The 205,093-nt window shown below is 70.9% G+C and carries 201 protein-coding genes, 2 tRNA genes and 1 riboswitch; of the genes, 133 read left to right on the top strand and 70 right to left on the bottom strand.

Going from position 1 to position 205,093, the window contains the following annotated elements:
* Positions 1-256 precede the first annotated feature (256 nt).
* Positions 257-943 carry a hypothetical protein gene (locus NIE79_RS10960; protein ID WP_238678449.1) on the bottom strand — a complete coding sequence of 229 codons (687 nt, stop codon included), beginning with the start codon at positions 941-943 and terminating at the stop codon, positions 257-259.
* 69 nt (positions 944-1,012) lie between these two features.
* Here NIE79_RS10960 and NIE79_RS10965 point away from each other — a divergent pair, with 69 nt between their 5' ends.
* The 3 genes from NIE79_RS10965 to NIE79_RS10975 are packed head-to-tail and all read left to right on the top strand — an operon-like array spanning position 1,013 to position 5,393.
* Positions 1,013-3,631 carry a valine--tRNA ligase gene (locus NIE79_RS10965; RefSeq protein ID WP_238678450.1) on the top strand — a complete coding sequence of 873 codons (2,619 nt, stop codon included), beginning with the start codon at positions 1,013-1,015 and terminating at the stop codon, positions 3,629-3,631.
* Positions 3,628-4,962, top strand: a complete 1,335-nt coding sequence (locus tag NIE79_RS10970; protein ID WP_238678451.1) for a bifunctional folylpolyglutamate synthase/dihydrofolate synthase — start codon at positions 3,628-3,630, stop codon at positions 4,960-4,962. Before NIE79_RS10965 ends, NIE79_RS10970 begins: the two co-directional genes overlap by 4 nt.
* On the top strand, positions 4,959-5,393 hold the full coding sequence (locus tag NIE79_RS10975) for a DUF4233 domain-containing protein (RefSeq protein WP_238678452.1): 435 nt from the start codon (positions 4,959-4,961) through the stop codon (positions 5,391-5,393). Before NIE79_RS10970 ends, NIE79_RS10975 begins: the two co-directional genes overlap by 4 nt.
* A 38-nt stretch (positions 5,394-5,431) precedes the next feature.
* Here NIE79_RS10975 and NIE79_RS10980 read toward each other — a convergent pair whose 3' ends face one another.
* Positions 5,432-6,928 carry a VOC family protein gene (locus tag NIE79_RS10980; protein WP_238678453.1) on the bottom strand — a complete coding sequence of 499 codons (1,497 nt, stop codon included), beginning with the start codon at positions 6,926-6,928 and terminating at the stop codon, positions 5,432-5,434.
* A 142-nt stretch (positions 6,929-7,070) separates the two neighbouring features.
* On the opposite strand from NIE79_RS10980, the gene ndk reads away from it, so the two are divergent.
* Positions 7,071-7,496, top strand: a complete 426-nt coding sequence (gene ndk, locus NIE79_RS10985; protein ID WP_088949743.1) for a nucleoside-diphosphate kinase — start codon at positions 7,071-7,073, stop codon at positions 7,494-7,496.
* Positions 7,497-7,535: 39 nt separating this feature from the next.
* Here ndk and sigJ read toward each other — a convergent pair whose 3' ends face one another.
* The 3 genes from sigJ to NIE79_RS11000 all read right to left on the bottom strand — a co-directional run bounded on the left by sigJ (position 7,536) and on the right by NIE79_RS11000 (position 10,169).
* On the bottom strand, positions 7,536-8,414 hold the full coding sequence (gene sigJ / locus NIE79_RS10990) for an RNA polymerase sigma factor SigJ (RefSeq protein WP_238678454.1): 879 nt from the start codon (positions 8,412-8,414) through the stop codon (positions 7,536-7,538).
* Positions 8,411-8,842, bottom strand: coding sequence for a carboxymuconolactone decarboxylase family protein (locus tag NIE79_RS10995; RefSeq protein ID WP_274523936.1), 432 nt, complete (start codon positions 8,840-8,842; stop codon positions 8,411-8,413). Before NIE79_RS10995 ends, sigJ begins: the two co-directional genes overlap by 4 nt.
* Before the next feature lie 145 nt (positions 8,843-8,987).
* Positions 8,988-10,169: an acyltransferase family protein gene (locus NIE79_RS11000; RefSeq protein ID WP_238678456.1), complete on the bottom strand. Its 1,182-nt coding sequence runs from the start codon at positions 10,167-10,169 to the stop codon at positions 8,988-8,990.
* Positions 10,170-10,515: 346 nt separating this feature from the next.
* On the opposite strand from NIE79_RS11000, the gene ileS reads away from it, so the two are divergent.
* Both ileS and NIE79_RS11010 read left to right on the top strand, forming a co-directional pair.
* On the top strand, positions 10,516-13,686 hold the full coding sequence (ileS, locus tag NIE79_RS11005; protein ID WP_238678457.1) for an isoleucine--tRNA ligase: 3,171 nt from the start codon (positions 10,516-10,518) through the stop codon (positions 13,684-13,686).
* Between the two features lie 105 nt (positions 13,687-13,791).
* A complete protein-coding gene (locus tag NIE79_RS11010) occupies positions 13,792-14,481 on the top strand; it encodes a lysophospholipid acyltransferase family protein (RefSeq protein WP_238678458.1) in 690 nt (229 codons plus the stop codon).
* Between the two features lie 47 nt (positions 14,482-14,528).
* Here NIE79_RS11010 and NIE79_RS33670 read toward each other — a convergent pair whose 3' ends face one another.
* Entirely contained in the window at positions 14,529-15,809 is a 1,281-nt protein-coding gene (locus tag NIE79_RS33670; RefSeq protein ID WP_274523924.1) for a hypothetical protein, read from the bottom strand.
* Between the two features lie 107 nt (positions 15,810-15,916).
* Between NIE79_RS33670 and NIE79_RS11020 the strand changes: the two genes are divergently transcribed.
* From NIE79_RS11020 to NIE79_RS11070, 11 genes are all read left to right on the top strand, one after another.
* On the top strand, positions 15,917-17,917 hold the full coding sequence (locus NIE79_RS11020) for a TIGR03960 family B12-binding radical SAM protein (protein WP_238678459.1): 2,001 nt from the start codon (positions 15,917-15,919) through the stop codon (positions 17,915-17,917).
* Positions 17,918-18,178: 261 nt separating this feature from the next.
* Positions 18,179-18,619 (top strand): hypothetical protein, encoded by a 441-nt coding sequence (locus tag NIE79_RS11025; RefSeq protein WP_238678460.1) that lies wholly within the window; start codon positions 18,179-18,181, stop codon positions 18,617-18,619.
* A 10-nt stretch (positions 18,620-18,629) separates the two neighbouring features.
* The gene (locus NIE79_RS33675; RefSeq protein WP_274523925.1) at positions 18,630-20,123 is read left to right on the top strand and encodes a hypothetical protein; all 1,494 of its coding nucleotides are present in this window, start codon (positions 18,630-18,632) and stop codon (positions 20,121-20,123) included.
* Between the two features lie 10 nt (positions 20,124-20,133).
* Positions 20,134-21,534, top strand: a complete 1,401-nt coding sequence (mycP, locus tag NIE79_RS11035; protein ID WP_238678461.1) for a type VII secretion-associated serine protease mycosin — start codon at positions 20,134-20,136, stop codon at positions 21,532-21,534.
* A 158-nt stretch (positions 21,535-21,692) separates the two neighbouring features.
* Complete coding sequence (locus NIE79_RS11040; RefSeq protein ID WP_274523926.1) at positions 21,693-22,505, top strand: TIGR03936 family radical SAM-associated protein; 813 nt, start codon at positions 21,693-21,695, stop codon at positions 22,503-22,505.
* A gap of 131 nt (positions 22,506-22,636) precedes the next feature.
* Positions 22,637-25,780, top strand: coding sequence for an Rne/Rng family ribonuclease (locus NIE79_RS11045; protein WP_238678462.1), 3,144 nt, complete (start codon positions 22,637-22,639; stop codon positions 25,778-25,780).
* Between the two features lie 116 nt (positions 25,781-25,896).
* A complete protein-coding gene (locus NIE79_RS11050; protein WP_238678463.1) occupies positions 25,897-26,379 on the top strand; it encodes a hypothetical protein in 483 nt (160 codons plus the stop codon).
* Between the two features lie 166 nt (positions 26,380-26,545).
* The gene (rplU, locus tag NIE79_RS11055; protein ID WP_007464063.1) at positions 26,546-26,860 is read left to right on the top strand and encodes a 50S ribosomal protein L21; all 315 of its coding nucleotides are present in this window, start codon (positions 26,546-26,548) and stop codon (positions 26,858-26,860) included.
* Positions 26,861-26,871: 11 nt separating this feature from the next.
* A complete protein-coding gene (gene rpmA / locus NIE79_RS11060) occupies positions 26,872-27,126 on the top strand; it encodes a 50S ribosomal protein L27 (RefSeq protein WP_030491740.1) in 255 nt (84 codons plus the stop codon).
* Positions 27,127-27,221: 95 nt separating this feature from the next.
* Positions 27,222-28,688, top strand: a complete 1,467-nt coding sequence (gene obgE, locus NIE79_RS11065) for a GTPase ObgE (RefSeq protein ID WP_238678464.1) — start codon at positions 27,222-27,224, stop codon at positions 28,686-28,688.
* Between the two features lie 70 nt (positions 28,689-28,758).
* A complete protein-coding gene (locus NIE79_RS11070; RefSeq protein ID WP_238678465.1) occupies positions 28,759-29,208 on the top strand; it encodes a GNAT family N-acetyltransferase in 450 nt (149 codons plus the stop codon).
* Positions 29,209-29,224: 16 nt separating this feature from the next.
* On the opposite strand, the gene NIE79_RS11075 is transcribed toward NIE79_RS11070, so the two are convergent.
* Both NIE79_RS11075 and NIE79_RS11080 read right to left on the bottom strand, forming a co-directional pair.
* A complete protein-coding gene (locus NIE79_RS11075) occupies positions 29,225-29,884 on the bottom strand; it encodes a DUF6766 family protein (RefSeq protein ID WP_238678466.1) in 660 nt (219 codons plus the stop codon).
* 65 nt (positions 29,885-29,949) lie between these two features.
* Positions 29,950-30,441: a DUF4383 domain-containing protein gene (locus NIE79_RS11080; RefSeq protein ID WP_238678467.1), complete on the bottom strand. Its 492-nt coding sequence runs from the start codon at positions 30,439-30,441 to the stop codon at positions 29,950-29,952.
* A 229-nt stretch (positions 30,442-30,670) separates the two neighbouring features.
* Between NIE79_RS11080 and NIE79_RS11085 the strand changes: the two genes are divergently transcribed.
* From NIE79_RS11085 to NIE79_RS11095, 3 genes are read left to right on the top strand one after another with little or no spacing between them, the layout of a single operon-like run.
* Positions 30,671-31,516, top strand: a complete 846-nt coding sequence (locus tag NIE79_RS11085; protein WP_238678468.1) for a hypothetical protein — start codon at positions 30,671-30,673, stop codon at positions 31,514-31,516.
* A gap of 31 nt (positions 31,517-31,547) precedes the next feature.
* Positions 31,548-32,015 carry a phage holin family protein gene (locus tag NIE79_RS11090; protein WP_238678469.1) on the top strand — a complete coding sequence of 156 codons (468 nt, stop codon included), beginning with the start codon at positions 31,548-31,550 and terminating at the stop codon, positions 32,013-32,015.
* Complete coding sequence (locus NIE79_RS11095; protein ID WP_238678470.1) at positions 32,012-32,629, top strand: DUF3618 domain-containing protein; 618 nt, start codon at positions 32,012-32,014, stop codon at positions 32,627-32,629. Before NIE79_RS11090 ends, NIE79_RS11095 begins: the two co-directional genes overlap by 4 nt.
* A 106-nt stretch (positions 32,630-32,735) precedes the next feature.
* Here NIE79_RS11095 and NIE79_RS11100 read toward each other — a convergent pair whose 3' ends face one another.
* Positions 32,736-33,815: a glycosyltransferase family 2 protein gene (locus NIE79_RS11100; protein WP_238678471.1), complete on the bottom strand. Its 1,080-nt coding sequence runs from the start codon at positions 33,813-33,815 to the stop codon at positions 32,736-32,738.
* Between the two features lie 158 nt (positions 33,816-33,973).
* Between NIE79_RS11100 and NIE79_RS11105 the strand changes: the two genes are divergently transcribed.
* Together NIE79_RS11105 and NIE79_RS11110 are read left to right on the top strand one after the other, a co-directional pair.
* A complete protein-coding gene (locus NIE79_RS11105) occupies positions 33,974-34,612 on the top strand; it encodes an SRPBCC family protein (RefSeq protein WP_238678472.1) in 639 nt (212 codons plus the stop codon).
* Positions 34,609-35,778, top strand: a complete 1,170-nt coding sequence (locus NIE79_RS11110; RefSeq protein WP_238678473.1) for a zinc-dependent alcohol dehydrogenase — start codon at positions 34,609-34,611, stop codon at positions 35,776-35,778. Before NIE79_RS11105 ends, NIE79_RS11110 begins: the two co-directional genes overlap by 4 nt.
* Positions 35,779-35,826: 48 nt before the next feature.
* Here the strand turns inward: NIE79_RS11110 and NIE79_RS11115 are convergent, their stop codons facing one another.
* Positions 35,827-37,074 carry a cytochrome P450 gene (locus tag NIE79_RS11115; RefSeq protein WP_238678474.1) on the bottom strand — a complete coding sequence of 416 codons (1,248 nt, stop codon included), beginning with the start codon at positions 37,072-37,074 and terminating at the stop codon, positions 35,827-35,829.
* 145 nt (positions 37,075-37,219) lie between these two features.
* Here NIE79_RS11115 and NIE79_RS11120 point away from each other — a divergent pair, with 145 nt between their 5' ends.
* Positions 37,220-37,621, top strand: coding sequence for a hypothetical protein (locus NIE79_RS11120; RefSeq protein ID WP_238678475.1), 402 nt, complete (start codon positions 37,220-37,222; stop codon positions 37,619-37,621).
* Positions 37,622-37,741: 120 nt separating this feature from the next.
* Here the strand turns inward: NIE79_RS11120 and NIE79_RS11125 are convergent, their stop codons facing one another.
* Positions 37,742-37,960: a DUF397 domain-containing protein gene (locus tag NIE79_RS11125; RefSeq protein ID WP_124817462.1), complete on the bottom strand. Its 219-nt coding sequence runs from the start codon at positions 37,958-37,960 to the stop codon at positions 37,742-37,744.
* 69 nt (positions 37,961-38,029) lie between these two features.
* Between NIE79_RS11125 and pepN the strand changes: the two genes are divergently transcribed.
* Entirely contained in the window at positions 38,030-40,546 is a 2,517-nt protein-coding gene (gene pepN, locus NIE79_RS11130; protein WP_238678476.1) for an aminopeptidase N, read from the top strand.
* A 103-nt stretch (positions 40,547-40,649) separates the two neighbouring features.
* Here pepN and NIE79_RS11135 read toward each other — a convergent pair whose 3' ends face one another.
* The gene (locus NIE79_RS11135; RefSeq protein ID WP_238678477.1) at positions 40,650-41,855 is read right to left on the bottom strand and encodes an FAD-dependent monooxygenase; all 1,206 of its coding nucleotides are present in this window, start codon (positions 41,853-41,855) and stop codon (positions 40,650-40,652) included.
* Positions 41,856-42,044: 189 nt separating this feature from the next.
* Entirely contained in the window at positions 42,045-42,749 is a 705-nt protein-coding gene (locus NIE79_RS11140; RefSeq protein WP_238678478.1) for a PadR family transcriptional regulator, read from the bottom strand.
* A gap of 262 nt (positions 42,750-43,011) precedes the next feature.
* On the opposite strand from NIE79_RS11140, the gene nadD reads away from it, so the two are divergent.
* From nadD to NIE79_RS11165, 5 genes are all read left to right on the top strand, one after another.
* On the top strand, positions 43,012-43,608 hold the full coding sequence (gene nadD / locus NIE79_RS11145; RefSeq protein ID WP_124817466.1) for a nicotinate-nucleotide adenylyltransferase: 597 nt from the start codon (positions 43,012-43,014) through the stop codon (positions 43,606-43,608).
* Positions 43,609-43,718: 110 nt separating this feature from the next.
* On the top strand, positions 43,719-44,126 hold the full coding sequence (gene rsfS, locus NIE79_RS11150; RefSeq protein ID WP_210785344.1) for a ribosome silencing factor: 408 nt from the start codon (positions 43,719-43,721) through the stop codon (positions 44,124-44,126).
* Complete coding sequence (locus NIE79_RS11155; RefSeq protein ID WP_238678479.1) at positions 44,123-44,782, top strand: histidine phosphatase family protein; 660 nt, start codon at positions 44,123-44,125, stop codon at positions 44,780-44,782. Before rsfS ends, NIE79_RS11155 begins: the two co-directional genes overlap by 4 nt.
* 48 nt (positions 44,783-44,830) lie before the next feature.
* Positions 44,831-45,685, top strand: coding sequence for a DegV family protein (locus tag NIE79_RS11160; protein ID WP_238678480.1), 855 nt, complete (start codon positions 44,831-44,833; stop codon positions 45,683-45,685).
* Positions 45,686-45,689: 4 nt separating this feature from the next.
* The gene (locus NIE79_RS11165; protein WP_238678481.1) at positions 45,690-46,463 is read left to right on the top strand and encodes an SDR family NAD(P)-dependent oxidoreductase; all 774 of its coding nucleotides are present in this window, start codon (positions 45,690-45,692) and stop codon (positions 46,461-46,463) included.
* Positions 46,464-46,483: 20 nt separating this feature from the next.
* Here the strand turns inward: NIE79_RS11165 and NIE79_RS11170 are convergent, their stop codons facing one another.
* Positions 46,484-46,705, bottom strand: a complete 222-nt coding sequence (locus tag NIE79_RS11170; RefSeq protein WP_238678482.1) for a GntR family transcriptional regulator — start codon at positions 46,703-46,705, stop codon at positions 46,484-46,486.
* Between the two features lie 677 nt (positions 46,706-47,382).
* On the opposite strand from NIE79_RS11170, the gene NIE79_RS11175 reads away from it, so the two are divergent.
* Positions 47,383-47,757 (top strand): VOC family protein, encoded by a 375-nt coding sequence (locus NIE79_RS11175; protein ID WP_238678483.1) that lies wholly within the window; start codon positions 47,383-47,385, stop codon positions 47,755-47,757.
* Positions 47,758-47,845: 88 nt separating this feature from the next.
* Here NIE79_RS11175 and hemC read toward each other — a convergent pair whose 3' ends face one another.
* The gene (gene hemC, locus NIE79_RS11180) at positions 47,846-48,781 is read right to left on the bottom strand and encodes a hydroxymethylbilane synthase (RefSeq protein ID WP_238678484.1); all 936 of its coding nucleotides are present in this window, start codon (positions 48,779-48,781) and stop codon (positions 47,846-47,848) included.
* Between the two features lie 186 nt (positions 48,782-48,967).
* On the opposite strand from hemC, the gene NIE79_RS11185 reads away from it, so the two are divergent.
* The 4 genes from NIE79_RS11185 (at position 48,968) to NIE79_RS11200 (ending at position 53,839) form a co-directional block, all read left to right on the top strand.
* On the top strand, positions 48,968-49,783 hold the full coding sequence (locus NIE79_RS11185) for a ComEA family DNA-binding protein (RefSeq protein ID WP_238678485.1): 816 nt from the start codon (positions 48,968-48,970) through the stop codon (positions 49,781-49,783).
* Between the two features lie 56 nt (positions 49,784-49,839).
* Positions 49,840-52,227, top strand: a complete 2,388-nt coding sequence (locus NIE79_RS11190; protein ID WP_238678613.1) for a ComEC/Rec2 family competence protein — start codon at positions 49,840-49,842, stop codon at positions 52,225-52,227.
* 212 nt (positions 52,228-52,439) lie between these two features.
* Complete coding sequence (gene holA, locus NIE79_RS11195; RefSeq protein WP_238678614.1) at positions 52,440-53,420, top strand: DNA polymerase III subunit delta; 981 nt, start codon at positions 52,440-52,442, stop codon at positions 53,418-53,420.
* On the top strand, positions 53,417-53,839 hold the full coding sequence (locus NIE79_RS11200; protein WP_238678486.1) for a hypothetical protein: 423 nt from the start codon (positions 53,417-53,419) through the stop codon (positions 53,837-53,839). Before holA ends, NIE79_RS11200 begins: the two co-directional genes overlap by 4 nt.
* 124 nt (positions 53,840-53,963) lie before the next feature.
* On the opposite strand, the gene rpsT is transcribed toward NIE79_RS11200, so the two are convergent.
* Together rpsT and NIE79_RS11210 are read right to left on the bottom strand one after the other, a co-directional pair.
* A complete protein-coding gene (gene rpsT / locus NIE79_RS11205) occupies positions 53,964-54,230 on the bottom strand; it encodes a 30S ribosomal protein S20 (protein ID WP_196929927.1) in 267 nt (88 codons plus the stop codon).
* A 183-nt stretch (positions 54,231-54,413) separates the two neighbouring features.
* A complete protein-coding gene (locus NIE79_RS11210) occupies positions 54,414-55,400 on the bottom strand; it encodes a phosphotransferase family protein (protein ID WP_238678487.1) in 987 nt (328 codons plus the stop codon).
* 61 nt (positions 55,401-55,461) lie between these two features.
* Here NIE79_RS11210 and NIE79_RS11215 point away from each other — a divergent pair, with 61 nt between their 5' ends.
* The 9 genes from NIE79_RS11215 (at position 55,462) to NIE79_RS11255 (ending at position 64,660) form a co-directional block, all read left to right on the top strand.
* A complete protein-coding gene (locus tag NIE79_RS11215; RefSeq protein WP_238678488.1) occupies positions 55,462-55,998 on the top strand; it encodes a DUF4240 domain-containing protein in 537 nt (178 codons plus the stop codon).
* A gap of 116 nt (positions 55,999-56,114) precedes the next feature.
* Entirely contained in the window at positions 56,115-57,992 is a 1,878-nt protein-coding gene (gene lepA / locus NIE79_RS11220; RefSeq protein WP_238678489.1) for a translation elongation factor 4, read from the top strand.
* Between the two features lie 309 nt (positions 57,993-58,301).
* Positions 58,302-58,586 (top strand): GlsB/YeaQ/YmgE family stress response membrane protein, encoded by a 285-nt coding sequence (locus NIE79_RS11225; protein ID WP_091409827.1) that lies wholly within the window; start codon positions 58,302-58,304, stop codon positions 58,584-58,586.
* 387 nt (positions 58,587-58,973) lie between these two features.
* Complete coding sequence (locus NIE79_RS11230) at positions 58,974-59,258, top strand: GlsB/YeaQ/YmgE family stress response membrane protein (protein ID WP_091410004.1); 285 nt, start codon at positions 58,974-58,976, stop codon at positions 59,256-59,258.
* Positions 59,259-59,509: 251 nt separating this feature from the next.
* Positions 59,510-60,796 (top strand): sugar ABC transporter substrate-binding protein, encoded by a 1,287-nt coding sequence (locus tag NIE79_RS11235; RefSeq protein ID WP_238678490.1) that lies wholly within the window; start codon positions 59,510-59,512, stop codon positions 60,794-60,796.
* Complete coding sequence (locus tag NIE79_RS11240; RefSeq protein WP_238678491.1) at positions 60,793-61,779, top strand: carbohydrate ABC transporter permease; 987 nt, start codon at positions 60,793-60,795, stop codon at positions 61,777-61,779. Before NIE79_RS11235 ends, NIE79_RS11240 begins: the two co-directional genes overlap by 4 nt.
* Positions 61,776-62,606, top strand: coding sequence for a carbohydrate ABC transporter permease (locus NIE79_RS11245; protein WP_238678492.1), 831 nt, complete (start codon positions 61,776-61,778; stop codon positions 62,604-62,606). Before NIE79_RS11240 ends, NIE79_RS11245 begins: the two co-directional genes overlap by 4 nt.
* An 84-nt stretch (positions 62,607-62,690) precedes the next feature.
* A complete protein-coding gene (locus tag NIE79_RS11250) occupies positions 62,691-63,332 on the top strand; it encodes an MOSC domain-containing protein (protein WP_238678493.1) in 642 nt (213 codons plus the stop codon).
* A gap of 134 nt (positions 63,333-63,466) precedes the next feature.
* On the top strand, positions 63,467-64,660 hold the full coding sequence (locus tag NIE79_RS11255; RefSeq protein WP_238678494.1) for a low temperature requirement protein A: 1,194 nt from the start codon (positions 63,467-63,469) through the stop codon (positions 64,658-64,660).
* 27 nt (positions 64,661-64,687) lie between these two features.
* On the opposite strand, the gene NIE79_RS11260 is transcribed toward NIE79_RS11255, so the two are convergent.
* The 3 genes from NIE79_RS11260 to NIE79_RS11270 form a co-directional block, all read right to left on the bottom strand.
* Positions 64,688-65,875: a low temperature requirement protein A gene (locus tag NIE79_RS11260; protein ID WP_238678495.1), complete on the bottom strand. Its 1,188-nt coding sequence runs from the start codon at positions 65,873-65,875 to the stop codon at positions 64,688-64,690.
* Between the two features lie 190 nt (positions 65,876-66,065).
* Positions 66,066-66,968 carry a phytanoyl-CoA dioxygenase family protein gene (locus NIE79_RS11265; RefSeq protein ID WP_238678496.1) on the bottom strand — a complete coding sequence of 301 codons (903 nt, stop codon included), beginning with the start codon at positions 66,966-66,968 and terminating at the stop codon, positions 66,066-66,068.
* A gap of 221 nt (positions 66,969-67,189) precedes the next feature.
* The gene (locus NIE79_RS11270; protein ID WP_238678497.1) at positions 67,190-68,050 is read right to left on the bottom strand and encodes a hypothetical protein; all 861 of its coding nucleotides are present in this window, start codon (positions 68,048-68,050) and stop codon (positions 67,190-67,192) included.
* A 322-nt stretch (positions 68,051-68,372) separates the two neighbouring features.
* On the opposite strand from NIE79_RS11270, the gene NIE79_RS11275 reads away from it, so the two are divergent.
* Positions 68,373-69,137: an SDR family NAD(P)-dependent oxidoreductase gene (locus NIE79_RS11275; protein WP_238678498.1), complete on the top strand. Its 765-nt coding sequence runs from the start codon at positions 68,373-68,375 to the stop codon at positions 69,135-69,137.
* Positions 69,138-69,179: 42 nt separating this feature from the next.
* Here the strand turns inward: NIE79_RS11275 and NIE79_RS11280 are convergent, their stop codons facing one another.
* On the bottom strand, positions 69,180-69,968 hold the full coding sequence (locus tag NIE79_RS11280; RefSeq protein ID WP_238678499.1) for an enoyl-CoA hydratase-related protein: 789 nt from the start codon (positions 69,966-69,968) through the stop codon (positions 69,180-69,182).
* Positions 69,969-69,987: 19 nt separating this feature from the next.
* On the opposite strand from NIE79_RS11280, the gene hemW reads away from it, so the two are divergent.
* Positions 69,988-71,211, top strand: coding sequence for a radical SAM family heme chaperone HemW (gene hemW, locus NIE79_RS11285; RefSeq protein WP_238678615.1), 1,224 nt, complete (start codon positions 69,988-69,990; stop codon positions 71,209-71,211).
* A gap of 67 nt (positions 71,212-71,278) precedes the next feature.
* On the opposite strand, the gene NIE79_RS11290 is transcribed toward hemW, so the two are convergent.
* Complete coding sequence (locus NIE79_RS11290) at positions 71,279-71,905, bottom strand: DUF4870 domain-containing protein (RefSeq protein WP_238678500.1); 627 nt, start codon at positions 71,903-71,905, stop codon at positions 71,279-71,281.
* Positions 71,906-72,131: 226 nt separating this feature from the next.
* Between NIE79_RS11290 and hrcA the strand changes: the two genes are divergently transcribed.
* The 3 genes from hrcA (at position 72,132) to NIE79_RS11305 (ending at position 75,111) form a co-directional block, all read left to right on the top strand.
* Positions 72,132-73,154, top strand: a complete 1,023-nt coding sequence (gene hrcA, locus NIE79_RS11295) for a heat-inducible transcriptional repressor HrcA (protein ID WP_091409786.1) — start codon at positions 72,132-72,134, stop codon at positions 73,152-73,154.
* Positions 73,155-73,229: 75 nt separating this feature from the next.
* Entirely contained in the window at positions 73,230-74,375 is a 1,146-nt protein-coding gene (dnaJ, locus tag NIE79_RS11300) for a molecular chaperone DnaJ (protein WP_181518639.1), read from the top strand.
* A 1-nt stretch (position 74,376) separates the two neighbouring features.
* On the top strand, positions 74,377-75,111 hold the full coding sequence (locus NIE79_RS11305; RefSeq protein ID WP_238678501.1) for a 16S rRNA (uracil(1498)-N(3))-methyltransferase: 735 nt from the start codon (positions 74,377-74,379) through the stop codon (positions 75,109-75,111).
* A gap of 20 nt (positions 75,112-75,131) precedes the next feature.
* Here the strand turns inward: NIE79_RS11305 and ppk2 are convergent, their stop codons facing one another.
* A complete protein-coding gene (gene ppk2 / locus NIE79_RS11310) occupies positions 75,132-76,043 on the bottom strand; it encodes a polyphosphate kinase 2 (protein ID WP_238678502.1) in 912 nt (303 codons plus the stop codon).
* Positions 76,044-76,210: 167 nt separating this feature from the next.
* On the opposite strand from ppk2, the gene NIE79_RS11315 reads away from it, so the two are divergent.
* A complete protein-coding gene (locus NIE79_RS11315; protein WP_238678503.1) occupies positions 76,211-76,891 on the top strand; it encodes a hypothetical protein in 681 nt (226 codons plus the stop codon).
* Positions 76,892-76,923: 32 nt separating this feature from the next.
* Here NIE79_RS11315 and NIE79_RS11320 read toward each other — a convergent pair whose 3' ends face one another.
* Positions 76,924-77,685: an SDR family NAD(P)-dependent oxidoreductase gene (locus tag NIE79_RS11320; RefSeq protein ID WP_238678504.1), complete on the bottom strand. Its 762-nt coding sequence runs from the start codon at positions 77,683-77,685 to the stop codon at positions 76,924-76,926.
* A 98-nt stretch (positions 77,686-77,783) separates the two neighbouring features.
* Here NIE79_RS11320 and NIE79_RS11325 point away from each other — a divergent pair, with 98 nt between their 5' ends.
* From NIE79_RS11325 to NIE79_RS11360, 8 genes are all read left to right on the top strand, one after another.
* Positions 77,784-78,143, top strand: a complete 360-nt coding sequence (locus tag NIE79_RS11325) for a histidine triad nucleotide-binding protein (RefSeq protein ID WP_238678505.1) — start codon at positions 77,784-77,786, stop codon at positions 78,141-78,143.
* Positions 78,144-78,237: 94 nt separating this feature from the next.
* A complete protein-coding gene (locus NIE79_RS11330; protein WP_238678506.1) occupies positions 78,238-79,605 on the top strand; it encodes a serine hydrolase domain-containing protein in 1,368 nt (455 codons plus the stop codon).
* Between the two features lie 131 nt (positions 79,606-79,736).
* On the top strand, positions 79,737-80,795 hold the full coding sequence (locus NIE79_RS11335; protein ID WP_238678507.1) for a PhoH family protein: 1,059 nt from the start codon (positions 79,737-79,739) through the stop codon (positions 80,793-80,795).
* A 15-nt stretch (positions 80,796-80,810) separates the two neighbouring features.
* Positions 80,811-81,284 carry an rRNA maturation RNase YbeY gene (gene ybeY, locus NIE79_RS11340; protein WP_030491788.1) on the top strand — a complete coding sequence of 158 codons (474 nt, stop codon included), beginning with the start codon at positions 80,811-80,813 and terminating at the stop codon, positions 81,282-81,284.
* Complete coding sequence (locus tag NIE79_RS11345) at positions 81,260-82,684, top strand: hemolysin family protein (RefSeq protein WP_238678616.1); 1,425 nt, start codon at positions 81,260-81,262, stop codon at positions 82,682-82,684. The genes ybeY and NIE79_RS11345 overlap by 25 nt, the downstream gene beginning before the upstream one ends.
* The gene (locus tag NIE79_RS11350; RefSeq protein ID WP_112619633.1) at positions 82,677-83,063 is read left to right on the top strand and encodes a cytidine deaminase-like protein; all 387 of its coding nucleotides are present in this window, start codon (positions 82,677-82,679) and stop codon (positions 83,061-83,063) included. Before NIE79_RS11345 ends, NIE79_RS11350 begins: the two co-directional genes overlap by 8 nt.
* 5 nt (positions 83,064-83,068) lie before the next feature.
* Entirely contained in the window at positions 83,069-83,965 is an 897-nt protein-coding gene (gene era, locus NIE79_RS11355; RefSeq protein ID WP_112677269.1) for a GTPase Era, read from the top strand.
* Between the two features lie 153 nt (positions 83,966-84,118).
* Positions 84,119-85,249, top strand: a complete 1,131-nt coding sequence (locus NIE79_RS11360; RefSeq protein WP_238678508.1) for an acyltransferase family protein — start codon at positions 84,119-84,121, stop codon at positions 85,247-85,249.
* Here the strand turns inward: NIE79_RS11360 and NIE79_RS11365 are convergent.
* A complete protein-coding gene (locus NIE79_RS11365) occupies positions 85,236-86,045 on the bottom strand; it encodes a DUF4097 family beta strand repeat-containing protein (RefSeq protein ID WP_238678509.1) in 810 nt (269 codons plus the stop codon). The genes NIE79_RS11360 and NIE79_RS11365 overlap by 14 nt on opposite strands.
* 102 nt (positions 86,046-86,147) lie before the next feature.
* On the opposite strand from NIE79_RS11365, the gene recO reads away from it, so the two are divergent.
* From recO to NIE79_RS11390, 5 genes are all read left to right on the top strand, one after another.
* Positions 86,148-87,014: a DNA repair protein RecO gene (gene recO / locus NIE79_RS11370; RefSeq protein ID WP_238678510.1), complete on the top strand. Its 867-nt coding sequence runs from the start codon at positions 86,148-86,150 to the stop codon at positions 87,012-87,014.
* 4 nt (positions 87,015-87,018) lie between these two features.
* Entirely contained in the window at positions 87,019-87,831 is an 813-nt protein-coding gene (locus tag NIE79_RS11375; protein WP_238678511.1) for an isoprenyl transferase, read from the top strand.
* A gap of 71 nt (positions 87,832-87,902) precedes the next feature.
* Complete coding sequence (locus NIE79_RS11380; RefSeq protein WP_238660698.1) at positions 87,903-88,088, top strand: hypothetical protein; 186 nt, start codon at positions 87,903-87,905, stop codon at positions 88,086-88,088.
* A gap of 277 nt (positions 88,089-88,365) precedes the next feature.
* On the top strand, positions 88,366-88,593 hold the full coding sequence (locus NIE79_RS11385) for a thioredoxin reductase (protein ID WP_238678512.1): 228 nt from the start codon (positions 88,366-88,368) through the stop codon (positions 88,591-88,593).
* A complete protein-coding gene (locus NIE79_RS11390) occupies positions 88,590-89,351 on the top strand; it encodes a pirin family protein (RefSeq protein WP_238678513.1) in 762 nt (253 codons plus the stop codon). Before NIE79_RS11385 ends, NIE79_RS11390 begins: the two co-directional genes overlap by 4 nt.
* A gap of 126 nt (positions 89,352-89,477) precedes the next feature.
* Here NIE79_RS11390 and gnd read toward each other — a convergent pair whose 3' ends face one another.
* Positions 89,478-90,920 (bottom strand): NADP-dependent phosphogluconate dehydrogenase, encoded by a 1,443-nt coding sequence (gene gnd / locus NIE79_RS11395; RefSeq protein WP_238678514.1) that lies wholly within the window; start codon positions 90,918-90,920, stop codon positions 89,478-89,480.
* 189 nt (positions 90,921-91,109) lie between these two features.
* A complete protein-coding gene (locus NIE79_RS11400) occupies positions 91,110-91,406 on the bottom strand; it encodes a thiamine-binding protein (RefSeq protein ID WP_196929949.1) in 297 nt (98 codons plus the stop codon).
* A 290-nt stretch (positions 91,407-91,696) separates the two neighbouring features.
* Here NIE79_RS11400 and NIE79_RS11405 point away from each other — a divergent pair, with 290 nt between their 5' ends.
* Positions 91,697-92,092, top strand: coding sequence for a hypothetical protein (locus NIE79_RS11405; RefSeq protein WP_238678515.1), 396 nt, complete (start codon positions 91,697-91,699; stop codon positions 92,090-92,092).
* Positions 92,093-92,493: 401 nt separating this feature from the next.
* Here the strand turns inward: NIE79_RS11405 and NIE79_RS11410 are convergent, their stop codons facing one another.
* From NIE79_RS11410 to NIE79_RS11420, 3 genes are all read right to left on the bottom strand, one after another.
* On the bottom strand, positions 92,494-93,294 hold the full coding sequence (locus NIE79_RS11410) for an energy-coupling factor transporter transmembrane component T family protein (protein WP_238678516.1): 801 nt from the start codon (positions 93,292-93,294) through the stop codon (positions 92,494-92,496).
* Entirely contained in the window at positions 93,291-94,721 is a 1,431-nt protein-coding gene (locus tag NIE79_RS11415) for an ABC transporter ATP-binding protein (protein ID WP_238678517.1), read from the bottom strand. Before NIE79_RS11415 ends, NIE79_RS11410 begins: the two co-directional genes overlap by 4 nt.
* Before the next feature lie 120 nt (positions 94,722-94,841).
* Positions 94,842-95,435, bottom strand: coding sequence for an ECF transporter S component (locus NIE79_RS11420; RefSeq protein WP_238678518.1), 594 nt, complete (start codon positions 95,433-95,435; stop codon positions 94,842-94,844).
* A gap of 74 nt (positions 95,436-95,509) precedes the next feature.
* A riboswitch (TPP riboswitch) is annotated at positions 95,510-95,614 on the bottom strand.
* A 107-nt stretch (positions 95,615-95,721) separates the two neighbouring features.
* On the opposite strand from NIE79_RS11420, the gene NIE79_RS11425 reads away from it, so the two are divergent.
* The 5 genes from NIE79_RS11425 to NIE79_RS11445 all read left to right on the top strand — a co-directional run bounded on the left by NIE79_RS11425 (position 95,722) and on the right by NIE79_RS11445 (position 100,877).
* The gene (locus NIE79_RS11425; RefSeq protein ID WP_238678519.1) at positions 95,722-96,552 is read left to right on the top strand and encodes an alpha/beta fold hydrolase; all 831 of its coding nucleotides are present in this window, start codon (positions 95,722-95,724) and stop codon (positions 96,550-96,552) included.
* 29 nt (positions 96,553-96,581) lie between these two features.
* Positions 96,582-97,388 (top strand): AAC(3) family N-acetyltransferase, encoded by an 807-nt coding sequence (locus NIE79_RS11430; RefSeq protein ID WP_238678520.1) that lies wholly within the window; start codon positions 96,582-96,584, stop codon positions 97,386-97,388.
* Positions 97,385-98,134, top strand: coding sequence for a sugar isomerase domain-containing protein (locus NIE79_RS11435; protein ID WP_238678521.1), 750 nt, complete (start codon positions 97,385-97,387; stop codon positions 98,132-98,134). The genes NIE79_RS11430 and NIE79_RS11435 overlap by 4 nt, the downstream gene beginning before the upstream one ends.
* A 137-nt stretch (positions 98,135-98,271) precedes the next feature.
* Positions 98,272-98,775: a DUF6328 family protein gene (locus tag NIE79_RS11440; RefSeq protein WP_238678522.1), complete on the top strand. Its 504-nt coding sequence runs from the start codon at positions 98,272-98,274 to the stop codon at positions 98,773-98,775.
* Positions 98,776-98,879: 104 nt separating this feature from the next.
* Positions 98,880-100,877: an acyl-CoA dehydrogenase family protein gene (locus NIE79_RS11445; protein ID WP_238678523.1), complete on the top strand. Its 1,998-nt coding sequence runs from the start codon at positions 98,880-98,882 to the stop codon at positions 100,875-100,877.
* Positions 100,878-100,886: 9 nt separating this feature from the next.
* On the opposite strand, the gene NIE79_RS11450 is transcribed toward NIE79_RS11445, so the two are convergent.
* The 9 genes from NIE79_RS11450 to NIE79_RS11490 form a co-directional block, all read right to left on the bottom strand.
* Positions 100,887-101,054 carry a hypothetical protein gene (locus NIE79_RS11450; protein ID WP_167337361.1) on the bottom strand — a complete coding sequence of 56 codons (168 nt, stop codon included), beginning with the start codon at positions 101,052-101,054 and terminating at the stop codon, positions 100,887-100,889.
* Positions 101,055-101,187: 133 nt separating this feature from the next.
* The gene (locus NIE79_RS11455; RefSeq protein ID WP_238678524.1) at positions 101,188-101,796 is read right to left on the bottom strand and encodes a hypothetical protein; all 609 of its coding nucleotides are present in this window, start codon (positions 101,794-101,796) and stop codon (positions 101,188-101,190) included.
* Between the two features lie 115 nt (positions 101,797-101,911).
* Complete coding sequence (locus NIE79_RS11460) at positions 101,912-102,715, bottom strand: class I SAM-dependent methyltransferase (RefSeq protein ID WP_238678525.1); 804 nt, start codon at positions 102,713-102,715, stop codon at positions 101,912-101,914.
* Between the two features lie 64 nt (positions 102,716-102,779).
* Complete coding sequence (locus NIE79_RS11465; RefSeq protein WP_145792480.1) at positions 102,780-103,178, bottom strand: Fur family transcriptional regulator; 399 nt, start codon at positions 103,176-103,178, stop codon at positions 102,780-102,782.
* Positions 103,175-103,474, bottom strand: coding sequence for an ArsR/SmtB family transcription factor (locus NIE79_RS11470; RefSeq protein WP_030338189.1), 300 nt, complete (start codon positions 103,472-103,474; stop codon positions 103,175-103,177). Before NIE79_RS11470 ends, NIE79_RS11465 begins: the two co-directional genes overlap by 4 nt.
* A 43-nt stretch (positions 103,475-103,517) precedes the next feature.
* The gene (locus tag NIE79_RS11475) at positions 103,518-104,384 is read right to left on the bottom strand and encodes a metal ABC transporter permease (RefSeq protein ID WP_238678526.1); all 867 of its coding nucleotides are present in this window, start codon (positions 104,382-104,384) and stop codon (positions 103,518-103,520) included.
* A 3-nt stretch (positions 104,385-104,387) separates the two neighbouring features.
* Positions 104,388-105,149, bottom strand: a complete 762-nt coding sequence (locus NIE79_RS11480; RefSeq protein ID WP_238678527.1) for a metal ABC transporter ATP-binding protein — start codon at positions 105,147-105,149, stop codon at positions 104,388-104,390.
* Positions 105,146-106,093 carry a metal ABC transporter substrate-binding protein gene (locus tag NIE79_RS11485; RefSeq protein ID WP_238678528.1) on the bottom strand — a complete coding sequence of 316 codons (948 nt, stop codon included), beginning with the start codon at positions 106,091-106,093 and terminating at the stop codon, positions 105,146-105,148. Before NIE79_RS11485 ends, NIE79_RS11480 begins: the two co-directional genes overlap by 4 nt.
* Positions 106,094-106,147: 54 nt before the next feature.
* On the bottom strand, positions 106,148-106,405 hold the full coding sequence (locus NIE79_RS11490) for a hypothetical protein (protein WP_238678529.1): 258 nt from the start codon (positions 106,403-106,405) through the stop codon (positions 106,148-106,150).
* Positions 106,406-106,434: 29 nt separating this feature from the next.
* Here NIE79_RS11490 and NIE79_RS11495 point away from each other — a divergent pair, with 29 nt between their 5' ends.
* The 4 genes from NIE79_RS11495 (at position 106,435) to dusB (ending at position 110,012) form a co-directional block, all read left to right on the top strand.
* On the top strand, positions 106,435-106,776 hold the full coding sequence (locus tag NIE79_RS11495; RefSeq protein ID WP_238678530.1) for an antibiotic biosynthesis monooxygenase family protein: 342 nt from the start codon (positions 106,435-106,437) through the stop codon (positions 106,774-106,776).
* 24 nt (positions 106,777-106,800) lie between these two features.
* Complete coding sequence (locus tag NIE79_RS11500) at positions 106,801-107,280, top strand: hypothetical protein (protein ID WP_238678531.1); 480 nt, start codon at positions 106,801-106,803, stop codon at positions 107,278-107,280.
* 115 nt (positions 107,281-107,395) lie between these two features.
* Positions 107,396-108,775, top strand: coding sequence for a glycine--tRNA ligase (locus NIE79_RS11505; protein WP_238678532.1), 1,380 nt, complete (start codon positions 107,396-107,398; stop codon positions 108,773-108,775).
* Positions 108,776-108,839: 64 nt separating this feature from the next.
* Positions 108,840-110,012 (top strand): tRNA dihydrouridine synthase DusB, encoded by a 1,173-nt coding sequence (gene dusB, locus NIE79_RS11510; protein WP_308193167.1) that lies wholly within the window; start codon positions 108,840-108,842, stop codon positions 110,010-110,012.
* Between the two features lie 365 nt (positions 110,013-110,377).
* Here dusB and NIE79_RS11515 read toward each other — a convergent pair whose 3' ends face one another.
* Together NIE79_RS11515 and NIE79_RS11520 are read right to left on the bottom strand one after the other, a co-directional pair.
* Complete coding sequence (locus NIE79_RS11515; protein ID WP_238678533.1) at positions 110,378-111,040, bottom strand: C39 family peptidase; 663 nt, start codon at positions 111,038-111,040, stop codon at positions 110,378-110,380.
* A gap of 593 nt (positions 111,041-111,633) precedes the next feature.
* Positions 111,634-113,301 (bottom strand): beta-N-acetylhexosaminidase, encoded by a 1,668-nt coding sequence (locus tag NIE79_RS11520; protein WP_238678534.1) that lies wholly within the window; start codon positions 113,299-113,301, stop codon positions 111,634-111,636.
* A 317-nt stretch (positions 113,302-113,618) separates the two neighbouring features.
* Between NIE79_RS11520 and ppdK the strand changes: the two genes are divergently transcribed.
* Complete coding sequence (gene ppdK, locus NIE79_RS11525; RefSeq protein WP_238678535.1) at positions 113,619-116,327, top strand: pyruvate, phosphate dikinase; 2,709 nt, start codon at positions 113,619-113,621, stop codon at positions 116,325-116,327.
* Between the two features lie 41 nt (positions 116,328-116,368).
* Here the strand turns inward: ppdK and NIE79_RS11530 are convergent, their stop codons facing one another.
* Entirely contained in the window at positions 116,369-116,869 is a 501-nt protein-coding gene (locus NIE79_RS11530) for a roadblock/LC7 domain-containing protein (protein ID WP_238678536.1), read from the bottom strand.
* Between the two features lie 253 nt (positions 116,870-117,122).
* Here NIE79_RS11530 and NIE79_RS11535 point away from each other — a divergent pair, with 253 nt between their 5' ends.
* From NIE79_RS11535 to NIE79_RS11545, 3 genes are read left to right on the top strand one after another with little or no spacing between them, the layout of a single operon-like run.
* On the top strand, positions 117,123-117,476 hold the full coding sequence (locus NIE79_RS11535) for a VOC family protein (RefSeq protein ID WP_238678537.1): 354 nt from the start codon (positions 117,123-117,125) through the stop codon (positions 117,474-117,476).
* A complete protein-coding gene (locus tag NIE79_RS11540) occupies positions 117,460-118,731 on the top strand; it encodes a deoxyguanosinetriphosphate triphosphohydrolase (RefSeq protein ID WP_372471454.1) in 1,272 nt (423 codons plus the stop codon). Before NIE79_RS11535 ends, NIE79_RS11540 begins: the two co-directional genes overlap by 17 nt.
* Positions 118,732-118,745: 14 nt before the next feature.
* Positions 118,746-119,594: a siderophore-interacting protein gene (locus NIE79_RS11545; protein ID WP_238678538.1), complete on the top strand. Its 849-nt coding sequence runs from the start codon at positions 118,746-118,748 to the stop codon at positions 119,592-119,594.
* Positions 119,595-119,601: 7 nt separating this feature from the next.
* Here NIE79_RS11545 and NIE79_RS11550 read toward each other — a convergent pair whose 3' ends face one another.
* Positions 119,602-120,807, bottom strand: coding sequence for a low temperature requirement protein A (locus tag NIE79_RS11550; RefSeq protein WP_238678539.1), 1,206 nt, complete (start codon positions 120,805-120,807; stop codon positions 119,602-119,604).
* Between the two features lie 135 nt (positions 120,808-120,942).
* On the opposite strand from NIE79_RS11550, the gene dnaG reads away from it, so the two are divergent.
* Positions 120,943-122,823: a DNA primase gene (gene dnaG / locus NIE79_RS11555; protein WP_372471455.1), complete on the top strand. Its 1,881-nt coding sequence runs from the start codon at positions 120,943-120,945 to the stop codon at positions 122,821-122,823.
* Entirely contained in the window at positions 122,824-123,360 is a 537-nt protein-coding gene (locus NIE79_RS11560) for a hypothetical protein (RefSeq protein ID WP_238678540.1), read from the top strand.
* A gap of 9 nt (positions 123,361-123,369) precedes the next feature.
* Here NIE79_RS11560 and NIE79_RS11565 read toward each other — a convergent pair whose 3' ends face one another.
* Complete coding sequence (locus NIE79_RS11565) at positions 123,370-124,389, bottom strand: TAXI family TRAP transporter solute-binding subunit (protein WP_238678541.1); 1,020 nt, start codon at positions 124,387-124,389, stop codon at positions 123,370-123,372.
* A complete protein-coding gene (locus tag NIE79_RS11570; protein WP_238678542.1) occupies positions 124,386-126,452 on the bottom strand; it encodes a TRAP transporter permease in 2,067 nt (688 codons plus the stop codon). Before NIE79_RS11570 ends, NIE79_RS11565 begins: the two co-directional genes overlap by 4 nt.
* 339 nt (positions 126,453-126,791) lie before the next feature.
* Between NIE79_RS11570 and NIE79_RS11575 the strand changes: the two genes are divergently transcribed.
* Together NIE79_RS11575 and NIE79_RS11580 are read left to right on the top strand one after the other, a co-directional pair.
* Positions 126,792-127,724: an ABC transporter ATP-binding protein gene (locus NIE79_RS11575; protein ID WP_238678543.1), complete on the top strand. Its 933-nt coding sequence runs from the start codon at positions 126,792-126,794 to the stop codon at positions 127,722-127,724.
* Positions 127,725-128,016: 292 nt separating this feature from the next.
* Positions 128,017-128,556: a hypothetical protein gene (locus NIE79_RS11580; RefSeq protein WP_238678544.1), complete on the top strand. Its 540-nt coding sequence runs from the start codon at positions 128,017-128,019 to the stop codon at positions 128,554-128,556.
* Positions 128,557-128,677: 121 nt separating this feature from the next.
* Here NIE79_RS11580 and NIE79_RS11585 read toward each other — a convergent pair whose 3' ends face one another.
* Positions 128,678-128,893 carry a flavin reductase gene (locus NIE79_RS11585; protein ID WP_238678545.1) on the bottom strand — a complete coding sequence of 72 codons (216 nt, stop codon included), beginning with the start codon at positions 128,891-128,893 and terminating at the stop codon, positions 128,678-128,680.
* Between the two features lie 276 nt (positions 128,894-129,169).
* Here NIE79_RS11585 and NIE79_RS11590 point away from each other — a divergent pair, with 276 nt between their 5' ends.
* The 6 genes from NIE79_RS11590 to NIE79_RS11615 all read left to right on the top strand — a co-directional run bounded on the left by NIE79_RS11590 (position 129,170) and on the right by NIE79_RS11615 (position 133,277).
* Complete coding sequence (locus NIE79_RS11590) at positions 129,170-129,973, top strand: helix-turn-helix domain-containing protein (protein WP_238678546.1); 804 nt, start codon at positions 129,170-129,172, stop codon at positions 129,971-129,973.
* Entirely contained in the window at positions 129,964-130,155 is a 192-nt protein-coding gene (locus tag NIE79_RS11595; protein ID WP_238678547.1) for a DUF397 domain-containing protein, read from the top strand. The genes NIE79_RS11590 and NIE79_RS11595 overlap by 10 nt, the downstream gene beginning before the upstream one ends.
* 24 nt (positions 130,156-130,179) lie before the next feature.
* The gene (locus NIE79_RS11600) at positions 130,180-130,485 is read left to right on the top strand and encodes a hypothetical protein (RefSeq protein WP_238678548.1); all 306 of its coding nucleotides are present in this window, start codon (positions 130,180-130,182) and stop codon (positions 130,483-130,485) included.
* 72 nt (positions 130,486-130,557) lie between these two features.
* Positions 130,558-131,346: an ABC transporter permease gene (locus tag NIE79_RS11605; protein WP_238678549.1), complete on the top strand. Its 789-nt coding sequence runs from the start codon at positions 130,558-130,560 to the stop codon at positions 131,344-131,346.
* Positions 131,347-131,380: 34 nt separating this feature from the next.
* Positions 131,381-132,190, top strand: a complete 810-nt coding sequence (locus NIE79_RS11610) for an ABC transporter permease (RefSeq protein ID WP_238678550.1) — start codon at positions 131,381-131,383, stop codon at positions 132,188-132,190.
* 64 nt (positions 132,191-132,254) lie between these two features.
* Entirely contained in the window at positions 132,255-133,277 is a 1,023-nt protein-coding gene (locus tag NIE79_RS11615; protein WP_238678551.1) for a YihY/virulence factor BrkB family protein, read from the top strand.
* Between the two features lie 61 nt (positions 133,278-133,338).
* Here the strand turns inward: NIE79_RS11615 and NIE79_RS11620 are convergent, their stop codons facing one another.
* Complete coding sequence (locus NIE79_RS11620; RefSeq protein ID WP_238678552.1) at positions 133,339-133,812, bottom strand: hypothetical protein; 474 nt, start codon at positions 133,810-133,812, stop codon at positions 133,339-133,341.
* Positions 133,813-134,355: 543 nt separating this feature from the next.
* Between NIE79_RS11620 and NIE79_RS11625 the strand changes: the two genes are divergently transcribed.
* The 17 genes from NIE79_RS11625 (at position 134,356) to NIE79_RS11705 (ending at position 156,623) form a co-directional block, all read left to right on the top strand.
* Positions 134,356-135,534 (top strand): ROK family protein, encoded by a 1,179-nt coding sequence (locus NIE79_RS11625; RefSeq protein ID WP_124819665.1) that lies wholly within the window; start codon positions 134,356-134,358, stop codon positions 135,532-135,534.
* Between the two features lie 133 nt (positions 135,535-135,667).
* On the top strand, positions 135,668-137,176 hold the full coding sequence (locus NIE79_RS11630; RefSeq protein ID WP_238678619.1) for a sugar ABC transporter ATP-binding protein: 1,509 nt from the start codon (positions 135,668-135,670) through the stop codon (positions 137,174-137,176).
* Complete coding sequence (locus NIE79_RS11635; RefSeq protein WP_203121918.1) at positions 137,173-138,300, top strand: ABC transporter permease; 1,128 nt, start codon at positions 137,173-137,175, stop codon at positions 138,298-138,300. The genes NIE79_RS11630 and NIE79_RS11635 overlap by 4 nt, the downstream gene beginning before the upstream one ends.
* A 97-nt stretch (positions 138,301-138,397) precedes the next feature.
* On the top strand, positions 138,398-139,450 hold the full coding sequence (locus NIE79_RS11640) for a substrate-binding domain-containing protein (protein WP_238678553.1): 1,053 nt from the start codon (positions 138,398-138,400) through the stop codon (positions 139,448-139,450).
* A gap of 54 nt (positions 139,451-139,504) precedes the next feature.
* Positions 139,505-140,680 carry a Gfo/Idh/MocA family protein gene (locus NIE79_RS11645; RefSeq protein ID WP_372471465.1) on the top strand — a complete coding sequence of 392 codons (1,176 nt, stop codon included), beginning with the start codon at positions 139,505-139,507 and terminating at the stop codon, positions 140,678-140,680.
* A 573-nt stretch (positions 140,681-141,253) separates the two neighbouring features.
* Entirely contained in the window at positions 141,254-142,420 is a 1,167-nt protein-coding gene (locus NIE79_RS11650; RefSeq protein ID WP_238678555.1) for an inositol-3-phosphate synthase, read from the top strand.
* Positions 142,404-143,258, top strand: a complete 855-nt coding sequence (locus tag NIE79_RS11655; RefSeq protein ID WP_238678556.1) for an SCO3242 family prenyltransferase — start codon at positions 142,404-142,406, stop codon at positions 143,256-143,258. The genes NIE79_RS11650 and NIE79_RS11655 overlap by 17 nt, the downstream gene beginning before the upstream one ends.
* Positions 143,255-144,181 (top strand): sugar phosphate isomerase/epimerase family protein, encoded by a 927-nt coding sequence (locus tag NIE79_RS11660; protein WP_238678557.1) that lies wholly within the window; start codon positions 143,255-143,257, stop codon positions 144,179-144,181. Before NIE79_RS11655 ends, NIE79_RS11660 begins: the two co-directional genes overlap by 4 nt.
* Before the next feature lie 20 nt (positions 144,182-144,201).
* Complete coding sequence (locus tag NIE79_RS11665; RefSeq protein WP_238678558.1) at positions 144,202-144,810, top strand: EboA domain-containing protein; 609 nt, start codon at positions 144,202-144,204, stop codon at positions 144,808-144,810.
* Positions 144,811-145,668 carry a TatD family hydrolase gene (locus NIE79_RS11670; RefSeq protein WP_210783901.1) on the top strand — a complete coding sequence of 286 codons (858 nt, stop codon included), beginning with the start codon at positions 144,811-144,813 and terminating at the stop codon, positions 145,666-145,668.
* Positions 145,668-146,867 carry a metabolite traffic protein EboE gene (eboE, locus tag NIE79_RS11675; protein WP_238678559.1) on the top strand — a complete coding sequence of 400 codons (1,200 nt, stop codon included), beginning with the start codon at positions 145,668-145,670 and terminating at the stop codon, positions 146,865-146,867. Before NIE79_RS11670 ends, eboE begins: the two co-directional genes overlap by 1 nt.
* Positions 146,864-148,279 carry an alkaline phosphatase family protein gene (locus NIE79_RS11680; protein WP_238678560.1) on the top strand — a complete coding sequence of 472 codons (1,416 nt, stop codon included), beginning with the start codon at positions 146,864-146,866 and terminating at the stop codon, positions 148,277-148,279. Before eboE ends, NIE79_RS11680 begins: the two co-directional genes overlap by 4 nt.
* Positions 148,276-149,343, top strand: coding sequence for a polyprenyl synthetase family protein (locus NIE79_RS11685; protein ID WP_238678561.1), 1,068 nt, complete (start codon positions 148,276-148,278; stop codon positions 149,341-149,343). Before NIE79_RS11680 ends, NIE79_RS11685 begins: the two co-directional genes overlap by 4 nt.
* 219 nt (positions 149,344-149,562) lie before the next feature.
* Positions 149,563-152,418, top strand: a complete 2,856-nt coding sequence (locus NIE79_RS11690; protein ID WP_238678562.1) for a PQQ-dependent sugar dehydrogenase — start codon at positions 149,563-149,565, stop codon at positions 152,416-152,418.
* A gap of 75 nt (positions 152,419-152,493) precedes the next feature.
* A complete protein-coding gene (locus tag NIE79_RS11695) occupies positions 152,494-154,602 on the top strand; it encodes a ThuA domain-containing protein (RefSeq protein ID WP_238678563.1) in 2,109 nt (702 codons plus the stop codon).
* 297 nt (positions 154,603-154,899) lie between these two features.
* Positions 154,900-155,403 (top strand): sensor histidine kinase, encoded by a 504-nt coding sequence (locus tag NIE79_RS11700; protein ID WP_238678564.1) that lies wholly within the window; start codon positions 154,900-154,902, stop codon positions 155,401-155,403.
* A gap of 212 nt (positions 155,404-155,615) precedes the next feature.
* Positions 155,616-156,623 (top strand): sugar phosphate isomerase/epimerase family protein, encoded by a 1,008-nt coding sequence (locus NIE79_RS11705; RefSeq protein WP_030488695.1) that lies wholly within the window; start codon positions 155,616-155,618, stop codon positions 156,621-156,623.
* A gap of 64 nt (positions 156,624-156,687) precedes the next feature.
* Here NIE79_RS11705 and NIE79_RS11710 read toward each other — a convergent pair whose 3' ends face one another.
* Positions 156,688-157,092: a hypothetical protein gene (locus tag NIE79_RS11710; RefSeq protein WP_238678565.1), complete on the bottom strand. Its 405-nt coding sequence runs from the start codon at positions 157,090-157,092 to the stop codon at positions 156,688-156,690.
* 261 nt (positions 157,093-157,353) lie between these two features.
* Between NIE79_RS11710 and NIE79_RS11715 the strand changes: the two genes are divergently transcribed.
* The 6 genes from NIE79_RS11715 (at position 157,354) to NIE79_RS11740 (ending at position 163,947) form a co-directional block, all read left to right on the top strand.
* A tRNA-Asn gene (locus NIE79_RS11715) sits at positions 157,354-157,426 on the top strand.
* Positions 157,427-157,583: 157 nt separating this feature from the next.
* The gene (locus tag NIE79_RS11720) at positions 157,584-159,701 is read left to right on the top strand and encodes an MMPL family transporter (RefSeq protein WP_238678566.1); all 2,118 of its coding nucleotides are present in this window, start codon (positions 157,584-157,586) and stop codon (positions 159,699-159,701) included.
* A complete protein-coding gene (locus tag NIE79_RS11725) occupies positions 159,691-160,929 on the top strand; it encodes an FAD-dependent oxidoreductase (protein WP_238678567.1) in 1,239 nt (412 codons plus the stop codon). The genes NIE79_RS11720 and NIE79_RS11725 overlap by 11 nt, the downstream gene beginning before the upstream one ends.
* Positions 160,930-161,050: 121 nt before the next feature.
* Positions 161,051-161,127: transfer RNA gene (locus NIE79_RS11730), tRNA-Ile, on the top strand.
* Between the two features lie 226 nt (positions 161,128-161,353).
* Positions 161,354-162,421, top strand: coding sequence for a protein kinase domain-containing protein (locus NIE79_RS11735; RefSeq protein ID WP_238678568.1), 1,068 nt, complete (start codon positions 161,354-161,356; stop codon positions 162,419-162,421).
* A 92-nt stretch (positions 162,422-162,513) separates the two neighbouring features.
* Positions 162,514-163,947: a tetratricopeptide repeat protein gene (locus NIE79_RS11740; RefSeq protein WP_238678569.1), complete on the top strand. Its 1,434-nt coding sequence runs from the start codon at positions 162,514-162,516 to the stop codon at positions 163,945-163,947.
* A 99-nt stretch (positions 163,948-164,046) separates the two neighbouring features.
* On the opposite strand, the gene NIE79_RS11745 is transcribed toward NIE79_RS11740, so the two are convergent.
* Both NIE79_RS11745 and NIE79_RS11750 read right to left on the bottom strand, forming a co-directional pair.
* Positions 164,047-165,234 (bottom strand): helix-turn-helix domain-containing protein, encoded by a 1,188-nt coding sequence (locus NIE79_RS11745; RefSeq protein WP_238678570.1) that lies wholly within the window; start codon positions 165,232-165,234, stop codon positions 164,047-164,049.
* Positions 165,231-165,377: a hypothetical protein gene (locus NIE79_RS11750; protein ID WP_238678571.1), complete on the bottom strand. Its 147-nt coding sequence runs from the start codon at positions 165,375-165,377 to the stop codon at positions 165,231-165,233. Before NIE79_RS11750 ends, NIE79_RS11745 begins: the two co-directional genes overlap by 4 nt.
* Before the next feature lie 197 nt (positions 165,378-165,574).
* Here NIE79_RS11750 and NIE79_RS11755 point away from each other — a divergent pair, with 197 nt between their 5' ends.
* Genes NIE79_RS11755 through NIE79_RS11765 form a run of 3 tightly spaced genes read left to right on the top strand, consistent with a single transcriptional unit; the run spans position 165,575 to position 167,389 of the window.
* Positions 165,575-166,423 carry a helix-turn-helix domain-containing protein gene (locus NIE79_RS11755; RefSeq protein ID WP_238678572.1) on the top strand — a complete coding sequence of 283 codons (849 nt, stop codon included), beginning with the start codon at positions 165,575-165,577 and terminating at the stop codon, positions 166,421-166,423.
* On the top strand, positions 166,413-166,601 hold the full coding sequence (locus tag NIE79_RS11760) for a DUF397 domain-containing protein (RefSeq protein ID WP_238678573.1): 189 nt from the start codon (positions 166,413-166,415) through the stop codon (positions 166,599-166,601). Before NIE79_RS11755 ends, NIE79_RS11760 begins: the two co-directional genes overlap by 11 nt.
* Positions 166,602-166,618: 17 nt before the next feature.
* Positions 166,619-167,389, top strand: coding sequence for a cytidylate kinase family protein (locus NIE79_RS11765; RefSeq protein ID WP_238678574.1), 771 nt, complete (start codon positions 166,619-166,621; stop codon positions 167,387-167,389).
* Here the strand turns inward: NIE79_RS11765 and NIE79_RS11770 are convergent.
* The 10 genes from NIE79_RS11770 to NIE79_RS11815 all read right to left on the bottom strand — a co-directional run bounded on the left by NIE79_RS11770 (position 167,319) and on the right by NIE79_RS11815 (position 175,744).
* Complete coding sequence (locus NIE79_RS11770; protein WP_238678575.1) at positions 167,319-167,744, bottom strand: hypothetical protein; 426 nt, start codon at positions 167,742-167,744, stop codon at positions 167,319-167,321. The genes NIE79_RS11765 and NIE79_RS11770 overlap by 71 nt on opposite strands.
* 32 nt (positions 167,745-167,776) lie before the next feature.
* The gene (locus NIE79_RS11775; protein ID WP_238678576.1) at positions 167,777-168,343 is read right to left on the bottom strand and encodes a DNA topoisomerase IV subunit B family protein; all 567 of its coding nucleotides are present in this window, start codon (positions 168,341-168,343) and stop codon (positions 167,777-167,779) included.
* 160 nt (positions 168,344-168,503) lie between these two features.
* Positions 168,504-168,878, bottom strand: a complete 375-nt coding sequence (locus tag NIE79_RS11780; protein WP_238678577.1) for a type II toxin-antitoxin system VapC family toxin — start codon at positions 168,876-168,878, stop codon at positions 168,504-168,506.
* Positions 168,875-169,129, bottom strand: coding sequence for a type II toxin-antitoxin system Phd/YefM family antitoxin (locus NIE79_RS11785; RefSeq protein WP_238678578.1), 255 nt, complete (start codon positions 169,127-169,129; stop codon positions 168,875-168,877). Before NIE79_RS11785 ends, NIE79_RS11780 begins: the two co-directional genes overlap by 4 nt.
* 67 nt (positions 169,130-169,196) lie before the next feature.
* The gene (locus NIE79_RS11790; protein WP_238678579.1) at positions 169,197-169,901 is read right to left on the bottom strand and encodes a TMEM175 family protein; all 705 of its coding nucleotides are present in this window, start codon (positions 169,899-169,901) and stop codon (positions 169,197-169,199) included.
* Between the two features lie 146 nt (positions 169,902-170,047).
* A complete protein-coding gene (locus tag NIE79_RS11795; RefSeq protein WP_238678580.1) occupies positions 170,048-170,239 on the bottom strand; it encodes a hypothetical protein in 192 nt (63 codons plus the stop codon).
* Positions 170,240-170,579: 340 nt separating this feature from the next.
* Entirely contained in the window at positions 170,580-171,032 is a 453-nt protein-coding gene (locus tag NIE79_RS11800; protein ID WP_238678581.1) for a hypothetical protein, read from the bottom strand.
* Between the two features lie 16 nt (positions 171,033-171,048).
* A complete protein-coding gene (locus tag NIE79_RS11805; RefSeq protein WP_238678582.1) occupies positions 171,049-171,669 on the bottom strand; it encodes a dihydrofolate reductase family protein in 621 nt (206 codons plus the stop codon).
* A gap of 9 nt (positions 171,670-171,678) precedes the next feature.
* Entirely contained in the window at positions 171,679-172,596 is a 918-nt protein-coding gene (locus tag NIE79_RS11810) for a hypothetical protein (RefSeq protein WP_238678583.1), read from the bottom strand.
* Between the two features lie 25 nt (positions 172,597-172,621).
* A complete protein-coding gene (locus NIE79_RS11815; protein ID WP_238678584.1) occupies positions 172,622-175,744 on the bottom strand; it encodes an AfsR/SARP family transcriptional regulator in 3,123 nt (1,040 codons plus the stop codon).
* Positions 175,745-175,957: 213 nt separating this feature from the next.
* Here NIE79_RS11815 and NIE79_RS11820 point away from each other — a divergent pair, with 213 nt between their 5' ends.
* The 8 genes from NIE79_RS11820 to NIE79_RS11855 all read left to right on the top strand — a co-directional run bounded on the left by NIE79_RS11820 (position 175,958) and on the right by NIE79_RS11855 (position 185,480).
* Positions 175,958-176,752 (top strand): hypothetical protein, encoded by a 795-nt coding sequence (locus NIE79_RS11820; protein ID WP_238678585.1) that lies wholly within the window; start codon positions 175,958-175,960, stop codon positions 176,750-176,752.
* 126 nt (positions 176,753-176,878) lie between these two features.
* On the top strand, positions 176,879-179,644 hold the full coding sequence (locus NIE79_RS11825) for an AfsR/SARP family transcriptional regulator (protein ID WP_238678620.1): 2,766 nt from the start codon (positions 176,879-176,881) through the stop codon (positions 179,642-179,644).
* 94 nt (positions 179,645-179,738) lie between these two features.
* Positions 179,739-180,458, top strand: coding sequence for a hypothetical protein (locus NIE79_RS11830; protein WP_238678586.1), 720 nt, complete (start codon positions 179,739-179,741; stop codon positions 180,456-180,458).
* Between the two features lie 43 nt (positions 180,459-180,501).
* Positions 180,502-181,386 carry a hypothetical protein gene (locus NIE79_RS11835; protein ID WP_238678587.1) on the top strand — a complete coding sequence of 295 codons (885 nt, stop codon included), beginning with the start codon at positions 180,502-180,504 and terminating at the stop codon, positions 181,384-181,386.
* A gap of 384 nt (positions 181,387-181,770) precedes the next feature.
* Positions 181,771-182,079: a hypothetical protein gene (locus NIE79_RS11840; RefSeq protein ID WP_238678588.1), complete on the top strand. Its 309-nt coding sequence runs from the start codon at positions 181,771-181,773 to the stop codon at positions 182,077-182,079.
* 111 nt (positions 182,080-182,190) lie between these two features.
* Entirely contained in the window at positions 182,191-182,724 is a 534-nt protein-coding gene (locus tag NIE79_RS11845; protein ID WP_238678589.1) for a SigE family RNA polymerase sigma factor, read from the top strand.
* Entirely contained in the window at positions 182,721-184,151 is a 1,431-nt protein-coding gene (locus NIE79_RS11850; RefSeq protein WP_238678590.1) for a hypothetical protein, read from the top strand. The genes NIE79_RS11845 and NIE79_RS11850 overlap by 4 nt, the downstream gene beginning before the upstream one ends.
* Positions 184,152-184,262: 111 nt before the next feature.
* Entirely contained in the window at positions 184,263-185,480 is a 1,218-nt protein-coding gene (locus tag NIE79_RS11855) for an Imm21 family immunity protein (protein WP_238678591.1), read from the top strand.
* 288 nt (positions 185,481-185,768) lie between these two features.
* On the opposite strand, the gene NIE79_RS11860 is transcribed toward NIE79_RS11855, so the two are convergent.
* Positions 185,769-186,956, bottom strand: coding sequence for an NAD(P)/FAD-dependent oxidoreductase (locus tag NIE79_RS11860; RefSeq protein ID WP_238678592.1), 1,188 nt, complete (start codon positions 186,954-186,956; stop codon positions 185,769-185,771).
* Between the two features lie 251 nt (positions 186,957-187,207).
* On the opposite strand from NIE79_RS11860, the gene NIE79_RS11865 reads away from it, so the two are divergent.
* The 3 genes from NIE79_RS11865 to NIE79_RS11875 all read left to right on the top strand — a co-directional run bounded on the left by NIE79_RS11865 (position 187,208) and on the right by NIE79_RS11875 (position 189,674).
* Positions 187,208-187,795 (top strand): hypothetical protein, encoded by a 588-nt coding sequence (locus NIE79_RS11865; protein WP_238678593.1) that lies wholly within the window; start codon positions 187,208-187,210, stop codon positions 187,793-187,795.
* 86 nt (positions 187,796-187,881) lie between these two features.
* Positions 187,882-189,003, top strand: a complete 1,122-nt coding sequence (locus NIE79_RS11870; protein WP_238678594.1) for a sensor histidine kinase — start codon at positions 187,882-187,884, stop codon at positions 189,001-189,003.
* Positions 189,004-189,056: 53 nt separating this feature from the next.
* Complete coding sequence (locus NIE79_RS11875) at positions 189,057-189,674, top strand: response regulator (protein ID WP_238678621.1); 618 nt, start codon at positions 189,057-189,059, stop codon at positions 189,672-189,674.
* 16 nt (positions 189,675-189,690) lie between these two features.
* Here the strand turns inward: NIE79_RS11875 and NIE79_RS11880 are convergent, their stop codons facing one another.
* Together NIE79_RS11880 and NIE79_RS11885 are read right to left on the bottom strand one after the other, a co-directional pair.
* Entirely contained in the window at positions 189,691-190,635 is a 945-nt protein-coding gene (locus tag NIE79_RS11880; RefSeq protein WP_238678595.1) for an RNA polymerase sigma-70 factor, read from the bottom strand.
* Positions 190,636-190,668: 33 nt separating this feature from the next.
* Positions 190,669-191,427 (bottom strand): hypothetical protein, encoded by a 759-nt coding sequence (locus NIE79_RS11885; protein WP_238678596.1) that lies wholly within the window; start codon positions 191,425-191,427, stop codon positions 190,669-190,671.
* Between the two features lie 105 nt (positions 191,428-191,532).
* On the opposite strand from NIE79_RS11885, the gene NIE79_RS11890 reads away from it, so the two are divergent.
* Positions 191,533-192,126, top strand: a complete 594-nt coding sequence (locus tag NIE79_RS11890; RefSeq protein ID WP_238678597.1) for an HD domain-containing protein — start codon at positions 191,533-191,535, stop codon at positions 192,124-192,126.
* 6 nt (positions 192,127-192,132) lie between these two features.
* Here the strand turns inward: NIE79_RS11890 and NIE79_RS11895 are convergent, their stop codons facing one another.
* From NIE79_RS11895 to NIE79_RS11910, 4 genes are all read right to left on the bottom strand, one after another.
* A complete protein-coding gene (locus NIE79_RS11895; RefSeq protein WP_238678598.1) occupies positions 192,133-193,353 on the bottom strand; it encodes an MFS transporter in 1,221 nt (406 codons plus the stop codon).
* A 75-nt stretch (positions 193,354-193,428) separates the two neighbouring features.
* A complete protein-coding gene (locus NIE79_RS11900) occupies positions 193,429-193,908 on the bottom strand; it encodes a hypothetical protein (protein ID WP_238678599.1) in 480 nt (159 codons plus the stop codon).
* Between the two features lie 9 nt (positions 193,909-193,917).
* Positions 193,918-194,391: a GNAT family N-acetyltransferase gene (locus NIE79_RS11905; protein WP_238678600.1), complete on the bottom strand. Its 474-nt coding sequence runs from the start codon at positions 194,389-194,391 to the stop codon at positions 193,918-193,920.
* Positions 194,392-194,401: 10 nt separating this feature from the next.
* Positions 194,402-194,995, bottom strand: coding sequence for a TetR/AcrR family transcriptional regulator (locus NIE79_RS11910; RefSeq protein ID WP_238678622.1), 594 nt, complete (start codon positions 194,993-194,995; stop codon positions 194,402-194,404).
* A gap of 142 nt (positions 194,996-195,137) precedes the next feature.
* Here NIE79_RS11910 and NIE79_RS11915 point away from each other — a divergent pair, with 142 nt between their 5' ends.
* The 5 genes from NIE79_RS11915 (at position 195,138) to NIE79_RS11935 (ending at position 199,346) form a co-directional block, all read left to right on the top strand.
* Positions 195,138-196,157, top strand: coding sequence for an aldo/keto reductase (locus NIE79_RS11915; RefSeq protein WP_238678601.1), 1,020 nt, complete (start codon positions 195,138-195,140; stop codon positions 196,155-196,157).
* A gap of 48 nt (positions 196,158-196,205) precedes the next feature.
* Positions 196,206-196,760, top strand: a complete 555-nt coding sequence (locus tag NIE79_RS11920) for a Uma2 family endonuclease (protein WP_238678602.1) — start codon at positions 196,206-196,208, stop codon at positions 196,758-196,760.
* A gap of 41 nt (positions 196,761-196,801) precedes the next feature.
* Entirely contained in the window at positions 196,802-197,596 is a 795-nt protein-coding gene (locus tag NIE79_RS11925) for a class I SAM-dependent methyltransferase (RefSeq protein ID WP_238678603.1), read from the top strand.
* A 443-nt stretch (positions 197,597-198,039) separates the two neighbouring features.
* A complete protein-coding gene (locus NIE79_RS11930) occupies positions 198,040-198,309 on the top strand; it encodes a hypothetical protein (protein ID WP_124859437.1) in 270 nt (89 codons plus the stop codon).
* Positions 198,309-199,346, top strand: a complete 1,038-nt coding sequence (locus NIE79_RS11935) for a hypothetical protein (RefSeq protein WP_238678604.1) — start codon at positions 198,309-198,311, stop codon at positions 199,344-199,346. Before NIE79_RS11930 ends, NIE79_RS11935 begins: the two co-directional genes overlap by 1 nt.
* A gap of 47 nt (positions 199,347-199,393) precedes the next feature.
* Here NIE79_RS11935 and NIE79_RS11940 read toward each other — a convergent pair whose 3' ends face one another.
* Together NIE79_RS11940 and NIE79_RS11945 are read right to left on the bottom strand one after the other, a co-directional pair.
* On the bottom strand, positions 199,394-199,924 hold the full coding sequence (locus NIE79_RS11940) for an SRPBCC family protein (RefSeq protein ID WP_238678605.1): 531 nt from the start codon (positions 199,922-199,924) through the stop codon (positions 199,394-199,396).
* Positions 199,925-200,236, bottom strand: coding sequence for an ArsR/SmtB family transcription factor (locus NIE79_RS11945; protein WP_238678606.1), 312 nt, complete (start codon positions 200,234-200,236; stop codon positions 199,925-199,927).
* Between the two features lie 98 nt (positions 200,237-200,334).
* On the opposite strand from NIE79_RS11945, the gene NIE79_RS11950 reads away from it, so the two are divergent.
* Positions 200,335-201,264, top strand: coding sequence for an LLM class F420-dependent oxidoreductase (locus NIE79_RS11950; protein ID WP_238678607.1), 930 nt, complete (start codon positions 200,335-200,337; stop codon positions 201,262-201,264).
* Between the two features lie 19 nt (positions 201,265-201,283).
* Here NIE79_RS11950 and NIE79_RS11955 read toward each other — a convergent pair whose 3' ends face one another.
* On the bottom strand, positions 201,284-201,706 hold the full coding sequence (locus NIE79_RS11955) for a hypothetical protein (protein WP_238678608.1): 423 nt from the start codon (positions 201,704-201,706) through the stop codon (positions 201,284-201,286).
* Between the two features lie 20 nt (positions 201,707-201,726).
* Between NIE79_RS11955 and NIE79_RS11960 the strand changes: the two genes are divergently transcribed.
* The 3 genes from NIE79_RS11960 (at position 201,727) to bdeA (ending at position 204,899) form a co-directional block, all read left to right on the top strand.
* On the top strand, positions 201,727-202,578 hold the full coding sequence (locus NIE79_RS11960; protein WP_238678609.1) for a hypothetical protein: 852 nt from the start codon (positions 201,727-201,729) through the stop codon (positions 202,576-202,578).
* Entirely contained in the window at positions 202,575-203,846 is a 1,272-nt protein-coding gene (locus NIE79_RS11965) for an FAD-binding protein (RefSeq protein ID WP_238678610.1), read from the top strand. Before NIE79_RS11960 ends, NIE79_RS11965 begins: the two co-directional genes overlap by 4 nt.
* 144 nt (positions 203,847-203,990) lie before the next feature.
* Complete coding sequence (gene bdeA, locus NIE79_RS11970; protein WP_238678611.1) at positions 203,991-204,899, top strand: bis(hydroxyethyl) terephthalate hydrolase; 909 nt, start codon at positions 203,991-203,993, stop codon at positions 204,897-204,899.
* Positions 204,900-205,093: the final 194 nt, after the last annotated feature.

The raw sequence follows: 205,093 nt of genomic DNA on the forward strand, positions 1-205,093 counted from the left end.
ACGCAGCGCTTACGATGTCGTGAGGGTGTGGGAGAGTAGGACGCCGCCGGACAATCTTCCAGATTAGGCCACCCCCATCGGGGGTGGCCTAATCTGCGTTTCCCTTAAGCCGGCAAGGTCATGCTCGATCCTGGATGTAGTGGCCTCATCAAGGGGTTGATACCCCTACAACCAGGATGTTGCGCGATCTTGCGGGCTGCGGGCTGCGGGCTGCGGTCTGGGCGGGTCGGCGGACTGGGCGCCTGGTCTTGCGGGGTCAGTCTCGGGTCTGCATGCCGCCGCGGAGGTTGCGCAGCAGACCGCCGGCGTCGGTGACCGACCGGCCGGGGAACATCGCCATCACCACGCTGCCGTGATCGGCCCAGCCGCACACAGCGAAGTCGCCGCCCTCACCGCTGGTGCTGCCACACTTCAACACCCCGCCGAGATCGCCCGCGGGCAGCTCCCGCAGGCCGTTCACCGCACCGGTCTCGTCCGACATCAGGCGGAAGAGGCTGTCCAGGTCCCGTTCCGGCTGCCACAACAGGGTGGTGCCCCCGAAGATGAGCACCGAGCGCTTGTCGTCGGCCGGGTCGCGGTAGACAGTGCCGAAACTGCTGTCGAGTTCGATGTTCGCCGCCAGGCCGCTGCGCAGATAGTCGGCAGTGCTCTTCGCCCGCTCGCTGTCGTCGCGGGTCAGACCCGCCACCCGATCGGGTGAGGCCAGTTGGGTGTCCTTCTGCTGCGCCACCCGCCACCCACCGACACCGAGCACCCCGGCGCCGGCGAGACCGACCACCAGCGCGACCGCCCAACCGATCTTGCGGCGACGTGACCAGCCGCTGGACCGCTCGTCGGGGTCGCCTCCGGAGTCCCTGGTGCTCAGCTGGATCGGCTCTTCGGTCAGCTCGACCGGCTCGCGGCCGCCGTCGCGCGACCGCTCGGTGAGATGTGCGTCGGACATAGCCGACACCGTACGCGAACGGTAGGTGGCGCACGTCAGGTCTGTGAAAGCCCTCCGTAGACTTGTCCGGTGACCGAGAGACTGGATGCCCGACGCCCCGACGCCCCGACCCTTGCCGGCCAGTACCAGCCCGGTGAGGTAGAGCAGCGACGGTACGAGCAGTGGGTAGCCGGCGGGCACTTCCGGGCCTCCGCCGACAGCGACAAGCCCCCCTTCACCATCGTCATCCCGCCGCCGAACGTCACCGGCTCGCTGCACATGGGCCACGCGTTCGAGCACACGCTGATGGACGCGTTGACGCGGCGTAAGCGGATGCAGGGCTTCGAGGCACTGTGGCTGCCGGGCATGGACCATGCCGGCATCGCCACCCAGAACCTGGTCGAGCGTCAGCTCGCCGCCGAGGGGCTTTCCCGGCACGATCTTGGCCGGGAGAAGTTCGTCGAGCGGGTCTGGCAGTGGAAGGCCGAGTCCGGTGGCGCCATCCTCGGCCAGATGCGCCGCCTCGGCGACTCCGTCGACTGGGACCGCGAGCGCTTCACCATGGACGCGGGGCTGACCCGCGCCGTCCAGACGATCTTCAAGAAGCTCTTCGACGACGGCTTGATCTACCGGGCCAACCGGATCATCAACTGGTGTCCGCGCTGTCTCACGGCGCTCTCCGACATCGAGGTCGAGCACACCGACGACGACGGCGAGCTGATCTCGATCCGCTACAGCGACGAGGTCGTGGTGGCCACCACCCGGGCCGAGACGATGCTCGGCGACACCGCGGTGGCGGTGCACCCCGACGACGAGCGCTACCAGCACCTGATCGGCACCGAGGTCGAGCTGCCGCTGACCGGCCGCCGGATCCCGATCGTCGCCGACGCGCACGTCGACCCGTCCTTCGGCACCGGCATGGTCAAGGTGACGCCGGCCCACGACCCGAACGACTTCGAGATCGGCCAGCGGCACGACCTGCCCGCGCTGACCGTGATGGACGAGCGCGGCGTGATCACCGTGCCCGGCCCGTTCGAGGGATTGGACCGGTTCGAGGCGCGGCCGGCGATCGTGGCGGCGCTGCGGGAGCAGGGCCGGATCGTCGCCGAGAAGCGCCCGTACGTGCACGCGGTCGGGCACTGCTCGCGCTGCAAGACCACCGTCGAGCCACGGCTGTCGTTGCAGTGGTTCGTCAACACCGCCCCGCTGGCCCAGGCCGCGGGCGACGCGGTGCGCGACGGCCGGGTCCGCATCGAGCCGGCCGAACTGGCCAAGCGCTACTTCGCCTGGGTCGACAACATGCACGACTGGTGCATCTCCCGCCAGCTGTGGTGGGGGCACCGCATCCCGGTCTGGTACGGCCCGGCGGGCGAGATCGTCTGCGTCGGCCCCGACGAGGCGCCGCCGACCGGCGAGGGTTGGCACCAGGACGAGGATGTCCTGGACACCTGGTTCTCCAGCGGGCTGTGGCCGTTCTCCACGCTGGGCTGGCCGGAGCAGACCCCGGACCTGGCGAAGTTCTACCCGACCAGCGTGCTGGTCACCGGGTACGACATCCTGTTCTTCTGGGTCGCTCGGATGATGATGTTCGGCCTCTACGCGATGGACGGCCGGCCGCCCTTCGACGTGGTCGCGCTGCACGGCATGGTGCGTGACCAGTTCGGCAAGAAGATGTCGAAGTCGTTCGGCAACGTGGTCGACCCGCTGGACTGGATCGACAGATACGGCGCGGACGCCACCCGGTTCACGCTGGCGCGGGGCGCGAACCCCGGCCAGGACGTCCCGGTCAGCGAGGAGTGGTGCCAGGGCTCCCGCAACTTCTGCAACAAGCTCTGGAACGCCACCCGGTTCGCTCTGATGAACGGCGCGCACACCACTGGCGACCTGCCCCCCACTGAGCAGCTCTCCACCGTCGACCGGTGGATCCTGTCCCGGTTGGCGCACGTCACCGCCGAGGTCGACGAGCAGTTCGAGGCGTACGAGTTCGCCAAGGTGTGCGACCTGCTCTACCACTTCGCCTGGGACGACGTCTGTGACTGGTACGTCGAGCTGAGCAAGCCGGTGCTCGCCGAGGGCGGTGAGCGGGCGGAGGCCAGCCGCCGGGTGCTCGGGCATGTGCTCGACCAGCTGCTGCGGCTGCTGCACCCGGTCATCCCGTTCGTCACCGAGGAGCTGTGGCTCGCGCTGACCGGCGGCGAGACGGTGCAGGCCGCCGCCTGGCCGGTGGCCGACCGGTCGCTGGTCGACGACGCCGCCGAGGCCGAGTTGGTCGGCGTGCAGCGGGTGGTCACCGAGATCCGCCGGTTCCGTTCCGACCAGGGGCTGCGTCCCACGCAGCGGGTGGCTGCCCGCCTGGACGGGCTGTCCGGCGCGGGTATCGCCGCCCACGAGCCGCTGATCCGTTCGCTGGTCCGGTTGGATCCGGCAGGTGACGACTTCCAGGCCAGCGCCACGCTGGCCATGCCCGGCGCGGTCGGTGTCGCGTTGGACACCCGGGGGTCGATCGACGTGGCCGCCGAGCGGGCCCGGCTGACGAAGGACCGCGCGGCAGCCGAGAAGGAGGTCGCGCAGGCCCGGGCGAAGCTCGACAACCCGGCCTTCATCGGCAAGGCCCCCGAGCCGGTGGTCGCGAAGATCCGCGACCGGCTCGCCACCGCCGAGGCCGACCTGGTCCGGATCAACGCTGCTCTGGAGACACTGCCCTCGTGACCGACCGTAACGAATTCGCCGCCGTCGAGGCCGAGCTGAACGCCCGTGGTTTCACCCGCATGGTCTTCGAGCTGGACCGGATCGAGTCGCTGCTCGACCTGCTCGGCAGTCCGCAGCGGGCGTACCCGGCGATCCACCTGACCGGCACCAACGGCAAGACCTCCACCGCGCGGATGATCGACTCGCTGTTGCGGGCGCACGGGCTGCACACCGGGCGCTACACCAGCCCGCATCTGGAGACCGTCCGGGAGCGGATCAGCCTGGACGGGGAGCCGGTCAGCGAGGAACGGTTCGCGTCGGTGTACCGGGAGATCAAGCCACTGGCCGAGCTGGTCGACGCACGATCCGACGAGCCGCTGACGTACTTCGACATGACCACCGCGCTGGCGTTCGCCACGTTCGCCGACGCGCCGGTCGACATCGCTGTGGTCGAGGTCGGCCTCGGTGGCGCCGAGGACGCCACGAACGTCCTCCAGGCGGGAGTCTGCGTGATCACCCCGATCGGGCTGGACCACACCGAGTGGCTCGGTGACACGCTCCAGGACATCGCGCTGGCCAAGGCCGGCATCATCCACCCGGGGGCCACAGTCATCTCGGCGGCCCAGGAGGAGGAGGCCGCTGCTCCCCTCCTCGAACGCTGCGCCGAGGTCGGGGCCACGCTCGCTCGGGAGGGCGGCGAGTTCGGCGTGCTGGGTCGGGCGGTCGCGGTCGGCGGTCAGGTGCTCACCCTTCAGGGGCTGGGTGGCGTCTACGACGACGTGTTCATTCCGCTGCACGGTGCCCACCAGGCGCAGAACGCGGCGGTGGCGCTCGCCGCCGTCGAGGCGTTCCTGGGTGCGGGGGCTCGACGTCAGCTGGACATCGAGGCGGTCCGGGAGGGCTTCGCCTCGACCAGCTCCCCGGGTCGGCTGGAGCGGGTCCGTAACGCCCCGACCATCCTGCTGGACGGCGCGCACAACCCGCACGGCATGAAGGCCACGGTCACCGCGCTCCAGGAGGAGTTCGCGTTCAGCAAGCTGGTGGCCGTGATCGGCGTACTGGCCGACAAGGACGCGGAAGCGCTGCTGGAGCTGCTCGAGCCGGTGGTCGACCAGGTGGTGGTCACCCGTAGCAGCTCGCCTCGGGCGATGCCGACGGAGGAACTCGCCGCGCTGGCTGCCGAGATCTTCGGCGAGGAGCGGGTGGCTTCGGCCGAGGAGATGCCGGATGCGATCGAGCTGGCGGTGGCGATGGCCGAGGAGGACGTCCCCGGTGAGTTGAGCGGGGTCGGGGTGTTGGTCACCGGTTCGGTGGTGACGGTCGCCGACGCGCGCCGGCTGCTGAAGCGATGACCACCCCAGAGCGGGACCAGCACCCCACCGAGGACCCGACCGGCGCGCCGGTCGAGCAGCCGGCGGGGGAGGAGCCCACGGCCGGGCAACCGCGACGCTCCGGGTTACGCAACCCGGAGCGGGCGGTGCGCGGTCTCGGCGCTGGCACGCTCAGCCTGGAGGCGCTGGTGCTGCTGTTGGCGATCCAGCCGATCAGGGTGGTCGGCGGTGACCTCGGCGGCGCCGCGATCGGCGCGGTCGTGGCACTGGCGGTGGCCGCCGTGTTGCTTGCCGGCATGATGCGCCGCCAGTGGGCGTGGAACGCCGGCACCGTGCTCCAGGGCCTGCTGTTGCTGGGCGGACTGCTGCACTGGTCGCTGCTCGGGCTGGGCATCATCTTCGCCCTGGTCTGGGCGTACGCCTTGCACGTTCGCCGCGTCATTCTCGGCTGACGCCGGACCCGGCCGGCGCCGTCCGAAGGCGGGCCGGGTCAGGCGTCGGCGCGTTCGCGCCACTGGGTGAGCGCGACGCCGTGGCCGTCCGGGTCGCGGAAGGCCGCCGCCCACACCTCCAGCTTGGTGCCGCGGTTGACGACCCGGGGCGCGTACGTGAAGCGGACGCCCGACTCGCGCAACCGCTCGTACGCCGCCTCGATGTCGTTCACCTCGAGGTTGACGTGCACGAGTCGGCGGCTGATGGGCGCGGCCCCGGTCACCTCGCGCAGGACGATGCGGGTCGTCCCGGAGGCGAGGACGGCGTTGTGAGCACCCTGGTCGACCTCGCTGAAGCCGAGCACGTCGCGGTAGAAGCCGAGCGACCGGGGCAGGTCGGTGACCAGCAGGGTGAGGCCCACCCCGCTGATCGGCCCGGTCGGGTCCGCGGCCGAGGCGGCGTCGAACCCGAAGATCGCCTGGTCCAGTTCCTCGTCGGTCACTGTCGCGCGCGCGGCCCCGGTCGGTGAGGGATCGTCCAGTGGAAGATCGAGTGGGTCCAACGGGTCGACGACACCTGGGCCGGACCGCTGCGCGGGCGGAGGCTCGAAGCGTTGCGCGGTGGGCTGGTCGGCGGGGTCCTCGGCGGGTGGGGCGGTCGTGCCGCCCGCCTCCGACGCGTCGAACCGGTCGGCCGCGGGCTCGTCGAAGCGCTCCTCGGCGGGCGGGCGCGGCGCGGGAGTAGTCGCCCGTCGGGGCAGCCCACCGGCCTGCGGTTCGACGACGACGCCCTCCAACACCACCGGGCCACCCGGGCTCTGGTGCATCACCACGGGCTCGCGCTCCTCGGGCATGACGCCCGGGTCGTCGCGCCGGCTGTCGTCGCGCCGGAGGTCGTCGCGCCGGCTGTCGTCACGACGAGGGTCGTCACGCCGAGGGTCGGTGCGCAGCGGGTCACCGAGCGGGTCCCGGAACGGGTCACCGACCGGATCGCGGAAGTCGTCGCGGAAGTCGTCATCGGGCGCCCGGTCGGCCCACGGCGGCGCGTCCTGCTGGATCAGCAGGTCGTCCATCGCCTCCGCGTCGGCGAACTCCGGCGGGAGATCGGCGACGGCGGCGGCGGTCTCGGCGTGGGTGGGCACCTCGTCCCAGAGGACCTTGACGTGCCGCTGGTCGTCCAACGCGACCCGGATCGGCAGGGTCTGACCCAGCGACGGCCACTTGGAGACCGGCACCCTCGGCTCGATGATCTTCTTGGACCGTGGTGGCAGGCCAGGGGCGTCGATCACCAGTTGCAGTTCGCAGCGGCCGAACGCGTACTGGGTTGGTGGTTCGGAGGCGCTGTGCACATGGCCGACGCCGACGACCCAGGTGCGACCGCCGCCGCGTACTGTCGCCAGCGCGATCGCCAGCACCAGCAGGGCGACCCCGAGAGCCACGATGGCCCAACTGGTCATGCCCAGCCCGAACAGGACGACGAACGTGGCCACGGTGCCCAGCACCGTGCCGATCAGCTTGCGTACCGGCGCGATGGGTCGGTTCCCGCCATTCGCCACAGTGGACCTCCCGGGGGTCAGGGCCAGGCTAGGCCGAATCGGCCACCGGGGGAAAGACCGGCCGCCGCGCCGGCGCCGGGACCGGGTCGCTAGGCTGACCGTACCGATCCCAAGCGTTCAGCGCGTACAGGAGGAACCCAGCGTGTCCAGCAACAGCCCGGATGAGCGCAGCCTCGTTCTGATCAAGCCCGACGCGGTCCGCCGCGGCCTGGTCGGCGAGGTCCTCTCCCGCTTTGAGCGCAAGGGGCTGCGGATCGACGCGATGGCGCACCGGACGATGGATGCCGCGCTCGCCGACGAGCACTACGCCGAGCACGTCGACAAGGCGTTCTACCCGCCGTTGAAGGACTTCATGACCGGCGGCCCGCTGGTCGCCCTGGTGCTCTCCGGCGACCAGGTCATCGACGTGGTCCGCGGGCTGGTCGGCGCCACCGACGGGCGCAAGGCCGCCGCCGGCACCATCCGGGGTGACCTGTCGCTGTCCAACCGGGAGAACCTGGTGCACGCCTCCGACTCGACGGACAGCGCCAAGCGCGAGATCGCGCTCTGGTTCCCCGAGCTGGGCTGACGCCCACCGGCCCGGGCCGACCGACGACGACGCCCGGGTTCAGCCGACCGCCGGCACCTTCGCCGGGTTGCCGACCACGTAGATCCCGGTGATCCGTCCGTCGGCGGCGGCGATGGTCAGTGTGTAGCGACTGCCGTCCGCACGGGTGATCATCATCGCCGGTTCCCCGTTGAGCTCGACCGGATCCATCGTCACCCGGTGACGCGGGCCGTAGACCCCGGCGTAGAACCGGGCGATCCGGTCCGCACCGGTGACCGGGTTGAGGGCGGCCCGCACCCGACCGCCGCCGTCGTTCCAGGCGGTGGCGTCGGCGGCCACCAGGTCGGTGAGCCTGGCCAGGTCGCCGTCGCGGGCGGCGGCGAGGAACGCGTCCAGCAGCCGCTCCCGCTCCGGGCGGCTGGCGGTGAACCGGCGCTGCTCCTGCCGTACCCGCGCGGTCGCCCGGTGGTACAGCTGCCGGCAGTCGGCGACGGACCGGTCCAGGATCTCGGCGATCTCCGCGTACGGCAGGTCGAAGGCCGTGTGCAGGACGTACACCGCGCGCTCCGGCGGGGTGAGCCGCTCCAGGACGTGCAGCAACGCTGTGGAGAGCGAGTCGCGCAGCTCCACCCGGTCCAACGGCCCGAACGGCGAGGGCGCGGTCGGCACCGGCTCGGGCAGCCACGTCCCGACGTACGTCTCGCGGGCCGCCTGCCGGGCGCGCAGCCGGTCCACTGCCAACCGGGTGACCACCCGGGACAGGTACCGGCGCGGCTCCTCGACCCGGGCCCGGTCCACACCCAGCCAGCGCAGGTACGCCTCCTGGAGCACGTCCTCCGCGTCGTGCCGGCTGCCGAGCAGGCGGTACGCGAGCCCGAGCAGCATCGGCCGGTGCGCCTCGAGCGCACCGGCCGCCTCCGCTGCCGCCTCGGTGGTCACGCCTGGGCTGGAGGCTCCAGCCGCATCGTCACCCCGATCCGATTCCACACGTTGATTGTGGCAATCGCGATGACGAGGTCGGCCAGTTCCTTCTCCGACCAGACCTTCGCGGCGTCATCCCACACCTCGTCCGGCACCCCGTGCTCGCCGAGCCGGGTGACAGCGTCGGTGAGGGCCAGCGCGGCCCGCTCCCGCTCGTCGAAGAAGGGCGCCTCCCGCCAGGTGGCGACGGCGAACAGCCGCCGGCTCGACTCGCCCTCGGCGAGCGCGTCCCGGCTGTGCATGTCCACGCAGTACGCGCACCCGTTGATCATCGACGCCCGCAGCTTCACCAGCTCCAGCACTGTGTGGTCGACGTTCGTCTGGACGTACTTCTCCAACCCCATGACGGCCTTGTACGCCTGCGGTGCGACCTCGGCCGGGTTCATCCGTTGCACGACTACCTCCTGATCGGTCCGACGCCGGTACGACGGTCGGGCCGGGCCGGATCGTGACAACCGGGGGCTGTGACCCCGCTCATGCCGCCACGTTCGGGCCGCAGGCGGCCGTCGTGCAGGCGCCGCCACCTCATGATCAGCGGCGGTCGCCGCCGGGGGTGAGGACCGGCATGGCGGGCACCGTCCGCTCGGACGGGTCGTCGGCCGCGGCGGACATCGGCGCGGCGGGTGCTGGTGCGGCATCCGGTGTGGCGGTCGGGGTGCCGGCGGCCGCCTTTCCCCGTCCGGAGAACCGGCGTCCCACCCCGATCATCGGCTGCTCCACCCAGCGGTAGAGCAGGTCGGCCGCGAGCAGGCCGACAACGGTGGTGGCCACGAACAACCGGGTGCTGTGCCCGGCGTACGACGGGACCAGCGCGATCACCGTCGCCATGGCGAGGTACTGCACCAGGTAGAGCGAGTAGGAGCGTTCGCCCACCCACACCAGCGGTCGCCAGGAGAGCAGTTTCGTCGGCAGGCCAGGGGCCAGCATGGCGGGGAGCAGTAACGCCACGGCCACCGCGTACACGCCGATCATCGACTCCGCGTGGCCGTCCGCGGCGGGCGGCCAGTACGGCAGCGCCAGGTGCACGGCGATGAACCCGACGGCTACGGCGAGGGACGCCACGGGACTGGTCAACGGCCGGAACAGCGCGTACCCCCGGGGGTGGTGCAGGATGACCGCCAGCAGGCAGCCCACCAGGATCGACACGTAGTGGATCGGCCAGTAGGGCCAGTCCTTCTCGAACGGGATGAGCGCGACCAGAGCGGCGATGGCCAGCACCGTCACCGCCATCCGACGCAGAAACGCGGCGCGGACGAACGCGAACGCGAGCAGCGGCCACACCAGGTAGAACTTCCACTCGATCGCGATCGTCCAGGAGTGCGGGAACGCCTGGTTCGGCGCGAACTCGTTGACCATGAGCAGGTAGTACGGCATCGATTCGCGGAGCCTCGTGCTGGCGCCGTTGAGGTGCGCGAGGGCGTACATCGCGGCCAGCACCACGAGGTAGACCGGCAGGATCCGGAAGATGCGCCGGACGTAGAAGGAGCGCAACGACACCCGCCCCCGCGACTCCTCCTCGCGCAGCATCAACGTGGTGATCAGGAAGCCGGAGAGCACGAAGAACAGTTGAACGCCGACCCAGCCGGAGAGCCAGGTCCATCGCGGCCCCCCGAAGTGGAAGGCGACGACGATCACCGCGGCGATCGCACGGAGCCCGTCGAGGGCAGGGAACCGGCGCATCGCGCGGTAATCGGCGTAACTTATCGTGGCCACGCGCTGAATTCTGGGGAGCGGCACACAACGCGTCAAGGCGGCGCTCCCGCCCCTGGTCGGGTTCGCCGTCACTCGAAGGCGCGGCGGTGGGCGCGTCGAGTATCGTTGGACACCGTAAGGCGATGACCCGGCCATCACCGGTGAGCCTCCGGAAGAACAGCCGGGCAACCGGCCCAGTAGAACCGGACGGGTGCGGCCCGTCACAGCCGGTAATGAGCGGGCGGTCGATCCTGACCGCCAAGCGGGGTGGTACCGCGGGCCACCCGGGAGCGCCGTTCCAGGCGCACCCGGAGGTTCGTCCTCGCAGACCCACGTTGAGTGAGCTGCATGAGGAGAGCGACCCCCGATGGCCTATCCGTTGCACGACCCGACCGCCGCCGGTGTCCCGGCGAGCCCGGACCTGCCCGCGGTCGAGCGCCGGGTGCTGGAGCACTGGACGGCCGACAAGACCTTCGAGGCCAGCATCGAGGCCCGCCCGGCCGGCGACGACGGTAAGAACGAGTACGTCTTCTACGACGGCCCGCCGTTCGCCAACGGCCTGCCGCACTACGGTCACCTCTTCACCGGCTACGTCAAGGACGTGGTGCCGCGCTACCAGACAATGCGCGGCCGGCACGTCGAGCGGCGCTTCGGCTGGGACTGCCACGGCCTGCCCGCCGAGGTGGTGGCCGAGAAGCAGCTCGGGATCACCAGCAAGGCGGAGATCATCGACCTGGGCGTGGACCGGTTCAACGAGGCCTGCCGCACCTCGGTGCTGGAGTTCACCCAGGACTGGGAGCGGTACATCAACCGGCAGGCCCGCTGGGTCGACTTCGCCAACGACTACAAGACCCTCGACCTGGACTACATGGAAAGCGTCATGTGGGCCTTCAAGACCCTGCACGACAAGGGTCTGATCTACGAGGGCTTCCGGGTGCTGGCGTACTGCTGGCGGTGTGAGACGCCGCTGTCGAACACCGAGACCCGGATGGACGACGTCTACCGGGACCGGCACGACCCCACGCTGTCGGTGTGGTTCGAGCTGACCGCCGACGAGTCCGCGCCGGAGCTGGTGCGCGGGCCGGTCAAGCTGGGCGTCTGGACCACCACGCCGTGGACCCTGCCGTCGAACCTGGCGCTCGCCGTCGGGCCCGACATCGAGTACGCGGTGCTCGAACGCGACGGCGACCGCTACCTGGTGGGGGCGGCGCGGCTGGCCGCGTACGCCAAGGAGCTGGAGTCCTACGAGCAGGTCGGCACCGTGTACGGCCGGGACCTGGCCGGGCGCCGCTACACGCCGCTGTTCGACTTCCTCGTCGAGCAGGCCGGGGAGAACGCCTACCAGGTGCTCGGCGCGGAGTTCGTCACCACCGAGGACGGCACCGGGATCGTGCACCTGGCCCCGGCCTTCGGTGAGGACGACCAGAACGTCTGCAACGCCGCCGGCATCCCCACCATCGTCACTGTCGACGACCACACCCGGTTCACCGCGCTGGTCCCGCCGTACCAGGGTGAGCAGGTCTTCGACGTCAACAAGCCGGTGATCCGGGAGCTGAAGGACCGGGGGGTGGTGCTCAAGCAGGACACCTACACCCACTCGTACCCGCACTGCTGGCGCTGCGACACCCCGCTGGTCTACAAGGCGGTGTCGTCGTGGTTCGTCGCGGTGACCCAGTTCCGGGACCGGATGGTCGAGCTGAACCAGGAGATCAACTGGACGCCCGGCCACATCAAGGACGGCTCGTTCGGCAAGTGGCTGGCCAACGCCCGGGACTGGTCGATCAGCCGGAACCGGTTCTGGGGCTCGCCGATCCCGGCGTGGAAGTCGGACGACCCGAACTACCCCCGCCTGGACGTCTACGGCTCGCTGGCCGACATCGAGCGGGACTTCGGCGTACGTCTGACCGACCTGCACCGGCCGGCGGTGGACGACCTGGTCCGCCCCAACCCGGACGACCCGACCGGGCAGTCGATGATGCGCCGGGTGCCGGAGGTGCTGGACTGCTGGTTCGAGTCCGGGTCGATGCCGTTCGCGCAGGTGCACTACCCGTTCGAGAACGCGGACTGGTTCGAGCACCACTACCCGGGTGACTTCATCGTCGAGTACATCGGGCAGACCCGCGGCTGGTTCTACACGATGCACGTGCTGGCCACCGCGCTGTTCGACCGGCCGGCGTTCCGCAACTGCCTGAGCCACGGCATCCTGCTCGGCTCGGACGGGCGCAAGATGTCCAAGAGCCTGCGCAACTACCCCGACGTCTACCACGTCTTCGACGCGTACGGCTCGGACGCGATGCGCTGGATGCTGATGTCCTCGCCGGTGCTGCGCGGCGGCGACATGGCGGTCACCGAGGCGGGCATCCGCGACGCCGTCCGGCAGGTGCTGCTGCCGCTGTGGAACGTGTGGTACTTCTTCACGCTCTACGCCAACGCCGACGGGTACCAGGCGCGGCGGCGCACCGACTCCACCCACCTGCTCGACCGGTACGTGCTGGCCAAGACCAACGAGCTGGTGTCCACCGTCGGCGCGCAGATGGACGCGTACGACATCTCCGGTGCCTGCGCCACCGTCCGGTCCTACCTGGACGCGCTGACCAACTGGTACGTGCGCCGGTCCCGGGACCGGTTCTGGTCTGGTGACGCCAACGCCTTCGACACCCTGTCGACGGTGCTGGAGACCCTCTGCCGGGTGGTGGCGCCGCTCGCGCCGCTGACCGCTGAGGAGATCTGGCGTGGCCTGACCGGGGAGCGTTCGGTGCACCTGGCCGACTGGCCGGAGGCGAGCGAGTTCCCGGCCGACCACGACCTCGTCGCCGCGATGGACAACGTCCGGGCGGTCGCCTCGGCGGCACTGTCGCTGCGCAAGGCCAAGGGGCTGCGGGTGCGGCTGCCGCTGTCCAAGCTGACAGTGGCCTCGCCGGTCGCGGAGCAGCTGCGGCCGTTCGCCGACCTGGTCGCCGACGAGGTCAACGTGAAGACTGTCGAGTTCAGCGCGGAGCTGTCCGCGTACTGCGAGCAGGTGTTGACTGTGGTGCCCCGGGCGCTCGGCCCGCGGGTCGGCAAGCAGGTGCAGCAAGTGATCAAGGCGGTCAAGGCGGGCGAGTGGGAGCTGGTCGACGGCGCCCCGGTGGCCGCCGGCGTCACCCTCGCCGAGGGCGAGTACGAGCTGCGCCTGGTCGCCGCAGACGCCGAGCACTCCGCGCCGCTGCCCGGCGGCGAGGGCGTGGTGGTGCTGGACACCGATGTCACACCGGAGTTGGCCGCCGAAGGGCTGGCCCGCGACGTGGTGCGGGTGGTGCAGCAGGCCCGCCGGGACGCCGATCTGGACGTCTCGGACCGGATCGTGGTGTCGGTGTCAGCATCCGACGAGGTACGCGCGGCGGTGGCCGCGTACGTCGACTTCGTCTCCGCAGAGGTGCTGGCCGACTCGGTGGACTTCGTCGAGGGCCCGGGCGGCTCCGCCGTCGAGGGCCTGGAGGGCTTCGCTGGCGAGGTCGGCGATGGTGAGCGGGTAACTGTGGTCGTGCGCCGGGTATAACGGACCATCGCCAGGGTGCGGGCGCCTCACCACCTCCGTCCGGGAGGTGTGGAGGCGTCCGCTACCGTGACACCGCCTGTTCGCACCTGATCTGCCGGAGGACCAGTGCCCCTGCTCTACACCATCGGCAAGCTCACCGTGGCGCCCACGCTGCGGTTGGCGTTCCGCCCGACCGTGGAGGGGCTGGAACACGTGCCGGAGATCGGTGGCGCGGTCTTCGCCGGTAACCACCTCTCGGTGGCCGACGAGCTGTTCCTCGGCACGGTAGTGCCCCGGCACCTGGCGTTCTGGGCCAAGTCGGAATATTTCAAGGGCACCGGCGTGAAGGGTGCGATCTCCAAGTTCGTCCTCACCGGCCTGGGCGCGATCCCGGTCGAGCGGGCCGGTGGTCGGGCGGCGCTGTCCGCGTTCGACGCGGCGATCCCGGCGCTCAAGGGCGGTGACCTGGTGGTTGTCTACCCGGAGGGCACCCGCTCGCCGGACGGCAAGCTCTACCGGGGGCGTACCGGCGCGGCCCGGCTGGCGATCTCGGCCGGCGTGCCGATCATCCCGGTCGGCATGATCGGCACCGACAAGGCTCAGCCGATCGGTGCCCGGGTGCCCCGGCCGGGCACTGCCAAGATCACGGTTCGGTTCGGCAAACCGCTGGACTTCAGCGGCCGACCGGACGACCGCACGTCGCTGCGGCAGATGACCGACGAGCTGATGAGTGAGATCCAGAAGCTCACCGGCCAGGAGTACGTGCCCCGCTACGCCCCGCCGCGCGCCCACCCGGACCCGACCCGCGACGCCTGACCACGGCCGCGGGCCCTGGGCCCTGGGCTTCCGCCTTTCGCCGCCGCTCAGCCCCGCTCGGGTTGGACGATCTGGGCGCGCAGGGTGGCCAGCAGGTCGGCGCTGTCGGCGACGGAGAGTCGGGTGAACACGCCGGTGGCGATGCTGCCGTGGTCGACCGATGTGCAGACCACCACGGCACTGCCGTCGGCGCTACCCACCGCGCACCGTTCGTGCCTGCCCCGCACACCGGTGTCCACGCTCTCCGGGGCATCCAGCGCGTACCGCTCGGTGAGCCGGCTGATCTCGGCCTCCGCGTCCGACTCCGGGCTCACCCGAAAGCCGGTACCGCCGAAGACCGTCACCCGCTTGCCGCTCGTCGTGGCGTAGACGCCGGCGAACGTGTCCTCGGCCAGCCAGTGCTCCTTGCGGACCTCGTTCTCCAACTGTTTGGCGGTCTCCGTGCTGCTGCCGTCCTGCCGCAGGCTGAGGTCGTCCACCTGGGCGGGCAGTGCCGCGCGCGCCGGGTACTGGGCCGAGATCGGGAACCCGTAGTAGGCGGGGCAGCCACAGCAGCACGCCAGGGTGAGCAGCAGCAGCCACGGCCAGCGGCGTCGTCGACGGACCGGTACCGGCACGTACCCCTTGGGGGCCTGCCAGCCCGGCGGAGTCGGCGGTGGCGCGGTGGATCGCCGGCCCCGGCGCTGCTTCGGCACCTTCGGCGGCGCGGGAGGCGCGGGTGGCGACATCGGTCGGGCCGGCACCATGGGCCCGATGGCCTGCGGTGCGCGCGGGGCAGCCGGCGGCGGCACCGGGCGCGGCCCGGCGAGCGGCGGCACCGGGTGCGAAACGGCCGGGGGAGCGGGCGGACCGGACCACTGCCGGGTCTCCGGCGGCGTCGGATACGACGTCGTCGGTGGCAGCGGGGGCAGTTCGGCGGAGGGCAGGTCCCAGCCGCCGGTGTCCACGCCGGCCCACGGGTCGACCGGCGTCTGGTGCTCCGGCGGCCCGAAGGCGACCGGCGGGGGAGGGGTCGGCTCGGCCGACTCGCCCCAGCTGGACCGGCGTGGCAGCGGCGGCGGCACCGGGGCCGAACCGCTCCACCTGGGCGCCGGGACCTCCGCGGTGGCGGCAGGTTCCGGCTGGTCCGGGGGTTCCGGCTGGTCCGGGGACTCTGGCTGGTCCGGGGACTCCGGCTGGTCCGAGGGGTCTGGCTGGTCCGAGGGGTCCGGCTGGTCCGGGGGTACGGGTGGGGAGGTCGGCTCGTCGGCGACCGCCGTGTCCCGCTCCGGCTCCGCGCCCGGGGTGCTCCCGTCGGCCGGCCGTGCTCCCGGCTGGGGCTCCGGCATCGCGGCAATCTCCTCTCGCGCCGATCCGAGGTTAGTACCGCGCCGCCACCACCGCCGATCGGGCGTGCGCGCGATCGCCGCCGGAGGAACGCGTACCCTTGGGCATCATGAGTGCCCCGTCCACGACACCGCGCGCGGCCGCGACCAACTCCGTGTGGTCCCAGCTCGAGCCGCTGCTACCCCAGATCTCCAAGCCCATCCAGTACGTCGGGGGCGAGTTGGGTTCGGTGACGAAGGACTGGGACTCCGCCACCGTCCGCTGGGCGTTGATGTATCCCGACGCCTACGAGGTGGGCCTGCCCAACCAGGGCGTGCAGATCCTCTACGAGGTGCTCAACGAGCTGCCCGACACCCTCGCCGAGCGGACGTACGCGGTCTGGCCGGACCTGGAGACGCTGATGCGCACGCACGGCGTGCCGCAGTTCACCGTCGACGCGCACCGGGCGGTGCGCGGGTTCGACGTGTTCGGCATCTCCTTCTCCACCGAGCTGGGTTACACCAACATGCTCACCGCAATCGACCTGGCCGGCATCCCGATGCTGGCAGCCGACCGCACCGACGCCGACCCGGTGATCGTGGCCGGCGGGCACGCCGCGTTCAACCCGGAGCCGATCGCCGACTTCATCGACGCCGCGGTGCTCGGTGACGGCGAGGAGGCGGTCCTGGAGATCACGGCGATCGTCCGGGAGTGGAAGGCCGAGGGCTCGCCGGGCGGCCGCGACGAGCTGCTGCTGCGGCTGGCCCGCACCGAGAGCGTCTACGTGCCGCGCTTCTACGACGTCGACTACTTGCCGGACGGCCGGATCCAGCGGGTCGTGCCGAACCGGGCGGACGTGCCGTTCCGGGTGCACAAGCGCACGACGATGGACCTGGACGCCTGGCCGTACCCGAAGAAGCCCCTCGTTCCGCTGGCCGAGACGGTGCACGAGCGGTACGCGGTGGAGATCTTCCGGGGCTGCACCCGGGGCTGCCGGTTCTGCCAGGCCGGGATGATCACCCGGCCGGTGCGGGAGCGGTCGATCACCACTGTCGCGCAGATGGTCCGCGAGGGCCTGGAGTTCTCCGGCTTCTCCGAGGTCGGCCTGCTGTCGCTCTCCTCGGCGGACCACTCCGAGATCGGCGACATGTGCTCGGGCCTCGCCCAGCAGTACGAGGGCACGAACGTGTCGCTGTCGCTGCCCTCGACCCGGGTGGACGCCTTCAACATCGACCTCGCGCAGGAGCTGTCCCGCAACGGGCGGCGTACCGGCCTGACCTTCGCCCCGGAGGGCGGGTCGGAGCGGATCCGCAAGGTCATCAACAAGATGGTGTCGAAGGAAGACCTGATCCGTACGGTCGTCACCGCGTACACCAACGGCTGGCGGCAGGTGAAGCTCTACTTCATGTGCGGCCTGCCCACCGAGACCGACGAGGACGTCCTCGAGATCGCCGAGATGGCGCACGAGGTGATCAGGGCCGGCCGGGCCGCGACCGGCTCCAAGGACATCCGCTGCACCGTCTCCATCGGCGGGTTCGTGCCGAAGCCGCACACCCCGTTCCAGTGGGCCGCGATGGACCGTCCGGAGGTCATCGACCACCGGCTCAAGATTCTCAAGCAGGCCATCAACGCGGACCGCTCGTTGGGCCGTGCCATCGGCTACCGCTACCACGACGGCGAGCCGTCGCTCATCGAGGGGCTGCTCTCCAGGGGTGATCGCCGGGTCGGCTCGGTGATCCGCAAGGTCTGGGAGAACGGCGGCCGGTTCGACGGGTGGAGCGAGCACTTCTCGTACGAGCGCTGGGTGGACGCGGCGGCCGAGACGCTGCCGACGTTCGGGGTGGACCTCGACTGGTACACCACCCGTCAGCGCGACGAGCTGGAGGTCCTGCCCTGGGACCACCTCGACTCGGGCCTGGACAAGGACTGGCTCTGGCAGGACTGGCAGGACTCGTTCAGCGAGTTCGAGCAGGACGACTGCCGGTGGACGCCCTGCTTCGACTGCGGCGTCTGCCCATCCATGGACACCGAGATCCAGATCGGCCCCACCGGCAAGAAGCTGTTGCCGCTCACCCCGCTGGGTGGCAACGGCATGAAGGTCCCGTCGGGGCACTCGCACTCGCACCCCTGACCGGGCTGCCTTCGGGCAGCGCCGGCCGGCGGTGACCTCAGCACCCTCCACATCCGACATGTCGCCCAACGGGTCCGCGTCTCGCGGGCCCGTTGGCGCTGTTCGGGCTCGGCCCGCCCGGTGGCCGCACCGGACCATCCCGGAGATCGGCCGCCATCTGTACCACGTGCTGGTAGCTGGGGCTGCCCCGACTAGGTCAGACTCGATACGCTGCGTCTGACATGGACCGACCCGGCGGGTCGGGGACGGGGGAGGAAACGCATGGGGAACATCCCGCCGCCGAGCATCGGCGACCTGCAGGTCAGCGTCGAAGACCTGGACGCGGCCGCCACGTACGTCGAGCGGCTCCGGCAGTACATCGACGACACGCTCAAGTACGAGATGGAACGCATCAAGACGCGGATGAAGGGCGACAGCAACAACGCCCAGACCGTTCCGAACGGCACCCCGTTCGGCGCGTACGAGGACGCCGTCATGCAGTGGCGGGCCCTGGAGACGTCAACGGAGAACGTGGAAGCGCACCTCACGGCGCTCTCCCAGAAGCTCACCGCGCTCAAGGAGGGCACCGAGGAGATCGCCAAGGCGTTCCGCGACACCGAGGCGCGTAACGGCGCCAACGGCAAGGAGATCGAGCGACTGCTGGGCGAGGCGGCGCAGCCGCCCACTGCCAGCGGTGCACCCACCTACCCGTACACGGCCTGAGGGGGACGTCATGGCTGGAGGAACCTGGGAGCGGTGCGTCCGTGAGGTGACGCTCTCCGCCGACCCGGAAACGGTCGGATCGGTCGGAGCGGGATGGAGCAATCTCTCCAGCGGTCTGCAACAGCTGCGGGACGCGCTCGTCGGTCGCTCGTTCGTCGGCCCGATCGCGACGGGCCAGGAACGCCCACACGTCGGCGGTCTGCCCGGGATGCTCGCCGGTTGGAAGGGCAGTGGTGGTGACGCGTACCGCGAGCACCTGGGCAAGATCGGCAAGCAGATCGAGGATCTGATCACCGACACGACAAACGTCAGCGGCGCGTTGATGCGGATCGAGGGTGACATCCGTAAGTCGGTCACCACGATCCCGATCCCACTGATGGACGACTTCGGGTTCAACGAGTGGAGCCTGCCCAACGGCACCGAGCTCGACGATGCCCGCGACGGCGAGAGCTCGTCGGGGTTCCTCGCCGCGCTGCGCCAGGACTACCAGAACAACCCCGCCTCGTACGCCGACGGCGCCTTCCGCGACAAGGCCGACGACCTGGAAGCGACGATGAAGGTCGACGGCCAGGCCGGTGACCAGAAGCGGGGCGGCTGGTGGGACACCGGAGCCCACCTGGACAACTGGTACCGGGACAACCAGGATGCCGCGAACAGCGCGATGGCCCCGCTGCCCCTGGCCGTCGACACCGAGCGTCCGAAGCTCGCCGTGAACAGGCCGGACGGATCCGGCGAGTCGAACGACGTCGAGCGGGACACGCGGGTCCCGCCGACGGGGCGGCCCGACATCGGTGGTGGCGACTTCGGCGGGAAGCCCGACATCGGTGGCGGCCCCACGATCGGCAGCAGGCCACCGAGCATCGGCGACACGGGCGGTCCGACGTCCACCGTCGACCCGTTCTCCCCGACCAAGCCCGGTGGGATCGGCGATGGCTCGCCCACCGGCGGCACCGGTCAGTTCACACCCCCGTCGACCGGCTCCAGCTACCCGGGCTACCAGGACGGCGACACCGGCTACAGCAGCGGTCTGGCCGGTGCCAGCCCGAGTGGCGTCGGCGGTCTCGGTGGTGGCATCGGCGGCGGCGGGGTCGGCAGCGCCGGCCTCGGTGGCGCCGGCGGTGGTTTCGGAGGTGGGGCCGGCGTCGGCTCGGCCGGCGGGATCGGCTCTGGCGGTGGCCTGGGGGGCGGCGCCGGCGGCGGCATCGGCGTGGGTGGCATCCCCGGCATGGTGGGTGGTGGCAACGGAAAGCTGCCGCCGATGACGAGCGCCGCGAACGCGCTGCGCGCCGCGGCCGGCGCTGGCGCTGGCGGCGCCGGGATGGCGGGCGGCGCGCGTGGTGCCGGCGGCGCCGGAATGATGGGTGGCGGCATGATGGGCGGCGCGGGCGGCGCGGGTGGCGCCGGGCACGGCGGTAGCACCGGCTCCGAGCACTCGTCGTGGTTGACTGAGGATGACGATCCGTGGGGCCCCGGTGACGGGGCGTCCCCGGGTGTCCTTCGATGAGGATGGACGGATGAGGGTGAACGTCGGAAGCCTCCGGCCGGTGACCGCCTGCCTGCTGGCGGGGTTCCTGGTCGTGGGGGCCGCTCAGCCGGCGGCCGCCGCGCCCCGACGGGCCGAACAGTGGTATGTGGACGAGCTCCGGATCGAGCAGGCGCACAAGGTCTCGACCGGGCGGGGCGTGGTCGTGGCCGTGATCGACACTGGCGTCGAGGCGAGCCATCCGGACCTGCGCGGTCAGGTGCTCGCCGGTGGTCGCAGTTACGGCGCCTCCGGAGACGGCCGGTCCGACGACGACGGGCACGGCACGCACATGGCCGGCATCATCGCGGCGAAACCCAGCAGCGACGGGGTGGTCGGCGTCGCCCCCGGTGTGAAGATCCTGCCCATCAAGATGCGCAAGGACGGCGGGTCCTACAGCGACACGGGGATCGCCCGTGCCATTCGGATGGCCGTCGACGGCGGTGCCAAGGTGATCAACATGTCCATTGGTGGCCCGGGCCTCGCCAACCCGGTGGAGCAGGACGCCATCAAGTACGCGTTGGACCGTGACGTCGTCGTGGTCGCCGCTGCCGGCAACACCGCCCGGGGCAGCGTCGCCGTGGACAGTCCTGCCAACACCCCGGGTGTGATCGCGGTGACCGGAACGACCCGGGGTGGCGCGTTCTGGTCCGGCTCCGTCCAGGGGCCGGAGGCGGTGGTCGCCGCTCCGGGCGACGGCATCTACAACGTCCTCAACGAGCAGGGCTACGGCTGGGGCGACGGAACCTCCGACTCCACAGCGATCGTCTCCGGTCTCGCCGCGCTGATCCGGTCGAAATATCCGGACCTCAGCGCTCCCAACGTGATCAACCGGATCATCCGGACCGCCCGGGACGCGGGTCCATCCGGACGAGACCCGCAGTACGGCTTCGGGGTGATCGACCCGATGAGGGCGCTGACCGCGAGCGTGCCGTCGGTCGCCGCCAACCCGTTGCTCGACCCGGCGGCGGCGACCGACCCGGGCCCGGCCCGCACCGGGGACGCGGACGAGGAGTTCGACGTCACCCAGCACGGCGATCGCGGTGGTCCGACCGACCAGCAGGTCATGGTCATCGGCATTGGCATCGCCGTGGCGCTGGTGTTGCTGCTGGGGCTGGCGGTGTTCCTCATCTGGAACCGCCGTCGGTACCGGCGGGAGGCGGCACGGGCCGCCGACATCCCGGATGAGGTGCTCGACCGGGAGGCCCCCGGCGGGTATCCGCCGTCGGACGCGGACTACGCCCCGCCGCCCGGCTACCCGCCACCTCCCGGTCACGGCCCGCCCTCCGGCTACGGCCCGCCCTCCGGCTACGGCCAGCCGTCCGGTTACGGTCCCCCTCCCGGTTACGGCCCGCCGGGCGGGCCGCCGCCCGCCCCGCCGAGGGAGCGGTAACCGGTCCTCGATCATGGTGGCCGGCTGGTGACCTCCGCGTCACCGGCCGGCCATCGGCTTTCGCGGCGGGTGGTCACGAGCCCGTCGACCGGTTTGTGCCCGTCTGCCAGGGCGATCCGGCCGCCCCGGCTGCGTACCGTCACGAGCCCTGCGCCAGGATGGGCGGACACGCAGGTACACCCGAGGAGCCCACGATCGCCAGAAAGCCTCAACCCGAGGGCGGCCAGGCACCGGTCGTCCAGCGCGTCCGCATCCGGTACGCCAAGCGCGGGCCGCTGCGATTCACCTCGCACCGGGACTTCGCCCGGGCGTTCGAGCGCGCGCTACGCCGGGCCGCCGTGCCGGTCGCCTTCTCCCAGGGTTTCCACCCGCACCCGAAGATCTCCTACGCCAGCGCCGCGCCGACCGGGGTGGCGAGCGAGGCGGAGTACCTGGAAATCGCCCTTCAGGCGACAGTCGACCCGGACGCGTTGCGCGCCGCGTTGGACGCCGCGCTCTCGCCGGGGCTGGACGTCCTGGACGCCGTGATCGCCGAAGGGGGCAACCTGCCGGACCGGATCGAGGCGTCGCACTGGCACATCGAGTTGCCTGAGGTCGACACGGCGGTGCTGCGCGCCGCGGTGGACGCCTTCGTCGCGGCCGAGGAGGTGCTGGTCGAGCGGATGACCAAGCAGGGTCGACGCACTTTCGACGCCCGAGCCGCCGTGATGTCGATCGATGTCCAGTTGCCGACGCCGACGCCTTCCGGGGCGCCGGCCGTACCGTGTGCGATACTCGAACTGGTCGTGCGGCAGGTCACCCCGTCCGTACGGCCCGATGACGTCCTTTCCGGCCTCCGCGTGGTGGCCGACCTGGAGCCGCCGGTTTCGCCGAGGGTGACACGGCTGGCTCAGGGCACGTTGACCGCGCAGGGTGCGATCGTGGATCCGTTGGATGCGGACCGCGACGGGGCAGCCATCGTTGGGCACTGACCGACGGTCGGTGTTCTGGCAGGCAGACTTCGGCGGTCGCGCACCACGCGCGCCCGGCGGAAACACTTTTGCGGCGACCCTGCGTGGCAGCGCTCACCCGCGCCCGGGCTAGCCAGAACTGGAGAACGTCCATGCTCGAGAACGAGCCCGAGGGCGGCGAACGGACCGGTTCACAGCCGGCCGGTGAGCCCGCCGACCAGAGCACCACGCCCGACGGCGCCGCCGTCGAGACCTCCACCACTGCCGTCGGTTCTGCCTCGGTGGAACCGGACGGCGCGGAGAGCGCTCCTGCTGCGGCCGAGCCGGCCGCGCCGGTGCGGCGCACCCGGGCGACCCGTCGTCGGGCCGCCCCGCTCAACCAGCCGGAGCAGACCGACGCCCCGATCGAGGCGCCCACCGGTGGCGCCGGCAACGTCGAGTCGCCGCAGGCGGAGGTCTTCGCCCCGATCTCCGGCGACCTGGACGTCGCCCCGAAGACTCCCCGGCGCCGCCGCAAGGCCACCCCCGTCGAGACGACCGCCGAGGAGCCGCTGGTCGCCGCCACCGCGGAGGCGGCCTCGGCCGAGGTGGTCCCACCGGTCAAGGTGACCCGTACCCGGCGCAAGAAGGCCACACCGGCTGCCGTCGAGGAGCCGCCCGCCACCGAGCAGCCGACCGCCGCCGACGAGGCGCCCGCGGTCGAGGAACCGGTCGCCGAGGAGCCGGACGTCGTCGAGGAGCCGGCGGAGTCCGACCTGCGCGAGGCCGAGGCCGAGCTGAACGACTCCCCGGCCCTCCCGAGCACGTCCGCCGCCGAGCTGGCCTGGAGCAGCGGTGCGCAGGAGCGCTCCGGCGAGGTGCCACCGGGTGTGGCCGTCTCCGGTGTGACGGATGAGCCGAACGAGCCGGCCGAGGTCGAGCCGGAGCAGCCGCGTACCCGTCGTCGCCGCGCCGCGCTCTCCGCGCCCACAGTGCTGTTCATGGCACCCCAGCCGGACGCCGTGCCGGTGACCCGACCGGTGGAGCCCGCCGCGGCGACCGAGGAGCCTGCCGTCGAGGAAGCCGCCGAGCCGTCCCGCCGCCGTCGGCGTGGTCGCCGCGAGGTCGAGCCGGTGGAGCCGGTGGAGCCGATCGAGGCGATCGAGGCCGAGGAGGAGCCGACCGAGGAGGCCGACGAGGCCGCCGAGGCGGATGAGGACGACGAGGACAGCGCCGCCGCGCGCCGCCGCCGCCGGCGTGGTCGCCGCGGCCGGGGCCGGGGCAAGGGCGGGGCCGACGACGCCGAGGACGAGGAGTCCGAAGAGGCGGCGCAGGCCGACGAGGAAGAGACCGCCGAGGCCGAAGCCGAGAGCGACGAGGACGAGGAGTCCGAGGGCGGGGACGGCCTGACCCGCCGTCGCCGTCGCCGTCGCCGTCGTGGCGCGGGTGACACCGAGGGCGCGGCGGACGACGGCGTGCCGACCGTGGTGAAGATCCGGGAGCCGCGCCGGACCGTCGACGAGGTGCAGGGTGTCTCCGGCTCGACCCGGCTGGAGGCCAAGCGCCAGCGCCGCCGGGACGGTCGGGAGCAGCGCCGTACCCGCCCGCCGATCCTCAGCGAGTCGGAGTTCCTGGCGCGCCGGGAGGCCGTCGACCGGGTGATGGCGGTCCGCCAGCGCGGTGACCGCACCCAGATCGCCGTCCTGGAGGACGGCGTGCTGGTCGAGCACTACGTCACCCGCAACTCCTCCGGGACGATGGCCGGCAACGTGTACCTGGGCAAGGTGCAGAACGTGCTGCCGAGCATGGAGGCCGCGTTCGTCGACGTCGGTCGGGGCCGCAACGCCGTGCTGTACGCCGGTGAGGTCAACTGGGACACCTCCGGGCTGGAGGGGCGGGCCCGCTCGATCGAGCAGGCGCTGCGCTCCGGCGACTCGGTGCTGGTCCAGGTCACCAAGGACCCGATCGGGCACAAGGGCGCCCGACTGACCAGCCACATCGCGCTCTCGGGTCGACACCTGGTCTACGTACCCAACGGCAACGCCTCCGGGATCAGCCGCAAGCTGCCGGACAACGAGCGCAAGCGGCTGCGGGACGTGCTCAAGAAGCTGGTCCCGGACGGCGCGGGCGTGATCGTCCGGACGGCTGCCGAGGGTGCGACCGAGGACGAGCTGGCCCGCGACGTCAAGCGGCTCCAGGCGCAGTGGGAGGACATCCAGGCCAAGGCGGCCGAGGGCGGCGCCCCGGCGTTGCTCTACGGGGAGCCGGACCTGGTCATCCGGGTGGTCCGGGACCTGTTCAACGAGGACTTCCGCGAGCTGGTGATCGAGGGCGAGCAGTCGTACGACATCGTCGAGTCGTACCTGTCGCACGTCTCCCCGGACCTGGTCGACCGGGTGCGTCGGCACGTGGGCACGAGCGACGTCTTCGCCGAGTACCGGATCGATGAGCAGATCATCAAGGGCCTGGACCGCAAGGTCTTCCTGCCCTCCGGCGGCTCGCTGGTGATCGACCGCACCGAGGCGATGACTGTCGTCGACGTCAACACCGGCAAGTACACCGGCTCCGGGGGCAACCTGGAGGAGACCGTCACCCGCAACAACCTGGAGGCGGCGGAGGAGATCGTCCGTCAGCTCCGGCTGCGGGACATCGGCGGCATCGTGGTGATCGACTTCATCGACATGGTGCTGGAGTCGAACCGTGAGCTGGTGCTGCGCCGGCTCACCGAGTGCCTGGGCCGGGACCGCACCAAGCACCAGGTCACCGAGATCACGTCGCTCGGCCTGGTGCAGATGACCCGTAAGCGGATCGGCGCGGGCCTGCTGGAGGCCTTCAGCGAGACCTGTGAGTGCTGCAAGGGCCGGGGCGTCATCATCCACACCGAGCCGGTGCCGGAGAAGCCACGGCCCGCAGGTGCGGGGGAGAAGGTCAAGGCGGTCGCCTCGGCGGTCGCTCCCGCTCCCGCTCTGGCGGCCGAGCAGGCTGCCACCACCTCGTCCCGCCGTCGGGCGCGCAAGAACGCCCCGGCCGCGGCCGAGCGGACCGCCGTCGAGGTCGTCGACACCGATACCGACCCCAGGGCCGAGCCGGACGCCGACTACCAGGACACCATGGGTTACGACCTGTCCCGCTACGAGTCGGACACCGCCGCCGCGCCGGCGATCTCCGACGCTCAGCAGGGTGAGTCGGCCCGGCTGGCAGCGGCCGACGACCCCGATGCGCTCGCCGACGGGGAGGGCGACGAGGAGACCACCGAGGGTGGTGGCGGCCGTCGCCGGTCGCGTCGCGGTGGCGCCCGTCGGCGGACCCGCCCCTGAGCGCCTGACCGGCCACGTGTTTGACGAGGTCCCTCTCCCGGCAAAGTGACGGGGGAGGGACCTCGTCGTTGCGGCCGCCCGGTCCTCGATCGGCCGTCCCAGGTCAGGAGAAGAAGATGCGCCGTCTGCTCGCGGTCACCGCGCTGCTCACCATGCTCTCCGGCGCGGCCGGCTGCTCCACCGCTGGGACCGCCGAGGGTGCCGGCTCGGCGGCCGCTGGCACCCCTCCCGGCCCGACCGGTGTGCCGGCCAGCGCTGGCGTGGCGGGTGGCAACGCCACCCAGGTCTGCGTCGCCGCGCAGGCGGCCAGCACCACTGCCGTCCGGACGTACGTGGCGGAGCTGGGTCAGATGCTCGCGGCGGTGGGTGCGGGGGACAGCCGCGCTGCCGAGGCCGCCCGGGGGCGGGCCGAGGCGGCGCTGGCCGACTGGCGGACCGCGCTGCGGGAGCAGTCGGAGCGGACCGACGATCCGCAGCTCAAGACTCTGCTCACGGACCTCGGAACCGAGGTTTCCGCGCTCGGTGCCGACGTCGAGTCGATCGACGAGACCGAACTCGACCGGCTCCAGCAGCGCCTCGACCAGCTCTGCGCGCGCTGAGCAGGGCGGGCCGGTTTGGGGTCCGGGCCAGCAATGGCGTACTCTTGCCTGCGGCCCACCTTTGGTGTGCCGAGTTCCCGTGTGCCCGCGCCGCCGTGCTCTGCTACCCGGCGAGCCGCCGCGGGGACGACCGCCAGCAGCCTCAACGACAGGGAGTCCGCCTCCGATGTACGCGATCGTCAAGACCGGCGGCAAGCAGTACAAGGTCGCCGAGGGCGACGTGATCGAGGTCGAGAAGCTCACCGGTGCCCCCGGTGACGCGGTGAAGCTCACCGCGGTGCTCCTCGTCGACGGTGACGACCTGGTGACCGACGCGGCGAAGCTTGCCGAGGTCGCGGTGTCCGGCGAAATCGCCGCGCACACCAAGGGCCCGAAGATCCGGATCCACAAGTTCAAGAACAAGACCGGCTACCACAAGCGCCAGGGTCACCGCCAGCCGTTGACCCAGGTCAAGGTGACCGGCATCTCCAGCGGGAAGTAGGTCGTCCTCCAATGGCTCACAAAAAGGGTGCGTCCAGCTCGCGTAACGGTCGCGATTCCGCGGCCCAGCGACTCGGCGTGAAGCGCTTCGGTGGTCAGGTTGTCAGCGCCGGTGAGATCATCATCCGGCAGCGTGGCACCAAGTTCCACCCCGGTGACCTGGTCGGCCGTGGCGGCGACGACACGCTGTTCGCGCTGTCCGCCGGTTCGGTCCTGTTCGGCACCAAGCGCGGTCGCAAGACCGTCAGCATCGTTCCGCAGCAGTAGTTCTCGGGCTAAGCGGGCCGCGGACCTCCGGGTCCCGGCCCGCTTAGCTTTTTTCGCGAAGTGCGAGGTCGAGCCTCGCTGGAAGGATTGACGCCGTGGCAACGTTCGTTGACCGGGTCGTTCTGCATCTGCAGGCCGGCGATGGCGGGCACGGTTGTGCCTCGATCCACCGCGAGAAGTTCAAGCCCTTCGGTGGGCCGGACGGCGGCAACGGCGGGCACGGGGGCAGCGTGTCCCTGGTGGTCGACCCGCAGGTGACCACGCTGCTCGACTTCCACTTCCACCCGCACGTCAAGGCCGACAGCGGCAAGGGCGGCGCCGGCTCGAACCGGGACGGGGCCAACGGCCACAACCTGGTGTTGAAGGTGCCCAACGGCACAGTGGTGCAGACCTCCGATGGCACAGTGCTGGCCGACATGGTCGGTGCCGGCACCACCTTCGAGGTCGCCCGCGGTGGGCGCGGCGGGCGGGGCAACGCCTCGCTGGCCAACGCCAAGCGCAAGGCGCCCGGCTTCGCCGAGCTGGGGGAGCCCGGCGACCAACTGGACATCGTGCTGGAGCTGAAGAGCGTCGCCGATGTGGGCCTGGTGGGCTTCCCGTCCGCCGGCAAGTCGTCGCTGATCTCGGTGATCTCCGCCGCGAAGCCGAAGATCGCCGACTACCCGTTCACCACCCTGGTACCCAACCTCGGCGTGGTCCGGATGGACAACCACACCTTCACCGTCGCGGACGTGCCCGGCCTGATCCCCGGCGCGGCCAGCGGTAAGGGCCTGGGCCTGGAGTTCCTGCGGCACATCGAGCGCTGCGCCGTGCTGGTGCACGTCATCGACTCGGCGACCCTGGAGCCCGGCCGTGACCCGGTGGCCGACATCGACGCCATCGAGGCCGAGCTGAGCCAGTACGGCGGCCTGACCGACCGCCCACGGCTGGTCGCCATCAACAAGGTCGACGTGCCGGACGGCCGCGACCTCGCCGAAATCGTGCGCCCCGACCTGGAGGAGCGCGGTTACCAGGTGTACGAGGTCTCCGCGGCCACCCGGGAGGGGCTCAAGGAGCTGACCTACGCGATGGCCGAGCTGGTCGACGCAGAGCGTAAGGCCGCCCCGTCCGCCGAGCCGACCCGGATCGTCATCCGCCCGATCGCCGTGGACGACGACGGTTTCACCATCACGGCCGAGGCGGACGGCTCGTTCACAGTGCGCGGTGTCCGGCCGGAGCGCTGGGTCAAGCAGACCAACTTCGACAACGACGAGGCGGTCGGCTACCTGGCTGACCGGCTGGCCCGGCTCGGGGTGGAGGACAAGCTGGCCAAGGCCGGCGCGCAGCCCGGTGACCTGGTCCGGATCGGCGTGCGCGAGTTCGACTGGCAGCCGACCCTCTTCGCCGGTGTTGATTTCGTACCCGGCAACCGGGGCACCGACGTCCGCCTGGAGGAGAAGTCGAACAGGGCCTCCGCCGCGGATCGGCTCGCCGCCCGGAAGGCTCGCCGGGTGCGGTCGGCGGACGAGGTGGGCGCGGACGCGTCCGACGACACCATCGACGACGAGGACGACGCCGAGTAGTTCGTTGCGCTCCGTGGTGGGGTTGATTTCCGGAAACCTCCCCGAAATCCACGCGTCCTAGCGTGTGGTGATGCTGATCGAGTCCCGTCCTGCCATCGATCCGGAGATCGCCGCCATGGTCACCGCGCAGCAGCGTGAGCTGCGCGACGCCGATGGTGGGTTGGACGGGCAGGTCTTCGTCCCCCACGACGACGTCAGCTACCTGGCGGTGGTGGTGAACGGTCGGGCTGTCGCCTGCGGCGGGCTCCAGGCGCTCGATGCCGAGACCGGCGAGGTCAAGCGGATGTACGTCCGGCCCGCGTACCGGGGGCGGGGGATCGGTCGCCAGTTGCTCGCCGCGCTGGAGGAGTGCGCGTTCCGGCAGGGGCACTCGGTGGTCTGCCTGGAGACGGGCACCTACCTGCCGGCCGCCATCGCCCTGTACACAGCGTCTGGCTACGAGCGGATCCCGGTCTACGGCGAGTACGTGGGCAACCCGTACAGCGTCTGTTTCGCCAAGCGGTTGCCGGTCGCTGCCTGACGGCGGCGTCGCCGGTTCAGGCGCCGGTGCTGGCGTGCTCGACGGTCACCGGCTTCGACTCCGGCGAGGCGTGCTGGCGCAGGACGATGCTCAGCAGGATCAGCGCGCCGACCGCGAGAAACTCGCTCTGCCAGTTCTGCATGGACTGGAACCAGAAGTCGCTGGTGCCGAGGAAATCCCACACCCCGATCGGCGGCGCCCCGCTCTGGAGCGCCTGCTCCTGGTTGTAGGCGGCGGTGCCACCGAGCAGGTGACCGACGAACGAACCGGCGAAGATCAGCAGCAGGGCGAGGGAGAGGCTGTTCCGGTAGATCACCAGCGGTAGGCCGCCGACGCGTACCGGCCAGGGTGACTGCGGGGTCGCCCGGCGCTCGTCGTCCTCCGGTCGGTCGGTCTGGTCCACCGGCTTCGACTCGGCCGAGCCCCGCTGCACCAGATACGCGGTGAGCAGCACGTACCCGCCCATCTGGAGGAACTCCGACTCCCAGTTCTCGAAGACCGACTCGGCGAAGTGCCCACTGGTCAGGTACGCCGGCCAGCTCAGCGGCGCGGCGCCGAACTCGGTCAGCTCCTCGTTGTGGGTCTGCCAACCGAAGACGCTCTGCAACACCAGGAAGACCAGGAACGCCCCCAGCATGGCGACAGCCAGGGCGTTGTTACGCAGCCAACGAGGCATGGTCGCACCTCCTTCGCCGGTCGATTACCCCGGTGGGCGTGACCGCGAAACCACAAAAGTCCAGGTCAATGCCGGTCGGCGGGGTTGTCCAGGCGTCCGCCGGTGCCGGCCTGGTTGGACAGCAGCAGCCCCAGCGCGAGCATCCCGAAGCCGAGCGCGAGGTGCAGCCAGTTGTCGGCGTCGTTGACCGGCAGGATGTTCGCCCCGCCCTCCGGGTTGACCGCCTCGATCGCCAGGCCGTACAGCCAGAGAGCGAGGTAGACCGCGCCACCGGCGGCGAGGAACACGCGGGCGCCGGCGACGCTGCGGGCCAGCACCAGGCCCACCAGCCCGAAGAGCAGATGCACCACGTTGTGCAGGATCGACACCTGGAACAGCCCGAGCAGGTGGGCGTCCGAGTGGTGCCCGGCGAACCGCAGCTCGCCGTAGTCGGTGGTGATGCCGGGGATGAAGCCGAGGACGCCGATCAACAGGAAGACCCCGGCCACGACCAGCGCGGCCAGCTGGACCCGGGGGCGGGGGCCGGTCGCTCGGCCGCCTCGTGCGTCTCGTGCCATCGCTGCCCCCTCCGTGGATCTACCGGCCTCGCGAACCTCACTGTCCGCAGCGGCGACGTGACGCAGCCCGACGATCCTCCATTTTGAAGACCAACCGGTGGGCCGCGCAGATAAATGCACGAAGAGGTATGGAAGCCAGAACGCAGGGTAGGTGAATGGTCAGCGGCGGCAGCAACGCGCCGCATCCCCCCAGCACAACCGCTACGACTTTCTGAGCGGAAGGGACATCATGACTTACGATCTTTCACCTACGTCTTCCACGTACGGGCAGCAGTCGACGAACGGCGGTGGCGTCCGCGACCAGGCACGCCAGGTCGGGTCGGAGGCCGCGCAGGCTGGTGGCGCGGTCGCCCAGACCGCCAAGGAGCAGGGCACCGAGGTCGGCCGTGAGGCGGCCCGGCAGGCCCGCAACCTGTACGGCGAGGCCCGCAGCCAGCTCGCCAGCCAGACCGGTGAGCAGCAGCGCCGAGCCGCCGGTGGGCTGCGTTCGCTGGCCGACGAGATGCGCTCGATGGCCGAGCAGGGTGGCCAGGCCGGCCCGGTGACCGAGCTGGCCCGCCAGGCCGCCGACCGGGTGCAGGGTGCCGCCGGTTGGCTTGAGCAGCGCGAGCCCGGCGACCTGATCACCGAGGTACGCGACTACGCGCGGCGTAACCCGGGGACCTTCCTGGTCGGCGCGGCGGTTCTCGGTGTGCTGGCCGGCCGGCTGACCCGTGGCATCTCGGCCGCTGGCGACGACTCCGGCAACGGTTCCTCGACCTTCCGGGGCGCCGGGGCGTACGACCCGGAGGAGACCGCCGTCATCCCGACGCAGCCGCCGGCGCCCCGCGCGGTGCCGGACGCCGTTCCGCCGGGCGGCTACCTCGACCCGACCCCCGGTACGCACACCCCGCCGACGTCCGGTGGCTACACCGACCAGACGCCCGGTACCTACGCCGACCCGGCGCCCGGCGGCTCCACGGAGCCCGGCCGGGGCGACTACCCGGAGCACTCCGGCACCGGCCAGCCGCTGCCGCCGGTGACCCAGACCGACCCGCTGCCGGGCGTGCCGTCCAGCGGCAACCCTCGCCCGTGAGCCGCCGAGTCATCCGAAGGGAGGCGACGGCATGAGCATGCCGACGCAGGGGTCCGGACTGGACTCCGGTTACCACCCTGACGCGGGTGCCCCGCACACCGCGTCGGAGGTGAAGGGCAGTTCGCTGGGTGACCTGATGCGTCAGGTCACCACCGACCTGTCGACGCTGATGCGTCAGGAGGTCGAGCTGGCCAAGGCCGAGATCCGCCAGGAGGGCAAGAAGGCCGGCAAGGCCGCTGGCCTCTTCGGTGGTGCCGGCTTCGGCGGCTACATGGTGGCCCTCTTCGTGTCCATCGCCATCTGGCAGTTCCTGGACAACGTCATGGACTCCGGCCTGGCCGCGCTGATCGTGGCCGTGATCTGGGCCGTGGTCGCCGCGGTCCTCTACTCGATGGCCAAGAAGAACGCCCAGCACGTACGCGGGCTCAAGCAGACCAACGACAGCGTGCAGCGGATCCCCGACGCGCTCAAGCCGCACCCGGAGGGAGTCACCCGATGAGCACCGATCCCGATCAGATCCGCCGGGAGATCGAAGCCACACGTAACAGCCTCAGCTCCGATGTGGATGCGCTGGCGTACAAGGTCAGTCCCAGCCGCATCGTCGACGACCGCAAGCAGCGGGCCCGTTCCGCTCTGCAGAATGTGAGGGACAAGGTCATGGGAACCGCGTCTGACCTCGGCCACGGCACCGGCCAGGCCGCCCACTCGGTGGGTGACCGCGCCTCGTCGGCGGCCTCCAGCGTCAGCGACGCCGCGCACTCGGCGGCGGCCACTGTCAGCGACGCCGCGCACAGCGCGCCGCAGGTGATCCGGCAGAAGTCCCAGGGCAACCCTCTCGCCGCCGGCCTGATCGCGTTCGGGGTCGGCTGGCTGGCCTCGTCCCTGATCCCGGCGTCCCGCCGCGAGCAGCAGGCGGCGACCCAGGTGAAGGCCAAGGTCAGCGAGCACAGCGGGGCGGTGAAGGAGAAGCTGGGCGAGGTGGCGAGCGACCTGCGTGAGCCGGCCCAGCACGCCGCCGAGTCGGTGAAGTCCACCGCTCAGGACGCCGTGCACGCGGTCAAGGACGACACGAAGTCCGCCGCCCACCAGGTCAAGGACCACGCCACCTCCTGACCCCACCCCAGAGCAGCACGACAGCTCGCGGTCACCCTCGGGTGCCCGCGAGCTGTCGCGTCGGGGGCAGCGCCGATCTTGCGGTTGTGGCTGGAGTTCTGTGGGTCTACCGGCGTTTTTGTCCCAACCGGAAGTGCAAGATCGCGGGGAGCTGCGGGTTGTGCGGGGCTGGGTTGGCGGCTCGGCTGATCCGGGTGTCGCCGTAGCGGACGCCACCCAGCAGGACGCGTTGGCTGACCGCAAGCCAGCCGCACACACCGCGTTCCAGCAGCCAGAGTGGGGCCGCCAGCGCCGTAGCCGGCGGGAACACCCGGGTGCCGCCGGCGCGGCGGCGACCCGTCTCGGCCAGGGCGACGACCCCGGCCACCGCGCCGAGCAGCAGCCTGGGCCGACGCGACGCGACCGCCGCCGCCAGCGCCGGCAGCACCGCGAGCGCGGTCAGCAGGCGAGCCGGCTGGGCCAGATCGTCGTACGCCTGACGGACCCGTTGACCGCGGAAATGCGCGGCGTCCGGAGGTAGTCGGCGGACGTACAGCCAGGCCGGGGCGGCCTCGGTGCCGCCGTTCCCGCGCACCGTGCGGATCAGCTCCAGGTTCTCGAAGAGCACGTCCGGGTCGTACCCGCCCATGGCGAGGAAGGTGCTGCGCCGCACGGCGAGGGTGCCCGGGTAGTCCGTCCCGAGCGCCCGGTTGAGCAGCGTGCGACCGGTGTCCCACCAGGCGTGCCAGGGCAGCGGGTCGAAGTAGTTCTGCGGTCGCACCAGGTCGGCCCGGCCCAGCAGCCGGTGTACCGCGCTCAGCGCGGCCTCGTCGTACCGGACGTCGTCGTCGGCGATCACCACGTGCTCGTGGCCGGCCGCGCGTACCCCGGTGTGAACGCCGAGCACCTTGCCGTTGAGCCCACGCTCACTCGGGTCCGGTGGGAGGTGCCGGACCAGCCCTCGCCACGCCTCGGCGTGCCGGGCGAAGAGGTGCGCAGGTGAGCCGTCGACCACGAGTACCTCCACCCGGTCACCCAGCCAGCGCAGGTAGTCGGTCAGCTCGGCCAGGCCGGTGTCGGTGTGCCAGCGCAGCGGCAGCACGTACGTCATCGGTAGGCGGACCGGCGACGGGCCGGCGCCCTCGTGCTCGACCTCCCATCGGCGGGTGGTGGGCCGGGCGTCTCCAGTAGGGCTGAACGAGGACATGGCAACTCCGTGGCGGCCAGGGTCGCGGTCGGTGTCGAGCAGCATCTGCCCGCATTTGCGTCGATCAAACAGCTGGTCGTTTCGCCTGCCGGGCTCCGGGTAGCGCTGCCCCTAAGAGCTGTCCATGCCCGGTTGTCCGGGTGGAGGAGAGAGACGTCATGACCAACAACGGAACCAGGTGGGCGCTGCTCGGCGTCACAGCGGCGACGGCGGTCGGCGTGGGGCGGGTGGCGGCCCGCCGTCGGCATCGGCATCAGCCGGAGCGGCAGGACGGTTGGTACGTGGTGCGTCGCGGGGTGACGGTGGACCGGTCCCGGGACGAGGTGATCGGCTTCTGGACCGACCGCGAACGGCTGGACCGCGCGCTGGCCGGGTGGGCCACGTTGCAGCAGCTCGACGAGCGGCGTTGGCGGTGCGTGGCCCGCGACCGGGCCGGCGGGGAGACGCAGTGGCGGGCCGAGATCACCGTCGAGGGGACGGGCACGCTGCGGTGGCGGGTCGAGGACGGGCCGATGCCGCAGCTGGGGCGGATCGAGCTGGCCGAGGCACCCCAGGGCCGGGGCACGGAGATCCGGGCCGAGCTGCGCTACCGCTCCGGTCCGGTGCGTCGGTTGGCTGGCCTGGTCGGCGGCGACGAGCCGGACCTGGCGCTACGGGACGCGCTGCGCCGGGTGAAGACGCTGATCGAGTGTGGCCAGGTGGTGGACACCCGGGACGACCCGTCCGGCCGGAGCCCCGCCCAGGAGAAGGCGACCGACAAGGTGCGGGAGAAGCTGATGACGGGAGGACGGGCGTGAGGGCGCTCTGCTGGGAAGGCGTGGGCAAGCTGGCCGTCCGGGACGTGCCGGAGCCCCAGATCCGTGCCGAGGGGGACATCATCGTCCGGGTCCGGGCCAGCAGCGTCTGCGGCTCCGACCTGCACCTGATCAACGGGTACCTGCCGGCGATGCGGGAGGGGGACATCCTCGGCCACGAGTTCATGGGCGAGGTGGTGGAGACCGGGCCCGGCGTACGGCGGCACCGGGTCGGTGACCGGGTGGTGGTGGGGTCGGTGGTCGCCTGCGGTGGCTGTTGGTACTGCCGGACCGAGCAGTACTCGCTCTGCGACAACTCCAACCCGCAACCGGTGTTCACCGAGAAGCTGTGGGGGCACTCTCCGGCCGGCATCCTGGGCTACTCGCACGCCGCCGGCGGCTACGCCGGATCACACGCCGAGTACATCCGGGTGCCGTTCGGCGACATCGGCGCCTTCGCCGTACCCGACGGGGTGCCGGACGACTCGGTGGTGTTCGCCTCCGACGCGATGCCCACCGGGTGGATGGCGGCGGACTTCTGCGGGCTCACCGGCGGCGAGGTGGTGGCCGTCTGGGGTGCCGGTGGCGTCGGTCAGATGGCGGCCCGTTCGGCGCAACTCCTGGGCGCCGAGCGGGTCATCATGATCGACCGATTCCCGGACCGGCTCAAGACCGCCGCCGAACGGATCGGGGTCGAGACGATCAACTACGCGGAGACCGACGTGCTGGAGGCGCTGCGCGAGCTGACCGCCGGGCGCGGGCCGGACGCCTGCATCGAGGCCGTCGGGATGGAGTCGCACGACGTCGGACCGACCTACGCGTACGACAGGGTGAAGCAGGCGGCGCGGTTGCAGACCGACCGCCCGACCTCGGTCCGCCAGGCGATCATGGCCTGCCGTAAGGGCGGCACTGTGAGCATCGTCGGTGTGTACGCCGGTCTGGTCGACAAGTTCCCGCTCGGCGCGGCCATGAACAAGGCCCTGGTGCTGCGGATGGGGCAGATGCACGCGCAGCGCTACATCCCGATGCTGCTCGACCGGCTCGCCGCCGGGGAGATCGACCCCGGTTATCTGGCCACCCACCCGCTCTCCCTGGAGCAGGGCGCCCAGGGGTACGAGCTGTTCGAGAAGAAGGAGGACGGCTGTCTGCGCAGCGTTCTGCATCCCTGACGGCTGGGCGTACCCGCCTCGCCGGTCGTTGCGATCGGTGAGGCGGGGTCAGCCGACGCGGCGGACGTTGGTGAGGGTCAGCCCGAGGGGCGGCAGCGCTGGCATCCGGTGCAGATCCAGGGCCAGGTTCTGGACCGGCACCTCGTAGCGCATGGTGGTGGCAAGGTTGGTGACCGCCCGCTTCATCAGGTCGATGGTGATCCACTCGCCGGCGCAGCGGTGCCCGGCCCAGTGGTCGCCGCCACCCTGCGGGATCAGTTCGAACGGGTCCACCCGGCGGCCGGCGAACCGCTCCGGGCGAAACAGTTCCGGCTGCGGCCAGAGCGTCGGGTGGTGGTTGGTGCCGTAGAGGTCGAGCAGCACCCGTCGACCGCGCGGAAAGTGGTAGCCCTGCCAGTCGAAGGACCGCCGGACCCGGGCCGCCGCGATCGGGAAGAACGGGTAGTAGCGGCGTACCTCCTGGACGAACTGCTCGGTGGCCTCGTCGTCGTCACGGACCCGTTCCCGCCAGGCCGGATGGTCGTGCAGGGCGAGCGCGGCGAAGGTCAGGTACTGGTCGACGGCGACGACCGGGCGCAGCACGTTGAGCAGCTCCACCGCCGCGATCCGCCGGGGCAGGAGGTTGCCGCGCCCGTCCCGGTGTTCGGCGATGACGGCCAGGGCGCTGCCGGCTGGCGCCGGGGCGAAACCGACCCGGGTCCGTTCGATGAGGTCGGCGAGCCAGCGTTCGGTGCGGTACCGGGCGACCCGTCCGCGCCAGTGCCGGGGTCCCAGCACGGCCGGGGCCTCGATCATGGCGTGCAGCTCGACGGTGCGGCGCTCGACCTGCGACGCGGGCAGCGGCACCCCGGCCCAGGCGCAGACCACCCGGGTCAGCATTCGGCCCAGCTCGTCGTAGAGCGACACCGGGCCGGCGCCCTCCCAGGCGGCGACCCGGGTTCGCCACTCGTCGTCGAAGAGGTGACCGAGCCGCTGGATCGCCGCCGGCGTCATGATCGACATGAAGATGGCCTTGCGGTCGGAGTGCTCCGGCCCGTCCAGCCCCTGCACCCCGCCCCGACCGGTCAGGGTCCGCTGCACGCGCAGCGGCATCGCTGTGGCGCGTTGGAAGCGGTCGGTGTCGTAGAACAGCTCCGCCGCCGGCCGGCCGCGCAGGCAGATGGTCGGGGCGAGCAGGATCCGGGTCGTGAAGACGTCGCTGCCGTACCGCTCGCAGCGTTCGCCGATGAACCGGTAACCGGCGCGGAGCAGCGCGAGGGTGCTGTCCGGGCTGCGGTCGGCCGGCATGGTCGCCATCGGGTCTCCTCACGCGCAGGTGCGGCTGGTCGCCGTTTGTCAGCGCGCTTACCCCCGTCGACGCCGCTGAACCCCGCCCGGCTGGCCCCTCCCAGGGGCGGCGGAACCTGGTTTGCTGCTGGTGGGACGAGCACGGGGAGGGCGGATGCGCGACAACACATCGCCGCACTGGCGGCAGCGGCGAGCGGCCGGGGCACTCGGCGGAGGCCGCGACGGGCGGTCACTGATCGGGCCGCCGAGGCGGCCCACCCGCCCGCACCGGTTCTTCACAGTGCACCTGGGCTTCACCGCGCCCGGCCCGGCCGAGGCCCGCGAGCTGGCAGTGGCGTACGCGGAGGCGCTGAGCCTGCTCCGCTCGGAGGTGGCAATCGGTGCGGCGGCCCTGTCACCGGCGGACGCCTGGCAGCGGGCCGAGCGGCTGTTCTGCGGCGCGATCGGGCCGGACGGCGAGCGCTGCGTCGACGTGGCCGACCATCCGGGCTTCCACCACGCCCCGGGCCCGGGTGGCCTCGGCTGGGGCGACGGCGACGCTCCCGGCGATGGTTGACAACCAGTTCCGGGTGGCCGATCCGGTGGTGCGCCGGCCAGCCCGCCGGCATGGCCGTGCCGGTGTCCCGACCACGGGCACCGGCACGGCGATCCACCGCCGACGGTTCGGCGGGCACTGTCAGTCCAGGTCGAACTCGCCGTCCTGCGCGCCGGCCACGAAGGCGTCCCACTCGGCCTGGGTGAAGACCAGCACCGGCCCGTTCGGCTCGGCCGAGTTGCGCATCCCGATCAGGTCGTCGACGAAGGCAACCTCAACGGCGCTGTCGGAGGTGTCCCCCTCGGCCCGCTGCCAGACCGCCCGAGAGAGGTCGAAGTCGCCCTTGGGGTGTTGCGCCATGGTTCTTTCCTCCAGTGCCGAGGGTCGTGTGGTGACCGGGTGCCGATCCCCATCGGGCAGGATAAGCGGATGCCGAGCCTGACCCGTGTAGAGGCGACCGCGCGTGGCGCGGCGATTACTGTCGAGTCCTATCAGGTGGACCTCGACCTGACCGGTGACGGCGACCTGTTCCGCTCCCGCGTCGAGATCCGGTTCCGGGCCACCGCCGGCGCCGCGACCTTCGTCGAGGTCAAGCCCGCCAAACTGCGTGGTGTACGCCTCAACGACCGCGACCTGGATCCCGGCCTGCTCGCCGACAACCGGCTGCCGCTCGACGACCTGACCGAGGAGAACACGCTCGTCGTCGAGGCCGAGATGGCGTACTCCAAGACGGGGGAGGGGATGCACCGCTTCGTCGACCCGGCCGACGGCGAGACCTACCTCTACGCCGAGTCCTTCCTCGACAACGCGCCGCGCATCTTCGCCGCCTTCGACCAGCCCGACCTCAAGGCCCCGTTCACCCTCTCGGTCACCGCGCCGCCGCAGTGGATCGTCGCGGGCAACGCCGAGGTGGCCGCCAACCCGGCCCCCGGGCGCTGGGAGTTCGCCCCGAGCGCGCCCCTGGCCACGTACTTCTTCTCGCTGATCGCGGGGCCGTACCACGTCCGGCGGGCCGAGCACGACGGCATACCGCTGGGCATCTACTGCCGCCGGTCACTCGCCGAGCACCTGGACGCCGACGCCGAGGAGATCTTCACCATCACCCGGCAGTGCCTGGACCGGTTCCACCAGCTCTTCACCGAACGCTATCCGTTCGGCAAGTACGACCAGGCGTTCGTGCCCGAGTTCAACGCCGGCGCGATGGAGAACCCGGGCCTGGTCACCTTCCGCGACGACTACGTGTTCCGCTCGGCCGTCACCGACACCCAGCGCGAGCAGCGGGCCGGCACCATCGCCCACGAGATGGCCCACATGTGGTTCGGCGACCTGGTCACCATGCGCTGGTGGGACGACCTGTGGTTGAACGAGTCCTTCGCCGAGTACCTCGGCACCCGGGTCACCGCCGAGGCGACCCGCTTCGACCAGGCCTGGACCACCTTCGCCATGCGTCGCAAGGCCTGGGGCTACGCCGCCGACCAGCGGCCCTCCACCCACCCGATCGCCCCGCAGGAGGTCGTCGACGCCGAGGCGGGCCTGCTCAACTTCGACGGCATCTCGTACGCCAAGGGCGCCAGCGTGCTGCGGCAGCTGGTCGCGTGGCTCGGCGACGAGGCGTTCCTCGCCGGCCTGAACGCGCACTTCGCCGCACACCGCTTCGGCAACGCCACCCTCGCCGACCTGCTGACCAGCCTCTCCACCAGCAGCGGGCGGGACCTGTCCGACTGGGCCGAGCTGTGGTTGCGCCGACCGCAGGTCAACACGCTGCGTGCCGAGGTCGCCGTGGACGCCGACGGCCACTACACCGAGGTGGCGGTGGTGCAGACCGCGCCCGAGTCGTACCCGGTGCTACGCCCACACCGGATCGGCGTGGGCCGCTATTCGATGGACGGCACCGGGCGGCGCGACGAGGTGGACATCGACCCGAACGCCGACGGGGGCCGCACCGTGCTCGCTGCGCTGACCGGCGAGCCGGCGGCCCGGTTGTTGCTGCTCAACGACGGTGACCTCACCTTCGCGAAGGTACGCCTCGACCCGGCGTCGGCGGACGCCGTCCCGCAGGTGCTGCCCGGTCTGACCGACCCGCTGGCCCGGGCGATGCTCTGGCGCGAGGCACTGGACGCGGCGACCGACGGCGAGCGGCCGGTCACCGGCCTGGTCGATCTGATGGCTGCCGCGCTGCCCGCCGAGACGGAGGTGATCATCGCGGAGGACGTGCTGACGCTCAGCAGGTCCCTGGTCGACCGCTACCTCGACCCGCTGACCCGTGCCACGGCGCTGGCCAGGGTCGCCGGGACGTGCCAACGGCTGCTCGACGGCGCGCCGGCCGGGGAGTCGTTGCAGCTCGCCGCCGCACGGGGTTGGATCGCCGCGACCACCGACGCTGACCTGCTCGTCGGTTGGCTCGCCGGCCGGGACGTGCCGGCCGGGCTGAAGGTCGACGCGGAGCTGCGCTGGGCGGTGCTGCGTCGCCTTGTGGTGCTGGGCGCCGCCGGCGAGGCGGAGATCGCCATCGAGGCCGCCGCCGACAACAGCTCGACGGGCGCGGAACGGGCCGCCCACTGCCGGGCGGCGCTGCCCGACCCGGCGGCGAAGCAGGCGACCTGGGAGATCATCGTGCGGGACACCGAGCTGTCCGGTCGGCTGCTGGAGGCGATCACCGAGGGGTTCTGGCAACCCGAACAGGCCGACCTGACCGCCGCGTACGTCGATCGGTACTTCGCGGAGATGCCGGCCGCCGCGCACCGGCGTACCCCCTGGACGGCCGACCGGGTGGCCGCCCTGGCGTTCCCCCGCTACGCCGTGGCGCAGCCCACCAGGGAGGCGGCCGCGGCGCTGCTGGCCCGCGACGACCTGACCCCTGGCCTGCGCCGGGTGGTGACCGACGCCGACGACGACCTGCGTCGCGCGCTGGTCGCCCGGACGGCGGTGGCCGCCGCCTCGGCCTGACCGCTGAGCAGCGTGGCCTGACGCCGTGGGTGGCCCTGCGCGTGCTGGCCCGACGCGAGCTGGGCGCTGCGGGGTGGCTGGTCGGCCACCCCGCAGCCGCAGCTCAGCGCAGGGCGGGCTCCGCCGTGACCGGCGCGTCCCAGTCGATGACGTAGCGCTGTTCGTCGGCGACGGTCTTCTCCGGGTCCAGCACTGTGCGCACCATCAGCGGCATCAGCAACGGCATCAGCGTCCGCGCCACCGCACCGGGGGCCTTCGCGTGGTTGATCCGGGCCGCCCGGGCCGCGACCTTCTCCACCCGGGTACGACGCAACCGCACGTACGCGGCGAACGCCGCCTGGACGTCCGGCAGGTCGCGCAGGCAACGGGCGAGTTGCACAGCGCTCTCGATGGCCAGTGACGCGCCCTGCCCGGAACTGTTCGAGGGCGCGTGCGCCGCGTCGCCGACCAGCACCATCCGGCCCCGATGCCAGTGCGGCACGGGCGGCATGATCTGCAACGACCCGACAACCTGGAGGTCGTCGGCGTCGCTGGTGGCGACCAGCTCCCGGCCAGGGTCGTCGTCGCCGTAGGTGGCGCGCAGGGTGTCCAGCCACTGCTCCGCCGGCACCGCCCGGGCCTCGACGAGGCTCATCGGCCGCTGCTGCGGCAGGTTGGCCCCCCACCGGGTGCCGCCGCCGGGCTCCGGCCAGTACAGGTAGTAGCCGCGTCGGCCGAACGCGAACGTCATGGTGCCCGGCTCCGCGTCCACCTCGTGCCGGGCGACCGCCTCGAAGCCGAGCAGGCCGGTGAACCGGGGGCCGGGCGCGGTCGGGTCGATGAGCCCCCGGACCGTGGAGCGGATTCCGTCCGCGCCGACGAGGATGTCGGCGGTCGCTGTGCTGCCGTCCTCGAAGCGTGCGGTCACTCCGTCGCCGGTCTGCTCGGCGTCGACCAGCCGCTTGCCGTACGCGAACGGCACGCCCTCAGCGGATGCCTGGTCGTGCAGCACCTGGTAAAGCTCGGCGCGGTGCACCACGTGCAGCGGCGGCACCCCGGTCAGCGTGGGCATGTCGATGCGGCGGCGGCCGACGGTCAGAGCGCTGCGTTCGATCGGTGTGGCGATCGCCGTCACCGCCTCGTGCGCGCCGACCGTACGTAGGGCCGCCACGCCGTTGGGCGCGAGGGCGAGGGTGCCGCCGATGCCGCTGGCCGTGGTCGGGTACGCCTCGTAGACGGTTGCGGTGATGCCGGCGCGGCGCAGCGCGAGCGCCGTCACCGGCCCGGCGATGCCGCCGCCGATGACGATCGCGGTTCGTACAGTGGTCATGGTCTCTCCCTGGGTGTGGTCGTTGGTGCGCTGGCGCACGGACCTGGTGTGGTCGGTGCGCGGTAGCGCGGACCTGGGAGGGAGCCCGGTTATCCTCGTGGTTGCCGCTTCGGGCCGGGTGCCTTCCCAGGCGTCGGTTCGGGGTCAGGGCCCCGGTGAGGTGTTGGCGCACCTCGCCGGGGCCGCTTCTCAGCCGGTGCTGTCCGTGCTGGCCTCCGCGGTGTTGGTCGGTGGGGTGTCGGGGCTGGCCTTCGGGGTGTGCGTCTTCTCGGCCAACTCGGTCAGCTCGGCCGGCATCTCGCCGGTCTCGTGGAAGGCCCGCCAGGCGCCCAACCCGGGATAGCTGCCCGAGGTCAGCTCCGCGAGCAGTGCCCGCAGCCAGGCCACCTCCGCGTCCCGCATGGCGAGGTCGTACTCCGACTCCACCAGGAACAGCCGTGGAATCTCCCGCAGGTGCGCGTCGAGCGTCTCGCGGTCCTGACGGATCGCGGCCTCCAGCAGGTCGAGCCGTTGCCGCAGCAGGCGGGTGGCCTCGTCGGGGTGCAGCGCGGCGAGCACTGACAACCCGGCCCGGAAGCGGGGGTGCTCCGCCATGGGGGTGGAGACCAGCTCGCGGGCCCAGTCGACCAGCTCCGCCCGCCCGGCGTCGGTGATCCGGTAGACGGTGCGTTCCGGGCGTCGGCCCTCGCGCAGGCTCTCCACCGCCTCGATCAGGTGGTGTTTGTCCAGGTTGCCGATCACGGTGTAGAAGGACCCCCACTTGAACTCCATGTCCTGGTCCTTGCCCCAGGCGCGCAGTGCGGTGGCGATCTCGTACGGGTGCATCGGCCGCTGGGCCAGGGCGGACAACACGGCCAGCGCCAGCAGGTTGCCGACCTTGCGCCGCTTCGGCACTGTGACCACACCCTTCGCTCGTCAACGGTTACTCGTCAACGAATATACGCCGATGGCACAACTGCTGCGACCCTGCCTATGGCAGGGCGCCCTCGATCGACTCGGCGTTCATGAAGTCGCGCTGTCCCGGTCTGCCGGAAGGGCCGAGTTTCAGGAAGCCGAGTTGATCACCGCGGGGGCGGTTGGGCGCGCTGGAGTGAGGTGACGTACGGCGGTGCCGGGCCGGGACGGTCCGCCACGACGCTCGGCCTACGATCACTGGGTGGAGGAAGATATCCGGCGGATCGGGATCATGGGTGGCACCTTCGATCCCATCCACCACGGGCACCTCGTCGCGGCCAGCGAGGTGGCGGACCGGTTCGGCCTAGACGAGGTGGTCTTCGTGCCCACCGGGCAGCCGTGGCAGAAGGCCGACGAGCCGGTCAGCCCGGCCGAGGACCGGTACCTGATGACAGTGATCGCCACCGCCTCCAACCCTCGCTTCCAGGTCAGCCGGGTCGACATCGACCGCAGTGGGCCCACCTACACGGTCGACACACTGCGTGACCTTCAGGCCGAGTACGGCCCGAAGGTGCAGTTGTTCTTCATCACCGGCGCGGACGCCCTGCAACGCATCCTGTCCTGGAAGGACCTGGACGAGATCTTCGAGCTGGCCCACTTCGTCGGCGTGACCCGGCCCGGTTTCCCGCTGACCGACAAGCACCTTCCGGCGGATACCGTCAGTCTGATCCAGGTGCCCGCCATGTCCATCTCGTCGACCGACTGTCGCGCTCGGGTCGCCCGAGGTGAGCCGGTTTGGTACCTGGTCCCCGACGGTGTGGTGCAGTACATCGCCAAGCGGAGCCTCTATCAGCGCTGAGCGCACCCGTTATGCCCAGGTTCGTGGCGCTAACCGACCAGAACTGGACGATCGGGGTGCCGGCGCGTATGAGACGCTTGGAGGATCCCACGCTTGATCGAAGGAGAACGGTGACGATTTCCGAACGCGCTCACGAGCTGGCTATCGCGGCCGCCCAGGCCGCCGCCGACAAGAAGGCGCAGGACATCACGATCATTGACGTCGGCGACCAGCTCGCCATCACCGACGCGTTCGTGCTCGCGGCTGCCCCCAACGAGCGTCAGGTGCTGGCCATCGTCGACGCGATCGAGGAGAGCCTGCTGGAGCTGCCGGACAAGGCGAAGCCGGTGCGGCGCGAGGGCGAGCGTGGTGGCCGTTGGGTGCTGCTCGACTACGTCGACATCGTGGTGCACGTCCAGCACACCGAGGAGCGCGAGTTCTACGGGCTCGACCGCCTCTGGAAGGACTGCCCCACCATCCCGTTCGTCGACCGCGACCTGGTCGAGGCCGATGCCAGCGGGTCCGCCGCAGCCGAATGACCCGACTGATCGTCTGGCGGCACGGCAACACCGACTGGAATGCCGCCAACCGCGTCCAGGGGCAGACCGACGTACCCCTCAACGAGATTGGTCGCGACCAGGCTCGCGCCGCCGCGCCGCTGCTCGCGGCGCTGCGGCCCGACGCGATCGTGGCCAGCGACCTGAGCCGCGCCGCGGAGACCGCCGCCGCGCTCGCCGCGCTGACGGGTCTTCCGGTGCGCACCGACGCGAGGCTGCGCGAGAGGCACTTCGGTCAGTGGCAGGGTCTGCACCTCACCGAGGTCGCCGAGCGTTTTCCCGAGGAGTACGCGCGCTGGCGGGCCGGCGACCCCGACCCGGGCGCGGATCTGGAGCCCCTGCACGACCTCGGCGAGCGGGTCGGTGCCGCGCTGCGGGAAGCAGCGGACGCCGCCCCGGGCGGCACCGTGGTGATCGCCACCCACGGTGGCGGTTCCCGACAGGGCATCGGTCACCTGCTCGGCTGGGACACTGCCGTGCTCCGCACCATCGGCTCCCTGGCCAACTGCCACTGGAGCGAGCTGCGGCACGACGACCGCGCGCCGGTGGTCGGCCGTCCGCAGGACGTCAGTGGCTGGCAGTTGCGGGCGCACAACGTCGGCCTGGTCACCGCTCCGGTGGCCGCCGACGCGATCTGACCGCTCGCGCTTCGGCGTTGGGGGTCTCGATCGGCTAGCGTGCCGGGCATGCCCGTCGCGGTTGTCATCGACTCCACCGCCTACCTTCCGCCCGAGCTGGTGCAGGCGCACCGGCTGACCGTTGTGCCGTTGACCGTCGTGCTCAACGGCGCGGAAGGGCTGGAGGGGGTGGAGACCCAGCCGGCCGACGCGACAGCGGCGCTGAGCGCCCGCCGGGTCACGGCGACCACCTCCCGCCCGGCACCCGAGCAGTTCGCCCGCACGTACCGCCGACTGCTCGACGCCGGCGCCGACGGCGTCGTCTCGGTGCACATCTCCGCCGCGCTGTCCGGCACCGTGGAGGCCGCCCGGCTGGCCGCCGCCGACCTGGACGGCCGGGTCGAGGTCGTGGACAGCCGATCGGCGGGCATGGGCCTGGGCTTTCCGGCCGTCGCCGCCGCCACCGCCGCCGAGGCCGGCGCCGACCTTGCCGCTGTACGCGACGCGGCGCTCGGCGCCATCGCCCGCACCACCGTCTGGTTCTACGTCGACACGCTGGAGTTCCTTCGCCGGGGCGGCCGGATCAACGCGGCCGAGGCGTTGGTCGGCACCGCGCTGTCCGTCAAGCCGATCATGCACATGCCGGATGGGGCGATAGTGCTGCGGGAGAAGGTCCGCACCGCCAGCCGGGGAGTTGCCCGTCTGGTGGACCTGGCTGTCGAGGCGGCCGACGGCGACGACGTGGATCTCGGGGTGCACCACCTGGCCGCACCCCAACGGGCCGAGGCGTTGCGCGCCGCGCTGACCGAGCGGTTCGGTGACCGGCTGCACGACACGTACGTCTCCGAGGCGGGTGCCGTCGTCGCCGCGCACGCCGGGCCGGGCCTGGCCTGCGTGGTCGTCCACCGCCGAGCGGAGGGTTGAGCCGGTGCACACGTCGTGCGTGGTGACCGGCGGCGGTCGCGGTGTCGGCCGGGCTGTGGTGGAACGGCTGGTGGCGACCGGCGCCACCATCGTCGTTTTGGAACGCGACGCCGACGCGGTCGACTGGTTGGCCGACCATCCGGCCGCCGATCGGCTCGTCGCGGTGGTCGGTGACGCCGCCGACGAGCAGGTCGCGGAGCGCGCCGCCGAGCTGGCGGACCACGCCGCACCGCTGGCCGGCTGGGTGAACAACGCGGCGGTGTTCCGCGACGCCGCACTGCACTCCGCGTCGGCCGACACGGTGCTGGACCTGATCGGGCTGAACCTGCGCCCAGCCGTGGTCGGCGCCGCGGTCGCCGTCCGCCGCTTCCTGGCCCGCGCTGCCGGCGGCGCGATCGTCAACGTCTCGTCGCACCAGGCCCGTCGACCGGTGTCCGGTGCCCTGCCGTACGCGACGGCGAAGGCCGCAGTGGAAGGGCTGACCCGGGCGCTGGCCGTCGAGTACGGGCGGCACGGCATCCGCGCCAACGCTGTCGCGCTCGGCTCGATCGCCACCGAGCGGCACGCCGAATTCCTCGCCACGCAGGAGCCCACCCAGGCGCAGTGGATCGACGCCGAGCTGACCCGGCTGCACCCGGTGGGTCGCATCGGGCGGGCCGAGGAGGTGGCCGAGGCGGTCGCGTACCTGCTGTCGCCCGCGGCGAGCTTCGTCAACGGGGTGACACTGCCGGTGGACGGCGGCCGGGCCGTACTCGGCCTCGACCCAGAGGCCCGCTGACCGCCTGGATCGCTCGCCTTCTAGCTGTCGGCGACGAAGACGCCCTGGCCCTGCTGACCGTAGATCAGGTTCTGTTCGTGCAGCTCCTTGACGGCTCGATAGGCCGTGGAGCGTGCCACGTTGTACAGCTCACCGATCTCGGACACCGATGGCAGTTGTTGGCCAGGCGAGTATTCGCCCGACCGGATCTTCTGCTCGATGTCATCCGCCACGCGGCGGTAGTGCGGTGGTCTCGTCGGCATGAGCGGCTCTCCCGGACTTCAGCGGAGATCATGTTTCCAGCCCGGGCGTGATCGGGACAAGGCGGCAACGCGGCAAAGTGGAGATAGTGAGAACCTGACTACAGTGAGACAGTGGATACAGTGAGACAGTGGCCGGGTGCTCCTGGACTTCAGCACTCCTGAGGTATCCGGTCTGCCCGCCCTGAGGGAGCGCATCGCAACGACTCGGCCCCAGGGCGGGCTCCTTCGGACCGCGCGGAGGCGCCGAACATGCCAATCGATGAACCGGTGTCCACGGCGACCGAACTGTTCATGGCCAAGCGGGTGCTGGATGCTCACTGGACCCGGGCGCTCGACCGGCCGTGGCGGGCGGGTGCCTGGAGTGCCGAGGACACAGCGACTGCCGACAACTCGACTGGGCGTTGGCGCTCATCGCAGAAGTGGCCTCGGTCATGCTCCAGAAACGGTGAGCGGTCGGCTCCGAGCCGCTGTGTTAGCCTCCGTGCGCGCCCCAGATGGGCCTACCCCCGGAGGTTCTGGCTACTTCAGCCACCACGCCGAGATCGATGCGACATACGCGTCTCTCGTGCGGGATCCGGGGCGTCGGTGCCCTCGGGGCTTCGTCATCCGCGTGGCTGGGTGAACGCTGTTGGGCCTCCGGTCGGGTCTTCGGATCGACCGGGAAGAAGACGGTACGGATGACAGTCACGTTCAACCACACCATCATCGCCAGCAAGGACAAGAGCGCCTCTGCCGCGTTCTACCGGGAGCTGTTCGAGCTGCCGGAGGCGCCGTCGTGGGGGCCGTTCGCCAACGTCCAGCTGGACGAGGGTGTGCTGCTCCAGTTCGCCGAGCCGCCGGTGGACATCCAGATGCAGCACTACGCGTTCCTCGTCGACGACGAGATGTTCGTGCGGTGCCTGGCGTTCGTCGAGGGACGTGGCATCACGTACTGGGCCGACCCGCAGCTGAAGCGGAAGGGGGAGACCAACGCCGAGCACGGTGGCCGGGGCTTCTACTTCTTCGACCCGGCCGGCCACGCGATCGAGATCATCACCCGGCCGTACCTGTAGCAGGCCCTCGGCCGGTGGGGCGCTGTTGTCCCACCGGCCGTCAGTCTCGCTGCTGAGCCTCGTGGGTGTTGCCGACAACAGCGGACGGTCAGGCGGGCGCGGACAGGTCGAGGAGGTCGCGGGCACCCTGCCGGAGCAGGGCGGCGGCGACGGAGGTCCCGAGGGTGATCGGATCCGCCGCCCATTCGTGTACGTCGAGCACTGTCTTGCCGTCGAGGCTGATCACCCTTGCCCGTAGGCCGAGGCGTCCGTCGGATTCGGTGCGGGCGAGCGCAGCGATGGGGGAGTGACAGTTCCCCTGCAGGATGTGCAGCATGGTCCGTTCCGCCACGGTCTCCCGCCAGGCCCGTGGGTCGCCGAGGCTGATTGCCAGGTCGCGGGTGCTGGTGTCGTCTTCCCGGCATTGCAGGACCAGGGTGCCGGAGCCGACGGCCGGGACCATCGTGTCGACGTCGATCGGGTGGGTGATGCGGGCGGCCTGCCCGATCCGCTCCAACCCGGAGCAGGCGAGCAGCAGCGCGTCGTACCTGTCCCCGGCGTCGAGTTTGGCGAGCCTGCTGTTCGCGTTGCCCCGGATGGCCACCGGCACCAGGCTCGGCCAGTGCAGCGCCAGCTGCGCCACCCGCCGGACGGCGGAGGTGCCGATGCGGGTGCCAGGGGGCAGTTGGTCGACCTGCAGCCCGCCCGGGTGCACGAGGCAGTCCCGGACGTCGTCACGGGCCAGGTAGGCGGCCATCACAGTGCCGGCTGGCGCCGGCCGGTCTCCGGGTACGTCCTTGACGCAGTGCACCACCAGGTCCACATCCCCGGCGATCAGGGCGGCGTCCACCTCCTTGGTGAACGCCCCCTTGCCGCCCAGGGCGGCCAGGTCACCGTGCCAGCGGTCCCCGCTTGTCGACATCGACAGCACGTCCACAGTGACCTCGGGGTGCCGCTCGGCGAGCATCGCGCGGACCCGCTCGACCTGGGCGAGAGCCATCGGAGAGTTGCGGGTGCCGATGCGCAGCAGGCGGGAGTCGGACATACCGCCGAGGGTAGTCCGCTCGATGCGGGCGTCCGCGACCAGACCGGCCGCCCAGGCCACGCGCCGTAGTTCGACCCCGCATAGCAGATCGGAGCGTGATCAGGCCGTTGTCCACAGTGGCGGTGGTTGTCCACAGGACAGCTCCCGTCACCTCCACCGTCCCGGCCGCCGCCATAGCGTCGCGCTGTGTCGCACGACGAGGAGACAGAGGTACGCCAGCGCCTGCGCCGGCTGACGGAGGCGGCTGTCGCGCCGCCGCCCCGGCCGGAGGCGCCGTTCACGGGCGTACCCCCGTCGTCCCTGGTCGGCGCGCAGCCCGCGACCGAGCTGGTCGCGAAGTTGGCTTCGGACGGCCTCGCGGTCCCGTCCGAGTCACGGTTGCCCGGGCCCGGGGCGTTCGACCCTGGGCGGCGCGGTGTGCGGGCGTTGGCGGTGGTCGCCGTGGTGGTGGTAGTGGGTGCGGCAGGTTGGGCCTGGCAGGCCCGGCCGCAGTCGGAGCCGGTCGCCCCGCTGGCCAGCGACGCCGCGTCGGCCCCGCCGGCGGGTGACCCCAGCATGTCCAGCTCCGGCGAGGTGGTGGTGGCGGTCGCGGGCAAGGTCCGAAAACCCGGTTTGGTACGCCTGCCCGCCGGGTCCCGGCTCGCCGACGCGGTGCAGGCGGCCGGCGGCGCGCTGCCCGGGGTCGACGTGGCGCTGCTCAACCCCGCCCGCAAGGTGACCGATGGTGAGCTGATAGTGGTCGGGGTGACGCCACCGCCGGTGCCGGGCGGTGCGGCCGGGCCCGCAGCGGGCGGTGCGGCACCCGCCGCCGGGCCGCTGAACCTCAACACCGCGACGCTGGCACAGCTCGACGCGCTGCCGGGGGTGGGGCCGGTGCTCGCCCAACGGATCCTCACCCATCGAGACCAGCACGGCGGGTTCAAGTCCGTTGGCGACCTACGCCAGGTCGACGGGATCGGCGATGCCCGTTACGAACAGCTCAAGGATCTGGTGACGGTGTGAGCGGGTCCGCCATCGCCGCTGGCCCTTCGCCGGCCGGTAGGGCTCGGCCCGAGCCGCTGGCCAACACGCCACTGGTTGGCCGGGCCCGGTCGGAGCCACCGGATCTGCGACTGGCTGGGCTCGCCGTGGCGGCCTGGCTGACGGCGCTCGCCGGCCTGCACCTCGGCAGCCGCACCACGCTGCTGGTGGCCGGCGCAGCGACCGGTCTGACGGCAATCGGTGCCGTGCACCTGCTCGGCCGCCTCGGCAGTCCCCGAGCCGTGGTGCGGCGCTACGGGTGGGTGGCCGTGGCGGTCGGCCTCGGTGTGGTCTGCGGTGGTGCGGCCACCGCCGCCCGGCTCGCCGTTCGCGACGCGCCGGCGATCCGTACCCTCGCCGAGCAACGCGCTCCGATCACCGCCGACCTGGTCGTCCGGGACGACCCGCGTCCGATCCGGAGCGCCGGGCGGCCGGGAATGCTGCTGGTGTCGTCCGAGTTGGTCCGGCTCACCGGCCCGGACGGTCGGCGGATCCACGCGTCGGTGCGGCTGCTCGTCCTGGCGACCGATCCGGCGTGGCGGGGCCTGTTGCCCGGGCAGCGCCTCACCGTCGACGGCCGGCTCGGTGTTCCGCGGGGCGGCGACCTCACCGCTGCGGTTCTCAGCACCAACGGTCCACCGCAGCGGCACGGCGCGCCGTCCTGGGCGCAGCGCGCCGCCGGGACGCTGCGTACCGGCCTGCAACGGGCCTGCGCGCCGCTGCCCGACGACCCCGGCGGGCTGCTGCCCGGTCTGGTGGTGGGCGACACCAGCCGACTTCCACAGGCCGTCGAGGCGGACTTCCAGGCCACCGGGATGACACACCTCAACGCGGTCTCCGGCTCCAACGTCGCGATCGTGGTGGGCGCGGTGCTGTTGCTGGCCCGGTGGTCGCGCGCCGGCCCGTGGCTCGCCGCCGCGCTGTGTGCTGTGGCGCTGGTGGGGTTCGTCATTCTGGTTCGCCCGTCACCGAGCGTCGTACGGGCAGCCACGATGGGAGCGATCGGGCTGGCCGCGCTCGCCGCCGGTCGACCTCGGGCGGCGCTGCCCGCGCTGGCCGCCGCCGTGACAGTGCTGGTGCTCGTCGACCCCGAGTTGGCCGGGGACCCCGGCTTCGCCCTCTCCGTGCTGGCCACCGGTGGCCTGTTGCTGCTCGCGCCGCGCTGGCGGGACGGGTTGCGTCGGCGAGGTGTCCCGCCCGGGCTGGCCGAGGCGTTGGCAGTGCCGGCGGCCGCCCAACTTGCCTGCGGTCCGGTCGTCGCCGGGATCTCCGGCACTGTGAGCCTGGTGGCGGTACCGGCGAACCTGCTGGCGGTGCCGGCCATCGCGCCAGCGACAGTGCTGGGCGTGCTGGCGGCCTTGGTGTCGCCGATCTGGCCGGCCGGTGCCGAGTTCGTCGCGTGGCTGGCGAGTTGGCCGGCCTGGTGGCTGGTGGTCATCGCCCGCCAGGGCGCTCGACTGCCAGGTGGCACTCTGCCGTGGCCGGGCGGCGTGCCCGGTGCCCTGCTGCTGACCGGGCTGACCGTCGCGTTGCTGATCGCGGTTCGCCGGCCACCCGTACGCCGGCTGGTGGCGGTGGTGGGGGTTGCCGCAGTGCTGGGTGCCCTGCCGGTTCGGTTGGTGGCCGCCGGCTGGCCGCCCGCCGGGTGGGTGGTGGTGGCCTGCGCGGTGGGGCAGGGCGACGCGCTGGTGCTCCCGGTCGACCCCGGCCGGGCCGTGGTGGTGGACGCCGGGCCGGAACCGGGTGCGGTGGACGGTTGCCTACGTCGGCTCGGCATACGGGAGGTGCCCCTGCTGGTGATCAGCCATTTCCACGCTGACCACGTGGGCGGGGTGGCCGGGGTGTTCCGGGGGCGGAGGGTGGGTGCCGTGCTGACGCCGTCGTCCACCGACCCGGAGAGCGGCCGGGACCTGGTTCGGGCGGCGGCCAACGGCGGGCGGGCCGCGCTGCTGACCACGGCGGCCGGCGCCCGTCATCCCGTGGGCGGGGTCGACCTGCTGGTGCTCGGCCCGCCGTACCCGCTGGCCGGGACCAGGTCCGACCCGAACAACAACTCGCTGGTGCTGCGCGCCACGGTGGCCGGGGTACGGATCCTGCTGGCCGGCGACGCGGAGACCGAGGAGCAGCACGCGATGGTGGCGCGGGCGGCACCCGGCCAGTTGCTGGCGGACGTGTTGAAGGTCGCGCACCACGGGTCGGCGTACCAGGATCAGGGCTTCCTCGACGCGGTGCGGCCGACGGTGGCGCTCGTGCCGGTGGGCACGGGCAACACCTACGGGCACCCGAGTCCGGGGCTGCTCGCCCAACTGGGCAGGGGCGGCGTGCGGGTGCTGCGTACGGACACGGACGGCGACGTGGCGGCGGTCCGAACGGGTGACGGTCTGGCGGTGGCCCGTCGAGGTGTGCCCGCTGGCCGCCAGCCCTGACCCATTGGCCGACGAGTTTCCTGGATCCCGTGTGGATCAAGTCGGACGGCTTCCTCTGACCCCGCCTGGAACCATGAACAGGTCTCCGGTTATTCGGGCGACTTGCGGATTAAACGAAGAATTGAGTTGGATGTCTGGATTTGCGCTGTGTGCGGGCTGCGCCGATCAAGCAGCGAATGAGCAGGCACGATCCCGCCGCAGGCCGTGCGAATATGGGCGGCGTGACCCCCGCCAGCCTCGCCCCCATTCTGCTCGTCCTCGGTGACGAGGAACTGCTCGCCACGCGCGCGGTCACCGAGGCTGTCGCGAAGGTTCGCAGTGTGGACCCCGAGGTGGACGTCCGCGAGTACCAGGCCAGCGCGCTCACCGTCGGCGAGATCGCCGAGATGCTCAGCCCCTCGCTGTTCGGCGGGCGGCGGCTGCTGATCCTGCGTTCCGGCCAGGACGCCCGCAAGGACCTGGTCGCCGCGCTGCTGGCGTACGCGAAGAATCCCGACCCCGAGGTCCAGCTGCTGGTGCTGCACCTGGGCGGTGCCAAGGGCAAGGCGTTCGCCGACGGTCTGCGGACGGCGGGCGCGACGGTGGTCCCGGCGGCGAAGCTCAAGGGGCACCGCGACCGGGTGGCCTTCGTCCGCGACGAGATTCGCCGGGCCGGCGGAAAGTGCACCGACGATGCCGCCGAGGCGCTCATCGCCGCGGTCGGCAACGACATGCGTGAGCTGGCCGCCGCCTGCTCCCAACTGGTCGCCGACACCGATGGGCGGATCAGCGCCGAGACGGTCTCCCGTTACTACCGGGGCCGGGTCGAGGTGACCGGCTTCACGGTGGCGGACGCCACAATGGTCGGCGACGTGCCGGCGGCGCTCGAGGCACTGCGCTGGGCCCTGCACGTCGGGGTCGACCCGGTGCCCATCGCCGACGCCCTGGCCGACGGGGTGCGCACTGTGGCCCGGGTGGCATCGGCCGGACGAGGTAACGCGTACCAGCTCGCCAGCAGCCTCGGAATGCCCGCCTGGAAGATCGAACGGGCGCAGCGGCAGGGGCGGGGCTGGACGCCGGAGGGCCTGGTCCGGGCCATGCAGGTCGCCGCCGAGTGCAACGCGGCCGTCAAGGGTGGCTCCGATGACCGGGCGTACGCCCTGGAGCGCGCCGTCTTCTCGGTCGCCGCGGCCCGGCAGGGCAGCGCCAGGTGACGGGGGCGAACCGCCCAGCGTGGGCCACCATTCCCGTGGACGAGGAGCGTTACCGGCCGCTCTACGCCCGGCTCCTCGGCCTGCGGTTCGTCAACCCCGGCGGTGTGCTGTGCTTCCTCTTCTTCGAGGGTGCCATCGCCCTGGCGGTGCTTCTCGCCCTCGCCGAGCTGGTCAGCTGGTGGGCGGTGCTGGTGCTGCCGGTCGTGGTGGCCGCCATGGTGAAGCTCAACGACATGGTGGCCGCGGTCGTGGTCCGCTCCGCCGCGCTCGTGCCCGAGCAGGAGCGGGACCGGTTTCGCCGACAGATGGAACCGGTGGTCGGCCGAGCCCGGGTGGAGTGGGTCTCGCACAGCGTTCCCGGCGTGGTGATCACCGCCGACCCGGTGCCGCCGCCCCGGCGGGCCAACCCGTCAGACTGAGCGCCGACCCCGTCGGGGCCTGCGCACAGAACGGCCGGGCCGGATGGACACGGCCGGCCTGTGGACACACGGAAGCCCCGGGCCGAGGCCCGGGGCTTTCCGAATCAGTCTGACGGTGAAGTCGTCAGACGGAGAGTGACACCACGCGCTTCGCGATCGCGGACTTGCGGTTCGCGGCCTGGTTGGAGTGGATCACGCCCTTGCTGACGGCCTTGTCCAGCTTGCGCGAGGCGTCCAGCATGAGCGCGGTCGCCTTCTCGACGTCACCGGCCTCGGCAGCCTCGTGGAACTTCCGGACGGCGGTCTTCAGCGACGACTTGACCGACTTGTTGCGCAGCCGGGCCTTCTCGTTCTGCCGGTTGCGCTTGATCTGGGACTTGATGTTCGCCACGCGACAGCCTCGTCTTGATAGCTCGGGTTGGTCAGCTTATTGCGCGTGATGACGAACATGCGTCATCGCTGCGCGAAGAGCCAGGTTACCAGGTCGCCGGGGACGAGCCAAAACGGCTCGGCCTTCGCGCGGACGGACCCGGCCCGTCGGGGACCAGGTTACGCCCTCGGCCAGGGCGGCGGCTCACCGCCAACCCTGGCGGCAGGCCAGCCAGTCGAGCGACTGCTCGCCGCTCCACCGCTGGTGGGCGGGCAGGTGCGGTGAGGCCGTCGGCGGTGGCGCCGCAGCGCCGGTGAGGTAGTAGCCGGCCAGCGCCGCGAGTGTCGCGTCCAACGCGTCCGGGGGCGCGCCGGCGGTGGTCGGGTGCGCGGCGAAGAGCCGGTCCGCGTCCAGCCCGCTGGCGTACGCGGTGAGCAGCAGGCCGGCCAGGTCGAACCAGGCCGGCCCGGAGCAGACCCAGGTCCAGTCGCAGAACCAGGCTCGGCCGTCCGAGTCGATCAACACGTTGTCGACCCGCAGGTCGCCGTGGATCAGGCCGGTCGCCCCGGCGGCGTACCGGGGGAGGAGGGATTCCAACTCCACAAGCTCGGGCAGTCGGCCCAGCAGCGGCGCGGGCAGCTGTGGGGTCGGCTCGCGACCGGCGGCGACCTCCTCCCACCAGAGGATGTCCGACCGGGCCAGGTCGGCCAGGTGCGGCAGGCCGAGCGCTGTCAGCTCGGCCGGCGGGTCGGCCAGGGCGGCGGCGACCTCCGCGTACCCGACGAGGGTCGCGTCCAACTCGGTGGGCGTCCAGGGCAGGCGCGGGGTGTGCCCGTCGACGGCGTCGGTGCACAGCACGAACCAGCCGGCTTCGGACATGGTCCACCGGGGGCGGGGCGCCGGCAGGTCCGCCGGCAGCCGGTCGAGGATCGCGGCCTCTCGGGCGTACCAGTCGACCAGATGCGGTTGCTCGGCGGCGGGTGCGGCCTTGACGAAGGCCCGACCGCCGTCGGCGGTGTCGAGCACGGCGGCGAACCCGCGGGTGAAGCCCGCGCCCGCGAGCCGGGCGGTGACCACCGGCGCGCCGAGCCGTTCGGCGACCGCGGCCCGCAGCGCCGCCGGCAAGGCCGGCCACGACGGGCGCAGGGCGCTCGCGTGGTACGGCACCGGCGGCAGCAGGGAAGGGGACATGCCACCATGCTGCCCCGGGCTACGTGCGCGACGCACGGCGACACTGCCAGACTGCCAAGCCATGAGGACCGAGGACTTCTGGAAGCTGATCGACGAGGCGCGGGCCGGCGGCGGGGGTGAGCCCGGCCCGGTCGCCGCGCGGGCCGTGGCGCTGCTCGCCGAGCGCGACCCGGAGGACATCATCGGGTACGCGCGGCACCAGACGCGGGTGCTGGCCGCCTCGCACAAGGCGGATCTGTGGGGTGCGGCGTACCTGATCAACGGTGGTGCCTCGGCTGACGGCTTCGAACACTTCCGGGGCTGGCTGATGGCACAGGGTCGGGCCGTCTTCGCCCGCGCGGTCGCCGAACCGGACTCGCTGGCCGAACTGCCCCAGGTGCGGGCGGCCTCGCTCAGCGGCGAGGAGTTCTCCGCCGAGCGGATGCTCTCGGTGCCCTGGGACGCGTACCGCAAGGCCACAGCTACCGAACTGCCGGCGGACCGCGACCCGGTGCGGACACCGGACCTCAACGACTTCTGGGACTTCGACGACGAGGACGAGGCACGTCGGCGGCTGCCCCGGCTGGCCGCGCTCTTCGTCGAGCCGCCGATGGAGTGAGGGGTCCTCGGACCGTTCCATCGCCCGCGCAGTGGGCGCACCCCGGCGGCGTGGGAACATAGAGGGGGTCGGCGGCGCGCCGGCCTGTTCACGTCAGCCGACCAGAACGGACCGCTGTGCCACCGAAGCTCGATCCCGGCGCGAACGCCCCTGGTGCCACCGACCCCGGTCGCATCCGGAACTTCGGCATCATCGCCCACATCGACCACGGGAAGTCGACCCTGGCCGACCGGATGCTGCAGCTCACCGGCGTGGTCGACCCGCGGCAGATGCGCGCGCAGTACCTGGACCGGATGGACATCGAGCGCGAGCGCGGCATCACCATCAAGAGCCAGGCCGTCCGCATGCCGTGGACCATCCGCGAGGGTGAGCGGGCCGGTGAGCAAGCGGTGCTCAACATGATCGACACCCCGGGGCACGTGGACTTCACCTACGAGGTGTCCCGGTCGCTGGCCGCCTGCGAGGGTGCCGTGCTGCTTGTCGACGCTGCGCAGGGCATCGAGGCGCAGACCCTGGCCAACCTCTACCTGGCTCTCGAGAACGACCTGCGCATCATCCCGGTGCTCAACAAGATCGACCTGCCGGCCGCGCAGCCGGAGAAGTACGCCGAGGAGCTGGCCCACCTGATCGGCGGTGACCCCGCCGACTGCATCCGGGTCTCCGGCAAGACCGGCGAGGGCGTTCCGTACCTGCTCGACGAGATCGTCCGGCAGTTCATCCCACCGGTCGGTGACGCCGTGGCGCCCGCCCGGGCGATGATCTTCGATTCGGTGTACGACGTCTACCGGGGCGTCGTCACGTACGTCCGGGTCATCGACGGGCGGATCAGCGCCCGCGACCGGATCAAGATGATGTCCACCGGTGCGGTGCACGAGCTGCTGGAGATCGGTGTCATCTCACCCGAGATGGTCAAGGCCGAGGCGCTCGGCGTCGGCGAGGTGGGCTACCTGATCACCGGTGTGAAGGACGTCCGCCAGTCCCGGGTCGGTGACACGGTCACCATCAACAGCCGGCCGGCGGCCGAGGCGTTGGGTGGCTACAAGGACCCGAAGCCGATGGTCTACTCCGGCCTCTACCCGATCGACGGGTCCGACTACCCGAACCTGCGTGAGGCTCTGGACAAGCTCAAGCTCAACGACGCCGCCCTGGACTACGAGCCGGAGACCTCCGGCGCGCTCGGCTTCGGCTTCCGCTGCGGCTTCCTCGGCCTGCTCCACCTGGAGATCATCCGGGAGCGGCTGGAGCGCGAGTACAACCTCGACCTGATCTCCACCGCGCCCAACGTCGTCTACCGGGCGATCACCGACGACGGCGAGGAGATCGTCGTCACCAACCCGAGCGAGTACCCCACCGGCAAGATCGCCGAGGTGTACGAGCCGGTGGTCCGGGCCACAGTGCTGACGCCCAACGACTACGTGGGCGCGGTCATGGAGCTGTGTCAGGGCCGGCGCGGCAACCTGCTGGGTATGGACTACCTCTCCGCCGACCGGGTGGAGCTGCGCTACACGCTGCCGCTCGCAGAGATCATCTACGACTTCTTCGACCAGCTGAAGAGCCGTACCAAGGGCTACGCCTCGCTCGACTACGAGCCCACCACCGAGCAGGCGTCCGACCTGGTGAAGGTGGACATCCTGCTGCACGGCGAGCCGGTGGACGCGTTCAGCGCCATCGTGCACAAGGACAAGGCGTACAACTACGGCGTCACCATCGCCGCCAAGCTGCGCACCCTGATCCCGCGTCAGCAGTTCGAGGTGCCGATCCAGGCGGCCATCGGCAGCCGGATCATCGCCCGGGAGACCATCCGGGCGATCCGCAAGGACGTGCTGGCCAAGTGCTACGGCGGCGACATCAGCCGTAAGCGCAAGCTGCTGGAGAAGCAAAAGGAAGGCAAGAAGCGGATGAAGATGGTCGGCCGGGTCGAGGTGCCGCAGGAGGCCTTCATCGCCGCCCTCTCCTCCGACTCCGGTGACGGCAAGGCCGCCGGCAAGAAGTAGTTCGCGCCGCCGTACGCGCCCGGGTGCCATCCGCACCCGGGCGCGTCGCGTTTCCGGGTGTGCCTGGCGAGTGTGAGCACCCTGGCGTGGAAATTTTTTCGGTCGCTCTCGTGGGGTCGGCGGGTCGACGAGATGGCCTCCTACCTGTGTGGACGCACTCGCACGCGAACCGACGCACCGCCAGAACATTGACAACTGACGTTGTCCCTTGAGGTGAGTCGGTTTGGGCTTTCGGTGGGTCGGGCACTTAGCCGTCACGACAGGAAGCACACAACTCGTGTGTCAGACATTCTTTGAAGGAGGGCGACCGTGGAGTTCACCGTGTGGGGCATCATCACTGCGATCGTTGTTGGTCTCATCGTCGGCGCGCTCGGCCGCCTGGTCGTTCCGGGCCGGCAGAACATGCCGATCTGGCTGCACATGCTGATCGGTATCGGCGCGGCCCTTCTGGGCACCGTCCTGGCGCGGGCCATCGGCATCGCGACCGAGACGAGCGGTATCGACTGGGGCGAGCTGCTGGTGCAGGTCGTGGTGGCCGCGATCGCTGTCGCGCTGGTGGCCGGTGTGGGTGGCCGCCGCCGCGTGACCCGATAACACCACAGCACCAACTCGCACCACAGCGACACCTCCGATGGGCGCCCGGCCGACAGGCCGGGCGCCCATCGGCGTTCCGCCCGCCGCGAGGGTCGTCGCCGGTCCTGCTCGACGTCTCCGGCGGGCTGGATGATCGTGATCGACTCGGTCTTGGTGATGTCGGGGTGTCCCGGTGGGTGTGATGCCGCGACTTCAAGGAACTCGTGTTGATCAAGGTGGCTGCCGGCGCCCGCCGGGGTGGGCCTGCTGTGGAACGTGTCCTTGTTGGCCAAGTCGTGATCGTTTGGTGAGTGAAGTCGGTTTGGATTTTAGGTGGGTCGGGCAATTAACGGTCACGACAGGAAGCACACGCACCGTGTGTCAGACATTCTTTGAAGGAGGGTGGCCGTGGAGCTCACCGTGTGGGGCATCATCACTGCGATCGTTGTTGGTCTCATCGTCGGCGCGCTCGGCCGCCTGGTCGTTCCGGGCCGGCAGAACATGCCGATCTGGCTGCACCTGCTGATCGGTGTCGGCGCCGCGCTGCTGGGCACCGTCCTGGCGCGGGCCATCGGCATCGCGACCGAGACGAGCGGTATCGACTGGGCCGAGCTGCTGGTGCAGGTCGTGGTGGCCGCGATCGCTGTCGCGCTGGTGGCCGGTGTGGGTCGCCGCCGCAGCGTCACCCGATAACGACCCGGCATCATCTGGCGACACAGCACCACTGCTAGGACAGCACGACTGGAAAGAGCGCCCGGCCGAGAGCCGGGCGCTCTTTCGTGCTGATAGGCCCACTTTTGGCCGGATGTTGGAGTGCCGGCCGTCGGGCCGCTGCGGTACGGTCGCCACGCTTCGGCCAGTCCCGCCCACTGTCGTAAAGGAATTCTCCGTACTAGGGTGCGGCGGAGAAGGTTAGTTCCAAGCGGCGCGAGGGGAGAAGTGGCGTGAACAGGTGGAAGCGGCTGGCCCCGGTCACCGCCATGGTGGCCTCGGCCGCGATGGTGCTGACCGGCTGTGGAGGCTCCGGCGACGATGCGGCCGACGACAGCAAGCTCACGGTCTGGATGATGGGCGAGGGCGGCGACGCGCAGAACTCCTTCCTCGACGGGGTCGAGGCCGAGTTCCGCCAGAAGCACCCCGACACCGACGTGGTCGTGCAGTACATCCCCTGGCTGGAGGCGCCCAAGAAGTTCCAGGCGGCGCTCGCCGGCGGTGAGGGACCGGACATCACCGAGCTGGGCAACACCGAGACTCAGGGTTGGGCCGCCCAGGAGGCGCTCGCCGACGTGAGTGGACGGATGGGCGGCTGGGCCGACGGCAAGGATCTGCTGCCCGACCTGGTGCGCAACGCCCAGCTCGACGGCAAGCAGTACGGCGTGCCCTGGTACGCCGGTGTGCGCGCCATCTACTACCGCACCGACTGGTTCGCCGAGGCCGGTGTGCAGCCCCCGAAGACCTGGGACGAGCTGGTCACTGTGGCCAAGGCGGTGCAGGCGAAGAAGAAGGGCACCTACGGCATCGCGCTGCCCGGCAACTCCGAGCTGCCCTTCTACTCCTTCCTCTGGGGCGCGGGCGGCGAGATCGCCAGCAACCAGGGCGGCACCTGGAAGTCCGGCTACAACACGCCCGAGGCGCAGCGGGCCGTCAAGTTCTGGACCGACCTGGTGACCGTGCACAAGGTCGCCCCGCCGGCGGCCGCGGGTTGGAACGAGATCGACGCGCGTACCCAGTTCGCCACCGGCAAGGCCGCGATGGCCTTCGCCGGTAGCTGGCAGCAGGGTGCCATCAAGAAGGACAACCCCGAGATCGAGAAGGTCTGGGGTACGTTCCCGATCCCCGGCCCGGATGGCAAGGCGGCGCCCGGTTTCGCCGGCGGCTCGGACGTGGCGATCTGGAAGGACAGCGAGCGGCAGGACCTGGCCTGGGACTACCTGACAGTGCTGCTGAACAAGAAGAACGCGCAGAGCTTCGCGAGCAGCCTCGGCTTCTTCCCGGTCTACCAGGACCTGGTCTCCGGTGGCGCGTACGCGAACGACAAGGTGATGGCCTCGTTCGCCACCACCATGCAGAACACCAAGCTCACGCCGCTCACCCCGAAGTGGGTGGAGGTCAGCCGGACGAAGACGGTGACCCAGGCGATGAACAGTTCGGTCATGAAGGGTCAGAAGACGGTCGAGAAGGCTACCGCCGACGCGGCCGGTGAGATGGAAAGCATCCTCAACAGCAAGTGAGCACACAGACAAAAAGCTCGGAGACGGCCGCCGCGCGGGAGACCCCCGTGCGGCGGCGTCGCCGGGTGGACCGCCTGCCCTACCTGCTGCTCCTGCCCGCCCTGCTGATCATCGGGGTGCTGCTGCTCTGGCCGCTCGGCCAGGTCGTGGTGATGTCCTTCTACCGGCTGAACAGCGTCCGGCAGTTGCGCGGCGATCGGGAGTGGCCGTGGGTGGGGCTCGGCAACTACGCCGACATCCTCTCCGACCCGTTCTTCCTGACAGTGCTGCGCAACACGGTCCTGTTCGCCGCGGCGAACGTGCTGCTCACCATGGTGCTCGGCACCCTGGTGGGGCTGCTGCTCAACCGGCTCGGTCGCAAGATGGCCACGTTCGTGGCCAGCTGCGTGATGCTCGCCTGGGCCACACCGGCGCTGACCGGCACCATCGTCTGGAAATGGATCTTCGACGACACGAGCGGCCTGGTCACGTGGCTGTTCAACGCGTTGCCGGACGGGCTCTCGAACGGCCTGTTCGGGCGCAGCGACTGGACCGGTTACGGCTGGTTCAACTCGCCGCTGCTCTTCTTCGCCATCCTGACCCTGGTGGTGGTCTGGCACTCGTTCCCGTTCATCGCGGTGAGTGTGCTGGCCGGTCTCAAGAGCGTGCCGAGTGAGCTGCACGAGGCGGCCCGGGTGGATGGCGCCAGCCCGTGGCGGGTCTTCTGGAAGATCACCTTCCCGTTGCTGCGCCCGGTCTTCGGGATCCTGATCGTGCTCTCCACGATCTGGGACTTCAAGGTCTTCACCCAGCAGTTCGTGCTGGCCGGCGGCACCCAGGACCGGCCGACGTTCATGCTCGCCATCTACTCGTACGCCGAAGCCTTCTCACCGCCGCCGAAGTACGGGCTCGGCGCGGCCATCGCGGTGATCCTCACGCTGATCCTGCTCGTGGTCACCGGCTTCTACGTACGGATGGTGCTCAGGCAGGAGGACGAGTCGTGAAGAAAATCGCCCTCAACGGCGCCGGTCTGCTGGTCGCGCTCTTCGCGGCGTTCCCGGTCTATTGGATGATCTCCACCTCGCTGAAGCCGAGCAACGAGATCTTCTCGGCCACCCCGCAGCCGGTGCCGACCCATCCGACGTTGGCGCACTACCGGGAGATCCTGACCGGCAACCTGATCCCCGGCGTCAGCTTCCTCGACTTCTTCCTCAACAGCGCGCTGGTGGCCGTCTCCACTGTGGTGCTCAGCGGTCTGGTGGCGTTGCTCGCCGCGACCGCCGTGGCCCGGTTCCGCTTCAAGCTGCGGACCAGCTTCCTGATCATGCTGCTGGTGGTGCAGATGATCCCGCTGGAGGCGTTGGTCATCCCGCTGTTCCTGATGATCCAGCGACTCGGTCTCTACAACACCCTGCCCAGCCTGATCCTCACGTACCTCGGTTTCTCGCTGCCGTTCGCGGTCTGGATGCTGCGCGGCTTCGTCGCCGCGGTGCCCAAGGAACTGGAGGAGGCGGCGGCGATCGACGGGGCAAGCCGGGCCCAGATCTTCCGCCGGGTGCTCTTTCCGCTGGTCGCGCCCGGCCTGGTGGCAACCAGCATCTTCTCCTTCATCACGGCGTGGAACGAGCTGATCTTCGCGTTGACGTTCATCAACGACCAGGGCAGCTACACGCTGCCGGTGGCGATGACCTTCTTCTTCGGCCGGGACGACACCAACTGGGGGCCGGTGATGGCCGCGTCCACCCTGTTCACCCTGCCGGTCATCATCTTCTTCCTGCTGGTGCAGCGGCGGATGGTCTCGGGCCTGGTGGCCGGCGCCGTCAAGGGCTGAGCCCACGCCGCGAGGCTGACTCCGGTGCTGGACCCCCGGCCGGCAGGGCTGGCCGGCGGTGGACCGCCAACTAGGCTGGCGGTCATGACGGGCAGGGTGGCAGCGGTGAACCTCGGCATCGTGACCGAGGCTGGGTGGGCCGGCGACGCGAGCGGTCGCAGCGGCATCGACAAGCGGCCGGTCGACGGCCCGGTGTCGGTGCTGACCGCCGGCCTGGCGGGCGACTTCATCGGCGAGCGGGCGCATCACGGTGGCCTTGACCAGGCGGTCTACGCCTACGCGGAGGAGGACGCCGCCTGGTGGGTGGCCGAGTTGGGCCGCGCCATACCGCCCGGCGGCTTCGGCGAGAACCTGAGCACCTACGCGGTCGACGTGACGGGTGCGGTGATCGGCGAGCAGTGGCAGGTCGGCTCGGCCCTGCTCCAGGTCACCAAGCCGCGCACCCCCTGCACCACCTTCGCCGGGTTCTGGGGCGTACCGGATCTGATCAAGCGGTTCACCGTCCGGGCATCGCCCGGGGCCTACCTGCGGGTGCTGCGCGAGGGGGAGGTCGGCGCGGGCGACCCGGTCGAGGTGGTGGACCGGCCGGCGCACGGTGTCACCATCGGCGAGGTGTTCCGGGCGACCAGCCTGGAGCCGGAGTTGCTGCCTCGGCTGCTCGACGCCGAGGACCTGCCGGCGCCGATCCGGGAGAAGGCCCGACGACGCCTGGCCGCCCACGGCTGACCGGCAGCGAAGGCGTCCGGGAAGCGACGGGTACGCCACGGATTCGCCCGGAAGAACTCCGATGACGGGCCCAGCGGCCGACTTGCCCGTATCGTCCCCACGGGGGGCGTGCGGCGGGGACCGGGTGGAGCGCGATGTCGATGGCGACGGACGGCGGTGCCGCAGCGGCGTCACCCCGCGATCCGGGCCTGGAGCGTCCGGCGTTCCTGGAACTCTTCTTCGACCTCGTCTACGTCTTCGCGCTGGTCACCCTGGCGACGGCGCTGGCCGACGACCTGACCTGGACGGGCGTCGCCGAGACGCTGGTGCTGCTGCTCGGGTTCACGATGATCTGGGCGCTGACCGTGTGGACGGCGGACAGCGTCGACCTGACCCGCCCGGCCGGGCAGGGGCAGTTCATCTGGGTGGCGGCGACCAGCCTGCTGTTGGCCGCGCTCGCCGCCGATGCGTACGGCGACCGCCGGCTGCTCTTCGCCACCACGTACGTGGTCATCCACCTCAGTACCGCTGCCTACTACATCCTGGCCATCTCGCTCAGGAGGCCGCCGCGTCGCAGCATCCGGATCCTCATCTGGGAGGCCGTCGCCGGCATCGGCTGGATCGGTGGGGCGCTGGTCGGCGGTTCGGGGCAGTTGGCGATCTGGGTGCTCGCTGTCGTCATCGAGTACGGCGCAGCCGTGTGGGGCTGGCCGGTGCCCGGGATCGGCCGCTCACGACCGCGCGACTGGCGGCTGGTCGGCGCGCGGGTGGCCGAGCGTTACCGGCAGTTCGTCATCGTCGCGCTCGGCGTCTCGATCTTCGTGACCGGTACGACCTTCAGCATGAGCGAGTACACGCTGGAGCGAGCCTGGGCTCTCCTCGTGGTGTTCACCACCATCGTGTTGATGTGGCGGATCTACATCTACCGCGCCGGTGAGCTGCTGACCGACGCGATCGCCCGGTCGTCCAACCCGGCGCTGCTCACCCAGTCCGCAGCGGTCACCCATCTGATCATGGTGGCCGGAATCGTCGGCGCGGCGGTCACCAGCCGGCTCGTGGTGACTCGCCCGTTGGGCGAGACTCCGCCCCCGTGGGCCGCTGTGATCCTCGGCGGACCCGCGTTGTACCTCATCGGTCGGGGCGTCCTCGACTTCACAGTGTTCGGGCGGATCTCGCGGTCCCGGTCGGCCGGGCTGGTGCTGTTGGCGGCCGTGGCGCCGGCAACGCCAGTGCTGCCTCCGGTGCTCGTTGCTCTGCTCGCCATGACGGTGCTGCTCCTGATCGCCGTGGCGAACCTGGTGAGCACCCGGCGGCACGCGCGTACGCCAGCCCCGCCGACGCTGCGGTGACTCCGCACGGAGGCCGCGGACGGCCCGTCAGGGCGATGGCGCGGCGGCCTCGACCAGGTGCCTGCGCGCGGCCAGCCCTTCGCCGACAACTGTGATCAGCAGGACCAGGTTCGCCAGCATCAGGGCGGCCAGGGGCGGGAGCAGAAGGGTGGCGGGTGCCACCAGGGCGCACAACACCACGATGGCCAGCACCCGGGACCAGAGGGTCCGGCCGGTCACCACGGCATCGAACAGGACGCTGCCGAGCAGGAACAGGACCGGTCCGCCGAGGGTGGCGACCATCAGCTCGACCGGGGCGCGGCCGAACGGCCTGTCGATGACCAGCGAGGTGCCGGTCGAGACCAGCACCACCCCGGCCACCATGACCAGATGGCTGTACGAGGTGGAGGTGCCGGAGCGGACCCGTTCCACAGTCGCGACGCTCGGTGGCGCCAGGATCCGCTGGACCCGTTGGAAGTAGAGCTGGAACAGCAGGAACGCGCTGACGAACGCGACAGCGCCGGTGGCCACCGCGCCGGCGGTGAATCCGCTGCCGGCCAGCCCGATGCCGGTGCTCAGGATCAACTCGCCGAGCGCGACGATGAAGATCGCCCGGTGCCGCTCGGAGAGGTGCACCCCGGTGAAGATCTGGCTGGCAAGCTCGGTACGCCCCAGCCTCGGCGTCGGCCAGCCGATCCGGGCCGAGCCGAGGTCGACCGCCACCGCGAGCGACCAGAGCACCAGTCGGGCCGTCCCGTCCACGAACACCCCGGCCACCCAGGGCGTCACCGTGACGCCGAACCAGAAGAACACCCGGATGCTCCTGGCCTGGATCGGCCGGTTCACCCGGGTGCCGGGGATCAGGACGGCGACGCGGACCAGGTGGATGGCGAAGTAGGCAGCGACGAAGAGCCACCCGTACCGACCGAAGGCGTACGGAGTCGCGATCGCCATCAGCAGCGTGCCGAGCATGACCAGCAGGGTGGTCGCCTGGATGATCGGCAGGCGGGGGTTGAACAGGTCGGTGAGCCACGCGGTCAGCACCCAGACCCACCAGGCGGCCAGCAGCAGGACGGCGGTCTGCGCCGCACCCCGGACGGTGAGGTTCTCGGCCAGGCTGGCAGCGAGCCGGGAGAACATGAAGATGTAGACGAGATCGAAGAAGAGTTCCAGGAAGGTCGGGTATTCCGGTTCGCCGCGGCGGCGGAGGATCCGGGGGAGCGGAGCGGATGTCACTGCGCTGCCTCCTGTGCCACCCCACGTCCGGGGCGGGGCGCCGCGCCCCGACCTGCGCACCCGCCACGCTACCGACAGTGCGGTGTCCGGTGGCCGGAACGGGCTCGGCCCGAACGGTCGGGTCCGCAGACGGGGAACGGCCCCCCGCCAACGCTGAGCGTCGGCAGGGGGCCGTCCTACGAGCAGTGGATCAGCGGAGCCAGGGGATGTTGCGGTCGAGCAGACCGCGCTCCTTGAGCTCCTTGCGCAGCGGGATCTCGTCATCGACGTACCCGTCCCAGTTGATGCCCCAGTAGTTGGCGGTGTGGGTGCCCTCACCGATCAGCTGGCGCTGCACCGGGGTGCGGTTGCGGTACCACTCGCCGTTCACGTCGGGGTGCAGCTCGTCCAGCGGACGGATCCACCGGTAGGTGTAGCCGACGAAGAGCATCTTGCGGGTGATGGTCGACAGGTTCGTCGACCGCGAGTGCCACTGCCGGCGGTCGAAGATGAAGGCGTCGCCCGGGTTGGCGGTGATCTCCACCGTGCCCTCCGGGTCGGGGTTCTGCACGCTGAGGTCCGCCGGCCGGGGCAGCGAGTTCTTCAGGTGGCTGCCGGGGATGACCTTGGTGGCGCCGCGGCCGGTCTCGGAGAGGTCCGACAGCACGTACGCGACCTTCAGCGAGAACATCGGCCGAGGCAGGTTCGGGTCCATCGTCTCCGGGTCGGAGTTCTGCCGGTACCCGTCCTGGTGCCAACCCCAGTACGGCTTCTCCGGCTCGGCGGCCGGCGGGGTGACGTCCAGGTGGTTGTGGTGGGTGTAGATGTTCCAGCCGGCCAGCCCCCACATGTACGGGAAGGCGATCGGGTGGGTCAGCAGCTCACCGAAGAGTTCGTCGCGCTCCAGGAAGCCCAGCAGGTGCAGGGTCCCGTCCTTCTTGGTGGTGCCCTTGGCCTGCTCCTCCGCGTAGACGCGGTCGACCGCCGCCTCCAGCGCCGCCCGGTGGTCCTCCGTCAGGACGTTGCGCAGCAGGAGGAAGCCCTGCTCGTGGAACTCCTTGCGGTCAGTGTCGCTGATCGGTTCGTAACCGGTCCGGTCGCCGTAATCGAACACCGCGTCGTACCCCTCCCCATGAGGTGAAACCTTTTCTGGCACAGGCCGCCGATCGTAACGCGGCTGTCCAGGCATCGGGGAGGGTGTGGCGCGGGATTGGGCCACTGTGGGACCCCACGCAGCGGGGAAAACGCACAGGGTGAGATCTAGGCGATCAATAGTGCGATTTGGCGATTATTGCCGGATTGTGCGGTGACTGCCGGTTAAGAGATCCGGGTCGGTCAACCCTCGTTGAACACCTCGGCGACCACCTGGCCGTCGGGGCTCTGCGGACCGTCCACCCGGCCCCACGAGCCGTCGCGGGCGGTCCACTCCAGGTCGCCGAAGCGGACCCGCTTCACCCCGTGGTCCTGGGCGTGCGAGACCAGCCAGTGCGCGTACCGCCAGCCGTCGCGCTGGTCGCCCGGAGTCACCGCCAACCCGGTCGGGTCGGTCGGGTCGGTGCCCTTCAACCCCCAGTCCAGCACCAGGTTGCGGGTCAGTTGCGCGGCCGCCGCCGCGCCGTGCATCGCCGGGGTGCGCCCCACCGAGCAGGCGACAGCGCCGCTCGCGTCGCCGAGCAGGGCCCGGCTGAGCACCTCGGAGTCGTCGGACCACTTCTGGTACGCCTCGGGGAACGCCGAGCGCTGCACCCGCTGGGCGGCGTCGGTGACCCGCATCTTCTCCCAGCCGCGCACCTTCTTGAGGGCGGCGTAGAACCGGTTGGCCGCGTAGCGCGGGTCGCGGATCTGCGCCGGAGTGCCCCAGCCCTGGCTCGGCCGCTGCTGGAACAGGCCGACCGAGTCGCGGTCGCCGTCGGCGAGGTTGCGCAGCCCGGACTCCTGGTACGCGGTGGCGAGCGCGACCACGACGGCCCGCTCGGGCATTCCGCGCTTCGCGCCGATCGCGGCGATGGTCGCGGCGTTCGCCATCTGGTCGGCGTCCAGCGCGACCCGTCCGTCGGCCTGCACTGTGCACTTCCGTGCCACCAGCGGCAGCCTGAGGTTGTCGCCTACCTGCCGTACGACGAGCCAGATCGCGATCACGGCGACGAGGATGAGCACCACTCCACCCGCCACGGTTGCCCGAGTTCGCACCCACACCCCCAGATCGACAGTTCGCCAAGCGTACGTCCCCGCAGGCCCTCCGCGGGTCGTCCGAGTGGTTCGGGCCCCGCCTGGCCGAGTCCGACCGGTTTGGAGTCGGCTCCGGTGCCGCGTACCGGTTGGCGACGTTCCCGCTCCGGTCGCGATCTCACCTGCCGCGTCGTCCGTCATCCGCCCTGGTGCAGGGGTGTCGCACGCGTCACCGGGTAAGCCACATCGGGAAGCGATTGACCGGTCAAGGACTTAGCTCGATTGACATGTCAATCCGACCCACCGCCGCGCAGCCGGACGCGTTGGTCACCGAACAAGGAGGAGTTCCATGGGAACGCTCGATGGCAAGGTCGTGCTGATCACCGGCACCGGCGGCGGGCTGGGCCGCGTCGCCGCGCTGACCTTCGCCCGCGAGGGGGCCAAGGTCGTCGGGGCCGACCTCCAGGTCGCCGGTAACGACGAGACCGTCGAACTCGTCCGTCGCGCCGGCGGCGAGATGACCGGCATCGCGCCGGTCGACCTCACCGACCCCGAGCAGGTACGCAAGCTCGTCGACGACGCCGCGGCCACCTACGGCGGGCTCGACGTGGTCTACAACAACGCAGCCGCGCTCCGCTTCGGCCCGATGCCCGACTTCTCCGTGGAGGACTGGCGCTACACCATCACCGGAGAACTCGACATTCCGTACTTCGTGTCGAAGTTCGCCTGGCCGCACCTGGTCCGGCGGGGTGGCGGTGTCATCATCAGCGCCGCCTCCATGGCCGGATTGATCGGCGGCCACGTCCCGCCGATGGTCGGTCACACCGCAGCGAACGCCGGCATCATCGGCATGACGCGACAACTCGCCCTCGAAGGCGCGCCGCACGGCATCCGCGCGGTGGCGGTCAGCCCCGGGCCCACCCTCACCCCGGCCAGCGAACGCGACCTCGGTGACAACCAGGAGGCGCGGGACGCCATCACCGCCAAGACGCTCCTCAAGCGCTTCGCGCGCCCCGAGGAGGTCGTCGAGCTGGTGGTCTTCCTCGCGTCCGACCGGGCGTCGTACATCACCGGGGCGAACTACCCCGTCGACGGCGGCGCGACCGCCTGGTGACCCGACCGTGGGGCGCCGCCGCTCCCGGTGGCGCCCCGGTCGTCAGTCGTCGAGGGCGGGCACCCAGCGCGCCGGTCGTTTTTCGCGGAACGCCATGACCCCCTCGCGTCCCTCGTCGGACAGGAAGTAGCCGGTCGAGACGGCGGAGAGTCGGGCGAGGTCGGCGCGCAGCTCCGCGGTACCCGGTCGGCGCAGCAACTCCTTCGCTCCGGCCAGCGCCCCGGGCGCGCCGCGCACCAGCGAGTCGCAGTAGCCCCGTACCGCGTCGCCCAGCCCGTCCGCCGGGACCGAGGCAGTCACCAGGCCGATCTCGGCGGCCCGGCGACCGTCGAAGGTCTCGCCGGTCAGGTACAGCTCGGCTGCGGCACGGGGGTGTAGCCGGGGCAGCACGGTCGCCGAGATCACCGCCGGGATCACCCCGATGCGTACCTCGGTGAACGCGAAGGTCGCCTCGTCGGCGCAGACCGCCAGGTCGGCGGCCGCGATCAGGCCGAGCCCACCGGCCCGCGCCGGCCCGCCCACCCGGGCCAGCACCGGCTTCGGGCACTCCCAGAGCGCCGCGAGCACGTCACCCAGCATCCCGGCCGGCACCGTGCCGCTGGCGTACGCCGCGGCGGTCTCCTTCAGGTCCGCACCGGAGCAGAAGACCGGGCCGGTGTGGTCGAGCACGATCACTCGGACCGCCTCGTCGGCGACCGCGTCCGCCAGCCCGGCCAGCAGTTGGGTCATCAGGCCGGTGGAGAGCGCGTTGCGGTTGTGCGGGCTGTCCAGGGTGAGGGTGGTCACCCCGCGGGCCGTGGCGACCCGCACGAGGACGTCGGGAGAGGTCATGCCGGGCACACTAGTGGCCATGCCCGGCGTCCTTCCAGATGGTGAGACCGTCCCCGTCGACGGATCGTTGCCCGCCACCGCCACCACTGCGGTCGGCGCGCGCGGCTTCGGCGTGTACGTGCACGTCCCGTTCTGCGCCAGCCGCTGCGGATACTGCGACTTCAACACCTACACCGCCTCCGAACTGGGCGGCGGCGCCAGCCGCGAGGGATACGCCGACACCGTCCTGGCCGAGCTGAAGCTCGCCGCCCGGGTGCTCGGCGACACCCCGCCGCCCCGGGTCGACACCGTCTTCGTCGGCGGCGGCACGCCCACCCTGCTCCCCGCCGACGACCTGGCCCGCATCCTCGACGGCATCGACAGCACCTGGGGGCTGGCCGCCGACGCCGAGGTGACCACCGAGGCCAACCCCGAGTCGGTCACCCCGGAATCGTTGAAGCTGCTGCGGGCCGCCGGCTACACCCGGATCTCGCTGGGCATGCAGTCCGCCTCCCCGGGTGTGCTGGCGATCCTGGACCGCAAACACAGCGCCGGCCGGGCCACCGCCGCCGCCCTGGAGGCGCGCGACGCCGGGTTCGAGCACGTCAACCTGGACCTGATCTACGGCACCCCGGGGGAGCGGGCCGAGGACTTCGCCGCCTCGCTGGAGCAGGTCGTCGCCGCCGGGGTGGACCACGTCAGCGCGTACGCCCTGATCGTCGAGGACGGCACCCGGCTCGCCGCCCGGATGCGGCGCGGCGAGCTGGCGTACCCCAGTGACGACGTGGCCGCGGACCGCTACCTGGCCGCGGAGGCCGCGCTCGACGCGGCCGGGCTCTCCTGGTACGAGGTCTCCAACTGGGCCCGCACCGAGGAGGCCCGCTGCCGGCACAACCTGCTCTACTGGACCGGCGCGGACTGGTGGGGGCTGGGGCCGGGGGCGCACAGCCACGTCGGCGGGGTGCGGTGGTGGAACGTGAAGCACCCCTCGGCGTACGCCCAGCGGCTGGCCGCAGGCGCGTCTCCCGGCCTGGCCCGGGAGGTGCTCACTGTCGACGAGGCGCACATGGAGGACGTGATGCTCCGCCTGCGGCTGGCCAGCGGCCTCCCGTTGGCGGTGCTCGACGCCACCGGCCGGGCCGGCGCCGAGCGGGCGCTGGCCGGCGGCCTACTGGCCGCCGACGAGTACGCCGCCGGCCGGGCGGTGCTCACCCTGCGTGGACGGCTGCTCGCCGACGCTGTCGTCCGCGACCTGCTGCCCTGAGTGGCCCGCCGCCCCCCGGACCGGGGCGGCGGTGCGCCGGACCGGCCGGGGGAGCGGCCGGCCCGGTTCACTTGATGAAGTTGGCAGTCATCGGGTAGCGGTACGGGGTGCCCTCGTTGGCCTTGATACCGGCGATGATCCCGAACAGGATCTGGATCACCACGACGGCGATGCTGGGCAGGAAGAGCAGGCACCAGCTCACGAAGAGCAGCACGAACGCGATGATCGACCAGAGGATCTGGAAGTTCAGGGCGGCGAGGGCGTGCGCCCGGACGGTCGGCGACTGCTGGCCGCGGGCCAGGTAGGCGATCAGCGGGGCGACGAAGCCCAGCGGACCGAAACTGACCAGCGCGCCGAGGGCGCCGCCGAAGTGCGCGACCAGCGCCCAGGTCTTGTCCTCGTTGTTGGCGTAGCCGCCGCCGGGGCCGCCGTAGGCCCCACCGGCCGGGTAGCCACCGGGCGGGGGATAGCCCCCGGGCGGGGGGTAGCCGCCTGCCGGAGGGTAGCCGGCTGACGGCGGTTGGTCACCGGTGGGCGGCGGATAGCCACCGGGCGGGGGATAGCCGGCCGGGCCGGGCGCCCCGGACAGTGGTGCGGTGGGCGGCTCGGCCGACGGGAACGGGCCGGGGGAGGTGGGCTCCGGCGGGTAGTTGCCGGGGTCGCCCGACCCGGGAGGGCGAGGAGGTTCAGTCATGGATGTCACGGTAGGGGCCAGTGGCAACGCCGCACCAGAGCGACACCGTCCGCCAGTGCGGGCCGATCGGTCCAACGCCGGTGGCGTGGGCCGCACCGACGGGTGGCCGTTGATCATCGCGTCGGCGGGTCCGCCGACGTAGACTGGCACTCGCTACAGTCGAGTGCCAGTACGGCCCGGCCGGCCCAGGGTGCCGGCGGCCGACGTGCGACAGGAGGTGCGGAGGATGGGTCTCGACGACCGGAAACTCGCCGTGCTCCGCGCCATCGTCGAAGACTACGTCTCCACCCAGGAGCCGGTCGGCAGCAAGGCGCTGGTCGAGCGGCACCAGCTCGGGGTCTCCCCGGCCACGGTCCGCAACGACATGGCCGTGCTGGAGGAGGAGGGCTACATCCGGCAGCCGCACACCAGTGCCGGCCGGGTGCCCACCGACCGCGGCTACCGCCTCTTCGTCGACAGGTTGTCCCGGGTCAAGCCGCTCAGCCCGGCCGAGCGCCGGGCCATCGAGCGCTTCCTGGTCGGCGCGGTCGACCTCGACGACGTGGTGCACCGCACGGTGCGACTACTCGCCCAGCTGACCAGGCAGGTCGCCGTCGTGCAGTACCCGAGCCTGGCCCGTTCCTCGGTGCGTCACCTGGAGCTGGTGCCGATCTCCACCACCCGGCTGATGCTCGTCATGATCGCCGACACCGGGCGGGTCGAGCAGCGACTCGTGGAGCTGCCCGGGCCGGTGCCTGCCGACGACGTCACCGACCTGCGCCGCCTGATCAACGAGAAGCTCGCCAACGCCCGGCTGTCCGAGACGCCACCGCTGGTGCAGGCGCTGGTCGAGGAAGCGCCGACCGGGCTGCGTCCGACAATGACTACGCTCGCCACAGTCCTGCTGGAGACGCTCGTCGAGCGGCACGAGGAGCGGATCGCGCTCGCCGGCACCGCGAACCTCACCCGGGGCGGCCTGCTCGACTTCCAGGGCTCCCTGCGGCCGATCCTCGAAGCTCTGGAGGAGGAGGTCGTGCTGCTCAAACTCATCGGTGAGACCGAGCCGAGCACGACCCGGGTGCTGATCGGCGACGAGAACGAGTTCGACAACCTGCGCGCCGCCTCGGTGGTCAGCACCGGGTACGGCCCGGGCACCACCATCGTGGGCGGCCTGGGGGTGCTGGGGCCCACCCGGATGGACTACCCCGGCAACATCGCCACGGTCCGCGCCGTGGCACGCTACGTGGGCGAGTTGCTGGCCCAGAACTGATTGGTCAGGGCCGATGCGGCCGGCTGCGGCCGCCGACCGGCGCAACGCGAGACGAACATGAGGACACGGAACGCAGTGGCCAGGGACTACTACGGCATTCTCGGTGTGAGCCGGGAAGCCTCCGATGACGAGATCAAGCGCGCCTACCGCAAGCTGGCGCGCCAGTTCCACCCGGACGTCAATCCGGACCCGGAGGCTCAGGAGAAGTTCAAGGACATCAACGCCGCGTACGAGGTCCTCTCGGACGACCGGAAGCGGCAGATCGTCGACCTCGGTGGCGACCCGCTCGCCCCGGGTGGCGGCGGCGCCGGCGGCCCGGGTGGCCCCGGAGGCGCCGGCCCGTTCGTCGGTTTCCAGGACATCATGGACGCGTTCTTCGGCGGTGCCGGAGGTGGCGCCCGTGGCCCACGCCCGCGTACCCGCCCGGGCGCCGACGCGATCCTGCGCCTCGAACTCGACCTGCACGAGACGGCGTTCGGCGTCGAGGCCCCGATCACCGTCGACACCGCCGTGCTCTGCACCACCTGTTCCGGCGCCGGCACGGCCGCCGGCACGCACCTGGCGACCTGCGAGGCGTGCGGCGGTCGGGGCGAGGTGCAGTCTGTGCAGCGCACCTTCCTCGGCCAGGTGGTCTCCGCCCGGCCGTGCACCGTGTGCCAGGGCTACGGCACCACCATCCCGCACCCCTGCCCCACCTGCGCCGGCGACGGCCGGGTGCGCACCCGCCGCTCGCTGACCGTCAAGATCCCGGCCGGCGTCGAGGACGGCATGCGGATCCGGCTGGCCCAGCAGGGCGAGGTGGGCCCCGGCGGCGGCACCGCCGGTGACCTCTACGTCGAGATCCACGAGCGCCCGCACGACGTGTACTCCCGCAAGGGCGACGACCTGCACTGCCGGGTCACAGTGCCGATGACGGCGGCGGCGCTGGGCACCCGGCTGACCATCAAGACTCTGGACAGCGAGGAGACCGTCGACGTCAAGGCCGGCACCCAGCCGGCCAGCACGCTGCGACTGCGCGCCCGGGGCGTGCCCCACCTGCGCGGCACCGGCCGAGGCGACCTCTACGTGCACCTGGACGTGCGGACGCCCACCAAGCTCGACCCGGACCAGGAAAAGATGCTGCGCGACTTCGCCAAGACCCGTGGTGAGGAGGTCGCCGAGTTATCCAAGCAGGGCGGCTTCTTCTCCCGGATGCGCGACGCGTTCAACGGGCACGCCTGAGGTGTCCGCACCGCTCTTCCTGGTCGAGGCGCTGCCCACCGGCGACGCGCTGACACTGGACGGCCCGGAGGGGCACCACGCCGCCACAGTGCAGCGGTTGCGCGTCGGCGAGGAGCTGCTGCTCGCCGACGGCCGGGGTGGCACGGCCGCCGCCGTGGTAACGGCCGTCGGCCGGGGCAGCCTGGAGGTCACCATCACCTCCCGGGGGTACGCGGACGCACCGGTACCCCGGTTGGTGACAGTGCAGGGCATCGCCAAGGGCGACCGGGGCGAACTGGCCGTGCAGGCGATGACCGAGGTCGGGGTGGACGAGATCGTGCCCTGGGCGGCCTCGCGCTCGGTCACCCAGTGGCGCGGCGACCGGGGCGTACGCGCCCGGGAGAAGTGGGTGGCCACCGCCCGGGAGGCGGCCAAGCAGGCCCGCCGGCCGTGGCTGCCGGTGGTGGCCGGTGCGCCGGACGAGTCCACCGCCACAGTGGCCCGTCGGATCGCCGGTGCCGCCGCCGCGTTCGTGCTGCACGAGGAGGCCGAAGACCGGCTCACCACCGCCGAGTTGCCCTCCACCGGTGAGATCGTCCTGGTGGTCGGCCCGGAGGGTGGCATCGCGCCGGCCGAGCTGACCGCCTTCGCCGAGGCCGGCGGGCGACCCGTACGCCTCGGGCCGGCAGTGCTGCGCACCTCCACCGCCGGGGTGGCGGCCCTCAGCGTGCTCGCCGCCCGCCTCGGCCGCTGGTGACCCGTCGGCGGCTGGCTCGGTCAGGGCCGGGGAAACACCGGCACCACCTCTTCCTCCGGCCCTAGGTCCAGCCCGGCCGGCCCGATGATCTGCGGGTCCGGTGCGCCGACCACCTCGGGGTCCTTGCCGGTGTAGTCGAAGCGGTGCAGCACGTGCCGCATCGCCTCCAGCCGGGCCCGCTTCTTGTCGTTGCTCTTCACCACCGTCCACGGCGCGTCGGCCGTGTCGGTCCAGAAGAACATCGCCTCCTTGGCCTCGGTGTACTCGTCCCACCGGTCGAGCGAGGCGATGTCCATCGGGGACAGCTTCCACTGCCGGACCGGGTCGACCTGGCGGATCGCGAACCGGGTGCGCTGCTCGTTCTGGGAGACGGAGAACCAGAACTTGACCAGCCGGATGCCCGAGCGCACCAACATCCGTTCCAGCTCCGGGGCCTGCCGCAGAAACTCCAGGTACTCCTTGCGGCTACAGAAGCCCATCACCCGCTCCACGCCGGCCCGGTTGTACCAGGAACGGTCGAACAGCACGATCTCGCCGGCCGCCGGCAGGTGTGCCAGCCACCGCTGGAAGTACCACTGGGCGGCCTCCCGCTCGTCCGGCTTGGCGAGCGCCACCACCGACGCGCCACGCGGGTTGAGGTGCTCCATGAAGCGTTTGATGGTGCCGCCCTTGCCCGCCGCGTCCCGGCCCTCGAAGAGGATCACCAGACGCTCGCCGGACTCCTTGATCCAGTCCTGGAGTTTCAGTAGCTCGATCTGGAGCAGCCGCTTGTCGCGGTCGTACTCCTCGCGGTCCAGTCGCTCGTCGTACGGGTAGTCCTCGCGCCAGGTCTCGACGGGGGTGCCGTCGGGGCGGAGCAGGACGGGGTCGTCGTCGTGGCCATCGGCCACCCGGTAGTCGGCGGTGAGGTCCAGCAGCGCGGAGTCGGCCATTCGGTGGGACTTACCCGCCCGCGAACCGTCAACCACCTCCCCGTCCGGGTGATCCGCCGGCGGTCGGCACGCGAGCGAGCCGCGACCTGGCGATCGCCACGGCCAGGGACGGTCCAATGGCCGACAATCGATCAACCCTTGTGGATGGTCACGCGTACCCTGGCGCGGTGCTCGCTGCCGAGGCTCCGAAGATCACCGACTGGATGCAGGCGTGGGGAAGTGTCGTCGGCCTGCTGCTGTCGGGTCTTGCCGCAATGGCTACCTGGCTTCTGTTTCGCCATGAGATCCAGGTTCGGCGAGAGGAACAACGCGACAACGAGGCAGCTCAGGCGCGGTTGATAGTTCCCGTGTTGGACGACCTGCCGCAGGGTGTTGACGAGGTGCCAAGCTTCACCATCGCCAATTACAGCGGCGTGCCGTTCTACGACCTGCGGGTCATGCTCCTGAGGAATGAGCGGTTGATCGGCAACTATCCGTCCCCCCTGCACGTCCTGATGGGAGAGGTCGCGGGGAGCTTTTCCTATCTGGAGGTGCCAGGGGTCGACGTCGCACGGAGGGCCAAGACCGGTGATCTGGCCATCGGGGTCTATTTCACCGACGCCTCTGGTTTGCGCTGGAGCAAACTCAACCGTGAGCCACCGACCCGGGTGCGACGCGATGATCGTTGGGCGGTGATCGAGCCCAACACCATTCGTGACCGGCAACGTGCAGCGGCGAGAGCGAGACTCGAAAAGGAGATGGCGCTGCGGGCAATGACCTATCGAAGCAGATCAAGGGTCCGTATCGCAGCCACGATCGCAGTGGTTGTCGCCGTGGCGCTCTTCGTGGCCTTCCTCATCTACAGGTAGGCGCACGCTGTCACCCGCTTCGCGGTGTCGGGTCAACTGCGCAGGTAGGAAGCGCCGTTGAGGTCGACGATCGTGCCGGAGGCCCACTCGGCCTGCGGCGAGGCCAGCCAGTGCACGGCGGCGGCGATCTCCTCCGGTCGGCCCACCCGGTCGAACGGGCTCTGCGCGCGGATGGCCGCGCCCTCCTCACCGCGCAGGTACTCGGTGACCATGTCGGTCGCCACGAAGCCCGGCGCGACGGTGGCCACAGCGATGCCGTACGGCGCGAGCGCCACGGCGAGGGACTGGCCCAGCGCGTTCAGCCCCGCCTTGCTGGCGCCGTACGCCGGCTGGTGCGGTTCGCCGCGGAACGCGCCACGGGACGAGACGTTGACGATCCGCCCGCCGCGTTCGCGCATGTGCTGTGCGGCGCACCAGGTGACGTTGCCGGCGCCGGTCAGGTTGGTCTCCAGCACCTGCCGCCAGCGCTTCTGCCACTCCTCGTACGAGGCGCCGAAGATCGGGTGCGGGTCGTCGCGGTCGCCGTACGTCCCGGCGTTGTTGACCAGCACATCCAGCCCGCCGAGCTGTTCGGCGGCCCGGTCCACCATGACCCGGATCGCGTCCGGGTCGGTCAGGTCGGCGCGGACCACCACGTGCCCGGTGCCCGGCAGTTGCGCGCGCAGCTCCTCGGCCGCGTCGGCGGAGTCGCGGTGGTGAATGGCCACCCGGTCGCCGCCGGCTGCGAACGCCCTCGCCACGGCGCGGCCGATCCCGCGCGAGGCCCCGGTCACGAGTACCGCCCGATCCGTCATGCCGGCCATCCTGCCTCAGCCGTACCGTCCCTGCGAACGGGCCGGCGGCGCGTGCTGCGCCGGAGCGACCCCGGCCCGTCAGTCCTTACACTGCCCCGATGGGATCCGACTGCCTGTTCTGCCGCATCGTCGCCGGGGAGATCCCGGCAACAGTGGTCCGGGAGACCGAGACCACTCTCGCCTTCCGCGACATCGACCCGAAGGCGCCGGTGCACGTCCTGGTCATTCCGAAGGAGCACTACGCCGACGTCGCCACGCTCGCCCAGGGTGACCCGGCGCTGGCCGCCGACGTGCTGGCGACGTCCGCCGCCGTGGCCGAGGACGAGGGGCTGCTCGGCGACGGTTTCCGGCTGATGTTCAACACCGGCGCGTACGGCGGGCAGGAGGTGTTCCACGTGCACGCGCACCTGCTCGGTGGTGCGCCACTCGGCCCGATGCTCGCCCGGAACCTGGCGTGAGCGAGCGAACCAGAAGGCTCAGTCGGGTGCCTCACGTCGGCGCGCAGCGAAGCGGAGCGGGGGCGTGAACCCGGGTGCGGGGCCTGGCTCTGGGGTGGATGAGCACCTGGACCGGTTGGTCCGGCGGGTGCAGGCCGAGGCCCGGGTGCCGGCGGTGTCGGCGGCGCTGCACCGGGCCGACCGGCCGCTCTGGAGCCGCACCGTCGGCGAGACCGGCACCGACAGCCCACTGGGGCCGGGCACCCAGTTCCGGATCGGCTCGGTCACCAAGACGTTCACAGCGGTGCTGGTCCTCCAGTGCCGCGACGACGGGCTGCTGGACCTGGACGACCCGGTGGGCCGGCACCTGGACCTCCCGGCGCACGGCGAGCTGACCGTACGCCGGTTGCTGTCGCACACCGGTGGCCTGCAACGCGAGCCGTTCGGTGATGTGTGGGACAGCCTGCGCGCACCGGACGACGACCAACTGGTCGCCGAGCTGGACCGGGCCGAACGGGTGCTGCCGACCGGCCGGCGGTTCCACTACTCCAACCTGGGCCTGGCCGTACTCGGCCAACTCGTCGCCCGACTCCGGGGCGGGAGTTGGGCCCAGGCGCTCACCGAGCGGATCCTGACGCCGCTGGGACTGACCGACACCACTGTGACCCCACTGCCATCGGCGGCCACCGGGTTCCTGGTCGACGCGTACTCCGACGAGGCGCACCCGGAACCGCCGACCGACTTCGGCGCGGTCGGCCCGGCCGCCCAACTCTGGAGCACAGCTACCGACATGGCCCGGTGGGCGGCGTTCCTGGCCGACCCGACGGCGCTGGACCCGGCCGGCGCGGTCCTCGCCCCGGCCACCCTGGACGAGATGCGTTGGCCGCTGACCACCACCGACGAGACGCTCTGGAGCGCGGGCTTCGGGCTCGGGCTGATCCTGATTCCGCAGGGGGAGCGGGTGATGCACGTGGGGCACGACGGGGCGATGCCCGGCTTCCTCGCCGGGGTGTACGGCCGCCGCGGTGGTGACGGCACGGCCGGCGCGATGGGCGCTGCGGTGCTCGGCTCGTCCGGTACGGCGACCGAACTGTTCGATCTGCCGCACCGGCTGCTCGCCGCGGCGGTCGAGCACGACCCGGCCGAGATCGAGCCCTGGCGACCCGGCGCGCCAGCGCCGGCGGCCCTGCGGGGTGCGCTCGGCCGCTGGTGGGGCGAGGGCTCCGAGTACGTCTTCTCCTGGCACGACGGCACCCTGCGGGCGCGCGGGGTCGGTGACCCGGCCGGACGTCCGCCGGCGATCTTCACCCCGCTGCCGGACCAGCCGGACGTGTTCCGGGTGGTCTCCGGTCGGGAGGTCGGTGAGCTGCTGCGGCTGACCCGGGACGAGGCCGGCGCCGTGGTCCGGATGCACTGGGCGACGTACCGGTTCACCCGCCATCAGGAGACCTTCGACCGGTACGACTTCCGGGCCGGGAGTTGATCGCGGCCAGCGGAAATGGGCGCGATGCGGCCCGCGTTGAACCGATACGATGGGTGTAACGTCCGCACGCCAGGCCACCAGGCCGGCGCCGAGATCGAGAGCAGGTGGCGCAGGGCCCTTCGGCCCAACCTATGACCGGCACCCCACCTCCCGGCCCGCCCCGGATGCAGACCAGGATCACAGTGCCCGACCCGAAGATCATGGTCAATCTGCTCGGCGCAGGCGACGAGATCCTCAGACTCGTCGAACGCTCGGTCACCAGTGACGTGCACGTCCGCGGCAACGAGATCACCATCACCGGTGACCCTGCGGACAACGCCCTCGCCGAGCGGGTCTTCAGCGAGCTCCTCGAACTCATCGAGAAAGGCGAGACCCTGACCAGTGACGCCGTCCGGCGTACCGTCGGCATGCTCGAGCAGGGCAGCGCCGAGCGGCCCGCCGAGGTCCTGACACTCAACATCCTCTCCCGGCGCGGGCGCACCATCCGCCCCAAGACGCTCGGGCAGAAGAAGTACGTCGACGCGATCGACACCCACACCATCGTCTTCGGCATCGGCCCGGCCGGCACCGGAAAGACCTACCTGGCGATGGCGAAGGCCGTCCAGGCGTTGCAGGCCAAGCAGGTCAACCGGATCATCCTCACCCGGCCGGCGGTCGAGGCGGGCGAGCGACTGGGCTTCCTGCCCGGCACGCTCAACGAGAAGATCGACCCGTACCTGCGCCCGCTCTACGACGCGCTGCACGACATGCTCGACCCGGAGACCATCCCGAAGTTGATGGCCGCCGGGACGATCGAGGTCGCCCCCCTCGCCTACATGCGGGGTCGGACGCTCAACGACGCGTTCATCATCCTGGACGAGGCGCAGAACACGACGCCCGAGCAGATGAAGATGTTCCTCACCCGACTCGGCTTCAACTCCAAGATCGTCGTGACCGGTGACATCACCCAGGTGGACCTTCCCGGCGGGACGAGCAGCGGCCTGCGGGTGGTTCGGGAGATCCTGGAAAACGTCGATGACGTGCACTTCTCCCAGTTGTCCAGCTCCGACGTGGTCCGCCACCAGCTGGTCGGGGAGATCGTCGACGCGTACGCCCGCTGGGACGCCGAGCGGGAGAACCAGCAGGCGCAGGGCGTTCACGCCGTGCCTGGGCGACCCGCCCAGGGCGGCCGGGCCGCCCGCCGCCGCTAAAGCAGAGGAAAGCAGTTGTCCATCGAGATCGCCAACGAGTCCGGTGTCGACGTCGACACCGACGCCGTGCTCGCCGTCGCCCGGCACGCCCTCGACGAGATGGGGGTCAACCCCCTCGCCGAGCTGTCAGTGCTGCTTGTCGACATCGACTACATGACCGAGCTGAACCACCGCTGGATGGGTGGCGACGGCCCGACCGACGTGCTCGCCTTCCCCATGGACGAGGGCAGCGTCGACCACGGCCCGGGTGAGTCCGCACCGGCCGGCGGCGAGCCCGCCCTGCTCGGCGACATCGTGCTCTGCCCGGAGGTGGCGGCCAAGCAGGCGGCGACCGCCGGGCACGCGCCCGCCGACGAGCTGCACCTGCTCACCGTGCACGGGGTGCTGCACCTGCTCGGCTACGACCACGCCGAGCCGGAGGAAGAACGGGAGATGTTCGCACTCCAGGCTCGACTGCTGGCGAGCTGGCGGTCGACCCGCACCCAGTGATGTCCACTCCTCCGTTACTCGCGGCCGGCGCCACCGCCGGCCTTCCCGACTTCCAGCTGATCGTCTTCGCGGCCGGTCTGGTGGTGCTGGCCGGCCTTATCGCGATGACCGAGGCGGCCCTCGCCGCGGTCTCACCGGCCCGAGCCGCCGAGCTGGCCCGCGACGGCGTGCGCGGTGCCCATACCCTCCAGGTCGTCGCCGGCGACGTCGTCCGGCACCTCAACCTGCTCCTGCTGTTGCGGCTGCTCGCCGAGCTGACCGCCACCACACTGGTGGCGCTCGTGGCGGTGGACAGCTTCGGCGCCGGCTGGCGGGCCGCGCTGGTGACCGCCGGCGCGATGACGGTGGTCAGCTTCGTGGTGGTGGGCGTCGCCCCGCGCACCATCGGCCGGCAGCACGCCTACGCCGTGGGTCGTGCGGTGGCGCCGCTGGTCCGCTGGCTGGGCCGGGCGCTCAACCCGCTCGCGTCGCTGCTGATCCTGATCGGCAACGCGGTCACCCCGGGGCGCGGCTTCCGGGAAGGTCCGTTCGCCACCCAGGTGGAGCTGCGGGAGCTGGTCGACCTGGCCGAGCAGCGTGGCGTCGTCGAGCACGGCGAACGCCAGATGATCCACTCCGTCTTCGCGCTCGGCGACACCATCGCCCGTGAGGTGATGGTGCCGCGTACCGAGATGGTGTGGATCGAGGAGGGCAAGACGCTCGCTCAGGCGCTGGCGCTCTTCCTGCGCTCCGGCTTCTCCCGCATCCCGGTGATCGGCGAGAGCGTCGACGACGTGCTGGGGGTGCTCTACCTCAAGGACCTGATCCGGCGCTCCCGTGGCGGGGACCCGAGCGCCGAGCAGTTGCCGGTGGCCGAGCTGATGCGCCCGGCGACCTTCGTACCGGAGTCGAAGCCGGTCGACGACCTGCTGTCCGAGATGCAGGCGGCCCGCAACCACCTGGTCATCGTGGTCGACGAGTACGGCGGCACCGGCGGTCTGGTCACCATCGAGGACATCCTCGAGGAGATCGTCGGTGAGATCACCGACGAGTACGATGTCGAGCGCCCGCCCGTCGAACGTCTGGCGGACTCCTCGGTGCGGGTGACCGCCCGCCTGCCGGTGGAGAATCTCGGCGAGATGTTCGACACCGACCTGCCCACCGACGAGGTGGAGACGGTCGGCGGTCTGCTCGCCCAGTCGCTCGGGCGGGTGCCGATCCCGGGTGCCGAGGCCGAGGTCGCCGGTCTCCGCCTGGTCGCCGAGGGCACCACCGGCCGGCGCAACCGGATCGACACCGTCCTGGTCAGTCGGGTGGAGCCGGGCGATGAGCAGGACACCGCGGGGCGCGGCGAGCACGCCGGCCCCGGGGACGACACCGACAACTATCGAGACGACGAGAGGCAACCCGCCGATGCCTGACACACCCGCCGCGCCTGCCGCCCGGCCCACCCCCACCGCGTCGGGCGCGCTGAGCGCCGAGGACGGCAAGCTCGTCGTCCTGGCCCGGGGAGCCCGCGCGCGGGTCGGCGCCGTGGAGGGCGCCGCGGTCCGCGACCAGGACGGCCGGACGTACGCGGCGGCCAGTGTCGCGCTGCCGTCGCTGACGCTCACCGCGTTGCAGTTGGCTGTCGCCTCAGCCGTGGCGGCCGGGGCGAGTCGGCTGGAGGCCGCGGTGGTGGTGACCGAGGCGTCGACGCTGGACGGCGCCGGGCACGCGGCGGTACGAGACCTCGCGGCGGACGCGCCGGTCCACGTGGCCGCTCCGGACGGCACGGTCCTCGGCACGGTGACCCAGTGAGCCCGGTGCAGGATCCGGAGGCGCGTCCGTACCGGGCCGGGTTCGGCTGCTTCGTCGGTCGTCCCAACGCCGGCAAGTCGACGCTGACCAACGCCATCGTCGGCACCAAGATCGCCATCACCTCGAACAAGCCGCAGACCACCCGGCACGTCATCCGGGCGGTGCTGCACCGACCGGAGTCGCAGCTGGTCCTCGTCGACACGCCGGGCCTGCACCGCCCCCGTACGCTGCTCGGCGAGCGTCTCAACGACCTGGTCCGATCCACCTGGACCGAGGTCGACGTGATCGGCCTGTGCATCCCCGCGGACGAGCCGGTCGGGCGCGGTGACCGGTTCATCACCGGCGAGCTGGCCGAGTTGAAGGCGACAGTCCTGGCGGTGGTCACCAAGACCGACCTGGTGGACAAGCGTCGCCTGGCGGAGCAGCTGCTGGCGGTCAGCAAGATGGGGGAGTTCGCCGAGATCGTGCCGGTGAGCGCGGTGTCCGGGCACCAGGTGGACACCCTCGTCGAGGTGATGACCAAGTACCTGCCGCCGTCGCCGCAGCTCTACCCGGACGACATGCTCACCGACGATCCCGAGCAGGTGCTGGTCGCCGAGCTGATCCGGGAGGCCGCCCTGGAGGGGGTCCGCGACGAGCTGCCGCACTCCATCGCCGTGGTGGTGGAGGAGATGATCCCCGAGGGTCAGGTCATGAAGATCTACGCCGACCTGTACGTGGAGCGGCCCAGCCAGAAGGCCATCGTGCTCGGGCACAAGGCGAGTCGGCTCAAGGAGGTCGGCACCAACGCCCGCAAGCAGATCGAGGAGCTGCTCGGCGGTCGGGTCTACCTCGACCTGCACGTGCGGGTCGCGAAGGATTGGCAGCGCGACCCGAGGCAGCTGCGCAAGCTGGGCTTCTGACCCACCTCGTCGGCGGTGCCCGACCGGCGGCACGATCGCCTTCGGTCGGGCGGCTGGGGATGTTCACGTTCGGTTGAGATAGCCGTCGTTTGGTGCGGGCGCCACGCAGGGTAGGAAAGTTCTGCCCCGCGTCCCCGACCGAGATGCAGGCTGATGCGCAACAGGTACCTCGACGTTCTCCGTGCCCTGGCCATCGTTCGAGTGGTGGTCTACCACGTCACCGGATGGGCGACCCTCACCCTCGTCTTCCCCGCCATGTCGGTGATGTTCGCGCTGGCAGGCTCGCTGATGGCAGCGTCGCTGACCCGCGCCGGACCGGCGGCGGTCGGGCGTCGGTTGCGCCGGCTGCTGCCGTCGCTGTGGGTGCTCGCGGTGGTCTTCGTGCCGGCCATGCTGTTCACCGGGCTGTCGGTGAGCCCACGGGTGCTGCTGTGGTTGTTCCCGATCGCCGACCCGCCGTCCAACAACTGGGGCGCGCTGGCGTTGAGCATCATCTGGTACCTGCGCGACTATCTCTGGTTCGTGCTCGCCTCGCCGGTCGCGTTCTGGCTGTTCCGGCGTGCCCCGCTGCTGACCCTGCTCGCCCCGTACCTCCTGCTGGTGTCGATCGAGGTGGGGATCTACCCGGCGCCGCCGGTGCTGCGCGAGTTCGGCCTCTACTTCGGCGCGTGGCTGCTCGGCTTCGCCCACCATGCCGGGATGCTGCGCCGACTCTCCGGCCGGCTGCTGTACCCGTTGGCGCTGGCCCTCGCCGTGGGCGGCGGCGCCTGGATCGTCGGGCATCCCGGGCCACGCGGGTACGACCTGAACGACAACCCCCTGGGCAACGCCCTCTGGTCCGCCGCGTTCATCCTGATCGTGCTGGGCCGGGCGCCCGCCGGGGTGGCCTGGCTGAGCCGGAGCCGACTGGCCGACCGGGCGGTGACGGTGCTCAACCGGCGGGCGCTCACCGTCTACCTCTGGCACATGCCGTTCGTGGTGGCGCTCACTCCACTGGTCGACGTGGTGGGCTGGTCCCACCAGGACCCGGTGGGCCTGGCCATCCGGGTGCTGCTGGTCTTCGCCCTGGTCGGGCTGGTCACCCTGGCCGTCGGCTGGGTCGAGGACGTCGCCGCCCGTCGCCGCCCAGAGCTGATCCCCGGTGGCCCGGCGGAGTCCGCCGACGCGGCGGTCCGACCGGGTGCCGAAGCGGCTGACGGTGCCGGGGCGACCGCCGGACGAGCTGTGGTGCCGGCGCAGCGGACGACCGGGGAGGCGGCCAGCGTCGAGATCAACGCTCGCTGATCGTGAGGTTGCCGCTGTCGGCCGAACCGTCGAGCACCAGGGACGCCGCCGGGTTGTCGGCGACGGTGACGGTCTTGTCGCCGGAGTCGGCGTTGGACCGGACCCGGTAGCTGCCCTGCGGCACCAGCAGCGTGACATCACCGCTGGAGGCGTGGACCCGGGCCGAGGCGGGCTTGTCCAGCTCCACGTTGACATTGCCGGAGCTGGCCTCGGCGTCGACAGTACCGCCCAGCCGGCGTGCGCTGATGTCTCCGGACGAGGCGCGCAGCCGTACCGCCGCGGCGGCCTCGCTCACCTCGATGTTGCCGGAGCGGGCCTCCACCCCGACCGCGCCGGACGCACCGGAGATCCGCACGTCGCCCGAGCTGACCTGTAGCTCCACGGTGCCGATCCGGCTCAGCTCGACGTTGCCGGAGCTGGTCTCGCCCTGCACCGCCACGCCCTCCGGCACCGTCACCTCGTAGGAGATGCTGCACCGCGAGCCGCAGTCGGTGTTCAGCACCAGCTCGCTGCCCTTGATCTCGTACCGGGCGTTGTCCGGTTCGCCGCCCTGGTAGCGCACCACCCGCTTGATGCGCACCTCGGACGCCGGGCCGGTGCCGCGGATCACCACGTCGCCCGAGCCCCCGGAGAGCCGGACCGTGGTGATCCGGACCGCCTCGGTGTTGTCGTAGTCGAGCCGACGGAACGACAGGTTGTCGCACCCCGCGAGCACGATGAGGGTGGTGGCGAGCCCTAGCGCGACCGGAGCGGCGACGCGACGACGGCGGGGGGCGGTGGTCAGCTGTAGTGCCATGACCAGCACGCTACGACCGAGCACGAGTTGGCCGCATCGGGGTTCATCCGCGCTTGCACCCCGAACCAACCCTGATTTCACACCCCGAGGGAGAATGGCCCGATGGCCGGGTATCGCCGACAGCTCTACCGCGACGACGCGGTGGTGCTGCGTGTGCAGAAGCTCGGCGAGTCCGACCGGATCATCACCCTGCTCACCCGCCGGCACGGCCGGCTGCGCGCGGTGGCACGAGGGATCCGCCGCACCACCAGCAAGTTCGGCGCCCGGCTGGAGCCGTTCGGCCACGTCGACCTCCAACTCGCCGGTGACCCGAAGGGCAACCACGGCAGCTCCCTGCACACAGTGAGCCAGGTCGAGGGCATCGAGCTGTACGGCAAACGGTTCCTGGGTGACTATCCGCGCTACACGGCGGCCAGCGCGATCGCCGAAACCGCCGAGCGGCTGACCCCGGTGGAACGGGAGCCGTCGCTGCGACTGTTCCAGCTCACCATCGGCGCGCTGAAGGCGCTGTCCCGGGGCGAGCACGCCACCACCCTGGTGCTCGACGCGTACCTGCTGCGCGGGATGTCCCTGGCCGGCTGGGCGCCGGCGCTTGTCGCCTGCGCGGTCTGCGGCACGCCCGGGCGGCACCGGGCGTTCTCCGTGCCGGCCGGTGGCGCGGTCTGCCTGGATTGTCGGCCACCCGGGGCGGCCCATCCCGCGCCGGCCACCATCGATCTGATGTCAGCGCTCACCACCGGCGACTGGGTGATCGCCGACGCCACCGACGCCGCCGTACGTCGGGAGTGCAGTGGGCTGGTCGCGGCTCACCTGCAGTGGCACCTGGAGCGCGCGCTACGCTCGCTGCCGCTGGTCGACCGGGGTTCCTCGGCGGCCGGCACGGCCCCGCCGCCGAAGGGCACCGGGGCCGTGGTGCTCCGGCCACGCGGCGACGTCGAGGCCGGGGCGGACGGCGCGAACAGGGAGTGACCGAGTGATCCGATCGAAGAAGGCCAGCCGGCGCGAGCCGACGCCGCCGGTGCCACACCCGTCCGGGGCCCGTCCCCCGGCGCTGCCCACCGAGGCGGTGCCGAAGCACGTGGCGGTGGTGATGGACGGCAACGGCCGCTGGGCCAAGGACCGCGGGCTACCGCGCACCAAGGGGCACGAGGCGGGGGAGCACAGCCTCTTCGACACCATCGAGGGCGCCATCGAGATGGGCATCCCTTACCTGTCGGCGTACGCGTTCTCCACCGAGAACTGGCGACGCTCGCCGGACGAGGTCCGGTTCCTGATGGGGTTCAACCGGGACGTGATCCGTCGCCGCCGCGACCAGTTGGTCGACCTGGGCGTACGGGTGGTGTGGTCGGGCCGGCCCGGTCGGCTGTGGAAGAGCGTCATCTCCGAGTTGCAGACCGCCGAGGAGATGTCCCGCGACAACTCGACGCTGACCCTGCAGTTTTGCGTGAACTACGGCGGGCAGGCCGAGATCGGTGATGCCGCCGCCGCGATCGCGCGGGACGTGGCGGCCGGCCGGCTGGACCCGGCGAAGGTCACCGAGAAGACCGTGGCGAAGTACCTCTACCACCCGGAGATCCCGGAGGTGGACCTGTTCCTGCGTCCCTCCGGGGAGGAGCGGATCTCCAACTTCCTGCTCTGGCAGACCGCGTACGCCGAGTTGGTCTTCCTGGACACGCTCTGGCCCGACTTCGACCGCCGCCACCTCTGGTACGCGTGCGAGTTGTACGCCCAGCGGGACCGACGCTTCGGCGGCGCGCTGCCCAACCCGGTCGCCCCGGTTATCTGAGCCGACGCGCTTACCCGCACGTCACTCTGGGTATCAGAGACGTCAGAAGCCACTGACGGAGGTGAACCCACATGATCCAGAAGCGCATTGCCCAGTGGGCGGTGATGGCGATCGCGGTGCCGCTGGCCGCGGCCGGCGCCCGCCGGCTCAGCCACACCCTGGAGGCCCGGCGTGGTCCCTCCGGGGCGACCCGGTTGCTCACGAAGGGTGCGGACCTGATGCGTCCGCAGAAGGCCAAGCGCCGCCGCTTCTTCTGACCGACCAACCGACCCCAGCTGTCCCGGCGCCCCCCGCACCCCTCGTGCGGGGGGCGCCGCCCCGTCCCCACCCCGTCCCGCCCGTGGATCATGGAGTTGTGGTGGCCGGGTTGGGCGCTGTTATGACTCATGTTCACCACCACAACTCCATGATCGACCCGACCCGGGGTGGGCGCGCGGCCGGTGCGGAGGTGGGGTGGTGCGCTCGTTTCGGGGTCCTGCGCAGGGGCGGCGGGTAGGGTCCGGAGGTGGTGGGACGACGGCGGTTGGGGGGCACATGCGCGATCTTCGATTCAAAATGATCATGGCGTTGAACGCCGCCGACCTGGGCGACCCGATCTGCGAGCAGGTGGCCGAGATCTGTGCCGAGATCGCCGAGCAGCACTGCGCCGAGTTCGGCCACACACCGCAGCTGCGCACCGGTGAGATCGCTGAACTGGCCACCGGCGAGCCGGCCCTGACCTGGGCCCCGTCGACCCCCGACGCCGGGCCGCGTGCCTGGTGACCGCCCCCGCGCCCGCTGTCGACATCCGTCGTGCCGATGATCGCTTCGCCACCCGGATCTCCTGGCTGGACTCCAAGCACTCCTTCTCGTTCTCCCGGCACTACGACCCGGCCAACACCCACCATGGCCTGCTGCTGGTCAACAACGACGACGTGGTCCGACCGGGAGCCGGGTTCGAGACCCACCCGCACCAGGACATGGAGATCGTGACCTGGGTGCTGCGCGGTTCCCTGGTGCACCAGGACTCCACCGGGCACTCCGGGGTGATCTACCCGGGCCTGGCCCAACGGATGAGCGCCGGCACCGGCATCCTGCACTCGGAGAAGAACGACGCCTGGCGGCTCAACAACCAGGAGCCGCACGCCGACCCGGTGCACTTCGTGCAGATGTGGGTGCTCCCCGATGAGCAGGGCGTCGACCCCGGCTACGAGCAGTTGGAGATCGAGGACGAGTTGCTCCGCGGGGGCCTGGTGCCGATCGCCTCCGGGATGGACCGCTACGACGGTGCGTCCGCGATCCGGATCCGCAACCGGTACGCGACCCTGCACGCCGCCCGTCTCGCCCCCGGCGACGAGGTCACCATCCCCGACGCGCCCTACGTGCACCTCTACGTGCCCGACGGCACTGTGACCCTTGAGGGCAGCGGCCCTCTCGGCAGCGGCGACGCCGCCCGGCTCACCATGACCGGTGGCCGGCGGGTCACCGCCGACGAACCGGCCGAGATCCTCGTCTGGGAGATGCACGCCACGGTCGCTTGACCGTTCCCCGCGCCGCCCTCGCCACGTTCTCACCCCGAACATGGATGTAGTGGCCTCCCCACCCGGGGGAGACCACTACATCAAGGATCGAGCACGATCACGGCGGCGCTCCCGGCGCCGCCCCGGCTACGCCGGAGACTCGGTGCGGTCGGCGGCCCAGGTGGTGTGGAACGAGCCCTCGCGGTCCACCCGCTGGTAGGTGTGCGCGCCGAAGTTGTCCCGCAGACCCTGGATCAGCGCGGCCGGCAGCCGCTCCGCGCGCAACGCGTCGAAGTATGCCAGCGACGACGAGAACGCGGGCGTCGGCACACCGGCCCGCGTCGCGTCGGCCACCACCCGCCGCCAGCTCGGCACGCCGGCGCTGACCGCCTCGGCGAAGTACGGCGCCACCAGCAGCGTCGGCAGATCGGGCTGCTCGTCGTACGCCTCGCGGATCCGGTTCAGGAAGCGCGCCCGGATGATGCAGCCGCCCCGCCAGATCGTGGCGGTGCCGCCCAGGTCGATGTCCCAGTTGTATTCCTTGCTGCCCGCGCGGATGTGGTCGAAGCCCTGCGCGTACGCCACGATCTTGGAAGCGAGCAGCGCCCGGCGGACGTCCTCGACGAAGGTCTCCCGGTCGGTGACCTGCCACTTCTCACCCGCGTCGGGGAACGCCCGGCGGGCCGCCTCGCGCTGGTCGACGTGCCCGGAGAGCGAACGGGCGAAGGTCGCCTCGGCGATTCCGGTGATCGGGATGCCCAGGTCCAGGGCACTCTGCACGGTCCACCGACCGGTGCCCTTCTGCTCGGCCCGGTCCTGCACGATGTCCACGAACGACCGGCCGGTCGCCGCGTCGGTGTGCGCGAGCACGTCGGCGGTGATCTCGATGAGGAACGACTCCAGCTCGCCGTTGTTCCACTCCCGGAAGATCTCCGCGATCTCGGCCGGCGTCGCGTCCAGGCCGGCCCGCAGCAGGTCGTACGCCTCGGCGATGAGCTGCATGTCGGCGTACTCGATGCCGTTGTGCACCATCTTGACGAAGTGCCCGGCGCCGTCCGGCCCGACGTGCGTGCAGCACGGCACGCCGTCCACCTGGGCGGCGATCTTCTCGAACATCGGCCCGAGCTTCGCATACGACTCGGCGGAACCGCCCGGCATGATGCTCGGCCCGCGCAGCGCGCCCTCCTCGCCGCCGGAGACGCCGGTGCCGCTGAAGTGCAGCCCCTGCGCCCGCAGCGCCTCCTCGCGGCGGCGCGTGTCGGCGAAGTGGGCGTTGCCACAGTCGACAATGATGTCGCCCTCGTCGAGCAGCGGCACCAACTCGTCGATCACCGCGTCGGTGGGCGCGCCGGCCTTCACCATGACGATGACAGCGCGAGGGCGTTCCAGTGACGCCACGAAATCGGCCATCGTCTCGCCCGGCACGAACGTGCCCTCGTCGCCGTGCTCGGCGACCAGGCTGCGGGTGCGCTCCGGCGAGCGGTTGTGCACTGCCACCGTGAAGCCGTTGCGGGCCAGGTTGCGGGCCACGTTGCGACCCATCACCGCCAGCCCGGTCACACCGATTTGTGCCCTCGCCTGATCAGCCATTCGTGCCGCCACCTCTCGTCACACCACTATCAGCGCTTGGAAACTTACCGTGATGTGAGCCGATACGGACCAGTGATCGACGTCCCGTTACTGCACGTGATGTGGGCATTGCCGCTGGCGGCTCGGGCTTTCGACACTGGTCGGTGAGCCCCGCACAGGGAAACGTGTCGTCATCCCGCGCCGCGCACGTCAGCCTTCGGCGAGACGGGCTTCGATTCGGGCGATCTTCCCGGTCAGCGCGTCGGTGACCCCGGGCCGGACGTCGGCCTTGAGCACCACACTCACCCGGGGCGCCTGCGCGGCGACCACGTCGACCGCCCGCTTCACCACCGCCATCACCTCGTCCCACTCACCCTCGACGGTGGTGAACATGGCATCGGTCCGGTTGGGCAGGCCGGACGCACGGACCACCCGCACCGCCTCGGCGACCAGGTCGCCCACGGAGTCGTCACCGCCGAGCGGGGTGATCGAGAACGCGATCAGCATGTGCCGATCGTGCCAGTAAAAACGGATGCGCGTCGGTCGGGCGGTGGCTACGGTACGAACATGCGCAACTGACGCCCCACTTCCGAGCCGGCCCGCCGTCCCGCGTCGCGGTCCGTGCGCTCCCGGGCGTCCCGCATCCCCTCCCCGCCGTTCGGCGGCGATGGCCCTGCCTGGCCCCGGTGAGCAGTCCCTTCCCCACTCGACCGTCGCGCAACGGCGGTCACCAGCCGATCCGACCGACCGCCGCAGCGCGGGACCGGCCGTGCCGGTCGGCATTGAAGGAGGCCCGGATGCCTGCCAGGCGTAACCCGAAGAAGTCCCGTACCCCCGGAGCGACGCCCCTCGGCGTCGACCCGGCAGCCGGCCACGGCCCGCTCCCCACCACGCTCCCGGCCCTCGACCTCGCTGTCGAATCGGCCCTGCCGGCGGTGCTCGTCGAACCGGCGACGCTGGCCGAGCCGACGCTGTCGGTGGCACTGGTGGAGCCGGCGCTGCCGGGCGAGGTGCCGGCAGCTGTCGATGTGCCGGCGGTTGTCGACGCGCCTTCGGTGGGCGATCTGCCGAAGCCGACCGGGCGACCGAAGGCACCCACGGCCGGGCCACCGCAGGGCGGCGGCAACCGCTCCGGCCTCGGCCGCAGCCAGCAGGCCGGCCAGACCCGCCGCTACGCCTTCCGCCGCAGCTAGATCGAACCACCCCACCCCACCCAGCCCTGCCCGCCCACCCCCGCCCCCGCCCCCGCCCCCGCCCCCGCCCCCGTCGATCTTGCACTTCCTGTCCTCGCATAACCGGCTTCCCGGGACGAATCGGCGACAGGAACCGCAAGATCGGCGGGAGCGGGCGGGAGCGGTGCGTGGGCGGGCGGGAGCGGGCGGGCGGGAGCGGGCGGGGGCGGGCGGGAGCGGGCGGGAGTGGTGCGTGGGTGGTGGGTGGTGGCAGCAATATCAGGGATGTAGTGGCCTCCATGGCCAGCTAGGCCACTACATCCCTGATGTTGTGCGGATCTGGGCGGCGGGCGGCGGGCGGCGGGCGGATCTTGGCGGCGGGCGGCGGGCGGTGGGCGGCGCGGGGCGCGGCGGGGCTGGGGTCAGCTGATCAGGGGGCGGAAGGCGCCTAGGAGGATGCTCGTGGTGAGGGTGGCTGCGGCGAGGGCGGCGGACCCGGCGATGAGGAGGACGTCGGCGCGGGTGAAGTGCTGCCGGCGGGCGACGGTACGGGGTGTGCCGGCGTCGAAGCCACGCGCGTCCATCGCCACCGCCAGTCGGGTGCCTCGACGGATCGCCCCCACCAGCAGCGCGAACGCGGTGGAGGCGAAGAGCCGCAGCTTCGCCACCGGGTTGCGTCCCGCGTCGACGCCCCGGGCGCGCCGGGCCATGCTGATCATCTGCCACTCCTGACCGAGCAGCGGCACCAGCCGGAACGCGGCCAGCGCCCCGATGGCGAACCGGGCCGGTGCCTTCGCGTTCTGGATCAACGCGTCGGCCAGGTCGGTGGGGTCGGTGGTCGCGAAGACGATCACACCGGGCAGGGCCACCGCGAACACCCGCAGCACCAGGCCGAGCGCGGTGAGCAGGACGCCGGTACTCACCAGCACCGGTCCCGCGTCCAGCAGGACCCGGCCGGACCGGTCGGCCGCGAACAGCACAAGGGTGACCAGGATGCCGGCGGCACTGAGCAGCAGTGGCCAGGCCCGTCGGGCCAGCACCCGGTAGCGGATGCCGAACAGCGGCAGGACGGCCAGTTCGAGGGCGATGGCGATCGCCGGGGCCACCGGATCCAGTGTCGCCAGCAGTGTGAACGAGAAGACCAGCGCGGCGGCGACCTTCGCCACCGGGTTGCGGCGGGCCAACGGCGCGTCCGGCGCGGCGACCGGCTCGATGCTGATCATCGCTGGTCGTCCGGGGCGCGGTGCAGGGTGACGGTGCGATCGGCGAGCGCGGCCACGAAATCCGCGTCGTGGGTGACAGTGACCACGCCGTGCCCGGCGTCGCGCAGGTCGGCGAAGAGGTCGACCAGCTCCCGCCAGGTTCGCCGGTCCTGGCCGAAGGTGGGTTCGTCGCAGATCAACAGGCGTGGCGCGGTGGCCAGGGCCGTCGCCACGCTCAGCCGCCGCGCCTCACCACCCGAGAGGGTGTACGGGTTGGCGGCGGCGAGCCGGTCCAGCCGCAGCCGGTCCAGCAGCGCGGCCACTGTCTCCTTGACGGCCGCCTCGGGTTGACCGGTGCGGCGCGGGCCGAGCGCCAGCTCGTCGAAGACGGTGCTGGTGACGAACTGGTGCTCCGGATCCTGAAAGACCGACCCGATCCGTCGGGCCAGGGCGGGCGCCCTCCACCGGTGCGGGGGAGTGCTGTGGTCCGCGCCGGCCAACTCGGTGGACGCGGTGACCCGCCCGCTGCCCGGCCGGAGCAGGCCGCCGAGCAGCAACGCCAGGGTGGACTTGCCGGCGCCGTTCGGTCCGCGTACGGCGAGTGCCTCACCGGCGCGTACCCCCAGGTCGGTGGAGCCCAGCCGGGGCGGCAGGCCGAGCCGGTCGGCGGTGAGCAACAGATCCCCGGGGCCGGCGGTGGCCGCCCGGGGCGCGATGGGGTGACCGGGCACCCAGACCCCCTCGGCGGCCAGGGCGGCGCCGTGGGCGGCGAAGACCGCCTCGGGTGTGCCGTCCGCGCGGACGCCGCCACCCGGTTCCAGGACGACCACCCGGTCGACCAGCGGCAGTGCCTCGGCGACCCGGTGTTCGACCAGGATCAGCGTGGTGTCGGCGTCCAGCGCGCCGGCCACCGCGTGCCGGACCAGTTCGGCCCCGGCCGGGTCGAGGTTGGCTGTCGGCTCGTCGAGCAGCAGCAGGGCGGGGCGCAGGGCCAGCGCGCCGGCCAGGGCGAGGCGTTGCTGCTCACCGCCGGAGAGCGCCGCTGTGTGACGGTCCCGGGAGTACGGGAAGCCGACCCGGTGCAGCGCCTCGTCCACCCGGGGCCAGATCTCGTCGGCCGGCACTCCCCGGTTCTCCAGCCCGAAGGCGACGTCGTCGCCGCAGCGCGCCATCACCAGTTGGGTTTCCGGGTCCTGGAAGACGATGCCGACCCGTTCCCGCCCCTTGCGTGGGTCGAGTCCGTCGATCTCGACGGTGCCCTCCTGCTCGCCGGAGTCCTCGGGAAGCAGCCCGGCCAACGCGCCGAGCAGTGTGCTCTTACCAGCCCCGGAGGGCCCAAGAAGCAAGACCCGCTCCCCAGCCTCCACCCGCAGGTCAACCCCGCGCACCGCCCAGGCGCGCCGCCCAGCGTGCCGCCACCCGAACCCCCGCAGCAGTACCCCGCCCACCAAACCCACCCCCTCCGGGCCGCGCCCCCGCCTACCCCCTGCACGGTCGATCATGAGGTTGACGGTGGTGATGAAGATCAGTCCGCCCGTCAACCTCATGATCGACGCGAGTGGGTGGGGTCAGATCAGGGCTCGGTCCCGGCCTGCTGGGAAGCGGTCCAGGACGCCGGTGTTGGCCAGGGCCTTCGTTAGCATCCAGCCGCCCAGGCCGGCGATCACTGTGGCGCTGACGATGGTGAGCAGCGCGTACGGGATGCGGTAGTCGGTGAGCGCGTAGTCGACGTTCCAGACGAAGAAGTCGAACAGCGCCGCGCTGAGGCCCGTCAGCGCGCCCGCGAACACAGCTGTCGGCAGCCGGAACGACCGGTACCGGAAGGCGGCGAAGGCCAACTCGGCGCCGATGCCCTGCACGATGCCCTGCGGAATCACCGTGCCGGCCCACTGACTGCCCAGCAGCGCCGACAGGACCGCGGCCACTGTCTCGCAGTAGAGCGCGGCGCCGGGCTTGCGGATGACCAGCCCACCGATCACCGCCGGCATCAGCCAGACGCCGTAGAGCAGCGTCTGCGCCGGCGGGAAGAAGGCGAACGCGCCCTCGGTGGCGCTCCAGACCAGGCCCCAGGCCCAGAAGATGACGCCGAAGGCCACAGCGATCACCGAGGCGACCACGATGTCGATGGTGCGCCAACGGTGTGTGTCAGTGGTGGATTCCATGTGTTGCTCCCAGTTCGTGAGTGCGAACCAGGAGAAGACGCACGCCGCGTCCGGTGGCACCGGACTGCGGCGCGGCTGGAGGTCGACCGAACTCCCTGCGCTGGCATTACCCAGATCAGGTTCGAGGGTCTGCGGGCGTGCCCGCACTCTCAGCGCTGTGCGCTCCCCTGTCGGATATGAAGTTGTCTCGCTGACGCTAACACCGACCACTGTCGCGGGCCCAGCAGGGCATCCGCCTGACCTGCGGGAGCGACCGGCACACCACCGTCTGGGTACGCTTCTGATCATGCGGGTTGATGCGCGAGGCTTCACGTTCGAGGTGACCGTCGGCGGTCCGACGGACGGCGTACCCGTCCTGCTGCTGCACGGTTTCCCTCAGCACAGCGGCGAGTGGGACGACGTGGTGCCGGCGCTGCACGCGGGTGGGCTGCGCACGTACGCGCTGGACCAGCGCGGGTACTCGCCCGGCGCCCGGCCCACCGCGGTCACCGACTACCGGATCCCCGAACTCGTCACCGACGTGGTGGCGGTGCTCGACGCGCTCGCGCTGGACGCCGTGCACCTGGTCGGCCACGACTGGGGCGCGATAGTGGCCTGGGGGGTCGCCGCCCGGCACCCCGAGCGGGTCCACACGCTGACAGCGGTGTCCGTACCGCATCCGGCCGCCATGGCGCACGCCCTGAGCACCGACGCCCAGCAGAAGGCCCGGTCGTCGTACATCGCGCTGTTCCGCAAGCCCGACAAGGCGGAGAAGGTGCTGCTGGCGTGGCACGCCACAGCGCTGCGCAAGCTGCTCTCCGGGGTGGGCGACACGTCCCGGGTGAACCGGTACGCCGACCCGATGCGTGAGCCGGGGGCGCTCACCGCAGCGCTGAACTGGTACCGGGCGATGTCCCGCGCCGACCTGGCCGGCGTCGGCCCGGTCGCCGTGCCCACCACGTACGTCTGGAGTGACCGGGACATCGCCATCGGCCGGACCGCCGCCGAGGCGTGCGCGCCGAACGTCACAGCTGATTACCGGTTCGTGCAGCTGCCCGGGGTGAGCCACTGGATCCCCGACGCGGCGCCGTCCGCGCTCGCCGAGGCGATCCTGGCCCGAGCCGGCGGAACGGCCTGAGCCGTGCGGGTCAGCGAAGGAACGTCAAAGTGACCACCGACGCCGGCGGGCCGGGCAGCCGTCGCTCGATCGCCGCGCAGCTGCGCGTCCTGGGCGTACGCCCCGGCGCGACGCTGCTGGTGCACGCCTCGCTGCGGCCGCTGGGCTTCGTCAGCGGCGGCCCGCATGCTGTGGTGCTCGCCCTGCGCGACGCGCTCGGCCCGGACGGCACGATCGTCGTGCCCACCCACACGCCCGACAACAGCGACCCCGCGCAGTGGCGCAACCCTCCGGTGCCGGCGGACTGGTGGCCGCTGATCCGCTCGGAGATGCCGGGCTTCGACCCGGCGGTCACCCCGAGCCGGTTCATGGGTGCGTTCGCCGAGACGGTCCGCGGCTGGCCCGGTGCGCTGCGCAGCTCCCATCCGCACGTGTCGTTCGCCGCGCTCGGCCCGGCCGCCGAGCAGGTGGTGGCCGGGCACACAGTGGCGGACATGCTCGGCGAGGGCTCCCCGCTGGCCCGCCTCTACGACCTGGACGCCGACGTGTTGCTGCTCGGCGTGGACCACTCGGTGAGCACTTCGCTGCACCTTGCCGAGTACCGCTGCCCCGGCTCGCCCCGGGAGCGGATCGGTGCTGCCGTGCGTACCGCCGACGGTGGTCGGGAATGGGTGTGGTGGCAGGACGTACGACTCGACGCGGACGACTTCGCCGCGTTGGGCGAGGACCTGGAGGCCACCGGAGCGGTACGCACCGCACCGGTCGGCACCGGGACCGGCAGGTTGATGCGCCAGCGGGCGGCTGTCGACTTCGCGGTTCGCTGGCTGGCAGGTAATCGAACGACGGAGGACGTATGACGGTGAGTGCCGAGGACTACCTGGCCGTGGTGACCGAGACGATCGGCCAGGTGGCCGCCAGTCAGCGGGAGGCGGTGGGGCGGGCCGCCGACCTGATCGCCGAGGCCGTCCGAGCCGACGGCGTGGTGCACGCGTTCGGCACCGGGCACTCGGAGGCCCTCGCCATGGAGATCGCCGGACGGGCGGGCGGTCTGGTGCCGACAAACCGGATCGCGCTACGTGACCTGGTGCTGCTCGGCGGCGAACCGGCCGACCGGCTGGGCCCGCTGCTGGAACGGGACCCGTCCGTCGCGCACCGCCTCTACGAGCTGGCCCCGGTGCGTCCCACCGACGTCTTCGTGCTCGCCTCGAACTCCGGGGTGAACGGCGCGATGGTGGAGTTCGCCACGCTGGTGAAGGAGCGCGGGCACGGGTTGGTGGCGATCACCTCGGCGCAACACTCCGGCCGGATGACCTCCCGGCACCCGTCCGGGCGCAAGCTGAGCGACCTCGCCGACGTGGTGCTCGACAACGGCGCGCCGTACGGCGACGCGACGCTGCCCCTGCCCGGTGGCGGTGCGGTCGGCGCGGTCTCCTCGATCACCGCGGCGCTGCTGGCGCAGCAGGTGACAGTGGAGGTGGTGGCGCGGTTGCTGGCGGCGGGGGAGCGGCCCCCGGTCTACCTGTCGGCGAACATCCCGGACGGCGACGCGCACAACAACGAGCTGGAGGCGCGGTACGCGGGCCGGATCCGACGCGGGTCCTGACGCTGCCGGCGGCCAACTTGCGTCGCCGAGATGAACGGCAGATGTCGTGAACCTGTTTCGCGCTCGGCCGGGTGGGGCATTGGCGTTGCTGCCGGCGGCTGGGACCGCCGGCAGTAGCGTCTCACCGGAGGTAGCGCGTGTCCAAGGAGACCGAGAAGCAGCGCTGGCAGCGCAACTTCGCCGACCTGCTCCAGGAGTTGCGGGTCGCCCAGACCGGCGTGCAGATCCTCTTCGCCTTCCTGCTCACCCTGCCGTTCAGTAACGGGTTCACCGAGACCACCGAGTTCCAGCGCGACGTCTACATCGTGGCGTTGCTCGCGGCGGCCGCCGCCACCGCACTGATCATCTCGCCGGTGGCGTTCCACCGGGCGTTGTTCCGACAGGGGCGCAAACCGGAGCTGGTCCGCTTCGCGCACCGGATGGCCACCGGCGGCCTCGCCTTCATGCTGATCGCGATGGTCAGCGCGGTGCTGCTGATCACCGACTTCGTTCTGGACCGGCCGATCGCCTTCGTGCTCAGCGCCCTGGCCGGAATCTGGTTCCTCACGTTCTGGGTGGCCCTGCCGTTCGCCCGCCGCAACTGGGGTGAGGACGACATCGACGACGATGACGACGACCCGGACACGATCAACGACCGCTGACCGCGTGGATCTTCACGCAGCGCTACCCCTGGGTAACAACCGGGGGTAGCGTGGCAGTAGTCGCGCACGTCGACGCAGCCGCACCGAGCTTCGAGGGGGCAGCCGTGACCACGACGCAGGATGGCCGACCGGCACCGGACGGCCCCGACTCCGAAACCAACGCCGGTGCCGCCGCGCCGCTGCGCGCGGAAGCCGGGCAGGTCTCCGAGAAGGAGGCCCGGCAGGTCGCCGAGGCCGCCCGCGAGTCCACCTGGGACCGGCCCAGCTTCGGCAAGGAGCTGTTCCTCGGTCGGTTCCGGCTCGACCTGATCGACCCGTGGCCCCGATCCGATCCGGACGACGTGGCTCGCGCGGAGGAGTTCCTTGGTCGGTTCCGCGCCTTCCTGGCCTCCGAGGTGGATGGTGCGGCCATCGAGCGGGACGCGTCGATACCTGACTCGGTGTTCCACGGCCTGGCCGACCTCGGCGCGTTCGGCATGAAGATCGACCGGAAGTACGGCGGGCTCGGGCTGAGCAACCTGCACTACTGCCGGGCGCTCATGCTGGCCGGCTCGGTCAGCCCGGCCATCGGCGCGCTGCTCTCGGCGCACCAGTCGATCGGGGTGCCGCAGCCACTGAAGATGTTCGGCACCGCCGAGCAGAAGCAGCGCTTCCTGCCCCGGCTCGCCGCCGGTGAGGTGTCCGCGTTCCTGCTCACCGAGCCCGACGTCGGCTCCGACCCGGCCCGGCTGGCCACCATCGCCGAGCCGACCGAGGACGGCACTGGTTACCGGCTCAACGGGGTGAAGCTCTGGGCCACCAACGGCATCGTGGCCACCCTGCTGGTGGTGATGGCCCGGGTGCCGGCCACTGAGGGCCGTCGGGGCGGCATCACCGCGTTCGTGGTGGACGGCGACAGCCCCGGCATCACCGTCGAGCGGCGCAACGAGTTCATCGGCCTGCGCGGCCTGGAGAACAGCCTGACCCGGTTCCACGACGTGATCGTCCCCGCCGAGAACGTCATCGGCGGCGAGGGCAAGGGGCTGAAGATCGCCCTGACCACTCTGAACACCGGTCGACTCTCGCTGCCGGCCATGTGCGTGGGCGCCGGCAAGTGGGCGTTGAACGTGGCCCGGGGGTGGGCCGCCGACCGGGTCCAGTGGGGACGGCCGGTGGGCGAGCACGAGGCGGTCGCGCAGAAGCTCTCCTTCATCGCCGCCACCACGTACGGCATGGAGACCATGCTCGACCTCTGCTGCCTGCTCGCCGACGACGACCGCAACGACATCCGGATCGAAGCCGCGCTGGTCAAGCTGTACGCCAGCGAGATGGCCTGGAAGATCGCCGACGAGCTGATCCAGATCCGGGGTGGGCGCGGCTACGAGACGGCCGACTCGCTGGCCGCCCGAGGCGAACGCCCGGCCGCCGTCGAGCAGATGCTGCGCGACCTGCGGATCAACCGGATCTTCGAGGGCTCCACCGAGATCATGCACCTGCTGATCGCGCGGGAGGCGGTCGACGCCCACCTGTCGGTGGCCGGCGACATCATCGACCCGGACGCGGGGCTGGGCCGCAAGGCCCGAGCCGGCGCACGAGCGGGCGCCTTCTACGCGAAGTGGCTGCCCACCCTCGCCGTGGGTCGAGGGCAGAGCCCCTCGGCCTACGCCGAGTTCGGCCCGCTCGCCGCGCACCTGCGCCAGGTGGAGCGTTCGTCACGCAAGCTGGCCCGGTCGACGTTCTACGCGATGTCTCGCTGGCAGGGAAAGATGGAGCGCAAGCAGGCGTTCCTCGGCCGGGTGGTCGACATCGGCGCCGAGTTGTTCGCGATGTCAGCGGTCTGCGTCCGGGCCTCCGCCGAACGGGACAGCCGCCCGGAGAACGTCGAGCTGGCCGACCTGTTCTGCCGGCAGGCGCGGGTGCGGGTGGACGCCCTGTTCGCCGCACTCTGGGACAACACCGACTCGGTCGACACCGCCGCCGCGAAGCGCATCCTCGCCGGCCGCTACGCGGGCCTGGAGGAGGGCGTGCTCACCCCGTCCGACGAGCTGCCCTGGGTGGCCGGCTGGTCGCCCGGCCCGTCCGCCGCCGAGGACGTCCGCCGCCGCATCCCCCCAAAGCCCTGACCAGCCCGGTCAGCGGGAGACCGCCCAGGCCAGCACCCCCGCCAGGATCAGACCGTTGAGCCCGGCCAGGGCCAGGTACGCCGCGGGTGGGATCTTCTTGCCCCGGCGGACGAAGGAGACCAGGACAGCGGCGTAGCCGAGCAGCAGGACGGCGATGACGACGAGGAAGTAGAACACCCGACGACCTTAACGGCCCCGGCCGGCCTGACCTCTGCCTGCTCCGCGATCTTGCACTTGCTGTCCCGACACAAGGGGCATTCCACCCATGTCGGCAACAAAAACTGCAAGATCGGCGTAACGGGGAGCGACCTCAGCGGCCCCGGCCGCGTAGGCCGAGTTGGCGCAGCTCCAGGGCCGCCAGGGCGTCGACTGTCGTGTCGTCGCCTCGGCGCCACGCCTCGGCGACATCCGGACCGATCCGGCTCAGTTTGCCCAGTGGCTGGGTGGCCAGCGCGCGCAGGGCGAGCAGGTCCCGGCCGGCCGGCCCGGCGGCCAGCTTCGTCGCCGATCCGGCCCGGCGCATCCAGCGGACCCGCAGCGGCAGCCAGCCGAACAGCACGATGCCGAGCGGGAAGATCAGGACCGCGATGGCGAGGGCGAGGGCGAGCTGGTCGACCAGGTGCTGCTGGTCGCGGCCGGCGTCGGCGAGCCCCCGGGCCGCGTCGGCGGCCCGCTGGAAGGGTGCGGTCAGCTCGTCGCCGACCAGCGGGACCCGGCGAACCTTGCCGCCCGCGTCGGCGAGGTTGTCGGCGAGCCCGCTGCCGGCGCCCTCCAACTTCTGCCCCGGCACGGCGAGCTTCTGCACCAGGTCGTGTAGCCACAGCGCGCCGCGGATCGCCACGTACACCCAGGCGACGACGAGCAGGTCGGTGAGCAACTGACGGGCGGCGGTCGGGAACCGATCGGCATAGATTTTCACGTCGGCCAGCGTGCCACGAACGGACGCGGCGGGGCACCCGTCGCCGTTCAACCAGGACTCGGCCGAATGCACGTGCACTCTGGTGAATCCGACGACCGCTACCGATAGAAGCGATTCACCGGACACGTTCGGCGAGCCTCAGTTCAGTCAGGTAGCGCTTGACGACTTGGCCCCCGTAGTTGACGTCGATCAGCCGCGCGATGGAGTTCAGCAATGCGCTCTGCTGCGCGTCCGGCAAGGCGCGGTGGCCGGAGTAGGTCAACAGCAGATCCAGGTAGTCCGCTGTCGAGTACGGCAACTCCCACTCGTATCGGTAGAAGCTCGCAGGCCCGAACCGCTCCGACGAGGTCAGCTCCCGATCGTCCTCCGGAATGTCTGGAGCACCTTCAAGACGCAGGCCCGGTGGGGTCGACGGATCGAAGCGCTCGTAAAGCTTCTGAATCTCAACGAAGAACGCCTCGGTCCAGGTGCCACCGGCGATGTGGTGGGTTCCCACGGTGGCCAGCAGACCACCGAGACGCAAGGCGTCAGCAGACTTCGACACCCGCACGGCCGGATCGATCCAGTGGAACGCCGTCGCGGAGAGGACCACGTCGAACGGTTCCGCAGGCAAGGGCCACTCCTCGAACGCTGCCGTCACCACCTCCACCGAGTCGGAGCCGGCAAGGTTTCGCCGAGCCACAGCAGCCATGTCTGCGCCCAACTCGACGGCCACGATCCGGTAGCCCCGTTCCGCCAGCGGCACGGTCGCCTGCCCGGTGCCACAGCCGATCTCCAACACCCTTGCATCGGGCGCTACGCCGGCCGCAGCGAGATCATCGAACATCTGTGCCGGGTACCGGGGCCGCGCACGGTCATACCGTTCAGCGTCCTCGTTGAAAGTTCCTCGCAGCCTCACGTAGTCATTGCTCTCGCTCACCCAGCGAGAGTACGAGGGCCGCTCCTACGGCAGGCACTCACTTCTCAATGCCTGGCTCGCCGGGTCAGCGGACGCAGGTCGGGCAGGTGCCGAAGATCTCCAGGGTGTGGCTGACGTCGGCGTAGCCGTGCTGGGCGGCGACCCGATCGGCCCAGCTCTCCACGGCCGGGCCGGCCACCTCGACCGTACGCCCGCACACCCGGCAGACCAGGTGGTGGTGGTGCCCCTCGCTGCACCGGCGGTAGAGGTGCTCGCCGCCCGGCGGACGCATCACGTCGATCTCACCGGCGTCGGCGAGCCCCTGGAGGGTGCGGTAGACGGTGGTCAGGCCGACCCGCTCGCCGCGCTGCCGCAGCATCGCGTGCAGGTCCTGAGCGCTGTGGAAGCCCTCCATCTCGCCCAGCAGCGCGCTCACCGCCGACCGCTGCCGGGTGTTGCGCACCGCGGCGCTGCTCTCGCTCATGATCCCTCCCCGGCGTGGCTGACCGCGTCCGCCACGATGTGCGCGACGTGCTCGTCGACCAGGCTGTAGGCGATCTCCCGGCCTCGGCGGGAGCCGCGCACCACGCCCGCTCCGCGCAGCACCCGCAGGTGCTGGGAGACCAGTGGTTGCGCCGCGCCGAGCTTCTCCACCAACTCGTGCACGCACCGCTCGCCGCCGGCCAGCTCACTGACGATGGCCAGCCGGATGGGAGCGGACAGGGCGCGGAGCAACTCGCTGGCTCCGTCGAACCCGTCGTAGCCCGTGGCGCTGGTCATCCTGCAACGGTAACCAATACCACCGACGTCGCGCTGACCAGGCTCAGCTCAGCACGACCTCGTGCGGTTCCGGTGTGGGCGCGGCGGTCGGCGTCGTCCGGCGACGTACGACCCGCCAGACGGCGCCAGCCACGGCCACCACCAGGAACGAGGCGATCGCCACCAGCACCACCGAGGCGCCCGGCGCGGTGTCCGCCGTGGCCGCCACCCAGACACCCGAGCCGGCGGCGAAGAGCCCGAGCGCCATCGCGGCGGCCATCGTGCTGCGGAAGCCCCGGGTGACCTGCTGGGCGGTGGCGACCGGCACCACCATCAACGCGCTGATCAGGAGCACTCCGACGGCCCGCATCGCGATGGTCACGGTGACCGCTGTGGCGACAGCGATCAGCAGGTTCAGCGTGCGGACCGGCAGGCCGGAGACCCGGGCGTACTCCTCGTCGTGACTGACCGCGAAGAGCGCCGGCCGCAACGCGATCATCGTGACCAGGATCGCCGCGCCGAGCACCCCGATGGTGGTCAGGTCGGCGGGCGAGATGGTGGTCAGCGACCCGAACAGGTAGGCGTTGAGGTTCGCGCTGGTCGCGTCGGAGAGGCCGACCAGGAGTACGCCGCCCGCGATGCCGCCGTAGAAGAGCAGGGCCAGGGCCAGGTCACCGGAGGTACGCCCACGAGCCCGGACGATCTCGATGGCGATCGCGCCGATGGTGGCGGCGATCACCGCGACCAGCACTGGTGAGCGGTTGAGCAGCAGCCCCGCCCCGACGCCGGTCAGCGCCACGTGCCCCACACCATCGCCGATCAGCGCCAGCCGGCGCTGCACCAGGTAGATGCCGAGCGCCGGCGCGGCCAGGCCGATCACCAGCGCGCCGATCAGGGCGCGCTGCATGTAGGGGTACTGGAAGAGTTCCATTTCTCAGTTGCTCCACAGCCCGGCGGGCTCGTCGTAGCAGTGCGGATGCACGTGGTCGTGGTCGGGCTCCGCGTGATGGCCGGCCGGGTCCGGCACCGCGCCGTCGTGGGCGATGCGACCCTCGTGGACGACGACAGCCCGGCTGATCACCGGTCGCAGCGGGCCCAGCTCGTGGGCGACGAGCAGCACAGTTCCGCCCTCGGCGACGAAGTCGCGCAGCGCGCCGGCGAACGCCTCCTGGCTGGCCGCGTCCACCCCGGCGGTGGGCTCGTCGAGAACCAGCAGCTCCGGCTGGCCGGCAAGGGCGCGGGCGATCAGGGTGCGCTGCTGCTGGCCGCCGGAGAGCGTGGACACCGGGTCACCGGCCCGGTCGGCGAGCCCGACCGCGCGCAGCGCGGCGTCGACGGCGGACCGGTCGGCTCGACCCGGCGGACGCAGCACCCCCCGACGGGCCAGCCGGCCGGAGGCCACCACCTCCCGGACGGTGGCCGGTACGCCGCCGCCGGCGCCCAGGCGCTGCGGGACGTACCCGATGCGCGCCCACTGCCGGAACCGGCGCAACGGCCGGTCGAAGAGGGTGACCGAGCCGGCGCTGATCGGCACCAGCCCGAGCACGGCGCGGATCAGTGTCGACTTGCCCGAGCCGTTGGCGCCGAGGATCGCGACCACCTCGCCGGCGGTCACGGTGAGCGAGATGTCCCGGAGCACGGGGCGGCCGTCGTAGCCGACCACCCCGTGCTCGACGGTGATGACAGGTGAGGTCACGAGCAGCTCAAGGCCGTCTGCAGGGTCCGCAGGTTGGTGCGCATCACCGAAAGGTAGTCCCCGTTGCTGCCGGCGGCGAGCCCTTCGATCGGGTCGAGCACGGCCGTCTTCGCGCCGACCTGACCGGCGATGGTCTCGGCCACCTTCGGGCTGACCAGGGTCTCGAAGAAGATCGTGGTGGCCTGGTGCTCCTTGGCCTCCTCGATCACGTGCGCGAGGCGCTGCGGCGAGGGCTCGACGTCCGGGCTCAGCCCGGTGATGCCGACCTGGTCGAGCTGGTAGCGGTCGGCGAGGTAGCCGAACGCGGCGTGGCTGGTGACGATCTCCCGCCGCTGGCAGGTCGCCAGACCCTGCTTGAACTCGCCGTCCAGGGTCGTCAGGTCGGCGCGCAGGGCTGCCGCCCGGGAGGTGTAGTCGGCGGCGTGGTCCGGGTCGGCCTTGCCGAGCCGCTGGGCGAGCTGGTCGCCGATGCCGGCCAGTCGGGTCGGGTCGAGCCAGACGTGCGGGTCCTTGCCCCCGTTGCCCTCCTCGGCGTGCCCCTCCTCGCCCTCGTGGTTGTGCCCGCCGGCGGACGCGTCCAACAGTGGCTGCACGCTGGTCACGTCGAACGCCCGGTCGCCGCCGTTCTGGGCCACGGCGTCGTCCACCGCCGGCTGGAACCCCTTGAGGTAGACGATCAGCTCCGCGTCGCTGACCTCACCGACCTGGCTCGGGTTGAGTTCCAGGTCGTGCGGCTCGGCGCCCGGCTTGGCCAGGTTGGTCACCCGGACCGCGTCGCCGCCGATCCGCTCGGCCAGGAACTGGAGGGGGTAGAACGCTGCCACCACGTCGACTCGCTGGGGATCGGCGCCGGCGGCACCACCGGTGGAGCAGCCGGCCCCGGCGCCCAGGGCGAGGAGAGCGGTCGCGGCGGCGAGGACACGGTACGTGGCGCGGTTGGTCATGTCGTCAACTGTCCGTGGCAACGATAATGATTGTCAAAAACGCATGATTGCATGTCAGAGGAGCTTCGCGAGGCCCACCGTCACCAGCAGGGTGAGCATCACCAGTCGGATCAGCCGGGTCTGCGGTGCCTGAACCGCCCAGGTCGTCACCAACAGGGTGGTCAGGACCCCGGCGAGCGCGAGCGTGAGCAGCCCGCCGATCACCCCGGGCGTGAAGAACGCCACCAGCACCACCACCAGGGTGAGCAGGAACACCGACGTCGGGTTCGCCCCGGCCAACCGGGCGAGCAGAAGGCGCTGCGTACGCTGCATCCCACAGACTCTACGAGGAGGAACCCCCGGTGCTGGTGACCAACCGGTTCGTGGTCGACGTCGATACCGCCGACGGCTTCACCGAACGGGCGCACGCCGCCCTCACCGCGCTGGCCGCCCGGCCCGGCTACCTGCGCGGCCAACTGGTCCGGGCGCTGGACGACCCCCGGTACTGGTCACTGGTCACCGAATGGGAGTCGGTCGGCACGTACCGGAGGGCGCTCGGCGCCTTCGAGGTCAAGGTCAGCGCCGTGCCGCTGCTCGCCGAGTCCGTCGACGAGCCCTCCGCCTACGAGGCACTGGCCACCGCCGCCCCCGGCGGGGCAGTGGTCGTCGCCGACAGTGATCGGGCTGCGGGTCCTTACCGCTGAGCCGGCGGACACTACGCTGCTCCTATGACCGCACCCGCCCCGCCACCCGGTCCCGGGGTGGCTCCGCCGTTCGCCGCGCCGCCCACCGAGGGCCGCCGGACTCGGCTCTGGATCGGCCTCGGCGTCGGCGCGCTCGCCGTGGTGCTCTGCTGCGGCGGGGGTGGCACCGCCGTCGTCGGCCTGGCCGTCAGCGGAGTCCAGGCCATCCGGGAACAGGCCCGCACCGTGACCGGCGACTACTACCAGGCGTTGGTCGAGCGGAACTACGGGCGGGCGTACGACCAGCTCTGCGACGACGCGCAGCGGCGTGAGTCCCGGCCGGAGTTCGAGCGGCGCGCTGCCGCCGAACCGCAGGTGACCGGGTTCCGGGTGGGTGAGGTGGACACCACCTACCTGACCGTGCCGGTCGACGTGACCCTCGACGGCGGCGACCGGGAGCGGCAACAGGTCAGCCTCGGCCAGGACGGGCAGACCGGCGGCGTGGAGGTCTGCGAGGTCAGCTGACCCGTCCCCGGTATTCTGCTGGGCTCGGGGGGACGGTGGTCGTACCGTTGTCCCCGAACCGACCGTTCCATCCACATCTCGCCCCCGCCGACCGCCAGCCGGCGTAGGAGGAAACATGCCAGCCGACCGTATCGACGCCGTCGTCAGCCTCGCCAAGCGCCGAGGCTTCGTCTTCCCCTCCAGTGAGATCTACGGGGGCACCCGATCGGCGTGGGACTACGGCCCGCTCGGCGTGGAGCTCAAGGAGAACGTCCGCCGGCAGTGGTGGAAGACAATGGTCCAGCAGCGCGACGACGTCGTCGGCCTGGACTCCGCGGTGATCCTGTCCCGCAAGGTGTGGGAGGCGTCCGGCCACATCGCCGAGTTCGTCGACCCGCTCACCGAGTGCCAGTTCTGTCACAAGCGGTTCCGGGCCGACCACCTGGAAGAGGCGTACGCCGAGAAGCACGGCAAGCCGCTCACCTCACTGGCCGAGCTGAACTGCCCCAACTGCGGCAACAAGGGCACCTTCACCGAGCCGAAGATGTTCAACGGCCTGATGAAGACCTACCTGGGCCCGGTGGAGAGCGACGAGGGGCTGCACTACCTGCGCCCGGAGACCGCGCAGGGCATCTTCGTCAACTACAAGAACGTCGAGACGGTCGCCCGCAAGAAGCCCCCGTTCGGCATCGCGCAGACCGGCAAGTCGTTCCGCAACGAGATCACCCCGGGCAACTTCATCTTCCGGACCCGCGAGTTCGAGCAGATGGAGATGGAGTTCTTCGTCGAGCCGGGCACCGACGAGCAGTGGCACGAGTACTGGCTCCAGGAGCGCTGGAACTGGTACCTCGACCTCGGCCTCTCGGCGGACAATCTGCGCCTGTTCGAGCACCCCAAGGAGAAGCTGTCGCACTACTCGAAGCGGACGGTGGACATCGAGTACCGCTTCCAGTTCGGCGGCACCGAGTTCGCCGAGCTGGAGGGTGTCGCCAACCGCACCGACTTCGACCTCTCCACGCACAGCAAGCACTCCGGCGTCGACCTGTCGTACTTCGACCAGGGCAAGAGTGAGCGCTGGATGCCGTACGTCATCGAGCCGGCCGCGGGTCTGACCCGCGCGGTGCTCGCCTTCCTGCTGGAGGCGTACGACGAGGACGAGGCGCCCAACACCAAGGGCGGCGTGGACAAGCGCACTGTGATGCGGTTCGACCCGAGGCTCGCCCCGGTCAAGGTGGCGGTGCTGCCGCTGTCCCGCAACGAGGCGCTGTCGCCCAAGGCCAAGGACCTCGCAGCGCTGCTGCGCAAGCGCTGGGTGGTGGAGTTCGACGACTCGCAGGCGATCGGGCGTCGCTACCGCAGGCAGGACGAGATCGGCACCCCGTTCTGTGTGACCGTCGACTTCGACACCCTGGACGACAACGCGGTGACGGTGCGCAACCGGGACACCATGGCCCAGGAGCGCGTCTCGCTGGACCAGGTCGAGCACTACCTGATCGAGCGTCTCCCCGGCTGCTGAGACTCTGCGCACGGGGCCTCGGCCGACGCGACGAGCGCCGGTCGAGGCCCCGTACACTTGTCCGGTGACTGCCTCGACCGTGCCCGCGCTGCGCCCGCTGACTCTTGGCCAGCACCGGGTGTGGCCGCCGGTCGTGCTCGCGCCGATGGCCGGGATCACCAACATCGGGTTCCGTCGGCTCTGCCGGGAGCAGGGCGGCGGCATCTACGTCTGCGAGATGATCACCACCCGGGCGCTGGTCGAGCGCAACCCGAAGACGCTGCGCATGATCGCGTTCGGCGACGACGAGAACCCCCGCAGCCTCCAGCTCTACGGCACCGATCCGGAGATCACCGCCGCCGCCGTGCGGATCGTCGTCGAGCGCAACCTGGCCGATCACATCGACCTCAACTTCGGCTGCCCGGTCCCCAAGGTCACCCGGCGTGGCGGCGGCGCGGCGCTACCGTGGCGGCGCCGGCTCTTCGCGCGGCTCGTGCGGGCCGCGGTGGCCGCCGCGGCACCGTCCGGGGTGCCGGTCACTGTCAAGATGCGCAAGGGCATCGACGACGACCACCTGACGTACGTCGAAGCCGGGCTCGCCGCCCAGGAAGCCGGCGTGGCCGCGGTGGCCCTGCACGGGCGGACGGCGTCGCAGCGCTACTCGGGCACCGCCGACTGGGACGCGATCGCCACCCTGAAGCAGGCCCTCGACGTGCCGGTGCTCGGCAACGGCGACATCTGGGAGGCCGACGACGCGCTGCGCATGGTGGCCCACACCGGCGTCGACGGCGTGGTCATCGGGCGCGGCTGCCTGGGTCGACCGTGGCTCTTCGCCGACCTGGAGGCCGCCTTCAACGGTCGACCGGAGCGGCGGCTGCCGATCCTCGGCGAGGTGGCGGTGACCATGCGCCGCCACGCCGAGTTGCTGGTCGACCAGTTCACGGCCGGCGCCCGCAGCCCGGCCCGAGGTGAACGGGATGGCTGCACCGACTTCCGCAAGCACGTCGCCTGGTACCTCAAGGGTTTCCCGGTCGGCGGCGAACTGCGCCGCTCGCTGGCGATGATCGAGAGCCTGGCCCAGCTCGACGACCTGCTCGGCAAGCTCGACCCGGCGGAGCCGTTCCCGGTGACCGCCCTGGGCCAGCCGCGCGGACGTACCAACTCGCCCGGCAAGGTCTCCCTGCCGGAAGGCTGGCTGGCCAGCCGGGACGACGACACGGTGCCCGAGGGTGCTGAGATGGACGACTCCGGGGGCTGAGCCTCTGGCCGGTCTGGCGGAGTCGCCCCGCGACCGCCCCGTGGCATGCGGGTTCGCAGCAGGGTCCGCGCCGCGCGCCGGTCACCCCCGAGCCCGCAGGTCGCGGCGCTCGGCCTCTCCTCGACACTTCGCTCGCAGAGGCTGCGCACTCGACACTCCGTCCTGCGGCTGGGCAGGTGAGTTCGGCGCCCTGTCGAGCTGATGTCGTGAACGAATCACCAGCTCGCCTCGGTCGGCCATGCCCCTGATCCGTCTACGACATCAGCTCCAAAGGACCCGTGAGGCAGTCCGTGGGGTGGGACCGGTCATGCCGAAGGGCCGGGCCCCGTGGTGGGGTCCGGCCCTTCTGTGTTGTGGTGTGTGTGTCAGCTGGTGGCGTAGCCGCGGGTGGCGATCCAGTCGGCGAGGTGTTCGACGCTGATCTGGTAGGCGGCTTGGTTGGGGTCGGCGGAGTCGGCGATGGTGACGGTGTTGCCGTTGTCGTGGTAGCCGACGACGCTGATGTAGTGCCCGCCTTCGTAGGAGTGGGTGGTGCCGTCGGTGTCGGTGCTGGTGCCGGCGATGTTCGCGACGACGGCCCGGCCGTCGTCGACGGTCTTGACGATGTCGGCGCGCAGCGTGTCGGTCTGCTTGGCGTCGGCGTCGGGGGTGCTGATCTCTACGGACCGGTAGGCGTTGGTCTTGCCGGTTTCCTTGTTCAGTACGGGGGTGATGTCGTTGATGGAGTTGGTGCCGGCTTCGGTGGTGCCCATTTCCTTGGCCATGTCGTCGACGTTGATGTTCTTGCCCTGCACGGACAGGGCGTTGCGGGTGGCGGCGGGGCCGCAGTAGTAGAAGTTCGGCTGGGCTTCGTAGCGCACACCCAGTTCGCGCTCACCGTGGCCCTTGCGGTCGGTCTGGGTCTGGGTGGTGGGCTTGGCGGTGCTGGGTGCGGCGAACGCGGTGGTGACGGGGCCGGCGATGGCGCCGCCGGTGAAGGCGAGGCCGGCGGCGGTCAGGGCGGTCTTACGGATCAGATCGGTACGCATGATGGCGTGCTCCTCTGCATCGGGGGTGCCTGCCCGCACAACCTCAGGGGGTTGTGGTTGTGCGGGGGGAAGTTCGAGGGTTCTGCCCGGTGACCCGCGCTGGGGGGTCGGCGTCGGGACAGGGTGCAACCGTTCGCGGTGGCAGACCATTCCGCCTACCCGCGGGGGGCCGGCCTGTGGTGGTGCTCGGCCGTGCGGGGGATGTAACCGGAGCGGCCTGGCGGATGTTCCCGGGCGGCTGCTTCCGGCGGCAGGGCCCGGCGGCTGTCCGGCGGGCCCGGCGGACCATGACCCGGGCTGTTGCGGTGGTCTGCCAGGTATAACGACCCGGCCCGGCCGCCGATTCCGCCGTCGGGGTGGCCCCGACCACCCGACACCCGACAACAAACCCGACAAACCACCCGCCCGTCCGGCCCAGTGACCCGGACACGGTGGACGAGGCCGCGTGATCCACTCGGGTTCCTGAAAGTCGCGGTGTCCGAGCGCCGGGGATACCCCGACTTCATGAAAGCCGAGTGGATCACGCCGCTTTGCGCGGTTCGAGCGTCCCGTCCCGGACCGGCTCGGACCGGCGGGCCGGGCCGAGCCGGGGATCAGGGCGTGGCGGTGTCGGTTTGGGGCAGGTTGCGCTGCGCCGGGATGGTCGGTGCGGTCGGCCAGGGGATCTCGGGCGCGCGGTGGAAGGTGATTCCGGCAGTCGTCCAGCGCGGGCCCTGGCCGGCCAGGCGGTCCCGGAAGCCAGCCCAGTCGTGGCTTGCCCGGGGTGACCAGCCCAACTCGGCGATGGCCGGGAGACGGGGCAGGAGCAGGAGTTCGATGTCGGCCAGCGAGGTGACCGATTCGGTCCAGAGCGGGGCCTCCACACCGAGAACCGCCTCGGTGGGTACGCCGGCGACGTGCGTACCCGGATCCCAGTCGTAGGCCTTTCGCACGTCGATGAGGCCGGCCCAGTCATGCCCGATCGGGGTGTCCGGGGCGTACTTCATGTCCAGGTAGGCGTGGTTGCCGGGGGAGACGATCAGCCGGGCGCCACGGCGTACGGCGTCGGCGGTGGTGGGGTCTTCGCCGTTCGTGCCCCACCACTGGAGGACCCGCCCGTCGAGGTGGGCGGCGGGTGCGAGCTGGTGCCAGCCGACGACGGTCTTGCCGAGGTCGGCCACGATGCGCTGGACCCGCTCGACGAAACCGGTGTAGACCTCGCCCTTGACCTTGAACGCCTCGTCGCCGCCGATGTGCAGCCAGGGGCCGGGGGTGAGCGCTGCCACCTCGCCCAACACGTCGGCGATGAAGTCGTACGTCCGCTCGTCGGCCGGGTCGACGTAGCTGAAGCCGACCTCGGTGCCGGTGTACGGCGGAGGTGCGATCTTGTCCGGTGCCAGCTCCGGGTACGCGACCAGCGCCGAGTTGGTGTGCCCCGGGAGGTCGATCTCCGGGACGACGGTGATGTGACGGGCGGCCGCGTAGGAGACGATCCGCTGGTAGTCGGCAGTCGTGTAGTGCCCGCCGGGGCCGCCGTCGACCTCGGTCGTCCCGCCGACTGTGGTCAGCTTCGGCCAGGAGTCGACGGTGATCCGCCAGCCCTGGTCGTCGGTGAGGTGCAGGTGCAGGTGGTTGAGCTTGTAGCGAGCCAGATGGTCGACCACCCGCAGCACGTCCTCGACGGCGAAGAAGTGCCGCGCGACGTCGAGCATCGCGCCCCGGTAGGGGAACCGGGGTGCGTCGGTGATGGTGCCGCCGGGCAGCGCCCAGCGTTCGGTGACCTGGCTGGGGCTCTCGATCGTCGCCGGCAGCAGTTGGCGCAGTGTCTGCACGCCGTAGAAGAGGCCGGGGGCGGTGGCGGCGGTGACGCGTACCCCGTCGGTGGCGATGTCGAGCCGGTAGCCCTCCGCGCCGAGGTCGGCGCTGTCGTCGAGCACCAGCGCGATGCCACCGGCGGGCTCCGGCGTGGTGGCGTCGGTGACCGGCAGCGGGTAGCCGGTGGCCGGACGCAGGAGCTGGGCGAGCTGCTCGGCGACCGCCAGCGCGGCGGGGTCGGCGCTGGCCACGACGACCGCTTCGGCCGGCAGCGTCCAGTCGGCGGTCGGGTCCGGGTGGACCTGCTGCGGGGCGGGCACGACGTCGGTCAGCCGGTGCGGGGCCGCCGGGGCGAGCAACCTGCCAGCGGTCTGCTCGGCCGAGCGGGCCAGCGTGGCCGCGTCCGGTTCCCCCGCCGAGAGCGGCGCGGGGACGGCGGTGGGGCCGGGGGAGGGGATGGTCGACACGGCGGCGACTCCGGGGGGTGTATTCGCGTCGGTTATGGCAAAAGTGAGGTTCACCGGCTGGCGTGGCGTCAAGCGTACGACGCTCGGCCGGGATGCGTGATGGTGCGCATGGAAGCGTTCCCAAAAACCGGTACGAACACGGATAGTCGTGATGGCTGTGCCAATTGTCACCGAACGGTCCCAGGTCACTCGATGTTCGCTTAACCTTCGCGCACCGATCGACGTTGACCCCGGGATTACCGGCGGTCCGTCCCGGGGAAGAAGAAAACTGAACCTTCGTTAAGTGTCAATCCGGCGCGTGTGTTGTGGAGGCTCTGGTGGCAGCGCAAGAGACCGTCGATCACAAGTACGTCTACGACTTCTCCGAAGGCAACAAGGAACTCAAGGACCTGCTCGGTGGCAAGGGGGCAAACCTCGCCGAGATGACGAACCTGGGCCTGCCCGTCCCGCCCGGCTTCACCATCACCACCGAGGCGTGCCAGGCGTACCTCGCGACGGGACGGGAGCCGGACGGGCTCGCCGGCCAGATCGAGGCGCACCTGGAAGCGCTGGAGCGCGAGATGGGCAAGCGCCTCGGTGACTCGCAGGATCCCCTGCTGGTGTCCGTTCGCTCGGGTGCCAAGTTCTCCATGCCCGGGATGATGGAGACCGTCCTCAACGTCGGTCTCAACGACGAGAGCGTGGTGGGGCTCTCCGCCCAGGCGGGACAGAACGACAGGTTCGCCTGGGACTCCTACCGGCGACTCATCCAGATGTTCGGCAAGACCGTCTGCGAGGTGCCGGGCGAGGAGTTCGAGCACGCGCTCGACGAGGCCAAGCACGCCAAGGCCACCCACAACGACCTGGATCTGGACGCCGACGACCTGCGTGGGCTGGTCGACGCGTACAAGAAGATCTTCTTGAAGCACACCGGTCGGGAGTTCCCGCAGCAGCCACGCGAACAGCTCGACCTGGCCATCCGGGCGGTCTTCGAGTCGTGGAACGCCGAGCGCGCGGTGCTCTACCGCCGCCAGGAGCGCATCCCGGCCGACCTCGGCACCGCTGTCAACGTGGTGACAATGGTCTTCGGCAACCTCGGGCCCGACTCCGGCACCGGCGTCGCGTTCACCCGCGACCCGGCCAGCGGCGCGCAGGGCATCTACGGCGATTACCTGGCCAACGCCCAGGGTGAGGACGTGGTCGCCGGCATCCGCAACACGGTGCCGTTGCAGGAGTTGGAGCAGCTCGACAAGTCCTCCTACGACGAACTGCTCGGCATCATGGCCCGGCTGGAGGAGCACTACAAGGACCTCTGCGACATCGAGTTCACCATCGAACGCGGCAAGCTCTGGATGTTGCAGACCCGGGTCGGCAAGCGCACCGCCGCCGCCGCGTTCGTCATCGCCGGGCAACTCGTCGACGAGGGTCTGATCGACCTGGACGAGGCGCTGCTCCGGGTCAACGGCGCGCAACTGGCCCAGCTGATGTTTCCGCGCTTCCAGCTCGACCACGAGTTCCAGCCGGTCGCCAAGGGCATCGGCGCGTCGCCCGGCGCGGCGTCCGGCACCGTGGTCTTCACCTCCGCCAGGGCCGTCGAGCTGGCCGCCGAGGGTGAATCGGTGATCCTGGTGCGCCGGGAGACCAACCCGGACGACCTGAACGGCATGATCGCCGCGAAGGGCATCCTCACCTCGCGCGGCGGCAAGACCAGCCACGCCGCTGTGGTGGCCCGGGGCATGGGCAAGACCTGCGTCTCCGGCGCCGACGAGATCGAGGTGAACGTGCCGGCGAAGCGGTTCACAGTGGCCGGGCAGACCGTCACCGAGGGCGATGTGGTGTCCATCGACGGCACCACCGGCAAGGTCTACCTCGGCGAGGTGCCGGTCATGCCCTCCGAGGTCGTGCAGTACTTCGAGGGCAGCCTCGACCCCGAGCACATCGACAACGCGCTGGTTCGGGCCGTACACCGGATCATGACGCACGCCGACGGTAAGCGGCGGCTGGCGGTCCGGACGAACGCCGACACCGGCGCGGACGCGGCCCGGGCCCGGCGCTTCGGCGCCGAGGGCATCGGGCTGTGCCGCACCGAGCACATGTTCCTCGGTGACCGGCGGGAGTTGGTCGAGCGGCTGATCCTGGCCCGAGCCCCGGGCGAACGGGAGGCGGCGCTGGCGGCGCTGCTGCCGTTGCAGCGGGCCGACTTCGAGGAGATCTTCCGCGAGATGGACGGGCTGCCGGTCACCGTGCGGCTCATCGACCCGCCGTTGCACGAGTTCCTGCCGCCGTTGGAGCAGCTCGCCGTCAACGTGGCGGTCGCTCAGGAACGCGGCGAGGACGTGGCCAAGGAGGAGGCTCTGCTCGCCGCCGTCCGGCGGATGCACGAGGAGAACCCGATGCTGGGGCTGCGGGGCGTACGCCTCGGACTGGTCATCCCCGGCCTGTTCGCGATGCAGGTCCGGGCCATCGCCGAGGCGGCGGTCAGTTGCGCCCGCAACGGAGGCGTGGCCAAGCCGGAGATCATGGTGCCGCTGGTCGGGGCGGTGCAGGAGCTGGAGACGGTTCGCGCCGAGGCGGAGAAGATCATTGCCGAGGTGGTCGGGGACAGCGGCGTCGAGGTGCTGATCGGCACCATGATCGAGGTACCCCGGGCGGCGCTGACCGCCGGGCAGATCGCCGAGGCCGCCGAGTTCTTCTCCTTCGGCACCAACGACCTGACCCAGATGGGCTGGGGCTTCTCCCGCGACGACGTCGAGGGCGCGTTCTTCTGGCGCTACCTGGAGCTGGGCATCTTCGGCATCTCGCCGTTCGAGTCGATCGACCGCGACGGCGTCGGTCGGCTGGTGCGGATCGCCGCCGAGGAGGGTCGGGCTGCCCGGCCCGGGCTGAAGCTCGGCGTCTGCGGTGAGCACGGTGGCGACCCGGACTCGGTGCACTTCTTCCACGAGGTCGGCCTGGACTACGTGTCCTGCTCGCCGTTCCGGGTGCCGGTGGCCCGGCTGGAGGCCGGTCGGGCGGTCGTCGAGAGCGGCGGGTCGGACAGCCGCTGACGCACGTCGGCGGCGGCTGCTCACCCGGCCGCCGCCGGCGCTCAGATCGGCGGACGACGCCAGGTGGGTCGGGACGATCGGCGCAACTGCGTCGGCAGGGTCGCCATCGGGGTACGCGTGGCCAGCGGGGCGTGCGCGTCCGGCACGGAGGTCGCGCCGATGCCTGCGCCGCGAACGTCCAGGAAGGACCCCGCCCGACGGGCAACCGCCCGCGCCTCCTCGTGCAGCGCCTCCAGATCCCCCGCCGACGACACTGTGACGAGGGTCAGCAGGGCGCTGCGCCCGGCCGGGTAGGTGACCACGCAGCCGGCGGTGGTGCACACGACCGACTCCCGGAACTCACCCTGCCGGACGGTGTCGGCCACCCGGTGACCGAGCCCGAAACTCGCGGCGGCGAGCGCGGCGAGGTGGGTGGCGTCGGTGCTGGGCAGGTCGCTGGAGATGAGCAGGCCGTCGGTGCCCGCGAGCACCGCGCCGGCGATGTCGGGTCGGCGTTGGCGCAGCCCGCGTAGCTCCGTTCCCATCACCGTGTCTGCGTCCACGAGCGTTACCCCTCACCGGTCGGCTCTGCGTGTCAGTCGGCTGGTCACGTTCCGCGCTGGGAAGGCTACCGGTGGCGACTTCCGGCCGCGAGCCCGTAACCCTCGGCGATCGGTTGGCAACTGCGGGCCAATCGGTGGTTGTGTGCAGTTCGTCGATGCGTCGTGAGCAGGTCGAGCAGTGGTGGCGGGCGTAATCTTGGCTCGCTCGCACACGGCCGATTGGGCGCCGCGTCGAACGGGAAGAGGTGACTGCATGACCAGTGTCTGGGAGAGCCTGACTGTCGACGCCCGCGATCCGGCCCGACTGGCCCGTTGGTGGGCCGAGGCGCTCGGCTATCAGGTCGTCACCGAGACTCCGAGCGGCGTGGAGATCCGCCAGTCCCCGGACCAGCTGCCCGCCCTGTTCTTCGGCCCGGTGGCCGAGGGCAAGGAGCGCAAGAACCGGTTGCACCTCGACCTGCGCCCCGCCAACCAGGAGGCCGAGGTCGAGCGCCTGGTCGACATGGGCGCCCGGCACGTCGACATCGCTCAGGGTGAGGTCGACTGGACAGTGCTGAGTGATCCGGAAGGCAACGAGTTCTGCGTGTTGCGTGAGCGCGAGGAGTGAGCCGGGGGCGGCGGACGCGCGATTGGTCGAGGAGCCGCCCAAGGGCACCGGGCATCGCCGGTCGCCGTACGAGCGCGACCGGGCCCGGGTGCTGCACTCGGCGGCGTTTCGCCGGCTGGCCACCAAGACCCAGGTGCACACCGCCGGCACTGACGACTTCCTGCGGACGCGGCTGACCCACTCGTTGGAGGTGGCCCAGATCGCCCGGGAGATGGGTGCCCGGCTGGGCTGCGACCCGGACGTGGTGGACGTCGCGGGGCTCGCGCACGACCTCGGGCACCCGCCGTTCGGGCACAACGGCGAGGCTGCGCTGGACCTGCTCGCCACGCCGTGCGGCGGCTTCGAGGGCAACGCGCAGACCCTGCGGGTGTTGACCCGCCTGGAGGCGAAGGTGCTCGCCCCGGACGGCTCGTCCGCCGGGCTGAACCTGACCCGGGCGTCGCTGGACGCGATCGGCAAGTACCCCTGGCCGCGCCGGCCGGGGGAGCGCAAGTTCGGGGTGTACGCCGACGACGCGGCCGTCTTCGACTGGATCCGGGCCGGCGCGCCCGGCGACCGGCGCTGCCTGGAGGCCCAGGTGATGGACTGGGCCGACGACGTCGCGTACTCGGTGCACGACGTGGAGGACGGCATCCACGGCGGCTACGTCACGTTGCATCCGCTGCTCACCGACGCCGACGAGCGGGCCGCGCTCTGCGCCGACGTGGCGGCCGCCTACTCCGGGGAGTCGGCGGCGGACCTGGCCGAGGTGCTCGTCGATCTGCTGGCCGGTCCGCTGCTCGCCCCGTTCGCCGGGTACGACGGCAGCCATCGCGCACAGGTCGCGTTGAAGGCCACCACCAGTGGGGTGACCGGGCTGTTCGTCTCCGCGGCGGTGGCGGCCACGGAGGAGCGTTTCGGTCCGGGCCCGCACCGCCGTTACGGCGCCGACCTGGTGGTGCCCCGACTGGTACGGGCGCAGTGCGCGCTGCTCAAGGGCATCGCGCTGCGGTACGTGATGCGTCGCAGTGGCTTCCGGGGCCGCTATGAGCGGCAGCGGACGATGCTGGCGGAGTTGGTGGCCGCGCTGGTCCGGCACGCCCCGGAAGGGCTCGACCCGATCTTCGCCCCGCTGTGGCGGGCCGCTTCGGACGACGCGGCCAGGCTGCGGGTGGTGATCGACCAGGTCGCCTCCCTCACCGACCCGGCGGCGGTGACCTGGCACACCCGCCTCGTCGGCAAGGGGACACCCCCGACCGACCACGAGGCAGCTTAGGCTACCTAACTGACATGACGGAACGCTCCAGGAACGTCACCTCGGCCCGGGTGCTGCGCACCGAGCGGCCCACCCCGCACCTGATCCGGCTCGTCCTCGGTGGGGACGAACTGGTTGGCCTGCCGGTGGGCGAGTTCACCGACCACTACGTCAAGGTGGTGTTTCCGCAGCCGGGGGTCGAGTACCCGCAGCCGCTGGACCTCGCCGCGATCCGTCGGGACCTGCCCCGGGAGCAGTGGCCCAGGCTCCGCGCGTACACGGTGCGGCGCTGGGATCCGCTGTCCGGGGAGCTGACCGTCGACGTGGTGCACCACGGCGACGAGGGGTTGGCCGGCCCGTGGGCCGCCGCGCTGCGTCCCGGCGATCCGGTGCACTTCGTCGGCCCCGGTGGCGCGTACGCCCCGAACCCGGACGCGGACTGGCACCTGCTGGTCGGTGACGAGAGCGCCCTGCCGGCGATCGCCGCCGCCCTGGAACGCCTGCCGCTGGGTGCTCCGGCCCACGTCTTCGTGGAGATCGCCGACCCGGCGGAGGAGCAGAAGCTGCTCAGCCCCGGTGCGGTCGAGCTGACCTGGCTGCATCGCGGCGAACGCCCGGTGGGCGAGGCCCTGGTCGCCGCGGTGCGGGCGTTGGAGTTCCCGGCCGGCCAGGTGCACGCGTTCGTGCACGGCGAGGCCGCCTTCGTCCGGGAGTTGCGCCGGTTGCTGCGCGGCGAGCGGGGCGTACCCCTGGACCGGCTCTCCATCTCCGGCTACTGGCGGCGCGGCATGGACGACGAGGGCTGGCGCTCCACCAAGGCCGACTGGAACCAGCAGGTGGCGGCCGAGGAGACGGCCGTTCCGGAGCCCGCCGCGGCGGCCTGAGCGCCGCTCATCCCTCGGGCGTCCGGTTCGACTCGCTGGCCCTGGTGAGTCGGCGGCTGAGTAGCACTGCGTATCCGACGATCGCCACGGCGAGCAGGGACAGCATCAGCCTCGGCTCGTGCACCGTCGCGGTGATCACGCTGACCGATACCACCCCGTAGGCGGCGATCGCCAGCCGGGCCAGAGTCGGCCGGGTCCACAGCCAGTACAGGGCCAGGCCGCACACCGTCCACATCACCATCGAGGCGGCCAGCAGCAGCCGCAGCTCCAACGGCAGTCGCGGCGCGTTGGAGTCGACCAACCGGACCACCTGCCCGAGCGCCCAGCCGAGCAGCAACAGCGCACCGCCGAGCGGAATGTGCAGATAGCTGTACGCCTGCCCGCCCCGCAGGTGGCTCTGGAGGAGTCGGGTGGTGACGAAGGTGGTGTAGACCCACCAGACGGCCGCCGGGATCAGAAAGGCCAACCCGGCGGTGAGGATCATGTGGGGCGGGGGGTGGTCGGGCACCGCGAAGAGCAGGCTGGCCAGGGCGCTACCCAGCACGATGATCGTGAACTGCCCGATCCGTTCCGGGAGGTGCCGGTTGTCCACCGGCCAGCGGTTGAGCCAGCGCGCACCGACCCAGGGCGTGGCCAGTTCGATGACCATCGCGATCACCCAGAGCACCGGGCGCTGCCGGGTGGGCGTGGTCAGCGACACCAGCCAGATCAGCCAGCCCGACCCGAAGCCGATCAGGTAGATCGTCGTCACCAGGCGGGCCATCGAGCTGGTCGGCCAGGCGCGCAGATACAGCAGGAGCAGCACCCCCCGCACGATCAGGTACCCGACCGGCAGGAGCACGCTCTCCGGCACCTCGTCGACGCCGAGCGTCATCGCCCCCGCGCCGACCAACGCGACGAGCACCAGCACCCGGTGCAGCGCGTCGTCCGGGTCGAACCGGGTGTCGTAGAAGACCTGACCCACCCAGGCCCACTGGATCACCACGAAGAGCCCGATCACGGCCAGCACGGCGCGCGGGGACGGGGTCGGGTCGACGCCCAGCCGGGCCACCACCGCCGCCAGCGCGTACACGAAGATGAGGTCGAGGAACAGCTCCAACCAGGTGGCGTGGCGGTGTCCGGCCTCGTCCGCCGGCGGGGCCTGTCCGCTCAGCCCGATCCGACCGGCCAGCCATCTGGGCAGGCGGGGGACGTCCGTCCGTACCCTGCGCATCTGGTCATGGTCCCCGTGCGGACCCGGCTTGCGGGCCGGAACCGCCCAGCCAGCAGCGGCCGTCGCCACACCGGCGTCCCCCGGCCGGCGTGTCGCCGGTCCGGCAGGGCAGGATGTACGGCGAGGAGGTGGCGCATGGCTGGGCGGATCCGGGACGAGGACATCGCACTGGTCCGGGAACGCACCTCGATCGGGGATGTGATCTCCGAGACGGTCACCCTGAAGTCCGCCGGCGGCGGCAACCTCAAGGGCCTGTGCCCGTTCCACGACGAGAAGAGTCCGTCGTTCAACGTGTCCCCGGCCCGCAACGTCTGGTACTGCTTCGGCTGCGGGGCCGGCGGGGACGCGATCAAGTTCCTGATGGACGCCGACCACCTCAGCTTCGTGGAGTCCGTCGAGCGGCTGGCCGGCCGCGCCGGCATCCAACTGCGCTACATCGAGGACGACAAGGGCACTCCGCGCCCCCGCCCGCAGCAGGGTCAGCGGCAGCGCCTGGTCGCCGCGCACGCCGCCGCCGTCGAGTTCTACAGCGCGCAACTGAGCACCGCCGGCGCCCGGCCGGCACGGGAGTTCCTGGCGCGCCGGGGCTTCGACCGGGCCGCCGCCGAGCGCTACGGCTGTGGTTTCGCGCCGGAGGGTTGGGACCCGCTCACCAAGCACCTGCGCCAGCAGGGCTTCACCCACCAGGAGCTGGTCACCGCCGGGCTGTCCCGGGAGTCGCGTTCCGGCACCCTGATCGACAGGTTCCGCCGTCGGCTGCTCTGGCCGATCCGCGACCTCGCCGGCGACGTGATCGGCTTCGGTGCGCGCAAGCTCTTCGATGACGACGACGGCCCGAAGTACCTGAACACCCCCGAGACGCCGATCTACAAGAAGTCGCACGTGCTCTACGGCATCGACCAGGCCAAGCGGGAGATCGCCAAGCAGGGGCGGGCGGTGATCGTCGAGGGTTACACCGACGTGATGGCCTGCCACCTGGCCGGGGTGACCACTGCCGTGGCGACCTGCGGCACCGCCTTCGCCGCGGACCACATCTCGGTCCTGCGTCGGCTCCTGTTCGACAGCGACGAGGTGGCCGGCGAGATCATCTTCACCTTCGACGGCGACGCCGCCGGGCAGAAGGCCGCACTGCGCGCCTTCGAAGACGATCAGCGGTTCGTCGGGCGCACGTTCATCGCGGTCAGCCCGGACAACATGGACCCGTGCGATCTGCGGCTGGCCAAGGGCGACCTGGCGGTGCGTGACCTGGTCGCCCGCCGCGAGCCGCTCGTCGACTTCGCGCTGCGACACATGATCAGCCGCTTCGACCTGGACACCGTCGACGGCCGGGTCGAGGCGATGCGCCACGCCGCGCCGCTGGTCGCGCGCCTCAAGGACCGGGAGAAGCGCCCCGAGTACGTCCGCAAGCTCGCCATGGACCTCGGCATGGAGATCGAGCCGGTGCAGCGGGCGGTGCTCGCCGCCGGCAACGCTCCGCCGACCAGTGCCCGCGACGCGGCCCCCGCCGCCCGGCCCGCCTCGGCCCGGCCCGAGCCGGCACTGGACAGCCCGCAGTCGATGGTCGAGCGGGAGGCGCTCAAACTCGCCCTCCAGCAACCGGTCCTGGCCGGGCCGATGTTCGACGCGGTCGAGGCCACCGAATACCGCCACCCGGTGCACGTCGCGGTGCGTGCTGCCATCGCGGCGGCCGGTGGTGCCGCGTCGGCGGCCGGCGGCGCGGTCTGGATCGAGTCGGTCCGCGACGCCTGCGACGACCTGGCAGCCGCGGCGCTGGTCGGTGAGTTGGCAGTCGAACCACTGCGGATCGACGGCGAACCGGACCCACGCTACGTGTCGATCACCATGGCCCGGGTGCAGTTCGGGTCGGTGACCGCCCGGGTCCGCGACCTCAAGTCACGCATCCAGCGGATCAACCCGGTCAACAACAAGGACGAGTACTTCGCCGCCTTCGGTGAGCTGCTGTCCCTGGAGCAGCACGCCCGGGCGTTGCGCGAGCAGGCTGCGGGAGGCCTCTAGATGGGACTGTTCAGCCGCAAGCCGAAGCTGCCGCCGGCCGACCGGCCGCCGCTGACCGCCGACGAGCGGGTGCTGGCCTGGGCCGCCGCCGGCAACGGCGAGGGCGACGGGGTGGTGGTCGCCACCAACCTGGGGTTGTGGCTGCCCGGCCGAGGGCACCGGCTCGGGTGGCACACCATCCTCAAGGCGGTCTGGTCCGGCCGGGAGTTGACAGTCACCCCCGCCGAGCCGCTCGTCGAACGGGACGGCTACACGGTGGTCGCCGACGGTCCGGCCGAGACGTACCTGCTGCTCGACCCGGGGGAGCTGCCGCACCAGGTGCGGGCTCGGGTGACCCGTTCGGTCGCGTACACCGAGCACCAGCCGGTGCCCGGCGGCGCGGCGCGGGTCGCGGCCCGGCGCGTGGCCGGGGCCGACGGTCTGACCTGGACGGTCCGACTCGACCCCGGCACCCCAGCGGACGACGAGACCCTGCTCGTCGACACCGACCGGCTGGTCGGTGTGGCCCGCGCCGCCACCGCGCCGGCCGATCTCTGACCGCAAGGGTCAGTTGGCGCCGAGATCCTTCAACGCCTCCTCGGCACCGCGATGCAACGGCACCGGCAGGGTCCTGCGGGCCTTTTCCAGCGAGATCCCCTTGGCCGCCGGGTTGGCCTGGGCCAGGGCGTCGCGCTTGTCGAACACCGTCCGGGTGATCGCGCAGGCCACGTTGGCGTCCAGGTCCTTACGGACCAGCAACACGTTGGGTACGACGATCGTCGGGGTGTCGGTCGCCGTCCCGTACGCGTCCCGGCCGATGGTGCCTCCCTGGTAGCCGGGGCTCGACGCTGTCATCTTCGGCAGCAACGGCGAGATGTCGACGAACTTCACCGAGTCGCCGGCGGTGGTGAACAGGTCGGTCACGCCCCCGGTGGGCAGACCACCGGACCAGAAGAAACCGTCGACGCTGCCGTCCTTGACCCCCTCGACCGTCTTGGTCAGGTCCAGCCGCTGCGCCCGGATGTCAGTGGCCGGGTCGAGGCCGGCGGCCTCCAGCAGCCGGTTGGCGATCACCTCCGTACCGGACTTCGGTGAACCGGTGGAGATCCGCTTGCCGCGCATGTCGGCCACCGAGGTGATCCCGGAGTCGTTGCGCACCACCACCTGCGTGTAGTTGTCGTAGATGCGGGCCAGCGCCGCCACCGGCTGCGGCGAGGTGAAGCTGCCCTTGCCCTCGACCGCGTTGACCGCCGTGTCGAACAGCGAGAACGCCACGTCGTACTGGCCACCGACGAGCTGTTCGACGTTCTGCACCGAGGCGCCGGTCTCGGCCGCGGTGCCGGTGAGCTTGCCGCCGGTCGCCCCGGACAACTGCCCGGCCAGGGCGTTGCCGACCACGTAGTAGACGCCCGTCGCGTTGCCGGTGGCGATGCCGACGCGGGTCTCCTTGGTCACCTCGCAGGTGACCTCGCTGGCCACGTCGTCAGTGGCGGCGCCGCCCTGCTGACCTCCGCAACCCGCGGCGCCGACCGTGACGAGGGCGAGCGCGCTCAGACCCGCCGCGAGCCGTACGTCGATTCGTCTCACAGTTGTTCCTCCACAGGGTTGGCTGGTGATCCGGACGATGACCGGTCGGCGGAGCCGCGTCGGATGAACACACCCGCCGCCGCGACGACGGCCAGCGCCGCGCCGACAGTGACCGGCACGGGTTCGAGCCAGAGCAGTGTGACGCCGGCGAGGGCGCCCAGCACCCGTTCCGGGGCGCCGGCCGGCCCCACACCGGGCAGCCAGCCACCGGCGGCGACGGCGAGCACCGCCACGCTGAGCGCTGTGACTGCGGCGGCGAAGGCGATCCGCTGGATGCCACCGATGCCGAGCAGACCGAGCCCGGCCGGCGTGATGACGAACGCGATCGGGATGAGGTACGCCGGCAGCGCGTACCGCAGGGTCTGCCACATGGTCGGCACCAGCCGGCCGCCGGTGACCGCCGCGGCGGCCACCGCGGCGAGCGCGGTCGGTGGGGACACCTCGGACAGCACGGCGAAGTAGAAGACGAACATCGCCGCCGCCGGCGCTGTGACGCCCAGGTCGAGCAGGGCCGGACCGACGATCACCCAACCGATCACGAACGACGCGGTGACCGGCACGGCCAGGCCCAGCAGGGTGAGCGCGACGGCGGCGAGCAGCGCGGTGAGCACCAGCACCAGCGTCGGGTCCGACGTGGCCGCCTGCGCCCCGCCGATCAGCAAGGCCGCCGCCTGCGGCCCGAGGCCGGTCTTCGTGGTGGTCGCCGTGATGATGCCGGCTGCGGCGCAGACAGCTGTGACGGCGAGGACGCCGCGTACGCCGGTGACGAGCGATGTCACCAGCCGGCCCGGGGTGAGCCGGTGCGCGCTGTCCTCGTTCCTGGGGGCCAGGAACGACAACGCGACGGTGAGCACGATGGCGAAGACGACAGCCCTGGTCGCTGACACACCGACCGCGAGGAACACGATGATGGCGATCAGCGAGGCGAAGTGGTAGCCGAACCGGCCCAGCAGTCGCCAGGGAGAGCCGACGTCGATCACCACGGGGCGTACACCGGATCGGCGCGCGTCGATCTCCACAGCCAGCAGGATGCCGAGGTAGTAGAGCACCGTCGGGACCGTTGCCCAGCCCAGCACCTGGAGGTACGAGACGCCCAGGTACTCGGCGATGATGAACGCCGCCGCACCCAGGGTGGGCGGGGAGAGGATGGCGCCCACCCCGGCCGCGGCCAGCATGCCCCCGGCCCGCTCCGGTGGGTAGCCGGCGCGGCGCAGCAGCGGCCAGGTGACCGCGCCGATGCTCACTGTCGTCGCCGCGCCGGAGCCGGAGACGGTGCCGAGCAGGAAACCCGAGGCCACCGCCGTCCGGCCGGCAGCGGTACGCGAGCGCCGGAACGCCGCGGCCGACAGCTCGACGAAGAACCGCCCGGCCCCGGACAGCTCCAGCACCGCGCCGTAGATGGTGAACAGCACGATGTACGAGGCGGCCACGTCGAGCGGTGTGCCGTAGAAGCCGCTGTCGGAGTTGTAGAACGCGTCGATGAGTTGACTGAAGTCGAGCCCGGCGTGCGCGACCGGCCAGGACTGCGGCAGCAACCCGCCGTAGTAGCCGTAGCCGAGGAACAGCAGGCAGACCGCGGGCAGGATCCAACCGGTGGTACGCCGACACGCTTCGAGCAGCAGGAGCAGCAGAACGGTGCCCAGCACCAGATCTGTCGGCGCCAGCAGGCCCTGCCGGTCGAGGAACGCGTTGTAGCCGCCGCCACCGCTGCCGATCTGGATCGGCAGGACGGGATAGAGACAGGCCGCCACCGCCAGGGCACCCAGAGCCCAGTCGGTCACTGTGGGCCCCGACGACCCGGGCCGTCGCCGGGTGCGTAGCCGGGCCGGCAGCCGCAGGTCGGCCGGGTAGGCGAGGAAGACCAGCGGGAGTACGCCGGCCAGGAAGATGATCAGGTAATACTTGCTGCCCTGGGACAGGGGGCGGAACACCTGCCACAGGGCGAGAGCGCCCACCGCCAGCGCCGCCGCGGTGAGGAGCAGCCCCGCCGGCCCGGAGAGCACCCGTCCCGGTTTCTCGTCCTCGAACTGGGCGGCCAGGTCCCGAGTCGCCCGCTCGGCCACGCTGGGCCCGCTCGGGTCGGGCTCGGCCTGGCCGGACTCGGCCTGGTCGGGCTCGGCCTGGTCAGGGCCGCTCGGCTCGGCTTCCGGTCGTGGTCGGGGTGGCCCGCCGCCGGGGCTCGCTGCCTGCCCATCAACGGGAGAGTTAGCTGGTCGGGCAGGTGACGGCGAACCATCGGGCGAGCTGATGGGCGACACAAAAGGACGATACACGTCGATTGGCTGACGGGTGGGGCATCGATCGGCGTTTCGCCGCCGGTGGTACGGACACCGGGGTGATCGGCCGGTCGCCGGCGGATATTTGCGTGGAGGGCTGTCGGGCCCGGCGGTTAGGGTCGGGCGGTGACTGCGGGGCGACCACTGATTCAGGCTCGCGGGCTGGTGAAGCGGTTCGGCGATTTCACCGCCGTGGACGGCATCGACGTCGAGGTGCGCCCGGGTGAGGCGTTCGGCTTCCTCGGGCCCAACGGCGCGGGCAAGTCGTCCACCATGCGGATGATCGGCTGCATCTCCCCACCCAGCGGGGGTGAGCTGCGCATCCTCGACCTGGATCCGGTGGCCGACGGGCCGGCGATCCGGGCGCGCCTCGGGGTGTGCCCCCAGCTGGACAATCTCGATCCGGAGCTGACCGTCCGGGAAAACCTGACCGTCTACGCCCGCTACTTCGGCATCTCCCGACGGGCGGCCCGGGAGCGGGCAGCCGAGCTGCTCGATTTCGTCCAGCTCACCGAGCGGGCCGACAGCACTGTCGAGCCGCTGTCCGGTGGCATGAAGCGTCGGTTGACCATCGCCCGCGCGCTGGTGAACGATCCGGAGATCGTGCTGCTCGACGAGCCCACCACCGGGCTGGACCCGCAGGCTCGGCACCTGGTGTGGGAGCGGCTGTTCCGGCTCAAGCAGCAGGGCGTCACGTTGGTGCTCACCACGCACTACATGGACGAGGCCGAGCAGCTCTGTGACCGCCTGGTGGTGATGGACGGCGGCCGGATCGTCGCGGAGGGCTCGCCCCGGGCGCTGATCGAGCAGCACTCGACCCGTGAGGTGGTCGAGTTGCGCTTCGCCGCCGAGTCGCAGGAGCCGTTCGCCGGCAAGCTCGACGGGCTGGGGGAGCGGGTCGAGGTGTTGCCCGACCGGGTCCTGCTCTACGTGCCGGACGGCGACGCGGCAGTCGCCGAGGTCACCGCGTTGGGGCTCCAGCCGGCGAACGTGCTGGTCCGGCGCAGCGGCCTGGAGGACGTCTTCCTGCACCTGACCGGCCGCACCCTTGTCGACTGACCGCCCCGAGTGATCGTCGGCGGGTCCGCCCGCGACATTTCCGGCATACCAACCAACGCCCAGGAAGATCCACTCGACTTCCTGAAAGTCGGGGTGTTGCGGCCGCGCGGACAGCCCGATTTCCTGAAACCCGAGTCGATCAAGCGGCCGGGGTTCAGGGCCCCGGCATGCGGCCGGGGCTCTACAGGGTCGGGCCTCGGGCGGGGTCCGGACGACGCGGTGGAACGCGCGCGACAAAGTGGGTGGGCCGTCGTAGGGTGACCGACGGTCTGTCGTAACCCGGGGGAGTTTCATGTCTGATCTGGTGACCGCCAACCGACGTCAGGCCGGGCTCACCGCCCTCTACCTGGGCATCTTCGCGATGGTCTGGTTCAGTGTGCCGGCGGCGGAGCAACCGCTGCGTGCCCTGCTCGTGGTTGGCAGCATCGTCGCACTGCTCACCGCCGTGGTGGGCGGTGTGCTGTCCTCCCGCCTGCGGGGAGCCGGCAACCCCCGGGACCGGGCCGCCGACCGCCCGTACCTGCTCATCGTCGTGGCCGAGTTCGCCGCCGCCGGGCTGGGTGCCGCAGTGCTGGTCGCCGCCAACTGGTCCGAGTACGTGCCGGTGCTGGTCTGCCTGGTGGTCGGTCTGCACTTCTTCCCGCTCGCCCCGCTCCTGCGGGATCCGTTGCTCCGCCCGCTCGGTGTCGCGCTCTGCCTGGTGGCGGTGGCGGGTCTCGTCACCGGCCTCGCCTCGGCGGTATCCGCCGGGTTGGTGATCGGCGTCGGCGCGGGAGTGCTGCTGCTCGCCTACGCCGTGCAGGCGCTGATCCGCGCGTACCGCCCGGCCTGACCGGCGTAGCCCGTCCGAGGTCGACCCGGTCGGACCAATGACGGCTCGACCGTCCGATCGTTGGCAGCTCAGCAGCAACCGTTCCGGCGTGTCGAGCTGCTGAGCTGCCAACGATCACCGTTCAACGGGCTCTGGCCCAGGTGATGAAACGGTCGGTCAGTCGGTCGTGACCGGCCTGGCCGGCGAGGTCCCCGGCCGCCTCGTAGAGCACCGCGGCGAGGTAGATGAGCAGGCCGATCCGGTCCTTGCGGTACTCGCCCAACAGCGCCAGGCGGGCCGGCGAGCAGGGCCACGCCGCGCCGCAGACCCGGCAGCGCCAGGACGGGCGTGCCGCCACGTGTGGGCGGTACCGGGGCATCAGAGCCCGCCACCGAGACGAGCCGACCAGGCGAGTGGCACGAGGGAACCTCCGTCGGGTGGGTGGGGGGAGCGCCCCGGATCGGGGGTCACGGGGCGCTCCCCGGCCTGGTTCCGCCCGCCGTCTGATCCCGTGAGCGGTTCCGCTGCGTGACAGTCTGGTGAGGACCCGACTACGGTGGGAGGTTCCGCACGCCGACGACCAGCGCGTATGGCGATCGGCCCAGCGCGGTACGGGAATGTACGGGAGTTGTCCGTGGAGAGTTCGTCCATGCTGGAGCACTTCGCCGAGGAGCTGCGGCTGGCCCGGGCCGCCAGTGGGATGTCGCAGACGGCGCTGGCCGAGGCGTTGAGCTATTCCGGGGCCCTGGTCGCCAAGGTGGAGACATCCGAGCGCCGGCCGAGTCTGGACTTCGCCCGTCGGTGTGACGTCGTGTTCTCAGCCGACGGTCGGTTCGAACGCATCCAACGGCGGATCAGCCGGGAGGCCGTCGTGCCGTGGTTCCGCGACTGGGCGGGTATCGAGCAGGAGACCACCGCGCTGCGCTCGTTCGAGCCGTTGTGTGTGCCAGGCCTCTTGCAGACCGAGGGGTACGCCCGTGCACTACTGACCGGCGGCGGCTTGTTCGCGACCGACGAGGTCGAGCAGCAGGTGGCAACCCGGCTGGACCGTCAGAGAGTGCTCACCCGAGACCGGCCTCCGCTGCTCACTGCCGTGATCGACGAGCACGTGCTGCGCCGATCCGTCGGTGGGTCGGAAGTCATGCGCGAGCAAATTCAGCACCTCGTGAAGCTCGGCACGGCGTTCCCGAGGGTCCGAATCCAGGTAGTGCCGACTCCCGCCGGTGCTTACGCTGGGCTCGGTGGGCCGTTCGTGATCGCAAGCTCGGCGCAGGGGGAGGACCTCGTCTATCTCGCCGGACAGCGTCACGGGCAGGTCATCGACCGCACCGAGTACGTCCGTCAGATGGTCGAGGTGTGGGAGTCGATCCGCGGTGAGGCACTATCGCACGGGCAGTCCCTCGATCTGATGGCGGAAGTGGCGGAGACATGGATTTAACCGGTGCCCGGTGGCGCAAGAGCATTCGTAGCGGCCCGGATGGCGGCAACTGTGTGGAGGTTGCCGCCAACCTGCCCGGGCGGGTGGCCGTCCGCGACTCCAAGGACCCGACCGGTCCGGTGCTCGTCTTCCCGCCCGACGCGTGGCGCGCGTTCGTCGGCTCCGACGCCGTCGGCCGGTAGCTGGTTCAGCCTCCATCGAGTCATGTGCTGATCGACGACCTCTCGTACCCGGCGACGGAGGTCCGTGTCGCTCGTATCGCACATCCCCTCGGCCTCGAAGACCGCATCGGTAAAGCTGTCCGCGTCGCCGGGAGGGGACTCGCGGAGCCGAATGTTCTCTTCAGGGGGCAGGCAAAAGCCCAGCTTGATGCACAGCTCGTCGAGGACGCGTTGGACTTCAGAGTTCCTGTCATCACGTTGGCCCATGAGGGACAGCGTGGCGACTCCCGCCGCCAGTGGCCAATCCTGACGCGCACAAATCCGGGCGACACGTTGTCGGGGTCGTCGTAGGGTGACCGGCGGTCTGTCGTACCCCGGGGGTAGACAGGTCGTGATGGCCGGCGCGGCGGGCGGGGTGATCGGGTGAGTGTGGCGGGATCGGCGCGGTTCCCGTGGGTGCCGGCGTATGCGGTGTTCGAGCACTACCTGGTGGGTCTGCGGCGCACCTGGCGGGCCGGGGTGTTCTCCTCGTTCCTGTTGCCGGTGCTGACCGTCCTCGGCTTCGGTGTGGGCGTCGGCGCCTACATCGACCAGGGCGTCGGCGGGGTGCGTTACCTCGACTGGTTGGTTCCCGGGCTGATCGCCTCGACAGCGCTCCAGGTGACAGTCGGTGACTCGACCTGGCCGGTGTTCAGCAACTTCCAGTGGGTCAAGACCTACTTCGCGCAGGGCGCGTCGCCGCTGCGGGTGGGAGACATCGTGGCCGGGCACCTGGCCTTCGTGCTGTTCCGGGTGCTCACCACGATTGTGGCGTTCCTGCTGGTCACCGGGCTGTTCGGAGCGTTGCGGTCGCCGTGGGCGGTGGCCACCCTGCCGGTGGTGGCATTGCTCGGGCTGGCCGTCGCCGCGCCGACCTTCGCGTACGCCGCGTCGGTGTCGAGCGACAACTGGCTGGCGATGCTGTTCCGGTTCGCGGTCATCCCGATGACGCTCTTCGCCGGGGTGTTCTTCCCTGTCGAGTCGTTGCCGGACGCGCTGCGGTGGCTGGCGTACGTGACGCCGTTGTGGCACGCCGTGGACCTGTGCCGCGCGGCCACGCTCGGCGTCGCCCCACAGTGGTCGATCGCCGGGCACCTGCTCTACCTGGCCACCTGGGCGGTCGCCGGCTGGTTGCTGGCGGTGCGCGCGTTCCGTCGCAAGCTCGTCGTCTGACGAGCGACCCTGGAGAGCAAGCAGAGAGGGTGTCGTGATCACGCTGATCCTGCCCCGGCTGGTCGACGTCTCCGCCGCGTCCCGGCGGTCGGCGTCGGTGTTCGGGCGCAACGTCGCGGCGCTGAAGCCGGTCTACTGGCTGCTGCTGCTCTCCGGCTTCGTGGAGCCGTTGCTCTACCTGCTGTCCATCGGGGTGGGCGTCGGCGCGCTGGTCGGCGACCTGCCGTTGCCTGGCGGGCGGCTGGTCTCGTACGCCGAGTTCGTGGCCCCGGCGATGCTCGCCTCCTCGGCGATGACCGGGGCGATCTCGGAGACCACCTTCAACTTCTTCGGCAAGATGAAGTACATGAAGCTGTACGACGGGATGATCGCCACCCCGGTACGGCCGTTCGAGATCGCCGTGGGCGAGTTGGGTTGGGCGATGCTGCGGGGCAGCGCCTACTCGGCGGCGTTCCTCGGGGTGATGGTCGCGCTGGAGTTGACCAGCGTCGCCCGCGCGCTGACCGCCCTTCCGGCCGCGGTGCTCGTCGGGTTCGCGTTCGGAGCGCTCGGCATGGCGATCTCGACCTTCATGCGGAGCTGGCAGGATTTCGACCTGATGGGCTCCGCGCAGTTCACGCTCTTTCTCTTCTCCGGCACCTTCGTGCCGGCGCAGGCCTACCCGACGTTGCTGCACTGGCTCGTCGAGATCACCCCGCTGTACCGGTCGGTGCACCTGATCCGGGGGGTCGCGCTGGGCAGTGGTGGTTGGCTCTGGCTGCTCGACGTGCTCTACCTGCTGGCGATGGTGGCGGTCGGTCTGCTGGTGGCTTCTCGCCGAATGGCGAGGTTGCTCTACAAGTAGGGGTTATCCGCGCCCGCCGACGGGGCATGTCCGGAGGTGACACCGCCGATCAGGAGGAGGGGCGATGGCCTCGGACGAGTCTTCCGCCCAGCGTGAGCGTGATCCCGCCACCACGCCGGTCGGGCCCGACGCGGGCCCGGACAGCCCCACCGACCTGCCCGGCAGTGGCTGGAAGGCGGCGATGCGCCGGACGATCACCGAATTCCAGGACGACAGCCTGACCGACTGGGCGGCGGCACTGACCTACTACGGGGTGCTGTCCATCTTCCCCGGCCTGCTGGTGCTGATCTCCCTGCTCGGCCTGCTCGGCGAGAGCGCCACCGAGGGCGTCAGGGACACCGTCAACCAGGCGGTGCCGAACGACAGCATCCGGCAGATCATCACCGAGGCGATCGGCACGGCGGACAAGAACGGTGGCCTGGCCAGCATCGCGGCGATCATCGGTCTGTTGGCCGCGTTCTGGTCCGCGTCCGGCTACATCGGTGCGTTCATGCGTGCGTCAAACACCATCTACGACGTGCCGGAGGGGCGGCCGATCTGGAAGACGCTCCCGATCCGGCTCGGCGTGACTGCTGTGGTCGGGGTGCTGCTGCTGGTCAGCGCGGTGATCGTGGTTTTCACCGGGCGTCTCGCCGAATCGGTCGGTGACGTGATCGGGTTGGGCTCGACGGCCGTCACGGTGTGGGACGTCGCCAAGTGGCCGGTCCTGCTGATCCTGGTCAGCCTGATGTTCGCGATCCTCTACTGGGCCTCGCCGAACGCGCGGCACGGCGGCTTCCGCTGGGTCAGCCCGGGCGGGGTGCTGGCAGTGGTGATCTGGCTGGTGATCTCCGGCCTGTTCGCCTTCTACGTGAGCAACTTCGGCTCGTACGACAAGACGTACGGGACGCTGGCCGGGGTGATCATCTTCTTGGTCTGGCTCTGGCTGAGCAACATCGCGATCCTGCTGGGGGCGGAGTTCGACGCGGAGTTGGAGCGCGGCCGCGCCATCTCGGCTGGCCACGCCGCGGACGACGAGCCGTACGTCGAGCTGCGCGACGACCGCAAGCTCAAGAAGAAGCGCAACCAGCGCGGATCAGTCGATTGAGCGGCGCGTCAGTGGCTGCCGGACCCGGCAGCCACTGACGTGCGCATTGTCGAGATAACCGTTAACTGCAGGCTGAAGTGAGGCACCAGCCGTTGAGCGTGACTACTTGCAGGTCATTCACCTTGTGCCAGCCGGGGTAATATTTGTTACCCACGCTGTCGTAGTAAATGTAACCGCTGGGCACCTGGAATCCGTCGGTGTCCCGGAAATCGTAGTAGTACCTCGAGTCGGATGCGCTGCCCTGGCCGGCCGGCAACCACATCGTCTTGCTGTTGGTCGGCCAGTTGCCCGAGAGCTTGATGGATCGGCCGAGCCGGTTCTTCACCTCGCCGCAGAAGATCCCGGCGGTGCAGTTCCCGAGGGTGCCGAAGTCGCCCTCAGCAGCGCTGGAAGCGGCCTGCCGGACGGGCGCCGCAGCGGCGACACCAAGGTCGGAGCCCTTCGGAGATGGCGCCGCCTGGGCTGCCGATGGCGAGAACAGCGCGACGAACGCTACTGCGGACACGGCCGCGACAAAGCGCGTCGGTCGATTCATTGGGGTCCTTCCCGTCGGGGTGTTCGGGCACGCCAGAACGGAAGGTCATCGCGATTGGAGAATTGCGGTGCGCGACTCGCCCCGTAGCTGTCGATGCCCAGGAACGTTAACGACCATGTTGACGACTGTCAACGTCCTTATCAATTGCGGCGGCGGTGGAGCCGACGATTCGGGTGGGCCGCGGACGTCCACCTCGGTGGCGTAATCGCTGCTTGAACGCATCGATACCGATTGACACCGACGGTGGTCGATGGGGACGACACCCTCCCTCGGATGCGCCCGGAGGTTGGTGTCGCCGCGGTGGGGTCGGGGCGGGTTCGTCCGTCGCCTCACCGGTCGGTGGGTACCGGTGCGACGAGGGCTGCACAGCGAAGCCGGTCCATCCCCGTCGCAAGCGCGACCGAAACTTCTGTCCGTTTGAGCAAAAGTTAGCGTCGGAACAGCCGAAGCTCTGGACAGGCGATCCGACCGCTCTTACTGTGTCGGACACAACACATCGACATTGCGTCGATGTGAACGCTGCCAAAGAAGAGGGGGACCCGGGTGCGCACCGTCGACCCCCTACACGTGCGCCTGTTGCGACTGCTTCGCGACGAGGGCGCCGTGTCCCGGGCCGAGCTGGGCGACCGGCTCCAGATGCCGCGTCCGCGCATGCTGGCCGAGCTTGATCGCCTGGTGACGCTGGGCTACGTGGCCGAGGCCGGGCTCGCCGCCTCCCGAGGCGGGCGTCGCTCGACGCTTGTCGAGCTGAACCCGAAGCTGCGCTTCGCCGCCGTCGACCTCGGTGCCAGTTCGATGGACGTCGAGGTGGTCAACGGCCGCCTCGAACCGGTGGCCCACTACGCCGAGGCGGCCGACATCCGCAACGGTCCGAAGGTGACCCTGCAACGGGTGAACGAACTGCTGCACAAGGCCCGGGTCGACGGCGCGTACGAGCGACTGGACGCGGTCGGCATTGGCGTACCCGGCCCGGTCAGCTTCCGCGACGGCGTTCCGGTCTCACCACCGATCATGCCGGGCTGGGACCGGTTCCCGGTGCGTGAGCTGCTCAGCCGGGAGCACGGCTGCCCGGCCGTGGTGGACAACGACGTCAACATCATGGCGATCGGTGAGCGGCACGGTGGCGTCGCCCACTCGGTGGACGACTTCCTCTTCGTGAAGATCGGCACCGGCATCGGGTGCGGCATCTACCTCACCGGCGAGGTCTACCGGGGCACCGACGGCTGTGCCGGCGACATCGGCCACATCCAGGTCGACTCGCACGGTCCGATGTGCTCCTGCGGCAACGTCGGCTGCCTGGAGGCGCTGTTCAGCGGCGCCGCCCTGGCCAAGGACGCCGCGGCCGCCGCCCGCAGTGGCACGTCGCCGGCGCTGGCCGAGCGGCTGGCGCTGCGGGGTGTCGTCACCGCGCTGGACGTCGCCGAGGGCGCCGTCGAGGGCGACGTGACCTGTATCCAGTTGATCCGGGACGGCGGACGGCGGGTCGGCGGAGTGCTCGCCGGCCTGGTCAGCTTCACCAACCCGTCCATGATCGTGATCGGCGGCGGGCTGGCTCAACTGGGCCACATCCTGCTCGCCGAGATCCGCAGTGTGGTCTACCGCCGGTCACTGCCGCTGGCCACCGGCAACCTTCCCGTCGTCCTGTCCGAGCTGGGCGGCCGCGCCGGTGTCACCGGCGCGGCGGTGCTCGCGAGCGACGTCGCCTTCGGGGAAGCCGCATGAAGCTGTTCGAGATTCCGTCGTGAGCGAGGAGGAGACTGTGGCTCTGCCCGAGGATGACCCCGCCACCGCGTCGGCCGAGGCCGTCGCCGAGGCGCCGCTGGTCGAGGCTCCCGCCGACACCGTCGCGGGCGAGGTGGTCCTGCGCCTCACCGATCTGGTGAAGACCTTCCCCGGCGTACGCGCGCTCGACGGCGTGCAGCTGGAGGTGCGTGCCGGCGAGGTGCACTGCCTGCTCGGGCAGAACGGCGCCGGCAAGTCCACCCTCATCAAGGTGCTCGCCGGGGTGCACCAACCGGATTCCGGGCAGGTGGAGTGGCGCGGTGAGCCGGCCTCGTTCGCCAACCCGCAGGCCGCCATGAAGGCGGGCATCGCCACGATCTACCAGGAGCTCGACCTCGTCGAGGACCTGTCGGTGGCGGAGAACGCGTTCCTCGGACACGAGTACCGCAACTTCGGTTTCGTCCGGCGCGGCCGGATGGCCCGGCACACCCGGCAGATCCTCAGCCGGCTCGGCCACGGCGAGATTCCGCCGGGGCGGATGGTCCGGTCACTGCCGGCGGCCGGCAAGCAGATCGTCAGCATGGCGCGGGCGCTGTCGCACGAGGCCCGACTGATCATCATGGACGAGCCGAGCGCCGTGCTGGCCCACGACGAGGTCGGCAACCTGTTCCGGATCATCCGAGAGCTGACCGCGCAGGGCATCGCCGTCATCTACATCTCCCACCGCTTGGAGGAGATCCGCGAGATCGGCGACCGGGTCACCGTACTCAAGGACGGCCGGACCACGGCGGCGAACCTGCCGGCGCGCGACACCCCGACCCGCGACCTGGTGAGCCGGATGACCGGCCGCACCATCGAGTACGTCTTCCCGGACCGGCCGACCGACGACTCCGCGGGTGCCGACCTGCTCCAGGTGGAGGGGTTGACCCGCACCGGCGAGTTCGCCGACGTGTCGCTGAGCGTGCGTGCCGGGGAGATCGTGGGCATCGCGGGGCTGGTCGGCTCCGGCCGTTCCGAACTGCTGGAGACGATCTACGGTGCCCGCCTCCCGGAGGCCGGCACCGTGCGGATGGACGGAAAGGTCCTGCGGCCCGGCGTCGGCGCGGCGGTTCGCGCCGGCATGGGAATGGCCCCGGAGGAACGCAAGAGCCAGGCGCTCCTGCTCGGCGAGCCGATCTACCGCAACGTCACGCTGGCCACCTTCGGCCGGTACGCGCGGCTCGGCTTCACCAACGCCGCCAAGGAACGCGCCGAGGCGGACCGGATCGCGGAGACCCTGGAGCTGCGGCCCCGGGACGTCGACCGGCCGGTACGCACGCTGTCCGGCGGTAACCAGCAGAAGGTGGTGGTCGGGCGTTGGCTGCTCGGCGGCACCAAGTTGCTGCTTCTCGACGAGCCGACCCGGGGTGTGGACGTGGGCGCCCGGGCTGAGCTCTACCAGGTCATCCGGGGATTGGCCGCTCAGGGCGTGGGGGTGCTGCTGGTCTCCAGCGAGGTGCCCGAGGTGCTGGGTCTGGCCGACCGGGTGCTGGTGATGCGGGAAGGGCGGGTCGTCCGCGAAGCCGCGGCCGGCGAACTCGACGAGAACACTGTGCTTGACCTCGTGATGGCGGGGTCCTTGATGGAAGGCGCACCGGCATGAGCGACGCGACTCCCACTCCCACCGCGACACCGGAGCGCCCGCAGCTTCCGGCGCAGTCGCCACCGGTGGACCCGGCGGAGACGGCGGTGGCCAGTAACAAGGCAGGATCCGGGGGCAAGCTCTCCTGGTGGCGGGGTGACGGTGGCGACGGCGCCAAGCGCAACCTCGGTCTGATCGGGGTGCTGGCTGCCCTCATCGTGGTCGGCGCTGTCACCAAGCCCGACCTGTACGGCGACCCGAACTGGGTCTGGAACAACGTCCTGGCCATTCTCCAGTTGGCCTCGGTCGTCGGCGTGGTCACTGTCGGGATGACCTTCGTGATCATCGGTGGTGGCATCGACCTGTCGGTCGGCGCGATCGTCGCGTTGGCCGGCGTCTGGTGCACCACCGTGGCCACCCAGAGCTACGGCGCTGGCGGCATGATCTTCGCCGCCCTCGCTGTCGGCATCTGCGTCGGCCTCGTCAACGGTGTGCTCATCTCGTACGGGCGGCTGGTCCCCTTCATCGCGACGCTCGCGATGCTGGTGGCCGCACGTGGGCTCGCGGCGTCGATCTCCAACAAGCAGACCCAGGTGTCGAGCAGCACGTTCATCAACGACATCGCGGCGCGCAAGGTGATCGGGATCCCGATCCTGGTCTACATCCTCGGCGCGGTGGTGCTGGCCGGTTGGGTGGTGCTCAACCGCACGACCTTCGGCCGGCGGACCATCGCCGTCGGCGGCAACCCGGAGGCGGCCCGGCTGGCCGGCATCAACGTCCGGCGGCACACCATGCTGCTCTATGCGCTCTCCGGTCTCTGCTGCGGTATCGCCGCCATCATGCTCACCTCGCAGGCGACCTCGGCGCAGGCGGCGATGGCCAACCTGTACGAGTTGGACGCGATCGCCGCGGCGATCATCGGCGGGACGCTGCTCAGCGGCGGCCGGGGCACGATCGTCGGCTCGCTGCTCGGCGTCATCATCTTCGCCACCATCACGAACCTCTTCGCCATCAACGGCCTCTCCATCGAGGCGCAGAACATGGTCAAGGGCGGCATCATCGTCGCGGCCGTCCTGGTCCAGCAGTTCCAGTTCAAGTCAGTCACTCGGCTCCTCGCGCGGAACAGGGTCACCACCGCAACCTGACGCACCGCACCGTTGTCCTGGCGACGTCGAGACATTCGACGGTGGCCGGGCCTCGCACACCCTCAATAAGTCAAATCCCGCTCCCAGGAGGTCATTAATGACCCAGCACAGTCGCGACCTGTCGCGCCGCCGGTTGCTCTTCGGTGGAGCCGCAGTGGGCGCTGCCACCCTGCTCACCGCCTGCACCAGCAACGACACCCCGGCCGCCAGCACCCAGACCAAGGCCGCCGGAAACACTGAAGGCAACAACGCCCCGGGCAAGAAGGTCGTCATCGGCTTCTCCGCCCCGGCCGCCGACCACGGCTGGATGGGCGCCATCCACGCCAACGCCAAGGCGCAGGCCGCGGCCTACTCGGACGTGGAGTTCAAGGAGGTCGACGGTGGGTCGAACTCCGAGGCCCAGCGCTCGACGCTCGGCACGCTGATCGCCCAGAAGCCGGACATCATCGTCGTGCTGCCGCACGACGGCAAGGAGGTCAACGCCGTTGCCCTCCAGGCCATGCAGGCGGGCATCCCGATCGTGAACCTCGACCGGGCGTTCCCCGACGCGCTGGCCTCGCGGCTGGTGATCAAGGGCGACAACTACGGCATGGGCGTCTCGGCCGGGCACTACATCGGCAAGCTGCTCAAGGACAAGGGCGTCGCCAACCCGGTCATCGGTGAGATCGCCGGTCTGGAGATCCCGCTGACCGTCGAGCGCAGCGAGGGCTTCAAGGCCGCCCTGGCGACCTACGGGTTCACCGTCAAGAACCGTCGTTCGGCCGAGTTCACCTCGGACAGCGGCCAGCGCGAGGCGGCCCAGCTGCTCCAGGCGCTGCCGAAGATCGATGCCATCTGGAACCACGACGACGACCAGGGCATCGGTGTGCTCGCGGCCATCAAGCAGGCCAACCGGTCGGAGTTCTTCATGGTCGGCGGCGCGGGCTCCAAGCTCGCGATCGACGCGATCAAGGCCGACAACAGCGTGCTGAAGGCCACTGTCACCTACAACCCGTCGATGGCCTCCTCGGCGATCTCGCTCGCGCGGCTCATCGCGCAGGGTCGGGGCCTGGGCGACCTGACGGAGCTGCAGGTGCCGAAGGAACTGACCCTGGCCTCGGAGACGATCACCAAGGAGAACGCGAGCAGCTACGACAAGCTCGGGTTCTGACATACCGGGGGGAGACCCACCTTGTCCACGACAGACAGAGAACTGCGGGTCGGCATGGTCGGCTACGCGTTCATGGGCGCCGCGCACTCACAGGCGTGGCGCACCGTGAACCGCGTCTTCGACCTGCCGGCGCGGGCCCGGATGGCGTTGATCTGCGGCCGAGACACAGCGAAGGTGGCTGATGCCGCCGACACACTCGGCTGGGACGCGTACACCACCGACTGGCGTGACCTGATCAACCGGGATGACATCGACGTTGTCGACATCTGCACCCCGGGCGACAGCCACGCCGAGATCGCTCTCGCCGCGTTGGCCGCGGGCAAGCACGTTCTGTGCGAGAAGCCGCTGGCCAACTCGGTGGAGGAGGCACGGGCGATGACCGCTGCGGCGGATGTAGCCCGGGCCTCCGGAGTGCGGTCGATGTGCGGGTTCAACTACCGCCGGGTCCCCGCGGTCACGATGATGCGCCAGTTGGTCGCCGACGGACGGCTCGGGGTGATTCGACACGTCCGTGCGACGTACCTGCAGGATTGGATCGTGGACCCGCAGTTCCCGCTGGTCTGGCGGTTGCAGAAGGACAGGGCGGGCTCCGGCGCGCTCGGTGACATCGGTGCGCACATCATCGACCTGACCCAGTTCGTCACGGGTCAGCGGATCAGCGGCGTCAGCGCGGTCACCGAGACCTTCGTCAAGGAGCGGCCGTTGCCGGCCGAGTCGAGCGGTCTGGCGGCCTCGGTGGACGGCCACACGGCCCCCACCGGGGCTGTCACAGTCGACGACGCCGCTGTCTTCGTGGCGCGACTCGACGGTGGCGCCCTGGCCACGTACGAGGCGAGCCGGTTCGCGACCGGCCGGAAGAACGCGCTCCGCGTCGAGATCAACGGCTCGCTGGGCAGCGTGGTCTTCGACCTGGAGCGCCTCAACGAGCTGGAGTTCTACGACGCGACCCGTCCGGCCGTGGAGCAGGGCTTCAGCCGCATCCTGGTGACCGAGGGCGAGCACCCGTACATGTCGGCGTGGTGGCCCCCGGGCCACATCATCGGCTACGAGCACTCGTTCACGCACGAGATGCGCGATTTCATCGAGGCGGTCGCCACCGGTGTGGACCCGACTCCCTCCTTTGCCGACGCGTTGCAGGTCCAGCTGGTGCTGGACGCGGTGGCCCGTTCGGCGGAGCTCGGCTCGTCCTGGGCCGAGGTGGAACCGACGCTGACCGCGGCGGCTGTCTGACCATCGACCATCCGCGACGGCGGTGTTCGCACCGCCATCGCCCGACCGGCTTTCCGAAGCCGACCGGCGAGGGACCAGCCACGGATTGCGCCCCGTGGCCGGGACAGAGGTCGGCATCGGAGAGCGTGCAGCCGGGCCCCACGGCCCGGTGGCGCACGAGCAGGACGGTCGTCCGGTGCGACCGGACCGGGATTCCCCGGCCGCACCGGAGGACCGCCACCACCGGGAAAGTTCCGGAGTACCTGATAGCACCGCCCGTCGCGGCGGCCTGAGACGCCCGGCCGGGGCATGCCAATGCCCCGACCGGCCGGATGCGGGGGAGGCAGGGTCGAGACGCCGACCCGACCCTGCCTACCAGCCCCGTCTGCTCGCACCTGCCGGGATCCGGTCCGGCGTCGTCGCCGCCGACGCCGACGTCGGAAGCCGGTGCTGTTCCGGTGCGGGGCGAGCGGACGGGGCCCATCCACCCGGCCCGAAACTTTCCGAAACCCGGCCGTATCTTTCCGAAACATATTCTGATATTCCTATATTTAGCGGTACCGACGGTTCCTCGTGAAATGGGGAAGGAGCACCATGCGAACAGGTGTCTGGCTGGTAGGAGCGCGCGGTTCCGTCGCGACCACCAGCATCGTCGGGGGGCTCGCGCTTCGGGCCGGCCTGGCCGGGCCCACCGGCTGCGTCACCGAGCTTCCCGAGCTGCGCGGCCCGGCACTTCCGGCCTTCGCCGATCTGGTCTTCGGCGGGCACGACCTGGCCACCACTCCGCTGTGCAAGCGCGCCGAGGCCCTCGCCGACGCCGGTGTCATCCCCTGGCGGCTGGTCGCCGCGCTCCGCGACGAGCTGGGCGTTGTCGAGCAGGAGCTGCGCCCCGCACCGGTGGGCGACACCCAGGCCGACCGGGCCGAGTCGGTGGTCCGCGACCTGACCAGCTTCCGCGAGCGGCACGAGCTGGACCGGGTGGTGGTGGTCAACGTCTCCGCCACCGAGCCGGCCCCTCGACCGCACCCCGGGCACGCCGACCCGGCCGCGCTGCGCGCCGCCCTCGACGGTCCGGACGAGGTGCTGCCGGTCAGCTCCCTCTACGCGTACGCCGCGGTGCTCGCCGGCTGCCCGTACGTCGACTTCACCCCGTCCACCGGGCTGCGGCTGCCGGCGCTTGCCGCGCTCGCCGAGGAGGCCCGACTGCCGTACGCCGGGCACGACGGCAAGACCGGGGAGACCCTGGTCAAGTCGGTGCTCGCGCCGATGTTCGCGATGCGCAACCTGGCAGTGGGCTCCTGGTCGGGGGTCAACCTGCTCGGCGGTGGCGACGGCGCCACCCTCGCCGACCCGGCCGCGAACGCGGCGAAGGTGCAGAGCAAGCAGCGGGTGCTCGGCGAGACGCTGGGCTACGTTCCGCAGGGCGGCACCCGCATCGAGTACGTCGAGGAGCTGGGCGACTTCAAGACTGCCTGGGATCTGATCACCTTCAGCGGTTTCCTCGGCACCGGCATGCGGATGGAGTTCACCTGGCACGGCTGCGACTCCGCGCTCGCCGCGCCGCTGGTGCTCGACCTGGCCCGACTCACCGCCGCCGCGCACGCCGCCGGGCAGGTGGGGCCGCTGGCCGACCTGGGCTTCTTCTTCAAGGACCCGCTGGGCACGCCCACCCACTCGCTGGGTGAGCAGTGGGCCCGGCTGACCGCCTTCACCCGGCAACTGCACGACGGCGGGGACGGTGTCCATGACAACGTTGGCTGATCTCGCCGAGCTGGTCCGGGCGCCGGCGGCGCTCTCGGTGCCCGGTGACGTGATCGCCGGGGCCGCGGCGGCCGGCGCGTTGAGCCCGCGTACCCCTGCCCTGGCCGGCGCATCGGTGCTGCTCTACTGGGCCGGCATGGCCGCCAACGACTGGGCCGACCGGCGCCTCGACGCCGAGGAACGGCCCGAGCGCCCGATCCCGAGCGGTCGGGTCACCCCGGCCGCCGCTGTCGGTCTCGCGGCGGGCCTCACGGCCGCCGGCGTGGGCCTGGCCGCCGCAGTGGGCGGTCGCCGTGCCGCCGCGCTCGCCGTGCCGCTGGCCGCCACCATCTGGGGATACGACCTGCTGGCCAAGAACACCGCAGCCGGCCCGGCCGTGATGGCCGCCTGCCGAGGGCTGGACGTGCTGCTCGGCGCGTCCGGCGGCCGGATGACCCGGGCGCTGCCGGCGGCGGCCACCATCGCCGCGCACACCTGGACGGTCACCGCGCTGTCCCGCCGGGAGGTCACCGGCGCCGACGCCACCCTGCCGATGCGCACCCTCGCCGGCACCGCTGTGGTCGCCGCCAGCGCCGCCGTCGCCGCCCCTCGGCGGGTCGCGGTGCTGCCCGCGGTGCTGGCCGGCTGGTACGCCGCCCGCTACGGCGCGGCCCAGGCCGAGGTTGTCCGGGATCCGTCGGCCGGGCGGGTCCGCGCGGCCGTCGGCGCCGGGATCACCGGGTTGCCGGCCCTCCAGGGAGCCCTCACCGCACGGGGCGGAGCAGGTCTGCTCGGGGTGGCCGTCGCGGCGGCCGCGCCGCTGGGTCGACGGCTGGCCCGGAAGGTCTCCCCGACATGAGCGTTCCCGAGCCCCGGCCCGGTGCGCCGGCGGCCGACGCCACCACGCTGCGCCTCGGGTACGGCACCAACGGCTTCGCCAACCACCGCCTCGACGACGCGCTCGCCGTCATCGCCGACCTCGGCTACGACGGGGTGGCCCTCACCCTGGACCACGACCACCTGGACCCGTTCGCGCCCGGGCTCACCCGCCGGGTCGCCGCTGTCGGTCGACGGTTGGAGTCACTGGGCCTGGCGGTGGTCATCGAGACCGGCGCCCGCTACCTGCTCGACCCGTGGCAGAAGCACGCCCCGACGTTGCTGCACGACGACCCGACCCGGCGGATCGAGTTCCTGCGCCGGGCCGTGCGGATCGGCGCCGATCTGGGCGCGGAGGCGGTCTCGTTCTGGGCCGGTGTCCGACCCGAGGCGGTGTCACAGCAGTGCGCCTGGGACCGGCTGGTGGCCGGTTGCGCCACAGTGGTCGACGCGGCGGACACCGCCGGCGTGACAGTCGGCTTCGAGCCGGAGCCGGGCATGCTGGTGCAGGACATCGCGGACTGGCGTCGGCTGCACGCCGCCCTCGACAACCCGGCCGGCTTCGGCATCACCCTCGACATCGGCCACTGCCGGTGCCTGGAGCCCTGGCCGGTGCCGCAGTGCGTGGCCGAGGTGGCCGACCACCTGGTCAACGTGCAGATCGACGACATGCGCCGAGGCGTGCACGAGCACCTGGAGTTCGGCGTCGGCGAGATCGACTTCCCGCCGGTGCTGGCTGCGCTGCGCGACGCCGGCTACCGCGGCCTGGTCGCCGTCGAGCTGCCCCGCGACTCGCACGCCGCACCCGCCGTGGCCGCCCGGTCGATCGAGTTCCTGCGTGCCGCCGCACTGGCCGGCCGCACGAAGGACGAACTGCCCGCAGACATTCCTGGGGTGCCTGCGTAGCAACAAGGGGAGGAGACGGGATGACACCGGATTCACTACGGGCCGCGCTGGGAGGCGTACCCGATCCCGATTGGCTGGACACGGCGCTGCGCCGGGTCACCACCGAGCCCACCGCGATCACCCGGCTCTTTCCCGCCGTCGGCCGACGCTGCGGTCGGGCCGCGCTGCCCGACGCCCCCGGCTGGACCGTCGACGACGCGGCCCGGGTGCTGCTGCTCACCAGCCTGCCCGGCGAGCACGCGGCGTACGCCGAGCGCCTCTACCAGCACGGCGACGCGGCCGAACGACGAGCCGTGCTGCGCGCCCTGCCGCTGCTGCCGATCGGCGCCGACGGGGTTGCGTTGCTGCACGACGCGATCCGGACCAACGACACGCGGCTGGTCGCCGCCGCGCTCGGCCCGTACGCACGGCACCTCGACCAGGCCGCCTGGCGACAGGCGGTGCTCAAGTGCGTGTTCAGCGGCGTCCCCCTGGCCAACGTGGCCGACCTGGACACCCGGGCCGACAGCGAGCTGACCGCGATGCTGGCCGCGCTGGCCGCCGAACGGCACGCCGCCGGCCGGGAGTTGCCCGCCGACGCCACCGACCTGCTCCACCGGCTCACCGCCGCACTGCCCCGGGAGGCGTGAATGCGCATCTTCGACCCCCACATCCACATGACCTCACGCACCACCGACGACTACGAACGAATGGCCGCCGCCGGAGTGCGCGCGGTGGTCGAGCCCGCGTTCTGGTTGGGTCAGCCGCGCACCAGCGCCGCGTCGTTCACCGACTACTTCGACTCCCTGATCGGCTGGGAGCCGTTCCGGGCCGGGCAGTTCGGGGTGCGGCACTTCGCCACCATCGCGTTGAACCCGAAGGAGGCCAACGACCCGCGCTGCCGGCCGGTGCTCGACCTGCTGCCCCGCTACCTGGACAAGGACGCGGTGGTGGCGGTCGGCGAGATCGGGTACGACTCGATGACGCCCGAGGAGGACGAGGCGTTCGCGGCACAGCTCGCCCTCGCTGTGGCGTACGACCTGCCGGCGCTGGTGCACACCCCGCACCGGGACAAGGCGCGCGGCTGCGAGCGGACCCTCGCCGTGGTCGCCGAGTCCGGCATCGACGCGGGTCGGGTGGTCGTTGACCACCTCAACGAGGTGACAGTGAAGCTGGTCCGCGACAGCGGCTGCTGGCTGGGTTTCTCCATCTACCCGGACACCAAGATGACGCCGCAGCGGATGGTGGAGTTGCTGCGGGAGTACGGCACGGAACGGATGCTGGTCAACTCGGCAGCCGACTGGGGGCGCTCCGACCCGCTGCTGACCCGGGCCACCGGCGAGGCGATGCTCGCGGCCGGCTTCAGCGACGACGACGTCGACAAGGTGCTGTGGCGAAACCCGGTCGAGTTCTACGGCCAGTCGGGGCGCCTCGACCTCAGCGACCTGGACACCGCCGCCGCAGTGGACCCGCAGACCGGCAACTCGATCCTGCGCGGCGGCAGCTGATGCGGCTGCGACATGCCGGCGGTGAGACCGTCCACCTGGGCTACTGCACGAACGTGCACCCGGCCGAGGACCTCGCCGGCATCCTCGGCCAACTGGACACCTACGCGGTGCCGGTCCGCGAGGCGCTCGGCAGCGACCTGCTCGGGCTCGGCCTGTGGCTGGCCGCCCCGGTCGCCGCCGAGCTGGCCGCCGACCCGACGCTGCGCCGCCGGTTGCGCACCGAGCTGGACGCGCGGGGCCTGGAGGTGGTCACCCTCAACGGCTTCCCGTACGCGGCCTTCCAGGCCCCGGTGGTCAAGCAGGACGTGTACCACCCGGACTGGACCACCGAGCAGCGCCTGACGTACACACTGAACCTGGCCCGGGTGCTCGCCGACCTGCTGCCCGACGACGCCGCCCGAGGTTCGATCTCCACGCTGCCGCTGGCCTGGCGTCAACCGTGGGACACCGGCCGGGCCGACGCGGCCCGGCGCCGGTTGGACGAGCTGGCCGCCGGCCTGGCCGACGTGCAGCGGGACACCGGCCGTGAGGTGCGTGTCGCCTTCGAGCCGGAGCCCGGCTGCGTGGTGGAGAGCACCGGTCAGGCGGCCGCGCTGCTGTCCGGAATGGACACCGACCGGCTGGGTGTCTGCCTCGACCTGGCTCACCTGGCCTGCGCCTGGGAGGAGCCGGCCGAGGCGCTGGACCGACTACGGGCGGCCGGACTGCCGGTGGTGAAGGTGCAGGTCTCCGCCGCCGTCGAGGCCGCCGACCCGGAGGGCGGGGCCGAGGCGTTGCGCCGCTGGGTGGAGCCGCGCTTCCTGCACCAGACGAGGGGCGCCGGTTGCGCCGGTCTGGCCGACCCGGCCGACCCGGCGTACGCGGCCGACGACCTGGACGAGGCGCTGGACCGGGAGCTGCCCGGCCCGTGGCGGGTGCACTACCACGTGCCGCTGCACGCCCCACCCGAGGAGCCGCTCGGCTCGACCCTGCCGGTGCTCCGCGCGGCCCTGAGAGCGCTCTTCGACGGCCCGACCGCCGGCTGCGACCACCTTGACGTCGAGACGTACACCTGGGGGGTGCTGCCGGCCGCACGGCGGCCCGGCACCGACGCGGAGCTGGCCGCCGGCATCGCCGCGGAGCTGGCCTTCGCCCGGGACGAACTGGTCGGCCTCGGCCTGACCGCAGAGCGATCCGTGAGCATGGGGGTGACGCGATGAGCCGACGACTGGTGGTCCTCGACGTGGTGGGGTTGACGCCCCGACTACTGGCGCACATGCCTCGGCTGCGGGGTGTCGCCGACGGCGGCTTCCGGGCCGAGTTGGGCACAGTGCTGCCCGCCGTGACCTGTTCGGTGCAGTCCACCTTCCTCACCGGCGAGCCGCCCAGCGGGCACGGGATCGTCGGCAACGGGTGGTATTTCCGGGAGCTGGGCGAGGTGCTGCTGTGGCGGCAGCACAACGCGCTGGTCGGCGGGGACAAGCTCTGGCAGGCCGCCCGTCGGGCCGAACCCGGCTACACAGTGGCCAACGTCTGCTGGTGGTACGCCATGGGCGCGGACGTCAACTGGACTGTGACGCCCCGCCCGGTCTACTACGCCGACGGACGCAAGGAACCGGACTGCTACACCGACCCGCCGGAACTGCACGACGCGCTCACCGGGAGGCTGGGCACCTTCCCGCTCTTCACCTACTGGGGGCCGACCGCCGCGTTGCCGTCGTCGCGGTGGATCTGTCAGGCGGCCGAGCAGATCCTCGCCGACGTGTCACCCGACCTGACGCTGGTCTACGTCCCGCACCTGGACTACGACCTGCAACGCTTCGGTCCCTCGTCGGCCCAGGCCGCCGCGGCGGCAGCGGAGCTGGACGCGGTCCTCGGCCCACTCCTGGACGCCGCCAAAGCGCGGGATGCCACTGTGGTGGTGCTGTCGGAGTACGGCATCACCGACGTGTCCCGGCCGGTGGACGTCAACCGGTTGCTGCGCGCCGAAGGGCTGTTGCACGTGCACACCCAGGCCGGCATGGAGTACCTCGACCCGTGGACGTCGAAGGCGTTCGCGGTCGCCGACCACCAGATCGCGCACGTCTACGTCAAGGACCCGGCCGACGTGCCGGCGGTGGCGAAGCTCTGCGCCGGGCTGCCCGGGGTGGCCGAGGTGCTCGACGCCGAGGGCAAGGCGGCACACGGCCTGGACCATCCGCGCGCCGGCGAGCTGGTGCTGGTTGCCGAGCCGGACGCCTGGTTCACCTACTACTACTGGCTGGACGACGCCCAGGCACCGGACTTCGCCCGGCTCGTGGAGATTCACCGAAAGCCGGGTTACGACCCGGCGGAGCTGTTCTTCGACCCGGCCAACCCCGGAGCCGCGAAGGCCCGCGCCGGGGTGGCGCTGGCCCGCAAGAAGCTCGGCATGCGGTACATGATGAGCGCTGTCGGCCTGGACGCTGGCGCGCGGGCGGTGCGCGGCTCGCACGGGCGGCTGCCGGACGACCCGGCGGACGGCCCGGTGCTGCTCTGCTCCGACCCGACCGCGGCCCGGGACAAGATCGCGGCGACCGAGGTCAAGGCGCTGCTGCTGGAGCTGGCCGGGCTGAGCCCCGGCGGTGCGGGCGGGTCGGGGGAGGGTTCATGACGGTCACCGTCGCGCCCACCGACGCCAGCGAGCTGCGGGCGCGCTTCGACGCGGAGCTGGCCGGGTTTCTCAGCCGGCAGGGCCCGGACTGGCCGGACGGGGCGCCGCGGGGCGTGTTCACCGCGCTGCAACGGTTCGTGCTGGCCGGTGGCAAGCGGTTACGACCGCTCTTCTGCTACTGGGGCTGGCGCGGCGCGGGGGCGGCCGACGGCACCCCGATCGTGGTGGCCGCGGCGGCCCTGGAGCTGTTCCACGCGTTCGCGCTGATCCACGACGACATCCTGGACGGCAGCGACCGCCGCCGGGGTGAGCCGTCGGTGCACCGGCTCTTCGCCGACCTGCACGCCCGCTCGTCGTGGCGCGGTGACCCCGAGGCGTACGGCCGCAACACCGCGCTGCTCTGCGGGGACCTCTGCGCGGCCTGGTCCGACCAGATGTTCCACGAGTGCGGGCTGAGCACCGAGCAGGTGCACCGGGGGTACGGCGTGTTCGCGCTGATGCGTACCGAGGTGATCGCGGGGGAGTACCTGGACCTGGTCTCGGGTGTGGGTGACGGCTCGGTGGCCAGCGCGCTCACCGTGATCCGGATGAAGGCTGCCCGGTACACGGTCACCCGGCCGTTGCAGATCGGTGCGGCCCTGGCCGGCGCGGGGCCGGAGCTGATCGCCGCGCTTGGCGAGTTCGGTGACCCGCTGGGTGACGCGTTCCAGCTCCGCGACGACGTGCTGGGCGTCTTCGGTGATCCGGCGATCACCGGCAAGTCGGTCCTGGACGACCTGCGTGAGGGCAAGGCCACTGTCATGATGGCGCTGGCCCGCAGCGCCGCCGACCGGCCGCAGACCATCCGGCTGCGGGAGTTGTTCGGCAACCCGGCGTTGGACGCCGAGGGCGCGGCGGAGCTGCGCGACATCATCGAGGCGACCGGCGCGCGGGAGCGGATCGAGCAGATGATCCGGGTCCGGACCGAGGCCGCGCTGTCCGCCCTGCAGAGCGCAGTGGTGGCCGATGAGGCCCGCGCGGCACTGGTTGCGCTGGCCGGACAGGCGATCGACCGACGCGCCTGACCGGCGACTTTCGATCAAATCGACAAAAGTTGATGCTGAATCGCCGGAAGGTATGGACACATCGACACGTGCGACTTAGTGTCGTGACCAACACGAAGATGTTTCGTCGAGGTGAACCGGCGGCGCGGTAACCCATCGACCCCCCCACCACCGCTACGGCATCCGGCGCGACGGCGCGCGCCCGGCCTGGCAGTCACACGTCAGGAAGGGACAGCACAGATGTCCATGAAGGACGCTCCCAGACAACGGTCCCGACGATGGTTCTCCGCCGGATCAGCGCTGCTGCTGGCGGTCGCCGCCGGCACTGTCACCTTCGCCGCCGGCTCGGCCCCCGCCCAGGCGCACACGATCGTCGCCAGCGACTTCCAGCAGGTCGAGCTGGCCCGAGGCGTGACCGACATGGGTGAGCCGATGTCGCTGGCGGTGCTTCCGGACCGCTCGGTCCTGCACACCGCCCGCAACGGCACCCTGCGCCGCACCGACGCCAACGGCACCACCTCCGCGATCGGCACCCTGGCGGTCTACCAGCACGACGAGGAGGGGTTGCAGGGCGTCGGGGTCGACCCGGGCTTCGCCAGCAACCGCTACATCTACCTCTACTACGCCCCGCCGCTGTCCACCCCCGGCGGCGACGCGCCGGCCACCGGCACCGACTTCTCGGCCTTTGACGGGGTCAACCGCCTCTCCCGGTTCACCCTCAACTCGGACTTCACGCTCAACCAGTCCAGCAAGGTCGACGTGCTCGACGTCCCGGCCAGCCGTGGCGTGTGCTGCCACGTCGGTGGGGACATCGACTTCGACGCCGCCGGCAACCTCTACCTGTCCACCGGCGACGACACCAACCCGTTCGAGTCGTCCGGCTACTCGCCCCTGGACGAGCGGACCAACCGCAACCCCGCGTACGACGCGCAGCGCAGCGCCGGCAACACCAACGACCTGCGCGGCAAGATCCTGCGGATCAAGGTGAACGCCAACGGCACGTACTCCATCCCGTCGGGCAACCTGTTCGCCCCCGGCACGGCCAGGACCCGGCCGGAGATCTACGCGATGGGGTTCCGCAACCCGTTCCGGATCAGCGTGGACAAGGCCACCGGCGTCGTCTACGTCGGTGACTACGGGCCGGACGCCGGCTCCACCAGCTCCACCCGCGGGCCGTCCGGCCAGGTGGAGTTCAACCGGGTCGCGGCACCGGGCAACTACGGCTGGCCGTACTGCACCGGCACCAACACCAGCACCGAGACGTACAACGAGTTCGACTTCGCGACAAGCGCCAGCGGCGCGAAGTACAACTGCACCGGCGGGCCGACGAACAACTCGTTCCGCAACACCGGCCTCACCACCCTGCCGCCGGCCCAGCCGGCCTGGATCCGGTACGCCGGCGACGCCGGCACCCCGACCGAGTTCGGCGGTGGCTCCGAGTCGCCGATGGGCGGTCCGGTCTACCGGTACAACGCCTCGTCGACCTCCACCACCAAGTTCCCGCAGTCGTTCGACGGGCAGTTCTTCGCCACCGAGTTCGGCCGGGGCTGGATCAAGCCGATCCACGTCAACTCCGACGGCTCCCGGGGCACCATCGACACCTTCCCCTGGGTCGGCAAGCAGGTGATGGACTCGGCGTTCGGCCCGGACGGCGCGTACTACGTGCTCGACTACGGCACCGGCTACTTCAACGGTGACGCCAACTCGGCGCTCTACCGCTTCGACTACGTCGGCGGCGGCAACCGGGCGCCCACGGCGAAGGCCGCCGCCAACCGCACCTCCGGCGCGGCCCCGCTCGCTGTGACGTTCTCCTCGGCCGGCTCGGCCGACCCCGAGGGCGGCGCGTTGACCTACTCGTGGGCGTTCGGTGACGGGACCACCTCGACCGCCGCCAACCCGACGAAGACCTACAGCGCCAACGGCACCTACACCGCCACGCTGACGGTGCGCGACCCGCAGGGCGCCACCGGCAGCAGCAGCGTGCAGATCAGCGTCGGCAACACCGCGCCCACCGTCACGATCAACAACCCGGGCAACGGTCAGCTGTTCGGCTTCGGGGACACGGTGCCGTACAGCATCACCGTGACCGACCCGGAGGACGGCACCATCGACTGCACGAAGGTCAAGATGACCTACGTGCTCGGGCACGACCAGCACGGGCACCAGATCACCTCGAAGACCGGCTGCTCGGGCTCGATCACCATCCCGGTCGACGGTGAGCACGACGACGCGGCGAACATCTTCGCGATCTTCGACGCCGAGTACACCGACGCCGGTGGGCTGACCACGCACACCCAGCACACGCTGCCGCCGCGGCACCGCCAGGCCGAGTTCTACGGCACCTCGTCGGGGATCAGCGTGTTCAGCAAGACCCCGGCCGAGGGTGGCAAGACCGTCGGCGACATCAACAACGGCGACTGGATCGCGTTCCAGCCGTACCGGCTGGGCAACGTGACCTCGTTCAACGCCCGGGTTTCCTCGGCGGGCGCCGGCGGCACCCTCCAGGTCCGGGCCGGCTCGGCCACCGGCACCGTGCTCGGCTCGGCCACGGTCCCGGTGACCGGCGGCTGGGAAACCTTCACCACCGTCACCGGGACGATCAGCAACCCGCCGACCGGCACGACCACGCTCTACCTGACCTTCGCCGGGTCGGGCACCGGGGCGCTCTACGACCTGGACGCCTTCACCTTCGTCACCGGGACGCCCCCGGCCGGCGGGGCCGGGGCGATCAAGGGCCTCGGAGGCAAGTGCCTGGACGTGCGCAGCGCCGCCACCGCCGACGGCACGCAGATCCAGATCTACACCTGCAACGGCAGTACCGCGCAGACCTGGGCGGTCACCCCCAACTCCACGATCAAGTCGTTGGGTAAGTGCCTGGACGTGTCGGGCGGCGCCACCGCCGACGGCACCAAGATCCAGCTCTGGACCTGCAACGGGACCGCTGCCCAGAACTGGGCCGCCCAGGCCGACGGCACGCTCCGCAACACGTCGTCGGGCAAGTGCCTGGATGTCTCCGGCAGCAGCTCCGCCGACAGCACGGTGGTCCACCTCTGGACCTGCACCGCCGCCGCCAACCAAAAGTGGACCCTGCCCTGAGCTGGCGGGAGGGGCCCCTCGACAACGCCTAGTGTGAGGCGAGGGGCCCCTCCTAACCGCAATTAGGAGAGCGATATGCGCAGACGCCTGCGACCCGTCCTCGGTGCGGCCATGGCCGCACTCGCCGTCATCGCCTGCACCACCCCGGCCACCCCGGCCAGCGCCGCCGACGCCCCCTACGACGTGCTGGTCTTCTCCAAGACCGCTGGTTTCCGGCACGACGCGATCCCGGTCGGCATCCAGACCATCCGCGACCTGGGTGCGGCGAACAACTTCACTGTCACCGCCACCGAGGACGCCGCCGCGTTCACCACGAGCAACCTCAACCAGTACGAGGCTGTCGTCTTCCTCAACACCACCGGCGACGTGCTCAACGCCAGCCAGCAGACCGCCTTCGAGTCGTACATCGGCTCGGGCCGCGGATACGTGGGTGTGCACGCCGCGGCCGACACCGAGTACGACTGGCCGTTCTACGGCAACCTCGTGGGGGCGTGGTTCGCCTCGCACCCCGCGATCCAGCAGGCCAACATGAAGGTGGAGGACCGGGGGCACGCGGCCACCGCTCACCTGCCGCAGACCTGGACCCGCACCGACGAGTGGTACAACTACCGCACCAACGCCCGGTCGAGCGCCCACGTGCTGGCCACTCTCGACGAGTCGTCGTACTCCGGCGGCGGCATGGGCGCCGACCACCCGCTGAGCTGGTGCAAGAGCTACAGCGGCGGCCGGTCCTTCTACACCGGTGCGGGGCACACCCAGGCGTCGTACGCGGAGGCGGGGTTCCGGAACCACCTGCTCGGCGGCATCCGGTACGCCTCCGGTCGGAGCAAGGCCGACTGCCGGCCCGAGACCGGCTACACCCCGCTGTTCAACGGCTCGACGGCCGGTTGGTCACAGGCCGGCCCGGGCAGCTTCACCAACACCGACGCCACCCTGACCTCGGTCGGCGGCATGGGACTGTACTGGTACAACGCCAAGCAGTTCACCAACTACTCGCTGAAGATGGACTGGAAGCTGGCCGGTGACGACAACTCCGGCATCTTCATCGGGTTCCCACCGTCGAGTGACCCGTGGTCGGCTGTCGACAACGGTTACGAGATCCAGATCGACGCCACCGACGCGGCCGACCGCACCACCGGCGCTGTCTACACCTACAAGTCCGCCGACATCGCCGCCCGCGACGCGGCGCTGAACGCGGCGGGGGAGTGGAACACGTACGAGCTGCTGGTCGAGGGTGAGCGGCTACAGATCTTCCTCAACGGAGTGAAGATCAACGACTTCACCAACACCAACCCGGTCCGCTCGTTGGCCGGTCACATCGGCATCCAGAACCACGGCACCGGTGACGACGCCTCGTTCCGCAACATCCGGATCAAGGAGCTGGGCACCACGCCGCCGCCCACCGGCACGATCCAGGCCGAGGCGTTCAGCTCGGCCAACGGTGTCTCCGCGTTCACCAAGGCGGGCGCCAACGGTGGGCAGACCGTCGGCTACATCGACCCGGGTGACTGGGCCGCGTACAACGGTGTCAACCTGGCCGGGGTCACCTCGTTCACGGCCCGGGTCGTCTCCGGCGGCGCGGGTGGCGCCATCCAGGTGCGCACCGGTTCGGCCACCGGCCCGGTGCTCGGCACTGTCGCGGTGCCGAACACCGGCAGTTGGACGACCTACGCCAACGTCTCCGCGGCGCTGTCCAACGTCCCGTCCAGCACCCAGAACCTGTTCCTCACCTTCACCGGTAGCGGCACGGGGCTCTTCGACCTGGACGACTTCACACTGGTGAAGGGCACCGGGGGCGGCACCGGGGTCGGCCCGATCAAGGGTCTCGCCGGCAAGTGCCTGGACGTGCGCAACGCCGCCACCGCCGACGGCACCCAGATCCAGATCTACACCTGCAACGGCAGCACTGCGCAGACCTGGACCGTGACGCCGAACTCGACCATCAAGGCGCTCGGCAAGTGCCTGGACGTCTCCGGCAGCGGCACCGCCGACGGCACCAAGATCCAGCTGTGGACCTGCAACGGCAGCGGCGCGCAGAACTGGGCGGCCGCGTCCGACGGCACCCTGCGCAACCCGTCGTCGGGCAAGTGCCTGGACGTCTCCGGCAACAACTCCGCCGACAGCACCATCGTGCACCTCTGGACCTGCCTCAACGCGGCCAACCAGAAGTGGACCCTGCCCTGACCGACTGACCCGGAGGGGCCGCGACTCACGTCGTCGGCCCCTCCGGCCCAGCCGGCCTGACCGCCGACGATGCGACCGGTCGACGTCCCCCGCCGACCGGTCGCATCGTCGGAGCGCGACGAGCGGTGTCTCCAACGAGCGTGATGCCTCCGAGTCATCTTGATGACTCGGAGGCATCACGCTCGCACCGCTTCGCCCGCCGGGTCGCCCCCACGCCGCTGCCGGGGCACTCGGATGCAGGCACACTGCGTGGACGCCGCCGACCGGCTCACAGCGGGCTGCCGTACCTTGACCTGCATGGGGTTGTTCGCGCAGTGGCGTGGGACGGTGCTGGCGCGAGGCCATCAGCTGCTCGGTGCGCTGGGCCGGGCCGACGAGCCCGACGACCCGTCCGGGCCGGCGCCCAGCCTGAACCGCCTCGACGCGCTGGTGGAGGGCTTCACCGCAGGTCAACCGGTGCGCTGGACGATGGCCGGGCAACCCCGACCGCTGCCCGGCCCGGTCGACGTCGTGGCGTACCGGATCATCGAGGAAGCGCTGACCAACGCGTGCCGACACGCGCCGGGCGCTCCGGTCGGGGTCCGCCTGCGCTACGACGACGCGGGCATCACCATCGAGGTCCGCGACGAGGGCGCCGGTCCCGCTCCGTCCGGCGGCGGCACCCAGGGCGCCGGGCGGGGTCTGCTCGGGGTACGCAGGCGCGCCGAGCGGCTCGGCGGCACGTTCTCGGCCGGCCCGCGCGCCGGTGGCGGCTTCACGGTACGGGCCGTCCTGCCCGCACCCGAGGAAATGATCGGATGATCGGCCGACCGCGGGGCTTCCCCGATGGGGCACCGCGGAAATAGGGTGGGGGTCGGCGACCGTGCTGGTGGCCGGTGACCCGGTGGGAGGCGCAACCCGCCGGGCTCAGGTGTGTTCCGCACCCACCGGTGACCGCCCGGGTGCCGCGTACGTCCGGTCACCCTCGCCCCGGTCCGCACAAGGAATCCCCATCACATCAGGGGAGAAGGACAATGGCGCGACCCATCACGCTCTTCACCGGCCAGTGGGCCGATCTTCCGTTCGAGGAGGTCTGCCGGCTCGCCTCCGAGTGGGGCTACGACGGTCTGGAGATCGCCTGCTGGGGCGACCACTTCGAGGTCGACAAGGCGCTCGCCGACGACTCGTACGTCGAGCGCAAGCGGGAGACCCTCGCGAAGCACAACCTTGAGGTCTTCACGATCTCCAACCACCTCGTTGGTCAGGCGGTCTGCGACCACCCGATCGACGAGCGGCACCAGGACATCCTGCCCGGCCGCATCTGGGGCGACGGGGAGCCCGAGGGGGTTCGTCAGCGGGCCGCCGAGGAGATCAAGGACACCGCGCGGGCGGCGGCGAAGCTCGGGGTGAAGACGGTCGTCGGCTTCACCGGTTCGTCGATCTGGCACACCCTCGCGATGTTCCCGCCGGTGCCGCCGTCGATGATCGAGCGCGGCTACCAGGACTTCGCCGACCGCTGGAACCCCATCCTCGACGTGTTCGACGAGGTGGGAGTGCGGTTCGCGCACGAGGTGCACCCCAGCGAGATCGCGTACGACTACTGGACGACGAAGCGGACGCTGGAGGCGATCGGCAACCGGCCCGCGTTCGGGCTGAACTGGGACCCGTCGCACTTCGTCTGGCAGGAGCTGGACCCGGTGAACTTCATCTTCGACTTCGCCGACCGGATCTACCACGTGGACTGCAAGGACGCGAAGGTGCGTACCGGCGATGGCCGGCGCGGCCGGCTCGCCTCGCACCTGCCCTGGGCCGACCTGCGGCGCGGGTGGGACTTCGTCTCCACCGGCCACGGCGACGTGCCCTGGGAGGACTGCTTCCGCGCGTTGAACGCGATCGGCTACACCGGCCCGATCTCGGTCGAGTGGGAAGACGCCGGAATGGACCGGCTGGTCGGCGCCCCGGAGGCGTTGCAGTTCGTCCGCCGGCTCGCCTTCGACGCACCGAGCGCCGCCTTCGACGCGGCGTTCAGCAGCAAGGACTGACCGCACGTCGGACAGACCACGGGCCGGTCGCCTTGCGGCGACCGGCCCGTCGACGTGCGATTGGTCAGAGCGTGCTGGCGTTCGTGCCCGAGCCGGACGGCTTGGTGCGGGGGTTCGTGGACGACGGCGACCCGGAGGTCGTGCCGACCGTGCTGGTGCCCGTCTTGGCGCCCACTGTGGCGGGCGTGCCGGCGAACGCGTCGTCGGCGGCGGTCAGCTCCTGCTTGCCGGTGCTGCCGTTACCGTTTCCCAGCTTCTCGCCCAGTTTGGTCTGGCCGAGCTTGTCCTTGCCCTCGCTGTAGAGCTTGTTGGCCTGGGCCTGCGCGACCCCGGCCGCCTCCTGGACGGTCGGGTGGTCGAGCACCTTGCGGCCCCGGACCACTAGCTCTTCGTACTTCTCCCGGCCGGCACGGGCGCCCAGGACGAATCCCGCAGCCAGCCCGCCAAGAAACATGATCTTTCCGCGCATGGCGGCTCCTTCCGTACCTGACGCGCCGTCACCCCGGCGAGTTGCCCCGTCGGAAGGCGACCTGTTCGCGCCTGCGTCCTCTGTCCGCAGCTAACTACCCATCCTGCTCTCCGCTCAAGCATGCTTGTGCCGGGATGGCGATTTACCCCTATTGTCTAGGCGACGGCGGGGAGGGAACCCACTGGACCGCCGCCGGGGTATGTCCTGTACTCTTGTCCCGTCGCAAGGCGTCGGGGAGATCCGAAGTCGCGCGGAGCACGATCCCCTGTAGCTCAATTGGCAGAGCAGCCGGCTGTTAACCGGCAGGTTATTGGTTCGAGTCCAATCGGGGGAGCTTTTCCACGTACGCCCGTCAGCCACCGGCCGACGGGCGTTTTCGTGTGTGTGACCCGGTTTCACCCACCCTCGACCGGCTTGCCCGGCAGGATGGTCGATGTCGACTGAGGCTACCGCTGCGTCGATTGATGCGTCGATCCTTGGGGTGAGTGCGGATGTCCGGACGGGGCGGCAAGGCCACGCTGATCGCGGTGGCGGTCGTGCTGGCCTGGTTGGTGATCGGCGGCGTGTCCGGCCCGTTCGCGGGGCGCCTCAGCGAGGTCGCCACCAACGACAACGCCGCCTTCCTGCCCACCGACGCCGAGGCGACCCGCGCCCAGGACCTCGCCGGCGAGTTCGTCGACCGGCAGACCATCCCGGCGCTGGTCGTCTACGAACGGCCCACCGGGATCACCGACGCGGACCGGCAGCGGGTGAGCGCCGACGCCGCCCGGTTCGCCCAGATCCCCGGTGTGGTCACCCCGCTGCCCCCACCCATACCGAGCGCCGACGGCCAGGCACTCCAGGTCGTCGTACCGGTGGACGACGCCGAGGGCGAGGAGATCGGCGCCGTCGTCGAGAAACTGCGCGACATCACCGGCGGTGACCGGGACGGGCTCACCGTGGACGTCTCCGGCCCGGCCGGCCTGCTCGCCGACCTGATCGAGGTCTTCTCCGCCATCGACGGACCACTGCTGCTGGTCACCCTGGTCGTGGTGCTGGTCATCCTGCTGATCGTCTACCGCAGCCCGGTCCTCTGGATCTTCCCGCTGCTCGCCGCCGGGATGTCGTACGCCCTCGCCTCGGTCTTCGTCTACCTGCTCGCCGACGCGGACGTGGTCAAGCTCAACGGGCAGGCCCAGGGCATCCTCACCGTGCTGGTCTTCGGCGCCGGCACCGACTACGCGCTGCTGCTGATCGCCCGCTACCGGGAGGAGCTGCACCGGCACGACCGCCCGTGGGACGCCATGAAGACCGCCTGGAAGGGCGCCGCGCCGGCCATCATCGCCTCCGGCGGCACTGTCATCGTCAGCCTGCTCTGCCTGCTGCTGTCCAGCCTCAACTCCAACCGGGCGCTCGGACCGGTCGCCGCCATCGGCATCGCCGCCACGCTGCTGGTGATGCTCACCTTCCTACCCGCACTGCTGGTGCTCGGCGGACGATGGGCGTTCTGGCCCCGACGACCCCCAGCCGACCAGGCCGACCCGCGGGCCGAACACGGCATCTGGAGCCGCATCGCCGGCTTCGTGGCCCGACACGCCCGCCCGATCTGGCTGACCACCGCCGTCGTGCTGGCCCTGCTGACCCTCGGCCTCACCCAACTCGGCGCCACCACCCTCGGCCAGTCCGACCTGTTCACCCAGCGCACCGACTCGGTCGACGGTCAGGAGGTGATCTCCCGCCACTACCCGGCCGGCACCGGCAGCCCGGCCACCATCTTCACCACCCAACAGACCGCCCGGCAGATCGCCCAGGTGGCGAAGGACGTGCCCGGCGTCGCCGACGTCCGCCCTCTCCCGGCCGGCCCGCAGACCGGCCCACCCGAGGAGAACGCCGCCCCGAAGGTCGTCGACGGGCGGGTGCAGCTGGAGGCGACCCTGGCCGACCCACCCGACAGCGACGGCGCCGAGCGGACCATCCGCGAGCTGCGGGTGGCCGTACACCAGGTGCCCGGCGCGGACGCGGTGGTCGGCGGCTTCACAGCGATCAACGTGGACACCTCGGACGCCGCGAAGCGCGACCAGAACGTCATCATCCCGGTGGTGCTGGTGGTCATCGCTGTCATCCTGGCCCTGCTGCTGCGTGCCCTGCTCGCCCCGCTGCTGCTGATCGCCACAGTGCTGCTCAGCTTCGCGGCGACCCTCGGCCTCTGCGCGCTGCTGTTCCGCCACGTCTTCGACTTCCCCGGCGTGGACTCGGCGTTCCCGCTGTTCGCGTTCGTCTTCCTGGTCGCGCTCGGCATCGACTACAACATCTTCCTGATGAGCCGGGTCCGCGAAGAATCGGTCAAGCGCGGCACCCGCGCCGGGGTGCTCGCCGGCCTCGCCGTCACCGGCGGGGTGATCACCTCCGCCGGCATCGTGCTCGCCGCGACGTTCTCCGCCCTCGCCGTCCTGCCACTGGTGGTGCTCGTCGAACTGGGTACGGCGGTCGCGATCGGGGTACTGATCGACACCATCATCGTCCGGTCGCTGCTGGTGCCCGCACTCGCGTACGACATCGGACCGAAGATCTGGTGGCCGGGCCGGTTGTCAGGGGCGAACGGTGAGCGGGAGGCGCGCGGTGCTGGCTGAAACCGATGTGGTCATCGTCGGCGGCGGCCTGGCCGGCCTCGCCGCCGCCCGCCGCCTGCACCGAGCCGGCGTGCCCTGGCGGCTGGTGGAGGCCGAGGGTCGGCTCGGCGGCCGAGTCGCCACCGACGTGCTCGACGGACACCTCATCGACCGGGGCTTCCAGGTGCTCAACACCGCCTACCCCCGGCTCGGCACGCTGCTCGACACCGACCAGCTCAACCTCGGCTACTTCACCTCCGGGGTGCTGGTCCGCAAGGGCGACAAGCTGCTGCGGCTGGTCAACCCGCTGCGCGAGCCGACCGGTGGGCCCGGCACCGCGCTCGCCGGGGTCGGCTCCCTGCTCGACCGGCTGCGCTTCGCCGCGCTCGCCACCGGCTGCGCCACACTGCCTGCGTCCCGGCTGCTCGCCGCGCCGGAAACCACCAGCGAGACGGCGCTGCGTCGCGCCGGCCTCTCCGACGCCATCATCGAGGAGCTGCTGCGACCGTTCCTGTCCGGTGTGTTCATCGACCGGGAACTCTCCACCTCCAGTCACGTCCTGGCGATGGTGCTGCGCTCCTTCGCCCGCGGCCGGATCGGCCTGCCCGCCGAAGGGATGGCCGCGCTGCCCCGGGCCATCGCCGCACCGCTGCCCGCCGACCTGCTCGACCTGGACACCCCCGTCGCGGAGGTCACCCCGGGCCGGGTCCGCACCCAGGCCGGCGACATCCGCTGCCGCGCCGTCGTGGTCGCCGTCGACCCGCCCGCCGCGGCCGCGCTGCTGCCGGCCCTGGCGACGGTACGCATGCACAGCTACACCACCTACTACCACAGCGCGCCCGAGCCGCCGCTCACCGAACCGATCCTGCTCGTCGACGGCGACCGACGCGAACTCGTCGCCAACACAGTGGTGCTCAGCAACGCCGCCGCGACGTACGCGCCCGCCGGACGGCACCTGATCGCCACCTCGGTGGTCGGCCCGACGGCCCCACCCGAGCCGACCATCCGGGCCGAGTTGACCCGGCTGTACGGCCGCTCCACCGCCGACTGGACCCACCTCACCACAGTGGCCATCCCCGAGGCGCTACCCGCCGCGCCACCACCACAGGGACGGCTGCGCAAACCGGTGGCGTTGGGGGAGGGCCTGTTCGTGGCCGGTGACCACCGGGACAGCCCATCGATCCAGGGCGCTCTCACCAGCGGCTGGCGCGCCGCCGGCGCCGTGCTGGACGAGCTGCGCGCCGGCTGACAGGCGTACCCGAGCACGCTGTTATATTCCTGTTGCCCATCGTGCTGGCGCAGGCGTGGGCGCCGGCCGGCTCGATGCTGGCTGCTGGTCGCCGAGCGGGATAAGATCCGGCGCGGTGTTCGGGGCGGTAGCTCAGCCGGTTAGAGCAGGGGACTCATAATCCCTCGGTCGCGGGTTCGAGTCCCGCCCGCCCCACCAACCGCGCCAGTGTGCGAACGGTGGCTTCTTCGGATGCTGATCTTGCTAACTTTGACCGAAGAGCCGATGAGCCAATCCCCAGAAGGTCGACAAGGCCACCACTGGCGGACCGATTTGGTGTCCGGCCGTCTCCAACCTCGATGCCGCTGCACGCCCTTCACTCGCCAGCTTCCCTCGAGAGTAGAGTTTCCCAGTGGCTCTAGTTGATCTAGAAGGGGGCTCGTAAATGATCTCCGACGCCGCCGAGAATTTGTTAGGCCTTAAGCTTGACGGTGGATGGCGTGTCCTGAAGAAAATTGAGCCTGGGCCTACGGCCACGGGCGGCAACTTCTGTACGGGCTATTTGGTAGAGAATGAAGACGGATCTCAAGGTTTCTGCAAGGCTCTCAATCTCGCTCGAGCGCTCACTTCGCCGGATCCGGCCAGGCTGCTTGAGGAACTCACCAAGGCATACAACTTCGAGTGCGAGGTTTTGGAGAAGTGCGCCGACGCGAAGATGTCACGAGTAGTCTTGGCGGTCGGGAAGGGGGTCGTGGAGGTTCCAGGATTTTACTTCCCGAGGGTGAACTACATCATATTTGAGCGAGCTGACGGCGACATCCGTGCGGCGCTGAACTCGGCAGCGCATCTGGATATCGCTATACGCTTAAGGTGCCTTCATCATGTGGCAACGGGACTCCAACAACTTCATCAACGGCACATCGCGCATCAGGATCTCAAGCCGTCCAATATTCTCGTCTTCTCTCATCAGACTCAGCCGGAACCGGTTGTCAACAAGATTTCCGACCTTGGCCGGGCGACTGATCGAGCGATCCCCGCACGTCACGATCAATTCGGGATTGCTGGCGACCCTAGTTATGCTCCTCCAGAGCAGTTGTACGGAGATACGCCCACAGACTTCGGAGCACGCAGGCTGGCATGTGACCTCTATCAACTTGGTAGCCTAATTGCGTTCATGTTCACAGGCGTGTCTATTAACGCCTTACTCTTTCAGGAACTGCACCCGATGCACACGTGGCGAAATTGGACAGGTACGTACAACGAAGCTCTCCCCTATGTTCGCGACGCCTTCGGTCGTGCGGTGGGTCGTATATCTTCAGATATGCCCCACCAAATAAAGACTGATGTCGCTGAGTTGATCGGGTATCTCTGCGAACCGGATCCACATTTGCGTGGGCATCCGGTGAGTCGGCGTCAGCAGGCTGGAAACCCCTACAGCCTCGTTAGATTTATCAGCCGGCTCGACCTTCTGACACGCAAGGCGGAGATCGAACTTCAGCGAGGTGTCCGATGACCGCTTCTCGTAGCGATACTCCTCGCGACGTACTTCCGCGCTGGCGTCAGTGGGGGCTTGCGAGTCGCAGTGGAGAACTAGATCCGCTGCGAGTGAAAGAAAGTTTGCAGGCGCCGGTTGATTTCCTAGCCGAGCATGAACATGCGTTTCATGAGCGGCCGGGGGTCTATACCGCTGGCGATCTGCTGTCGTCGGCTGCAATCATGGAAATCTCGTCTCCGTCAATCGATCGTGCTGCAGAGGTGGTGCTGCGGAGCCAAGAGCATCCCGGGGCCGTCCGGCGTCTCGCTGAACGTGCCCAAGCCGGCTGGCAATCTGATATCGAGGTTTCTAAAAACCCGCCTCAGCTCGAATCCGACCACGCCCAGAGGAGAGTTGCCCAGCTACGCCGCATTCTCTCCCGCGAGCCGCGCAACTCCATTCGTTGGGCTGATCTCGCGCGGGCTTACGCTACGCTGGGCTATAGCGATTCTGCGAGCAGGGCCATGACTGTTGCTCTGCAGATTGGCCCGATTAACCGTTTCTTGTTGCGGGCCGCCACTCGGTTGGATCTTTATCGGGAGGATCCCGACCACGCAATCTACATGCTGAACAGGCATGCGTCACATCTGTCCGATCCTTGGGTGCTCGCTGCGGAGATTGCAACATCCACGTCAATGGATCGCAGCTCGAAGCATATGCGCCGTGCGCGCAAAGTGATTGACAATAGGGAACTGCCACCTTGGCATATAAGCGAACTGGCGAGCGCTCTTTCTGCTGTTGAACTACGTGCCGGCCGCGTGAAGCAAGCTCGCAAACTCTTGACCGTCTCGCTCGAAAATCCAACTGATAATGCGCTCGCCCAAGCTGAATGGTCATCCACTCATGGAGTGGTGGTTCCCGACTTACAGGAAAGTCGGTCAGACCTCCTCGATGCCCCTACTGGATACGAAGCTCGCGCTCTGTATTTCGCGAGTCGCGGAGACTATGATCTGGCCGTATCGAATGCGATTCAATGGCTGGCTGATCAGCCATTCGCGATGGATGCTGCCGTCTTTACATCATATACTGCCTCCGTGCTCGCAGATGACCATGAGACGGCTGCCTACGCAGCCGGGATCGGACTTCGAGCTTACCCGCACGACAATCTTCTTCTGAACAATCTTGCGTTCGCGTGTGCACGCTTGGGCCGTCTTGAGGATGCCCAGGACGCCTTGTCTAGAATGAGGTTGACGAATGATGAAGAAATGAGTGCGGCGATCGCCTCCGCGACGCTTGGCCTTGTTTCGTTGAGAGTCGGGAATGTGGAAGAGGGGCGGAATCTGTATAGGACTTCTGTGCGCTCTCTTGAGCACATGAAGTACGATGAGTCTGCGGCCTTGGCCGCACTGTTTTGGTGCGAAGAGGAGCTGAGAATTGGTGAAGTGGAGGTATTGCGCGAGGTTTCAAAGAAGGCTACGGAATTGGCAAAAGCTTGTCCAAGTGCCGCCGTCAAGACGCGGCTTCGTAAGCTGTCGATGCAGGACCCTTCCATCTTGGGCCGATAGCTTTAATCGGTGCCGCCAGGGCACTGCGCGACATGCTCTCTTCCGCAGAGTCATTGTTGGGCTTGGAACAGACGACCTGGCGGTGGATGCGAAAATTCGTTACCGTATTAATCCGATGCTGGCGGCCAGGCGGGACACGTCGGCCGCACCGGGTCCGGTGCGGAACACAGCGGTCAGCGCTGCCCGGGCTACGGGACGAATTCGAGTCTCCCAGGTGGCGATCCGATCGGCGGCGACCAGCGCTCGGCCGGCGGCGCGTACGTCGCCGAGGTCCAGATAGGCGTGCGTGATGTCGATCAGGTGAGCGGCCCGGTGTTCAGCGGGGAGCAGGTGCCAGGCGTTGCCGCTGGTCACCCGCCGGTGGGTGGTCACGGCCGATTGGTGGTCGCCGGACCACATGGCGACCAGGGCGCGGGCGAGGTCGACAGGTGTGGGACCGAATCCGACGCCGTCGCAGTCGTGCTGATGCTGGCCATCGGCGAGGCGAGCCGCGCGCTCGGTGAGTTCGCCCGCCGCGCTGGCGTCCCTGCTGGAGGCGGCAGCGAGCGCCGCTTCAATCAGGAGCGTCCCCGTCACACCGGGCCGGCGAACGTGGGACGGTGCCAGGTCCAGTTGATGTACGGCGTTGACGGCGGCCGTCATCGCCAACCGGCCTCGCCCCAGGGCTCGCAGCGCCTGCGCGAGAGAGATCGCCGCAAGGCCGGCACGCAAAGGGTCACCGGAGGCGGCGCTCATTGCCCTATCGGCGGCCAGCCAGGCGAGGTCCGCCTCGCCGAGCTTGACCAGCGCCTGGGCGGCGAGCCGGTACACCCGTACCAGCAAATCTGCGGTGTCTCCCGGCTGCGTGCGGCTGTGGCCGAGCAGGTCGGGCAGTAAGCGCAGCACCTGGGGGTGGTGACCGTTGCGGTACGCCGTCCACGCGTACCCCGCTTGGGCATCGAGTTGGGCCAACGACGGCGCTGGCTTGCCGCTGGCGGGTAGGTCGTAGCGGGCCAGCGCCGCGCGGAGTCGTTCCACGTCGCCGCCGGTGTCGGGGAGTTGCTGGCGTGGGGCCTTGCCCGCGAGCAGGACATCCGGGGCGACGCCGAGGGCTGCGGCGACCGTCTCGATCACCGAGAGGCGGTCGAGGGTACGTACTCCTCGCTCGACCTTGTCCACCCAGCTCTTCGACTTGCGGATCCGGTCGGCGAAGACCTGCTGGCTCATGCCCCGAAGTGCGCGCAGTTCCGCCATCCGCCGCCCGATTGGCGGCTCGTTGCCGTCGCGGCGGGCGGGCTCGGGCGTCACTCCCGCTCCGGCGACGGCTGGATGGCATCGGTGGCCTCGCCGCAGCGCGGGCACCATCGCGACTTGACCCGGAAGGCGAGCAGCCCGGCCAGGAACCCGGGCACCAGGCCGCCGAACACGATCGACACGACTTCGGGAACCATGCGCACGCTCGCTTTCTGACGACGCCGGGGGTCGGGGGAGTGCCACGCCCGTGACTCACGCTGTGGCCATGTTTCGTTGCTGACGGTCACCAGCGTTGCGCATCATGTGATGCAAGGCAAGAAGATGGCCATGATCGACACGCCGAGCACGTGAGTCAGCGCGCCGGGAAACGCGAGGCACGGCGCAGAATCACGACATGCCTCGATTCACGCCCGCGACACCGCGCTCTCGGCGACTGGGCCGGGAGCTGCGCAAGCTCCGCGAAGCCAAGGGTCTGACCGGTGAGGGAGTGGCGGAGACCCTCGCCTGCTCACCGTCTCGAATCAGTCGGATCGAGTCGGGCGAGATCAGACCTCGGGTCGGCGATGTCATGGAGTTGCTGGTCGCGTACGGCGTCAAGATCGACGAGGAGCCGGGGGTCTCGCTGCTCGATCAGGCACGCGGTCTGCGCGAGGACGGCTGGTGGCAGCGCCTCGGTGGCAAGTACGCCACCTACATCGCGTACGAGATCGAGGCAGTGGAACTGAAGAACTTCGAGCCGATGCTCGTGCCCGGTCTACTCCAGACCGAGAGCTATGCCCGCGAGGTCAACGTCATCGGCCGGGAGACCGACCAGGAGACCATCGACCAGCGGGTTTCCGCCCGGATGACTCGGCAGGAGGTGCTGCGTCGGAAACCGACTCCGCTGCGGATGCACGCCATCCTGTCCGAGGCGTCCCTGCGCACCGAGGTGGGCGGCCCGGACGTGCTGCGTGAGCAACTCGATCACCTGGTCACCTTGAGTCGGCTGCCGAACGTGACCATCCAGGTGCTGCGCTTCGAGGCCGGCGCCCACCTGGCGGACAGCAGTGGCTTCGTCCTGCTCAGCTTCGAGCGGGACGAGCCACCACTCGGCTACATCGAGACACTGGCCGGCGAGCTGTTCCTTGAGTCGAGTCGCGACCTGGCGCGGCTGTCGGCGGCGTACGACAATCTGAGGACGCTGGCGATGTCACCCGCCGAGTCGATCAGGTTCATCAAGGAGCTGAGCAAGCATGGAACGTAACGCCTGGCGTACGTCGAGCCGTTCCGGCAGCAACGGCCAGTGTGTGGAGGTGCGCGACCGGCGCGTCCAGGTCGACGTTCGCGACTCCAAGGCGCCCGATGCCGGGACGCTGAGCTTCGCACCTGCCGCCTGGGACGCGTTCGTCGACACGATCAAAACGAACGCCTGCCGCCCCTGACCCGGCAGGACGGTGGCATGGTTCGAGGCACCCGCGACGAGCTGCTCGGACGCTTGGCTGAGGCGGTTGGCTCCGTCACGGTCGCCCACCCGACGCGGGTCGCCGTCGACGGACCGCCCGCCGCCGGCAAGACCACACTCGCCGACGAGTTGGCCGCCGTTCTGCGTGAACAGGGCCGCGACGTCATCCGCGCCACGATCGACGAATTCCTCTTCCCCCGGGCGCGGCGCTATCCGCGCGGCGAGTACTCGGCCGAAGGCTGCTATTACGACACCCACGACCACGAGGCGCTGAACCGGGTTCTGCTCGATCCGCTCGGCCCGGGCGGAGATCGACGCTTCCAGCCCGCTGTCTACGACCGCACCGCGGACGCCGTGCTGTCCCCGCCGGTCACGACCGCCCCGGCCGACGCCGTGCTCGTCTTCGACGGCGTCTTCCTCCTGCGTCCGGAACTGGTTGACCGGTGGGACCTGCGCATCTTCGTGTCGACGTCGCTGGAGAAGACAGTGGATCGTGCCGTGATCCGAGAGAGCCGGGTGTCAACTCGGGCCGACATCGAACGACGCTGGCGCGAGCGCTACATCCCCTCGCAGCAGCTGTACTTCGCTACGGCCCGCCCGACCCAGCACGCCGACATCGTCGTGCACAACGACGAGCCCCAGCAGCCGGTGTGGGAGACCCGTTCTCCGAAGTCCTGGCGGCCAGGGGGTGACCGCCTTACGGATGGTCCACATACTCGCCGAACGGCTCGATCGAGCCATCCCAACCGTTCCAACCCTGTTGGGTGAGCTGCCCGTTCGCGTAGGTGTACGACCAGCGGGCGCCGTCCTCGCCCTCGATCTGGACGGTTCCGGAGCGCACGAACGGCGCGATCGCGACGTAGAAGGCAGTTGTCTGGTTCGACCACTTGGGGTCGCCCTCGTCGTCGTACCCGAACTCGATCCAGTCTCCGTCGCGAACGATCGTGGCCCTGGCCGGGTCCGCCAGGTCAACCAGCGTGCCATTCGGCGGAAACTCATCCGGCCGATACCAGCCTCCTCGGCCGGCCAGGGCGGCCTGGACGGCGGCGACCGCAGCGGCGTCGTCCGACTCCGGGAGGTGCAGACGACCCGAAGGAACCACTGTGTATCCCACGGCGCGCACCCTACAACGGTCGATGTGTGGCTGGCTGCCCCTCAGGATGTGGTGGAACGCAGGTCGCGGAGACGGTACTGGCCCGGGAGATCGCAGCAGCCTTCGGCGTGGAGGTCGAGGGAGGGGGAGTCGAGGGTGGACGGCGTGAAGTAGGACGGGTCGAGGTGGTAGGTCAATGTGGTGCCGGTGCCGCCCGGTGCGTCGACATCGTGGGCTGGGCCGGTGGGGCGTAGGCCGACGAGGTCCTGACGCAGACCGTGGCCCCCGTGCCAGGTCTCGACAGTGGTGTGGGTGCTCACCGCTGCGGCTGCGGCGTGGACCCAGCGGTAGGAGGTCAGGAGGGAGTCGTAGTAGCCGGCCATCGAGCCGTCCGGGCCGGTCGGCCAGTTGTCACCTATCGAGAACGCGAGCTCGCCGAGGATCTCGACGGTGACCTCGGGTGCACCGGTCGGCGCGACTCTCGGGCCCGGGTGGAGCGAAGCAATGACGACGGCGGTCAAGACGCTGGTTGCCAGGTGCGCATCGGCCCCGAAGTACATGCCCGGGCGGCGGCGGACCGACTCGTCGAAGTCCAGGACCGTGATGTTCGCTGCGGTGTACTCACTCACGGGCTTACGGTGCCCGAACCGGTCGAGAAAGAGAAGAAGGTGCGGCGGGACGGCCTTTTCAGGATGCCCGGCAACGCGGGCCCATTACGGGCGGCCAGGTAGCCCGTTGGCGGGTTTGGGCCGGGCCTCTCGTCTGTCGCGGGTGTTGGTCCAGCCGGCCTTATACCTTGAGGACGTCCACGTCGTACAGCGCGATCGACGGGTCGCGGGAGGCCAGGGTCAAATTCTCGATGATTGCCTGCGCCACCAGCATGCGGTCGAAGGGATCGCGGTGGTGCGGTGGCAGGCGACCGGCGGCGATGGCGTGGGTGTGAGTCACCGGGAGTTCACGGAAGCCCATGTCTCTCACCCGCTCTGCCAGGTCAGAGGGTCCGACGAGCTTCCCCGTGCCTTGTTTGACAGTGATCTCCCAAAGGGTGACCGGGGAGAGAAAGATGTCCGGCTCATGGCGTAGCCGGTCGAGGAACTCGGCGCCGAGATTCGCGTCGCCGGTGATGGCCCTGAGCGCGACGTGGGTGTCCAGGAGCAGGGTCATGCGCCGATGCCGAAGTCGGCCGCGATCTCGGCGTTGGTCTGTGGTGAGTCCCAGTCGCCGGAGAGGTCCAGTTGCCCGGCGAGGGAGCCGATCGCAGTGCGGTTGGCCCGCCGGACCAACGGCACGACCTTTGCTGCCGGCGTGCCGGCCCGGTCGATGATGATCTCCTCGCCGCGCTCGACTCGTTCGATGATTCGCGACAAATGGGTCTTGGCATCGTGCATGTTGTAGTGCGCGGCCTCAGCCGACATGGCACAACCTCCATGGTTAGCTAAGGGCTTAGTCTAGCCTGTTCGGCCTCATGTGCCAGCGGTACGGCTATGTGTCGCCGCGACTCTGCTCGCGGGTGCGCTGAATGCTGCCGACCTCGCCTTTGATCGGGAGCCAGTAGAAGGGGATGAACGCGATGACCACTACGAGGCCCACGACCGGATGAAGAGCGCCCAATGCGGTCCCGACGACGATCCAGAACGGCGCAGGGCGGAAGCGCCTGCTGATCGCCCGGGCGGTGTCGTTGTCGGTGGCGGAGGTCAGCAGGCGTCGGCCGTGCCTGGCGTACTCCCAGATCACATTGAAGAGGATGGCGGCCACCACGTAGGTGGCCCCGTAGAAGATGAGTGCGGTGCGCTTGCCGTGGCCGGACTCGAACGCGTGGGCCAGGAGGGAGGAGGCGAACGGCAGGAACGCGATCACCATCAGCAGCAGGGTGTTGAGCAGGAGCAGCATGCGGTCGGCGGAGCGGATGTGGTCGAACATGACGTGGTGATTCACCCACATCTGTCCGATCAGCAGGAAGGTGATGGCGTACGCCACGTATGAGGGCCACAGTTCGGCGAGGCCGCGGAGCAGGTGTTCGGTGTCCTCCGGCGGCTGGATCTCCAGGACGAGCAGGGTGACGGCGATGGCAATGACCGCGTCGCTGAAGGTGACCAGCCGCTTCGGATCTCGTTCCGCACCGATCGGGCTGCTGGATCTGTTCGCGTCCTTCGCGGAGGCGTCGTGGGCCGCGCGGAACCAGCGCATGAGCCTCCCCCAGGGTGAGAGCACCCGGTCACGCACCGCAGGCAGGGCTGCCCACGGTGGTGATCCAAGAGCCGTCCGGTGCCGCGGGTTCCCGCCTTCGTATGAGCCAAACCGGCTTGCGGCTGCCGTACCAGCCCCTGCTGCCGTCACCGATCCCTGACCCGTTGCCGCCACCACGCCTGCGCGTGCCACGGACTCAGCTCGGCAGCTCGGGGGTCAGGCAGCGTCTTCCGGAGAAACTCCTCGTCCAACGGGTCGACGACACGTCGCAACTCGCGGCGGGCGGCCGTTGGCAGTCGGCGCATCGCGTCGCCCAGGACGTCTCGCTGGTACAACACATCGCAACCCGGACAGGGACAGTCATCCCCTAGATCCAGCCACCGTCCCGAGCGTCGGATGACGCTACGGTAGCCGGCCAGCGCGGTCGCTACTGAAACGAAACCCGGATGGGTGCCTTCGAGCCTGGCGATCGCCGCGTTCGCGCCGTTCGACAGACCATCGATGGGGCGGAGCTTGCCCGCATTCCGCCCGGCCGACGTCAACAGTGCGCGCAGCGCACCAGGTGACCTACGCGCCATTGGCCTTTCGGAGCTGAGTCATGACGAGCACCCTGCCACACCACGACCAGGCCCCGCCAACCCATTCACGCGGTGGTGACGCCGTCTGGATGAGTCGGCCTCAGCCGATGTTGATCAGCAACACCTGGTCGTCGCGAAGGTCGGAAATGGTGTCGCGCAACAGCCTCAACGTGTCCAGACCGGCCAGGCCGCTCTCCTCGAAAACCACCCCCATGTCCGCGAAGTGGGCGGCCAACTCCTCCTCGCGGTGCGCGCCGGGATCGAGCTGTTCCGACAACCCCGGGGCTGGAGTGATGAGCGTGGTCAGGCCGTACGCGCTGTTGATGGCCTCGGACTCGGCGTTGAACTCCGACGGCTCCAGGTCGATGCCGCGCTCCTCCAGATAGGTCAGGACGTACAGCATGCAGTAGCCGGACCAGTCGTACTCCTGCCGCGTCTTGCTCCCGTGTTCCGCCAGATACGTGTGGAACGACGACGGCGATGTGCGGGCCAGGCGGGCCAGCTCGGTGATGCTGTCCCTGGGGACCACTGTCAGTGACGCGATGGCAGACAACGCATCCTCCGCCGGTCTAGGAGAGCACTCGGTAGGTCACGTGCAGGACCGTGCTTGCCGCTCGCGCCGTCACCTGTTCGAGGGTCAGCGCCGGAACACCGTCGAACAGCCGCACGCCGGCGCCGAGGGTGATCGGCGCGATGTGCAACCGCAGTTCGTCGACCAGACCGGCGGCGAGGTACTGGTTGATGGTGGTCGCGCCGCCGTGGATCAGGATGTCGCCGCCACCGGCCGCCGTGCGTGCCTGCGCGAGCGCCGACTCGATCCCGTCGGTCACGAAGTGGAAGGTGGTGTCGCCCGCCATGGGCTGCGGCTCGCGCGCGTGATGGGTGAGCACGAACACCGGCTTGTGGAACGGTGGGTCCTCACCCCACCAGCCGTTCCACTGCCGATCCCACTCGCCGCGCACCGGACCGAACATGTTGCGGCCCATGATGACCGCTGAGGCGGCGTTGCTCAGGTCGAGCTCGGCCTGGTTCTCCTCAGCGGCGTCGAACATCCAGGCGTGCAGCCCTCGGCCCCAGCCGTCGCCACCATCGTCACCGAACGGGCGTTCCTCGGTCTGCTTGAGCCCGGCCGAGTACCCGTCGGCGGAGATGGTCTGGTCGGCGATCACCCTGCCGCTACGTGTGGTCACTGCACTCACCTATCGGGGGGACGGGGACGGTTGGACGTTCCGGCCGTCGACGGTCGGCCACGGCACGACGGGGTCGGCAGCCGGACGATCGGGTTGCGCGAGAAGGAACATGAGGATCAGACCGGCCATCATCACCAAGGGGACCATGCCGCAGGCGACAGTCACCACCACCGCCGTGACCCGAGAGCTGGGGTCTCTCCCGCTCTGCCACCTCGGGAACGAGTACACACCCAGCAGTAGGAGAACGAGCCACAGTGGCACCAGCAAGGGGGCGAGGGCGGGCCAGGCGGACCACACCGGCTCGTCGGCCGCGCCCCGGCCGAGGGCCGCCCAGGTGAGGGCGGTGCCCGGGAGGAGGCCAGCCGTCACCAGGGTGCAGACCAGCAGGGGTACGGGTCGACGTCGCCGTGCCACCCACCCGAACAGCGCCGCGCCGGCTGCGGCGCCGGCGACGGTGCCAGCGACAGTGCTGACGAGGAACGTGCCGGGCGCGGCCGGTGCGATGGTCAGCTCTGTCCCGCTCGCCGAGTAGTCGAGCGTGATCGTCAGCCCGTCGCGCTCAGCCCGCCAGCCGTCGCACAGGTAGCCAGGGACGCGGCGGAGGCCCTGCCAGCCCTGCGACACGGCGTTGCGTCGAAGCTGCTCGGAGAGCCCGCAGTCGTCACCATCGACGTACCAGAAGAACGCCTGGCCCGAACCCAGGTCGTCGGCAGCGAGATCGACGCCCCACCGGGAGCCCTGCACGACTCGACCCGAGTCGACCGGCACCGCGCCAGGAAGCAACTGCGCTGCCATTGTCCGCGCCTGGTCGTCGGTGGGCGGCGTGACACCGCGGCCGCCGTACCAGGCACCGAGGCTCAGGCCGACAGTACCCAGCAACACCGCACCGAGCAGCACCATTGCGACGCGCCGCAGCCGATGGCTCATCGGCGCACCTCTCTGCCGTAATGCGCTAGAGGGTAGCTTCCAGGGTCCGTGCGTGCTGCCCGGTGGATGTCGCCGCAGGGATGGGCTCCCTGCGGGATGTGCCGCACACCTTGTCTCGCGGCTGGGCCGGCACGCCGATGGCGGACATCGCCTCCTCGTAGCGTCGGTACGCCTGTGCGGCCTCGCCGTGCCGGCCCGCCGCCGCCAACGTCCGGATGAACTCGCCGTGCACACCCTCGTCGTGGGGTTCCAGTTCGAGAGCGCGGCCGAGGTGGCGGACGGTCTCGTCGACGTCGCCGGCGTCGCGGGCGAGCGAGGCCAGCTTGCGTACCACGCGCAGGTAGACCCGGCGTGCCTCCTCGCGGGTCGGTCGGGACCAGTCGTCGTACGGCTCGTCCTCCAGGAAGTCTCCCCGGTAGCGCTGTTCGGCGAGGAGCAGCGAGGCCCCTGCGTCTTCGGTTTCCCCCTGCTCGGCCAGCCGGAGACCGTGTGCCGATTCGGTGAGGAACTCCTCGACGTCGAGTTCGAGGTGACCGATGTCGAGGGCGAGACTCGGGTGCGCGGCGATGATGAAGTGGTCTGTGGGGCTGCGCCGCTGCGGATCGAGCACGCCCCGGAGGGTGGACAGCGCCACGGAGAGCCGGTGACCGACCCGGCCCGGATCCTGGCCGGGCCAGAGCGTCTCGCCGAGTTGCTCGCGAGGCACCGCGCGACCACGCCGGGCGGCGAGGATCCGGAGAAGATCACGGGCCTTACGTGACTGCCAGGCCGGCGCCATCACCTGTGCGCCGTCCACGTACACCTCGAAGCGTCCGAGGGTGCGGACGGTGACCTCTGTGACGCGGCGTGGGCCCTGCCGGCTGAGCGTCGGCGGCGGCACACCGGCACTGGCCAGCCGCTCAGCGGCCAGCCGGGCGTCGACGCGCTCCTGGGGATCCGCCCCGGGCAGCCGGCTGAGCAACACAGTGAGGCGGTCCGCGGCCACCACCGACGTGATGTCGCGCAACGTCGCCGCCGCCTCCCGCCAGGCACGACGGGTGTCGTCGGTGTCGGCGGCGGCGGCCCCGCGAAGCTCCAGCGCCTCGGCGAGCGCCGCGCGGTCGCGATGCAGCCGGGCGGCGGTGGACGCGGTCAGCGCCACCTCCACGGCCCGGGTGCGGTCGCCGATCTCCAGCGCCACCCAGCCGAGCGCGAGTCGGGCGAGCGCCGAGTCGGGCCCGCGTTCCAGCTCGACAGCGCGTTGGGCGAGGGCGAACGCCGTCGCGCCGTCCTCAGCGGCCAGCACCCGAGCCAACCCGGCGAGCGCCGGCACCTGGATCTGGAGGTCGTTGACAGGTTCGCTGGCGCGCAGCGCCTCCTCGTACGCCGCGCGGGCCAGGTTGGTGCGGCCCCGCAGTGCGTGAATATCGCCGATACCCACCAACGGGTACGCCACCTTGCGGGACCCCATCCGTTGAAGGAGCGGTACGGCACGTTCGTAACACGCGCTGGCCTGGGCGAGGTGACCGAGGTGGAAGTGCGCCGCGCCCTCGTTGCAGAGCGCCAGCGCGAGCATCGCGGCGTACCCGTTGGTCTGGGCCAACTCCACGGCGGGCCGCACCTCCGCCAGTGCTTCGAGGTATCGGCCCTCGCCCACCAGAGCGGACGCCCGATTGGCGCGGATGCGGGTGACCTGGACGGTGTCGCGTGCCGCCTCGGCAGCGCGCAGCGCCTTCTCGTGATGCTCGTCGGCTGCCGGTCGATCACCACGAAGCTTGGCGTCCAGGGCGAGTGCGGTGTGCGCGGCGGCGAGCGCCGCGTCACCTCCGACAGCGGTCGCCGCCGCGAGGGCCCGTTCGGCGTTGTCCTGACACGCCGCGGTGTTCCCGCTGGTCCACTGTGCCGCGGCGGTCCAGGCGAGCAGTCGGGCGTTGTCGGTGGACGGGCGCGCGTCGAGCACACCACGTTGGAAGACCTCCAGGGCGGAGTGCGGTTCGCCGCGCAGATAGTGCACCAGGCCGTACCGCCAGGCGAGGCCCGCCGCCATGGGCTTCTGACGGTCGGCCAGCACGGCGTACGACGCGAGTGCGGTTTCGAAGTCGCCGCGCATCTGCTGCGCCTCCCCGTAGAGCAGCCGCAGGCCGTCGGACCGGGTGCGCTCGGGCAGGGACTGGAAGGCGTCCACGACGGCCTCGGCGCCGCCCGCGGCGAGCAGCGCCGCGCCGTGGTCGGCGAGGATCCGCGCTGCCGCCTCGGTGAGACCCGATTCCTGGTACGACCGGAGGGCCGGAACGAGGAACCCGTGCTCGGCGTACCACGGTGCCGCTCTCGCGTGCAGGCGTTGCGCCGCCGCCGGGGCCAACGGGAACCGGCGTCGGGCGACGCTGGCGACGACCGGCACCATCCGGTACCCGTGCCCGCTCGTCGTCGGGACGAGGAGGCCGGCCCGGGCCAGTTGGTCCAGCCAGTGAACTCCGTGTCGGTGCCCGAGCACGCGGGCCAGGTCCGGGTGGAACGGATCGAGGTGCGCCGCGTCCCGCAGCAGCCGGTGGACCTCCGGCGCCAGCTCCGCTAACACGTCACGCACCAGACACGACTCCAGCGGCGTACCCGGCTCGGTCAGATCGTCCCAGTCGGTGCCGGCGGCAGCGGCCGTCCGGGCGGCCAGGGTGACCAGGGCCGGCCAACCGCTGGTCGCGTCGTGGATCCGGGCTGCGAGTGTCGGGTCGGTCAGGCCGTGGTCGGCGAGGACGGACGCCACCTGGTCGACTGAGAGCCGGAGGTCCGGCGGCCCGTGCTCGGCGAGCAGCCCGGACTGCCGCCGGGAGAGGGTCGGCGGGTGGCGGGTCAGGAGAACCACCCTGAGCTGCGGCGGCAGGTCTTCGAGGCTGTCCAGCAGCGCCTGTAGCCGGCGGCGGGGGAGTCGCGGCACGTCGTCGAGGACGAGCCAGCTTGGTTCGTCGACGGGCAGGTCCAGCGCGGATCGGGCGCTCAGCGAGACCAGGCGTTCCGGCCCGGCTGTCGCCAGGGCCGCGACGTCCGCCGCGTCGCACCAGCGCACCGGGCGGTCGCCCAGCCAGTCTCGTACGGCGAACGTCTTGCCGTACCCGGCCGCGCCCACCACGAGGGTGCACCGTCGGCTCAACCCGTGATCCGCTGCTGCGCTCATCGGCTGCCTCCCAGTCGAAGCTGGTTCATGTCTCATTTGGCGCTGCGCCGGCGGGCTTACGTACGTGAACGTCGCCGTTACGACACCGAATCCGGGACGCGATTGATGCCACCTTGACGGCGCTCTGAACCTCGCCTCGAAGGATGTCGAAGGCACGTAGAGGCGTGAACCGTCCGGGTCCGCGTCTCCGGATCGATCGGATGAGGAGTTGTGATGGCAAGAGTGCTGTCGGGACGCGCACTGCTCGCAGTGCTGGTCGTCCTGCCGACGGTGGCCGCGTGGAACGCCGCGCCGGCCAGCGCCGCCGGGGGGTCGAGTTCGGTGGTGTACGGCGACGAGCCAGCGGACCGCGAGATCGAGCTGGCGCGGCTGGGCTACCAGAACGGTGTGCGGGTGGTGTTCTCCCGTGACGCGGAGTCCGGCGACTGGGGCATTCGCCAGGACGGGGCGATGGGCCGCAACGCGCCCCTGGCGTACGACGACAAGCAGGGCATTCTGAAGACGTACCTGACCATCACGCCCCGGTCCGTGCCGGTGCCGCGGGAGCTGCTGTCGGAGCCGCCGGCCGGCACGCCGACCCCGCCGGAGCTGGCCTACCGGACCATCACCGCGTCAGTGGTCGTCGCCGACGATCTAGCCGCGCCGACGTCGGGCGGCATGGCCGCGGCGGCGGTGATGACCTGCTGGGACCTGTACTGGAACTCGTACAACTGGGCCGAGCTGCCCGGCTACCCGAACCCGGGCTCGTTGTGGCATCAGCCGAAGACGTACTACTCGTCCGACTTCGGCGGCATGAAGATGTACTCCTACAGCTACCTGGCCAACTGCGGCGGGTACGCCCGGCACCGGATCTACTACAAGTCGGCCGGTGACTACTACAAGCACCACGACTACGAGGTGGCGGCGGACCACTGGCAGGCGGTCAAGAAGGGTTCGGTGCACCGCTACCGCAAGGTGTCCTACGACGGCACGTCGGGGGACACCCGCAACGGCAAGTACACCGGCTAGCGGCGTCGGTGGCGGTGGTTCTCCGGTGGGTCCACCGCCACCCGGCCCGGCCGTGGATCGTGTCCAGTGCGCGACGAACAGAACGAGCACGCCGGGCTGGAGATTTAGCCTGATTCGGTGATCTCGATGGTTGGTACGGGCGTGCGCGTCAGGCTGCTCGGGCCGGTGGAGGTGGTGGTCGCCGGCAGTCCGCAGGCGGTGAACGGTGTGCGCCGCAAGGCGGTGCTGGCGACGTTGGCGCTGCACGCGGGCCGGGTGGTCAGCGTCGACCGGCTCATCGACGTGGTCTGGGGCGACAAACTGCCGGCCACCGCGGCGAACACGTTGCAGCGCCATGTCTCCTACCTGCGCGGGGTGCTCGGCGAGCCCCTGTCGATCGTGGCACGCCAGCCCGGTTACCTGCTCGACACCGGGCCGGATTCCACTGACGTCCAGGCCGCCGAGCGCCTCATCGAGCTGGCCCGGCGCTCGACGGACCGCAACGAGCAGGTGAAGCATCTGACGGCCGCTGTGGCGCTGTGGCGGGGCCCACCGCTGGCCGACGTGGCAGGGTCGGCCTGGCTTGAGGAGCAGGCGGACCACCTGGCACGCCTGCGGTTGGAGGCCGAACGATCGCTCGCCGAGGCCCGGTTGTCAGTCGGTGAGCACGCGGGGCTGGTCCCCGGGTTGGAACGGCTCGTCCGACAGCACCCCTTCGACGAGCACCTGCACGCGCAGCTGATGCTCGCCCTGTACCGCGACGGCCGACAGGGCGAGGCGGTGGCGACGTACCGGCGGCTGCGCGACAACCTGCGGGAGAACCTCGGACTCGACCCGGGTCCGCGGTTACGGGACCTGGAGTGCGCGATCCTGCGCCAGGACAGCGCGATCGCCGCACCGGCCGCGGCGGCACCATCGCGGGTCGCGGCGCAACTGCCTCCCCCCGTACCGACGTTCACCGGACGCGACGCGGAGCTGGCGGTCCTCGACGCGCTGGTCGACCGGGGCGGCACCGTCGTGGTCTCCGGGACCGCCGGCGTCGGCAAGACCGCGCTCGCCGTGCACTGGGCGCACCGCGCGGCCGAGCGCTTCCCCGACGGGCAGCTCTACGTCAACCTGCGCGGCTTCGACCCGGCGGCCACCCCGACCGACCCGGCGCGAGCGCTGCACGGCTTCCTGGAGGCGCTCGGCGTTCCGGTGGCTCGGATGCCCCGAGACCCGGACACGATGGCGAGCTTGTACCGCACGACTCTGGCGGGCAAGCGACTGCTGGTGGTGCTGGACAACGCGCGCGACGCCGAACAGGTCCGGCCGCTGCTGCCCGGCTCACCGGACTGCCTCGCCATCGTCACCAGCCGCGACCAGCTCATCCCGCTGGTCGTCACCGAAAGCGCCCAGCCGGTGCCCCTCGACCTGCTGAGCCCCGGCGAAGCCCGCGACATGCTGGTCCGCCGGCTCGGGGAGCGCCAGGTCGCCGCCGAACCCGCAGCTGCCGACACCATCGCCGACCGGTGCGCGCGGCTGCCCATCGCCCTGGCCATCGTGGCGGCCAGAGCCGCCACCAACCGGCACTTCTCGTTGGCCGCCGTCGCCGGCGAACTGGGCGACCTGGACGCCTTCCGGGCGGGCGACGACGCCACCGACGTACGGGCGGTCTTCTCCTGGTCGTGCCGGACGCTCAGCCCACCCGCGGCGCGGCTGTTCCGGCTGCTGAGCCTGCATCCCGGCCCGGACATCTCCGCCCCGGCCGTGGCCAGCCTGGCCGGCGTCGACGGTCAGGCGACCGGCCCCCTGCTCACCGAGTTGACCCGGGCGAATCTCTTCACCGAGCACACGTACGGGCGCTACGCGTTCCACGACCTGCTGCGCGCGTACGCCGCCGGCCTCGCCGACGAGGGTGAGCCGCCGGCCGAGCGTCGGGACGCCGTGCACCGGCTGCTCGACCACTGCCTGCACACCGCTCACGCCGCCGACCTGGCGCTGCACCCGCACTTCAGCGCGATCAGCCTTCCACCACCCTCGGTGGGCGTGACGCCGGAGCGCCCCAGGAGCCGGTCGGCCGCCTCGGCGTGGTTCACCACCGAGGTCCCCGTCCTGCTCGCCGCGGTACCGCTCGCGGCGCGGTCCGGGTTCGAGGGACACGCCTGGCGGCTCGCCTGGGCCATGGCCGGCTTCCTGCACCGGCAGGGTCACTGGCAGGACTGGCTCGGCACGCAACAGATCGCTCTGGCCGCCGCGTCCCGCATCGGGGATCAGGCGGGGCAGGGCCACGCGCACCGCAGCCTCGGTCTCGCCTGCTCCCGGCTCCGACGGTACGACGAGGCCGACGACCACCTGCGGCGCGCACTCGACCTGTTCACCGACGTCGGCGACGACGCCGGCCGGGCGCACACCTGCCTCAACCTCGGTCAACTGGCCGAGCGGCAGGGGCAGCACCAGCAGGCGCTGCGCCATTCCCGGCAGGCGCTGGCCCTGTTCCGGGGGACCGGAAACCGGGCCGGGCAGGGATACACCCTCAACGCTGTCGGTTGGCAGGAAGCGCTGCTCGGCAACTACCACCACGCGCTTGAATCGTGCGGCGAGGCGCTGCGGATGTTGCAGGAGGTCGACGACGTCCAGGGGCAGGCCGACACCTGGGACAGCCTCGGCCACGCCCACCACCAGCTCGGCGACGACCGGCGAGCGATCGCCTGCTACGAGCACGCCCTCGACCTCTTCACGCAGGTCAACGACCGGTACGCCGAAGCGGGCACGTACGTCAATCTCGGCGGCAGCCACCGGGCGCTCGGCGACCTCGCCGCCACCCGTAGCGCGTGGCGCCGGGCCCTGACCATCCTCGACGAGCTCGGCGATGCCGACGCCGACTCGATCCGCGCCGACCTCGATCAGCTCGACGCCACGCGGCTGCACTGACGTACTCCACTTTCAGCGCCGTTTCCGGGCCGTTTCAGCGTGCCCCGCCACTCTTCGGACACCAGTTTCTTCCGCACCAGGAATGGAGCGTTCGATGAGTCGTTTGGCACACCGCCTCGCGGTGATCGGGGTGGTCAGCGGGACGGTGCTGGCCATGTCCTCCGCCGCCGTGGCCCAGACCGAGAAGCCGCCGCAGAAGGGCGCCGACTGCGTGGTCCAGCACGTCGACGAGCGCGGAAAGATCCTCCGCACCGAGACCGCGCCCGAGGGCCGGGAGTACAGCCCGTTCCGCTGCGTCGCCGGGAAGTGGACGTTCGCCTGGGCGCCGTTCGGCGCGGACGACATGATCACGGCCGACGAGATCCAGATCGAACCCTCGGGTGCCGTGTCGGTCCGACGGTTCACCGGCCCCGCCCTCGGCAACGACCTCACGGTGGGTGAGATCGCCGGCATCGCCCAGGCCGTCAGCGGCAGCCGGGAGGTGCTGGTCGACCGCGCGATCGTCGCTGTCGACGACGGCAAGGAGCGGACCCCGGAGCAGGTCGCGGCGCTGCTCGCCGGCAAGGACGACACCGGGGTACGGGTGCTGGACATCATCGAGAAGCCGAATGCCGCCATGTCGACGAAGGACGTCATCGACGAGGCCGGCGGCACACCCGAGACGACAGTCGTCTACTTCAGCATCTGGGGCGCGATCAAGTCGGTGTTCGCCTGGATCGTGGACACGATCGGCGACATCGGTGAGTGGATCGACGACCACTGCGACGTGGGGTCCCCCAACGACTTCGGCGACATCGTCACGTGTCAGTGGTAGCCCGTCCCACCCCGCGGACACCGATCACCGAGATGAGGACAGGATGACAACTCTGCGGGACATCACCAGGCGCGCCACCATCGTCACGACCGCCCTGATCGTCGGGCTGACCGCTTCGTACGCCCCGTCGCAGGCCGCCGATGGTGAGGCCCGGACGACGATCACCGACCACCCCGGTGCCCCGGGCACGATGCTCCAACAGTTCGAGGACCTGACCGGCCGGCCCGTCGGCGACCTGGACAAGGTGCTGGCCGTCGACACCGGCGGGCGGACCCTCACCAGCGACCAACTCGCAGCACTCGCCACCGGTAAGGAGGTCGACGGCGTCAAGGTCGTCGGCACGATCCCGGGCAGTCGGGACGTCCTCGGCACGACGATGGCCGACCTCGCCGACGGCGCGTACGACGGCAGCGGCGACAGCGGGACAGCGACGTCCCTGCTCTTCTCCTCGTCCACCCCCGACGGCCGGGAGTGGTGCCTGACCATGTGCGTCGCCTCGGGCAAGAGCATCTGGCAATGCCTGTTGTCGCGTCGGACGGGTGACCTGATCCTCACCCTCGACCTTGATGGCAGCACCACTGTCGGCGGAACGAAGGCCGCCTTCGAGAAAGCCAATGGTGTCGTCGTCGACGGCCCGTACGCGGTGGACACGCTGATCGGCGACCGCGAGCCCTCGGCGGACGAGATCGGGACGCTGCTCGACGGCAGGGACATCGAGTCGATGCGCCGGGTGGCGACAGTGGACAGGCCGGACCCCGGGTGGGCGCTGGCCGACATCGCCGAGAACTCCGGCGTCGTGTACGCGAAGACCAAGGCCCACATCTTCACCCTCAACCTGCCGCTCCTCGGCAAGATCCTCGTGGTCTGCATTTCGCAGGACGGCGGAAAGACCTGGAAGTGCTCGGCCAAACAGTGGGACGGGTTCTGACGGGCAGTCCGCCGAGGGTCCCGCTCCGCATCGACCTTCCCGGTCGACGCGGAGCGGGATTCCGCGATTGCGGCCATGACTATGCAGTACGTCCGCGTTCGGCGGCGTGAACCAATGCGCCGAGGCGGTGGCGCAGGGCGCGCGAACCCCGACGTGCTTGGCCTAGGTAGGCGCCGGACAAGATGGCCAAGTGGATCTCGTGAAGCGGACCGGTTACAGCCGCGAACGGGTCCGCCAGATCCTGCGAGCCGCCGGCATCGAGGCAGACTGACCCGGATCGAACCCCATTGGCCAGGGGAGTGGTGCTATCGGACGACAGCGCCGACGCGTGTCCGATAGGGACGGACGGTGGCTCTGGCCGAGCGCGTCCCTGATACTCGTCAAGTGATCAGCAACGAGCCTCGCGTCCCGTGGTTGCCTCGCGCGCCCCACCCAGCCGACAGTTCGACACTGCCGCTCTACATGGTCATGTTCTTTGTCCTGGGCCTCCTTGGCTTCGCGGCGCACGGGTTGAACGACGGCAGGGAAGGGTTCGTTCTCGCGAGCATCGTCTCGGGAGTGTTCTTCGCCTGCTTCCTGATCCTCTTCGCGGTCTACTGGATCGGATACCTGCTCAAGGGACACGCCATCTGGCAGGCCGAGCGCCAGGCCGAGTCCGATGGGCCGTCCACGGGTCAACGACCGCAGGACTGAGCCCGTCGGCTTGAGCCGGCGCGCGATCCTCCACTCAACCCCGGAGGCCGCCGGTGGCGTCTCACTCTGCGTCCGCAGTTAGACGCGAGATGGACGCGACCTGGAGGTGGCGTGAGTCGGCACGACGACGACGAAGAGTTTCGGCTGTTCGTCCAACGACAGTGGGGATCGCTGCTCCGAACGGCCTACCTGCTGACCGGTGACCGGGGGACAGCCGAGGACCTGACGCAGTCGGCGTTGGAGAAGACCCATCGGCGTTGGGGCCGGGTGCTGCGCAGGGACGCGCCCGAGGTCTACGTACGCCGGGCGATGGTGAACACGGCGATCTCCTGGCGGCGCCGACGGCGGCCGTTGGAGGTGCCCCTGCTGACCGGCGACAGCCAGCCGACGCATGACGCGTACGTGCAGGTGGAGCAGCGGCAGCTACTCCTCGCCGCGTTGCGGCGACTACCGCCCAGGACGCAGGCGGTGCTGGTGCTGCGCTACTTCGAGGATCTCAGCGAGGCGGACACCGCGAAGGTTCTCGGCTGCTCCGTCGGGGCTGTGAAGAGCCAGGCGTCGCGCGGGTTGGCCCGGCTGCGGACCGACTTCGCCGCCCCACCCGCCGCTCAGTCCCCGGTACGGCTCGAGGAGGAACTGGCATGACCGGAAGCTTCGCCAATTCGACGCTCAGTCCGGCGCTGCGGCAGGCCGCGCACGGCGTCGACGTACCCGAGGACCCCTGGCCCGGGTTCGCCCGCCGGGAGCGACGCCACCAGCGGACGCGGCTGGTCCGCACGGCGTTGGCCGCAGCGGTCGGGGTCGCACTCGTCGGGGTCCAGACCAACATGGTTCCGCTGCCCGGATGGGCACCGGGCATCGCTGTCGCCGCCACACCGACGGCGCTGCTCGACGCGCCACCGCGGGGCGCGCTGGCGGGGGACCGGGCCTGGCTGGACACGCTCCGAGCGCGGATCAGCGCCGATCCGCCGGTGCGAATCGACGCCCCGGTGGGTGCCTGGAAGGTCGGCGACAGTGACCGGATCCGGCTGATCTACGGCAGTGACCAGCCGGGCCACCGGGTCGCGCTGGTCGCGGTGCCGCTGCGGTTCGGCCTGCTGACCAGGGAGGCACTGGTCTGGTACGTGGGTCCGGCGGGAGCGAGCGCCCAGCAGATGCGGTACGGCGGCCACAGCGAGGGTAACGACGACCCGGTCATGACGCTGATGCAGGCATACCCCGACCGAGCCGGGCTCGCGGTCGCCGTCGGTCCGCCCGAATCCACAGTGACGATCAGTGGCGACCCCCGGTACACGTCGAGGGGAACTGTGGAGTACCAGGACATCGCCAGGGCGGACGGCGGCGGGGTCGGGCTCGCCGCGCTGCCTCCCGAACCGCTTCCGCACCAACCCGTCGTCCGGGTCAGCCACGGCGAGCGGGTGTTCTTCCAGGGCGGTCTGGGCGGCGGCCCGTACGCCGGGCTCGATCCGACCGGGCCGGAGATCGACGCCCTGCTCACCGGCGCTCGCCGACCCGCCCGAGGCACGCCGCTCGACGACGCCAACCTCCGCAACTTCCTCCATACGGCACTGCAGGACAGCCACCTCCCGGCCGTCGGCACGACGGTGCGGGTGCGGTGGTCGGGCCGCGAGCACGGCCAGGCCGCCGCGCTGCTCACCGTGCAGCCGGCCGGTGGTGGAGTGATCGCGTACGCCATGCACGGCGACGATCGGACCGGCTGGTGGACCGACCTGCGGCTGCTGTTGCCGGCCGAGGGCGCCGACCGGCGACCGATCGGCTGGCGGGTGCGGGCCGACGACGGCGCCCGGCCCCCCACGGGCGAGGTGCGGGTGATCGCCCCGCCGGACGCGGCCCGCGTCACGGTGACCGTCGGAGGCGCACCCCCGGCCACTGTCGCCCTCGACGCGTCGAACGCCGGCACCACCCGGGTGCCACCGGACGAGGCGGCCACTCTCACCGCGTACTCCAGGAACGGTGGTGTCCTCGGGACCACCCCGCTGCCGCCGGTGGAATCGGACCACGACGCGGGGGGTCTGCCGGGCGACAGTCCGGCCACCCGGGTAACGCCCTGACGCAGCGACGAGCGGGCCGAGCCGTCCCCGGGACGGCTCGGCCGCGCCGCCACCACGTCGGCCTCTAGGATCGACAGCCTTGACGGCGAAGACGGCCTGCGGGAGCGCGTGGTGACGATCGAGGCAGAACGGCCAGCCGACCGGCTCGCCGACATCGCCGAGCGGGCCGAAGCCGTGCTCGTCGACTTCGACGGCCCGATCTGCCGCCTGTTCGGCAGCAGGGCCGCGCCGCGCGTTGCCGCCGACTTGCGTCAGCTGATCCTCAGCCGGGGCGTCGTCCTGCCCGACGAGCTGCGCGACGGGGACGACCCGTTGGAGCTGTTCCGCGCGACAGCTGTGCTCGCGCCCGAGCTGGTCGGTGTCGTCGGTGCGGCCCTGGCGGCGGCGGAGGTCGAGGCAGCGGCGTCCGCGGAGACCACGATCGGCGCCTTCGACCTGGTCGCCGCGTGCCTGGCGACCGGGCGTCCCCTTGCCATCGTCAGCAACAACTCCGCCGCAGCCATCGGCGCCTATCTCGAGCGCCGCGACCGGGCCCGCTACTTCGCCGCCGTCATCGGCCGAGGCGAGCATCCCGATCTGCTCAAGCCCAACCCGGTGCCGGTTGTGCAGGCCCTGCAAGCGCTGAAGGTCGCGCCCGACGCCGCTGTTCTGGTCGGTGACTCGATCACCGACATCGCCGCAGCCCGAGCCGCCGGTGTCGCCTGCGTCGGGTACGCCAACAAACCCGGCAAGGCCGAACGCCTCGCCGCCGCCGGTGCCGACGCGATCGTCACCGACATGACCGACCTGGCCGGCGTCCTCGCTCGTACGCGCAGGCCGGTCAGCCAACTGCCGTGGGTCGACTCGGGCGGCGGGCCGCTCATCGTCGTGCCGACGACGGCGCTCGGCGAGTGGAAGGGCGCGTCGGACGACGACGATGACTCCTGGGGTGACTACTACCGGGCCTGCGACGTCGACGGATACGTGGGGGTGCTGGACGTCGGTGCCGACCAGGCGCTCGTTCTGGCCGACGAACCGGCTTCCACCACGTACCTCCCGGACCAGCGGATCTTCGTGCGGTGGCTCTACGCCGTCTCCGAGGCAGAGGTCGTCCGCCTCGTTCCCCGGGCGGTCGAGATCGCCGACTGGAAAGACGCGGGTACGTGGACGACCAGCGGGCCAGCCGAGTTGTTCGACTCCGGCTACACCGGCGACGGGCTGGAGCACACCACCCACCTCACAGTGGACCTGGCTCGTGGCACGTACCTGATCCGCACCGCGGTCGTGCAACCCGACAGGAGGACGGCCCTGGTGCTGGTCCATTTGGTCGCGCAGACGCAGCCGGTCTGAGCGCCGCAGCCGAACTTCTACCGCCTCGCTTGTCGGCCTGAGGGCCGTGAACGCGTCGAGAAGAGGACCGCGCCGATCTTGCAGCTTCTGTTGCCGACCTGAGTGGATATGCGCCGTTACGTCGGGACAGAAAGTGCAAGATCGCGGAGCGGGGTCAGGCTGGGCTCGGCGATCATGGAGTTGTGGTGCCTGGTTTGGCGTTCTGCGGGCGCTTTGTCGCCCACCACAACTCCTTGATCGGCGAGGCAGTACCGGTTGACGAACAGCCTAGAGCTGGCGCACGTCCAGTCAGGACGCGACCGTGCGGATCTCCGTTCGGTTGGGGACGACGCGGTGGCGGCGGACCGGGTACAGCACCGGGTGCGCGATGCTCCACGCGGCGCCCGCGCAGACGAACTCCTTGTACCGGGCTGCCAGCTTCCCGGTGAGCTGGGCCGGCCTGGCCCGGTCGTCGGCGGTCACGTACTGGATGATGCCGTCGCGGCGGCCGAGGCTGATGCACTGGTTGAAGTAGCGCAGCGGGGCCTTCGGGAACTTCGCCCGACCGGTCAGCCGGGCGGCGATGGCGTCGGCGGCCTGCCAGGCCATCGGAATGCCCGAGGCGCAGGACATCCGCAGTGGCTTGCCGCCCGGTCTTGCGGCGATCGCGGCGTCGCCCACCGCGTACACCTCGGGGTGTGAGACCGACCGCATGCTGGAGTCGACGATGATCTGCCCGGTGTCCGCGACCGCCAGGGTCGTGGCGGCGGCGATGGGGTGCACGGCGAAGCCGGTCGTCCACACCGTCACCTGGGCCGGGATCTCCCGACCGTCGCGGGTGACAGCACCGGCCGCCTCGACCCGCTCGATGTCGCTGTGCTCGTGCACTGTGATGCCGAGCCGGTCGCAGACGCCGCGCAGGTGCTGCTGCGCCTTGCCGTTGAGCCAGTCGCCGAGACCCCCGCGGGCGGCGAGTGCGACCTCGAGGTCCGGCCGGGTCTCGGCGATCTCGGTGACCGCTTCGAGGCCGGTGAGGCCACCGCCGACGACGAGCACTGTCCCGCCGGCCGCGAGGTGGGCGAGGCGGTCGCGCAACCGCAGCGCCGAGGGCCTGCCGGCGATGTCGTACGCGTGCTCGGCGACCCCGGGGACGCCGTGGTCGGCGGTGACGCTGCCGAGGGCGTAGACGAGCGTGTCGTACGCGATCTCGTCGGTGCCGTTGTCGTCGGCGAGCGCGACGGTCCGGCGATCGGTGTCGACGGCGGTGACCCGCGCCCGCAGAGGCTTGACGCCGGTGCCGGCGTAGACCTTGCTCAGTGGGCGTGGTGTGAGGTCCTGTCCGGTGGCGAGTTGGTGCATGCGGACCCGCTCGACGAAATCCGCGTCGGCGTTGACGAGGGTGATCTCGGTGTCGTCCGGGTGCAGCCGCTTGGCGAGGCGCCCGGCGGCCATGGCTCCGGCGTAACCCGCTCCGAGGACGACGATGCGGTGCTTCATGGTGGCACTCCTGTCTCGGTGGTGGTCGCTTCCTGAACCGGACAGCGACGCGATTCCTGACAGGTCGCAGCTATGACCTGGGTCACCAGCTGTCGATCTGACTCGCCCGTGCGAGGGAGGCGCTCATGCGTGCGGGGGAGGCGCCGGGCGGTGGCAAGATCGCCGGGCGGAGCGATGTCCGCGCGGCGGCGAAACGGCAGGCTCAATCACGTCGAACACCCGACGTGAACGCCTCCCAAGGAGTCACCACAATGCAGTTTCGCCCCGCATTCATCGCCGCCCCGGTCCTGGTCATGGGCTACGGCATCGTCCGTCTGATCGACGGCCTGGACGGTGTTCGCGGTCCCGGCCCGGCCTGGACCATCGGGCACCTCGCGTTCCTCGGCGCCCTCGTCGCGTTCATCTCGGTGTTCTGGCAGATGCGCGGCATGGCTGGCGGCCGGAACGTCGCGACGGTGAGCGCCACGGCCGGAACAGTCGGAGCACTGGCGCTGATCACCCAGTTCTCGATCGACCTCGTCGCCGGCTTCCTGGCCAGCGACAACTACGGCATGAGCATGGTCATCCACGACGTGCGGACCCTGCCCGGCATCTCGCAGCTGGCCTACGACTTCGGGCCCTACGCCTTCTATCTCGGCCAGCTCGCGCTGGTCGTCCTGCTCGCCGTGCAGCGCCGGGTCAAGCTGTGGACGCCGATCCTGGTGCTGGCCGACCTCGCCACGCCGTTCATCGACAAGGACCTGATCCCGCTGGGCTCGGCCCTGCTGCTGGTCTCCTTCCTTCCGTTGGCCCGGGGCGCCGCCGCCACCCCCACGCAGCCGGTGCCCGCCCTCGCCTGAGCGGCGAGTCCCGCGCCGATCCCCCCACCACCGGGGGGATCGGGTGCCGATGGGGGAGGAGGTCAGGGGCTGTGAATACTGTCGCGATGTCGCTTGCCCGCCTCGTGCGCACCACCAATCCGTACGTGGTGGACGCGGCGATCACCGCGTTCGTCCTGGTCGCGGTGTCAGTGCCGTTCGTGCTTCCCGCACCGGGTGGCGAGCCAGGGCCGCTGGGCTACCTGCTGACCGCCGGTACGGCGATCCCGCTGATCTGGCGCCGACGGGTGCCGCTCACCGTCCTGCTGGTCGTGGCACTGGCCACTATCGCCGGCAAAGCAGCGGACGCTCCGGGGCAGCCACTCGCGTACGGCGGGCTGATCGCCCTCTACACGGTCGCCGCGCTCGGTGGTCGCCGGCAGCGCTGGTGGGCACTCGCCGCGACCTTCCCGGGGGTGGCCGCAGGGGTGGCGTTCAACACCAACGGCGTCAGCGAGTACTTCTACACCTTCCTGGTCTTCTTCACCGCGTACGTGCTGGGTCGGCTCGGCGCTGCCCGGCAGGAGCGCGCGACCGCCCTGGAGGACCGGGCCCTCCGGGCCGAACGTGAGCGCGAGTTCGAGGCCGACCGGGCCGCCGTCCGCGAGCGGGCCCGGATCGCCCGGGAGATGCACGACGTGCTGTCCCACGCGGTGAGCCTCATGATCGTGCAGGCCGAGGCCGGGCCGGTCGCGGTACGCACCGCACCGGACCGGGCCGAGGCGGCGTTCGACGCGATCGCCGCCGCCGGCCGGGACGCCATGGTGCAGCTGCGCGGCATGCTCGGCCTGCTGCGCTCCGAGCCCGGGCCGCGCAGCCCACAGCCCACCCTGGCCCAACTGCGGTCGCTGATCGACGGTGTTCCGGTGGCCGGCCTGCGGGTGACCGGGGAGCCGCGCCCGGTGTCGGCCGACGTGGAGTTGGCCGCGTACCGGATCGTGCAGGAGGCCCTCACCAATGCGCTCAAGCACGCGGCGGCCAGCACTGTCGACGTACACCTCGGCTGGTCGCCCGATGCCCTCACTGTCACAGTGACCGACGACGGCGCGGGAACCGGCGGCCCGGGCGGCGGCCACGGTCTCGTCGGCATCCGGGAACGCGCGATCGCCTGCGGGGGTACGGCGAGGGCCGAACCGGCGGCAGGCGGACGCGGGTTCACCGTCGAGGCTCGGCTACCGTTCCCGGCGTGACGATTCGGGTGGTGATCGCAGACGACCAGGAGCTCGTCCGCAGCGGATTCTCCATGATCCTCGACGCCCAGCCGGACATAACAGTCGTCGCCGACGTCGGTGACGGAGCCGCGGCCGTGGCCGCCGTCCGGGAGCACCAGCCGGAGGTGACGCTCCTGGACATCCGCATGCCGACGATGGACGGCATCGAGGCCGCCCGCCGCATCTGCGCGGAGAGCGCCAGTCGGGTGATCATGCTGACCACCTTCGACCAGGACGACTACGTCTACGAGGCGCTCTACGCCGGCGCCAGCGGCTTCCTGCTCAAGGACGTACGCCGCGACGACCTCGTCCACGCCGTGCGGGTCGTTGCCGCCGGTGACTCGCTGCTGGCCCCGTCGGTGACCCGGCAGATCATCTCGGACATCACCGGCCGCCACCGGACCGGATCGCCCCGGTCGGCCACCACGCCCGACGCCCGCCTCGACGTGCTCACCACCCGCGAACGGGAGACCCTGCACCTGCTCGGCCGCGGCCTCGCCAACGCGGAGATCGCCAAGACCCTGGTGGTCAGCGAGCACACGGTGAAGACCCACGTCAGCAACGTGCTGACCAAACTCGGCCTCCGCGACCGCACCCAGGCCGTGATCTGCGCCTACGAGACCGGCCTGATCACCGCCGGCGAGAACTGAGCGGCTGCACCGCAGGTCACCAGACGCGGAGGATGGGCTCCTCGTGCTCCGAGGCGGACCACTGCCGGGTGGCGCGGACGAGCTTGTCGGGGTTGACCTGGTTGTGGATGGCCGCGACACCCTCGGGCGTCACCTCCATCGACATCACACCGATGACCCGGTCGTCGATCACGACCACCACCGCCGGAGCGCCGTTGGCGGTGGTGACGTACACGGCCGGGCTGCCACCGACCAGGTCCCGTTTGACGTCGGCGGGCCTGAACAGGCCACGCAGGAACTTCGCCACCGCCAGGGCGCCGACGATCGGCGCGGCCCGAGCCGGGATCTTGCCGCCACCGTCGGCGGTGCTCGTCGCATCGTCGGTCAGCAACTCCACCAGCCGCTGGATCTCGCCGTTGTTGGCCGCCGTGAGGAACTCCGCGACGATCTTCCGCGCGGCGGCCTGGTCGACCTCCGCGCGGGCCCGTTCGGCGCTGACGTGCTGCTTGGCACGCCGGTAGGTCTGCTGGCAGTTCGACTCGGTGACGCCGAGGATCTGGGCGATCTCGCCGTGCGCGTAGCCGAAGGCCTCCCGCAGCACGTACACCGCGCGTTCGTTGGGCGACAACCGCTCCAGCAGGGTGAGCACCGCCATCGAGACCGATTCGCGCTGCTCGGCGGTGTCGAGTGGGCCGAGCATCCGGTCCCCGGCGAGGACCGGCTCGGGCAGCCAGGTGCCCACATAGGTCTCCCGCCGGGCCCGCGCCGAGGTCAGCTGGTTGAGGCACACGTTCGTGAGGACCTTCGTCAGCCACGCCTGGGGCGTCTGGACGTGCTCCCGGTCGGCGCTCTGCCAGCGCAGGAAGGTGTCCTGAACGGCGTCCTCCGCGTCGCTGGCCGAGCCCAGCAGGCGATAGGCGATCGCCTCCAGGCGGGCCCTGGAGTGCTCGAACACCTCGACCTCGTCCGGACGGAGCGGCATGACTAGACAGTATCCAGGCGCATGACGAACGGCTCAGGGTCGGCTCGTGCTCGGGCCGGAAACCCGGCTCGGCTCCCGCCGGCTCCTGTGGAAGATCAGCCCGGCCAGCAGCAGCACGAGCGCCAGCGGCACCAGCACGGGAGCAAGGGCCGCCCAGATCGGCCACGCCGGCTCCGTCAACCCATTCGTCATCAGGCCCTGCCAGGTGAGGACGACGCCCGGGAGGAGGACGATCGTCACCAGCGTGAGAACCAGTCGGGGTGCGGGTGGACGTTGCCGACCCGCCAGCCAGAACAGCGCAGCCCCGGCCGCGGCACCCAGGACGGCGGTAATGAGGGTGACGGTGACGTAGCCGTCGGGCGCGGCCGGCGCGAACCTCAGGACCGACCCTCGGTCCATCTGAGTGAACGTGGCCGTCAGCCCGTCGCGTTCGGCCCGCCAGCCATCGCATGGCGTGCCCGCGACCCGATGACTGCCCTGCCAACCCAGTTCTGTGGCGTTGCGCCGTACCGACTCCGAGTGCGTGCAGTCGGAAGCCGCGTCGTAGTGGATTTCCAGGAACGGCGAGCCGAAGTCGTCAGGGGCCAGGACACCGTAGAGGTAGTTGTTCCCGGCGCTCGAGCCGAAGGTTGCGGTGCCGGGGAGCAACTCCGCGGCCATGGTCTGTGCCTGGGCGGAGTTGACTGGCGCGGTGCCGCGACCGGCGTACCAGGAGCCGAGGCTCAGGCCGGCAGTGCCGAACAGTGCCGCGCCGAGCAGGACCATCGCGACCTGCCGTAGTCGATCTCTCACCGGTGGATCCCTTCCGTGGTGTGGGGGAGCGTAGCCAAGGCGAACCAACTCTGGCTGCCCCCGCGAGAGGGACCGGGCGGGCGCGGTGGTCGTACCCTTGCCGCGGTGACGTCCGATTCGTTGCGCCGAGCCCTCACCGCACCCGCGGACCCGCCGCTACGGCCCCTGCCCGACCGGGTCGTCGCCCTGCTGGTGACACTGCACGCGCCGCCGCGCCTCGCCGCGCACCTGCGGGCCGTGCACGACGTCGCCGCACAGCTCACCGACGCGATGGCGCACCGGTTCCCGCAACTCCCGTTCGACAGCGAGGCGGTGCTCTTCGGCGCCGCCACTCACGACATCGGCAAGGTCCGGCACCCGGAGGAGTTGTCCGGGCCCGGCTCCGCGCACGAGCCCGCCGGTTACGAGCTGCTGCTCCAGCACGGCGTCGCCGAATCGTCGGCCCGGTTCGCGCGCGACCACGCGTCCTGGCACCGGGACGGCATCGACGTCGACGACCTGCTGGTCAGCGTGGCCGACAAGGTGTGGAAGGGAAAGCGGGTAACCGACCTGGAAGAGCTGCTGGTGGACCGGCTGGCCGACGTCACCGGTCGCGAACGCTGGTCGGTCTTCCTCGACCTGGACGACATCCTCGACCAGATCGCCGTCGACGCGGACCGCCGACTCGCCTTCCAGGCAACCCATCCGGTGCGGGGCTGACCGCGGTCAGCGGCCCGCCGGACCGGCTCCAACCGTTCCGCGCGGTGGGGGCACGGTTGCCGCCTCGTCGTGCGGTGCCGACCGGCGGCGGGACGTGGCCACCACCACGGCGGTCAGGCAGATCGCCGCGGCGGCCACGAGCGGGGGGCGGGCACCGAGGTGGACGGCCGCGGCGCCGAGCGGGATCGCGACGACGAGCGGTCCGAACATCGCGGTGTTGGCCGTCGCGGAGACCCGTCCCAGCAGTGCCGACGGCGTGTGGGTCTGCACGGCGGTCACCGCGGCGACCAGGGTCCAGGGCAGCCCGACGCCGGCCACCACCGCCCCGACGACAGTGGCCGGCCACCACGGCAGGCAGCGCGCCAGGCAGCCGATCGCGAACAGCGCCGTTCCGGCGACACCGACGGCACCGGCACCTCGTGCCGCGATGAGCCGGCCGACGATCAGGCCACCGAGAAGGGAACCGGTCCCCTGCGCGCTGGCCAGCACACCCAGGAACGTCGTTGGCAGGCGCAGCTCGGTCACGACGATCGCGTAGATTCCCGCCGTCGTGAAGCCGGACATGGCGATCGACACCGCGGCGAGCACGACCGGCAGACGTGTCGCTCGCTGTCCGAACAGGACCACCAGTCCGGTACGCGGGCCGCCGCCGCGTTCCGTGCGCCGGTCGGTCGGCGTCCGGTTCAGGCGAAGGAACGCGTACAGGGTGGCGACCAGGGCGGGCATGGCCGCGCTGAGGACGGCGACAGCGTGGCCGCCCCGCCACGCGTAGAGGCCGGCCCCGGCCAGGGGAGCGACGAGCTTCATGCCCTCCTGCGCGCTGGAGCGCCACCCGTTGACGTCGCCGAGTTCGGTCGGCGCGAGCGCCGACGGCAGCAGCGCCGTCTCGCCGGCGTCGATCAGCACGTAGCTGACGCCGTAGGCGCACGAGACGGCGAAGATGAGCCACGTCTGCCCCGGCCCGCGCACCGCGAGCAGTGCCAGCAGGGCGGCGGCCAACATGAGGTTGACGGCGATGACCAGCGGCCGCCGGGGTGCCCGGTCGAGCAGACCGCCCAGCCACGGGCCGGCGAGCACCGGGGCGTACACACAGAGCCCGGCGAGGGCGGCGAGGCTGGTGGAGCCGCTGAGGTCCAGGATCCAGATGCCGGCGACCAGGGACATGGCGCTGCTGCCGAAGCCGGACAGCAGGGAGATCGCCACGAACAGGCCCGCGTTGCGACGCATGAGCACTCCGAGGTGAGTCGAGGTGACTCATATCCTCAAGCTTGAGCAGAACGCAGGCAATGCCGCTGCGCATCGTCAACGATTCGTTGACAGGGCGATGTCGATCTTCACCGCGGCGGTCCGGGCGGGCGGGGGCAGTCGCTCACCCGCTTCGACGAGGTCGGTGGCGAGGTGCACTGCCAACGCGTGCAACGAGCCCGGGGCGGCGTCCAGTGCGGCGTCCACGGTGCTCCGCACGAGTGCCGCTCGACGGAATCGGTTGTCCCACCGCTGATCGGCGCCGATCCACCGGCCGAGGTCGGCCACCGCCGCCCGCAACGCCGTGATCTGCGAAGGCAACCGGAGGTCGAGCTGCTGCCGCCGCGACCACCGCGCCGCCACCAGCCGCTGTCGACGCTGCTCGGCGGCCTGCCGGCTGCCGAGGCCGAGTGCCGTCGCGATCTGGGCCCACGTCGCACCGTCGTGGCGCGCGCGGTCGATGGTCTCCAGCTCCTGCTCGTCCAGGCGGGCGCGGGTAGCGCGAACCTCTGCCAGCCGAGCCAGCTCCGACGTCATCTGTCAACGTTACATTGACACCGTCGGGGCCGCGGCGGTGATCGTCAGGGCTGGGCGGACCATGAACACGTCCACCGGATCCTCGGTGTCGACTGTGAAGCCGTTCCGCTCGTACAGCCGCCGGGCCGGGCTGCCCCGCAGCACGTTCAGCCGCACCAGCGTGCCGGCGCTGTCGCACCGGTCCAGCAACTCGCGCAGCACTGCCGTGCCGATGCCACTGCCCTGTAGCCGCGGGGCCAGGTAGAAGTGCTCCAGCCAGTGGGCGTCCGCGCCGGGCCGCAGCGCCACGCAGCCGGCGAACGCGCCGCCCACCTCGACAACCCAGGTGTACGCCGGTGCGAAACCGTCCCGCAGGCGCTGCCGCACCCGCTGTTCGTCGTATCGCCCGAGCCGCTCCAGATCGGCCCGCAGCACCACAGCCCGCAACTCGGCCACCGCGTCGACGTCCGCCGCCGAGGCCGGCCGAAGTTCCCAGTCCGCCATGATCAATAAGTTATCGCGGCCCGGCGCCCTGCTGTTGGCGCAGCCCCGCGACGAGGAGTTCGACAATGCGACGCGCGTCGTAGCGGGGTTCGCCGGCGCCGATGCAGAGATTGCCGACGCCGCGCAGCAGCTCGAAGGCCGTCACGTCGGGGCGGATCTCGCCGGCCGCGGCAGCGGCGTCGAGCAGTTGGGCGCACACCGGCACGAGGCGGTCCAGGAAGTAGGCGTGCAGCGTCTCGAAGGCCACGTTGTCGGACTGAAGCGCCTCGGCGAGGCCGTGCTTCGTGACCAGGAAGTCGACGAAGAGGTTGATCCACTGGGCGAGGGCGGCGTGCGGTGTACTGCTGTCGGCCAGCAGGGTCGGGCCCGCCTCCGCGCACGCCTCGACCTGGTGCCGGTAGACGGCGACGATGAGATCGGCGCGGGTCGGGAAGTGGCGGTAGATGGTGCCCACACCGACGCCGGCCCGGGCGGCGATGTCCCGTACGGGCGCGTCCACGCCCGAGGACACGAAGGCCGAGGCGGCGGCGTCCAGCAGCGTGGCCTCGTTGCGCCGGGCGTCGGCCCGCTTCCGTGGGGTAGGCCTCCCTGATCCGCTGTCGATGTCGGTCACCGCGCCGTTACCCCCGTCACTTGGCAAACGGAACGTTGTTCCGTATCGTTCTTAACGGAACGTGGTTCCACTTACTTCAGGATGCCAGAGCGAGTGGGCCAGTGTCACCTCACCCTTTCGTGGAGGAACAGCCATGCAGTACCGCACCCTGGGGCGCACCGGCGTCCAGGTCAGCACCCTCGTGCTCGGCGCGATGAACTTCGGCAAACTGGGTCACACCACCCAGGGCGAGACGACGGCGATCGTCGACGCCGCGCTGGACGCCGGAATCAACCTGATCGACACCGCCGACATGTACAGCCAGGGCGAGTCGGAGCAACTGGTCGGCAAGGCCATCGCCGGCCGCCGCGACGACATCGTGCTGGCCACCAAGGCCGGCATGCCGATGGGCGACGAGCGCAATCAGCGGGGCGCCTCGCGCCGCTGGCTGGTCACCGAGTTGGACAACAGCCTGCGCCGCCTCGGCGTCGACCACGTCGACCTCTACCAGATCCACCGGTGGGACCGAACCACCAGCGACGAGGAGACCCTGTCGGCGCTGACCGACCTGCAACGGGCCGGAAAGATCCGCTACTTCGGCTCCTCGACCTTCCCCGCGTACCGCATCGTGCAGGCCGAGTGGGCCGCGCGGGAGCACCGCCTGAGCCGTTACGTCACCGAGCAGCCCAGCTACTCGATCCTGCAACGGGGAATCGAGGCCCACGTCCTGCCCGTGACCGAGCAGTACGGGCTCGGCGTGCTCGCCTGGAGCCCGCTCGCCTCGGGCTGGCTCTCCGGTGCGGTCCGCGCCGGCCGGGAGATCACCACCAGCCGTTCGGCGCTCCTGCCCGCCCGCTTCGACCTCAGCATCCCGGCCAACCAGGCCCGGCTCGACGCCGTCGAGCAGCTGGCCACTGTCGCCGACGAGGCGGGGCTCACCCTGATCCAGCTCGCCCTCGGGTTCGTCACCGCGCACCCGGCCGTTACCAGCGCGATCATCGGCCCCCGCACCATCGACCACCTGCACGCCCAGCTCGCCGCTGCGGACACCGTGCTCCCGAGCGACGTGCTCGACGCGATCGACGCGATCGTCGCACCCGGGGTCGACCTCGCCGCGGCCGAAAAGTTCGACACCCCGCCAGCCCTGCTCGACCCGGCGCAGCGGCGTCGTTGAGCATTCGGATGCGGTGGTCCGCGCCGCTGGTCACCTAGGATGTGACTCATGAGCGCTGAGGCTGTCGGCATGCACATGCCCGCCGTTGTGACGCTCGACGATGTGGCAGCGATGAACGCCGCCGACCCGAACGGTCACCGCTACGAGACCAGCCCCGAGGGGGTCCTGTCGGTCATGCCGCCGCCCGATTCGGAACATGCCATGATCGCCAGTCGCCTCTTCGCCTGGTTGATCGTGGCGGGTTGGCCCGCCGAGCAGGTGCTTCAGGCAGTCGGTGTGCGCATCTCCGGACCGGACGGTGACGGTGGCCGCATCCCCGATGTGAGCGTCTGGCGTAAGCCACCGTCCCGCAGCGTCTGGGCCGCGGTTGCCGACGTCGTACTCGTCGTGGAGATCGTCTCGCCGGGCTCGGAGGCGATGGACTCCGTGACCAAGGTCCGCGAGTACGCGTCGGCGGGGATCCCGCAGTACTGGGTGGTCGATCGGGACGGCGCGCAGACGGTCACCCTGCACCGGCTGAGCGGGGACGGCAGCTACGAGACGCGGGCGCGGATGCCGCTGGCCTGGCTGCTCCAGACCGCCCCCGCCGACCATCTCGACTGAACACCAGCATCGACAGCCCTGGCCTGTCGTATCGTTCCGGCATGACGCAGCCGGTGTGGGCGAACGGTGACGCGTACGAGGCGTACGTGGGTCGGTGGAGCCGCCTGGTCGCTGTGGAGTTCCTGCGCGGGTTGGCAGTGCCGCCGGGGCGGCACTGGCTCGATGTGGGCTGCGGCACCGGGGCGCTGACCTCGACGATCCTCACCCACGACGATCCCGTCGGGATAACCGGCGTCGACCCGTCGGAGGGTTTCGTCGCTGTCGCGCGTACCCGGGTCACCGACCCCCGGGCGGCCTTCCAGGTCGGTGACGCCCGGGCGTTGCCGCTGTCCGATCGTGTCGCGGACGTGGTGGTCAGCGGATTGACGCTCAACTTCGTGCCGGAGCCCGCGCGGGCGGTGGCGGAGTTCGCCCGGGTGGTCCGGCCGGCCGGGGCGGTGGCCGCCTACGTCTGGGACTACGCCGAGGGAATGGCGATGATGCGGCACTTCTGGGCCGCCGCCGCACAGCTCGACACGGCCTCGTCGAAGCTGGACGAAGGGAACCGCACCACTGTGTGTCAGCCCGACGCGCTCCGCGCGCTGTGGGAGGGGGCCGGGTTGCGGGACGTGTCGGTCTGGCCGGTCGACGTACCGACGACCTTCACCGACTTCGCCGACTACTGGACACCGTTCCTCGGCGGTCAGGGGTCCGCGCCGGGATACGTCGCGACGTTGGCCGAATCCGACCGGGCCGCACTGCGGGAGTTGCTGGCGACCCGGCTGCCGATCGAGCCGGACGGGTCGATCCGACTCACCGCGCGGGCCTGGGCCGTGCGGGGCACGCCGCCCGAGTAGCCGTCGCGCCGGGCTCTTCCCGGCCCTTGTCGCAATTCGGACAAGACGGTAAAGCCCCTGGTAGAGCACCCTTGGGGCAGGTGGAGGTAGACGGGTGGCGGGCCACATCCCGATCCTCCGGACCGGCGGGGACAACATCGTCCGCGCCGGTGCCGCCCTCACCCAGCCCGGCCTCGAAGCCGCGGCGGTCACGGCACAGCCGCCGTGCCGATCGCGCGTACGACAGGACGTGGCTGTCACCGACACCCCTGCGGGCGCCCGCAGCGGTGCCTCCGCCCATCGGGACAAGGACGTCAGCACCGCCGGCAGTCAGGCAACGCCGCTCGCCGGTAGTGCCTGCCGTCCCCGTGCCCCGCCGGCCTTTCGCACTGTGGACCCCGCCGGGTCCGACGTCGCTGAACCGCGCGCCGGAGCCCTGGCGACCGAGCCAGAAAGGGCCCGACATGGCCGCTCCCACTGCAACCGCAGCCCTGAACGCATCCGTCTTCGCGCCGGGTGACCAGATGCTGCTGACCGTCACCTACTCAGACGCCGACACCAAACCGCTGACCGTCACCATCGTGGTCACCGACGCGCAGGGCAACAGCAGCGCGCCGGTCAAGGTCACGGCGGTCATCGACCCGCTCACAGTGACCGTCACCGACAACTCCGGGCGTACCTGGACCCGGGTCTCCGACAACGGCTCCGTGGCCGTGTATCGGTCGGTGGCGTGATGGCCCGGGTAACCGTCCAGGTCCGCGACGCCGCCGGCAACACCGCGACGGCCACCGCCGACTACAGCCTGGGCCAACCCGTGCTCGGCGGCTACTACCTGTCCGGCGGCGCCGACCCGACCGCCGACATGGCCGGCGGCAACTTCCGGTCGCTCACCCAGTACCGCAGCTTCGCCGACGGCTACATCTTCCCCGGCTACAACCGGCCCTGGCTGGTCAGCCTGGGCAAGGCCGGGGTGCAGATGAACATGGTCCTGGAGTTGAAGCACTACGGCGCTCCGAACAGCGGACAACAGAGCTTCGCGGTGGACGGCACCAGCTACACGGTGCCGGCGCCGACGATGACCATCCAGCAGCGACCCGGCGCGACCTGGCCGAAGGCGTACGGGTACGGCCAGGTGCTCAAGGGGCAGTGCGACGGGTTGTTCGCCCGCGCCCTGTCGCAGTACCGGACGCTCGGCTTCGGGGTGAACATCCAGCTCGCCTCGGAGTTGGACACCGACCACGAGTTCGGCACCACCGAGGACGGCAAGGCGTACACCTGGGCCGAGTCGGACGCTCGGGCGGTGCAGGCGATGACCTACATCCTGACGTGGTTCAAGGCGCGGACGCTGCCGGCCGGGACGACCTTCTCGGTGGGACTGGGCGGCTTCGACCGGGCCTGCTTCCAGCGCACCCACCCGGAGTCGCTGATGTCCCGCCTTGACTATCTCCAGTGGAACGCGTACGGCACCAACGCCAGCCACACCGCGCTGGCCCGGTTTCGTCGGACCAAGGACTGGGCGGTGGCCGATCTCGGCCCGGTGGCGCTGTCCCGACCCGTGATCATCGCCGAATGGGGTGTCAGGTCGGCCGAGATCCCGGACCAGGCGGCCTGGATCGCCACGGTGCCGGCGGCGATCGCCCAGCTCAACGCGGAGCGTGGGCCAAGGATCGTGCGCACCAACTACTTCAACTCCGGGTGGGGCACCCTGACGCCGAAGGCGGTCGGGCTGGCAGCGCTCCGCGAGGCGTACGCCAAGCGGCCGTACGTCTGACCGGGTTCCGGCGGCTCCGGGCTCCGGGGCCGCCGGGACCGCACCGGTCAGCCCTCACCGAGCCGTTCGGCGTACGCGTCGCGCAGCTCGGGCCAGCCGAAGTCCCTGGCCTCCGCGCCACGGATCGGGCCGACCGGGTCGCCGTCGAGCAACCGGTCGGCCACGTCGAGGCAGAGGTGCCAGCCGGCCGCGACCATCGGCAGCATGCCCCGGTCGGCGACTGTGTGCCGCACGATGAGCCGGGTGCCGCTGCCCAGCGGGCTCAGCTCCCAGCGCAGCAGGTCGTCGCCCCAGGTGTACTCCAGCAGGTGCGGCGGCTCGGCCCGGCGTACCGTCGCCGGGTCCTCCTGGGTGGTCTCGCCGTCGATGAGGGTGAGCACGGCCGCGCCGGCGGTGCCGAGATCGCGGTCGGCGAGGAACGGCGCCCATTGCGCGAGCTGGGCCGGGTCGGTCAGTGCCGCCCAGACGGTGGCCGGCGGATGCCGCAGGTCGCGGACGAAGACCAGTGTCGCGCCGCCGTCGGTGGGCTCGGCGCGCACGTCGGCGGGTGGGCTCGGGCGGAACGCGTCGCGGTCCATTCACTGCTCCTGACTGTCGAGGTGCCGTTCCAGGGCGTCCAGGTGTCGGACCCAGAGCCGCCGGTACGGGTCGAGCCAGCCGTCGACGTCCCGCAGCGGGCCGGAGTCGAGGCGGTAGATCCGCTGTCGGGCGGCCGTCCGGCAGGTGACGAAGCCGGCGTCGCGTAGCACCCGCAGGTGTTTGGAGACGGCTGGCTGGCTGACCCCGAGCCCGTCGACCAGCTCGCCGACGCTGCGTTCGGCGTCGAGGAGCTGATCGAGGATCCGGCGCCGGGTGGGCTCGGCGAGGACGGTGAAGGCGTCGGTGGACACCTACCCAATATGCCTCTTGCGTTATATGACTGTCAAAGCATACGACTACCGTTGCCGTCCCGGCGCGGCACCGCCGGTCGGCTCCCTATGCTCGGATCATGGAACTTCGGATCTTCACCGAGCCCCAGCAGGGCGCCAGCTACGACCAGTTGCTCGCCGTCGCCCGCTGCGCCGAGGACGCCGGCTACGGCGCGTTCTTCCGGTCCGACCACTACCTGATGATGGGCGACGTGAGCGGCGAGCCCGGCCCCACCGACGCGTGGACCACGCTCGCCGGCCTGGCCCGGGAGACCAGCCGCATCCGGCTCGGCACGCTGATGACCGCCGCCACCTTCCGGCTGCCCGGCCCGCTGGCGATCACAGTGGCGCAGGTCGACCAGATGAGCGGCGGCCGGGTGGAGCTGGGCATCGGCACCGGCTGGTACGCCGAGGAGCACAGCGCGTACGGCATCCCGTTCCCGCCGCTGGGCGAGCGGTTCGACCGGCTGGAGGAGCAGCTCGCCGTCATCACCGGGCTCTGGTCCACGCCGGCGGGGGAGCGGTTCGACCACGACGGCCGGTACTACCCGGTCCGTGACTCACCCGCCCTGCCCAAGCCCGTGCAGCAGCCGCGTCCACCGATCCTGCTCGGCGGGACGGGCCCGAAGCGCACCCCTCGGCTGGCCGCCCGCTACGCGGACGAGTTCAACCTGCCGTTCGCCTCGGTGCCGGACACCGCGGCGCAGTTCGACCGGGTCCGCGAAGCCTGCGTCGAGATCGGCCGGGACCCGGCCGGAATGGTCTGGTCCAACGCCCTGGTGCTCTGCTGCGGGCGCGACGACGCCGAGGTGGCCCGTCGGGCCGCCGCCATCGGCCGCGAACCGGACGAACTGCGGGCCAACGGCCTGGCCGGGACTCCCGCTGAGGTGCTGGACACCATCGGCCGGTACGCGGAGATCGGCAGCGAGCGGCTCTACCTCCAGGTGCTGGACCTCAGCGACCTGGAGCACCTGGAGCTGGTCGCCAGCGAGGTGATGGCGAAGCTCTGAGTCGGCAGCGCCTCCGGGGTCAGGCCCGGTGGGCGCCCGTCCCCACCGCGTCCGGGTCGCCCAGCACGGTGTCCAGCCGCCCGTCGCCGTCACTGTCCACATAGGTGATGTCCGGGATCCCGTCACCGTCCACGTCGATTTGGACGACGTCGGCGACGCCGTCGCCGTCGAGGTCGGTGACCACCTCCACCGAGCCGTCCAGGTGACGGGTCACGATCGACTGTGCGCCGGGGGCGCGCGGTGGCGGGCCGGGTGCCGGCACCGGCGTCGGGGCGGGCGCGGGCGCCGGTGTGGGCCGAGGACCGGGCGTGGGCGACGGGTGGCTCGGCAATCCGCCGGCCGGCGGCGCGCTGGCCTGCTCGACCTCAATGCCGGTGGGGTCCAGCTCCTCCTCGGAGGGGAACACGTCGCCCCGCAGGGCCGGATCACGGTAGCTGCTCATGGGCGTAGGGTTCCCCGACGATGACGAGAACAACCGTGCCCGATCGACCGGTGTCCTCGGTGCCCGGTCTGGTGGAAGATCCGGGAACCGACGCCACGGTCATGAACGGGGGTCCGAGCGTGGAACTGCGCCGGAATCGGGGGTCCCGTGCGCTCGCCTCGGTGTGCGTACTCGGTGGAGTGCTCTTGTTGGTCTATCCCAGCGACGGCGCCCTGCTACGGACGATCGTCGCGGTGGGGGCGATCGCGCTCGGCGCGGTGGCGCTGGTCAGCGCGTTGCGGCCGTTCCGGTTCAGGATCCACTCGGAAGGGCTCAGCATCCGGCGGCCCGGCCTGCGTCGGGAGATCGGGTGGGCCGACGTGGACGTGCTGGTCCTCGACGAGCCGCCGCGACGCGACGGCTACCCGAAACCGCCGCTACTGCTGCTGGTGCCGGTGCAGGCTGTGCCGCGTGAGCTGGTGACCGCCCGCCACCCGCTCGACGGCCGGGCGGCCGTCGAGTTGCTCGTCCTCGACCAGGTCCGTGAGCAGCCCGAGCAGGTGTCCGCAGCGCTCACCCGCTACGCCGGAGACCGGTTCGTCGACCTGCTCGCGCTGCGTCGCGCCGCCTTCGACGCCCCGGAGCTCCCGGTCGGCCTGCGTGGCTACCAGATGGACCGGGTCGACCGGTTGATCCGGCGCGGCCAGGACGCGCTGATGTCCGGGGACGCGTCGGCCCGGCAGGCGGCCCGGGGAGAGATCGAACGCGCCACCACCGCCGGTCTGCCGATCGCCCAGCGTGGCTACAACACGTTCCAGACGGATACCGTTCTGGGCGCCCTCGTCGCCGCGTTGGCCGACCACCAGAGCACCGATCGGGAGACCGCCACATGACCGCGCAGGGACCGCAGGCCGCGCCGATCATCGACGTTCCGCGCCGCAACTGGGCCGGCAACGTGCGGTACGCCGCGAAGGCGTTCCACAGCCCCACCTCCGTCGACGAACTGCGCCGCCTCGTCGCCGGCAGCAGCCGGATCCGGGCGGTGGGCAGCGGGCACTCCTTCAACCGTTTCGGCGACACCGACGGTGACCTGGTCAGCCTCGCCGGGCTGCCCCCGGTCGTCGAGGTGGACCACGAGCGCGGGCAGGTCACAGTGAGCGGCGCGCTGCGCTACGGCGACGTCGCCCGACAGCTGCACACCCAGGGGTACGCGCTGGCGAACCTCGCCTCGCTGCCGCACATCTCGGTGGCCGGCGCGGTGGCCACCGCCACCCACGGCTCCGGCCAGACCCACGGCAACCTGGCCAGCGCGGTCGCCGGCCTGGAACTGGTCACCGCCGACGGCGATCTGCTCCGGGTCGATCGTGACACCGAGACGTTCGCCGGCATGGTGGTCGGGCTCGGCGCGCTCGGCCTGGTCACCCGCGTGACCCTGGACGTCGTGCCGACCTTCGCGCTGCGCCAGTACGTACGCCTCGACCTCGAGCGGACGGCGTTGGACGAGGCGCTCGGCTCGGCCTACAGCGTGAGTGTCTTCACCGACTTCCGTACGCCCCGGCTGCGCGAGGTGTGGCGCAAGCAGTTGGCCGACGAGCAGCCACCCCCGGCGGACTGGCTGGGCACCACTGCCGCGGACCAGCCCCGGCACCCGGTGCTCGGGATGCCGGCGGAGAACTGCACCCCGCAGCTCGGCGAACCGGGCCCGTGGCACGAGCGCCTGCCGCACTTCAAGCTCGGCTTCACCCCGAGCAGCGGCGACGAACTGCAATCCGAGTACCACGTCGGGCGTGCGGATGCGGCTGACGCGCTCGCCGCGCTGGACGACGTGGCGGACCTGATCGCCCCGGTGCTGCTGGTGTCCGAGCTGCGGACGGTGGCAGCCGACGAGCTGTGGCTCAGCCCGAACTACCGGCGGGACAGCTTCGTGCTGCACTTCACCTGGATCGAGGACACCGCGGCGGTGCTGCCCGTGGTGGCCGCCGTGGAGGAGCGGCTGGCGCCCTTCGCGCCCCGCCCGCACTGGGGCAAGGTCTTCGTCACCGACCCGGCCGAGCTGTCCGCCCGCTACCCGAGGTACGCCGACTTCGCCGCGCTCCTGGCCGACCTGGACCCGAAGGGCACGTTCCGCACCGACGTCCTGGACCGCTACTTCCCCCGGTGACCCAGTCGGTGCCATAGCGCTGTGGCATGGGGCGGCTGGGATTGGTGGGGTGGAATACCCCGCCCACACACTGACATCTGTCGATGAACTCCATCGGCCGGTCCCCGTCCCCGGGACCGTCGGCTCCACCCCTCGGAGCGAGACATGCAACCCGTACCCGCCATCACCCCCGAACCAGTCGCCCGCCGCCCCCGTCGCGGTCTGCGGTGGGCGCTCGCCCTGGCCGTGCTCGGCACCGGACTGGGCGCAGCACCGGCCGCCCACGCCGCCGCCAGCCCGTACGAGCGCGGGCCGGCCCCCACCGTGGCCAGCATCGAAGCCAGCCGGGGCGCGTTCGCCATCGCCCAGAGCACCGTCGCGGCCTCCAGCGTCAGCGGTTTCCGGGGCGGAACGATCTACTACCCGACCAGCACCGCCGAGGGCACCTTCGGCGCGGTGGCGATCTCACCCGGCTACACGGCCACCCAGTCCAGCGTGGCCTGGCTGGGGCCGCGCCTCGCCTCGCAGGGCTTCGTGGTGATCACGATCGACACGTTGTCCCGCTACGACCAACCGGCCAGCCGGGGCACGCAGCTGCTGGCAGCCCTGGACTACCTCGCCAACACCAGCGGCGTGCGTACCCGGATCGACCGCAACCGGCTCGCCGTGATGGGGCACTCGATGGGCGGCGGCGGCAGCCTCTCGGCGGCGAACTCACGACCGCAGTTGCAGGCCGCGATCCCGCTGACCGGCTGGCACACAGTCAAGAACTGGTCCGGCGTACGGGTGCCGACGCTGGTGATCGGCGCCGAGAACGACTCGGTGGCACCGGTGTCATCGCACTCGGAGCCCTTCTACACCAGCCTGCCGTCCACGCTGGACAAGGCGTACCTGGAACTCAACAACGCCAGCCACTCCGCGCCCACCTCGACGAACGTGACGGTCGCCAAGTACAGCATCTCCTGGCTGAAGCGCTTCGTGGACGACGACACCCGCTACGACCAGTTCCTCTGCCCCGCACCCTCCGCCTCGACAACCATCCAGGAGTACCGCAACACCTGCCCCCACTCCTGACCCACGCCCCCTGCCCCGCCCCCGCCCCCGGCCCCCGCCTCGGTTGATCATGAAGTTATTGCCACTCGGCGCGGGGTGGTTTCTAAGGTTCAGTGCAACTGATCTTGGTTGTGCTGGGGGGTGTTGGTGGCCAGGCCGGGTGTGTTGACGTTCGGGCATCGGCAGGTGTTGGAGCATCTGTGGGGTGCGGGTCG

It is taken from the genome of Micromonospora trifolii (assembly GCF_022229005.1).
Lineage (GTDB): Bacteria > Actinomycetota > Actinomycetes > Mycobacteriales > Micromonosporaceae > Micromonospora > Micromonospora trifolii.

Excerpts from the sequence above, each read along its gene's own strand:
- NIE79_RS10975 (WP_238678452.1), top strand. The coding sequence starts at position 4,959 with ATGACCACCCCAGAGCGGGACCAGCACCCCACCGAGGACCCGACCGGC.
- NIE79_RS11470 (WP_030338189.1), bottom strand. The coding sequence starts at position 103,474 with ATGACCAGCGCCACGGGCTACGACGGGTTCGACGGAGCCAGCGAGTTG.
- NIE79_RS11320 (WP_238678504.1), bottom strand. The coding sequence starts at position 77,685 with ATGACGGATCGGGCGGTACTCGTGACCGGGGCCTCGCGCGGGATCGGC.
- NIE79_RS11780 (WP_238678577.1), bottom strand. The coding sequence starts at position 168,878 with ATGACCCTGCTCCTGGACACCCACGTCGCGCTCAGGGCCATCACCGGC.
- NIE79_RS11690 (WP_238678562.1), top strand. The coding sequence starts at position 149,563 with ATGTCCATGAAGGACGCTCCCAGACAACGGTCCCGACGATGGTTCTCC.
- NIE79_RS11075 (WP_238678466.1), bottom strand. The coding sequence starts at position 29,884 with ATGCCTCGTTGGCTGCGTAACAACGCCCTGGCTGTCGCCATGCTGGGG.
- NIE79_RS11070 (WP_238678465.1), top strand. The coding sequence starts at position 28,759 with ATGCTGATCGAGTCCCGTCCTGCCATCGATCCGGAGATCGCCGCCATG.
- NIE79_RS11500 (WP_238678531.1), top strand. The coding sequence starts at position 106,801 with ATGACCGCACCCGCCCCGCCACCCGGTCCCGGGGTGGCTCCGCCGTTC.
- NIE79_RS11650 (WP_238678555.1), top strand. The coding sequence starts at position 141,254 with ATGCGAACAGGTGTCTGGCTGGTAGGAGCGCGCGGTTCCGTCGCGACC.
- NIE79_RS11335 (WP_238678507.1), top strand. The coding sequence starts at position 79,737 with ATGACCGGCACCCCACCTCCCGGCCCGCCCCGGATGCAGACCAGGATC.
- NIE79_RS11545 (WP_238678538.1), top strand. The coding sequence starts at position 118,746 with ATGACGGAACGCTCCAGGAACGTCACCTCGGCCCGGGTGCTGCGCACC.
- NIE79_RS11815 (WP_238678584.1), bottom strand. The coding sequence starts at position 175,744 with ATGAGCGCAGCAGCGGATCACGGGTTGAGCCGACGGTGCACCCTCGTG.
- NIE79_RS11435 (WP_238678521.1), top strand. The coding sequence starts at position 97,385 with ATGACGGTGAGTGCCGAGGACTACCTGGCCGTGGTGACCGAGACGATC.
- NIE79_RS11280 (WP_238678499.1), bottom strand. The coding sequence starts at position 69,968 with ATGACCTCTCCCGACGTCCTCGTGCGGGTCGCCACGGCCCGCGGGGTG.
- NIE79_RS11925 (WP_238678603.1), top strand. The coding sequence starts at position 196,802 with ATGACGCAGCCGGTGTGGGCGAACGGTGACGCGTACGAGGCGTACGTG.
- NIE79_RS11100 (WP_238678471.1), bottom strand. The coding sequence starts at position 33,815 with ATGTCCTCGTTCAGCCCTACTGGAGACGCCCGGCCCACCACCCGCCGA.
- NIE79_RS11475 (WP_238678526.1), bottom strand. The coding sequence starts at position 104,384 with ATGGAACTCTTCCAGTACCCCTACATGCAGCGCGCCCTGATCGGCGCG.
- NIE79_RS11505 (WP_238678532.1), top strand. The coding sequence starts at position 107,396 with ATGCCAGCCGACCGTATCGACGCCGTCGTCAGCCTCGCCAAGCGCCGA.
- NIE79_RS11175 (WP_238678483.1), top strand. The coding sequence starts at position 47,383 with ATGACAGTCACGTTCAACCACACCATCATCGCCAGCAAGGACAAGAGC.
- NIE79_RS11875 (WP_238678621.1), top strand. The coding sequence starts at position 189,057 with ATGATCCTCGACGCCCAGCCGGACATAACAGTCGTCGCCGACGTCGGT.
- dnaG (WP_372471455.1), top strand. The coding sequence starts at position 120,943 with ATGGCTGGGCGGATCCGGGACGAGGACATCGCACTGGTCCGGGAACGC.
- NIE79_RS11720 (WP_238678566.1), top strand. The coding sequence starts at position 157,584 with ATGTCCGGACGGGGCGGCAAGGCCACGCTGATCGCGGTGGCGGTCGTG.
- NIE79_RS11275 (WP_238678498.1), top strand. The coding sequence starts at position 68,373 with ATGGGAACGCTCGATGGCAAGGTCGTGCTGATCACCGGCACCGGCGGC.
- NIE79_RS11735 (WP_238678568.1), top strand. The coding sequence starts at position 161,354 with ATGATCTCCGACGCCGCCGAGAATTTGTTAGGCCTTAAGCTTGACGGT.
- recO (WP_238678510.1), top strand. The coding sequence starts at position 86,148 with ATGGCCGGGTATCGCCGACAGCTCTACCGCGACGACGCGGTGGTGCTG.
- NIE79_RS11750 (WP_238678571.1), bottom strand. The coding sequence starts at position 165,377 with ATGGTTCCCGAAGTCGTGTCGATCGTGTTCGGCGGCCTGGTGCCCGGG.
- NIE79_RS11550 (WP_238678539.1), bottom strand. The coding sequence starts at position 120,807 with ATGCGCAGGGTACGGACGGACGTCCCCCGCCTGCCCAGATGGCTGGCC.
- NIE79_RS11425 (WP_238678519.1), top strand. The coding sequence starts at position 95,722 with ATGCGGGTTGATGCGCGAGGCTTCACGTTCGAGGTGACCGTCGGCGGT.
- NIE79_RS11835 (WP_238678587.1), top strand. The coding sequence starts at position 180,502 with ATGACAACTCTGCGGGACATCACCAGGCGCGCCACCATCGTCACGACC.
- NIE79_RS11960 (WP_238678609.1), top strand. The coding sequence starts at position 201,727 with ATGACGAGAACAACCGTGCCCGATCGACCGGTGTCCTCGGTGCCCGGT.
- NIE79_RS11155 (WP_238678479.1), top strand. The coding sequence starts at position 44,123 with ATGACCCGACTGATCGTCTGGCGGCACGGCAACACCGACTGGAATGCC.
- NIE79_RS10960 (WP_238678449.1), bottom strand. The coding sequence starts at position 943 with ATGTCCGACGCACATCTCACCGAGCGGTCGCGCGACGGCGGCCGCGAG.
- rplU (WP_007464063.1), top strand. The coding sequence starts at position 26,546 with ATGTACGCGATCGTCAAGACCGGCGGCAAGCAGTACAAGGTCGCCGAG.
- NIE79_RS33670 (WP_274523924.1), bottom strand. The coding sequence starts at position 15,809 with ATGCCGGAGCCCCAGCCGGGAGCACGGCCGGCCGACGGGAGCACCCCG.
- mycP (WP_238678461.1), top strand. The coding sequence starts at position 20,134 with ATGAGGGTGAACGTCGGAAGCCTCCGGCCGGTGACCGCCTGCCTGCTG.
- NIE79_RS11695 (WP_238678563.1), top strand. The coding sequence starts at position 152,494 with ATGCGCAGACGCCTGCGACCCGTCCTCGGTGCGGCCATGGCCGCACTC.
- NIE79_RS11120 (WP_238678475.1), top strand. The coding sequence starts at position 37,220 with ATGCGCGACAACACATCGCCGCACTGGCGGCAGCGGCGAGCGGCCGGG.
- NIE79_RS11950 (WP_238678607.1), top strand. The coding sequence starts at position 200,335 with ATGGAACTTCGGATCTTCACCGAGCCCCAGCAGGGCGCCAGCTACGAC.
- NIE79_RS11930 (WP_124859437.1), top strand. The coding sequence starts at position 198,040 with ATGGCCGCTCCCACTGCAACCGCAGCCCTGAACGCATCCGTCTTCGCG.
- NIE79_RS11515 (WP_238678533.1), bottom strand. The coding sequence starts at position 111,040 with ATGCGTACCGATCTGATCCGTAAGACCGCCCTGACCGCCGCCGGCCTC.
- NIE79_RS11920 (WP_238678602.1), top strand. The coding sequence starts at position 196,206 with ATGAGCGCTGAGGCTGTCGGCATGCACATGCCCGCCGTTGTGACGCTC.
- NIE79_RS11020 (WP_238678459.1), top strand. The coding sequence starts at position 15,917 with ATGAGTGCCCCGTCCACGACACCGCGCGCGGCCGCGACCAACTCCGTG.
- NIE79_RS11420 (WP_238678518.1), bottom strand. The coding sequence starts at position 95,435 with ATGGAATCCACCACTGACACACACCGTTGGCGCACCATCGACATCGTG.
- NIE79_RS11115 (WP_238678474.1), bottom strand. The coding sequence starts at position 37,074 with ATGGCGACCATGCCGGCCGACCGCAGCCCGGACAGCACCCTCGCGCTG.
- NIE79_RS11685 (WP_238678561.1), top strand. The coding sequence starts at position 148,276 with ATGACGGTCACCGTCGCGCCCACCGACGCCAGCGAGCTGCGGGCGCGC.
- NIE79_RS11665 (WP_238678558.1), top strand. The coding sequence starts at position 144,202 with ATGACACCGGATTCACTACGGGCCGCGCTGGGAGGCGTACCCGATCCC.
- NIE79_RS10995 (WP_274523936.1), bottom strand. The coding sequence starts at position 8,842 with ATGAACCCGGCCGAGGTCGCACCGCAGGCGTACAAGGCCGTCATGGGG.
- NIE79_RS11660 (WP_238678557.1), top strand. The coding sequence starts at position 143,255 with ATGAGCGTTCCCGAGCCCCGGCCCGGTGCGCCGGCGGCCGACGCCACC.
- NIE79_RS11615 (WP_238678551.1), top strand. The coding sequence starts at position 132,255 with ATGGCCTCGGACGAGTCTTCCGCCCAGCGTGAGCGTGATCCCGCCACC.
- NIE79_RS11790 (WP_238678579.1), bottom strand. The coding sequence starts at position 169,901 with ATGCGCTGGTTCCGCGCGGCCCACGACGCCTCCGCGAAGGACGCGAAC.
- NIE79_RS11760 (WP_238678573.1), top strand. The coding sequence starts at position 166,413 with ATGGAACGTAACGCCTGGCGTACGTCGAGCCGTTCCGGCAGCAACGGC.
- ppk2 (WP_238678502.1), bottom strand. The coding sequence starts at position 76,043 with ATGGCCGACTCCGCGCTGCTGGACCTCACCGCCGACTACCGGGTGGCC.
- NIE79_RS11900 (WP_238678599.1), bottom strand. The coding sequence starts at position 193,908 with ATGACGTCGGAGCTGGCTCGGCTGGCAGAGGTTCGCGCTACCCGCGCC.
- NIE79_RS11870 (WP_238678594.1), top strand. The coding sequence starts at position 187,882 with ATGTCGCTTGCCCGCCTCGTGCGCACCACCAATCCGTACGTGGTGGAC.
- NIE79_RS11820 (WP_238678585.1), top strand. The coding sequence starts at position 175,958 with ATGGCAAGAGTGCTGTCGGGACGCGCACTGCTCGCAGTGCTGGTCGTC.
- ileS (WP_238678457.1), top strand. The coding sequence starts at position 10,516 with ATGGCCTATCCGTTGCACGACCCGACCGCCGCCGGTGTCCCGGCGAGC.
- hemW (WP_238678615.1), top strand. The coding sequence starts at position 69,988 with ATGCCCGGCGTCCTTCCAGATGGTGAGACCGTCCCCGTCGACGGATCG.
- NIE79_RS11860 (WP_238678592.1), bottom strand. The coding sequence starts at position 186,956 with ATGAAGCACCGCATCGTCGTCCTCGGAGCGGGTTACGCCGGAGCCATG.
- pepN (WP_238678476.1), top strand. The coding sequence starts at position 38,030 with ATGCCGAGCCTGACCCGTGTAGAGGCGACCGCGCGTGGCGCGGCGATT.
- NIE79_RS11050 (WP_238678463.1), top strand. The coding sequence starts at position 25,897 with ATGCGCCGTCTGCTCGCGGTCACCGCGCTGCTCACCATGCTCTCCGGC.
- NIE79_RS11135 (WP_238678477.1), bottom strand. The coding sequence starts at position 41,855 with ATGACCACTGTACGAACCGCGATCGTCATCGGCGGCGGCATCGCCGGG.
- NIE79_RS11380 (WP_238660698.1), top strand. The coding sequence starts at position 87,903 with ATGATCCAGAAGCGCATTGCCCAGTGGGCGGTGATGGCGATCGCGGTG.
- NIE79_RS33675 (WP_274523925.1), top strand. The coding sequence starts at position 18,630 with ATGGCTGGAGGAACCTGGGAGCGGTGCGTCCGTGAGGTGACGCTCTCC.
- NIE79_RS11090 (WP_238678469.1), top strand. The coding sequence starts at position 31,548 with ATGAGCATGCCGACGCAGGGGTCCGGACTGGACTCCGGTTACCACCCT.
- hemC (WP_238678484.1), bottom strand. The coding sequence starts at position 48,781 with ATGTCCGACTCCCGCCTGCTGCGCATCGGCACCCGCAACTCTCCGATG.
- NIE79_RS11325 (WP_238678505.1), top strand. The coding sequence starts at position 77,784 with ATGGGATCCGACTGCCTGTTCTGCCGCATCGTCGCCGGGGAGATCCCG.
- NIE79_RS11785 (WP_238678578.1), bottom strand. The coding sequence starts at position 169,129 with ATGTCGGCTGAGGCCGCGCACTACAACATGCACGATGCCAAGACCCAT.
- NIE79_RS11655 (WP_238678556.1), top strand. The coding sequence starts at position 142,404 with ATGACAACGTTGGCTGATCTCGCCGAGCTGGTCCGGGCGCCGGCGGCG.
- NIE79_RS11170 (WP_238678482.1), bottom strand. The coding sequence starts at position 46,705 with ATGCCGACGAGACCACCGCACTACCGCCGCGTGGCGGATGACATCGAG.
- NIE79_RS11905 (WP_238678600.1), bottom strand. The coding sequence starts at position 194,391 with ATGGCGGACTGGGAACTTCGGCCGGCCTCGGCGGCGGACGTCGACGCG.
- NIE79_RS11595 (WP_238678547.1), top strand. The coding sequence starts at position 129,964 with ATGGATTTAACCGGTGCCCGGTGGCGCAAGAGCATTCGTAGCGGCCCG.
- NIE79_RS11410 (WP_238678516.1), bottom strand. The coding sequence starts at position 93,294 with ATGATCAGCATCGAGCCGGTCGCCGCGCCGGACGCGCCGTTGGCCCGC.
- NIE79_RS11700 (WP_238678564.1), top strand. The coding sequence starts at position 154,900 with ATGGGGTTGTTCGCGCAGTGGCGTGGGACGGTGCTGGCGCGAGGCCAT.
- NIE79_RS11830 (WP_238678586.1), top strand. The coding sequence starts at position 179,739 with ATGAGTCGTTTGGCACACCGCCTCGCGGTGATCGGGGTGGTCAGCGGG.
- eboE (WP_238678559.1), top strand. The coding sequence starts at position 145,668 with ATGCGGCTGCGACATGCCGGCGGTGAGACCGTCCACCTGGGCTACTGC.
- NIE79_RS11680 (WP_238678560.1), top strand. The coding sequence starts at position 146,864 with ATGAGCCGACGACTGGTGGTCCTCGACGTGGTGGGGTTGACGCCCCGA.
- NIE79_RS11400 (WP_196929949.1), bottom strand. The coding sequence starts at position 91,406 with ATGCTGATCGCGTTCTCGATCACCCCGCTCGGCGGTGACGACTCCGTG.
- NIE79_RS11085 (WP_238678468.1), top strand. The coding sequence starts at position 30,671 with ATGACTTACGATCTTTCACCTACGTCTTCCACGTACGGGCAGCAGTCG.
- NIE79_RS11620 (WP_238678552.1), bottom strand. The coding sequence starts at position 133,812 with ATGAATCGACCGACGCGCTTTGTCGCGGCCGTGTCCGCAGTAGCGTTC.
- NIE79_RS11105 (WP_238678472.1), top strand. The coding sequence starts at position 33,974 with ATGACCAACAACGGAACCAGGTGGGCGCTGCTCGGCGTCACAGCGGCG.
- NIE79_RS11670 (WP_210783901.1), top strand. The coding sequence starts at position 144,811 with ATGCGCATCTTCGACCCCCACATCCACATGACCTCACGCACCACCGAC.
- NIE79_RS11160 (WP_238678480.1), top strand. The coding sequence starts at position 44,831 with ATGCCCGTCGCGGTTGTCATCGACTCCACCGCCTACCTTCCGCCCGAG.
- NIE79_RS11485 (WP_238678528.1), bottom strand. The coding sequence starts at position 106,093 with ATGACCAACCGCGCCACGTACCGTGTCCTCGCCGCCGCGACCGCTCTC.
- NIE79_RS11965 (WP_238678610.1), top strand. The coding sequence starts at position 202,575 with ATGACCGCGCAGGGACCGCAGGCCGCGCCGATCATCGACGTTCCGCGC.
- NIE79_RS11825 (WP_238678620.1), top strand. The coding sequence starts at position 176,879 with ATGGTTGGTACGGGCGTGCGCGTCAGGCTGCTCGGGCCGGTGGAGGTG.
- bdeA (WP_238678611.1), top strand. The coding sequence starts at position 203,991 with ATGCAACCCGTACCCGCCATCACCCCCGAACCAGTCGCCCGCCGCCCC.
- gnd (WP_238678514.1), bottom strand. The coding sequence starts at position 90,920 with ATGGCTGATCAGGCGAGGGCACAAATCGGTGTGACCGGGCTGGCGGTG.
- rpmA (WP_030491740.1), top strand. The coding sequence starts at position 26,872 with ATGGCTCACAAAAAGGGTGCGTCCAGCTCGCGTAACGGTCGCGATTCC.
- NIE79_RS11880 (WP_238678595.1), bottom strand. The coding sequence starts at position 190,635 with ATGCCGCTCCGTCCGGACGAGGTCGAGGTGTTCGAGCACTCCAGGGCC.
- NIE79_RS11755 (WP_238678572.1), top strand. The coding sequence starts at position 165,575 with ATGCCTCGATTCACGCCCGCGACACCGCGCTCTCGGCGACTGGGCCGG.
- NIE79_RS11580 (WP_238678544.1), top strand. The coding sequence starts at position 128,017 with ATGTCTGATCTGGTGACCGCCAACCGACGTCAGGCCGGGCTCACCGCC.
- NIE79_RS11635 (WP_203121918.1), top strand. The coding sequence starts at position 137,173 with ATGAGCGACGCGACTCCCACTCCCACCGCGACACCGGAGCGCCCGCAG.
- NIE79_RS11810 (WP_238678583.1), bottom strand. The coding sequence starts at position 172,596 with ATGAGCCATCGGCTGCGGCGCGTCGCAATGGTGCTGCTCGGTGCGGTG.
- NIE79_RS11710 (WP_238678565.1), bottom strand. The coding sequence starts at position 157,092 with ATGCGCGGAAAGATCATGTTTCTTGGCGGGCTGGCTGCGGGATTCGTC.
- NIE79_RS11250 (WP_238678493.1), top strand. The coding sequence starts at position 62,691 with ATGACGGGCAGGGTGGCAGCGGTGAACCTCGGCATCGTGACCGAGGCT.
- NIE79_RS11865 (WP_238678593.1), top strand. The coding sequence starts at position 187,208 with ATGCAGTTTCGCCCCGCATTCATCGCCGCCCCGGTCCTGGTCATGGGC.
- NIE79_RS11935 (WP_238678604.1), top strand. The coding sequence starts at position 198,309 with ATGGCCCGGGTAACCGTCCAGGTCCGCGACGCCGCCGGCAACACCGCG.
- NIE79_RS11255 (WP_238678494.1), top strand. The coding sequence starts at position 63,467 with ATGTCGATGGCGACGGACGGCGGTGCCGCAGCGGCGTCACCCCGCGAT.
- NIE79_RS11465 (WP_145792480.1), bottom strand. The coding sequence starts at position 103,178 with ATGAGCGAGAGCAGCGCCGCGGTGCGCAACACCCGGCAGCGGTCGGCG.
- hrcA (WP_091409786.1), top strand. The coding sequence starts at position 72,132 with ATGGGTCTCGACGACCGGAAACTCGCCGTGCTCCGCGCCATCGTCGAA.
- holA (WP_238678614.1), top strand. The coding sequence starts at position 52,440 with ATGGGCGGCGTGACCCCCGCCAGCCTCGCCCCCATTCTGCTCGTCCTC.
- NIE79_RS11850 (WP_238678590.1), top strand. The coding sequence starts at position 182,721 with ATGACCGGAAGCTTCGCCAATTCGACGCTCAGTCCGGCGCTGCGGCAG.
- NIE79_RS11640 (WP_238678553.1), top strand. The coding sequence starts at position 138,398 with ATGACCCAGCACAGTCGCGACCTGTCGCGCCGCCGGTTGCTCTTCGGT.
- NIE79_RS11705 (WP_030488695.1), top strand. The coding sequence starts at position 155,616 with ATGGCGCGACCCATCACGCTCTTCACCGGCCAGTGGGCCGATCTTCCG.
- NIE79_RS11405 (WP_238678515.1), top strand. The coding sequence starts at position 91,697 with ATGCCTGCCAGGCGTAACCCGAAGAAGTCCCGTACCCCCGGAGCGACG.
- NIE79_RS11535 (WP_238678537.1), top strand. The coding sequence starts at position 117,123 with ATGACCAGTGTCTGGGAGAGCCTGACTGTCGACGCCCGCGATCCGGCC.
- NIE79_RS11040 (WP_274523926.1), top strand. The coding sequence starts at position 21,693 with ATGGGCGGACACGCAGGTACACCCGAGGAGCCCACGATCGCCAGAAAG.
- NIE79_RS11025 (WP_238678460.1), top strand. The coding sequence starts at position 18,179 with ATGGGGAACATCCCGCCGCCGAGCATCGGCGACCTGCAGGTCAGCGTC.
- NIE79_RS11125 (WP_124817462.1), bottom strand. The coding sequence starts at position 37,960 with ATGGCGCAACACCCCAAGGGCGACTTCGACCTCTCTCGGGCGGTCTGG.
- NIE79_RS11940 (WP_238678605.1), bottom strand. The coding sequence starts at position 199,924 with ATGGACCGCGACGCGTTCCGCCCGAGCCCACCCGCCGACGTGCGCGCC.
- NIE79_RS11915 (WP_238678601.1), top strand. The coding sequence starts at position 195,138 with ATGCAGTACCGCACCCTGGGGCGCACCGGCGTCCAGGTCAGCACCCTC.
- NIE79_RS11210 (WP_238678487.1), bottom strand. The coding sequence starts at position 55,400 with ATGTCCCCTTCCCTGCTGCCGCCGGTGCCGTACCACGCGAGCGCCCTG.
- NIE79_RS11895 (WP_238678598.1), bottom strand. The coding sequence starts at position 193,353 with ATGCGTCGCAACGCGGGCCTGTTCGTGGCGATCTCCCTGCTGTCCGGC.
- NIE79_RS11045 (WP_238678462.1), top strand. The coding sequence starts at position 22,637 with ATGCTCGAGAACGAGCCCGAGGGCGGCGAACGGACCGGTTCACAGCCG.
- NIE79_RS11095 (WP_238678470.1), top strand. The coding sequence starts at position 32,012 with ATGAGCACCGATCCCGATCAGATCCGCCGGGAGATCGAAGCCACACGT.
- NIE79_RS11365 (WP_238678509.1), bottom strand. The coding sequence starts at position 86,045 with ATGGCACTACAGCTGACCACCGCCCCCCGCCGTCGTCGCGTCGCCGCT.
- NIE79_RS11765 (WP_238678574.1), top strand. The coding sequence starts at position 166,619 with ATGGTTCGAGGCACCCGCGACGAGCTGCTCGGACGCTTGGCTGAGGCG.
- NIE79_RS11955 (WP_238678608.1), bottom strand. The coding sequence starts at position 201,706 with ATGAGCAGCTACCGTGATCCGGCCCTGCGGGGCGACGTGTTCCCCTCC.
- NIE79_RS11560 (WP_238678540.1), top strand. The coding sequence starts at position 122,824 with ATGGGACTGTTCAGCCGCAAGCCGAAGCTGCCGCCGGCCGACCGGCCG.
- NIE79_RS11385 (WP_238678512.1), top strand. The coding sequence starts at position 88,366 with ATGCGCGATCTTCGATTCAAAATGATCATGGCGTTGAACGCCGCCGAC.
- NIE79_RS11215 (WP_238678488.1), top strand. The coding sequence starts at position 55,462 with ATGAGGACCGAGGACTTCTGGAAGCTGATCGACGAGGCGCGGGCCGGC.
- NIE79_RS11080 (WP_238678467.1), bottom strand. The coding sequence starts at position 30,441 with ATGGCACGAGACGCACGAGGCGGCCGAGCGACCGGCCCCCGCCCCCGG.
- NIE79_RS11360 (WP_238678508.1), top strand. The coding sequence starts at position 84,119 with ATGCGCAACAGGTACCTCGACGTTCTCCGTGCCCTGGCCATCGTTCGA.
- NIE79_RS11350 (WP_112619633.1), top strand. The coding sequence starts at position 82,677 with ATGCCTGACACACCCGCCGCGCCTGCCGCCCGGCCCACCCCCACCGCG.
- NIE79_RS11645 (WP_372471465.1), top strand. The coding sequence starts at position 139,505 with ATGGTCGGCTACGCGTTCATGGGCGCCGCGCACTCACAGGCGTGGCGC.
- NIE79_RS11290 (WP_238678500.1), bottom strand. The coding sequence starts at position 71,905 with ATGACTGAACCTCCTCGCCCTCCCGGGTCGGGCGACCCCGGCAACTAC.
- NIE79_RS11490 (WP_238678529.1), bottom strand. The coding sequence starts at position 106,405 with ATGCAGCGTACGCAGCGCCTTCTGCTCGCCCGGTTGGCCGGGGCGAAC.